The organism is Escherichia sp. WS568, from assembly GCF_046486085.1.
GTDB classification, from domain to species: Bacteria; Pseudomonadota; Gammaproteobacteria; order Enterobacterales; family Enterobacteriaceae; genus Escherichia; species Escherichia coli.
In genome coordinates this window covers 1-230,686 of sequence record NZ_JBJQMC010000001.1, presented here as the reverse complement: position 1 = coordinate 230,686, position 230,686 = coordinate 1, and the positions used below count along the sequence as shown (strand labels likewise).

Sequence of the window (230,686 nt, the reverse complement as noted above, 5' to 3'; positions counted from 1 at the left end):
CATATCGTTCCGGCATTGCTGGCAGGTAACACCATTATCTTTAAACCCAGCGAACTGACACCGTGGAGTGGCGAAGCGGTAATGCGTTTATGGCAGCAGGCTGGCTTGCCGCCGGGCGTGCTGAACCTGGTGCAGGGCGGGCGCGAAACCGGTCAGGCGCTGAGTGCACTTGAGGATCTCGACGGCTTGCTGTTTACCGGTAGCGCCAATACCGGCTACCAGTTGCATCGCCAGCTCTCCGGTCAGCCGGAGAAAATTCTCGCCCTTGAGATGGGCGGTAATAATCCGCTAATTATCGATGAGGCGGCGGATATCGATGCCGCTGTCCATCTGACCATTCAGTCGGCGTTTGTCACAGCCGGGCAACGCTGCACCTGCGCTCGCCGTTTATTGCTGAAAAGCGGGGCGCAGGGCGATGCATTTCTTGCTCGCCTGGTTGCCGTCAGCCAGCGGTTAACGCCGGGCACTTGGGATGACGAACCGCAGCCATTTATTGGTGGGCTGATTTCTGAGCAGGCCGCACAGCAGGTGGTTACTGCCTGGCATGAACTGGAGGCGATGGGCGGACGGACCCTGCTTGCGCCGCGCTTATTACAAGCAGGGACATCGTTGCTGACGCCGGGGATCATTGAAATGACAGGCGTTACTGGCGTGCCGGATGAAGAAGTGTTTGGGCCGCTATTGCGCGTCTGGCGTTATGACAATTTCGATGAAGCGATTCGAATGGCGAATAACACTCGCTTCGGCCTCTCTTGCGGTCTGGTTTCCCCCGAGCGGGAAAAATTCGATCAACTGTTGCTGGAGGCACGGGCGGGGATTGTTAACTGGAACAAACCGCTTACCGGTGCTGCCAGTACCGCGCCATTCGGCGGCATTGGCGCTTCCGGCAATCATCGCCCCAGCGCCTGGTATGCCGCAGATTATTGTGCCTGGCCGATGGCAAGCCTGGAGTCGGACTCGTTAACGTTGCCAGCAACGCTTAACCCCGGGCTGGATTTTTCCGATGAGGTGGTGCGATGAACGCCTGGGAAGTCAATTTCGACGGGCTGGTAGGGCTGACGCATCATTACGCGGGCCTGTCGTTTGGCAATGAAGCCTCTACCCGTCACCGTTTTCAGATCTCTAACCCGCGGCTGGCGGCAAAACAGGGCTTACTGAAAATGAAAAACCTTGCCGATGCGGGATTCCCCCAGGCGGTGATCCCGCCGCACGAGCGCCCGTTTATTCCGGTGCTGCGTCAGTTGGGTTTCAGTGGTAGCGATGAGCAGGTACTGGAAAAGGTTGCACGCCAGGCACCGCACTGGCTTTCCAGCGTCAGCTCCGCTTCGCCAATGTGGGTAGCCAATGCGGCAACGATCGCGCCATCTGCCGATACGCTGGATGGCAAAGTGCATCTCACCATTGCTAACCTGAACAATAAATTTCACCGTTCGCTGGAAGCCCCCGTCACCGAATCGCTGTTAAAAGCGATTTTTGACGACGAAGAGAAATTTAGCGTCCATTCGGCGTTGCCGCAGGTAGCCTTGCTCGGTGATGAGGGGGCGGCAAACCACAATCGTCTCGGCGGTCATTACGGTGAACCGGGTATGCAACTTTTTGTCTACGGGCGAGAAGAGGGCAATGATACCCGGCCTTCCCGTTATCCGGCGCGACAGACTCGCGAAGCCAGCGAGGCGGTGGCAAGGCTGAATCAGGTGAATCCCCAACAGGTGATTTTCGCCCAGCAAAACCCGGACGTTATCGACCAGGGCGTTTTTCATAATGACGTGATTGCCGTGAGTAACCGCCAGGTGCTGTTTTGCCATCAACAGGCGTTCGCTCGCCAGGTGCAGTTACTGGCAAACCTGCGTGCGCGGGTGAACGGTTTTATGGCGATAGAAGTTCCGGCGACTCAGGTTTCCGTGTCAGATGCGGTGTCTACATATCTGTTTAACAGCCAACTGCTGAGCCGCGATTCTGGTTCCATGATGTTGGTGCTGCCTCAGGAGTGTCGGGAACACGCCGGAGTATGGGGTTATCTCAATGAACTCCTTGTCGCTGACAACCCGATTAGCGAACTAAAAGTCTTTGATTTACGTGAAAGCATGGCGAATGGCGGAGGTCCGGCGTGCCTGCGGTTGCGCGTGGTATTGACAGAAGAAGAACGCCGGGCAGTGAATCCGGCGGTGATGATGAACGATACGCTGTTTAATGCGCTCAATGACTGGGTGGATCGTTACTACCGCGATCGCCTTACTGCTGCCGATCTGGCCGACCCGCAATTGCTGCGCGAAGGGCGGGAAGCACTGGATGTATTGAGCCAATTACTGAATCTCGGTTCGGTTTATCCGTTCCAGCGCGAGGGAGGGGGCAATGGATAATTTTCTTGCTCTGACATTAACGGGTAAAAAACCGGTTATCACCGAGCGAGAAATCAACGGCGTTCGCTGGCGCTGGCTGGGCGATGGCGTGCTGGAACTGACGCCATTAACGCCACCGCAAGGCGCACTGGTGATTTCAGCGGGAATACACGGTAATGAGACGGCACCTGTGGAAATGCTGGATGCGTTGCTTGGCGCGATATCTCACGGCGAGATCCCGTTACGTTGGCGGTTGCTGGTGATCCTCGGGAATCCTCCTGCGCTGAAGCAAGGGAAACGTTATTGCCATAGCGATATGAACCGAATGTTTGGCGGTCGTTGGCAGCTATTTGCTGAAAGCGGGGAAACCTGTCGGGCGCGCGAACTGGAACAGTGCCTGGAAGATTTTTATGACCAGGGCAAAGAATCTGTGCGCTGGCACCTTGATCTACATACCGCAATTCGTGGCTCCTTGCATCCGCAGTTCGGTGTATTACCGCAACGCGACATTCCCTGGGACGAGAAATTTCTGACGTGGCTGGGTGCGGCGGGGCTGGAGGCACTGGTGTTCCATCAGGAGCCTGGTGGTACGTTTACCCATTTCAGCGCCAGACATTTTGGCGCGCTGGCCTGTACGCTGGAACTTGGCAAAGCGTTGCCCTTTGGGCAAAACGATCTTCGCCAGTTTGCAGTAACTGCCAGCGCAATTGCTGCGCTGCTATCTGGTGAGAGTGTCGGTATCGTGAGAACACCGCCGCTCCGTTATCGGGTGGTTTCGCAAATTACTCGCCACTCGCCGTCCTTCGAAATGCATATGGCAAATGACACGCTGAATTTTATGCCGTTTGAGAAAGGAACATTGCTGGCGCAGGACGGGGAGGAACGTTTTACCGTAACCCATGATGTAGAGTATGTGTTATTCCCTAATCCGTTGGTAGCGTTGGGATTACGTGCGGGATTAATGCTCGAAAAAATAAGCTAATACTTACCCGCAGAAATCATTCTGCGGGTATTAAGTTACTTTCTTATAAATTAATACAGATTAATCCTGGTTATTTGCTTTATTTATCACCAGTCATCCGGTATAGTTCTTCATAATCTCTGCAAAATCATCGTGTTGTAATATTCTCTCATTACTCTCCATCAAATTTTCTTTTTTTCTCCATAATTGGCGAAAAAGTGTTTTTTACACTTTCATTGTTTTACCGTTGCTCTGATTAATTGACGCTAAAGTCAGTAAAGTTAATCTCGTCAACACGGCACGCTACTTAAGAAAGCCGTAATAAATAACTGAAAGGAAGGATATAGAATATGCGTAAATTAACTGCACTGTTTGTTGCCTCTACCCTGGCTCTTGGCGCGGCTAACCTGGCCCATGCCGCAGACACCACTACCTCAGCACCGGCTGACGCGAAGCCGATGATGCACCACAAAGGCAAGTTCGGTCCGCATCAGGACATGATGTTCAAAGACCTGAACCTGACCGACGCGCAGAAACAGCAGATCCGCGAAATCATGAAAGGCCAGCGTGACCAGATGAAACGTCCGCCGCTGGAAGAACGCCGCGCAATGCATGACATCATTGCCAGCGATACCTTCGATAAAGCAAAAGCTGAAGCGCAGATCGCAAAAATGGAAGAACAGCGCAAAGCTAACATGCTGGCGCACATGGAAACCCAGAACAAGATTTACAACATCCTGACGCCGGAACAGAAAAAGCAATTTAATGCTAATTTTGAGAAGCGTCTGACAGAACGTCCAGCGGCAAAAGGTAAAATGCCTGCAACTGCTGAATAATCTTTCAGCCAAAAAACTTAAGACCGCCGGTCTTGTCCACTACCTTGCAGTAATGCGGTGGACAGGATCGGCGGTTTTCTTTTTTGTTCTCAAACAGATGCAAAAAAAGCCTGATTGCCACTAACGTAAATCACCCGAGTTGCCGATAACCATCCACGGTTACCTGAACGATAACAATGAAAAGAACGGGCCGGGAGCGAGTATGGAATACTTTGATATGCGTAAAATGTCGGTGAATCTGTGGCGAAACGCTGCCGGTGAAACGCGCGAAATTTGCACTTTCCCACCGGCAAAACGTGATTTTTACTGGCGTGCCAGCATTACATCCATCGCGGCGAATGGGGAGTTTTCTTTGTTTCCAGGTATGGAAAGGATAGTGACGTTGCTGGAAGGCGGCGAGATGTTCCTTGAAAGCGCAGACCGCTTTAACCATACCTTAAAACCGTTACAGCCTTTTGCCTTTGCGGCGGACCAGGTGGTTAAAGCGAAACTGACGGCAGGGCAGATGTCGATGGATTTCAACATCATGACACGCCTGGATGTCTGTAAGGCGAAAGTCAGAATTGCCGAACGTACGTTTACTACCTTTGGCTCACGCGGCGGGGTGGTGTTTGTGATTAACGGGGCGTGGCAACTGGGCGATAAATTGCTCACTACCGACCAGGGCGCGTGCTGGTTCGATGGCAGGCACACCCTGCGGCTTTTACAACCGCAAGGTAAACTGTTGTTCAGTGAAATCAACTGGCTCGCTGGTCATTCGCCGGATCAAGTTCAGTAATTTCATAGTTACCGGAAAGCAGCGGCTTACAAAGAATTTTATAACCGTCGTGATCAAACCCGGCGGGTGTCCGAATTAACATTGTCGCTTCTTCCAGCGAATTAACCGCCCCCAGCCACAGCCAGTTTTGAATAATATGATATTGAGTCATTTCCGGGTGCTGTTCTTTCAGCGCCACCGCCCCTTGCCAAGGCCAACACACCACCCGCAAACGCTCCAGAGACTGGCGCAAACGTAGCGCATGATCGTCATGGCTCTCTTTACCGCAGCATGCTCCGGCGCAACGTTTTAGCGCTGAACGAAAACATGCACGACCGCGACTTAACGGCTCCAGTCCCAACAGACCATAACAAAGTTTTTGTTCATCAGCGATGGTCTGCAATGCTTGCAAAGCTGCGCGCCTATTGGCAAACAGGCCAAACAGGTTGGGGGCTCGTGAAAAATCCACCTCTTTGGCATACACCACATCGACGCGCTTTTCATTTAATTGCAAGGCACAGAGCTGGCGATTTCGCCGCAAGCGTTTATTAAACAGTGGCTGTTGTTCTTTGATTAATCGCGCTTCAAGGAGCAGAGCGCCGATTTCACCGGCGGTACATATCCAGCTGATGCGTCGGGATTGCCGTAGCATGGCGGCTTCATCAGGGGTGCGTAAATGAGAAAGCACCCGACTGCGGATGTTAATGCTTTTGCCGATATAGAGCGGCATGGTGTCACTTTCGCCATGAAACAGATACACCCCTGGTCGGGTGGGTAAGTCATTAAGGAATGAACGTAAATGTTCGGGATATTCATAAATTGCCGCAGCTTCAAATTCGAGCCGCGGAGAAGTTAAACGCCGTACCACTGTTGACTCCGAATGCTGGTTATCTATCCAGTGTAACAGGCGGAGAGCGATTAAAAAAGAGGCGGGTCGATGACAAAGGTTACACCGTCTGACGTGCTACGCCTGTCAGGCCTATTCGACTCCTGCAATATATTGAATTTGCATAGTTTTGTAGGTCGAATAAGGCGTTCACGCCGCATCCGGCGTGAACAAAGTACTCTTTTTCGCACAAACCAATATGTGCAAATTATTACTTCTTCCAGAAATCATCGAAAACGGTAATTGGCGGACGGCGTTTATGTTCAGTTTTCAGATACCAGTTCTCTATTGTTCTGGCGACCTGTTCAGGTAGGTTTTTCCCTTCCAGATAGTCGTCGATATTGTCATAGGTCACGCCGAGTGCCACTTCATCTGGCAGAGAAGGGCGATCATCTTCCAGATCGGCAGTTGGGGCTTTCTTATAAAGGTGTTCCGGGCAACCTAATGCTGCCAGTAACTGTTTACCCTGACGTTTGTTGAGACGATACAGTGGATTAATGTCCGTACCGCCGTCACCATATTTAGTGAAGAATCCGGTAATGGCTTCTGCTGCATGATCGGTGCCCACCACGACACCGCTGGTCATACCCGCAATGCTATATTGTGCTTTCATCCGCTCACGCGCTTTTTCATTGCCACGGACAAAATCACTTAATTCAATACCCGCTTCGCGCAGCGCCTGTTCGCTGGCCAATACCGCGCCCTTGATATTAACGGTTAATACGCGATCCGGTTGAATAAAGGCAATGGCATCCTGGCAATCTTGTTCGTCGGCCTGAACACCATAGGGCAGGCGTACGGCAATAAATTGCAGTGATTCGTTGCCGGTCTCCTGGCGCAGTTCATTAATCGCCATCTGGCACAGCTTACCGGCAAGCGTGGAGTCCTGACCGCCGCTGATACCTAGCACCAGTGATTTAATGAACGGATAAGTTTGCAGGTAGCTTTTCAGAAAATCGACACTACGACGAATTTCCTCTTCAGCATTAATCTGCGGTTTTGCGCCCAGCGCCTTTATTATTTGTTGTTGCAATGTCATTGAACCCCTCCAGACAGAAAAGACAAAACTTCCTTAAAGCTAACCCGTTGCTACTGAAACGACAAGCGACAGCGGGCTGAATGGTGGTTAAAACGTCATACAGGAATCCTCTGAAAGCGGAGCCGTTTCGTTCACGGGCTTGAAAAAGCGCCCAATGTATTCCAGGCTTATCTAACACGCTGATAAACAAGAGGACGGAATATGAACAAGAATATGGCAGGAATTCTGAGTGCAGCGGCGGTATTAACCATGCTGGCGGGTTGTACGGCTTATGATCGTACCAAAGACCAGTTTGTACAGCCTGTGGTGAAAGACGTCAAAAAAGGCATGAGCCGGGCGCAGGTTGCACAAATTGCGGGTAAACCTTCGTCTGAAGTGAGCATGATCCATGCTCGTGGTACTTGCCAGACCTACATCCTGGGTCAACGTGATGGTAAAGCAGAAACCTACTTTGTCGCGTTAGATGATACCGGACATGTCATCAACTCCGGTTATCAGACCTGTGCTGAATACGACACTGATCCACAGGCTGCGAAGTAATCACTTCGCCTGAAAGCTTGAGTTACAACGGAAACCGGCCATTGTGCCGGTTTTTTTTGGCCTGAGTTCTTAATTATCTTCGCGAATTATTTGCCCGAAATGTGAAGAGGGTCATAACCGCAGGTCAAGGAGAGACAATTTATAAGGTCAAAGAAATACTATTGCTCAGGTCTATACCGTATACTCCTTTCAGCCACAAAAAAAGTCATGTTGGTTTCGCAAGTTACCCAGAGCATGGAAGCAGGTTAAGGCTTGCGGAGTGTCTGGCTTACAGATAATCGTCGATGAGGGCAGTTTTATGGAAAAGAAACACATTTATCTGTTTTGTTCTGCGGGCATGTCTACCTCTTTACTGGTATCAAAAATGCGCGCACAGGCAGAAAAATATGAAGTTCCGGTCATTATTGAAGCATTTCCGGAAACACTGGCTGGTGAAAAAGGTCAGAATGCCGATGTCGTGTTATTAGGGCCGCAGATTGCTTATATGTTGCCCGAAATCCAGCGTTTGTTACCCAACAAACCGGTTGAAGTAATTGACTCGCTGCTTTATGGCAAAGTCGATGGTTTAGGCGTGCTTAAGGCTGCGGTTGCAGCGATTAAAAAAGCCGCAGCAAATTAATTTATTTTAAATTTTCCCGTCAAAGAGTTATTTCATAAATCAATACCGCAATATTTAAATTGCGGTTTTTAAGGGTATTTTTCTATGAGTAATGTTATTGCATCGCTTGAAAAGGTACTCCTCCCTTTTGCAGTTAAAATAGGAAAGCAGCCACACGTTAATGCAATCAAAAATGGCTTTATTCGCTTAATGCCGTTAACCCTTGCGGGGGCCATGTTTGTATTAATTAACAACGTTTTTCTAAGCTTTGGGGAGGGGTCGTTTTTTTATTCCTTAGGTATTCGCCTGGATGCCTCAACCATTGAAACACTTAATGGTCTGAAAGGTATTGGCGGCAACGTATATAACGGAACATTAGGGATAATGTCTTTAATGGCACCGTTCTTTATTGGCATGGCGCTGGCAGAAGAGCGTAAAGTCGATGCGCTGGCGGCCGGGTTGTTATCCGTTGCAGCATTTATGACCGTCACCCCATATAGTGTCGGTGAGGCCTATGCGGTTGGCGCAAACTGGTTAGGTGGGGCGAATATCATCTCCGGGATTATTATTGGCCTGGTGGTGGCAGAAATGTTTACCTTTATTGTCCGCCGCAATTGGGTCATTAAATTGCCCGATAGCGTACCTGCTTCAGTATCGCGTTCCTTCTCGGCTTTAATTCCCGGCTTTATTATTCTTTCCGTGATGGGGATTATTGCCTGGGCGTTGAATACCTGGGGCACCAACTTCCATCAGATCATTATGGATACCATCTCAACCCCACTGGCATCGTTGGGTAGTGTGGTGGGCTGGGCCTATGTGATCTTTGTTCCACTGCTCTGGTTCTTCGGTATTCATGGTGCGCTGGCGCTGACCGCACTGGACAACGGCATTATGACGCCTTGGGCGCTGGAAAATATCGCGACCTATCAGCAATATGGTTCCGTCGAAGCGGCGCTGGCAGCCGGTAAGACCTTCCATATCTGGGCCAAGCCGATGCTGGACTCCTTTATTTTCCTTGGGGGCAGTGGTGCGACTTTAGGTCTGATCCTGGCTATCTTTATCGCCTCTCGCCGTGCTGATTATCGTCAGGTGGCAAAACTGGCGCTGCCGTCCGGCATCTTCCAGATTAACGAACCGATTCTGTTTGGTCTGCCAATTATCATGAACCCGGTGATGTTTATCCCGTTTGTACTGGTACAACCGATTCTGGCGGCAATCACCCTCGCAGCGTACTACATGGGCATTATTCCTCCGGTGACCAATATTGCACCGTGGACCATGCCAACCGGTCTGGGAGCCTTCTTTAACACCAACGGTAGCGTCGCCGCATTGCTGGTCGCACTCTTCAACCTTGGTATCGCAACGTTAATTTATCTGCCCTTTGTTGTGGTCGCTAACAAAGCACAAAACGCGATTGATAAAGAAGAGAGCGAAGAAGATATCGCTAACGCCCTGAAATTTTAATCGATGCCGGTACGGGTAATCGTGCCGGTAAGAAAAGAGAGGAACGATGTATGATGGATCTCGATAACATTCCCGATACGCAAACAGAAGCTGAAGAGCTGGAAGAAGTGGTGATGGGGCTTATCATCAACTCCGGACAAGCGCGCAGCCTGGCGTATGCGGCACTGAAACAGGCGAAGCAGGGCGATTTTGCCGCAGCAAAAGCCATGATGGATCAGTCACGGATGGCATTGAATGAAGCGCATCTGGTACAGACGAAACTGATTGAAGGCGATGCGGGCGAAGGTAAGATGAAAGTGAGTCTGGTGCTGGTCCACGCTCAGGATCATTTAATGACGTCCATGCTTGCGCGTGAACTGATTACTGAATTAATTGAGCTTCATGAAAAACTGAAGGCATAAGGAGTCGATGATGCAGCCAATGATTAACGCGCCGGAAATTGCCACTGCCCGAGAACAGCAGTTGTTTAATGGCAAAAACTTCCATGTGTTTATCTACAACAAAACTGAGAGTATCAGCGGACTGCATCAGCACGACTATTATGAATTTACTCTGGTATTAACCGGGCGTTATTTCCAGGAGATTAACGGTAAGCGCGTGTTACTGGAACGGGGCGATTTTGTTTTTATTCCGTTAGGTTCGCACCATCAAAGTTTTTATGAGTTTGGTGCCACGCGCATATTGAACGTTGGGATCAGTAAACGCTTTTTTGAGCAGCATTACCTGCCGTTGTTGCCTTATTGCTTTGTTGCTTCGCAGGTATACCGGACCAATAACGCTTTTCTCACCTATGTGGAAACAGTGATTTCTTCATTGAATTTCCGCGAAACAGGGCTGGAAGAGTTTGTTGAGATGGTTACTTTTTATGTCATTAACCGTTTACGTCATTACCGCGAAGAACAGGTGATTGATGATGTACCGCAGTGGCTGAAAAGTACGGTAGAAAAGATGCATGATAAAGAGCAGTTTAGTGAATCGGCACTGGAGAATATGGTGACGTTGTCAGCCAAATCACAGGAATATTTGACGCGAGCGACTCAACGATATTATGGCAAAACGCCAATGCAGATTATTAATGAAATCCGTATTAATTTTGCCAAAAAACAACTGGAAATGACCAACTATTCAGTGACGGATATTGCGTTTGAGGCCGGTTATAGTAGCCCGAGTTTGTTTATTAAAACGTTTAAGAAATTAACGTCCTTTACGCCTAAGAGCTATCGTAAGAAATTGACTGAATTTAATCAGTAAGTCGTTATACCTGACAATTCACATATCTGTCCTGTTGCTGGATTATTTATGTCCGGGGGGCAGATATGCCAGATATCAGTATTCTGTACTGAAGGGAGAAATTATGAGCCAGAAATTAAAAGTCGTCACTATTGGTGGCGGGAGCAGCTATACCCCGGAGTTACTGGAAGGATTTATTAAGCGTTATCACGAATTGCCGGTCAGCGAATTATGGCTGGTGGATGTCGAAGATGGTAAAGAGAAACTGGATATTATTTTTGATCTCTGCCAACGGATGATTGATAACGCTGGCGTCCCGATGAAGCTTTATAAAACGCTGGATCGCCGCGAAGCATTGAAAGATGCTGATTTCGTTACTACCCAACTGCGCGTAGGCCAATTACCGGCGCGCGAACTGGATGAACGTATTCCATTAAGTCATGGTTATCTTGGTCAGGAAACCAACGGCGCGGGCGGCCTGTTTAAAGGTCTGCGTACCATTCCGGTGATTTTTGACATCGTAAAAGATGTCGAAGAACTTTGTCCGAATGCATGGGTGATTAATTTCACTAACCCGGCGGGAATGGTCACTGAAGCCGTTTATCGTCATACTGGATTTAAACGCTTTATCGGCGTGTGTAATATTCCGATCGGCATGAAGATGTTTATTCGCGATGTTCTGATGCTGAAAGACAGCGATGATTTATCTATCGATCTGTTCGGCCTCAACCATATGGTGTTCATTAAAGATGTGCTGGTAAATGGCAAATCACGCTTTGCCGAATTGCTTGATGGTGTGGCATCCGGGCAGTTAAAAGCATCTGGCGTTAAAAATATTTTCGATCTGCCATTTAGCGAAGGCTTAATTCGTTCTCTGAATCTGTTGCCGTGTTCTTATTTGCTTTATTACTTCAAGCAAAAAGAGATGCTGGCTATTGAAATGGGCGAATACTACAAAGGCGGCGCACGAGCGCAGGTAGTACAGAAAGTCGAGAAACAACTTTTTGAGCTGTATAAAAACCCGGAGTTGAAAGTTAAGCCGAAAGAACTGGAACAGCGCGGTGGGGCTTATTACTCTGATGCTGCATGCGAAGTGATCAACGCTATCTACAACGACAAGCAAGCTGAACATTACGTTAATATCCCGCATCATGGGCATATTGATAATATTCCGGCAGACTGGGCGGTAGAAATGACCTGTACGCTGGGGCGCGATGGCGCGACGCCACATCCGCGCATTACGCATTTCGATGATAAAGTGATGGGGCTGATTCACACCATTAAAAGCTTCGAGATTGCTGCCAGCAACGCCGCACTTAGCGGAGAGTTTAACGATGTGTTACTGGCCCTAAACCTTAGTCCGTTGGTGCATTCCGATCGCGATGCTGAGCTGCTGGCACGCGAGATGATTCTGGCGCACGAGAAATGGTTGCCAAATTTTGCCGACTGCATCGCAGAGCTTAAAAAAGCACATTAACCGAGGCTGATTATGGAACGCTTACTGATTGTTAATGCCGATGATTTTGGTTTAAGCAAAGGTCAGAACTACGGCATTATCGAGGCCTGTCGCAATGGGATTGTCACATCGACGACGGCGCTGGTGAATGGGCAGGCTATTGATCATGCGGTGCAGTTGAGTCGTGATGAACCGAGTCTGGCCATAGGGATGCACTTTGTCCTTACTATGGGCAAGCCACTGACAGCTATGCCGGGGTTAACCCGCGATGGTGTGCTGGGAAAATGGATCTGGCAGTTGGCAGAAGAAGATGCTTTACCGCTGGAAGAAATTACTCAGGAGCTCGCCAGTCAGTATTTGCGTTTCATTGAGCTATTTGGACGCAAACCTACGCATCTTGATAGCCATCATCATGTGCATATGTTCCCGCAGATTTTCCCGATTGTTGCCAGGTTTGCGGCTGAAGAGGGCATTGCGTTGCGGGCGGATCGTCAGATGGTGTTTGATTTGCCGGTCAACCTGCGCACTACCCAGGGATTCAGCAGTGCATTCTACGGTGAAGAGATCAGTGAGTCGCTGTTCCTGCAAGTGCTTGATGACTCCAGTCATCGCGGCGAGCGCTCTCTGGAAGTGATGTGCCACCCGGCGTTTATCGATAATACGATTCGCCAGAGTGCTTATTGCTTCCCTCGGTTAACGGAACTGGATGTGCTGACTTCAGCGTCGTTGAAATATGCGATTGCTGAGCGTGGTTATCGGTTGGGTAGTTATCTTGATGTGTAAGTAAGGTGGTAAGGTCACTCCCCAGGGGGCGTGACCTTATCCATATTTACGCCGGAATTTTGTCAATCTTAGGAATGCGTGACCACACGCGGTGTGCTGCCATCAGCGTTAACAGTTCATCCATAAAACTACCATCGGCGCTGTCAGCTTCCACAATCCCTTCTTCACCCTGATCAGCGACCTTGATTCTTACTTTAAACTTGCGCGCGTCTCCTGCCAGCGCAATCGGTTTAAGGTGTTTGTAGGCTTCCATCAGGTAGTAGTTGGCATCGCCGTTGTCAGCGATATCCGCGATATTGCCGCAAGGGACAATAACCGCATCGACCGTCAGCGAAGGCGCTCCGGCAAATGTAGCGGCTATAGGCAGCACCGTACCGTCATCCGCAGTCACTTCACCCATTCGGGAGTAGAGCAGTTTGGCATGAACGCCTTTGGCCTTCAGCGCCTTGAGAATGGCCAGAAGGTCTGCCGATCTCACTTCATCATTAAGTAAAATCGCTACCACGCGACCTTTCACATCACCGTCAGGAATGGCGTACAAACTTAAGGATGGATCCTTTTTCAGACCGTTGACGTCCGGAGGCGGGGTGATATTCAGCTGGTCGTCCGTCAGCTCGATACCGAGATTTTTCGCCACCGCCTGGGCCAGAGTGAGATCAATATGTGCCAGCTGGTCAACAACGCGCTCACGAATATACGGACGAACTACTTTGCTTAACTCAAAACTGAAACCATCGACAATATGGCGCTGCTCGAATGGCGTCTGACTTAGCCAGAACAGACGCGGATGGGAATAATATTCGCCAAACGATGGGCTGCGCTCGCGAACTTTATTGCCTTCCACGCGCTCCTGGTATGATTCAAAACCGCCGCGTTTCGGCCCCGGCGGTGTTTCGCGCGGCCAGTTATCGTTGATCGAGTTCGGTTCATAATTCGCCGGGTTAGTGTCGATCCCCATACGATGCATGCCGTCACGCTGGAAATTATGGTAAGGGCAGGTCGGGCGGTTAATCGGAATCTCATGGAAATTTGGTCCGCCAAGACGACTGATTTGTGTATCGGTATAAGAGAACAAACGCCCCTGCAACAGCGGATCGTTGGTGAAGTCCAGACCAGGAACAATATGACCTGGATGGAATGCTGCTTGTTCGTTTTCGGCAAAGAAGTTATCCGGATTGCGATTGAGCACCATTTTGCCGACACGCTGAACGGGCACCAGTTCTTCCGGGATAAGTTTAGTTGGATCAAGAAGGTCGAAGTCGAACTTAAATTCATCTTCCTCAGGAATCAACTGGAAGCCCAGTTCGTATTCCGGAAAATCGCCGGCTTCAATCGCTTCCCACAACTCGCGGCGGTGGAAGTCCGGGTCACGTCCGGTTAGTTTTTGTGCTTCATCCCAAACGAGTGAGGCTTTACCTGCCAGTGGTTTCCAGTGGAAACGTACGAACGTCGCTTTACCTTCGGCGTTAATCAGACGGAAGGTATGAATACCAAAGCCTTCCATAGTGCGGTAGCTGCGCGGGATACCACGATCCGACATCGCCCACATTACGTTGTGCAGTGTTTCCGGTTGCAGGGAAACATAATCCCAGAAGGTGTCGTGAGCGCTTTGCCCCTGCGGGATTGCCCAGTGTGGTTCTGGTTTTACCGCATGCACAAAATCAGGGAATTTATGCGCATCCTGGATAAAGAAGATTGGCGTGTTATTGCCAACAAGGTCAAAAATACCCTCTTCGGTATAGAACTTGGTGGCAAAGCCACGGATATCACGCACGGTATCGGCAGAGCCAGCACCACCCTGAACGGTAGAGAAACGTACAAATACTGGGGTGATTTTGTTCGGATCTGAGAGGAAATCCGCTTTGGTAATATCGCTTAAGCTTTTATATGGCTGGAAATAACCGTGAGCGGCTGATCCACGTGCATGAACAATACGTTCCGGGATGCGCTCATGGTCAAAGTGGGTGATTTTCTCGCGCAGAATAAAATCTTCCAGCAGCGTTGGACCACGGCTACCGCCACGCAGTGAGTTTTGATCGTCGGCGATGCGCACGCCCTGATTAGTGGTCAGCGCATAATTTTCACTGCCTTTGCGTACGTCTTCCAGAGAATTAAGTTTTTCGTTACGCGTATCAGGGGCTTTCAGGCTCCCTGGGGCGGTAGGTTGTGCACCAGGCGGTGTTGGTTCAGCCGCTGGACGATGAGATCCGTCTTCAGGTGCCAGTGAGTCCATCCCCGGTTTCGCTTCGCTGGAATCGTGTAGTGGTGACTGGTGCTGATGTGGGTTCTTTTCGTTATGTTGCGACATTGAACTCGTCTCCTTAAATTATTACTGAAAGGGCCGCTGTTTTGGTCAAAAAACCCTCTAACTATAGACCACCAGCCAGATCCCGCTTCGGAAACTATTCTGGAAACGGTGTTATGAAATACACGCAAAGCGGGACGTACAGGGGCTAAATCGGCTAAACTACAGTTTTTCTGATTTTTAATATGCGTTTAGTGAAGCCAGTAATGAAGAAACCGCTCCGTCAGCAAAACCGCCAGATTATTAGCTATATCCCACGCACGGAACCCGCGCCGCCAGAACATGCGATAAAGATGGATTCGTTTCGTGATGTCTGGATGCTGCGTGGCAAATATGTTGCGTTTGTACTGATGGGGGAGTCATTTATGCGCTCACCGGCGTTTACTGTGCCTGAATCCGCCCAGCGTTGGGCAAATCAGATCCGCCAGGAAGGGGAAGTGACTGAGTAAAGATTACGTACCTCCCGGTTTTGCCGGGAGTTACATGGCCTGAAATTTTGTATTTCATTGCTACATTCATTCAAACCACCTGTAACAAAAAGCTGCCTTTGACGATCTATTGCTATAAATAAGTGAACTTTTTTCTTTAATTGTTTATTTATTTTAAAATGGTTAAGTTTTGCTAATCATGATGAGCTATTTTTGATAGTTCATCCTGTGGCGTCGCTCTTAAACTTATATTGTAAATGACTTAGATTTAAATGAGATAATAATTTTGTTAACAATATGAGGCGGGAGATGCTTTCTACAAACTTAATACAGAGTAATTATGGTGATTTAAATATTAAAAGCCTGGCTTTCGACTCTTTTAAAGAAAGGCTGCAGTCTACTATGACAGCACTCACTTTCTTTATATCAACGGGTCAATGTGACTGCGATGAAATAGCAGAATCAAACTTTAATTATATGATTGCCTATATGTCTAACATTAACTATGATGCCTCAAAGCCAGGAGCGCCAGCACTTAGTTTTGATACATATCTGCAGGACAATGTTAAATATAGAGTAATAATTAATAATCTTTATGGTAGTGAAATTCGGATAAGAGGTATAAATAAAGATTTTATTGGAATGGATGTCACTTCTGTATTTCGCCCAGAAAAAATGACCAATTTGATCAATATAAAAAACAGGTTGGTTATTCACTATTTAAGGACTATATACTATGAACAAAATTATATACATCCTGTCGGGAGCATTTTTGCTGCGATTCAAAAAAATGAGAGTCTCCTAAAGTTTCCTTCGATAATATCAATGCTTAATATCAGTCTTCTTTTTAATCCACTAAATCTTCCGGGAATGGGAAATGGTGTGCTTGAAGATATTATGAGTATTTCAGATAGTTCACTTAGAAAACGTCTCGGGTATGAGGTTTTAAGCTTCTCGCTACAGGCACATTCATTGAGCCAGGAATGTATTGATAAGTTGGCCATTTTTTTCGCTGACGATCTGTTTCAATATGAGTCAGTATGCATCGCCGCGATGGAACATTTAAAAAGTAAGGCAACGGTCCCTATACAAAACGGACCGTTGCCAGCATAAGAATTAACGGTGTGCCAGTTCGGCGTCGTCTTCGCTATCCAGAATGGCTTTATCGGTTTGCTTCAGCCACTGGCTGGTCAGCGTGCCAGCTGTCATCGAGCCACTAACGTTTAGCGCCGTACGGCCCATGTCGATAAGCGGTTCAACGGAGATTAACAGCGCCACCAGGGTTACTGGCAGGCCCATCGCAGGCAGCACAATCAGTGCGGCGAAAGTTGCACCACCACCGACACCGGCAACGCCTGCGGAACTAACGGTAACAATACCGACCAGCGTCGCAATCCACATCGGGTCCATCGGGTTAATGCCAACCGTAGGCGCAACCATCACCGCCAGCATCGCCGGATACAAACCGGCACAGCCGTTCTGACCAATGGTTGCACCGAAAGAGGCGGCGAAACTGGCGATGGATTCAGGAACACCGAGTCGACGCGTTTGTGCTTCCACATTCAGTGGGATAGACGCAGCACTGGAACGGCTGGTAAAGGCAAACGTCAGAACTGGCCATACCTTACGGAAGTATTTCAGCGGGCTCACGCCATTAATGCCCAGCAGAAGGCCATGCACTGCAAACATAATCAGCAGACCGAGGTAGGACGCGACAACGAAACTTCCCAGTTTGATGATGTCTTGCAGGTTAGAACCTGCAACCACTTTGGTCATCAGCGCCAGAACGCCGTAAGGGGTCAGCTGCATGACCAGGCGAACCAGTTTCATCACCCAGCTTTGCAGGGTATCGATAGCGGTTAAGACGCGTTCACCTTTCGGCGCATCATCCTTCAGCAGCTTGAGCGCAGCTACGCCGAGGAATGCGGCAAAAATTACCACGCTGATAATTGACGTCGGATTGGCTCCGGTCAAATCGGCAAACGGGTTTTTCGGGATAAAGGACAAGACCAGCTGCGGAACGCTCAGGTCAGAGACTTTACCAACATAGTTACTTTCGATGGCGTTCAAACGTGCAGTTTCTGCACCACCCTGAACCAGACCTTCAGCCGTCAAACCAAACAGGTTGGTGACCAGCACACCGACCAGCGCCGCAATCAGCGTGGTAAACAAAAGCGTTCCGATGGTCAGAAAACTGATTTTGCCTAACTGAGATGCGTTATGCAGACGGGCAACCGCGCTCAGAATAGAGGCAAAGACTAACGGCATAACGATCATTTGCAGCAGTTGAACATAGCCGTTACCAACGATGTTAAACCACTGTACAGAATCTTTAAGTACCTGGCTGTCAGAACCATAAATGGTATGCAGGGCGAGGCCAAAAACCACACCCATCACCAGACCCACCAGCACTTTTTTCGCCAGACTCCACTGTTTATGGCGGGTCTGAGCCAGCGCAAACAGCAGTACAACGAACACCACGATGTTCGCAATTAATGGAAAGTTCATCCCCGTTCTCCTGATCTTATTATTTCTATCACTGCGTAGCAGTCATAGTGTTGGCGCAAGATTAACAGAACTGTGAGCTGGCTCTTATATTCAAATGGAATTGCTTATTCCAGAAAGGTGATTTTTGCCTTTTTAGTATTCAACCTGATGCTTAATAAGCCGATGAAACTGGATCTGCAAGGTATTGATCATTTGCGATGACCAACGGACAGCGCTGTTTTCGGGTAATGAATGAGGCATCCATACCGACCAGACAAATAATGCCATGCAGATAAAACGTTCCAGTTGGTTGCCCTTTTGGGGAACCAGGATAGGCAAGCGGAAACGCCAGCGGCATGGCCAGAGCAGGGGAACACCGGCGGGTGTCAGCATATCGGCAAGTATGTGGCTCAAATAACCCAGCACCATGCCCTGCAATGCATCAGCCGGAATGAACCAGCTTTCAGGAACCTTAAGGTAAAAGGTTGCCAGCAGCGCAAATACCGCCAGCAGACTGTGGGTAAAACCACGATGCCCAAAAGCGCGGGCGATCGGTTTTGATATCCACTTTAATCGCTGCCCAAGAAACGACTTTGGGTGATCGATGTCCGGTAACAAACACGTCAGGATTGCGGAAGGGACAATATGCCACCAGTCACCCTGTGCCAGCACGGGCGTCAGCTCGGCATTTTTGGCAAATACCGCACAAGCAATAGAAAAGAGAAGGTGACCTTCCGCCGTCATGATAAAACTCACTAAACTGTCGATACGTACAGTATAGGATTTTTATACAGTGCGCGGAAGTGGTGACGGTGTAACTCTTTCTCTTAAATTGACGATTAATCCGTCAGTTGAATGCAAATTCAGATAAAGAACCAGGAGCAGTGTGATCACTGCCCCTGGTCATTAACCGAGAAGGTCTTTTGCGGTGAGTTCTGTCAGCGATGAGAGTTTGACGTTTGCTAATACAAAACGTGGATCATTTTGCGCTTCTGGCGCAGGAACGACGATGGAACGCATGCGGGCTGCTTTAGAAGCGATCATGCCATTTACCGAGTCTTCCAGCGCCACGCAGGTCAGTGGGTCAACGCCCAGTTTTGCTGCGCAGTCGAGATATACTTGCGGATGCGGCTTGCTGTAAGGCAATTTTTCAGCCGAGGCGAGGGCATCGAAACTGTCGCGTAAGTCAAACATGGTCAACACTTTTTCCAGCATATGTAGTGGTGACGCGGAGGCCAGTCCCACCAATAAACCTTGTTCTTTGCATAACGCAACGGCTTCACGCACGCCTGGCAATAATGGGCGTGTCTCTTCAACCAGTGAAATGGCACGGGCAATAACCCGTTCTACTACTTCCTGACGGCTTGGCCCATTCCAGGGTTGCCGGGCGTACCAAAGATCGACCACCATATCGATGCGTAAACCTAAAGTGTCCGGCAGCTCGTTACGACGGGAGATATCCACCCCCAGGCTTGCCATCACATCCAGTTCAGCTCGATCCCATAAAGGTTCTGAGTCGATAAGTAATCCATCCATATCAAAAATTGCAGCAAGAATCTGACGCGGGGTTGACATTACAACCTCTCCTTTAGAGCATTATGTGTAAGGTATTAAGCCGTGCTTATGATTAAGCGCCTATCATATCGCCTTTAAAGAATGGGCGAAAACAGATATCTACAGGTAAACTAAGTGAAACGACGCGTCTTAATCAAGGAGAACTCATGACGTATCAACAAGCTGGACGCATTGCTGTTTTGAAAAGGATTTTGGGTTGGGTGATTTTTATACCTGCATTGATCTCTACATTGATTTCTTTGCTTAAATTTATGAATACCCGGCAGGAAAACCAGGAAGGCATTAATGCGGTCATGCTCGATTTTACTCATGTCATGATCGATATGATGCAGGCGAATACGCCTTTTTTGAATCTGTTCTGGTATAACTCCCCGACGCCCAATTTTAATGGTGGCGTGAACGTTATGTTCTGGATGATTTTCATCCTGATTTTTGTCGGACTGGCGTTGCAGGATTCCGGTGCCCGGATGAGTCGCCAGGCGCGCTTCTTGCGGGAAGGTGTTGAAGATCAACTCATTCTGGAAAAAGCCAAAGGGGAAGAGGGGCTAACGCGTGAACAAATTGAGTCACGTATTGTTGTGCCGCACCATACTATTTTCCTGCAGTTTTTCTCGCTGTATATCCTGCCGGTTATTTGTATTGCTGCAGGTTATGTGTTCTTTTCTCTGCTGGGGTTTATTTAATCAAAAGGCCGCACGGAGCGGCCATTATCCTCACCCCATATTATGCTGCTAATAATCTATCCAGTGACTGCTGAGCAATAACCAAATGCTGACCGCCAAATAACCTTGCACGATTTAACAGCGTGTAGAGTTGGTAAACCGGTTGACGTTCAAGGAAATCGGCAGGTAGCGGGGATACTGACTGATAGCCGTCATAGATTTGTGGCGGCTGTTCAGTATGCAGCGGTAACATCGCCAGGTCGCACTCTCGGTCACCCCAGTAGCAGGCCGGGTCGAAAATGTACGGGCCATCCGGACCCAGCGCACAGTTGCCGGACCATAAATCGCCGTGCAACAGAGAAGGCTGCGGTTGATGCGAGGCCAGACGCTGCTGAATATGCTCGACGATGGCATCGATATTGCCGAAAGCGATCCCTTTTTCTGCCGCCAGTTCCAGCTGCCAGCCAATCCGTTGTTCAGCAAAAAACGTTGACCAGCGACGTTGCCAGGTATTGGGCTGGGGAGTTGTGGAGAGCGCGTTATCGAAATCGAGGCCAAATTGAGGTTGGTCGCTCCATTGATGTAAACGCGCAATTTGCTGACCAAGAATAAATGCGCTATGCGCATCCAGCGGGCGAGGAGGGAGATAGTCCATCACCAGAAAACTGTAGTCACGGTCAGCGCCAACTGCCCAAACCTTAGGCACAGTGACGGTTTTACTACGCGACAGTAACTCCAGTTGGTCGGCTTCGGCGGTAAAACCGGGAAGCAGTTCCCTTTCATCACATTTGACGAAAAAGTCACGTCCTGCATAGCGCAAATGCCATGCGGCATGGACTTCTCCGCCAGGCAGTTCATTACGCAGTTCGATTTCGCCTTCACCTAACTGCTCGCTCAAAAGACGACTGATTGCCTGCCACATGATGTCTCTCCCATGTTGTCTGCCAGATCATAAGGTTAGCGCAAGAATGCGGTGTAAAAACACGAGCTAACGCACACCACAGACTGATTATTGCCCAAAAACCATTTATTTTCTGTTGCTATTCCATTCCTCCCAGGTCGTGATGGTGATTTCAGGATCTTTGCCGGTTGCACTTTGGGTAAGCCCCGAAACCAGTTCTCTAATTTCTTCTTCACTTTGGGTACTGATAAGTCCAAAAGTGTTAGTCCCCAGCTCATGGATATTTCCATCATCATCCGTCATGGTGAGCAAAAAACCGTCGCGTGTCAGGTAATTATTCAACTCATTAATTTCAGTCAATGTATCCTCATGCAACATGACGGTTATGACATAACGGACAAGATCGCCACTGGCCATAGTTCACCCCTTTGTTATCACATGACTTTTGAGCATAGTCGGAGAAACGCGTTGCCGACAGGTTGGTGGTGATTCCCCCAATGCAGGGGGAATGTTTCAGTTAGCGGGAAAGGTAAGCGTAAATTTTTTGTGTATCGTCATGGGAGCACAGGCGTGTTCCCTGATTGAGTGTGGCTGCACTCCCCGCAGCTACGCCAAAACGGACCATCTCTTCAAGAGAGGCATTTTCTGCCAGTTTCAGTGTCATCGCGCCGACCATGCTGTCACAAGCGCCAACGGTGCTCTGGCTTTTCACCGGTGGTGGCACAACCTGAATGCAGTTTTCACTATCAACGCCCAACGCCCCTTGTGGACCCAGGGAAACGACAACTCGTTTGGCCTTGCCGCTATTAACAATTTCCTGCGCGGCTTTGCGGACATCGTCTGGCTGGGTGAGTTCGCGATTCACCAGCGCACTGAGTTCTTTTTGGTTAGGCTTAACCAACTCGATGTTACCAATCGCCAGTGCTGCACTTAACGCTTCGCCAGAACTGTCGACGATACAGCGGATCCCTTGGTTTTGCGCAGCGGAAATCAGTTGGGTTAATTTTTCCAGCTTCACACCTGGCGGCAGGCTTCCGCTTATGACCAGGATAGCACCGGATTCAATTTCCAGAACTTGCTCTTCAAGCTGGCGAAACTCATCTTCATTTAATGCCGCGCCTGGCATAACAAAACGATACTGCTCACCGCTTGCTTCCACATGTACGTGTAAATTCTGCCGGGTCCAGTCTTTGGCGTCTACAGTAGCGACGGGGACATTTTCATCCGCCAACAGTGAAACCAGGTGTTCGCCGGTCGCACCACCCGCCGGGAAGATCGCTGTGGCACTGCCTCCAAGATGGGCAATGGCGCGGGCGACGTTGATGCCGCCGCCCCCGGGTTCGAACACCGGTGCGGTACAGCGCAGTTTTCCTTCGGGATAAATTTGCGGGGTAATTGTTGCGCTATCGAGAGAGGGCGCAAGTGTCAACGTATAGATACGTACCATCATTTCCTCCTATAGGCTGATTTCAGTCTGGCACCGAATCAGCGGAAAGTGAAGAAATTAACAATATGATTTATTAGAGCTTTATTTAAAATTTTGCAGATAAATATATATAAATAAAAATCTGTTTTCGCCATATGCTTATTCAAAAAATGAAATAAGAATACATTGCTAAGTTATTCGCGCCTTTTTATAATTCGTTACCTTTCCAGGGACGCTAATCTTTGATCCTTAAGAAAGTTTCCGGGACCGCGAAGGTCTCTTTTTTTGTTGTACGGACTCTTGATAAATGAAGCTTTTGAAGACAGTTCCTGCCATCGTTATGTTGGCGGGGGGCATGTTTGCGTCACTGAATGCAGCTGCCGATGATTCCGTTTTTACTGTCATGGACGATCCTGCCAGCGCTAAAAAACCTTTCGAAGGCAATCTGAACGCAGGATATCTTGCACAATCAGGCAATACGAAAAGCTCCTCACTTACGGCTGACACCACCATGACCTGGTATGGACAAACCACTGCCTGGTCGCTGTGGGGGAACGCCAGTAATACTTCTTCTAATGATGAGCGTTCTTCAGAAAAATATGCGGCGGGCGGGCGTAGCCGTTTTAATTTAACTGATTATGACTATTTATTTGGGCAGGCAAGCTGGCTGACAGACCGTTATAACGGCTATCGAGAGCGCGATGTGTTGACCGCGGGTTATGGTCGCCAGTTTTTGAATGGCCCGGTACACAGTTTCCGCTTTGAATTCGGTCCAGGTGTGCGTTACGACAAATATACCGACAATGCCAGTGAAACCCAGCCGCTGGGTTATGCCTCCGGGGCTTATGCATGGCAGTTGACTGACAACGCTAAATTTACGCAGGGTGTTTCCGTCTTTGGCGCGGAAGACACAACGCTGAACTCTGAAAGCGCATTAAATGTTGCTATTAATGAACATTTTGGACTGAAGGTGGCTTACAACGTCACATGGAACTCTGAACCTCCAGAGTCTGCACCGGAACATACCGATCGTCGGACAACCTTATCGCTGGGCTACAGCATGTAACATTATCTGCCGGACCGTAGTATGCGGTCTGGCTGTTTTCGTTTGTCACTGCTCAGCCCCAAATCATTGCTGCCCAACGTAGCAACAACATAGCGCCACAGATTGCCAGTAGCACCACCACCATCTTCCAGTGTTTTTTATCAAAGCGTTTAGTCGGCATACCAGTGTCCTGCATATCTCTTGTGCGTGATAACGGAGTGTAACAAAAGGGACAGGCATCAAGGGATTTTTTGTTATTACAGCCGTCGGGTGGCGTTGTACACCTGATCACTGTTTCTGAGTTTTATGAATAAAATAAAGTATATGTATCAACATATACATCGTAAATATTTAGTTATAAATACGCCTGTAGTTCATCTGGACTAAAGCTCAGGCTTTGGCTGATTACATTTATAGCTGCATAATATGTTTCTACAGTTTTATAATGATTATGATGAATGGCTATATGAACAGCTGACATGTTGTCATGATTTTTAGCGGCCAACAATGTGAATAACTGACATTGACTAAAAGAATATTTTTTTGCAAAAGTACCCAGCGTTGATATATAAGATAACACGACGTCTTTATTACCCTTGCTCATGGCGATGTATAAAGCAGGGGTTCCATGTGCTGTTGCGCCTTTTAATAAATCCATGATGTTAATTTTGCTGAGGTTATATTTAACAGCGATTCCATAAACTTTAGAGAGGAACCGTGTGACACACAAAGGGTGATTATTTTCCATTGCGGCATATAATCCTGGCTCACCATCACGTGTTTTCATTGCTAAAATATTCATTACCATTTTTTTGTTTAAAAGATCTTGTGCTATTGGAGTGGTTAATGCATTCAGAAAGATATCGATTATTTCATCGAATCCATACAACATGGAGATATAGAGTCCAGGTGTTTCGTTAGCACTTTTAGTTTGCAGTAATTTAACCAGATTATCTTCATGAATGATATGATTATCTACCAGTGACTGAATTTCTTGCATAAATATTTTTACGTTGTCAGTATGTCCGTTCATCATAGCCAGAAATAAAGCAGGTGTACCAACGCTATTCTGCGCAGTTATTATTTCATTGATTTCTTTTTCAGGGAGTATGGGTAACTGTTTGAATAATGTAATAAGCTGTTGAGTCTGGCCTGTGGCCATTATTAACAACATTGCCGATGGATGTATAGGGGCAAATGGCATTCGTGATGCAATACCCGCGAAAATAGCCCCTGGAACTCCCTCAGGTAATAGGGGCAGAAAAGCAATTGCACAGTTGCGAACATACATATCAGCCCAGGTCTGAGCATCGGGACCTGAACTGATGAATTTATCGAGCGAGAGAAAGCCCCGTGCTGTCCTGTGGGTGCCTCTGACGGCAACGTTGGTATCGTTCGGGTCGTAAACGGACACAACATAATTTAATTGCCCATACGCTGACTGCTTTATTCGTAGCCTTACTGACAAAGTATGATTGTCTATATATAAAATCGCGGACATATGACTGACATTGTTTGCCATCATTCGACAGAAGAAAATATCTAAAGCGAAGCCAAAATCCTTACTCGCGATAACGCGACTCCCTGCAGGAGGATGGCGAAGTAATGATCTGAACTCCGCGTCCCGGACTAAGGGAACATGCTGCTGTATGGATTCAACGGAGGAGTAATGTTTAATCAGATTGACTTTGCCTTTTCCATTTCTCAGTGAATCAAGGGCGTATTGCAATGACAGATGGCGACAAAAAATAGCGTCAGAAGGAGATTGCAAAAAAAATGCACTACCATTGAGATTTACTGTTGGTTGTATAGTTTTTTCTCTATGGATTTTTTTAGACAGTTTCATACAATGGTTACGATTTTCGGCAGTTAACTGTTCCTGTTCAATATAATCCAGTATGCTTCGCAAATGGTTAGCTTTAATAGGCGTGGTTTCCAGTAATAAGGAAATGATTTCTTTTTTATAGTGTAATGTAATGAGTATATTTTCTGCATGGATGGGTGAAGTGGCAAAGTTAATGGTAAAAAGGGCAGTGGAATAACAATTTTGTGATATTTTTCGACAGTTTGCGGTAAATTCCTGAGTAACACAGTATGTCAGCATCGAACTTAAGTCAGAGGTATCAAGTAGGGTGATGAGTTGGCGCGCAAATTGATTAATAGGCTCTGATGAAGGCGTTGGTATGTCGCTATCGATGTGCATTCTATGAGGAGACTTATAATGAGTTCTGATAATAATGTCGTTTTGACTCATAATCTATTCGCCTTATATATGTCTGGAGGTTTTGAGGATGATGATTAATTATTATCGCCAGAACGAAATGTGCACGAAAAATTGCTATAAGAATTGTGTCACTTTTATCATTGTGATATGACCACTTCGTCATTAATCTTATGATCGTTTAAATAGTACCGCCAAATCACGCAACGAACTTTGCTGGATTCAGTTTATGCTGCTGCAAATCCGCTCGCAGTAAACCTTTCAGACGCTCCGTGATGTTATCAGTGGTTCTTTAAGCGTTTTGCTGGTGTACTCACTACAAACGAATTGCGAATCGAATCAATGTGAAACGGAAAGGTACAATCTCCCTTTTTTTAGTGTTAACATCGTTCAACCGGGTGGAAGGTGAGAGGTTAATGTCTTTCATTTGTGTACCTGATTGCGAACCAATTTAGCATTTGTTGGCTAGATGGTTTCGCAATGAACTGTTAATAAACAAATTTTTCTTTGTATGTGATCTTTCGTGTGGGTCACCACTGCAAATAAGGATATAAAATGCCTGTTATAACTCTTCCTGATGGCAGCCAACGCCATTACGACCACGCTGTAAGCCCCATGGATGTTGCGCTGGACATTGGTCCAGGTCTGGCGAAAGCCTGTATCGCAGGGCGCGTTAATGGCGAACTGGTTGATGCTTGCGATCTGATTGAAAACGACGCACAACTGTCGATCATTACCGCCAAAGACGAAGAAGGTCTGGAGATCATTCGTCACTCCTGTGCGCACCTGTTAGGGCACGCGATTAAACAACTTTGGCCGCATACCAAAATGGCAATCGGCCCGGTTATTGACAACGGTTTTTATTACGACGTTGATCTTGACCGCACGTTAACCCAGGAAGATGTCGAAGCACTCGAGAAGCGGATGCATGAGCTTGCTGAGAAAAACTACGACGTCATTAAGAAGAAAGTCAGCTGGCACGAAGCGCGTGAAACTTTCGCCAACCGTGGGGAGAGCTACAAAGTCTCCATTCTTGACGAAAACATCGCCCATGATGACAAGCCAGGTCTGTACTTCCATGAAGAATATGTCGATATGTGCCGCGGTCCGCACGTACCGAACATGCGTTTCTGCCATCATTTCAAACTAATGAAAACGGCAGGGGCTTACTGGCGTGGCGACAGCAACAACAAAATGTTGCAACGTATTTACGGTACGGCGTGGGCAGACAAAAAAGCGCTTAACGCTTACCTGCAGCGCCTGGAAGAAGCCGCGAAACGCGACCACCGTAAAATCGGTAAACAGCTCGACCTGTACCATATGCAGGAAGAAGCACCGGGTATGGTATTCTGGCACAACGATGGCTGGACCATCTTCCGTGAACTGGAAGTGTTTGTTCGTTCTAAACTGAAAGAGTACCAGTATCAGGAAGTTAAAGGTCCGTTCATGATGGACCGTGTCCTGTGGGAAAAAACCGGTCACTGGGACAACTACAAAGATGCAATGTTCACCACGTCTTCTGAGAACCGTGAATACTGCATTAAGCCGATGAACTGCCCGGGTCACGTACAAATTTTCAACCAGGGGCTGAAGTCGTATCGCGATCTGCCGCTGCGTATGGCCGAGTTTGGTAGCTGCCACCGTAATGAGCCGTCAGGTTCGCTGCATGGCCTGATGCGCGTGCGTGGATTTACCCAGGATGACGCGCATATCTTCTGTACTGAAGAACAAATTCGCGATGAAGTTAACGGATGTATCCGTTTAGTCTATGATATGTACAGCACTTTTGGCTTCGAGAAGATCGTCGTCAAACTCTCCACTCGTCCTGAAAAACGTATTGGCAGCGACGAAATGTGGGATCGTGCTGAGGCGGACCTGGCGGTTGCGCTGGAAGAAAACAACATCCCGTTTGAATATCAACTGGGTGAAGGCGCTTTCTACGGTCCGAAAATTGAATTTACCCTGTATGACTGCCTCGATCGTGCATGGCAGTGCGGTACAGTACAGCTGGACTTCTCCTTGCCGTCTCGTCTGAGCGCCTCCTATGTGGGCGAAGACAACGAGCGTAAGGTACCGGTAATGATTCACCGCGCAATTCTGGGGTCGATGGAACGTTTCATCGGTATCCTGACCGAAGAATTCGCTGGTTTCTTCCCGACCTGGCTTGCGCCGGTTCAGGTTGTTATCATGAATATTACCGATTCACAGTCTGAATACGTTAACGAATTGACGCAAAAACTATCAAATGCGGGCATTCGTGTTAAAGCAGACTTGAGAAATGAGAAGATTGGCTTTAAAATCCGCGAGCACACTTTGCGTCGCGTCCCGTATATGCTGGTCTGTGGTGATAAAGAGGTGGAATCAGGCAAAGTTGCCGTTCGCACCCGCCGTGGTAAAGACCTGGGAAGCATGGACGTAAATGAAGTGATCGAGAAGCTGCAACAAGAGATTCGCAGCCGCAGTCTTAAACAATTGGAGGAATAAGGTATTAAAGGCGGAAAACGAGTTCAAACGGCGCGCCCTAACCGTATCAATGGCGAAATTCGCGCCCAGGAAGTTCGCTTAACAGGTCTGGAAGGCGAGCAGCTTGGTATTGTGAGTCTGAGAGAAGCTCTGGAGAAAGCAGAAGAAGCCGGAGTAGACTTAGTCGAGATCAGCCCTAACGCCGAGCCGCCGGTTTGTCGTATAATGGATTACGGCAAATTCCTCTATGAAAAGAGCAAGTCTTCTAAGGAACAGAAGAAAAAGCAAAAAGTTATCCAGGTTAAGGAAATTAAATTCCGTCCTGGTACAGATGAAGGCGACTATCAGGTAAAACTCCGCAGCCTGATTCGCTTTCTCGAAGAGGGTGATAAAGCCAAAATCACGCTGCGTTTCCGCGGTCGTGAGATGGCGCACCAGCAAATCGGTATGGAAGTGCTTAATCGCGTGAAAGACGATTTGCAAGAACTGGCAGTGGTCGAATCCTTCCCAACGAAGATCGAAGGCCGCCAGATGATCATGGTGCTCGCTCCTAAGAAGAAACAGTAAGGCCTTCAAGTAGCAATGTCTGTGGAGCCTTCGGGCTTCACAGGCTTTGTTCGCCTTTGTTTCGTTTATTAACAATGCGAAGTGGAAGTTATTAAAATGCCAAAAATTAAGACCGTACGCGGTGCTGCTAAGCGCTTCAAAAAAACCGGTAAAGGTGGTTTTAAGCACAAGCACGCTAACCTGCGTCACATTCTGACCAAAAAAGCGACCAAACGTAAACGTCACCTGCGTCCGAAAGCCATGGTTTCCAAAGGCGATCTGGGCCTGGTAATCGCGTGCCTGCCGTACGCATAAGCCGTTAACGTTTTTTAACTTTTTAATTAGAATATAGATACAGGAGAGCACATATGGCTCGCGTAAAACGTGGTGTTATTGCACGCGCACGTCACAAGAAAATTTTGAAACAAGCTAAAGGCTACTACGGTGCGCGTTCTCGCGTATACCGCGTTGCCTTCCAGGCTGTTATCAAAGCTGGTCAGTATGCTTACCGTGACCGTCGTCAACGTAAGCGTCAGTTCCGTCAACTGTGGATTGCGCGTATCAACGCAGCAGCACGTCAGAACGGTATTTCTTACAGCAAATTCATCAATGGCCTGAAAAAAGCCTCTGTTGAAATCGACCGTAAGATCCTGGCTGATATCGCAGTATTCGACAAAGTAGCGTTCACCGCTCTGGTTGAAAAAGCGAAAGCAGCTCTGGCATAAGCCAGTTGAAAGAGGGAGCTAGTCTCCCTCTTTTCGTTTCAACGCCATCAAAACATTGACTTTTATCGCCGTAGCCTTTTCAATAAAGGTCTTTTGAAAAGTACCAAAAGGTAACGCAAGCAATGAATGCTGCTATTTTCCGCTTCTTTTTTTACTTTAGCACCTGACTCCAGGAGGCTAGCGCGTGAGAAGAGAAACGGAAAACAGCGCCTGAAAGCCTCCCAGTGGAGGCTTTTTTTGTATGCGCGTTTTGAAAAAATTAAGTCCAACGAACCAGTGTCACCACTGACACAATGAGGAAAACCATGTCACATCTCGCAGAACTGGTTGCCAGTGCAAAGGCGGCCATTAGCCAGGCGTCAGATGTTGCCGCGTTAGACAATGTGCGCGTCGAATATTTGGGTAAAAAAGGGCACTTAACCCTTCAGATGACGACCCTACGTGAGCTGCCGCCAGAAGAGCGTCCGGCAGCTGGTGCGGTTATCAATGAAGCGAAAGAGCAGGTTCAGCAGGCGCTGAATGCGCGTAAAGCGGAACTGGAAAGCGCTGCACTGAATGCGCGTCTGGCGGCGGAAACGATTGATGTCTCCCTGCCGGGTCGTCGCATTGAAAACGGCGGGCTGCATCCGGTGACCCGTACCATCGACCGTATCGAAAGTTTCTTCGGTGAGCTTGGCTTTACCGTGGCAACCGGGCCGGAAATCGAAGACGATTATCATAACTTCGATGCTCTGAACATTCCTGGTCACCACCCGGCGCGCGCTGACCACGACACTTTCTGGTTTGACGCTACCCGCCTGCTGCGTACCCAGACCTCTGGCGTACAGATCCGCACCATGAAAGCTCAGCAGCCACCGATTCGTATCATCGCGCCTGGCCGCGTTTATCGTAACGACTACGACCAGACTCACACGCCGATGTTCCATCAGATGGAAGGTCTGATTGTTGATACCAACATCAGCTTTACCAACCTGAAAGGCACGCTGCACGACTTCCTGCGTAACTTCTTTGAGGAAGATTTGCAGATCCGCTTCCGTCCTTCCTACTTCCCGTTTACCGAACCTTCTGCAGAAGTGGACGTCATGGGTAAAAACGGTAAATGGCTGGAAGTACTGGGCTGCGGGATGGTGCATCCGAACGTGCTGCGTAATGTTGGCATCGACCCGGAAGTTTACTCTGGTTTCGCCTTCGGAATGGGGATGGAGCGTCTGACCATGTTGCGTTACGGCGTCACCGACCTGCGTTCATTCTTCGAAAACGATCTGCGTTTCCTCAAACAGTTTAAATAAGGCAGGAATAGATTATGAAATTCAGTGAACTGTGGTTACGCGAATGGGTGAACCCGGCGATTGATAGCGATGCGCTGGCAAATCAAATCACTATGGCGGGCCTGGAAGTTGACGGTGTAGAACCGGTTGCCGGTAGCTTCCACGGCGTGGTTGTCGGTGAAGTGGTTGAATGTGCGCAGCATCCGAACGCTGACAAACTGCGTGTGACAAAAGTGAATGTCGGCGGCGATCGCCTGCTGGACATCGTCTGCGGTGCGCCAAACTGCCGTCAGGGCCTGCGTGTGGCGGTAGCGACCATTGGTGCTGTTCTGCCGGGCGATTTCAAAATTAAAGCGGCGAAACTGCGTGGCGAACCGTCTGAAGGGATGCTGTGCTCTTTCTCTGAGCTGGGAATTTCTGACGATCACAGCGGTATTATCGAACTGCCTGCGGATGCGCCAATTGGCACCGACATTCGTGAATACCTGAAACTCGATGACAACACCATCGAAATTAGCGTAACGCCAAACCGTGCCGACTGCTTAGGTATCATTGGTGTTGCGCGTGACGTTGCCGTGCTGAACCAGCTGCCGCTGGTTGAACCGGAAATCGTTCCGGTTGGTGCGACCATCGACGACACGCTGCCGATTGCAGTCGAAGCGCCTGAAGCTTGTCCGCGCTATCTTGGCCGTGTGGTAAAAGGCATTAACGTTAAAGCGCCAACTCCGTTGTGGATGAAAGAAAAACTGCGTCGTTGCGGGATCCGTTCTATCGATGCAGTTGTTGACGTCACCAACTATGTGCTGCTCGAACTGGGCCAGCCGATGCACGCTTTCGATAAAGATCGCATTGAAGGCGGCATTGTGGTGCGGATGGCGAAAGAGGGCGAAACGCTGGTACTGCTCGACGGTACCGAAGCGAAGCTGAACGCTGACACCCTGGTCATCGCCGACCACAACAAGGCGCTGGCGATGGGCGGCATCTTTGGTGGCGAACACTCTGGTGTGAATGACGAAACGCAAAACGTTCTGCTGGAATGTGCTTTCTTCAGCCCGCTATCAATCACCGGTCGTGCTCGTCGTCATGGCCTGCATACTGATGCGTCTCACCGTTATGAGCGTGGCGTTGATCCGGCACTGCAGCACAAAGCGATGGAACGTGCGACCCGTCTGCTGATCGACATCTGCGGTGGTGAGGCTGGTCCGGTAATTGATATCACCAACGAAGCAACGCTGCCGAAGCGTGCAACCATCACTTTGCGTCGCAGCAAACTGGATCGCCTGATTGGCCATCATATTGCCGATGAGCAGGTCACTGACATTCTGCGTCGTCTCGGCTGCGAAGTGACCGAAGGCAAAGACGAATGGCAGGCCGTTGCGCCGAGCTGGCGTTTCGACATGGAGATTGAAGAAGATCTGGTTGAAGAAGTGGCGCGTGTTTACGGCTACAACAACATCCCGGATGAGCCGGTACAGGCAAGCCTGATTATGGGTACTCACCGTGAAGCTGACCTGTCGCTCAAGCGCGTGAAAACGCTGCTCAACGACAAAGGCTATCAGGAAGTGATCACCTACAGCTTCGTTGATCCGAAAGTGCAGCAGATGATCCATCCAGGCGTTGAAGCCTTACTGCTGCCAAGCCCGATCTCTGTTGAAATGTCAGCAATGCGTCTTTCTCTGTGGACCGGCCTGCTGGCAACCGTGGTGTACAACCAGAACCGTCAGCAGAACCGTGTGCGCATTTTCGAAAGCGGTCTGCGTTTCGTACCAGATACTCAGGCACCGTTGGGCATTCGTCAGGATCTGATGTTAGCCGGTGTGATTTGCGGTAACCGTTACGAAGAGCACTGGAACCTGGCAAAAGAGACCGTTGATTTCTATGATTTGAAAGGCGATCTTGAATCCGTTCTCGACCTGACCGGTAAACTGAATGAGGTTGAGTTCCGTGCAGAAGCTAATCCGGCACTGCATCCGGGGCAATCCGCAGCGATTTATCTGAAAGGTGAACGTATTGGTTTTGTTGGGGTTGTTCATCCTGAACTGGAACGTAAACTGGATCTTAACGGTCGCACTCTGGTGTTCGAACTGGAGTGGAACAAGCTCGCAGACCGCGTGGTGCCTCAGGCGCGCGAGATTTCTCGCTTCCCGGCGAACCGTCGTGACATCTCGGTGGTGGTCGCAGAAAACGTTCCCGCAGCGGATATTTTATCCGAATGTAAGAAAGTTGGCGTAAATCAGGTAGTTGGCGTAAACTTATTTGACGTGTACCGCGGTAAGGGTGTTGCGGAGGGGTATAAGAGCCTCGCCATAAGCCTGATCCTGCAAGATACCAGCCGTACACTCGAAGAAGAGGAGATTGCCGCTACCGTCGCCAAATGTGTAGAGGCATTAAAAGAGCGATTCCAGGCATCATTGAGGGATTGAACCTATGGCGCTTACAAAAGCTGAAATGTCAGAATATCTGTTTGATAAGCTTGGGCTTAGCAAGCGGGATGCCAAAGAACTGGTTGAACTGTTTTTCGAAGAGATCCGTCGCGCTCTGGAAAACGGCGAACAGGTGAAACTCTCTGGTTTTGGTAACTTCGATCTGCGTGATAAGAATCAACGCCCGGGACGTAACCCGAAAACGGGCGAGGATATTCCCATTACAGCACGGCGCGTGGTGACCTTCAGACCCGGGCAGAAGTTAAAAAGCCGGGTCGAAAACGCTTCGCCCAAAGACGAGTAATCTGATCTAACTAAAAAGGCCGCTCTGCGGCCTTTTTTCTTTTCACTGTCGAAGAGTCACCGTAAAATCAACGCCATGACACTTCAGCAGAACGGATACCATGCTGACACTTGCCCGCCAACAACAGCGACAAAATATTCGCTGGTTATTATGCCTGTCAGTTTTGATGCTGCTGGCGCTTCTCTTAAGCCTTTGCGCCGGTGAACAATGGATCTCGCCAGGTGACTGGTTTACTCCTCGTGGCGAACTGTTCGTCTGGCAAATTCGCCTGCCACGTACGCTGGCTGTATTGCTGGTTGGTGCGGCGCTGGCTATATCCGGCGCTGTAATGCAGGCGTTGTTCGAAAATCCTCTGGCAGAACCTGGACTACTTGGCGTCTCTAACGGCGCAGGCGTGGGGCTTATCGCCGCGGTATTGCTTGGGCAAGGGCAACTCCCCAACTGGGCGCTAGGGCTGTGTGCGATTGCTGGCGCGCTTATCATCACTTTAATACTCTTACGTTTCGCCCGTCGTCATCTTTCGACCAGTCGGTTATTGCTGGCTGGCGTTGCATTAGGGATTATCTGTAGCGCACTAATGACGTGGGCTATCTACTTTTCCACCTCTGTTGATTTACGTCAGCTGATGTACTGGATGATGGGCGGTTTTGGCGGCGTAGACTGGCGGCAAAGCTGGCTGATGCTGGCATTGATCCCCGTGTTGTTGTGGATCTGTTGTCAGTCCAGGCCAATGAATATGTTAGCACTTGGCGAGATCTCGGCGCGGCAACTGGGTTTACCCCTGTGGTTCTGGCGCAATGTGTTGGTGGCAGCGACCGGCTGGATGGTTGGCGTCAGTGTGGCGCTGGCGGGTGCTATCGGCTTTATTGGTCTGGTGATCCCACATATTCTCCGGCTGTGTGGTTTAACCGATCATCGCGTATTACTTCCCGGCTGCGCGCTGGCAGGGGCGAGCGCATTGCTGCTGGCCGATATTGTAGCGCGCCTGGCATTAGCTGCCGCAGAGCTGCCTATTGGCGTGGTCACCGCAACGTTGGGTGCGCCGGTGTTTATCTGGTTATTGTTAAAAGCAGGACGTTAGCCGCAAAAAGACGGTCTATGATTAAAAGCTAAGATTTTTACTGACCACACCCAGGAGAAACGATGCAAGATTCCATTCTGACGACCGTAGTGAAAGATATCGACGGTGAAGTGACCACGCTGGAGAAGTACGCCGGTAATGTGCTGTTGATTGTCAATGTCGCCTCAAAGTGTGGCTTAACGCCGCAATATGAGCAGTTGGAGAATATTCAGAAAGCCTGGGCTGATCGTGGTTTTGTGGTGCTGGGATTCCCGTGCAACCAGTTTCTGGAACAAGAACCGGGCAGCGATGAAGAGATTAAAACTTACTGTACCACCACATGGGGGGTGACGTTCCCGATGTTCAGTAAGATTGAAGTTAATGGCGAAGGACGCCATCCGCTGTATCAAAAATTGATTGCCGCAGCGCCGACCGCAGTCGCGCCGGAAGAGAGCGGATTCTATGCCCGTATGGTCAGCAAAGGTCGTGCACCGCTGTACCCTGATGATATTTTATGGAATTTTGAGAAATTTTTAGTTGGCAGGGACGGATTGGTCATCCAGCGTTTTTCCCCGGATATGACGCCGGAAGATCCCATTGTGATGGAAAGCATTAAACTGGCGTTGGCAAAATAATGTCTATTGTGATGCAGTTACAGGATGTTGCGGAATCTACCCGCCTGGGGCCGCTTTCTGGCGAGGTTCGGGCTGGGGAGATCCTGCACCTGGTGGGGCCGAACGGCGCGGGTAAGAGTACCTTGCTTGCACGAATGGCCGGAATGACCAGCGGTAAGGGAAGCATTCAGTTCGCGGGGCAACCACTGGAAGCATGGTCCGCAACAAAACTCGCGCTGCATCGCGCCTATCTTTCACAACAGCAGACGCCGCCGTTTGCAATGCCGGTCTGGCACTACCTGACACTGCATCAGCACGATAAAACGCGTACCGAACTACTGAATGATGTCGCAGGGGCGCTGGCTCTTGATGACAAACTCGGACGTAGCACCAATCAACTTTCCGGCGGCGAATGGCAACGCGTACGTCTTGCTGCGGTGGTGCTGCAAATCACACCACAAGCCAATCCCGCAGGCCAATTACTACTTCTTGATGAGCCTATGAACAGTCTTGATGTTGCGCAACAAAGTGCGTTAGACAAAATTCTGAGCGCGCTGTGTCAGCAAGGACTGGCGATTGTGATGAGCAGTCACGATCTCAACCATACATTGCGTCATGCGCATCGGGCGTGGTTGCTAAAAGGTGGAAAAATGCTGGCCAGTGGACGCAGGGAAGAGGTGCTCACGCCGCCAAATCTGGCGCAGGCCTATGGGATGAATTTTCGCCGTCTGGATATCGAAGGTCACAGAATGCTGATTTCGACCATCTGATTTCATTAGTATCTTGAAAATCGGGTAATTACGACGCTAAATTAATGCAAGAATAAAAAACAGAGGAACCGTACGGAATGCGTTTCTGCCTTATTTTGATCACAGCACTGTTTCTGGCCGGGTGTAGCCACCATAAAGCACCGCCGCCAAATGCCAGACTTTCTGATTCGATTACCGTTATTGCCGGTTTGAACGACCAGCTACAGAGCTGGCATGGCACGCCGTATCGTTATGGTGGCATGACGCGGCGCGGTGTGGACTGTTCGGGGTTTGTGGTTGTGACGATGCGCGATCGTTTCGATTTGCAGCTGCCCCGAGAAACCAAAGAACAAGCCTCTATCGGCACGCAAATTGATAAAGACGAGTTGCTGCCTGGTGACCTGGTCTTTTTCAAAACGGGCTCCGGACAAAATGGTTTGCATGTAGGTATTTACGATACCAACAACCAATTTATCCACGCCTCTACCAGCAAGGGAGTGATGCGTTCCTCACTCGATAATGTTTATTGGCAGAAAAATTTCTGGCAGGCGAGACGAATCTAGTATGTCGAAAAATGGACGGCGATGATACATCTCCGTCCATTTACTCCTGAATACAGTAGTATTTTACAGACAAAAATTCCGTAAATGGATTATTCGTTTATAATCAGGATAATCTAATAAAAGGACCCCTGAAAAAGTGGTTAACATGGAACAAATGAAAGTTACTCCTTCTGTAATTGTTATGTCTTATGGCCTCATCCCTTTTAGCCGGATACTGAAAAACATCCTTCGAGAGGGACGGTTACCATGAAGATTTTTTTGGAGAATCTTTATCATTCTGATTGCTATTTCCTGCCGATAAGAGATAACCAGCAAGACCTTGTCGGCGTTGAGTTAATTACCCATTTCTCCAGTGAAGATGGTACGGTTCGTATACCGACGAGTCGGGTTATAGCGCAACTTACCGAGGAGCAACATTGGCAATTATTTTCTGAGCAGTTGGAATTGCTAAAATCATGCCAACACTTTTTTATTCAACATAAACTCTTTGCCTGGCTTAATTTAACCCCACAAGTGGCTACTTTATTATTAGACAGGGATAATTACGCGGGCGAACTATTAAAATATCCGTTTATTGAACTGTTGATTAATGAGAATTACCCGCATCTCGATGAAGGAAAAGATAATCGCGATCTTTTTTCCTTATCGCAAATGTATCCCCTTGTGTTAGGTAATTTGGGCGCAGGCAATAGCACAATGAAAGCGGTTTTTGATGGTCTTTTCACCCGCGTCATGCTGGATAAAAGTTTTATTCAGCAACAAATCACGCATCGCTCCTTCGAACCGTTTATTCGTGCGATCCAGGCGCAAATTTCCCCATGTTGCAATTGCATCATCGCGGGGGGCATTGATACGCCAGAAATAATGGCACAGATTACCCCCTTTGATTTCCATGCTCTCCAGGGATGCCTGTGGCCTGCCGTTCCTGTAAATCAGATAACGACGTTGGTTCAGCGATAACCCTCCTGTTTGCTGGTGTTTAAGACGAGAGTAACCGTCTACACTATCAAACAGGAGGATCTATGACCCTGTCTTTTATTACCCGCTGGTGCGATGAATTGCCAGAAACCTATACAGCACTTTCCCCTACGCCTTTAAATAAGGCCCGGCTGATTTGGCATAATGCCGAACTGGCTAACACGCTGAGTATTCCATCGTCGCTGTTTAAAAATGGCGCAGGTGTCTGGGGCGGCGAAACCCTACTGCCTGGTATGTCACCACTGGCGCAGGTTTACAGTGGTCATCAGTTCGGCGTCTGGGCGGGCCAACTGGGTGATGGGCGCGGCATTTTACTCGGCGAACAACAGCTGGCCGATGGCACTACAATGGACTGGCATCTGAAAGGTGCTGGCCTGACGCCTTATTCGCGAATGGGTGATGGACGGGCAGTTTTACGTTCGACGATACGAGAAAGTCTCGCCAGTGAGGCGATGCATTATCTGGGCATTCCGACGACCCGCGCGTTAAGTATCGTCTCCAGCGATTCGCCAGTGTATCGGGAAACGGTGGAGCCAGGCGCGATGCTGATGCGTGTGGCACCAAGTCATCTGCGCTTTGGTCATTTCGAACATTTTTACTATCGCCGCGAGCCGGAAAAGGTTCGTCAGTTGGCTGACTTTGCCATTCGTCATTACTGGTCACATCTTGCAGATGATGAGGACAAATACCGTCTCTGGTTTAGCGATGTTGTCGCACGTACCGCATCGTTAATTGCCCAATGGCAGACGGTCGGCTTTGCTCATGGGGTGATGAATACCGACAACATGTCGCTGCTGGGGCTGACGCTTGATTACGGGCCGTTTGGTTTTCTTGATGATTACGAACCCGGTTTTATTTGTAATCACTCGGATCATCAAGGGCGTTATAGCTTTGATAATCAACCTGCTGTCGCGTTGTGGAATTTACAGCGTCTGGCGCAGACATTGTCACCATTTGTTGCCGTAGATGCCCTGAATGAGGCCCTGGACAGCTATCAGCAGGTTTTGTTGACGCATTATGGACAACGGATGCGGCAGAAGCTGGGCTTCATGACGGAGCAAAAAGAGGATAACGCGCTACTGAATGAATTATTCAGTCTGATGGCGCGAGAGCGCAGCGATTATACCCGCACATTCCGCATGCTGAGTCTGACCGAGCAGCACAGCGCGGCGTCACCGCTACGTGATGAGTTTATTGATCGTGCGGCATTTGATGACTGGTTTGCCCGTTATCGGAGGCGTTTGCAACAAGACGAGGTTAGCGATATTGAGCGTCAGCAACTGATGCAAAGCGTTAACCCAGCTCTGGTGTTGCGCAACTGGTTGGCGCAACGGGCGATTGAAGCGGCAGAAAAGGGTGATATGACGGAATTGCACCGCCTGCATGAGGCGTTGCGAAATCCTTTCAGCGACAGAGATGATGACTATGTCAGTCGTCCACCTGACTGGGGTAAACGGCTGGAAGTCAGCTGCTCGAGTTAAAGGCTACTTGGTCAACAGCAGCTTGCCAGCCTGAGTTTTACGGAGCAGATATTCTTGCCCGTCATGATCGATAATCAGTTTGCCATCCGGACCTAACAGTGTCTGGCTGGTAATTCGCCGAATGGGCTGCGGGGAAGCGGTCTTGAGATTGGCATCCGTTTCAGGCGTGAATTTTCTGCTATCCGTATAACGCATAAAAATTAATAATAATTGATATAACAATGATTCTTATTATCAATATTCTGGCGGGCCAGAGCAAGCAGTAATGTGTTGAGAAGACAACAAGTTGCGCAGAAATGCCCATTCCGTCAGGAATGGGCACGCATTCAGAAGCGGGTATCAACCGCAGAGGCGAGTTTTTCGACCAGGCGTTCGGTATCTTCCCAGCCCAGACACGGGTCGGTAATCGATTGACCGTAAGTGAGCGGCTGACCGCCGACGATTTTTTGCGTTCCTTCGCGCAGGAAACTTTCCGCCATAATTCCAGCAATCGCCGTAGAGCCATTGCGGATTTGCTGACAAATATCCTCACAAACTTCTAACTGGCGACGGTGCTGCTTCTGGCAGTTACCGTGGCTGAAATCCACCACCAGATGTTCAGGTAAATCAAACTCGTGCAGCGTATCGCAGGCTGCGGCGATATCATCGGCATGGTAATTCGGTTTTTTGCCGCCACGCATAATAATATGGCCATACGGGTTGCCACTGGTCTGATAGATGGTCATCTGACCGTTTTTGTCTGGTGAGAGGAACATATGGCTGGCGCGGGCTGCGCGGATAGCATCCACGGCAATCCGCGTGTTGCCATCGGTACCATTTTTAAAACCTACCGGACAGGAGAGTGCTGAAGCCATTTCGCGGTGGATCTGACTTTCGGTAGTACGAGCGCCAATCGCGCCCCAACTGATTAAATCAGCAATAAACTGACCGGTCACCATATCGAGGAACTCAGTCGCGGTAGGGACGCCCAGCTCATTTACCTGTAAAAGTAATTTGCGCGCCAGCTCCAGACCGTGATTTACCCGATAGCTACCGTTTAAATCTGGATCGGAGATGAGTCCTTTCCAGCCGACAACAGTTCGTGGTTTTTCAAAATAGGTGCGCATTACGATTTCCAGCCGTGACTGGTACTGGTTGCGCAGCGACTGCAGACGGGTGGCGTACTCCATTGCAGCGGTGAGATCGTGGATCGAGCAGGGGCCAATAATGACCAACAGTCGCTTATCTTCACCATTCAGTATTTTTTCAATTCTGCGGCGGGAGTCGGTGACATGGGTGGCGACGCCAGGCGTTACGGGATACCGTAGCGCGAGTTCGGCGGGCGTTACCAGGCTCTCAATACGCGCAGTACGGAGTTCGTCAGTTCTGTTCATTACAAGTCTCAGAAATTTGTTGCTTCTACGGCAGGACTACCGGGAAGTGATGCGCATCACGATAAACCAATCGCAGCTGATTTCAAGTGCGAGGTGTGTCACACCTCGCCGGGTGGTTAGCATGATAACAAAAAAATAAGTTAATGCACTAGTTCTCTAGTACATTCGACGGCTAAGGCCCATGATATCGAGGATCTTGGTGGCAATCTCTTCTACCGAATAATTGGTACTGTTAATCCACGGGATCTGATTTTTACGGTACAACGCTTCCACTTCCGCGACTTCCATCCTGCACTGACGAAGCGAGGCATAGCGACTGTTCTCCCGACGTTCCTCGCGAATCGCCGCCAGACGTTCCGGGTCGATAGTCAGGCCGAACAATTTGTGCTGAAGCGGTTTGAGCGACGCGGGTAGCACCAGATTATCCATATCGTCGGCAATAAAGGGGTAGTTTGCCGCGCGGATACCAAATTGCATTGCCAGATACAGACTGGTGGGGGTTTTACCACAGCGAGAAACACCGAGCAGGATCACCTGAGCCTGGTCCAGATTGCGCAACGAAATGCCGTCGTCATGGGCAAGGGTGTAATCAATCGCCGCAATACGCGCATCATATTTATTGAGGTTATTAGGGTTCAGGCCATGGGTACGATGAGCAATCGGCGTGGGATCCAGTTTCATCTCTTGTTGTAGCGGGGCAACCAGCGCCTGAACGATATCCTGGCAAAAGCCCTCACTTTGCAAGATGATGGCGCGAATCTCCGGCAACACGATGGAGTAGAAGACCAGCGGGCGCACGCCTGTCTGGTGATAAATTGCGTCAATCTGATCCTTCACTGCCCGTGCACGGCTCTCATTTTCGACAAACGGCAGCGTAATGCTGCTGATAGTGACGGGAAATTGTGACATTACTGCGTGTCCTAATACCTCCGCAGTTATTGCCGTACCATCAGAAATATAAAAAACGTGGCGATCAACAGCATTATCCATTTTGTTCTTCCCGTGATGCAGACATAATTCTATGAAAGCATAAATTAAAAACGCACAGAAGCGTAGAACGTTATGTCTGGTTTATAAATGAACCTTCAATTTTATTTTTTATGAAAACAGCATTTCATTTTTATGGTTTCGTTTATACCGATGGTTTATGTGGAAATTGTCGAAGAGAGCAGATTTGCGCAACGCTGGGATCAGTCTTAAAAAGTAAAAAAATATATTTGCTTGAACGATTCACCGTTTTTTTCATCCGGTTAAATATGCAAAGATAAATGCGCAGAAATGTGTTTCTCAAACCGTTCATTTATCACAAAAGGATTGTTCGATGTCCAACAATGGCTCGTCACCGCTGGTGCTTTGGTATAACCAACTCGGCATGAATGATGTAGACAGGGTTGGGGGCAAAAATGCCTCCCTGGGTGAAATGATTACTAACCTTTCCGGAATGGGTGTTTCCGTTCCGAATGGTTTCGCCACAACCGCCGACGCGTTTAACCAGTTTCTGGACCAAAGCGGCGTAAACCAGCGCATTTATGAACTGCTGGATAAAACGGATATTGACGATGTTACCCAGCTTGCGAAAGCGGGCGCGCAAATCCGCCAGTGGATTATCGACACTCCCTTCCAGCCTGAGCTGGAAAACGCCATCCGCGAAGCCTATGCACAGCTTTCCGCCGATGACGAAAACGCCTCGTTTGCGGTGCGTTCCTCCGCTACTGCAGAAGATATGCCGGACGCTTCTTTTGCCGGTCAGCAGGAAACCTTCCTCAACGTTCAGGGTTTTGACGCCGTTCTCGTGGCAGTGAAACATGTATTTGCTTCTCTGTTTAACGATCGCGCCATCTCTTATCGTGTGCACCAGGGTTACGATCACCGTGGCGTGGCGCTCTCCGCCGGTGTTCAGCGGATGGTGCGCTCCGACCTCGCATCTTCTGGCGTGATGTTCTCCATTGATACCGAATCCGGCTTTGACCAGGTGGTGTTTATCACTTCCGCATGGGGCCTTGGTGAAATGGTCGTGCAGGGTGCGGTTAACCCGGATGAGTTTTACGTGCACAAACCGACACTGGCGGCGAATCGCCCGGCTATCGTGCGCCGCACCATGGGGTCGAAAAAAATCCGCATGGTTTACGCGCCGACCCAGGAGCACGGCAAGCAGGTTAAAATCGAAGACGTACCGCAGGAACAGCGTGACATCTTCTCGCTGACCAACGAAGAAGTGCAGGAACTGGCAAAACAGGCCGTACAAATTGAGAAACACTACGGTCGCCCGATGGATATTGAGTGGGCGAAAGATGGCCACACCGGCAAACTGTTCATTGTGCAGGCGCGTCCGGAAACCGTGCGCTCACGCGGTCAGGTCATGGAGCGTTATACGCTGCATTCACAGGGTAAGATTATCGCCGAAGGCCGTGCTATCGGTCATCGCATCGGCGCGGGTCCGGTGAAAGTCATCCATGACATCAGCGAAATGAACCGCATCGAACCTGGTGACGTGCTGGTTACTGACATGACCGACCCGGACTGGGAACCGATCATGAAGAAAGCATCTGCCATCGTCACCAACCGTGGCGGTCGTACCTGTCACGCGGCGATCATCGCTCGTGAACTCGGCATTCCGGCGGTAGTGGGCTGTGGTGATGCAACAGAACGGATGAAAGACGGTGAGAACGTCACTGTTTCTTGTGCCGAAGGTGATACCGGTTATGTCTATGCGGAGTTGCTGGAATTTAGCGTGAAAAGCTCCAGCGTAGAAACGATGCCGGACCTGCCGTTGAAGGTGATGATGAACGTCGGTAACCCGGATCGTGCTTTCGACTTCGCCTGCCTGCCGAACGAAGGCGTGGGCCTTGCGCGTCTGGAATTTATCATCAACCGTATGATTGGCGTCCACCCACGCGCGCTGCTTGAGTTTGACGATCAAGAACCGCAGTTGCAAAACGAAATCCGCGAGATGATGAAAGGTTTTGATTCTCCGCGTGAATTTTACGTTGGTCGTCTGACTGAAGGGATCGCGACGCTGGGTGCCGCGTTTTATCCGAAGCGCGTCATTGTCCGTCTCTCTGATTTTAAATCGAACGAATATGCCAACCTGGTCGGTGGTGAGCGTTACGAGCCAGATGAAGAGAACCCGATGCTCGGCTTCCGTGGCGCGGGCCGCTATGTTTCCGACAGCTTCCGCGACTGCTTCGCGCTGGAGTGTGAAGCAGTGAAACGTGTGCGCAACGACATGGGGCTGACCAACGTTGAGATCATGATCCCGTTCGTGCGTACCGTAGATCAGGCGAAAGCGGTGGTTGAGGAACTGGCGCGTCAGGGGCTGAAACGTGGTGAGAACGGGCTGAAAATCATCATGATGTGTGAAATCCCGTCCAACGCCTTGCTGGCCGAGCAGTTCCTCGAATATTTCGACGGCTTCTCAATTGGCTCAAACGACATGACGCAGCTGGCGCTCGGTCTGGATCGTGACTCCGGCGTGGTATCTGAACTGTTCGATGAGCGCAACGATGCGGTGAAAGCACTGCTGTCGATGGCGATTCGTGCCGCGAAGAAACAGGGCAAATATGTCGGGATTTGCGGTCAGGGTCCATCCGACCACGAAGACTTTGCTGCATGGTTGATGGAAGAGGGGATCGATAGCCTGTCTCTTAACCCGGACACCGTGGTGCAAACCTGGTTAAGTCTGGCTGAACTTAACAAGTAAATAAAAACCCGGCGGCGTTCAGTCGCCGGGTCCATTTCTATATCCCCACCTTTTAACAACCTGCTTTGGGCAAACGCGCTCATGCAATATAAAAAGTTTCCGGACATCATCTGAATAATTGGCTGCTGTTCTTTCTGATTTTAATTTGTTTGCGATCCTCTCCACAGAATAATTCTCGATACCGTTTTTTCTCAAAGCCGAATGTGACCACACGTCAATTTCCTTAAGCATATGCGTAATTTTTTCGTCCAGAGTTCGTTGGATTGCACGAAGTCACTGATGAGTCCCGTTTTTATACTATCTTCAACCACAGCATAAAAAGGGATATGGCCATGAAAAATTACCGCACCGTTATTCAGACATAAGCGCAGATTATGTAATTCAGAGAATTTATTCGAACTAAAACCGATTTTCTGATTTGTCTGGCTGTACAGAAAACAGGATAAATTCCCTCCGCGAGCGGTGGGAAACAGCTACAGGGATTGCATATGAGTTGCTATTTGAAAGTCCTGATTTGTGCGATTGTCGCACTCGCTATATGGTTTTTCCCCGTCCCCGACGGATTAACACCCTTAACCTGGCACATTCTGGCCATATTTATCACCACTGTGGTGGCGTTTATTCTGCAACCGTTGCCGGTGGGCGCTATCGCGTTAATAGCCATCAGTTTTATTATGCTGACCGGTATGATGAAAACCAGCGAAGCCTTAAAAGGTTTCAGCAGCACGACGGTATGGCTTATTGTCGCCGCATTCCTGTACGCGAAAGGATTCATCAAAACGGGGTTGGGGCGGCGTATCGCCTATTTGCTGATTCGCGGATTTGGCGGCAGCTCGTTGCGTCTGGGTTATACATTGGCGCTAAGCGATATGATTATCGCGCCCGCAACGCCATCAAACACAGCGCGAGCAGGAGGGATTTTGTTCCCGATTGTTCGCAGTGTCTCTAACAGCTTTGGATCTGAACCGGATCAAGGGCCGCGTAAAATAGGCGCTTATCTGATGCAGACGGTGTTCCATTCCAACTGTCTCTCATCCTCGATGTTTATGACGGCCAGCGCGCCAAATGCACTCATTGTATCTCTGGCGGCCAGCACTTTATTTGTCGATATCTCATGGGGGATGTGGACGCTAAGCGCACTGGTGCCGGGCATTATCGCTTTTATCACTATGCCGTTGGTCATTTACAAACTCTACCCGCCAGAGATCAAAAAGACGCCAGAAGCCAAAGCGTTGGCACAGGAAGAACTTATCAAAATGGGGCCGGTAACCCGTGATGAGCGCGTGACAATTGGCATTTTCCTGCTTTCATTATTGGCCTGGAGTACATCGAAATGGACTGGCCTGGATGCGACGGCTGTCGCGCTTTCTGGCGTCTGTTTAATGTTGATGACCCGGATTATCACCTGGCAGGATGTGCAGTCAGAGAAGGGGGCCTGGGACATTCTGGTCTGGCTGGGAGTCATGATCTGTATGGCAGATAAGCTCAATCAGCTTGGCCTGTTCAAATGGTTTGCCGTCACAACCTCGGCGCTGTTCACCGGCATTCCGTGGGAGATAACGTTGACGGTGTTGCTGATAGTTTACTGCTATTCCCACTATTTCTTTGCCGGAAGTACGCCGCATGTAGTGGCGATGTATGCCGCTTTTGGCAGCGTCTCGGTTGCTGCTGGCGCACCGCCGATGATGGCGGCTCTGTCACTGGCGTTCGTCACTAACCTGATGAGCGGCATTTCGCATTATGGCAACGGACCCGCAGTGATCTATTACGGCGCTGGCTATGTCTCGCAACGAGAATGGTGGCGGCTGGGCTTTATCGTCATGTTGTTGAACATTGCCATCTGGTTCGGACTGGGGGCGGTGTGGTGGAAAATTCTTGGCCTGTGGTAAGTGGCCTGCGACAAACATCAATCAAGGAATAGTGTATGAACTTAAAAGATATTCAAGTGGCGATCGTCGGCAAATTAAGTGACCGCTTAATGGCTAAAGTTGAATCTACCTTCACCGCATATCGCCTGTGGGAACTGGCTGATGAAGGCGCTTTTTACACGCAAATCGCGCCGGATATTCAGGCGCTGGTGACCAGTGGTAATCCGGTAATGGGGGCTTCTCGGGCGCTAATAGAAAAATTTCCGAATCTGAAGATTATTGCCAGCAACGGTGTGGGTTATGACCCTATTGATATCGTGGCAGCCAGGGAGCATGGCGTTATCGTCACCAACACACCTGGCGTGCTTAATGACTGTGTCGCAGACATTGGTATAGCGTTGTTACTCAATGTTGCCCGACGTATTAACATTGCCGATTGTTATGTTCGTGACGGCCGTTGGCCAAACGAGGGGCGTTTCCCGATGGCGACGAAAGTGAGTGGCAAACGTTGCGGAATTGTCGGTCTGGGGAACATTGGTAACGCAGTAGCCCGCCGTGCAGCAGCATTTGAAATGGAAATTCACTATTTCGACCCAAAACCGCATAACAAACCTGATTGGACGGCGCATGATTCGTTGGTTTCTCTGGCGCAAGCGGTGGACTTCCTCGTTCTGACGCTGCCAGGCGGCGCGAGTACGCGCGGCGTTATTGACAAAACGGTGCTGCAGGCTCTGGGGAAAACCGGGCATTTGATCAGTATTTCCCGGGGATCAGTGGTGAACGAAACCGATCTGATTGATGCTCTGCAAAATAACATCATTGCTGGTGCGGCACTGGACGTTTATGCCAACGAACCACATGTGCCAGAACAATTAATGTCGCTGGATAACGTTGTCCTTACGCCACATATCGCCAGTGGTACGAGCGAAACGTTTAATGCGATGGCGGATTTGGTATTTGATAACTTACAGGCTTTCTTTAGCGGACGGCCAGTTATTACCCCTGTTACTCAATAAGGCGGAAAATATGATTTATGGTGATATCGCGTATCTTAGTGAACAACAAAAGCGGACATTTCATCCTGTCATCACTCGTGTCATTGAGTATCTTTCACAACATGATCTGAATAGTCTTCCTGTGGGAGAGAAGGTTTTTATTCAGGATGACTCAATATTTTATACCGTGGTTGAACCGATGACTAAACCACTACATGAATGTCGACCGGAAGTTCATCGTAAATATCTTGATGTCCATTTTTTAATTGCCGGAGAAGAGCGGATTTGTGTGGATTTTGATGATGGGGAAAACTCGGTTGTAGAAAGCCACCTGGGCGACCGTGATGTTATTTTTTATGCTGATGAACGTATTAATGATCGAATCATCACGCTGACACCAGGACAGTTTGTGGTGGTCTTTCCGGAAGAAGTGCATCGGGCATGCTATAAAATCGATAACGTGGAAAAAATCAAAAAAACAGTCGTGAAAATCGACATGAGTTTATTATAGGCGGAGCTGGCTATGACAAAAATTGCCCTGGTGACGGGGGGAAGTAAAGGCATCGGCTACGCAGCAGCAAAGGCACTCTATGACATTGGATATACAGTTATTGTTGCCGCGCGTAACGAAGAAACCTTACAGCAATGTGCACAAGGATTAGCCAAGGAACGCTTTATTCCTCTGGTTGCCGATGTCACGGATGAGTCCGCTGTCGTTGCGCTATTTGCCGAGATTAAGGCTCTTTTTGGTCGACTGGATCTCTTGTTCAATAATGCGGGCAATAATAGTCCGGCAAAAAGTATTGAAGAGGTTGAGTTTACTGAGTGGACGCGCGTGTTTAACGCCAATATTCATTCGACATTTTTGTGTTCGAAAGAGGCGATTAAAATCATGAAAGCGCAGCAGCCAATGGGAGGACGTATTATTAACAATGCGTCGATTTCTGCACTGACGCCGCGCCTCTATACTGCGCCATACACGGCGTCGAAACATGCTGTTACCGGGTTGACCAAGGCCATTTCCCTGGATTGTCGCAAATTTAATATCGCTTGCGGGCAAATTAATATCGGCAATGCGGAAACGACATTATCGAATCGGATGCGTAAGGGCGTTTATCAGGCAGATGGTGCTATTAAAGCGGAAGATATGATGAATGTTGCTGATGTTGCAGCGACCATTCAGATGATGGCTCAGTTGCCAGTAACCACGAATGTGCTGGAAATAACGATTATGGCAAATAATATGCCGTATGTCGGACGTGGTTAATCGAGATTGAATAAAGCACCTTGCGTGTAAGGTGCTTTATTATTTATGACTTATGCCTCAACGCATGTTTGTTCCAGCCGTTGAAGAATATCTTTACGTAACAAAAATTTTTGTATTTTACCGGAGGCAGTGCGCGGTAGTTTTTCGATTACCACGATATGTTCAGGATATTTATATTTCGCGACCCGTTTACGGCTAAAAAATGCCACTACATCTTCCAGCGATAATGAATGATGCGGTGCTTTCAGCACGACATAAGCGCATGAACGTTCACCTAAGCGTTCATCGGGCATCGCAACCACACAAGCATCGTGAATTTTAGGATGCTGTAATAAAATATCTTCCACTTCACGGCTGCTAATATTTTCGCCGCCGCGGACAATAATATCTTTCTTGCGCCCGGTTATTTTTATATAGCCAGCCTCATCCATGCGGCAGAGATCGCCGCTGTAATACCAGCCTTCTTCATCCAGGGCATGGGCGGTTAATTCAGGTTCATCAAAATACCCCATAAACACATTGGGGCCACGCGAGGCTTCTTCACCTTCGCAACCTGGCGGTAAGGTCTTGCGTGCGCCATCGACCACTTTAATCTCTACACCTGCGGCAGCGTAACCATCGGTGTGCATAAAGCGCGACAAAGGATCATCGAGATTCACCACCGCATGCGGCGAACTTTCTGTGGAACCATAAACACTTAATAATTTAATGCCGCGCTGCTGGCATTCACGCGCCACTTTTTTGGGGATTGTGGTACCGCCACAAAGAAAGAAACGCAGCGCTGAAAGGTCTGCGGGCTGTTTCTCTAGTAAATTCAAAAGATCATAGACAAACGGCGTTGCGCCGAGCATACAGGTGCAACGCTGCTGCTCAAGCAGCGCGAGACACGCAGCAGGAGTGAAAATATCTAACAACACGCTGCGAGCACCAATTAAAAATGGTGCTGTTACGCCATGCAGAAAGCCCGTTGCGTGACCAAGTGGCGCAGGCATCATAAAGACATCCTGCCAGGTCAGATTCAGCCGCGCGCAATAAGCCCGCTCACTGGCGAGAATATTGTTATGCGTTAGCATCACGCCCTTTGGCAGACCCTCGGTTCCGGAGGTAAATAGCACAGCGGCTAATTCATCGCCGTGGGTCGTTATCGCCGTAGTCAGTGGGGTATTGTCGGCGAGAATCTGACTTAATGAGAGGGAAGAGGTGGCGGGAGCCAGTTTGTCCACGCCGACAATTTGTTGTAGTTGTGGAAGCTGATTTTGCAGCGGCAGGATTAAATCTACCGGACGCGTTTGTTTAAACAACGTCGGTGCAAAGAACATTTTTGCCTGACACTTATTGAGTACCCATACTAGTTCTGCTTCCCGCCAGGAAGGCAACAGCGGTACGGAAACCGCACCGATTTTCAGGCAGGCAAGATAGATAACGGTAAATTCACACCAGCCAGGCAGTTGAAATGCGATGCGATCGCCTGATTCAATACCCTTCGTCAACATCCAGTTTGCCAGACAGCTCGCGGCGTGATCGAGCGCGCTATAGGTGTATGATGCACCATGATTATCGACCACGGCAATTTTGTCTGGCATCGCACGAGCGGTCTGCTGCCAGTAATCGGCCAGCGAAGCATCGCCCCATAGCCCTTGCTGACGATACGCCGCACGACGTTGTTCGTTAAACGTTAATGTCACTTTCATTTTGGACTCTCGAAACAGAACATCAGGCCCGAGATGCGGGCCTGTGGGATGCATGATTAGCCGTAGCGAAAATCAATACCGAAGGTGCCTGCGGGATATTGCCACTGTTCGAGAATAGTGTTGCCGCACAGCACCCGACAGGTGCCGCACTCCAGACAACCGGCGGAATCGAAATGAATGTTTCCTGCGTCATCCTGCTTATAAAGTCCGGCAGGGCAAGCTTTCATTAATTTACGGAATTCATTGATATCGGGATTTGCCGCCAAAATGATATGCGGGTGTCCCTCATCAACATGGAATTTATTGACGCCTAATTTGATGTCGACGTTAACCGTAGCGTTCTGGCTCATAGCGCGGTTGCTCCCTTAATGCCATCTTTCAGCAAGTTGATCAGCCCAATTTTCTTCGCGTGTCCCATGATCATTTTGCGTACCGGCTGGTTTGGTTTGCCGTCAATGGTGAACATCTCGTTCATGATGTCGGCGACCATGCGCGGATACTGACTAAACAGGCGCGGATTTTCCATCAGCGCCGGGATCTTGCGAAAATGCTGCATATCACGCATGACGCAGCTTTGTTCCAGCTCACGTTTGTATTGCGCCAGACTGCTGGCGGAGAAATCCGCGCGTTCTTTGGCTGCAATCACTGTTGTGGCGGCAGCCTGAGCTGATGCAATGGCTAAATCCATGCCGCGAACTGTAAAACCCAAATTCAGGCAGAAGCCTGCGGCGTCACCAACGATCATCACGCCATCGTTAACCAGCTGCGGCACCATTGCCAGACCGCCCTCCGGCACCATATGCGCGGAATATTCAAGCAGTTTGCCGCCGCTAATCAGCGGGTGAATGGCGGGGTGTTGTTTAAAATCTTCCAGCATTTGCGGCACGCTTTTTTGCGCATGGGCGATATCACCCAATCCACAAACCAGCCCCAACGATATGGAATCCTTATTGGTATAGAGGAATCCGCCGCCCATCAGGCCGTCAGAAGGGGAACCGGCAAACAGCCAGGCGGCACCTTCCTCGCCCGTAATATTAAAGCGATCCTTGATCTGTTCTGGTGTGAGGCCAATAACCTCTTTAACACCAACAGCGTAATGATGCGGATCGGAAGCGGGAACCATTCCCAGCGAGCGGCCAAGCATCGAGTTAACGCCATCAGCCAGAATCACCACATTCGCTTCGAGAATATCATCCCCGGCCTGGACGCCAGTGACCTTATTTCCTTCACGAACCAGCGCATCGACACGAACGCCCGGGATAAACTGCGCGCCAGCCTGTTCGGCTTGTTCCATCAACCACGGGTCCAGACGATTACGCAATACGGTATAAGACGCGTGTTGCGGAACATCTGGTTGCTCGCGGTGAAAATCGAGGGTAACGGCACTCTCATCGGTTAAGAAGGAGATTTTCTCGCGTGTGACCTTGCGTTCTACCGGCGCTGATGCTGCAAAGCCTGGAATAATCGCTTCAAGTGTGTGGGCATAAAGACGCCCGCCGGTCATGTTTTTACATCCGGCACTGTCGCCGCGTTCTATCACCAGGACATCCAGCCCGGCTTGCGCCATGACCAGTGCGGCAACGCTACCGGCAACGCCCGCACCGACCACAATGGCATCAAATTTGTCATCCGACATGCGTTATGCTCCCTTCCCGCTGCGTTTACAGCGGGAGATGTGGTTGAAAGGGAATTAGCGACTCAACTGGCTAATCAGGGCAGGGACGACTTTGTAGATATCGCCCACCAGACCGTAGTCGGCATAGTTGAAGATTGGCGCATTTTTATCTTTATTGATGGCGACAATCACTTTTGCGCCGTTGCCGCCAACCATATGCTGGATCTGCCCGGAGATCCCCAGCGTCAGGTAGAGATCGGATTTCAGCAACACGCCGGAGACACCGATATAACGTTCACGCTCCATCCAGTTCTCGCCTTCGGCAATTGGACGTGAACAGCCGACTTCAGCATTCAGCACTGCCGCCAGTTCGTGGACCATTTTCAGGTCATCCTGCGCCGCCAGACCACGACCGACGCCAACCACACGTTTTGCTTTGCTCAGGTCCACGCTGCTTGCCGCTTTCGCACGGCGTTCGCGACAGAGAATTTCATGACGCGGGGCAACATAAGGTACCGTTTCTGTCGGGCACTGATGAGAGGTATCACGGGTGCACGGTTCCTGAACACCGGGTGCAAGGGTAATGATCGCCAGCGGGCTGTTGATCTTTTCCTGTGCGAACGCTAACCCGCCATACATCCGGTGTTCGGCGCAAATGTGACCATCGACAATATCCACCGCCGTGGCATCGTTCACCAGCGCCGCATTCAGTTGCACACTTAACCGTGCTGCCAGAGCTTTACCACGTTTCGTCGCGGCCAACAGCAACATAGCGGGGTGTTTATCTTTCAGCAGGGCAGCAATGCTTTCGGCGTAATTTTCAGTACGTTGCAGCGCGTCGTTTTGCTCAAGAACATAAATGCATTTTGGCCCATAAGGCATAACTGCCTGCGCCTGCTCGGTATTTTGTACAATGGCATACACCTGTTGGCCCCATTGCTGAGCGCCGCCAAACAGTTCAGCATAACGTTCAGGATTATCGCTAAAGACCCAGACGCTGTTTAATTGACTCATCGTTTCTTCTCCGTAGACTTCAGTTCAGGGCTTTCTTCAGATGTTCCGCCAGCTCGGCAATGGCCTCCGGCGAATCGTTATCGAGAATGATGTGCTTACGTTCTGTTTGCGGCGGTACGCGAATACCGGTCAGTTCAGCAAGTGGTGCGCTCTGGCTCCAGCCAATGTCACTTGCCTGCCACTGATTTACCGGTTTTTTACCCGCGCCGAGAATGGCTTTCATCGAAGGAATGCGTGGCATGTTAATATCGGAGGTGACGCAGAGCACGGCTGGAACAGAGAGCTCAATAACTTCAACATCATCTTCAAGCGTGCGTTCAATCACCAGTGTATTGCCCTGACGCTGAATAGCACTCACTGCATTAATCACCGGAAGTTGCAGAATTTCTCCGACCAGCAAGCCAACCTGCTGGGCATAAAGGTCGCCGGAACCTTCACCAAAGATCAGTAAATCGAAGCCGATCTTTTCAACTGCTGCCGCCAGCGCCTTTGCGGTATCGAGAGGCAGTGCATGTTCAAGTTGCGCATCCTGCACCAAATACAGGCTATGCGGCCCGCGGGATAGCACGTCTTTTCGCACTTTCGAGTTCTGCAACAATGAGCCGCCAATGGTCAGCGCGGCTATCTCATCGTCATCTGATGCAAGCTGGCTTGCAGCTTCAATGGCATTGAGATCGAACTGGCTGATTTTGGCGTCGGCATTGTCGAAATTCAGGGTATATTCTGGAGTGACAACAATGTCCTGTTCTTCAGGCACCAGCTTAAAGCAGGTTATTATTTTCATGATTTCTCCTGTGAGTCGCATACGGAACCATCTCCGATGGAAGGTAAATATGGCCTGAAAATAGTGTGCGATAGCGGTGCGGGGTTTTCGACGGAGCAAGCTGTTTTCCTTGCCAACAATCTTGCAAAAAAAATGCGATCGCTAAAACAAAAGTGCAATTTGCGGCAATATAGTTATTCCATGACCGTACAATCTTGCATTCAGTGTAAATAATCTTGTTTAGCTCTCGCTAAACGCGGTTGTATAACCGCAATACACGCCGTATTTTATCCGGCATATATTGTTTTTGCTTGCTCATGGAATAGGGAGGTTGTCATGTATCAACGCTGTTTTGATAATGCCAGTGAAACGCTGTTTGTCGCCGGTAAAACGCCACGGCTTTCACGTTTCGCATTTAGCGATGATCCAAAATGGGAGTCCGGACATCACGTTCATGACAATGAAACCGAGCTGATTTACGTCAAGAAAGGGGTAGCAAGGTTTACCATCGATTCTTCGTTATATGTCGCGCATGCCGATGACATTGTGGTGATAGAACGTGGCAGGCTGCATGCGGTGGCCTCTGACGTTAACGATCCGGCAACGACGTGTACCTGTGCGCTGTACGGCTTTCAGTTTCAGGGGGCTGAGGAAAATCAGCTACTGCAACCGCATTCTTGCCCGGTAATTGCCGCAGGGCAGGGAAAAGAAGTCATTAAAACCTTATTTAATGAGCTAAGTGTGATTTTGCCGCAAAGTAAAAATAGCCAAACATCTTCGTTATGGGACGCATTTGCCTATACGTTAGCAATTCTTTACTACGAAAACTTTAAAAATGCTTATCGTTCGGAGCAGGGATATATTAAAAAAGATGTTCTGATAAAAGATATTCTTTTCTATCTGAATAATAACTATCGCGAAAAAATCACTTTAGAGCAGTTATCGAAAAAATTTCGTGCCAGCGTCAGTTATATCTGCCATGAATTTACCAAAGAGTATCGTATTTCCCCTATTAACTATGTTATTCAACGGCGTATGACGGAAGCGAAATGGTCACTCACTAATACTGAATTATCACAGGCAGAGATTTCCTGGCGTGTGGGTTATGAAAATGTCGATCACTTTGCCAAACTGTTTTTGCGCCATGTCGGCTGTTCGCCCAGCGATTACCGCAGGCAATTTAAAAACTGTTTTGCGGAACAAGAAATCCTATCTGAATTTCCTCAACCAGTAAGTCTTGCCGGATAAATCTGGCGGCGCAGTTTGTTAAGAAGCTGCGCCGCCTGCAGATTATTTGTTCTGATAATCTTTCAGGATCTGCCGACCCGCTACGTAAATCATAATTTCGTCTGTACCGCCGCCGATACGTTCACAACGGACATCACGCCAGAAGCGGGACACGCGCGCCTCATCGGTATAGCCCAGACCGCCCATGATTTGAATCGCATCATCAATGACTTCCATTGCGGTACGTGCGCAGTACAGTTTTGCCAGCGCCGCGCTGGTGCGCAGTGACTGATGCTGATCGGCTTGCCATGCCACTTTCAACACCATGTTGCGCATGTTGTCGATCTTAATCGCCATCAGCGCCAGTTTTTCCTGGATCATCTGGTTATGACCAATGGGCTTACCAAAAGCGATACGCTGGTTGGCATAGCGGGCGGCATCTTCGAATGCGCATTCGGCAAAGCCGGTGCTGCGCGCGGCGTTGATCAGGCGCTCCATCTCAAAGTTGTACATCACATTGAGGAAACCCATTCCTTCTTCGCCCACCATGTCGCTCTCTTCAACTTCCACGTTGTCGAGATAGACTTCGCAGGTGCTGAGCATATGCCAGCCGATTTTATGCAGTGGATTGATTTTAATGCCGGGTTTACTGGAGTCGACCCACCACAGAGTAAAGGCCTTTTTCGGATCTTTCGGTTGCGGATCGCGCGCCAACACCAGCATATATGGATACTCTTTCGCACCGGTAATAAAGGTTTTCTGTCCGTTGATGTAAACCTTGCCGTTTTTACGCGTGTAAGTGGTAGTGGCACTGTTGTTGTCTGAGCCTGCGCCTGGCCCCGTCAATGCCAGGGCATAGGCGGGATCACCCGTTTCCAGTGTGCTCTCTGCCGTTTTACGTAGCTGCTCTGCAGAACCGAAACGGCGCATACTGTGAATACATTGACCGTTGGTAATCAAAAATGCCGGAGCACCGCATTTTGACACTTCCATCAGCGCCAGCATTTGGGTGACGTAATCCGCAGGGATACCACCAAATTCTTCCGGCACGCCAAGCATGGAAATACCGTTATCCGCCAGTGCCCGCATAAACTCACGCGGGTATGTCCCGTTTTGATCGCAGGTGCGGAAATACTCTTCCGGAAAGTTAGTCGTAATCAGTTCGCGAATACTGGCCAGCAGCAGTTCTTGTTCTTCAGTTAAAGAAAAATCCATCATTATACTCCTGTTAATGAGCCGCTTCAGGCAGGACAAAACCCATCGCCGCATCGATAAATAATCTTTCGTCCATCAGTTTGAGTTCTGGCGAAATCACTGGGGTGAAATCCATTTTGTCGAAAATATCTTTTTGTAAATCGACGCCAGGAGCGATTTCGATTAAATGCAGGCCGTCTTCTTTTAACGTGAATACGGCGCGCTCAGTGATATAACGAACATCCAGCCCTCGCTCGAGAGCGATTTTTCCGCTGAAAGTTATTTCCGGTAGTTCCCGAATAAATTTCTTCACCCGTCCTTCCTGGACGATATTTAATTTGCCGTCGGTAATTTCTGTTTTTAAACTGCCCGCAGTTAATGTGCCGCAGAACACGATTTTCTTCGAAGTGGCACTGATATCAATAAATCCACCGGTGCCCATGATTTTACCATTGAATTTATGCACGCCGACGTTACCGTGCTGGTCGACTTCAGCAAAACTCAAATAACAAACATCCAGACCACCACCGTGATAAAAATCAAACTGGGACGTCATATCCAGAATGGCGCGGGTATTCACGTTCGCGCCAAAGGCGATCCCCTGTGAAGTAATACCGCCAATCGGACCTGTTTCTACCGTCAGAATAAAGTCATCAGCACAACCTTCTTCCCGGGCGACCAGGCCAATGCCGTCAGCAATACCGACGCCGACATTCCCCACTGCGCCTTTGCGCATTTCGAATAATGCGCGCCGCGCAACTAATTTACGTTGGTTTAGGGGCAGGCTAAGTTTGGTACTGTCATCAAGGGTGAAGTCACCAGAAATAAAGCGGTTAACCGGTGCACCGCCATACAGTTGGGTTTGATCCGGATCGACCACCACAATATCCACCAGATAACCCGGAATACGGACAGATTTAGGATGCAGCGTGGCTTTCTTAACCATTTTCTGCACCTGCATCATCACAATACCGCCGTTATTGTGCACCGCCTGAGCAATAACCAATGCGTCGAGATACATCACCTCATCTTCAAAAGTGGCGTAGCCTTCGCTGTCGCAGGTGGTAGCGCGAATGAAGGCGATATCTGGCGCAATCGATTTGTAATAGAGATATTCTTTGTTATCAAACTCGACCAGTTTAATCAGGTCTTCTTTAGTGACTTCATTCAGTTTGCCGCCTTGCTGGCGTGGATCGACAAATGTTCCGATGCCAATATCACTAATAATACCAGGCTGGTGGGCTGCGGCGGCGCGTAAGGTTTGTGTAAGTACACCTTGTGGATAGTTATAAGCAATAATTTTATTTTGTTCTGCGAGATCAGAAATACGCGGCGATTGTCCCCAGTGACCGCATAATGCCCATTTCACCAGACCTTCTTGTGCCAGCGGACTAATGCCACGGTCGGCGCGATCGCCAAGCCCTGTTGGACTAATAATCGATAAATTACGTGGTGTTTGAGTCTGTTTATATTTATCAGCAAGAGCAGTAATTAACGTGGTGGCTTCCAGAATACCGCCGCCAGCGCCTAACACACAAAGTGTTGCTTCGTCGGGAATATAATTCACCGCTTCCTGTGCCGACAGGACCGGCACTCGTCCATTAATACGAGGTGGTTTTACAGGTTTCATTGTTAATTCCTGATTCAGGTGTGATTTTCCCTACGCCAGATGGAGAATTAGCGCACAGAGACTCACGAAATATTTTTATTAAATACGGTTAAAAATACTTTTTTTAGTTCGGCGGGGGAGGGTATTCCCGCCGAAATATTATTGCTTATGCCTGATGTAAAATAGTTAATACCGTACGCAAATCATTTACCGAGATTTGCCCTGGCGCAGAGGCTTTTTTTACCGCACCAAAAGTTGCCGCCGACCCAAATACTTCACCAGCCAGACGAGAAATTACGCCAGTTTTTGCCATCGACATCGTGATGATTGGACGATCGGCATACTGCTCCTGCATCTCCAGGGTCGCGGCAAGCAACGTCAGCACATCGCTGGTACTTTGCGGCATCAGCGCAATCTTAGGAATATCGGCGTCGAAGGACTGCATTTTGCGCAGACGGGCAATGATTTCTTCGGCTTCCGGCGTTTTATGGAAGTCATGGTTAGACATGACAACTTTCACATCATGCGCGTGGGCGTAGGCGACGGTTTCTTTAACCTGATCATCGCCGGTAAATAACTCCAGATCGATCATATCAACCAGGCCACTGTCGATGGCTGCACGATTGAGTGCAATATAAGCCTCGGTGGAAATCGCCTGCTCGCCGCCTTCTTTGGCACTGCGGAAGGTAAACAGCAGCGGTTTTTCTGGCATGGTTTCACGGAGAATTTTTGCTGCCGCCATGACAGACTCCACATTGGAGAGGTCGGCATAGTGGTCAACACGCCATTCCAGAATATCAAAGTCCGCTTCACGATAGGCGAGAGCTTCGGATTTCACGCTGGCGATATCTTTCGCCATCAGCGAGACGATGATTTTAGGTGCGCCCGTACCAATGACGAGATCTTTTACAGTTACGGTTTTCATTTTTTACCCTTTCTGCACGCGGTCAGCCTGTCAGGCACCGAACCCCATGACCTGTTTAACATATTCCAGAGGGAAATCTTTGCCAGTCCATAACGTGAACTGTTCAGCCCCTTGCCACAACAACATGCCGTATCCATCAATCGTTTTGCAACCCGCTTGTTGCGCCTGCTGCAATAACTTCGTCATATGCGGGTTATACACGCATTCAGTGACCAGAAGTCCCGGATGTAACAGACTGATATCATGAACCAATGATTCATTCTCAAGGGGTTTCATACCCACTTTTGTGCCATTGGTTAAAATGTCGGCGGAAGCCAGGGCTTCAGCAAAGGCTTGCTGATCGGCGAGATCGGTAACCGTGACGACACAATCGGTGTTTTCGTTAACCCGCTGCGCGAAGGCGAGGGCTTTATCGAAGAACTCATCCCGACGGTTAAAGAGTTTAATTTCTTTTAAACCTTCAATTGCCCCCTGCGCGCCAATTGCCGTTGAGGCACCACCGGCCCCTAATAGCACCATCGTTTTGCCTTTGATATCAAAACCGCTCTCTTTAATGGCGCGAATATGACCCGTGCCGTCGGTGTTATAGCCACGCAGATAGCCATCATCATTAACGATGGTGTTGATGGCACCCACCAGTTTGGCCGCTGGCGTTAATTCATCAACATATTCACACGCCAGTTGTTTGTTCGGCATCGACACACCAGTTCCACGCATTTTGAGGGCTTTTAATCCTTCAATTGCTGCGGGAAAACTATCGTTATCCACTTCAAAGGCCATATAGGTAAATGGCAATCCCGCTTTTTCTAAGGCTTTATTCTGCATTTCGGGCGATAAACTGTGGCGGATGGGATAGGCCATCAACCCAATCAATTCGTATTTTGCGGTAACATTCATAATTAACTCCTTTAACCTCTATGCTTAATTGTGTTTAACCGGGTGCTAAATTTATGCTCGCCAAACCGCACATCATTTTCAGGAATAATGAAAACGCGGTAATAGCGGATAAAAACAATAATTGCGGTAATCAGGGCCAGCAGCGCGAAAGTAAAATCGAGAACAATGATATATTGCAGGCCGATGTTCGACAGATAACCGGTAATCAGCGGAATAACAAAGTTAGCCAGTCCACCCATCATCATATATATACTGGTGACTTTGGCTTTGCTTTTTGGGAAAAACTCTGACATGACCGAAACGCCGAGCTGTAAAATGCCGCCAGCTGCTGAGAAACCGATAACAAAGGCTCCGGCATTACACACCAATGGAGAAGGGTACAGGTAGATAATGGCAGCTGTTATTGTTGCCAGTGCAGAGTTAAATGCATTAGCCCAGATGGGCCGGACCATTTTTTTCAGCAGTGCGGCAAAAATAAAGACACAGACCAGCGAACCCATACTGTAATAAGAGATGGTTTTTAATGCCTCAGCTTCTGACATACCAGCAAAAGCCATCGCATATTTGGGCATCCACACCACAATCACATAAAAGGTCGAGAATGCGGCTACACCGAACAGTACTGATGAAACACCTTCCAGCCAGACTAACGGTTTGCTGTTCATTTGCGGTAATTCATTAGCTACGCTGGCGTCCACCAACTGGCTGGGGAATTTGCTTTTCAACAGCATCAGCGTGATCAGTACAAACAGAATACCCGGAATAATCAGCCCATAGCCGTACCAGATGTTATTGAGCAACATATAGCTCACCAGCATTGGGTAGAACATTTGCCCGAATGACACCATCGCTTTAACCAGTATGACCGCCGAACCAGAGGCTTTCGGAAAGCATTCCATGAGCGCGGGGTAGCCACCCGTATCCAGCGCTGAGTTAGCGATACCTACGCACACTGCCAGACAGTAGGCGAGAGTTAAATTCGGGCAAGCAGGAATACCAAAGAAGAATAGCAGATACATTATTACTGCCATTAATATCACCGCCCGACGACCAAACTTATCGGAGATCACACCGAAGAATAAAATACTGATCAATCGCCCCAAACCGATACCGGAAATTAAATAGGCAATGCCCGCGTTGTCAGTGGAAAACTTTTCTGCCAGAGATGTCATGTTTTGGGCAAGCGTAATAACACTAATGCCGTGCAGGAAATAGCTGAAGTAAATACAAAGAACAGCCAGGATAAATGGCGTGCTGAAAGCCTTATTTTGAGACATTTTCACAGCTCCTTGCTGAAAGATAATTTCGTTACCGTACGTATTGTTCTCCGACGGTTTACATAATTACTATACTGAAGATGATTTTCCCTGTGTACATGGCATAAAGTTTATGTTTCCAGGAATATTGCATGTCATAGTTTGTTTTTGATCGCGATTTTCCTTAGTTAGCGCAGAAAGAGTTATTTATCCGTAAGATCTTGCATAACCTGAAAAGAATATTGCATTACCCACCCGGAGCGACATTTTCCTTTAGCGAGTGATGCCGCGTTTCTTTGCGACTGCGTAAGCCAATAAACAGTGCCAGTATAAAGCCGATGGCAGCGATGGCGGTATCGAACCACATAATATCGGCAATACTTCTTTGCGAAAGATGAGCCGTAATCAACGGAATGGTAAATGTTGCAATGCTGCCCGCACTGTAATAGATCCCCGTTGCTTTTCCTTTAGCGTAGGGAAAACGTTCCGCCATTAACGTCAGGCCAATTTGTACAACACCGCCTGCGGAGGTAAAACCGATGACGAAAGCAAATATTATCACCACATAAAATGTGGGATGCAGGCAGACGGTGAGCAGGGCGATAAATGAGATAAAGGTGTACAGCATCAGTAATGTTGTTGGGCGAACGGTATTACGAATGAGTGGAGCGGTAATAAATACACAAAGCAGCGAACCCACGGTGTAGATACTGAGTAGTTTGATCGACATAGTGTATGACATGCCTGCAACAAATTGTCCGTATTGTGCCAGCCACTGGCTAACCAGATAAAACGTTGCCATTGAGATATAGCCATATAAGGTATAACTGGCTAAATCGATAATTGAACAGCGATGTTCCGTAGAGCTGGTGGTTTTCTTTATGACAGGTAAGCGACGACCCGGATGGGGTGGGAACGTACAACGGTATAAAAACAGAGCGTTAATAAACATAATGCCTGCGGCAATCATAAAGGACCAACCGAACCACAGTTCAGCCCACACTAACAGGCTGATAATTAGCGGTAATAAAAATTGTCCGCTGGAAACAAATGCTTTAATTAAAATATTGGCTGTACCCGGTGAGCGTGGAAAAGCTTCCATCAAACTGGGATAGGTGCCTGCATCGAGAAAACTGTTTGCCATTCCCGCCAGAAAGCCAAAAACATAAGCGATAATGATGTTATTGGTGTGCAGGATGCCAAAAAAGAAGGCCATATAGCAGCACATCCCGAGCATGATAAAAGGGCGGCGACCAAAGCGATCGGATAATAATCCTGCAAAAAGCAAGACACTTAATCGACCAATGCCCAGTGATGAGATAACTATCGAGACGCCCGCGGCATTAGTCTGCCAAAGCGTCTCCAGCGAGGCCATATTCAGGCTCATCAAAATGACGCCCATACCATGCACCAGATAATTAAAATACAACCCCAGTGCGGTAGGGTAATAGGGATTTTTCATAGGTTCTACTTAGCAAAGGTGCTTTAAAAAGTGTAGCGATGTTGTGTCAGTATCCGTTCATTATTGTTGTAACAACGACAATTCCTTTCTGTGGGGAAATTAACAAAGCCGCTCCAGATCGTGTGCATATAATTCAGCGGCTACCGATTGATAGATCTTCCAGTCAATAAAATTGCCATCAGGGTAGACTTGTTGAAACGCGGTTAAGTCGGGGAAAAAACGCATGGTGTTGTTGCCGATGCGGTTATTTATTTTCTCTATGATGGCATGAAGATGTTTTTTTCGTTGCTGACGCATAGCCAACAGTTGCTCGACTACACAATCAGGAATGGCGCATTTGCCATTTTCCCACTGACGCCAGCTTTCACTGTCACCGGTCTGGGCAATCCAGGTCGCGCATTCATCAATAGTCATGGCAAAAATATGGCGAAGTGCCTGGAGTTCATAAGCGTTCATCGTGTAATGGCTGCATGAAATAAACAATAAAATATAAATAACATTATCAGCCTGCTGACGGCTTGAAGAGAGTCACAGTATCTTGTGCAACATTATTGGAAAGCGTGAGGGGCGAGGTGGCGAAGCGGAAAAATGTTAAAAAAAAGCCCATCGTGGGAGATGGGCAAAGACTACACACAGCAATTCGTTGTTTCACTCAGGGGATTTCCATGCTTATAAATCAATATGTTGATTTATAACCGTGAGCTAATAGTAGGCATACGGACTTTTTGCGTCGATCAGATTCGTCTCATTAGTTTAAAAACTGTAAAGAATTTGCGACAGGTACTACCAGCTGAATGGCGGTAAGCAGGAAAATATGGGGAAGAGCAAGCAAATATCAATTAGCAGGGGTTAACAATCAGGCGGCAGAGCCGCCTGATGAGAAATTACTTATTCGATTTCTCGATTTCGCCAAGTTCTTCGAGAATTTCTTCCGGTTGGTCCGTCGGCGGTGGGACTTCTTCCACCCACGCGGCAAAAAGACGCCAGGAAACGGCTAACAGAACCGGACCAATAAACAGGCCGATCATCCCGAAAGCAATCAAACCACCAATAACGCCAGAGAGAATCAGGATCAGCGGTAAATCGGCACCCATGCGAATTAACATTGGGCGGATGACGTTATCCAGCGTGCCAACCACACCGCTCCACACTAACAATACCGTTCCCCAGGTGGTATCGCCAGTCCAGTAGAGCCAGATAATCGCCGGAATCAGTACCGGCAACGGTCCAAGCTGGACAAGGCAGGAGAGGATCATTAACACCGTGAGCAAAGTTGCATAAGGTACGCCGGATACGGCGAGGCCGATACCGCCAAGCACTGCCTGTACTAACGCTGTCACCACAACACCCAGCGCCACCGCGCGGATAGCCTGTGCCGCCAGCAGCACGGCGGCATCTCCACGAACGCCTGCCAGACGGGTTGCAAAATGGCGAATGCCTTGTGCCACCTGTTCACCGCGCCAGTACAGCAGGGCGCTGAAGAGAAGCATCAGCGCACAATGCACCATAAAGCGCCCGATATGCGCCGCCTGCCCAACGAACCAGGTGGTGGTGGTGCCAATATAAGGACGGACTTTTGCCATGATCGCCGTCCCCCCCATATCCAGCAAGTTGTGCCAGCCTGCATATAGCTTCGCGCCAATCACCGGAATGGTATTAAGCCACGCCAGATCGGGTAACGTCATGTCACCGCTGGAAATGGCTTTAATTAGCGGGCCGCTGCCGTCGACGATACTGTTAACCAGCAAGGCAATAGGGATGATAAACACCATCACTAATAACAGCGTCATCACCAGAACGGCGAGAGAGCGGCGACCAAACATGAACTTTTGCAAACGTAACAATACCGGCCAGGTGGCGATAACCACCGTACCAGCCCATGCAAAGCCGAGAATAAAGGGTTGTACAATCCACAGACATGCCACAATCATGATGGCTAAAAAGAGCACCGAAAGCAGAATTTGTGCGACATCCCTGGGCTGACGAACATTTACCATAACTACTTTTCACCTTTTTTGTGCGTCAAATCGTCGACGCGACGTGAACACGCGAAACTCACCTGCATAATGATGAGCAATTTCAGCGGTTTTTAACAGGCCGATTCTGCCCTTAATTCTGATGGGCGTGTTAGAAAAAAATGTGGTACAACAACTCAGGCAACACGCAAACGATTTACTCGTCGTATTTCAAATTGCATGTGCTGCGGCTACGTTCGTTCACCCCAGTCACTTACTATTGTAAGCTCCTGGAGTTCACTCGCTTGCCGCCTTCCTGCAACACGAAATCCATAGAGTAAACAAACATCACCTTTCAGTGCGCTATTGCAGCAGCCTGAAAGAACAGTGTATCGACCTACATCACAGACCGCAGGAAAGGGTCAATATAATGATTCCACAGATTTCCCAGGCACCTGGCGTCGTTCAATTGGTGCTTAATTTTTTGCAAGAGCTGGAGCAACAGGGTTTTACTGGCGATACGGCGACAAGTTATGCCGATCGTCTGACAATGTCGACCGACAACAGTATTTACCAACTTCTCCCCGATGCGGTGGTATTTCCGCGTTCAACCGCAGATGTAGCGCTGATCGCCCGTCTTGCCGCGCAGGAACGCTATTCATCGTTGATCTTTACCCCCCGCGGCGGCGGCACCGGCACTAACGGTCAGGCGCTCAACCAGGGGATTATTGTTGATATGTCCCGCCATATGAACCGCATCATCGAAATTAACCCTGCAGAGGGCTGGGTGCGCGTTGAGGCCGGGGTGATAAAAGACCAACTCAATCAGTACCTGAAACCGTTCGGCTACTTTTTTGCGCCGGAGCTTTCGACCAGCAACCGGGCAACGCTCGGCGGGATGATCAATACCGATGCATCCGGTCAGGGATCGCTGGTCTATGGCAAAACGTCAGATCACGTACTTGGCGTACGCGCGGTGTTGTTGGGGGGCGATATTCTCGATACGCAACCTTTACCCGTCGAACTGGCGGAAACGCTGGGTAAATCCAATACCACAATCGGGCGAATTTATAACACGGTTTATCAACGTTGCCGTCAGCAACGCCAGTTAATCATCAACAACTTCCCCAAACTTAACCGCTTTCTTACCGGTTACGATCTGCGTCATGTCTTTAACGATGAGATGACCGAGTTCGATCTGACGCGCATTCTGACGGGTTCAGAAGGGACGCTGGCCTTTATTACCGAAGCGCGGCTGGATATTACGCGCTTGCCTAAAGTGCGGCGTCTGGTGAACGTCAAATATGACTCTTTTGACTCCGCGCTGCGTAACGCGCCGTTTATGGTTGAGGCGCGGGCGCTTTCGGTAGAGACGGTGGACTCAAAAGTGCTGAATCTGGCGCGGGAAGATATTGTCTGGCATTCCGTCAGCGAGTTGATTACCGATGTACCTGACAAAGAAATGCTCGGGCTGAACATTGTGGAATTTGCTGGTGATGATGAGGCGCTGATTGACGAGCGAGTTAATGCACTCTGTGTGCGGCTTGATGAGCTGATTGCCAGCCAACAGGCAGGTGTGATTGGCTGGCAGGTGTGCCGCGAACTGGCGGGCGTTGAACGTATCTATGCGATGCGCAAAAAAGCCGTTGGTCTGCTTGGCAATGCCAAAGGTGCCGCTAAGCCAATTCCGTTTGCTGAGGATACCTGCGTACCGCCGGAACATCTGGCCGATTATATTGCTGAATTTCGCGCGCTGCTCGACAGCCACGGCTTAAGCTACGGTATGTTCGGTCACGTCGACGCAGGTGTCTTGCACGTCCGTCCGGCACTGGATATGTGCGATCCACAACAAGAGATTTTGATGAAGCAAATCTCTGATGACGTGGTGGCGCTGACTGCGAAATACGGTGGTTTGTTGTGGGGCGAGCACGGCAAAGGTTTTCGCGCTGAATACAGCCCGGCGTTTTTCGGTGAGGAACTTTTTGCAGAACTGCGCAAAGTGAAAGCGGCATTTGACCCGCATAACCGACTCAACCCAGGGAAGATTTGCCCGCCAGAAGGTCTCGATGCGCCGATGATGAAAGTGGACGCGGTGAAGCGCGGTACATTTGATCGGCAGATCCCCATTGCGGTACGCCAGCAGTGGCGCGGTGCGATGGAGTGTAACGGCAACGGTTTATGCTTCAACTTTGATGCCCGTAGTCCGATGTGTCCGTCGATGAAGATCACCCAGAACCGGATTCATTCACCGAAAGGGCGCGCAACGCTGGTGCGTGAATGGCTGCGCTTGTTGGCGGATCGCGGCGTTGACCCACTCAAACTGGAACAAGAACTGCCTGAATCCGGCGTCAGTTTACGGACGTTAATTGCCCGCACGCGCAATAGCTGGCATGCGAATAAAGGCGAATACGACTTCTCACACGAAGTCAAAGAGGCTATGTCGGGCTGTCTGGCCTGTAAAGCGTGTTCGACCCAGTGCCCCATCAAAATTGATGTGCCGGAGTTTCGTTCTCGTTTTCTGCAGCTCTATCACACCCGTTATTTACGCCCGCTTCGTGACCACCTCGTTGCTACGGTCGAGAGCTACGCACCGCTGATGGCACGCGCGCCGAAAACCTTTAACTTCTTCATTAACCAGCCGCTGGTGCGCAAACTCTCGGAAAAACATATCGGCATGGTTGATTTGCCACTGCTGTCAGTCCCCTCGCTACAACAACAAATGGTGGGGCATCGCTCGGCGAATATGACGCTGGAACAGCTTGAAGCTCTCAATACAGAGCAGAAAGCGCGCACGGTGTTGGTGGTGCAGGACCCCTTTACCAGCTATTACGATGCGCAAGTGGTGGCGGATTTTGTCCGTCTGGTTGAAAAATTAGGTTTCCAGCCTGTGTTACTGCCATTTTCGCCAAATGGCAAAGCCCAGCATATCAAAGGCTTTCTTAATCGTTTTGCGAAGACGGCGAAAAAGACGGCGGATTTCCTCAACCGTATGGCGAAGCTGGGGATGCCAATGGTGGGCGTCGATCCGGCGCTGGTACTTTGTTATCGCGATGAATATAAACTGGCGCTGGGCGATGAACGTGGCGAGTTTAACGTCTTACTGGCGAATGAATGGCTGGCAAGCGCACTTGACTCACAGCCAGTGGCTACAGTCAGCGGTGAATCATGGTATTTCTTTGGTCACTGTACCGAAGTTACCGCTTTGCCGGGCGCGCCAGCACAATGGGCCGCGATATTTGCCCGTTTTGGCGCGAAACTGGAAAATGTCAGCGTGGGTTGCTGCGGCATGGCAGGGACTTACGGACATGAAGCGAAAAACCATAAAAATTCGCTCGGGATCTATGAGTTATCCTGGCATCAGGCGATGCAGCGACTGCCGCGTAATCGCTGTCTGGCGACCGGATATTCCTGCCGTAGCCAGGTAAAACGGGTCGAAGGCACGGGGGTACGCCATCCTGTGCAGGCTTTACTGGAGATTATTAAATGATATGGAAACGAAAAATCACCCTGGAAGCATTGAATGCTATGGGTGAAGGAAACATGGTGGGGTTGCTGGATATTCGCTTTGAACATATTGGTGATGACACCCTTGAAGCGACAATGCCAGTAGACTCCCGGACAAAGCAGCCTTTCGGGTTGCTGCATGGAGGCGCGTCTGTGGTGCTGGCCGAAAGTATCGGTTCCGTTGCCGGTTATTTATGTACCGAAGGTGAGCAAAAGGTGGTTGGTCTGGAAATCAATGCTAACCACGTCCGCTCGGCACGAGAAGGGCGGGTGCGCGGCGTATGCAAACCGTTGCATCTCGGTTCGCGTCACCAGGTCTGGCAGATTGAAATCTTCGATGAGAAAGGGCGTTTGTGCTGTTCGTCACGATTGACGACCGCCATTTTGTGACGTTGTCACCAGAAAAGTGTGACGCATATTGCTTTTGGTCATTATCTGCACAGTAAACGGTGGTATACTGTGCAGGTCTTGTCTAAAAGCGAGGATGCTATGTCTACTCAACTTGATCCCACCCAGCTGGCCATTGAATTTTTACGCCGTGACCAGAGCAATCTTTCACCTGCCCAATATCTCAAACGTCTGAAACAACTAGAACTTGAATTTGCTGACCTGCTTACTCTCTCTTCTGCTGAATTAAAAGAAGAAATCTACTTTGCCTGGCGTCTGGGCGTGCATTGATCCTGACTTAATGCCGCAAGTTCGCCATATCGACCTGGATTAATCTCCGTCCAGGTTCGATGGCCTTCTTAATACTGCTTATCTACCCGCCTGATATTGTTCAAAAATAATACTAATCGCAGTTTGTGTTAAAACGGCGGGTTAGCTTTATGAGATTATTCTTATCGCCCCTTCAAGAGCTAAGCCACTGAGAGTGCCGGAGATAAGCGCCGGATGGGGTAGAAACCCTTAAGCCTGTGTCGCACAGACTTAAGGGTTTTCTTATTTCTGAACGCTGCACTTTTTTACCTATCTCTTAAATAGTCATTTTCAATACAACTTTTTCTTTTTCATCACAGCCTTAATGCTCCTTAGATAATAATCATTATCTAACAATGAGATACCTAATTCTTAGCGTGCCTGTTAACCCACACATCAGGGTCTATGCTTATTAAAAGCAGGAAAAAAGCATGTTTTACGGTAAAGCCCCTGCGTTTGCTGGGTTGAACTGATAATCATTATCACTAACATGCTGTTATACGCTGAAAGCGATGAAGTGAGGTAAATCGATGGACATGCATTCAGGAACCTTTAATCCACAGGATTTCGCCTGGCAGGGCTTAACGCTGACACCCGCAGCCGCTGTCCACATCCGCGAGCTGGTGGCAAAGCAGCCGGGTATGGTCGGCGTGCGCTTAGGCGTGAAGCAAACGGGCTGCGCGGGCTTTGGCTATGTGCTCGACAGTGTTAGCGAGCCGGACAAAGACGATCTGCTGTTTGAACACGACGGTGCGAAGCTGTTTGTCCCGCTGCAAGCGATGCCGTTTATTGATGGCACGGAAGTCGATTTCGTTCGTGAAGGACTTAATCAGATATTCAAATTTCACAACCCTAAAGCCCAGAATGAATGTGGCTGTGGCGAAAGCTTTGGGGTATAGGCGGTACTATGTCTCGTAATACTGAAGCAACTGACGATGTCAAAACCTGGACCGGCGGCCCGCTGAATTATAAAGAAGGATTCTTCACCCAGTTAGCCACCGATGAGCTGGCAAAGGGGATAAACGAAGAGGTGGTGCGCGCAATTTCGGCGAAGCGTAATGAGCCGGAGTGGATGCTGGAGTTTCGTCTCAACGCCTATCGCGCATGGCTGGAGATGGAAGAACCGCACTGGTTGAAAGCGCACTACGACAAGCTGAATTATCAGGATTACAGCTACTACTCAGCACCATCGTGCGGTAATTGTGACGACAACTGCGCGTCTGAACCCGGCGCGGTGCAGCAAACTGGTGCGAACGCCTTTTTAAGTAAAGAGGTGGAGGCGGCGTTTGAGCAGTTGGGCGTTCCCGTGCGGGAAGGCAAAGAGGTGGCGGTGGATGCCATTTTCGACTCTGTTTCGGTTGCCACCACTTATCGTGAAAAACTGGCGGAGCAGGGAATTATTTTCTGTTCCTTTGGCGAGGCGATCCACGATCACCCGGAACTTGTGCGTAAATATCTCGGCACCGTGGTGCCGGGGAATGACAACTTCTTTGCCGCACTTAATGCGGCGGTAGCCTCTGACGGAACGTTTATTTATGTGCCTAAAGGCGTGCGCTGCCCGATGGAACTTTCCACCTATTTTCGCATTAACGCGGAAAAAACAGGGCAGTTTGAGCGCACCATTCTGGTGGCCGACGAAGACAGCTATGTCAGCTACATTGAAGGCTGTTCCGCTCCGGTGCGTGACAGCTATCAGTTACACGCGGCGGTGGTTGAAGTCATCATCCATAAAAACGCCGAGGTGAAATATTCCACGGTACAAAACTGGTTCCCTGGCGATAACAACACCGGCGGTATTCTCAACTTCGTCACCAAGCGTGCTTTGTGCGAAGGCGAAAACAGCAAAATGTCATGGACGCAATCAGAAACCGGGTCAGCGATTACGTGGAAATATCCCAGTTGCATTTTGCGCGGCGATAACTCCATTGGTGAGTTTTACTCAGTGGCACTGACCAGCGGTCATCAGCAAGCGGATACCGGCACCAAGATGATCCACATCGGTAAAAACACCAAATCGACCATTATCTCGAAAGGGGTCTCTGCCGGACATAGTCAGAACAGTTATCGCGGCTTAGTGAAAATCATGCCGACGGCAACCAATGCGCGCAATTTCACTCAGTGCGACTCAATGCTGATTGGCGCTAATTGTGGGGCGCATACCTTCCCGTATGTCGAATGTCGCAATAACAGCGCACAACTGGAGCACGAGGCAACGACATCACGTATTGGTGAAGATCAACTGTTTTACTGCCTGCAACGCGGGATCAGCGAAGAAGACGCCATCTCGATGATTGTTAACGGTTTCTGCAAAGACGTGTTCTCAGAACTGCCGCTGGAATTTGCCGTTGAAGCACAAAAACTCCTCGCCATCAGTCTTGAACACAGCGTCGGATAAGGAATAAACATGTTAAGTATTAAAGATTTACACGTCAGCGTGGAAGATAAAGCTATCCTGCGTGGATTAAGCCTCGACGTTCGTCCCGGCGAAGTTCACGCCATTATGGGGCCAAACGGTTCTGGCAAAAGTACCTTATCGGCAACGCTTGCCGGGCGAGAAGATTATGAGGTGACGGGCGGCACGGTTGAGTTCAAAGGCAAAGATTTGCTTGCGCTGTCGCCGGAAGATCGTGCAGGTGAAGGCATCTTTATGGCCTTCCAGTATCCGGTGGAAATTCCCGGCGTCAGTAACCAGTTTTTCCTGCAAACGGCACTTAATGCGGTGCGCAGCTATCGCGGCCAGGAAACGCTCGACCGCTTTGATTTTCAGGATTTGATGGAAGAGAAAATCGCTCTCCTGAAGATGCCGGAGGATTTATTAACCCGTTCGGTAAACGTTGGTTTTTCCGGCGGCGAGAAAAAGCGCAACGATATTTTGCAAATGGCGGTGCTGGAACCGGAGTTATGCATTCTTGATGAGTCGGACTCTGGGCTGGATATTGACGCATTAAAAGTGGTTGCCGATGGCGTGAACTCGCTGCGTGACGGCAAGCGTTCATTCATCATTGTTACGCACTACCAACGCATTCTCGACTACATCAAGCCTGATTACGTCCATGTGCTGTATCAGGGACGAATTGTGAAATCCGGCGATTTCACGTTGGTCAAACAACTGGAGGAGCAGGGTTATGGCTGGCTTACCGAACAGCAGTAACGCACTGCAACAGTGGCATCATTTGTTTGAAGCTGAAGTGGCGAAACGCTCCCCGCAAGCACAGCAGCATTTACAACAATTGCTGCGTACCGGACTGCCGACACGTAAACATGAAAACTGGAAATATACGCCGCTGGAAGGGCTGACCAATAGCCGGTTTGTCAGCATTGCGGGAGAGATATCCCCACAGCAGCGAGATGCCTTAGCGTTAACGTTAGACGCCGTGCGGCTGGTGTTTGTCGATGGACGTTACGTGTCAGCACTGAGCGATGCGACTGAAGGCAGCGGGTATGAAGTGAGCATTAACGACGACCGTCAGGGGTTACCCGACGCTATTCAGGCGGAAGTGTTTCTGCATTTGACGGAAAGCCTGGCGCAAAGCGTGACGCATATCGCCGTGAAGCGCGGTCAACGACCGGCAAAGCCATTGCTGTTAATGCATATCACCCAGGGCGTGGCAGGTGAAGAGGTGAATACTGCCCATTACCGACATCATCTGGATCTGGCGGAAGGTGCCGAAGCAACGGTGATCGAACATTTTGTCAGCCTTAATGATGCTCGTCACTTCACCGGCGCACGGTTCACTATCAACGTCGCAGCGAACGCCCACTTGCAGCATATCAAGCTGGCGTTTGAAAACCCGGTCAGTCACCACTTTGCCCATAACGATTTGTTGCTGGCTGACGATGCCACCGCATTTAGCCACAGTTTCCTGCTGGGTGGCGCAGTGTTACGACACAACACCAGTACGCAACTCAATGGCGAAAACAGCACGCTGCGGATCAATAGCCTGGCGATGCCGGTGAAAAACGAGGTGTGTGATACCCGTACCTGGCTGGAACACAATAAAGGTTTTTGTAACAGTCGACAGTTGCATAAAACTATCGTCAGCGACAAAGGCCGCGCGGTATTTAACGGTTTGATCAACGTCGCGCAGCACGCCATCAAAACGGATGGTCAGATGACCAACAATAATCTGCTGATGGGCAAACTGGCGGAAGTGGATACGAAACCGCAGCTGGAAATCTATGCAGATGATGTGAAATGCAGCCACGGCGCGACGGTGGGGCGTATTGATGATGAACAGATGTTCTATCTGCGCTCGCGCGGGATCAATCAGCAGGATGCCCAGCAGATGATCATTTACGCCTTTGCTGCTGAACTGACGGAAGCACTGCGTGATGAGGGTCTTAAACAGCAGGTGCTGGCCCGAATCGGTCAACGGCTGCCAGGAGGTGCAAGATGACTTTTTCCGTCGACAAAGTGCGGGCCGACTTTCCGGTGCTTTCTCGTGAGGTGAACGGTTTGCCGCTGGCTTATCTCGACAGCGCCGCCAGTGCACAGAAACCGAGCCAGGTGATTGACGCCGAGGCCGAGTTTTATCGTCATGGCTACGCGGCGGTGCATCGCGGTATTCATACCTTAAGCGCCCAGGCGACCGAGAAAATGGAGAACGTGCGCAAGCGGGCATCGCTGTTTATTAATGCCCGTTCGGCGGAAGAGCTGGTGTTCGTCCGCGGCACGACGGAAGGGATCAATCTGGTCGCCAATAGCTGGGGTAACAGCAATGTGCGGGCGGGCGATAACATCATCATCAGTCAGATGGAGCACCACGCTAACATTGTCCCCTGGCAGATGCTTTGCGCACGCGTTGGCGCAGAGCTGCGTGTGATCCCGCTCAACCCCGACGGTACGCTGCAACTGGAGATGCTACCTAATCTGTTCGATGAGAAAACTCGCCTGCTGGCAATTACTCATGTCTCCAACGTGCTGGGAACGGAAAATCCGCTGGCGGAAATGATCACGCTTGCGCACCAGCATGGCGCAAAAGTGCTGGTGGATGGCGCTCAGGCGGTGATGCATCATCCGGTGGATGTTCAGGCGCTGGATTGCGATTTTTACGTGTTTTCCGGGCATAAACTGTATGGCCCCACCGGGATTGGCATTCTTTATGTCAAAGAAGCCTTGTTGCAGGAGATGCCGCCGTGGGAAGGGGGCGGTTCTATGATCGCCACCGTCAGCCTGAGTGAAGGCACTACCTGGACCAAAGCACCATGGCGGTTTGAAGCCGGTACACCCAATACCGGGGGCATCATTGGTCTTGGCGCGGCGCTGGAGTATGTGTCGGCGCTGGGGCTTAATAACATAGCCGAGTATGAACAGAATCTGATGCACTACGCGCTATCACAGCTGGAATCTGTACCGGATCTCACTCTCTATGGCCCGCAGAACAGGCTTGGCGTTATTGCTTTTAATCTCGGTAAACACCACGCCTATGATGTTGGCAGTTTTCTCGATAACTACGGCATTGCTGTGCGTACCGGACATCACTGCGCAATGCCATTGATGGCCTATTACAACGTTCCTGCTATGTGTCGGGCGTCGCTGGCCATGTATAACACCCATGAAGAAGTGGATCGTCTGGTGACCGGCCTGCAACGTATTCACCGTTTGCTGGGATAACAGGGAGGCACTATGGCTTTATTGCCGGATAAAGAAAAATTGCTGCGTAATTTTTTACGCTGCGCCAACTGGGAAGAGAAATATCTCTACATTATTGAGCTGGGCCAGCGTCTGCCAGAATTACGCGACGAAGACCGAAGCCCACAAAATAGCATTCAGGGCTGCCAGAGTCAGGTGTGGATTGTCATGCGCCAGAATGCGCAGGGAATTATTGAATTGCAGGGTGACAGCGATGCGGCGATTGTGAAAGGGCTAATTGCGGTCGTCTTTATTCTCTACGATCAGATGACGCCGCAGGATATTGTCAATTTCGATGTGCGCCCGTGGTTTGAAAAAATGGCGCTCACCCAACATCTCACCCCCTCTCGTTCACAAGGTCTGGAAGCGATGATTCGCGCAATTCGCGCCAAAGCCGCTGCACTTAGCTAAACTAAAGGGACAGCTTTCATCCGGTTGGCTCACATTGCCGGATGGTCAATGTTTACACTGACCTGCACAGGAGTGTTTAGGTTTCAGGTGAACATAAGCGCCATCCGACGTTTCAGCGTGAGTCTCCGGCAAATACAGGAGGTTTACAATGAAACGCGCGTCTTTGCTTACACTCACGCTTATCGGCGCTTTTAGCGCCATCCAGGCTGCCTGGGCGGTTGATTATCCGCTACCACCAACCGGAAGCCGACTGGTTGGGCAAAATCAAACGTATACGGTGCAAGAAGGGGATAAAAACCTTCAGGCCATCGCCCGACGTTTTGATACTGCGGCAATGTTGATCCTTGAAGCCAATAACACTATCGCCCCGGTGCCAAAACCTGGTACGACGATAACTATTCCTTCGCAACTGTTATTACCTGATGCGCCGCGTCAGGGGATTATCGTTAACCTGGCAGAGCTGCGCCTTTATTATTATCCGCCGGGAGAAAATATCGTGCAGGTCTATCCGATAGGTATTGGTTTGCAGGGGCTGGAAACGCCAGTGATGGAAACGCGTGTGGGGCAGAAAATCCCTAACCCAACCTGGACGCCTACGGCGGGCATTCGTCAGCGTTCGTTGGAGCGTGGCATTAAATTACCGCCAGTCGTTCCTGCCGGGCCAAATAACCCACTAGGACGTTACGCACTGCGCCTCGCGCATGGTAATGGCGAATACCTCATTCATGGCACCAGTGCGCCGGACAGCGTCGGTTTGCGCGTCAGTTCGGGCTGTATTCGCATGAATGCGCCGGATATTAAAGCCTTATTCTCCAGCGTGCGGACGGGAACGCCGGTGAAAGTGATCAACGAACCGGTGAAATATTCCGTGGAACCGAACGGGATGCGTTATGTTGAAGTACATCGACCACTATCAGCAGAAGAACAGCAGAACGTTCAGACAATGCCATACACGCTGCCAGCAGGCTTTACGCAATTTAAAGACAATAAGGCTGTAGATCAGAAGTTAGTCGATAAAGCGTTGTATCGTCGGGCAGGGTATCCGGTTGCGGTGAGCAGTGGAGCAACTCCCGCAGCCAGCAATACGCCTTCAGTAGAGTCAGCGCAGAATGGTGAACCAGAGCAAGGGAATATGTTACGCGCGACGCAGTAGCGGTAAATGGCAGGCAAAAAAAATGGCGCACAATGTGCGCCATTTTTCACTTCACAGGTACTATTACTTGCGGTATTTAGTAGCCATGTTGTCCAGACGCTGGTTAGCACGAGCTGCGTCATCTTTAGCAGCCTGAACGTCGGAACGCATTGCGTTCACGTCGTTGCTCAGCTGGTCAACTTTAGCGTTCAGAGTCTGAACGTCAGAAGACAGCTGATCGATTTTAGCGTTGCTGGAGCAACCTGCCAGCAGAGTAGAACCCAGGATTACCGCGCCCAGTACCAGTTTAGTAGCTTTCATTATTAATACCCTCTAGATTGAGTTAATCTCCATGTAGCGTTACAAGTATTACACAAAGTTTTTTATGTTGAGAATATTTTTTTGATGGGAAGGCACTTATTTTTGATCGTTCGCTCAAAGAAGCATCGAACGCTGGGTTTTAGATAAAAAAATTGAGAGAAAACAGGATGCTTCCATCGGATTCATCTTAGATAAAGTGAGATTATATAGTGAAATCCGATTTGATTTTTTATTGCTTCTGGTTATCGATTAAATAAAAAAAGCGCCCATCAGGGCGCTTCGATATACAAATTAATTCACAAAAGCAATATTACAGGACGTGAACAGATGCGGTGTTAGTAGTGCCGCTCGGTACCAGTGCACCAGAAACCATAACTACAACGTCACCTTTGTGTGCCAGACCGCTCTGCAGAGCCAGTTCTTTACCCAGACGGTAGAAATCATCAGTAGAAGTGATCTCTTTAACCAGCTGCGGCACAACGCCTTTGCTCAGTACCAACTGATGAGCCGTTTTTTCGTTGGTGGTCAGTGCCAGGATGGTGGCATCCGGGAAGTATTTACGTACTGCGCGAGCAGATTTACCGCCCTGGGTAGCAACCACGATCAGCGGAGCATCCAGTTTTTCAGCAGTTTCAACGGCACCACGGCATACCGCTTCGGTAATGCGCAGTTTACGGTTGTCATTGTTGAACTCGAGACGGCTGTTCATCACGCGGTCGGTACGTTCGCAGATGGTCGCCATGATAGAAACCGCTTCCAGCGGGTATTTACCTTTTGCGGATTCACCAGACAGCATCACTGCGTCAGTACCGTCGAGGATGGCGTTTGCAACGTCACCGGCTTCTGCGCGAGTCGGGCGTGGGTTTTTGATCATGGAATCCAGCATCTGGGTCGCAGTGATAACGACTTTACGTGCACGGATACATTTTTCGATCATCATCTTCTGGGCGAAGATAACTTCTTCTACCGGGATTTCTACACCCAGGTCGCCACGCGCAACCATGATGCCGTCAGAGGCTTCGAGGATTTCGTCGAAGTTGTTGAGGCCTTCCTGGTTTTCGATTTTGGAGATGATGTGGATGTTTTCGCCGCCGTGCGCTTTCAGGTGCTCACGGATTTCGATAACGTCAGAACGCTTACGAATAAAGGAAGCAGCGACAAAGTCTACGCCTTGTTCGCAACCAAAGATCAGGTCCTGTTTGTCTTTTTCAGCCAGTGCTGGCAGGGCAATGGAAACGCCAGGCAGGTTCACACCTTTGTTTTCACCCAGGTCGCCGTTGTTCAGCACTTTACAGATAACTTTGTTACCTTCAATGGCAGTAACTTCCATACCGATCAGACCATCGTCAACCAGTACGGTGTTGCCAACAGACAGGTCAGTTGTGAAACCTTCATACGTTACCGCAACCATTTCGCTGTTGCCGATAACAGATTTATCAGTAGTGAAAGTAAAGGTCTGACCAGCTTTCAGAGAAACGTCGTTACCGCCTTCCAGTTTCATGGTGCGGATTTCCGGACCTTTGGTATCAAGCAGGATAGCGGCGGTTTTACCAGTTTTGCTCATCACGTTGCGCAGATTCTGAATGCGCTGACCGTGTTCTGCATAGTCACCATGAGAGAAGTTCAGACGCATAACGTTCATGCCAGCGTCCAGCATTTTAGCTAACATCTCTTCAGATTCGGTTTTCGGTCCGATGGTGCAAACAATTTTGGTCTTTTTCATGACAGTCTTAGTCTTTAAGTTGAGAAGGATGGGAGAAACTTGCTTTCTGGGCGCACTGCCGGAAAGCGAATCCGGTATTACGAAAGTGGTGGTGCCTCGCTCTAAGGATAGGTGACATCGAAAAAGCGTGCAGAGGAATGTGTGCTTGTGTCTCAGCCCAACGTGAGTGCCTGTTTTTGAGTCGTTGAGTTCTACAGTCCAAAGTGCTGAAACCATTCAAGAGTCAATTGGCGCGCATTATACGCTGAAATTAATCCAAAAGGAAAACAAAAACAGCGTTTCAAAAAATATACAACTTGTTAGACAATAAATTGTTATCAAAGATTTAACGTTCCAGGGAAAAGGTTACGCAAAAACTTCGCTGTTTGCGCAACGTCTGGTGCCGGGGTTGTCACTGTGAAGATAAGTGAAAGTTCATCCGGTGTATAAATACATCATCGCTCAATTGCTACAGTTAAAATAATTTATCGCGTTATTTGTCTGATTTTGTTTGATTTTTGTCTAATTGGCTAGATTGATATATGCTGATAGTTGGCATGATAAATAGGTATAAAGAATGGGAAATCGGACAAAAGAGGATGAACTGTACCGAGAAATGTGCAGAGTTGTCGGTAAAGTTGTGCTGGAAATGCGCGATCTGGGGCAGGAACCAAAGCATATTGTTATCGCAGGCGTATTACGTACAGCATTAGCCAATAAACGCATTCAGCGCAGTGAGCTGGAAAAGCAGGCGATGGAAACCGTCATTAACGCACTGGTAAAATGACCATTCAGGATGAGGCGATAAGCTTCATCCTGATATTCTTGCTTCAGTTGCGGTCGAGTTAATCATTCTAAATAACAACTGCTGAAATTATACGAATTTCGATATGTGTTTTAATTTATAACGATAATATTATTTTTGTTTTCTGCAATGACCGTCACAAATAATTGTCGCTTAAGTTAAATTTATTTCAAATGATAATAAATATCAGTTCACTTATAATTTCTTGCTTTGTGATTTTAATTGATAACGATCAATGTTAAGGGCTCAGAATAATCACATTATTTTTTCTCCTAACCATAAAGGATTAGTTTATCGGCGTTAAATCTTTTCTCATACACTATCAGGTTAGGGAAAATATCTGGTGTTGAGGACAGAGTCAGCAGCGTATTAGTTGAATGCTTAATATCAATCTGCTGAATTGTCAGCACTGTGTTTGCGAAGAGGATGCGAAATAAATGAACCCGGTTGATCGTCCACTATTAGATATTGGCTTAACGCGATTAGAATTCTTGCGTATATCAGGAAAAGGCCTTGCTGGTTTAACAATTGCCCCTGCGTTACTGTCACTTTTGGGTTGCAAACAGGAAGATATTGATAGCGGCACAGTAGGGTTGATAAATACACCCAAAGGAGTGCTGGTGACCCAACGTGCTCGATGCACGGGTTGCCACCGCTGTGAAATCTCTTGTACCAACTTCAACGATGGCTCAGTAGGGACATTCTTCTCCCGTATCAAAATCCATCGCAATTATTTCTTTGGCGATAACGGGGTTGGCTCTGGTGGTGGCCTGTATGGCGATCTCAACTATACCGCGGACACCTGCCGTCAATGCAAAGAACCGCAATGCATGAATGTCTGCCCGATTGGTGCGATTACCTGGCAACAGAAAGAAGGCTGTATTACCGTCGATCATAAACGTTGTATTGGCTGTAGCGCCTGTACGACGGCGTGCCCGTGGATGATGGCCACCGTAAATACCGAAAGTAAAAAATCCTCGAAATGTGTGTTATGCGGTGAATGCGCAAACGCCTGCCCAACAGGGGCGTTAAAAATAATCGAGTGGAAAGATATTACTGTGTGAATCTTGCAAAGGAAAAAATCATGGCTAACGGTTGGACAGGTAATATATTAAGAGTCAATCTCACGACAGGAAATATTACCCTCGAAGATTCCAGTAAGTTTAAAAGTTTTGTCGGTGGTATGGGCTTCGGCTACAAAATTATGTATGACGAAGTACCGCCAGGCACGAAACCTTTCGATGAAGCGAATAAATTAGTCTTTGCTACCGGCCCATTAACTGGATCTGGTGCCCCCTGTAGTTCTCGTGTAAATATCACCTCACTTTCTACTTTTACCAAAGGAAATTTAGTCGTCGATGCCCATATGGGTGGCTTTTTTGCAGCGCAAATGAAATTCGCTGGCTACGACGTCATTATTATCGAAGGGAAAGCGAAATCACCGGTATGGCTGAAGATTAAAGATGACAAAGTTAGCCTGGAAAAAGCCGATTTCTTATGGGGAAAAGGGACGCGCGCAACGACGGAAGAAATTTGTCGCTTGACCAGTCCGGAAACCTGTGTGGCGGCTATTGGTCAGGCTGGGGAAAACCTTGTTCCTCTCTCTGGCATGTTGAATAGCCGTAACCACAGCGGTGGTGCGGGAACTGGCGCAATAATGGGTTCGAAAAACCTGAAAGCGATTGCGGTTGAAGGGACGAAAGGGGTCAACATTGCCGATCGTCAGGAGATGAAGCGTCTCAACGATTACATGATGACTGAACTTATCGGTGCGAATAACAACCATGTCGTGCCAAGTACGCCGCAATCGTGGGCAGAGTATTCAGATCCCAAGTCACGTTGGACAGCACGTAAAGGGCTGTTTTGGGGCGCGGCTGAAGGTGGTCCGATTGAAACGGGGGAAATTCCGCCAGGCAATCAGAATACGGTCGGCTTTCGTACCTATAAATCCGTTTTTGACTTAGGTCCGGCGGCAGAGAAATACACAGTAAAAATGAGCGGCTGCCACTCTTGCCCGATCCGTTGTATGACCCAAATGAATATTCCTCGGGTGAAAGAGTTTGGCGTGCCTGGCACCGGTGGTAACACTTGTGTAGCAAACTTTGTCCATACCACCATCTTCCCAAACGGGCCGAAAGATTTTGAAGATAAAGACGATGGTCGTGTGATTGGTAACCTGGTTGGTCTGAATCTATTCGATGACTACGGCCTATGGTGTAACTATGGGCAGCTGCATCGCGACTTTACTTATTGTTACAGCAAAGGGGTGTTCAAGCGTGTTCTACCAGCTGAAGAGTATGCGGAAATTCGCTGGGATCAACTGGAAGCGGGTGACGTTAACTTCATTAAAGATTTTTACTACCGTCTGGCGCATCGTGTGGGTGAGCTGAGTCACCTGGCTGATGGTTCATATGCCATCGCAGAACGCTGGAATTTGGGTGAAGAGTACTGGGGCTACGCGAAAAATAAACTCTGGTCGCCGTTTGGCTATCCGGTTCACCATGCCAATGAAGCGTCAGCGCAGGTCGGTTCCATTGTTAACTGTATGTTCAACCGTGACTGCATGACGCATACCCATATCAACTTTATTGGTTCCGGCTTGCCATTGAAACTGCAACGTGAAGTGGCGAAAGAACTTTTTGGTTCTGAAGATGCTTACGACGAAACCAAAAACTACACGCCAATCAATGACGCAAAAATTAAATATGCTAAGTGGTCGCTGCTGAGGGTCTGTTTGCATAACGCCGTCACCCTGTGCAACTGGGTCTGGCCAATGACCGTTTCGCCGCTGAAAAGCCGTAATTATCGGGGCGATCTGGCGTTTGAAGCCAAATTCTTCAAAGCGATCACTGGCGAAGATATGACTCAGGAAAAATTAGATTTAGCTGCAGAGCGTATCTTTACGTTGCATCGCGCCTACACGGTAAAACTGATGCAAACCAAAGATATGCGTAATGAACACGATCTTATCTGTTCCTGGGTATTCGACAAGGATCCGCAGATCCCGGTCTTTACTGAAGGTACTGACAAAATGGATCGTGACGATATGCATGCTTCGCTCACGATGTTCTACAAAGAAATGGGCTGGGACCCACAGCTTGGTTGTCCGACCCGCGAAACATTGCAGCGTCTGGGGCTGGAAGATATTGCCGTCGATCTGGCAGCACACAATCTACTGCCCGCGTAAGGAATGGGAGAGATGAACCATCAGGATGAATTGCCGTTAGCGGAAGTCAGTGAAATTGATGAGGCGAAGCGGCAATGGTTGCAGGGGATGCGTCACCCCGTTGATACGGTAACCGAACCAGAACCGGCTGAAATCCTGGCAGAGTTCATTCGCCAGCATTCTGCGGCTGGGCAGCTGGTGGCGCGCACCGTGTTTCTCTCGCCACCCTATTCGGTTGCAGAAGAGGAACTGCCAGTTTTGCTGGAAAACATTAAGCAGAACGGAGACTACGCGGATATCGCGTGTATGACGGGAAGCCAGGATGATTACTATTACTCAACGCAGGCCATGAGTGAAAACTACGCGGCGATGTCTTTGCAAGTTGTGGAGCAGGACATTTGTCGTGCCATTGCACACGCCGTTCGTTTTGAGTGCCAGACGTATCCTCGTCCTTACAAAGTCGCCATGCTGATGCAAGCGCCATATTACTTCCAGGAAGCGCAGATTGAAGCCGCGATCGCCGCGATGGATGTTGCACCTGAATATGCCGATATACGGCAGGTGGAGTCATCGACGGCGGTGTTGTACTTGTTTAGCGAGCGATTTATGACCTATGGCAAGGCGTATGGCTTATGCGAATGGTTCGAGGTAGAGCAGTTTCAGAACCCCTGAAATTTCAGGGAGATGTCATGGATAGGGTGGACAGTTGCAGCCACTGCATTAGGGGATAATCAGATGTCCTTCACTCGACGCAAATTTGTTCTGGGGATGGGAACAGTAATCTTTTTTACTGGTTCTGCGTCTTCTCTGTTAGCGAACACGAGGCAAGAAAAGAAAGTTCGGTATGCCATGATTCATGACGAGTCACGGTGCAATGGCTGTAATATTTGCGCCCGCGCATGCCGTAAAACCAATCACGTCCCCGCTCAGGGAAGCCGTTTATCGATAGCACACATTCCAGTCACCGATAACGACAACGAAACGCAGTATCACTTTTTTCGCCAGTCATGTCAGCACTGCGAAGATGCTCCGTGCATCGACGTTTGTCCGACAGCGGCATCGTGGCGTGATGAGCAGGGGATCGTACGGGTAGAAAAATCGCAGTGCATCGGCTGCAGTTATTGCATTGGCGCTTGTCCTTACCAGGTTCGCTACCTTAACCCTGTCACTAAAGTGGCAGATAAATGTGATTTCTGCGCTGAGTCCCGACTGGCAAAAGGCTTTCCGCCCATTTGCGTCAGCGCCTGCCCGGAACACGCCTTGATCTTTGGTCGCGAAGATAGCCCAGAAATTCAGGCGTGGTTGCAGGAAAATAAATACTATCAATATCAGCTACCTGGTGCCGGGAAACCGCACCTGTATCGCCGGTTCGGTCAACATTTGATTAAAAAGGAAAATGTATGAACCCGTCGCAACATGCTGAACAGTTTCAGAGCCAGTTGGCGAACTATGTGCCACAGTTCACTCCCCAATTTTGGCCGGTGTGGTTGATCATTGCCGGACTATTGCTGGTAGGGATGTGGTTGGTGCTGGGGCTGCATGCCTTGCTTCGTGCTCGTGGCGTGAAGAAATCAGCCACCGACCATGGTGAGAAGGTTTATCTTTACAGCAAAGCGGTCAGATTATGGCACTGGTCGAATGCGTTACTCTTTGTATTGTTGCTGGCAAGTGGGCTGATAAATCACTTTGCGCTGGTGGGCGCAACTGCGGTTAAAAGTCTGGTTGCGGTGCATGAAGTTTGCGGATTTTTGTTACTGGCATGCTGGCTTGGCTTTGTTCTGATCAATGCCGTTGGGGGTAATGGTCACCACTATCGCATTCGTCGTCAGGGGTGGCTGGAGCGAGCGGCAAAACAAACGCGATTCTATTTGTTTGGCATTATGCAGGGGGAAGAACATCCTTTCCCGGCAACAACCCAGTCTAAATTTAATCCCTTACAGCAGGTTGCCTATATTGGTGTCATGTATGGATTGCTGCCGTTGTTACTATTGACGGGGCTGCTGTGTCTCTATCCGCAAGCCGTGGGAGATGTGTTTCCTGGCGTAAGATACTGGTTATTGCAGGCGCATTTTGCTCTGGCATTTATAAGTCTCTTTTTTATCTTCGGTCATCTTTATCTTTGCACCACGGGGCGTACGCCACACGAAACCTTTAAAAGCATGGTCGATGGCTATCACCGGCACTAACGAATGATCATTACACGAGCAGACCTGCGAGAATGGCGTATCGGAGCGGTGATGTATCGCTGGTTCCTGCGCCATTTCCCACGCGGCGGTAGTTATGCCGATATTCATCATGCACTGATTGAGGAAGGATATACGGACTGGGCGGAGAGTCTGGTTGAGTATGCGTGGAAAAAATGGCTGGCGGATGAAAACTTCGCGCATCAGGAAGTTTCTTCTATGCAAAAACTGGCCACAGATCCCGGAGAGAGAGCATTTTGCAGTCAGTTTGCCCGCAGCGACGATCATGCTCGCATCGGCTGTTGTGAGGATAATGCCAGAATCGCAACCGCTGGGTATGCCGCGCAAATTGCCAGTATGGGTTATAGCGTGCGGATTGGAAGTGTCGGCTTTAACAGTCACATTGGCAGCTCCGGTGAACGCGCACGGGTTGCTGTAACCGGTAATTCTTCGCGGATAAGCAGCGCTGGAGATAGTAGTCGGATTGCGAATACCGGAATGCGAGTACGCGTTTGTACATTGGGTGAACGGTGTCATGTCGCCAGTAATGGTGATCTGGTGCAAATCGCCAGCTTTGGCGCAAACGCCAGAATTGCCAACAGCGGCGACAATGTACACATCATTGCCAGCGGTGAAAATTCAACGGTAGTGAGCACGGGCGTGGTCGACTCAATTATTCTCGGGCCAGGAGGAAGCGCCGCACTGGCATATCATGACGGTGAAAGAGTTCGCTTCGCCGTCGCCATTGAAGGTGAAAACAATATTCGAGCCGGAGTCCGCTATCGTCTTAATGAACAGCATCAGTTTGTTGAGTGCTGATAGCTTTACCTTTAATCAAACGAAAGACGTTTACGTGCACGGGAGGCAGGTTTTACGACAGCCCGAGCCATCGCCTCACCAATTTCTGCACATGCCGTAAGTCCCTGTACGAATGGCTGGTCGTGCATCAACCAGGGCAACGCGCCGAACGCTACGCGCCCACGAATTTCTTCGGGTTGCTGTAACGTATAATCTTCGCCAACATCAGGGATTTCATCCCCTGTTTTCTGTAATTGTTCGCGTAGTCCAGGGAAAGGAATATCTTTCACTTTAAGCGGACGCTGCCCGCGGGCATCAATAAAAACGTCAAACGAGTAGCTATTGTCTTCCGTTTTCAGGACGGTGCGCGACTCATTAATTTCCATTTCGTAGTCTTCACCGAGGGCGAGAATATGAATGATTCCCGCTTCACGTAAGGCCAGCAGCCGACGAATAGACTCTGAAGGGATTGCCGCATAATTATCTATGAAAACTCGGGCAAGGCCTTTACTGAACCGTTTAGTTCATTCAGATGTGGAACAATTTCCTGTACTGCTTCATGCAGGCGCAGAATGACATAACGCCAGGGAACAGTATGTTTTTCTCGTTTATTGCGTTCGACTTCCTGGAGATTTTTTTCTGCCCAGTCAAATGGGTCGCGTTGTTTGCGCTCGGCAAACCAGGCTTGAGCAAAGGAATCAACATTCAGGCTCTCTAAGGCTATGCGTTGGCTCCAGTCTGGATCAGCAAACTTGATTTCCTCTACTATCAATCTAAATACCCGATCCAAAAGGCCCTTTTCGCCTTTTTGAATCTCAGCATTTAATGCCTGATCAGTGACGATGTGTAAGGGCTCGTAGGGAATAGGGCAATAGAAATCGGCTTCGGGTAAAATACCCGTGCGCGACATTAACGTAATATTTAGCTTTTCACTTGCGTTATCGCGGTGAAAAATGACGTGTTGTTTATCATCTTCAATGAACGAACCATGCTGAATAGCCACTGCCATTGCCGCATCCAGTCCGCTCAAGGATGTTCCCATAATACCCACGTTACACGCATCGACCTTTGCTTCCATCAGGCCTGACCACGGGCTGGGAAAATACGTTCTGGTTGCTTCTTCTTCATCAGGCCAGACGTGACCCGTGGCAATCACCGCTAAATCAAACGTCTCGCTGGGTAAATCCTGATTTGTAGCGATCATGACGCCAGCATTTGTAATTTGCAGATCGGTAACCTGGCATGATTCATAAACAGCCACTGCAAATTTTTGCTGTCGTGCCTGGTCTACTAATCGTAAAAATTGATCGCGGAAATATTCGCCCAGCAGAATTCGCGGTAAAAACTGACGATCGTGCAAGGTTTCTTTTTTAACGCCATAACGTTGGAGATGGCTGGCTTCTTGCTTTTGTAGCCATTCGAGATACGTACAATAAATCGGCGGTATTTCAATACTGGCAATATTTGCCAGCATCAGTTTTGAGTTTTCCTCATCACTGTATGGCATCCCGACACCGGCTTCATCAGCCTGCTCGAAGATAGAAATAGAAAGTGGCGTTTGTTGCTGTAGAAGCGAGAATAAGGTGTAGATCCCCGTAGGCCCGGCACCCACAATAGCAATTTTTTTCATTGTTACTTACCTGTACGCATTCTTTCGAATTTAGTGTTATCAGATAAGTTTGGTTGAGATTTTTAGAATTTGAGAAATTTCAGACAGGGATGAAAAGGGCGCTAACCGCCCTTGATTAAATTCTGTCAGGCGAGTTTTGCCTGATTGATTTGACTCAGTGGCTCATTGACATCGAAAACTTTGGCGACAACTTCCTCAACGCCGAGATTTTTCAGTCGGGCAGTATGTTTTTCCAGATAGGCAAGGGCGCTTTTTTCATCAGTAAAAAGGTAGATCCCACCGGCTTCGTGGTTCTTTTCACTTTCTGTCCATACCTTCCACAGAAAACCAGGTTCCTGATTAATCGACTCAGCAAGAGGTTTAAGCTGCTCAGCCATTGCGTCGCCAAATGGGCCATTGAAAGAAAAATGAAGTTGTAACAAAGTTGCCATAGCGATTCTCCTACTGATAACGCATACGAAGACAGTGTAAATCTTTTAACGTATTGGATACAGAGAAGAAACAGAGGGAAAAAAGGAGAAGACCAGATTAAGAAAATCTGGTGCGTCCGAGTGGACTCGAACCACCGACCCCCACCATGTCAAGGTGGTGCTCTAACCAACTGAGCTACGGACGCAGGATGGTGCGTTCAATTGGACTCGAACCAACGACCCCCACCATGTCAAGGTGGTGCTCTAACCAACTGAGCTATGAACGCAACGTTGTAGGTGACAACGGGGACGAATATTAGCGGCAGAGTGGGAAGGTGGCAAGAGGCAAAACGTAATTTTCTGCGTTATTTCGACCGTTTGCAGAGCTTTTAAGCAAATTGGCTATATTTTGTTGATTTGCAAGGGCGATTTTTATTCAGGATCGCATTTACATCTGATACAACCCAATAATCCGTGTATCAGAGTTTAAACAGAGTTGTTTGCCACCATCTCAAATCTGTCGTGGATAAATCCTTCGTAGCCTTTACACTTAGGTAGCAATAAAGGCACACAGATGCAGCAAAGGAATAAATCATGGGATCTGATGCGAAAAACTTGATGAGCGACGGGAACGTGCAAATTGTTAAGACCGGCGAGGTCATTGGCGCGACGCAACTTACTGAAGGCGAGTTAATTGTTGAGGCTGGCGGAAGAGCCGAAAATACCGTGGTCACGGGGGCTGGCTGGTTGAAAGTGGCAACCGGTGGGATCGCCAAATGCACACAGTACGGCAACAATGGCACGCTATCGGTCAGCGACGGTGCCATTGCCACAGATATTGTTCAGTCCGAGGGAGGCGCAATTAGTCTCTCTACGCTCGCTACGGTTAATGGCCGCCATCCCGAAGGTGAATTCAGCGTTGATAAAGGTTATGCCTGCGGTTTGTTGCTGGAAAATGGCGGTAACCTGCGTGTACTGGAAGGCCATCGCGCGGAAAAAATTATTCTCGATCAAGAGGGTGGCCTGTTGGTCAATGGGACAACCTCAGCGGTCGTGGTAGATGAAGGTGGTGAATTGTTGGTGTATCCAGGTGGGGAAGCCAGCAATTGTGAGATTAATCAGGGCGGCGTTTTTATGCTGGCGGGGAAAGCCAATGATACGTTGCTTGCTGGTGGCACCATGAATAATCTCGGTGGTGAAGACTCTGACACTATTGTTGAGAATGGAGCCATCTATCGTCTGGGGACGGATGGTCTTCAGCTCTACAGTTCCGGTAAGACGCAAAACCTGTCCGTTAATGTGGGTGGTCGGGCTGAAGTGCATGCCGGTACGCTGGAAAATGCGGTAATACAAGGTGGGACAGTGATCCTGTTGTCACCCACCAGCGCGGACGAAAATTTTGTCGTAGAGGAAGATCGCGCACCGGTTGAACTGACCGGTAGTGTTGCATTACTGGACGGCGCTTCAATGATTATTGGCTATGGCGCAGATCTGCAACAATCAACGATTACTGTACAGCAGGGCGGTGTATTGATTCTCGACGGCAGTACGATAAAAGGTGACAGTGTCACTTTCAGTGTTGGTAACATCAATCTCAATGGCGGAAAACTGTGGCTAATCACTGGTGCGGCAACGCATGTGCAACTTAAAGTGAAACGCCTGCGCGGAGAGGGAGCGATTTGCCTGCAAACCAGTGCGAAAGAAATTTCACCTGACTTCATCAATGTGAAAGGGGAAGTTACTGGTGATATACACGTTGAGATAACAGATGCCAGTCGGCAAACTCTGTGTAACGCACTGAAACTACAGCCAGACGAAGACGGGATTGGCGCAACGCTCCAGCCTGCGTAAAAACACAGGCGCAACCCGTGAAGGTTGCGCCTTGTCTTTACTAGCGAGCTGCTCGTTGCAGAATGATGGCTGACGGCAGACGTTGCAGGAACCGCATACGCAGCATCATCATAATGGCTGCCGAAGTCAGGCCAATAATAAAGCCTATCCAGAAGCCTGCTGGCCCCATAGGTTCAACGACCAGATCGGTCAGTGCCAGAATATAGCCGCTTGGCAAGCCCAGCACCCAGTAAGCCGTAAAGGTGATATAGAAAATGGAACGTGTATCTTTATAACCACGCAAAATCCCACTGCCAATCACCTGGATAGAGTCAGAAATCTGATATACCGCCGCCAGCAGCATCAAATGCGCAGCCAGCGTTACAACCTCGGGATTGTCGTTGTACAACAGGGCGATTTGCTCTCGCAGTGAAACCGTGAATATGGCCGTCAGGGTTGCCATACAGACACCCACCATAAGCCCGGTCCGCGCAGCGGTTTGCGCATCCAGCGTTGAGCCTTGACCCAGACGATAACCTACGCGGATAGTTACCGCTGCCGCCAGCGACATGGGAAGCACGAACATCAGTGAACTAAAGTTCAGGGCAATCTGATGTCCTGCGACATCAACAATACCGAGCGGAGACACTAACAGAGCCACGACGGCAAACAGCGTTACTTCAAAGAACAGTGCCAGCGCAATTGGCAAACCGAGTTGAATCAGTCGTTTCATAACCGCAGGATCGGGCTTCGCGGTGCCTTTTTCGTTACGAATATCGCGCATCGAGCGGGCGCGTTTAATGTAAGAAACCATGGCAAGGAACATGACCCAATACACCGCCGCAGTAGCCACGCCACAACCAACGCCACCGAGCTCAGGCATACCGAAATGACCATAAATAAAGATATAGTTCACCGGAATGTTCACCAGCAGGCCGATAAAGCCCATCACCATACCCGGCTTGGTTTTTGCCAGACCTTCACACTGGTTACGGGCAACCTGGAAGAAAAGATAGCCCGGCGCGCCCCATAGCAACGCACGCAGATAACCCACGGCTTTGTCCGCCAGAGCCGGATCGATGTTTTCCATGGAGCGGATAATGTAGCCTGCATTCCACAGCACCAGCATAATGAGAACGGAAACAAAACCTGCCAGCCAGAAACCTTGTCGCACCTGATGCGCAATGCGCTCACGTCGACCGGAGCCATTTAATTGCGCGATAACCGGCGTTAATGCCAGCAGCAGTCCGTGACCAAAGAGGATCGCCGGAAGCCAGATAGAAGTTCCGATAGCGACCGCCGCCATGTCGGTGGCACTATAGCCGCCCGCCATCACGGTATCGACAAAACCCATCGCAGTTTGGGCGATTTGCGCGAGAATCACCGGGATTGCTAATGCTAATAACAGACGCGCTTCACTGATATACTTCTGCACGTGAACACCTTTTATTTGTAGTTATATGAGAGACTAAAAAGCCGCCTGAATGGGCAGCAAAAAGAAGAAGCAGGGGAAATTCAGTCTATTGTAGCGAGGATTTATTAATTCTCCAGAGAAAAAATAGCCATTCTTACCCCTTCACTGGTAAGGGCGTTTTCCACCTGCTATTGTGCTGAACAGAATGTCTTAACTGATTTCAGGAGTTGTAAGTATGTTTACGGGGATTGTACAGGGCACCGCAAAACTGGTGTCGATTGACGAGAAACCAAATTTTCGCACGCATGTGGTGGAGTTACCCGACCACATGCTGGACGGTCTGGAAACCGGTGCTTCCGTGGCGCATAACGGTTGCTGCCTGACCGTGACGGAAATTAACGGCAACCATGTCAGTTTTGACCTGATGAAAGAAACGTTACGCATTACTAATCTTGGCGATTTAAAAGTGGGGGATTGGGTAAACGTTGAGCGTGCGGCGAAATTCAGCGATGAAATTGGCGGACACTTAATGTCAGGTCATATTATGACCACCGCTGAAGTAGCGAAAATATTAACCTCGGAAAATAATCGTCAGATCTGGTTTAAAGTCCAGGATAGTCAGTTGATGAAATATATCCTGTACAAAGGATTTATTGGCATCGACGGTATTAGCCTGACCGTCGGCGAAGTCACGCCAACGCGTTTTTGCGTCCATTTAATTCCGGAAACACTGGAACGCACGACTCTTGGGAAGAAAAAACTTGGCGCACGCGTCAACATTGAAATCGATCCACAAACTCAGGCAGTGGTTGATACGGTAGAACGTGTGCTGGCGGCACGAGAAAATGCCATGAATCAACCAGGTACAGAAGCCTGAACTGAAATCGCCCCCGGAGCGGGGGCGATAGAATAGCCTCTAGCGAGCGACTCGAAGGCCGTTTTCGACTCCGCGAGAGAACACCACCTGCCAGAGCTGAATATCACGTGCGCGGAAAGCACCTGCACAGGCATTCAGATAATAGGTAAACATCCGTTTAAAGCGTTCACTGTAGTTATCCGCAATTTCTGGCCATGCGGCGAGGAAACGTTCATACCACGCCATCAACGTAGTATCGTAATCAGCACCGAAGTTATGCCAGTCTTCCATCACAAAGTGGGGTTCGCTGGACTGAGCAATCTGGCGTACAGAGGGCAGGCAACCGTTCGGAAAAATATATTTATTAATCCAGGGATCAACATTCAGATCGGTTTTTTTCGAACCGATGGTATGGAGCAGGAATATACCTTCCGGTTTCAAATTACGATCCACCACCGCAAAATAGGTATCGTAATTTTTCGGTCCGACGTGTTCGAACATCCCCACAGAAACAATACGGTCAAACTGGTCGTTCAGGTCACGATAATCTTGCAGCAAAATGGTGACATCCAGGCCTTCACAGCGTTCCTGAGCCATTTTTTGCTGTTCGGCAGAAATGGTTACGCCGACCACGCTTACGTCATAATTAGACGCCATGTAGTGCGCCAGTCCGCCCCAGCCACAGCCAATATCCAGTACGCGCATCCCTGGTTTTAACTGCAATTTTTCACAAATCATTTTGAGCTTCGCCTGCTGGGCAGATTCCAGATTATCGGCATCTTTCCAGTAAGCACAGGAATATTGCATGAAGGGATCAAGCATGCGGCTGAACAAGTCATTACCCAAATCGTAATGCTCTTTGCCGACTATCCAGGCACGTTTTTTACTCTGCAGATTGAAGAGACGAGCGCCGGCAATACGCAGCGTGTCTTTGAAATGATGGGGGAGTTGGTTCTCGAGACCTGCGCGTAAGACTTTGCTAAAAAACATATCCAGTCGGTCACATTCCCACCAGCCATCCATATAACTTTCGCCTAACCCCAACGATCCTTCCTGCAGAACGCGTTTAAAAAAATCGGGGTTTTTGACACGAATATCCGCCGGGGCAGAACCGTTAATGGCTATACCGGCACGGCTAAGTAATTCGTTGGCGATACGGTACCAGTTGTCATCCGGTACACTGACTTCTTCTATACACGATGAACTCATAGTTTCTCCATCACTGGTCGGTGATCAGAACCTTAAAACAGCGTAGACGCTTTTTGGGCTTTGTGAGAAATCTCGCAGAAAAAACCGCGAGTCTATAATCCGACGTAGAACAGAGGGAAAGGAGGAACCCTTGCCGAAATGACCATCCATAGTGAGTCGGGAACGATCCTGTCCCCGTAAAAACATAATATTTATCGTAGCTTTAACAACTCGAAATTAGTATAGGCCGCTAATTTCAATCATACAACAAAATTTTGTTAGCAGCCTAAGTATAAGTATATCGATATAGATCAGTGTGATTCGCTATGAGCGACTTCGGCATTGCCATGATTCTGGCAGCCAACTTCTTCACAACGTTGCATCATGTAACCCAGAGCGACCAGCACTACTGTTGATAACATCACGCTGGTGGTGGTGAGCAATGGCGTGCTGATACTGATAAGCCAGGAAACTACCAGACTTGCGAGGAAGCACAGACCCAGTTGCAGAGTGTTCTGCAACGCTGCGGCGCGACCAGTTGCATGTGGGAAGGGACGCAGCGCCTGAGCGACAACAATCGGGTAGATCGCACCGTTGGCAATCGCCATCACACAGAATGGGATCAGGATTTCGACTAGCGACACATGGCTAATGAAGCCCGCAGCCCAGGTCGCAATGACGCTGACAGCAAACAGTACCAGCAACCACGGTAATAACTGCTTGCCTTGCCATTTCTGCAGTGCGGCGCGACAGCCATAACCACCAATCAGAAACGCGATAGTTTGCGGGACATAACTTAAACCAATAACTGCCGGGCTGTAACCCATTTCACTAAGGATGAACGGTGAGCCGGTCAGCCATGCAAAAAAACTGGCTGAACAGGCCGCATATATCAGCACGTTGCCGCGATAGGTTTTAGAACGTAGCAGGTCGGTAAAGGTCAGACCATCCTGACTATTGTTACGGGCCTTCGTCGTGGGTTTGAGCCAGAAAATAGGCAGAATCAGCACCACGGTAATGGCAAACAGGGTGGCGAAAATCGCCTGCCAGGAAAAATGGACCAGCAGCCAGCTTCCTAACAGAGGAGCCAGTGCCGGAGATAGACCCACCAGCGGCATGATGGTCGCAAAAATACGGTTAACTTTCTGTGAAGGATAATAATCCGTCACTAACGCTTGCCAGATAACCGCCGCGGCGCAGACACCCACAGCCTGTACAAAACGCAATACCAGCAGCGTAGCGGCGTTTTCTACCCACAGCATCCCCAGACTACCTAACGCAAAAATTGTCAGGCCGATGAATAATACCGGTTTACGACCATAACGGTCGGAGAGCGGCCCCCACAGAAGCTGGGCTGCGGCAAATCCGGCAAGGAACAGACTAAGGCTGGCACTGACAGCAGACGCAGGCGTTTGCAGGTCGGCCTGTATGGCGGCGAAAGCAGGCAGATACATATCGGTTGCCAGAAAACCGAGTACGCTCAAACCTGCCAGCCAGACTAAAAATCTTTTCCCAGGTTGCATGTATATTCTCTAAATCTCTCAATTAAACACCGCCGCAAAGTGTAGGGAGTGAAATTAGTGTTGTGAAACGGTAATATTTGATGACTGGTTTCAAAAATTTTGCAGGCAGACTATGTGGTCAGAATATTCACTCGAAGTTGTTGATGCGGTAGCGCGTAATGGTAGTTTTAGCGCTGCGGCACAGGAGTTGCATCGCGTTCCTTCTGCGGTCAGCTATACCGTGCGTCAGCTGGAAGAGTGGCTGGCGGTGCCGCTGTTTGAACGACGTCACCGTGATGTGGAACTGACCGCTGCCGGGGCGTGGTTTCTCAAAGAAGGGCGCTCTGTTGTCAAAAAAATGCAGATCACCCGGCAGCAATGTCAGCAGATAGCGAACGGCTGGCGCGGTCAGTTAGCTATCGCAGTGGATAATATTGTCAGGCCAGAACGTACACGGCAGATGATCGTTGATTTTTATCGCCATTTTGATGATGTCGAACTTCTTGTCTTTCAGGAAGTGTTCAACGGTGTCTGGGATGCGCTTTCCGACGGGCGCGTGGAACTGGCGATTGGCGCAACACGCGCGATTCCGGTAGGTGGTCGTTATGCCTTCCGGGATATGGGGATGCTAAGCTGGAGTTGCGTTGTTGCCAGTCACCACCCGCTGGCGTTGATGGATGGCCCGTTCAGCGATGATACGTTGCGCAACTGGCCGTCATTGGTGCGCGAAGACACCTCGCGAACGCTACCTAAACGTATTACCTGGTTGCTGGATAACCAAAAAAGAGTTGTCGTGCCTGACTGGGAATCATCGGCAACCTGTATCTCGGCAGGATTATGCATAGGGATGGTGCCAACACATTTCGCCAAACCGTGGCTTAATGAGGGGAAGTGGGTAGCACTAGAACTGGAAAACCCCTTCCCGGATTCGGCATGTTGTCTGACATGGCAGCAAAATGATATGTCGCCTGCGTTAACCTGGTTGCTTGAGTATCTCGGCGATAGTGAGACGCTGAATAAGGAGTGGCTGCGGGAGCCGGAAGAGACTCCCGCAACGGGTGATTAACGACGATAGTCGCGGAACGGGCCGTCAGCCACGGAGCGGCGTTCAATCAACCGCGGATGCACTTCAATGGATTGCGGTTCTTCGCGTTTATTGACGATACGATCCAACAGCATGTTGAACGCCGTTTCGCCCAGCGAATCTTTTGGCTGATGGATCGTGGTCAGCGCTGGCGTAAAATAGCGGGCGTTGCGCACGTTATCATAACCGATCAGCGAAACATCCTGCGGCACGCGCAGACCCATTTCATCAGCAGCACAAAGTGCGCCCATTGCCATGATATCGCCACCACAGAAGACGGCAGTAGGGCGATGCGGTTGCGACAGTATTTGCTGCATGGCGCGATAACCGGATTCAGGTTCAAAGTCACCCTGTACAATCCAGCTTTCCGGCACTTTGATCATCGCTTCTTCCATCGCCTTCATAAAACCGGCAAGGCGGCCTGCGCCGGTGTTACGTTCCAGCGGGCCAGGGATAACGCCGATTTCGCGGTGACCGCGTTCTATCAGATAACGCCCGGCCATGTAGCCGCCTTCGAACGCGTTATCAATGACCGCATCGGTGAAGTCAGCTTTTGCTTCACCCCAGTCCATCACCACCATTGGGATATGGCGATACTCTTCCAGCATCGCCAGCAACGGCTCTGGGTACTCAGAACACATCACCAGCAGACCATCGACGCGTTTTTGCGCCATCATCGACAGATAAGCCCGCTGTTTCTCAAGATTGTTCCACGCATTGCCCAGAATCAGGGTGTAACCTTTCTGGAAGCAATTTTTTTCAACCGCTTCAATGATCTCGGCAAAATAGGCCGCTTCGCTGCTGGTCGCCAGCAAACCGATAGACTTGGTGTGGTTAACCTTCAGGCTACGCGCCACCGCGCTAGGGGAGTAGTGTAATTCTTTAATCGCTGCCCACACGGCGTTGCGCGTTTCTTCAGCGACGAAACGTGTTTTGTTGATCACGTGTGACACAGTTGTAGTGGAAACGTTTGCTCGTTTCGCTACATCTTTTATTGTTGCCATTCCATTTCACTCCAGACCCTAACTTCAGCTCCTGCAAAATCGCAAGGTAAACGTTTGCCTTTACACACCTTACGCACAACAAAAGTGTTGCGGTACGCCGGAAAAACGACACGGAGCGTCAGGAAGGGGTCAATGGCCAGTACGCAAATAGTGTAAGCGTGGAATTTTGGCCGATCTTGACGAAAAGGGGAAGTGGTAAAAACACTTATCATTATAAATGACGGGAGATTTTTTCATCACAGTGTGTAAAAATGCGTAATATCACTTTTTGTGTGGTAATAAAAAAGGAGAAAACTTGATGAGCACCGACCTTAAATTTTCACTGGTAACAACGATTATCGTCCTCGGTTTGATCGTGGCCGTGGGTTTGACTGCCGCGCTGCACTGATTTCCTCTCGAGGGAGCGCGTTCTCCCTCGCATCTCCTTCCTGTTTGTTAGCAAAATGGCAAAAGTGTTTTCTCTTTTTGTTATTTTCATTTTTTTGTGATTGCTGTCATGCTTTCGCCACTTTAATGAATACCGCGTAATGACGCGAAGAGGTGGAGATAAGGCATGAAAATTAACTATCCGTTGCTGGCGCTGGCGATTGGCGCGTTTGGTATCGGGACAACGGAGTTCTCGCCAATGGGCTTATTGCCCGTCATTGCGCGCGGTGTGGATGTCTCGATTCCCGCTGCCGGAATGTTAATCAGTGCCTATGCAGTTGGCGTAATGGTTGGCGCGCCGCTGATGACGCTTCTACTTTCTCATCGTGCTCGCCGCAGTGCGTTGATTTTCCTGATGGCGATTTTCACGCTCGGCAACGTACTTTCCGCCATCGCGCCGGATTATATGACTCTGATGCTTTCACGCATTTTGACCAGCCTGAATCACGGAGCATTTTTTGGTTTGGGTTCAGTTGTGGCCGCAAGCGTGGTGCCAAAACATAAACAGGCCAGCGCAGTTGCCACTATGTTTATGGGGTTAACCCTGGCAAATATCGGTGGCGTGCCGGCGGCGACCTGGTTGGGTGAAACCATCGGCTGGCGGATGTCATTTCTGGCAACGGCGGGGCTGGGAGTGATTTCAATGGTAAGTCTGTTCTTCTCATTACCTAAAGGTGGCGCAGGGGCGCGACCTGAAGTGAAAAAAGAGCTGGCGGTATTAATGCGTCCGCAGGTGCTGTCTGCATTGCTGACGACGGTACTGGGAGCTGGTGCAATGTTTACCCTCTACACCTATATCTCTCCGGTACTGCAAAGTATTACCCACGCAACACCGGTGTTCGTTACGGCAATGCTGGTGCTGATTGGTGTCGGATTCTCTATCGGTAACTATCTCGGCGGCAAACTGGCAGATCGTTCAGTTAACGGCACGTTGAAAGGCTTTTTGTTGCTGCTGATGGTGATTATGCTGGCAATCCCGTTCCTGGCCCGCAATGAGTTCGGCGCAGCTATTAGCATGGTGGTGTGGGGCGCTGCAACCTTTGCGGTCGTACCGCCGTTACAGATGCGCGTGATGCGTGTCGCCAGTGAAGCGCCAGGTCTGTCTTCATCAGTCAATATTGGTGCCTTTAATCTTGGAAATGCGCTGGGAGCAGCTGCTGGTGGTGCGGTAATTTCCGCTGGGCTGGGATACAGTTTTGTGCCGGTGATGGGGGCGATTGTCGCGGGACTGGCATTATTACTGGTGTTTATGTCAGCCAGAAAACAACCTGAAACAGTTTGCGTTGCCAACAGCTAATTAAACAAAAACGCAGAAGGATAACCTTCTGCGTTACAGTTGCTGGCAACGTGCGATTTATCTTGCCGGATGCGGTGTTAACGACTCATCCGTGTTGGCATGGTAAGCGAAGCGCATCAGGCAATGCTGCATTTGCCATCAGTTATTATGCAGCGAGATTTTTCGCTACGAATTCCCAGTTCACCAGCGCCCAGAAGTGCTCCAGATAGCCAGGACGTGCATTGCGATAGTCGATGTAATAAGCGTGTTCCCAGACATCAACGGTCAGCAGCGGAGTTGCATCGGTGGTCAGTGGAGTACCCGCGTTAGAGGTTGAAACGATAGCCAGCTTGCCATCGCTGTTTTTCACCAGCCAGGTCCAGCCAGAACCAAAGTTTTTGATCGCTGCATCAGTAAACTGAGCTTTGAAATCGGCAAAGCTGCCAAAAGATGCGGCGATAGCTTCAGCGACTTTTCCAGTCGGTTCGCCACCCGCGTTCGGTGCCAGGCAGTTCCAGTAGAAAGTATGGTTCCAGACCTGAGCTGCGTTGTTGAATACGCCACCTTCAGAGCTGCGAATAATCTCTTCCAGTGATTTACCTTCAAACGCGGTACCTTTAATCAGGTTGTTCAGGTTAGTCACATAAGTCTGATGATGCTTGCCGTAGTGATACTCGATGGTTTCCGCAGAAATGTGCGGTGCCAGAGCATCTTTAGCATATGGTAGTGCAGGTAATTCGAATGACATTGCTACTCTCCTTTATTATTAATTTGCATACGTACAATAGCCTTATTGTGCGTATGGATAGGGTAGCAAATTAAAAGGTGAGACAAAAGATGAACTTACCCTGTTGCCGTAACAACAGGGTAAAGTTTTAGCGAAGTGTTTTTGGGGTCATTACCCGGCGAGCGCCAACATAGTGGCGCTGCCAGTAGTCTTCACTGAGAGAAGTGATTTGAATTTCCTGACCCGTACGCGGTGACTGAATAAATTTGCCGTTGCCGACATATACGCCGACATGATCGGCTGTACCGCGTCCCTGAGTACGGAAAAAGACCAGGTCGCCGTTTTTCAGTTCACTACGTTCGATTGGCGCTGCATCTCGCAGGTGATACATTTCATTCGCCGTACGCGGAATACGAATTTTCACCAAATCTTTATAAGCGTAATAAACCAGGCCGCTGCAATCAAAACCGGTACGCGGTGAGCTGCCGCCCCAACGATATGGCTTACCAATTTGCTGCATCAGTTTATTCATTGCCACTTTCGTGGCTTTTTGCACCTTCGCTTTGTGCGCGTCGGCAAGGGTTCCTGACGCGGCATTTTTGACTTTCACACAATGCGATTTATAGCCCTTACGTTTGGTACACTTTTCGGTAAAGTTGGCTGAGGCCGTTTTATTGACGGCGTGTTTGCTGCGAGTTTTGGCGTTTTTAGAAGCGGTAATGGAAGATTTTTTAACGGAAGAAGCGGTTTTGCTTTTGATCGTACTTTTACTGGCGGCTTTTTTCGCTGTTTTCTGGCTGGCTTTCTGGGTCTTTTTGGTGGTTGCCGTGCTTTTCTTTTTATCTGCTTTTTTGGTGATATGAGTAGTAGCAGAACTCTCCCTGGCTTGCTTTGAAGCATGGGCCATAGGCGTTAAAGGCAGGGTGGTAAAAAGTAAAGCACAGAGCGTGATCGAAATACGGTTTATCCGCGCCACTGAGCGTCCCTCTGTTAAGGCAGGTCTATCATGCCTGCGTCTGATTTACAAAACTTGATGATTCTAATGCATAGAAGAAGAGAAAGTTAATAGCTTTTATTGTTAAAAAATACGTTTCGTTGGCGAGCGCAAAAAAATGCAGCAGTGAAAGCTAAAAATGGTTATAAACACGCCAGTTTGCCGTGCATAAGGGAAGAAACGAATATTTGAAATGCAACAAATAGAACAAAGGGATAAAATAGCAAAAGCGTGATGAAAATGTTATTTTCCGATGCCGCACTGACCCGCTACAATGTCAGATTACTGCCGTAAAGAAGTTTGAGGAAGCAAGACAATGAGCACCACTATCGAAAAAATCCAACGCCAGATTGCTGAAAACCCGATCCTGCTGTACATGAAAGGTTCACCGAAACTGCCGAGCTGCGGTTTCTCTGCCCAGGCAGTCCAGGCGCTTGCCGCATGTGGCGAACGTTTTGCCTATGTTGATATCCTGCAGAATCCGGACATTCGTGCGGAACTGCCGAAATATGCTAACTGGCCGACCTTCCCGCAACTGTGGGTTGACGGCGAGCTGGTCGGCGGTTGTGATATCGTGATCGAAATGTATCAGCGTGGCGAACTGCAGCAGTTGATCAAAGAAACTGCCGCTAAATACAAGTCTGAAGAGCCGGACGCTGAATAATCCGTCCTGCAATACTGACGGATGCGAACGGGCATCCGTCAGTTCTTTATCTATTCCCAATCCAGCCCTTGTGGCGAACTTGAAAATCCCGCCTCACGCAGCAGCGTAAACATCGGCGTTTGTCGGACTGGTAGATCATTCACTTCTGTCAGCGTAAAGCGCCGCCGTGGTTCGCGACGCAGTGCGGTAGTCAGCGCGTGGAAAACCTCTGGGGCGAGTAATTCCTCTTTTTCCTGCCAGACCAGCATTTTTTTGCCACCTTGCGCCAGATAAAGTAACAATTTGCCGCCAGAAACGACCACCAGCGCACCCGCCCGACGCGTTGGAACCAGCGTTGCCGGATGTGCAGGCCAGGGCAGAAGATTTCCCCACACATTAGCCGGATCGTTGGCGGAGAGCGCCACTGGTGTATAGTGGCGCGTTTGCGCGGTTTGTGTCGCCAGGTCACGCAATCGGTCAATAGTCAGACGTTCAGCGAATTGCGCGCCACCCAGACCTTCTACAAAACGACCCCGCATAATTCGCCCGGAGTCTTCCATACTTCGACAAAGCGTTTGCATCGATGGAAAACCGCCAGGGATATTTTCGGCTATCACCGCCTGACGACTGATGATGCCGTAGCGGTCGAGCATATTTTCCGCCAGCGCCAGCATCCTTTCGGTATCGTTTAGTGGCTCCACCTGCAATAACGACCAGCGTCCGGCCAGCTTTGGTGTGTTGTAAGATACCAGCGGCGAGACGGGTTGCGTATAGACAGGACGCCCACGACGAGCCCGGTGACTGCGGCGAGTCGAGGTGCGTGCGTTGGAACTGCTACGGGTGAGGGCGCGTAACGGTGCCCAAATGTCGCTGGTAATGACGCCTTGCCAGACCAGCGCCCATAACGCCTCTTGCAGAGCCGAGGGATCAACCGATTCGCCGATTTTATCGCATATCCGTTGGCTGATTTGTTGTGCAAACCAGGCTCCTCCGTCAGCCAGAACAGCGATTATCGCTTGCTGCAGCGCCGAACGATTCGCCTGATCTGCTTCGGCGGGAGTGAACGATTCTGCGGCATATTCCTGTAGATGCAGTGCCACCAGGCCGTCATCTTCACCCAGCTTTTTTTGTCCCGACCAGATAACCGCTCCGGTTGCCAGTAATTCATCGAGCATTTCTGGCGAATAGTCGCGTACGCGGGCAGGCAGGATCTGGCTTTCCCAGAGTGAGGCGGGTAAACCGACTCCTGCAAGCTGTTCGATCACCCGCATCACGCCATCCACGCCCTCATAAACGCCTGGCGATGTTGAGGCAAAGAGTGCCGGGCTACCATCGGTGGCGGGTAATACGCCCTGACGTTCCAGCAGCAATCGCGCATAGGTCGTGGCCGCAACGGGACGTGTCGCTTCTCTGGCGGCTTGCAGCGAGCGCAAACGCAGACGACGAAATACTTCATCGCTCACCCAGATGTCTTGTTGCAGATTCATCACCAGACCCTGTTCGCGCAGTTGCTGAAGTTGCTCTTCGACAATGGCAATACCGAGACTAAACTCATGAGCCAGTTGTTCAGCCGTGACCAGAGCATGAGCCCGGAGATAGCGCAGAAAGAGGTCGCGAAGCGGGTAACTGACTCGGTGCAAATAAATCTCTGGCAGTGACTCTGGTAGTCGTACGCCGAGGGCATCGCGCAGCCTGGCGGCATCATCCATACAGGCAAGACGCTCCTGCCCGCTAATCATCGTCGGGAAGATTCGTTTTACTGCAAGAAGATTTTCCAGATACGACGCAATCTCTTCACTGCTGCCTGTATGCCGTTGCGCCAGGTCTTCAACGGTCATTGGCCCCAGTTCGCGCAGCAGGTCGAACAATCCTTCTTCACCTTTCGCTCTTCTGCCAGGTGCCAGTCGTTGCAACTCTTCTTCCACCTGGCGAATGACCTGCGGGTCGAGTAATTCCCCCGGTTCGACCTGTCCGAGTAGATTGCGCAGTAACTCGCTGTCCAGCGACAGTACGGATGCCCGGCGCTCTGCCAGCGGGGCGTCGCTCTGGTACATAAATTCCGCGACATAGCCGAACAATAAACTGGCGGCGAAAGGCGAGGGCGTAGTGGTCGTCACATCGGATATTTGAATTTCGCCACCGTTCAGGCGACGCATCAAACGTTCCAGCGCGGGAAGATCATAAACATCTTGCAGACATTCGCGTAGGGTTTCGAGAATGACCGGAAAATCCGGATATCCCTGAGCGATTTCCAGCAACTGACTGGCGCGCAGTCGTTGTTGCCAGAGCGGGGTGCGATGGCCCGGCGTGCGGCCCGGCATTAATAATGCCCGCGCGGCGCATTCGCGAAAACGGGCGGCGAAAAGTGCCGAGCTGCCTACCGCCTCGCGGACAATTTGCAGCAACTTTTCTGGTTCAAACAAAAAAATCGCGGCATCAGGCAATTTACCATCGGTGTCAGGAATGCGCGCAACAATGCCGTCATCACTGGCAACCACAGACGCGTCAGCGCCCCATAGTGCATGTATTCGCCCGGCAATCGCCAGCGCCCAGGGTTCATGCACCCGTCTTCCATAGGGAGAGTGCAAAATAATACGCCAGTCACCAATTTCATCACGGCACCGTTCGAGGACAAGATGACGACTACCTGGAACGATACCCGTCGCGTTGCGCTGCTCGTCAATCAACCCCTGAATATTGGCGATCGTATTTTCTTCTGCCAACCACGGGGGAATAGTCCCGGAAAAGAACGCGCCATCCGCCAGTAAATGGAGAAAATCGCCGATCATCTCGCCTAATTCTGCCGGACGTCCGTTACCTTCACCACGCCAGAAGGGAAGGCGGGCAGAACGACCTGGAGCAGGAGTCACAATCACCTGATCGCGGGTGATTTGCTGGATCCGCCATGAGGTTGCGCCAAGAGTGATAATATCGTTCACCCGTGACTCATATACCATCTCCTCATCCAGTTCACCCACCCGCCGCGAACCGGCCTGTTCTTCACCTTCGGGTAATAACACGCTATACATGCCACGATCCGGAATGGTGCCGCCGCTGGTAACCGCCAACAATTGAGCGCCAGGTCGGGCGGTCAATATCCCGGTCTCCCTGTTCCAGACCAGTTTGGGGCGAAAAGCAGAAAAATCGCCAGAGGGATAGCGCCCGGAAAGCATATCCAGCGTGGCGTCAAAAACACGTCCTGGCAGATCTTTCCACGGTGCGGCACGGCGTACGCGGGAGTACCATTCGTCTACCTGTAATGCATCCATCGCCGCGGCGGCAACGGTTTGCTGCGCAAGGACGTCGAGTGGATTATGCGGTGGTGTCAGGTTTTCCAGCCTGCCTGCGAACATACACTCTACAATGACTGCGGAATCGACTAAGTCACGCCGGGTTCGGGGGAAAAAAAGCCCTTTAGATACACCGCCAACCTGATGTCCGGCACGTCCAATGCGTTGTAACCCACTGGCAACAGAAAGCGGCGTTGCCACCTGAATCACCAGATCCACCGCGCCCATATCAATCCCCAGTTCGAGACTGGAGGTTGCGACCACGCAGCGTAATTCACCCGATTTCAGCGCCTGTTCGGTGATTGCTCGTTGTTCTTTAGAGACGGAGCCGTGGTGTGAGCGGGCAATAAAAATGTCGCTACTTTGTACACGGTTAGAGGTTGCGCCGGAGGTCGACTCGAAATGGGCCGCATCAACGGCGATAGACGGGGAACGCTGTAAGCGAGCGGCGTAAAGCTCATTTAATCGTGCCGTCAGTTTTTCCGCCAGCCCGCGTGAATTAGTAAAGACAATGGTCGAGCGATGGCGCAAAACTTCATCAAGGATACCCGTTTCAATATATGGCCAGATGGAGCCTTCTCGGCCGGCATGGCTGTCTTCGCCGGTGCCGCTGGCGACCGATGAGACATCATCCATATTGGCGACCGGTACGACAATCCGTATCTGCGGATGGCGCATTGTGGGCGGGTTGACTACCGTAACCGGGCGATCGCCACCAAGAAATGCTGCCACATCGCTGGCTGAGCGTACAGTGGCAGAAAGGCCAATTCGCTGTGCTGAGGTGTGGAGCAGCGCATCGAGCCGCTCCAGACTTAACGCCAGATGCGCACCACGTTTACTGCCCGCTACCGCGTGGACTTCATCAATAATTACCGTTTCGACGCCGCGTAGCGTTTCGCGCGCGCGGGAGGTCAGCATCAGATAGAGTGATTCGGGTGTGGTGATCAGAATATCCGGCGGATTACGGGTGAGTTTGCTGCGTTCCTGTGCAGGCGTATCGCCAGTACGGATCCCCACGCGAAGATTGACTTCCGTTTCGCCGCGCCGCCGCCGTTCATCGGCAATACCCTGTAACGGGATCTGCAAGTTGCGCTGAACGTCGGTGCCCAGAGCTTTGATCGGTGAAATATAGAGAATGCGTGAGGTTTTACGCTTATGCGCCTCGCGGGTATCTTCGCCGCCTTCGCGGAAGAGCTGATCGAGGGCGTAGAGAAATGCTGCCAGCGTTTTCCCGGAGCCAGTCGGTGCAATCACCAGCGCATGTTCGCCTCGCGCCGCCACATGCCAGGTTTGCGACTGGACAGCGGTCGGCTGTTTAAAGGCGCGAAGAAACCAGTCGCGGGTCGCCGGTGAAAACACGTCCGGCAGGGGCGATGAAGGGTTTAGATTATCTGCCATTAACGCTATTCCCCGTGAATATCATGCATGATGCGTGGAATAGCCTCACTATAGATGCCTGAATCATTGCATGTCATCAGGCATCGACTCGATTACACCTCTTCGGCGGCAGGTAGCGGCCAGCCTCCCAGACGTTTCCAGCGGTTGACGATTTCACAAAACAGCACAGCAGTGCGTTCGGTGTCGTACAGCGCGGAGTGCGCCTGGGTGCTGTCGAAGTCCATGCCAGCGGTCTGGCAAGCCTTTGACAATACGGTTTGTCCGAGTGCCAGCCCGGCCAGTGCAGCAGTGTCAAAAGTGGCGAAAGGGTGGAACGGGTTACGTTTCAGTGAGGCGCGTTCTGCGGCGGCCATCATAAAGCTGTGATCGAAATTGGCGTTGTGCGCCACCATAATGGCGCGGTTACAGCCGCTCGCTTTAATGCCTTTACGTACAACTTTAAAAATTTCGTGCAGCGCCTCGTATTCGCTGACCGCGCCGCGATCGGGATCGTTCGGGTCAATACCGTTGAAGGCGAGGGCCTCTGGCTGCAAATTTGCGCCGACAAATGGTTCGACGTGGAAATGTAATGTGGTGTCCGGCATCAGCCAGCCTTGTTCATCCATTTTCAGGGTGATGGCGGCAATCTCAAGCAGCGCATCGGTTTTGGCATTAAATCCGGCTGTTTCAACATCGATCACAACAGGATAAAAACCACGAAAACGGTCGCACAGACCGGTAAGTTGAGCGTTATCGGACATCTGATTCTCTTAATACGGATAAATTGCAGCGCGCATTATGACAAATATTACTTGTCGATGCAGTAAAGATGCGGGCGTGATGGGTTCACGCCCGGCAGGAGATTAGTTGCCCAGACCGCGACCGGCGTCTTTCTCTTCGATTAACTCAATTTTGTAACCGTCCGGATCTTCCACAAACGCGATAACCGTAGTACCGCCTTTTACCGGACCCGCTTCACGGGTCACGTTACCCCCGTTTTGACGGATTTTTTCGCACGCTTCAGCGGCGTTATCAACGCTAAGCGCGATGTGACCATAAGCAGTGCCGAGTTCGTATTTATCCACGCCCCAGTTGTAGGTCAGTTCAATCACCGCTTCTTCGGTTTCCGGGCCGTAGCCAACAAACGCCAGTGAGTATTTGTATTCCGGGTTTTCGCTGGTACGCAGCAGTTTCATGCCCAGTACTTTGGTATAAAAATCGATGGAGCGTTGCAGATCGCCAACGCGCAGCATGGTATGAAGAAGACGCATCTTTATATCCTCAAAATGGCTAACAGATTCAAAATGTTGTTTTAGTATAGCGGCGGCTTTGCGCCGCTCGCAATGTTGGATTACAGCGTCGGGTAATCCGTGTAGCCTTCCGCGCCGCCACCGTAAAAACTTTCGGCACGCTGTGGGTTAAGCTCAGCTTTGCGTTGCAAGCGGGCGACCAGATCCGGGTTCGCAATCCAGTCACGACCAAATGCCACCGCATCAATTAACCCTTTGCCGATCAGCGTTTCGGCTTTTTCTACCGTGTATGCACCTGCGCCGATAATCGGACCGTGGAAACGGGCGCGTACTTTTTCGCGGAACGCATCAGTATACGGCTCACCCCCCGCCCAATCTGGTTCTGACATATGCAGATAAGCAATGCCGCGTTTACCCAGTTGTTCAATCAGATACAGTGCATCGGCTTCTTCATTCGGGCCGTTATCTGTGTTCTGGAAAGTACCGATTGGCGAAACGCGAATGCCAATGCGATCGGCACCCCATTCTTCAATCCCTGCATCGACCACTTCCAGCACCAGACGTGCGCGATTTTCCACGCTGCCGCCGTACTGATCGGTACGATGGTTTGAAGAAGGAGAAAGGAACTGATGCAGCAAATAACCATGAGCAGAGTGGAGCTCTACCAGATCAAAACCGGCTTCACGCGCGTTAGAAATGGCCTGACGGAAATCATTGACGATACCCGGAATCTCTTCCAGTTCAAGCGCACGCGGCATGGATGTTTCAACACGGATCGCCTGACCATTTTCATCGCGCAGAGAAGTACGTGTTCCCGCGCTAAGTGCGGAAGGCGCTACCGGTGCCTGACCGCCAGGTTGCAGGCTGGCGTGAGAAATGCGTCCGGTGTGCCACAGCTGTACGGCCATATGACCATTTTCAGCATGAACGCCAGCGGTAATTTTTTTCCATGCGGCAATTTGTTCCGGACTATGGATGCCAGGTGCACCAGCATACCCTTTTGCCTGGGCAGAAATTTGCGTGGCTTCGCTAATAATCAAACCGGCACTGGCACGTTGGCGATAGTATTCCGCCATCAACGGGGTAGGGATGTCACCCGGTTCAATACTGCGAAGACGCGTCAGCGGTGCCATAAAAATACGGTTTGCCGCCGTGATCGCGCCCACTTTCAGTGGGGAATACAGTTTTTCAGATGACATAAAGGCTCCCGGTCGTCTGGTGATAAAAAATGCCTGCTAAACGGCAGGCGTCGCAATAATGGTTTTTACATGTGCCAGCGCGTTTTCCAGTGGCTCGTAATTGCGCGAAATTTTGGCCTGCAGATTCGCACCCAGCCACAGTGCGTAAAGCACTTGTGCCTGTTGCAGCGGTTCGCCACAAAAGGTTAAACAATGGCTATCACGGCCATTTTCCAGCGCCTGCGAGAGCAGGGCGATCACGCCGCGAGCGCCTTTATCCATCGCGCTACGCATATCTTCTGACAGATCGCACACTTCGGCAGAGAGTTTTACTGTCAGGCAACCACTGATGGTTCCATGTTGGCAAAACTGGTTCAGTGTTTGCTGGTAATAAGCCAGTATGCGGTCGCGGTAGTTACCTTCGCCGGATTGCAGCAACTCAGTCAGTCGCTGGTGATATGCGGCGTAATGGCGCTCAAGCATGGCAACGCCAAACGCTTCTTTAGAGCGAAAGTAGTGATAGAAGGACCCTTTCGGCACTTCAGCAGTTTTTAGGAGTTCGCTTAGCCCCATCCCGGTGAATCCACGTTGCAGGCAAAGTTGCTCGCCCGTCGCCAGGAGATGTTCGCGAGTATCATGTTCGGTGTGTTTGTTCATGCGTTGGAGTGTAGTAGACCAGTCGGTCTAGTGCAAGCAAAGTTGCTACTTTGGGCATTAACAGCTTCAATAGTGGTAATAATCTTATCTGAGGAGGGCGAAGTGGCGGAGCAATTAGAGTTCTTTCCCGTCCAGAGCCCGTGCCGGGGAATTTGCCAGTCTGACGAACGCGGATTTTGTCGCGGCTGCTTTCGCAGTCGGGATGAGCGTTTTAACTGGAATAAAATGAGCGATGGCGAAAAACAAGAGGTACTGCGCCTTTGTCGGCAGCGATTAATGCGCAAATTACGTGCAAATAAGCCGGCGTCATCAGATGAACCGGAGCAACCATCACTCTTTTGAGCCTAATCTTGCGTATACTCCTCTCATATCTGATAAGAGGAAGCGATTATGGTTCAGCGTATTACTATTGCGCCGCAAGGCCCGGAGTTTTCCCGTTTTGTGATGGGCTACTGGCGATTGATGGACTGGAATATGTCCGCCCGCCAGCTGGTCAGTTTTATTGAAGAGCATCTGGATCTCGGCGTGACCACCGTGGACCATGCTGATATTTATGGTGGCTATCAGTGCGAAGCGGCGTTTGGCGAGGCGCTGAAACTGGCACCTCACCTGCGTGAACGGATGGAAATCGTCAGTAAATGCGGTATCGCGACGACCGCGCGTGAAGAAAACGTCATTGGTCATTACATCACTGACCGCGATCACATCATTAAGAGCGCCGAACAGTCGCTAATTAATCTCGCGACCGATCATCTGGATCTGCTGTTAATCCACCGACCAGACCCGTTAATGGATGCCGATGAAGTGGCGGACGCGTTTAAACATCTGCATCAGAGCGGCAAAGTGCGCCATTTTGGCGTATCCAACTTCACGCCCGCGCAATTTGCCCTGTTGCAATCACGCCTGCCGTTTACCCTTGCCACTAATCAGGTGGAAATATCCCCGGTGCATCAGCCGTTACTGCTGGATGGCACGCTCGACCAACTGCAACAACTGCGTGTTCGTCCGATGGCGTGGTCCTGCCTTGGTGGTGGTCGTCTGTTTAATGATGATTATTTCCAGCCGCTGCGTGATGAACTGGCTGTGGTGGCGGAGGAGTTAAACGCGGGCTCGATTGAACAGGTGGTTTACGCCTGGGTATTACGTTTACCGTCGCAGCCGCTGCCAATTATCGGCTCAGGTAAAATTGAGCGCGTACGGGCAGCTGTCGAAGCTGAAACACTGAAAATGACCCGTCAACAATGGTTCCGTATCCGTAAAGCGGCATTGGGTTACGACGTACCGTAAGCACTTTTAGGAATAGCCGCCGTTCAAAAATGTGTCACTGGTTTACACTTATTCAGGAATGCACAATGAACGGAGGTCCTATGAAACGTTTTAGTCTGGCCATTCTGGCGCTGGTTGTTGCGACCGGCGCACAAGCTGCCAGTGAAAAAGTCGAGATGAACCTCGTCACGTCGCAAGGGGTTGGGCAGTCAATTGGTAGCGTCACCATTACTGAAACCGATAAAGGTCTGGAGTTTTCGCCCGACCTGAAAGCATTACCCCCCGGTGAACATGGCTTCCATATTCATGCCAAAGGAAGCTGCCAGCCAGCCACCAAAGATGGCAAAGCCAGCGCCGCGGAATCCGCAGGCGGGCATCTTGATCCACAAAATACCGGTAAACATGAAGGGCCAGAAGGTGCCGGGCATTTAGGCGATCTGCCTGCACTGGTCGTCAATAATGACGGCAAAGCTACCGATGCCGTCATCGCGCCTCGTCTGAAATCACTGGATGAAGTCAAAGACAAAGCACTGATGGTCCACGTTGGCGGCGATAATATGTCCGATCAACCTAAACCGCTGGGCGGTGGCGGTGAACGCTATGCCTGTGGTGTAATTAAGTAATTAAGAGGCCAGCGTACCTTGCGGCGGTGCTTGCTCAAGTTGCGAAAGCGAGCAGTACAGCCGCCAGACAATTGCCGCCAGCTCACGGGCGGCAGGTTGATGATGACGGGCAAGGCTGTCGCAAATTCGCTGTAATTCTTCAAGTGTGGCCGCCAGTGATTTTTGCTGAACGCCACGCTCACTCATCACTCCGCGCAACAGTGAAATACAGTTATCCCGTACTCGCGATAACGGATCGGAACGCGATTCCCAGTCGCGCAATTGCCAGACAACATGAGAACAGTTCAGCAGCACTACACCCCAGCGTAATAACCAACGGCGAGCCATCGCATCCTGGCTGTTACTCAACTGACTGACGTGATGATAAGTGAGCGATTCAAATTCGCTTTCACTCAGTGATGGATGGCGGCTTAGTTGATCGACAAAATCCCGGCGCAGCGCGCGAATATGACGGCGACTTTTACGAGCATCCGATCCTGGACGCAGAATGGCGAACGCTAACCACGCCAGCGCAACGCCAACGATTTTTGCCAGATTATCGTTAAGAAAATCAGCAAAATCATACACCGGGGGATTAGTGACAGCGATAAACGAACCCATAAAAACAATCAGTTGCCCCCACAGTGCGGCAAATTTGGGCATCTGCAATTTAAGAAGCTGCATCGTCGCCAGCAGTGGAAAGAGAAACAGTAAAAATTGCCACAGATCGCTAATCTGGACCATCAGGCCAAATTTGACCACAAAGCTGAATAGCGAAAGTAACACCAGCGTACGCATCAGCAGTGACAACGACTTAAACGGAGCTGCGACGGCGGAGTAGAGTACGCAGCTAATCGCTGCCAGCGTTAATGCATTGGCACCGGCATCCCATTGCGAAGCAATACTCCATGTGCCAATCATCATCAACGTACAAAATGTACGCAGCCCGCTCCACATAGCTTCGGCGTTATCGGTATGACGAGCCAGGCCGGATGTCCGTGGGAGTCTGGTATGATCATCTACACCGCTTTGCAGACGATGTAATTCCTGACTACTTTGCAGATAAAGTCGGCAAAAATAACGTAGTCGCTGCCAGAAGGCGACGTGCCGATAGTCGGCGACGTTGGTCGGGCGTAGCGGGGCGATAATACGTGCGACGGTGTAAACATCTGTTTGCGAACTGGCGAGCGCCGTCAGCAGCTGTTCGAGAATTTCTCGTGTGGCACCTGGCGGTGAGGGCCAGTTGAGCAACATACGTCGCAGGCTGGAGATGACACTGGTCATACGTAATTGCTGGTGGAGCAGCGCATTAAGGCGTGCGTTTTGCTGGCGAAAACGATAGTGGCTCCAGAAAGCCTGGATACGGAGCAAATTCATGGTCAGTATCTGCCCAATCACCCCTTCATGTGCTGCACGAATGGCATCGGTTGTTTCAGGCTGCCAGAGTAAACTGGCATGTTCCAGCAATCGGGCGTGCATGTTTTTCAATGCGGTTAAAAGGGCTGTAGCATCGGAATTGCTCGGCAGGATCATCATCATCATGCCGCCGCACAAAATACCGACAATCACCTCGCAAACGCGCGCCTGAGCGATATCCCACAGCTGGCTGGCCTCAGTAATATTAACCATCGGAAAGGCGATGATGGCAGCCGTGTAGCCCGCCAGTTGAAATGCATACGCGACATTATTCGTGAAGTGCGCACAGGCCCAGGTACAAAAGCCAAGCCACGCCGCCATGCTCAAAAGAAAAAACCACGGCTCATTAAGTGTATGTCCGGCAAGAAGCAGTGCCGCAATGGCTCCGAGCAAACTGCCAGCGATGCGTCCGAGGCTTTTGCTGATGACACCGCCCACGGTGGGAAAGCTAACCACGGCAGCCGAGGTCATCGCCCAATAGGGTTCATCCAGATTTAAATAATAGGCAACCGTCAGCGCCAGACACATGGCAATGGTATTGCGTAACGCATAACGCCATTGCGCCAGCGTGGCCCTGAACCAGGGCAAATTGCGCAAGGACCATGACGATGCGTTCATTATTGACCTACGGCAATGCTACAGGTGGTGCCCGACACCAGCGTGACATCGCCTGGGACTTTATCCAGCGCAAAGCGGACGGGAACGCGTTGGGCGAGTCGAACCCAGGGGACGTTAGGTTTCACATCCGGAATAAGGCTTGAGTCACTTTCAACGCTCTGATCATAAATCGCCCGACCGATACTGGAAACGTGACCCTGTAACGTTTTGTTATCACTATAGAGGGTAATTTGTGCTGGTGCACCTTCGCGGATATGGCGCAACTTGGTTTCTTCAAAATAACCAATGACGTAAAACGAGTGGCTGTCGACAAGGGCAAACAGCGGTTTCCCTGTGTCAGCGTAATCGCCGATGCGGGTAGTGAGGTTAGTCACCCATCCACTCACCGGGGCGCGAATTTCCGTTTGCGCCAGTTGCCATTGTGCCTGTTTCAGCGTCGCCTGTGCGGCATCAACACTGGCCTGCATCGCTTTAACATTGAGGTTAGCGGTATCGAGTTCTTCGGCAGAAATAAAATTTTGTGAGAGATGACGACGACGATTCGCTTCGTTATTGGCTTTTGCGAGGTCAGATTGCGCTTTCGCCAGCTGAGCCTGTGCGTTCAGCTCGGCGATCTTAAAGGGCGTTTTATCGATCGTGAGCAGAAGATCCCCCGCGTTAACCAGCTGGTTGTCTTTTATATTCAGCTCAACAATACGTCCCGACACCTGAGGGGTGATAGAAACCTGTTCTGCGCGTATTTTCCCGTCGCGTGTCCACGGAGATTGCATGTAATAATTCCACAGCCACCATCCGGCAAGAACCGCAACTACCGCTACAATGATTGTTGAGAAATACTTAATTGTTTTAATTGACATAGTTACCACGCAATCAGTATTGCCAGGGCAAGGCAAACGCAAATCGCAAACAGCGATAAATCCATTAACAAGGGATGCCAGATGTCACCAGCGTAGATCCAGCCACGAAGCAGGCGGTGTACGACAAGCCAGATGACGAATCCAAACGCGAAGGCTTTGAAAAACGGAGGAAAGTAGACGGACGCACCGAACACCAGATCTTGTAAGGGCAATCCTGTTGCATTGAGCATAAACTTCACAAAGTAGATTCCTTTACGACCGAATATATTGCGTTAGATTAATAAATATTCTTTAAGTGCGAAAAATTTACGCGCAATTTCTGAAAAATATGTCTGACGGTAACCAAATGCAGCAATACATTTGTTTTAGCAATACAATTGCTGCACACTATTCTAAAAGCCGCATAATATCTTAGCAAGCTAATTATAAGGAGATGAAATTGGAATCGCCACTAGGTTCTGATCTGGCACGGTTGGTGCGCATATGGCGTGCTCTGATAGACCATCGCCTGAAACCGCTGGAGTTAACACAAACCCATTGGGTTACGTTACACAATATCCATCAGTTACCTCCAGACCAGTCGCAAATTCAACTGGCAAAAGCGATTGGCATCGAGCAGCCATCACTGGTCCGTACTCTGGACCAACTGGAAGAAAAAGGGTTAATTTCGCGTCAAACTTGTGCCAGCGATCGTCGGGCTAAACGTATTAAACTGACGGAAAAGGCAGAGCCACTGATCAGCGAAATGGAAGCTGTTATTAACAAAACCCGCGCGGAAATTTTACATGGCATCTCCGCAGAGGAACTGGAACAACTGATTAAGCTCATCGCAAAACTTGAGCATAATATCATTGAGTTACAGGCCAAAGGGTGAAATGAAGGGGGCGTGTGGTCAGTAACCTGACCACACGCAAACTTATTTAGCGCGGGGAAACGGTCACCTGACTGCCATTGCTGGCCAGTACGACACGTTGGCCCGGAGAGAAACGAGTGTTGCCTTGTTTCTGTACCACCATGATGGTATTACCATCGTCTTTACGAATTTCCAGCTCGACACCCTGCGTTTTGTTCATTGCACTCTGTACGCCCTGACCGGCTACGCCACCTGCAACAGCGCCTGCTGCAGTAGCCAGAGAACGCCCGGTTCCGCCGCCAACAGTATTTCCCAGGAAACCACCAAGAACAGCACCGCCAATTGCGCCGATAACGTTGGAATCATCACCGCCCTGAATCTGTACCGGACGTACGTTAACGATGGTGCCATAGCTGACATTCTGTACTTGTTTCGCTTCAGAAGCGGTATAAACATCCCCTGACAGGGTGTCGTTATTAACACAACCGACAAGAGACAGACCTACCATTGAAACAACCAATACGCGTTTAATCATTGAAAAATCTCCTGTTCACCATGAAACGCCACGCAAGCATCCCTCATGGTCAAAGTATATGGCATATGTGAATCCATGGTTACATGTTCTACCAAATATGAGCAAATCATAATGAAAGTAGGATCAACCAATTATAAACAAAACATTCATGATGATTATTGATTTGAAGATAATGTTTTACTACCAACGATAAAAATCGGTCATTCCGCATGGTATTCACGAAAAGTTTATGTTTGAGTGGTGCGCAAACGTCAGATTGAAAAAGGATGAACTATGAAATCGGGTCGCTTTATTGGCGTTATGTCAGGCACCAGCCTTGATGGTGTTGATGTTGTGTTGGCGACAATTGATGAACACCGGGTCGCACAGCTGGCAAGTTTGAGCTGGCCGATCCCGGTGTCTCTGAAACAGGCTGTACTGGATATTTGCCAGGGCCAGCAGCTTACACTTTCGCAGTTTGGACAGCTTGATACTCAACTCGGGCGACTTTTTGCTGATGCGGTCAATGCCTTGCTTAAGGAACAAAACCTGCAGGCGAGAGATATCGTTGCGATCGGCTGTCACGGTCAAACCGTCTGGCATGAACCGACGGGCGTGGCACCACACACTTTACAGATTGGCGATAACAATCAAATTGTGGCACGCACCGGAATTACGGTTGTCGGTGATTTTCGCCGTCGCGATATTGCCTTGGGAGGACAAGGCGCACCGCTGGTACCTGCGTTCCATCATGCGCTGCTGGCTCACCCAACCGAGCGACGAATGGTGCTCAATATTGGTGGCATTGCCAATCTGTCACTGCTCATTCCTGGGCAGCCGGTAGGGGGCTACGATACCGGCCCTGGTAACATGCTGATGGATGCCTGGATCTGGCGTCAGGCAGGTAAACCTTACGATAAAGATGCCGAGTGGGCACGGGCGGGTAAAGTCATTCTCCCACTGCTGCAAAATATGCTCAGCGACCCATATTTCTCGCAACCTGCACCGAAAAGTACCGGACGCGAATACTTTAACTACGGCTGGCTGGAGCGCCATTTGCGCCATTTTCCGGGTGTTGATCCCCGAGATGTACAGGCGACACTGGCAGAACTCACCGCCGTGACCATTTCTGAACAAGTTTTGTTGAGCGGTGGCTGCGAACGATTGATGGTATGTGGTGGAGGAAGTCGTAATCCGCTACTCATGGCGCGTCTGGCGGCATTACTGCCAGGCACAGAAGTCACCACCACCGATGCCGTTGGCATTAGTGGCGATGACATGGAAGCATTGGCTTTCGCCTGGCTTGCCTGGCGAACGCTGGCGGGATTACCAGGAAATCTGCCTTCCGTCACTGGCGCAAGCCAGGAGACGGTACTGGGGGCTATTTTCCCCGCTAACCTGTGATATCAGAGTTAACTGAATTTTTCTTACCGCGTCTGCCGTTACACTTGGAACGTTAGGGAGGGCGTATTGCCCTCCAGACCAGGAAAGTCTTCGGGATATGTCTATGAAAAAACTGTTACTGATCTGTTTGCCGGTCCTTCTCACCGGCTGTAGCGTGTTCAATCAACTGGTTGAGCGCATGCAAACCGATACGCTGGAATACCAGTGTGATGAAAAACCGTTGACGGTCAAACTGAATAATCCGCGCCAGGAAGTCAGTTTTGTTTATGATAATCAACTATTGCATCTCAAACAGGGCATTTCTGCGTCTGGTGCACGTTACACCGACGGGATCTATGTTTTCTGGTCGAAAGGCGAGGAAGCGACTGTCTATAAACGCGACCGCATCGTCTTGAATAACTGTCAGTTACAAAATCCACAGCGTTGAGATTTTTCCAGGGGCGGCGCACAATAGCGTCACCCACTGACAATCCGTAAAGAAAACCATGTCTGATAACGACGAATTGCAGCAAATCGCGCATCTGCGCCGTGAATACACCAAAGGCGGGTTACGCCGCCGCGATCTTCCCGCCGATCCATTAACCCTTTTTGAACGCTGGCTCTCTCAGGCTTGTGACGCCAAACTGGCGGACCCTACCGCGATGGTGGTCGCTACCGTGGATGAACATGGTCAGCCTTATCAGCGCATCGTTTTACTCAAACATTACGACGAAAAAGGCATGGTGTTTTACACCAACCTCGGCAGCCGTAAAGCACATCAAATCGAAAATAATCCGCGCGTTAGCCTGCTGTTCCCGTGGCATACCCTTGAGCGCCAGGTGATGGTGATCGGTAAAGCGGAACGACTTTCGACTCTCGAAGTGATGAAATATTTTCATAGTCGCCCACGTGATAGCCAGATTGGTGCATGGGTTTCGAAGCAGTCCAGTCGCATTTCTGCCCGCGGTATCCTTGAAAGTAAATTCCTGGAGCTGAAGCAGAAGTTTCAACAGGGCGAAGTGCCATTGCCGAGTTTTTGGGGCGGTTTTCGCGTCAGCCTTGAACAGATTGAGTTCTGGCAGGGCGGTGAGCATCGCCTGCATGACCGCTTTTTGTACCAGCGTGAAAATGATGCGTGGAAGATTGATCGTCTTGCCCCCTGAAAAGATGCAAAAATCTTGCTTTAATCGCTGGTACTCCTGATTCTGGCACTTTATTCTATGTCTCTTTCGCATCTGGCGAAAAGTCGTGTACCGGCAAAGGTGCAGTCGTTATATACATGGAGATTTTGATGGCAAGCAGTAACTTGATTAAACAATTGCAAGAGCGGGGGCTGGTAGCCCAGGTGACGGACGAGGAAGCGTTAGCAGAGCGACTGGCGCAAGGCCCGATCGCGCTCTATTGCGGCTTCGATCCTACCGCTGACAGCTTGCATTTGGGGCATCTTGTTCCATTGTTATGCCTGAAACGCTTCCAGCAGGCGGGCCACAAGCCGGTTGCGCTGGTAGGCGGCGCGACGGGTCTGATTGGCGACCCGAGCTTCAAAGCTGCTGAGCGTAAGCTGAACACCGAAGAAACTGTTCAGGAATGGGTGGACAAAATCCGCAAGCAGGTTGCCCCGTTCCTCGATTTCGACTGTGGAGAAAACTCTGCTATCGCGGCGAACAACTATGACTGGTTCGGCAATATGAATGTGCTGACCTTCCTGCGCGATATTGGCAAACACTTCTCCGTTAACCAGATGATCAACAAAGAAGCGGTTAAGCAGCGTCTCAACCGTGAAGATCAGGGGATTTCGTTCACTGAGTTTTCCTACAACCTGTTGCAGGGTTATGACTTCGCCTGTCTGAACAAACAGTACGGTGTGGTGCTGCAAATTGGTGGTTCTGACCAGTGGGGTAACATCACTTCTGGTATCGACCTGACCCGTCGTCTGCATCAGAATCAGGTGTTTGGCTTGACCGTTCCGCTGATCACCAAAGCAGACGGCACCAAATTTGGTAAAACTGAAGGCGGCGCAGTCTGGTTGGATCCGAAGAAAACCAGCCCGTACAAATTCTACCAGTTCTGGATTAACACTGCGGATGCCGACGTTTACCGCTTCCTGAAGTTCTTCACCTTTATGAGCATTGAAGAGATCAACGCCCTGGAAGAAGAAGATAAAAACAGCGGTAAAGCACCGCGCGCCCAGTATGTACTGGCGGAGCAGGTGACTCGTCTGGTTCACGGTGAAGAAGGTTTACAGGCGGCAAAACGTATTACCGAATGCCTGTTCAGCGGTTCCTTGAGTGCGCTGAGTGAAGCGGACTTCGAACAGCTGGCGCAGGACGGCGTACCGATGGTTGAGATGGAAAAAGGCGCAGACCTGATGCAGGCGCTGGTCGATTCTGAACTGCAACCATCTCGTGGTCAGGCGCGTAAAACTATCGCCTCCAATGCCATCACCATTAACGGTGAAAAACAATCCGATCCTGAATACTTCTTTAAAGAAGAAGATCGTCTGTTTGGTCGTTTTACCTTACTGCGTCGCGGCAAAAAGAATTACTGTCTGATTTGCTGGAAATAATGCATTAAGTGGAAAGGGGGAGTGAGAAATCACTCCCCCTGGTTTTTATACAGGGAACATGATGAAAAATATTCTCGCTATCCAGTCTCACGTTGTTTATGGTCATGCGGGTAACAGTGCGGCAGAGTTTCCGATGCGCCGCCTGGGCGCGAACGTCTGGCCGCTGAACACCGTTCAATTTTCTAATCACACCCAATACGGCAAATGGACCGGCTGCGTGATGCCGCCCAGCCATTTAACCGAAATAGTGCAAGGCATTGCCGCCATTGATAAATTACACACCTGTGATGCCGTATTAAGTGGCTATCTGGGATCGGCGGAGCAGGGTGAACATATCCTCGGTATCGTCCGTCAGGTGAAAGCCGCGAATCCGCAGGCGAAATATTTTTGCGATCCGGTAATGGGTCATCCGGAAAAAGGCTGTATCGTTGCACCGGGTGTCGCAGAGTTTCATGTGCGTCACGGTTTGCCTGCCAGCGATATCATTGCGCCGAATCTGGTTGAGCTGGAGATACTCTGTGAGCATCCGGTAAATAACGTCGAAGAAGCGGTTCTGGCAGCGCGTGAACTCATTGCGCAAGGGCCACAAATTGTGTTGGTTAAACACCTGGCGCGGGCTGGCTACAGCCGTGACCGTTTTGAAATGCTGCTGGTTACCGCCGATGAAGCCTGGCATATCAGCCGTCCGCTGGTGGATTTTGGTATGCGCCAGCCGGTAGGTGTTGGTGATGTGACGAGCGGTTTACTGCTGGTGAAACTGCTTCAGGGGGCAACGCTGCAGGAGGCCCTGGAACATGTGACCGCTGCAGTATACGAAATCATGGTGACCACCAAAGCAATGCAGGAATATGAGTTGCAAGTGGTTGCTGCTCAGGATCGTATTGCCAAACCAGAACATTATTTCAGCGCAACAAAGCTCTGAAATATCTCATTTCGGCCCACAACGACCTGTGGGCCGATGGCTATTACTTTAAGCCTTCCGCTGACAGCGCGTCTTGTACTTCCGGACGTTCAGCCATACGTTGCATAAATGCCGCAATGTGCTCTAACCCTTCCAGATTCAGTTTCACCGCGTATGCCCAGCGCAGAACCGTAAACAGATAGGCATCAGCAATTGTAAATCGTTGCCCGCAGATCCAGTGCTCATCCTTCAGAGCATCGTTCACATATTGCAGCTTCTTCTCCAGCTGCGCGCGAACTGTTGGTTTGTACTCTTCCGGTGTATCAGGGCGAAACAGAGGTGTGAAGCCTTTATGCAGCTCGGTGGCGATGTAATTCAGCCATTCGATGGTTTTATAGCGGGAAATACTGTTTACCGGTGCCAGCAACTGGCGGTCGGGGACGCTGTCGGCAAGATACTGCATAATTGCTACGCCTTCCGTCAGCAAAGTACCATTGTCCAGCTGCAATGCAGGCACCTGTCCCTTAGGGTTAACGGCAAAGTAATCGTCACCGTTTTCGAGACGTTTTTTCATTAAATCCACACTGACGAGCGTAAAATCCTTTCCGCTCTCACGCAGGGTGATATGGGAAGCGAGAGAGCAGGCACCCGGTTTGTAGAACAATTTCATCGGTAACTCCTTTTGTCTGTGGTTTAAAGTATGGTAGTGCGTTGCTGAACAAAAAAAAGCCGCTAACGAAAAGTTAGCGGCTTGTAAAAGAGTTTCCCTGAATTTTACGCTACAGCAGCTTTCGCCGCTTTGTCTGCAGCGTCATCCTGCGTCATGCGGTGCAGTTTCGGCGCGGTCAGCAGCATCAGTACTGCAATAACGGCAGTAGCGACACCAATCTGCAAGAATACGCGACCATAGACTTCCAGTGACATCAGCGGATCGGTAACGTTATCCGGCACAGCCATCATACCCGCAACATAACCACCAATCAGGTTTGCACCGGCAGTGGTCAGGAACCAGCTACCCATAATGAAGCCCATCAGACGCTGCGGAACGAGTTGTGCGACCATTGCCAGACCCAGACCAGAGATCATCAGTTCCCCGATACTCTGCAGGCCATAGCTCGCGACCAGCCAGCTTACAGACACGATACCAGCGTCAGACGCGAATTTCGCACCCAGCGGCAGAATCAGGAACGCACCAGAACACATCACCATGCCGATTGCAAACTTGGTTGGCATCGGCAGGGTATCGCCCATCTTGTTATAGATAGCGGCCAGAATCGGACTACCGATGATGATCCAGAACGGGTTCAGTGCCTGATACTGCTCAGGTTCTACGGCCAGACCCAGAATGGAGTGCTCAACGTTACGAATCGCAAAGAAGTTCAGTGACGTTGGCATCTGGCTGTACAGCACGAAGAAGATAATGGCTTCGAGCATCAGGATGAAGGCAACGATCATTTTACGACGCGCAGCACCTTTCATCGCGAAGGCTTCTTTACCGAAGATAACCACAATACCGAAGGCAACAACGCCCAGCGCCATACGCGCAACTTCCTGATTGTGCAGCAGCCAGGTGGCGATAGCGATCAGTGCCACAACACCAATAATGGTCAGCAGCAGGTTACGGTAGTTGATAGGCTCGAAGTCTGGTTTTGAACCGTACTGTTTAACCCAGCGTTGGCAGAAGGCGAAGTTAACGATAGTGATCAGCAGGCCTACAACGCTCAACGCAAACGCAACACTCCAGCCGTATTTCGCGGCCAGCCACGGGGTGGCGATCATAGAGAAGAAAGAGCCGATGTTGACGGACATGTAGTACATGGTGAATGCACCGTCCAGACGCGGGTCGTTTTTCTCATAGCATGTAGAAAGCAGAGAAGACGGGTTAGCTTTAAACAGGCCGTTACCGACCGCAATAGCCGCCATACCCATATAAACGATACCGGCGTCGTGACCAGACCAGGCAACCAGAGCATAACCAATCGCCAGCACAATAGCGCCAAGCATAATTACGCGTTTAGTACCCAGTACCTTGTCACCTAACCAGCCGCCGATAGCGACCAGACCATAAACCAGGGCACTAAAGGAAGAGAAAAGGGTGATTGAATCCGCTTCAGACATACCCAGTTGTTTAACCAGGTAAACAGCCATAATTCCTTGTAGGCCGTAATAACCAAAACGTTCCCATAACTCAATCGAGAAGATGAGATAGAACGCCTTCGGTTGTTTGAAAGCGTTCAAACTGACGCTTTCAGTTGGTTTTTGGTTTGCAGTGGACACTTTTACCTCTTTTTTTACATCCCATATTAACGGGGGTGCTTTCTCGCGTTATGCCTAAAAACATACGCGCAATTGTTATAGTGGGAGGGGAAACGGCAGGTAATGTTCACTATCTTGCACTTTCAGACAAGTCCTTTGTAATAATCTGTTACATATAACTGAGGCGGGGAATTCAACCATTCCGGGAAATGTTATCCAGCGTTAAATTTTTCAAAAAACGTAACGGCAGATTTTTTCACTACCCTGAGAGGGGGATGATGGCTTAACGGCGATATGTTCTGCTATTTAGCGTTTTTCCTAGTGAGATAGTCCAGTTTCTGAAAAATAGCCAGTGTAATGTTTTGTAGGTCAATATTTGTTGCGTGTGTAAATTTAAATGATTTTAACCTAGTTCTTGCAATGTTTTTACATTGCCACAGCATCGTGATCTTGATCACGAATGAATAGAAAATTTCGCTATTAAAAAAACAATTAACCTGCATTTTTGGTTATCCACAAACGGATTACCTGATGATAACGCTAAGCAATGGCATCATTGACGTTAAAAAGATGTTTTAAAAGAGGATAAAGAAAGGTTATGAATGGGGTAATCGGTGTTACCCCTTTTCTTCAGATGTCAACTTTCTCTTTGTATTCACAAAGATCTTCAATAATACAAGAGCCACAGCGGGGCTTGCGGGCAATGCAGGTATATCGCCCGTGGAGGATCAACCAATGGTGGCAGTCGACTTTAAACTCTGCCGGAACCACTTTCAGTAGCTTTTCTTCTACCTGTTCGACGTTTTTCCCCGGCGCAAATTGAGTACGATTACAAACGCGGAAAATGTGCGTGTCGACAGCAATAGTCGGCCAGCCGAATGCAGTGTTTAATACGACGTTGGCTGTTTTACGACCTACACCAGGCAGGGCTTCAAGCGCAGCACGATCTTCCGGAACCTCGCCATTATGCTGTTCCAGTAAGATACGGCAGGTTTTGATGATATTTTCTGCTTTGCTGTTATAAAGCCCAATGGTTTTGATATAGGTTTTCACCCCTTCGACGCCCAGTTCAAGCATCGCTGCAGGTGTATTAGCCACCGGGTAGAGTTTCGCCGTCGCCTTATTAACACTGACATCGGTCGCCTGAGCGGAAAGCAGTACGGCAATCAGCAATTCAAAAGGCGAACTGAAATTAAGCTCGGTGGTGGGATGAGGATTGTTCTCACGCAGGCGAGTGAGGATCTCCAGGCGTTTTGCTTTGTTCATCAGACATTCCCTGTTTCACCGTTTGGCAATGCACGTTCGGCAGCTGCTTCAGTACGGCGCTTTTTCATTCTTTCATCAATCAGGTATTTCCCTGCCAGCATCAGTCCCAGGCCAATAAATGCACCTGGTGGCAGCATCGCCAGCAGGAAAGGGGAGTCGGTGTGGAAAATTTCCACGCGTAATACTTTTGCCCAGCTACCTAACAGCGCATCTGCACCGTCAAACAACGTGCCATTGCCGATAATTTCGCGTAGTGAACCCAGCACGCACATGGCGCAGGTTGCGCCCATACCAATTGAAAAGCCGTCCAGTGCCGAAAGCGCCGGACCTTTTTTGGCGGCGAAGGCTTCAGCGCGGCCCACAACGATACAGTTAGTGACAATCAGCGGAATAAAAATCCCTAATGATTGATACAGGCCAAAGGCGTAGGCGTTGATCAGCATCTGTACAGCGCTGACCACCGAGGCGATGATCATCACGTAAATGGGAATGCGGATCTCGGCTGGCGTCCAGTGACGCAGCGTCGAAATGGTCAAGTTGGTCAGCGTCAGTACCAGCGTAGTCGCAAGTCCTAAACCCAGAGCGTTAGTGGCAGTGGACGTGACCGCCAATAGCGGACAGAGGCCGAGCAGCTGGACCAGCGCAGAGTTGTTTTTCCACAACCCCTGAACAATAACGTCTTTAATTTCGCTCACGCTTTATTCTCCACAGGCAGGAAGTTGAGAAAGTTGTGACGGTAACGTCTGAGCGTACAATCCGGCGCGTTTTACCGCATTAACCACCGCGCGGGGAGTAATCGTCGCGCCGGTGAACTGGTCGAAATCACCACCATCTTTCTTCACCGCCCAGTGCGCATCATCCGCACCACTGATTTTTTTACCCGCAAAATGGGTGATCCAGTCAGAAAGGCGCAGTTCGATTTTATCGCCAAGCCCTGGCGTTTCGTGGTGCTCTGTCACGCGCGTGCCAAGTACCGTGCCGTTAAAATCGGCTCCCACCAGCAGCTGAATCGCACCGGAATAGCCATCTGGCGCGGTTGTTTCCAGAACGGCGGCTACCGGTTTGTCATCCTGTTTGGCGATGTAAACCCGATGCTCACCTTTACCTAACTCTGGCGCAGTGACCAGATAGCAACTCTGTGCCAGCGCATTGTTATAGCGTTCGGCTGGCAGCACCTGATCAAATAACGCCTTTTGTTGCAGACTGGCCTGTTCAGCAATCGTCGTTTTGGTCATCTGGTTGATGGCCGCAGTTAACCCTGTTGAACCCGCTGCAAATAGTGCCAGTGTAATGCCGTGTTTTCGGATAGTTTTCAGCATGGTTTACCCTTTGCGATGGCCGTAGACGCGCGGACGCGTGTAGTAATCGATCAGAGGAACCGTGATGTTCGCCAGCAGGACGGCAAAAGCCACGCCGTCAGGATAGCCGCCGAAACTGCGGATCAACCAGACTAATAAGCCCGCCAGCGCGCCGAAAATAAGACGACCACGATTGGTCGTAGAAGCGGTAACCGGGTCAGTCAAAATAAAGAATGCGCCGAGCATGGTCGCTCCAGACAGCAGATGAATTTGCGGTGCTGCCAGTGTTTCTGGTGAGAACAACCAGCCCAACGTTGCGCATAACGCCAGCGTTACTAAGAAGCTGAGGGGAATATGCCAGCGAATCGCTTTCTGCCACAGCAACCATACGCCGCCAGCCAGCCAGGCGAGATTTACCCATTGCCAACCAACGCCCGCCAGCATACCGCTGTAGATCGGATATTGCATAATCTGTTCAACCGAATGACCGGCACGGACAGAGGTTTTAAATGTATCCAGCGGTGTCGCCTGACTAATGCCATCAATACCTAAGCGTAGCGTGTTCATATCACCACCACTGGTGATATGTCCGCTGAAAATAACCTGTATGGCGTCGATAAAACCAGGGATGTTGACCGCAATTTCATGTGGCGGTAACCAGCTGGTCATCTGCACCGGGAAGGAGATCAGTAAGACCACATAACCAATCATTGCCGGATTAAACGGGTTTTGCCCCAGACCGCCATACAATTGTTTAGCGATGATCACCGCAAACACCGTACCCAGCACGACCATCCACCATGGCGCGAGGGGGGGAATACTTACCGCCAGCAATAAGCCTGTCAGCAATGCTGAGTTATCTTTCAACGTTGCGGCTACCGACTGCTTGCGTAGTTTGAGTACGAGAGCTTCGGCTAACAGAGCACTGACCGACGCCAACAGGATCTGAACGAGAGTACCCCAACCAAAAAACCACAGTTGCGCTGCGATTCCTGGCACGGCTGCGAGCAACACCAACAGCATAATGCGCGATGTCTGGCGCTGGTTATGGGTATAAGGGGAGCTAGCTATTCTGAATACCATTTAGTCCTCGTTTACAACCTTTTGCTGGGCGGCTTTTTTGGCCTGAACGCGGGCAATAGCCGCGGCAACTGCCGCTTTGCGCGGATCAACCTGTTCTTCTGGCTCCGCATTAGCCTGTTGCTGTTCCAGTTTGCGCGCTTTGGCACGGGCAATAGCGGCTTCGACGGCAGCTTTGCGCGGATCGACCTGTTGTTCTGGTTCCGCATTAGCCTGTTGCTGTTCCAGCTTGCGTGCTTTGGCACGGGCAATAGCGGCTTCGACGGCGGCTTTGCGCGGATCGACCTGTTGTTCTGGCTCTGCGTTAGCCTGTTGCTGTTCCAGCTTGCGTGCTTTGGCACGGGCAATAGCGGCTTCGACGGCGGCTTTGCGCGGATCGACCTGTTGTTCTGGTTCCGCATTAGCCTGTTGCTGTTCCAGCTTGCGCGCTTTGGCGCGGGCGATAGCCGCTTCAACTGCAGTTTTACGTGGATCAGCAACGGTTGCAGCGTCGTTAGTTTGCTGCAGTTCTGCCTGTTTCGCTCTGGCTTGCGCTTTACGGGCTTCCCGTGCTGCAATAATTGCACTGTTATCCGGGCGTTCGCCCGCTTTAATCACAATAGGCTGTGTAGCCTGGGCCTGTTTCTCTTTCACCCGCGCCAGAGCGGCAGCAATCGCATCTTTATCTTTGGCTGCAGGTTGAACGGCTGCGCTCTTATGTCGTTCAAGGCGAGCCGCTTTTTCGCGCTCCAGACGAGCCTGGCGCGCTTCGAAACGCGCTTTGGCTTCTGCGGCGCGCTTTTCTTCCTGACGAATAGCCGCAATTTCAGCTTTTTCCTGGCGGAAATATTGCACCAGGGGAATATTGCTCGGGCAAACCCACGCGCAAGCTCCACATTCAATGCAGTCGGCAATGTTATGCGTGGTGGCTTTATCGTGTTGCTGACCTTTGCTGAACCAGTATAGCTGTTGCGGCAAAAGATCCGCAGGGCAGGCGTCAGCACAGGCACTACAACGGATGCAATTTTGTTCTTCCTGTGGTTCGCCAAGCTCATTGGCAGAGGGAGCCAACAGACAGTTGGTAATCTTTACGACCGGGACATCCAGCCATGGCAAGGTAAAGCCCATTAACGGGCCGCCCATAATCACCATTTGATCGGCAGAGGGGCAGAATCCGGCGTCATTCAATAAATGACGCACGGGCGTCCCCAGCCGTGCCCAGACGTTGCCCGGGCGAGCGATTGCTTCGCCAGTCAGGGTTACGACACGCTCGGTAATCGGCTCGCCATCAATAACGGCACGTTTCACTGCATAAGCAGTGCCGACGTTTTGCATTAATACGCCGATATCGGATGAACGCCCGCCATGTGGAACCTGCTTCCCGGTCAGAATGTAGGTTAATTGTTTAGCACCGCCAGAAGGATATTTGGTTGGAATCACCCGCAGAGAAATATCGTGAGAGTCCGCCAGCACCGCGCGCAGCATGGAAATCGCCTGCGGTTTGTTATCTTCAATGCCGATAAGAATTTCGCGTGGCTGCAGAATATGCGCAAGAATGCGAATACCCTCTACGACCTGAGCCGCGCAATCCTGCATCAAACGGTCATCGGCGGTAATGTACGGCTCGCACTCAGCAGCGTTGATAATCAACGTTTCAATCTTATCTCCGCCACCCTGCAATTTAACGCCTGTCGGGAATCCCGCACCACCCAGCCCGGCAACACCAAACTGATGAATGCGCTCAATTAACTCTTCGCGACTGCGAGAGCGATAATCGTCCCAGCCGTCGCGCGGGATCCAGCAGTCTTCGCCATCGGCATCAATAATCACGCTTAATTCAGCTAAAGCTGAAGGATGAGCCGTAGAGTGGGGCGCAATAGCCGTAACGGTACCCGAGGTGGGCGCGTGAACCGGCAGCATTTTGCCGCGTCCACGGGTAAGCGGCTGGCCGCGCAGTACTTTATCGCCGACGCTAACGCACAACTCACCTTCAGCGCCAATATGTTGTTTCAGTGGTATGACAAAACGCTGCGCCAGTGGTACCTGGCGCAGGGGCGTACCGTTGGACTGGGTTTTCATCTCCGGTGGATGGATGCCGCCGTTGAAATCCCAGATTTTATTTTTTCTGAATGCAGAGAATAACTTAAGCATGGTGTTCCACGGGAATGATACGCACGGGAATGGTGTTCAGATCCCATTTCCAGGAGTCAGGTGTTTCTGCAACCGGTTGCAACGAGATGCAGTGCGTCGGGCACGGATCAACACATAAATTGCAGCCCGTACAGAGATCACTCATTACCGTATGCATGGCGCGGGTAGCGCCAACGATGGCGTCTACCGGACACGCCTGAATACATTTAGTGCAGCCAATACAGTTATTTTCATCAATAACCGCCACCATCCGCGCAGGCGTTAGCTCTTGCGCTTCGCCATCCAGCGGCTGTGGCTCGACATTAAGCAACTCAGCAATTTTTAGCATCACAGCTTCGCCACCTGGGGCGCAGCGGTTAATTTTTTCACCGTTACAGCTGATGGCTTCCGCGTAGGGGCGACAGCCGGGATAACCGCACTGACCACACTGGCTCTGCGGTAAGATTTCGTCAATTTTCTCAACGACCGGATCGTCTTCCACCGCAAAACGGCGGGAGGCATAACCCAGAATGGCGCCAAACGCCAGGCCCAGCAGGCTCACGGCGGCAACGGCAATCCAGATAGCATTCATTACAACTTCACCAAACCACTAAAGCCCATAAAGGCCAGAGACATAAGACCTGCGGTAATTAACGCAATGGCATTACCGCGAAAAGGTGCCGGGACATCAGCCACAGCGAGGCGTTCGCGGATGGCGGCGAAGAGCACCATCACCAGCGAGAAACCGACAGCGGCGGAAAAACCGTACAGCGCCGACTGCAAGAAATTGTGCCCGAGATTGATATTCAGCAACGCCACGCCGAGCACTGCACAATTGGTGGTGATAAGCGGCAAAAAAATCCCCAGCAGACGGTAAAGCACCGGGCTGGTTTTGCGCACCACCATCTCGGTGAACTGCACAACCACAGCAATCACCAGAATAAACGCCAGGGTGCGCAGGTAAATCAGATTAAGCGGGATCAAAATCCACGTATCGATAAGCCAGGCGCAAATAGACGCCAGCGTCATTACAAACGTTGTTGCCAGCCCCATGCCCATCGCGGTTTCCAGCTTTTTGGAAACCCCCATAAACGGACAGAGACCGAGAAACTTGACCAGTACAAAGTTATTGACCAGTACAGTTCCGACAAACAGTAACAGGTAGTCAGTCATTTTTCGGCCTGAAATAAAAAAGCCGCCTATTATCCGTTAATCCAGAGCAGGCGACAACAGGTTAACTGTAAGGTTATTACGGATTCACAAACGTCGCTTTCACCCGCGACGAGCGTTTGAAATAGGGGACGATCAATGCGGTTGCCAACAAAGTAAACAGCAACTGGCGAACGGCTATGCCATCTTCTACGGGTGAAAAAGCGAACGCTTTTACTGCCAGCAATACGGAAATAAGCAGCCAGATAATATAGTGTTTAGGAACACAACGCCGACGTTTAAAGAAAGCGATGGTCAACCACAGTGTGTAATACCACATGGCGATAGCGGTAATAAAAGAAACGCCCCATAAGATTTGTGTCGTCAGTGCTTGTCCGCCGAGCGTTTGAAATGTTTGCGGAGAAGATAACGCAGCGGTATACAGCAACAACGCCAGCGTCGTACTTAACAGAGCGACTAAAAGCCAGGCCAATGGGCCAAGCAACCAGCCTCCAATACGTTGTGGCGTTGTGGTGGTCATAGGTTCTCCAGAATAGCGACGCAAACAGGCAAATCTAATTTTAGGGGCGTTATTATAAGGCTTTTATAACCGATCGCTACTTTCTTTACTGGACATAGTGCCAGACGGACTTCGGTACCTGGCCGAGGTCAAACAAACGCCCGCCAGAAACCAGCTCTGCGCGGCGGTGATCGGCAGCACGATACATATTGATCAGTTCCTGATCATCCGTCAGAGTGTAATTAAGATGGTCGTAGAGTTTTTCCAGACTTTCGAGTGAACTGATTTTGCGAAATTTTAATAAGTAGTCCTGAACAGTCATAAAAGGTCCATAAAATAATTAATACCAAAGGAGTAGGTATTATTAGTGATGATAAAATTTCACCAAAAGTGAACGCGTGTGTTATTACAATAATAAGAATGCGCTGATGGCAAATATTCAGAGATGAAAAACTGCTCTGAAAAGAGTAACGCGCTTTACTATCCCTGACAATCACCAACAACATCGAACAAGATAATAAATTCCTGGTTTAATATCCGACAAGTGAAAACATGCACCCGGACGGGCAGCATGTCGCTCTACAAGCGCAGAGCTTACTTGTGTTGTACCGTAGTACTCTGTTCAGGTGGCTGATAGTTGTCAATGTGACTCGCCACGCCAAGAAGAATGACTGAAACGACAAGAACGATCCAACCTGTTAATTCAATAAGACGATTCATTACAGCCCACATCTCTGTTGATTGATCCATTAACTTCAGGGGGTAAATGTTACTTAGCAATAATAGCTCCAGCAAGATTTTTACTGAGGTTTTTGCGATATTTAGCTTTTGTCGTTGGAAAATTCGCTATTTTTTTGACTTAAGTTAAACAACATCCCTTATTGCTGGCAGGTTATTAAACTGTTGAGCGAGGGTAAAGGATAGTGTCAAATAGCCATCATACTTCAATGAGAGGCAATGACATGAGCGACAACATCCGTGTTGGGTTGATTGGGTATGGTTATGCGAGCAAAACCTTCCATGCGCCCCTGATTGCGGGCACGCCCGGGCTGGAACTGGCGGTAATCTCCAGCAGCGATGAAACAAAAGTAAAAGCCGACTGGCCAACGGTTGCGGTTGTCTCTGAGCCGAAGCATCTGTTTAACGATCCCAACATAGACCTGATTGTCATTCCTACACCCAACGATACCCATTTCCCGTTAGCCAAAGCGGCGCTTGAGGCGGGTAAACATGTGGTCGTTGATAAACCCTTTACCGTGACACTGTCACAAGCGCGAGAGCTGGAAGCGCTGGCAAAAAGCCTGGGGCGTGTGCTGTCTGTATTCCATAACCGTCGCTGGGATAGCGATTTCCTGACGCTAAAAGGTTTGCTCGTGGAAGGCGTACTGGGTGAAGTTGCTTACTTTGAGTCTCATTTTGACCGCTTCCGTCCGCAGGTGCGCGATCGTTGGCGTGAACAGGGCGGTCCTGGCAGCGGTATCTGGTACGATTTAGCACCGCATCTTCTTGATCAGGCCATTACGCTATTTGGTTTACCGGTCAGCATGACGGTTGATTTGGCACAGTTACGGCCCGGAGCGCAGTCGACCGATTATTTCCACGCCATCTTGTCCTATCCGCAGCGGCGAGTCATTTTACACGGTACCATGCTGGCAGCTGCTGAGTCAGCACGTTATATCGTGCATGGATCCCGAGGCAGTTATGTGAAATATGGCCTCGATCCACAGGAAGAACGTCTGAAAAATGGCGAGCGTCTGCCGCAGGAAGACTGGGGCTACGATATGCGTGATGGCGTACTTACCCGCGTGGAAGGTGAGGAACGTGTCGAAGAAACGCTGTTGACAGTACCAGGGAATTATCCGGCTTACTATGCGGCTATTCGTGATGCGTTAAATGGCGATGGTGAAAATCCGGTTCCGGCAAGTCAGGCAATCCAGGTAATGGAGTTGATTGAGCAGGGCATCGAATCCGCCAAACATCGCGCGACGCTGTGCCTTGCGTGAAAAGAGGATGGTGCAATTAGCACCATCCATTTTTGTTACTTCGCAGCGACTTTTTCTCGCAGTGCGCGTTTTTCCTCTGCGCTGAGGAAAGCCATTTCCAGACCATTAATCTGCGCCTGGCGGATTTGCTCGCGGGATAACCCAGCAGCCGGCGCGGCAACGGTATATTCGTGAATGATATCCACTCCCTGTACGCCGGGATCGTCAGTGTTAATGCTGGCACGAATGCCATGCTCAAGGAACATTTTCAGCGGATGTGCCGCCAGCTCTGCCACGGTGCTGGTCTGAATATTGGAGGTCAGACAGGATTCAATACCAATTTGCTGCTCGGCGAGAAAATCCATCAGCGCCCGATCTTCAATGGCTTTTACGCCATGTCCAATACGTTCCGCCCCCAGTTCACGAATCGCCTGCCAGATGCTTTCCGGCCCGGCAGCTTCGCCTGCATGGACGGTAATATGCCAGTCCGCATCACGCGCGCGGTTGAAGTGAGAAAGGAACAGACTTCCCGGGAAACCAAGTTCATCACCGGCTAAATCAAGTGCGGTAATCTGGTCACGGTGGGCTAAAAAGGCCTCCAGCTCTTGCTGACAGGCGGCTTCACCGAAGGTCCGGCTCATAATGCCGATAAGCTTCGCCTGCACACCAAAGGTGCGGCAACCTTCACGTACGCCATCGATCACCGCTTCGACAACACCCGCTACAGGCAGCTGATGTGCCATTGCCATGTAGCCCGGTGAAAAACGCAGCTCGACATAGTGCAGGCCGTTACGGGCTGCATCTTCAATGTTTTCAAATGCCACGCGGCGACAGGCATCAAGAGAGGCGAGAACTTTAACGCCCCAGTCAAGTTTGGTCAGAAAGCTCACAAGATCGGGTTCGTTGGCAATGACCTGAACGTGGGGAATCAGTGTTTCCAGGGATTGTGCAGGAAGCGAGATATTATACCGGCGGCCAAGTTCAAGAATGGTCTGGGGACGAATGTTGCCATCAAGGTGGCGATGGATATCAGTTAATGGCAGGGTGGTATCAATCATGGTCGCACTCTTTTTCTGGATATAAAAGTGCGCACCATTATAAAAACAAAGCAGGGTAAAAATCCACGATTGCGCAACGATTTTTTACGTTGCGCAATTGGGGTTAACGAACAGCGCGGATGGCGTTAATTAATCCAGCAACACCTTTTTCCAGTTTCGAACGCGGGCACCCGGCATTGAGTCGGACAAAACCACGACCTTCTTCACCGTAGGTATATCCCGGCATGATCGCGACCTTTTCTTGCTCGATAAGCGCTTTTTGCAACGCGTTGTCGTCAATGTTCAATGGACGTAGATCAAGCCAGGCCAGATAAGTGGATTGCGGGATCTGCCAGTTGAGTTCAGGAAACGCAGCGTTCATTTTATCTGCGATATACGTCAGGTTATCTTTCAGATAGACGCGTAAGGCATCCAGCCACGGCGCGCCTTGCTGATAGGCGGCGATATGAGCAGTTAACGCCAGTACCGAAGGGGAAGAAAGCCCATCACGTCCTTTCAGTGCCGATAAATAGGCATCGCGGCTACTGCTATTTTCTATAATCCCGTAAGCACCGGTCAGGGCGGGAATATTGAAACTTTTTGATCCCGACGTTAGCAACGCCCAGTCTCCGCGCGCCACATTACACCATGGAATATGCGGCTGCTCGCCCCAAACCATATCCATATGGATTTCATCGGAAATAACCCGCACACCATGACGCTCGCACAGGTCAGCCATGATCTCCAGCTCATCGCACGTCCACACTTTCCCGGTAGGATTCTGTGGGCTACACAGGAGCATAATTTTACATTCTGGTTTCGCCAGCACGGCTTCCAGCTTGCCCATATCGCAAAACCAGCCGTCAGCCTGCTTCTCTAAAGCAACGGGTATTACTGTGCGCTGGTTACCTTCAATGGCCTTGTAAAATGCGTCATAGGCGGGTGTGTGGATCACCACGCCTTCACCTGTTTCAGACCACTGACGAATCAGTTCTGAAACCATATAGATGACAGAAGGGCCATACACCACCGACTGGGGATCGATGGCGGTGTAATGCTGGGTGGAAAACCAGTGGGCAATAGCCGCGAGAAACTCATCGTTTTTCCAGCGGCTGTAGCCAAACACGCCGTGCATCAGACGCTGATTCAGCGCCTCGATAATGCAGGGGGCAGTGGCAAAATCCATGTCTGAAATCGTGAACGGTAACAGGTCAGCAGTGCCGAAACGGTCGGCGACATAATCCCACTGCGTACACCATGTGCCATGACGATCCACGACCTTTGAAAAATCGAACATATCTTATCCTTATGCCTGGACAGTATGCATCAGACCGGCCATTTCATCTTTTACTGACTGAACTTGTGGCCCGATAACAACCTGCAGGTTATGTTGATTAAGTTGTACTACGCCAATTGCCCGATTGTCCTTCAGTGCCTGCACATTAACAAGCGACATATCTTTTACAGACAAACGCAGACGGGTAATGCAGTTATCGAGACTGACAATATTGTCGGCTCCGCCTAAGGCTTCGAGGATTGCCGGAACGTTGTAACCTGATTTACCCGGCGCACCGGCAACGGCTTTTTCGATTGAACTGGCAACTTCACTATCGCGCCCCGGGGTTTTCAGATTGAAGCGGGTGATAGCGAAACGGAAGATGACGTAGTAAACGACAAACCATATTGCCGCCACTACTGGCACCATGTACCACTTGGTTGACAGACCATGCAAAATACCGAACACCACAAAGTCGATGATATTGCCGTCGGTATTACCGATGGTGACGCCGAGCACAGACATGACAGTGAAGCCGAGGCCGGTTAACAGCGCGTGGATGACATACAGAACTGGCGCTACGAACAGGAACAGGAATTCCAGCGGTTCGGTCGTGCCGCCAACGACACAGGCGATCAGGCCAGAAATCAGCAGACCTTTAATTTTATGGCGATTTTCCGGGCGCGCACAGTGATACATAGCTAACGCTGCACCTGGCAGACCGCCGAGAAACGCAGGCATTTTACCTTGCGAAAGGAAACGCGTGGCGCTTTCAGAAAAACCGTGAGTGGTCGGGCAACTCAATTGCGCCTGGAAGATGGTCAGTGCACCGCTGACGGTTTGACCGCAGACTTCCTGCGTGCCGCCTGCGTCGGTAAAGCGAATTAATGCCACCAGAATGTGATGCAGACCAAACGGCAACAGCAGACGTTCACCGGTACCAAACAGCATCGGTCCGAAATCACCCGCGCTGTTGATCATATGGCCTAAGCCGCTAATACCCATGGCGAAAATCGGCCAGACTAATGGAATCACCAGGCCGACAAGACCCATCACCAGCGAGGAGATGATTGGTACGAAGCGCGTACCGCCGAAGAATGCCAGCGCATCCGGCAGGCGGATATTATGGAAACGCTCATGCAGCATCCAGACGATAATACCGGCGATCACCGCACCGAGGATCCCGGTGTCGATCGACTGGATCCCAAGAATGCTCTGGATGTTATTGGCTTTCAGAACCGCGGCGTCCGTGGTTGGCAGAATGCCTTTATTGGTCAACCAGAAGTTTACCGCGAGGTTCATTACCGCATAACCGACGAAGCCAGCGAATGCCGCTACGCCTTTGTTTTCACGTGCCAGACCCAGCGGGATGGCGATACAGAACATGACTGGCAGGAAACTAAAAGCAAACGAGCCAATCTTACTCATCCAGGTAAAGATAGCCTGCAACACGGGGTTGCCCAGGACCGGGATCAGGGTGATGACATCATGGCTGCTAAGAGAACTACCAATGCCGAGCATAATGCCGCAGAACGACAATAATGCCACGGGTAACATAAAGGTTTTGCCTAACTGCTGGAAGAACTCCCACAGCGTGACTTTCGGTGCTGTTTTCGCCGTCATAAAACGACTCCTCGTAGAGAACAATCTGGATTCAGTAAATTGCGCGAGAAGATAAAACGTTTTATCAAATTTTAGTGAGGCATAAATCACATTACGCAACGATAATAGCGGGTATAAGATAAATAAAAGGTAAAACGTTTTATCTGTCACATAATCAGGGAGTAGGTCATCTGCATGGCTACCGCCAAAAAAATAACCATTCATGATGTTGCGCTGGCTGCGGGCGTGTCGGTAAGTACCGTTTCGCTGGTGCTAAGTGGCAAAGGGCGAATCTCTACCGCCACAGGAGAACGCGTTAACGCCGCCATTGAAGAGCTGGGATTTGTGCGCAATCGTCAGGCGTCGGCGCTGCGCGGCGGGCAAAGCGGCGTCATTGGTTTGATCGTCCGTGATTTATCTGCGCCGTTTTACGCCGAATTAACGGCCGGATTGACGGAAGCTCTGGAAGCGCAGGGACGGATGGTTTTTTTGCTTCACGGCGGTAAAGACGGCGAGCAGCTGGCACAACGGTTTTCACTGTTACTGAATCAGGGGGTCGATGGTGTGGTCATTGCCGGGGCTGCAGGAAGCAGCGATGACCTGCGACGGATGGCAGAAGAAAAAGCTATCCCGGTTATTTTCGCTTCCCGTGCCAGTTATCTTGATGATGTTGATACGGTTCGCCCGGACAACATGCAGGCTGCACAGTTGTTGACGGAGCATCTCATTCGCAATGGGCATCAGCGTATCGCCTGGCTGGGAGGGCAAAGTTCCTCATTAACCCGGGCAGAACGGGTGGGGGGCTATTGTGCGACTCTACTAAAATTTGGCCTGCCGTTTCACAGCGATTGGGTGCTGGAGTGCACTTCCAGCCAGAAGCAAGCCGCGGAAGCTATCACGGCGCTTTTACGTCATAACCCGACCATCAGCGCCGTGGTTTGCTATAACGAAACTATTGCGATGGGTGCATGGTTTGGTTTGCTGAAAGCAGGCAGGCAAAGCGGGGAAAGCGGAGTCGATCGTTACTTTGAGCAACAGGTTTCGCTGGCGGCATTTACCGATGCAACGCCTACCACACTTGATGATATACCCGTTACCTGGGCCAGCACGCCAGCGCGGGAACTTGGTACCACACTTGCGGATCGCATGATGCAAAAAATCACCCATGAAGAGACGCATTCACGCAATCTTATTATTCCCGCCCGGCTCATTGCGGCGAAATAATCCTCTCTTTATCTGCTATACCTGGTAGAGTCCTTTCCTCAAGGTTAATGATAAAAAATGTGGCACACAGGCGGTGCCTTTTATTTTTACTGAAGTTCACAGGAGGTTTATGTGTTTAATTCTGACAACCTGAGACTCGACGGAAAATGCGCCATCATCACAGGTGCGGGTGCAGGTATTGGTAAAGAAATTGCCATTACATTCGCGACAGCTGGCGCATCTGTGGTGGTCAGTGATATTAATGCCGATGCAGCTAATCATGTTGTAAATGAAATTCAACAACTGGGTGGTCAGGCATTTGCCTGCCGCTGCGATATTACTTCCGAACAGGAACTCTCTGCACTGGCAGACTTTGCCGTCAGTAAGTTGGGTAAAGTTGATATCCTGGTTAACAACGCCGGTGGCGGTGGTCCTAAACCGTTTGATATGCCAATGGCAGATTTTCGCCGCGCTTATGAACTGAATGTATTTTCTTTTTTCCATCTGTCACAACTTGTTGCGCCAGAAATGGAAAAAAATGGCGGTGGCGTTATTTTGACCATTACTTCTATGGCGGCAGAAAATAAAAATATAAACATGACCTCCTATGCATCATCTAAAGCTGCGGCCAGTCATCTGGTCAGAAATATGGCGTTTGACCTTGGTGAAAAAAATATTCGGGTGAATGGCATTGCGCCGGGGGCAATATTAACCGATGCCCTGAAATCCGTTATTACACCAGAAATTGAACAGAAAATGTTGCAACACACACCAATCAGACGTCTGGGCCAACCGCAAGATATAGCTAACGCGGCGCTGTTCCTTTGCTCGCCTGCAGCCAGCTGGGTAAGCGGACAAATTCTCACCGTCTCCGGTGGTGGGGTACAGGAGCTCAATTAATACACTAACGAACCGGTAAACAGCCGTATGTGTTGTTTACCGGGATAGCGTGTGCAACTCATCAACGTCTCTGCTAAACAACTGGCAGCCAAATCACGGCTATTGGTTAACCAATATCTGGATAAAAAGCTTACGAATTGAGTGTGCCTTCGCACTATTCAACAGCAATGATAGGCGCTCACCGGACAACGCGGTAAACTAGTTATTCATGCTAACTATATTGGTTAACGATGGATAACATGCAAACTGAAGCACAACCGACACGGACCCGGATCCTCAATGCTGCCAGAGAGATTTTTTCAGAAAATGGATTTCACAGTGCCTCGATGAAAGCCATCTGTAAATCTTGCGCCATTAGTCCCGGGACGCTCTATCACCATTTCATCTCCAAAGAAGCCCTGATTCAGGCGATTATCTTACAGGACCAGGAGAGGGCGCTGGCCCGTTTCCGGGAACCGATTGAAGGGATTCATTTCGTTGACTATATGGTCGAGTCTATTGTCTCTCTCACCCATGAAGCCTTTGGGCAACGGGCGCTGGTGGTCGAAATTATGGCGGAAGGGATGCGTAACCCACAGGTCGCCGCCATGCTTAAAAATAAGCATATGACGATCACGGAATTTGTTGCCCAGCGGATGCGTGATGCCCAGCAAAAAGGCGAGATAAGCCCAGATATCAACACGGCAATGACTTCACGTTTACTGCTGGATCTGACCTACGGTGTACTGGCCGATATCGAAGCGGAAGATCTGGCGCGTGAAGCGTCGTTTGCTCAGGGATTACGCGCGATGATTGGCGGTATATTAACCGCATCCTGATCCCTCTCTCTTTCCGCGGGCTGGTGACAACTGAGCCCGCGTTTCATATCGTAATTTCTCTGTGCAAAAATCATCCTCCCCGGGATCGGAGAATCCCACCTAAATATTCATCGTAGCAATATATCATGAGGGTTTATCGTTCCCAATATGTTCGAACGAACGTTCGATTGCTTATTTTGTGGCTTCTGTCAACGCTGTTTTAAAGATTAATGCGATCAATATCACGCTGTGGGTATTGCAGTTTTTGGTTTTTTGATCGCGGTGTCAGTTCTTTTTATTTCCATTTCTCTTCCGTGGGTTTCTCACAGATAACTGTGTGCAACACAGAATTGGTTAACTAATCAGATTAAAGGTTGACCAGTATTTTTATCTTAATGAGGAGTCCCTTATGTTACGTCCTGTAGAAACCCCAACCCGTGAAATCAAAAAACTCGACGGCCTGTGGGCATTCAGTCTGGATCGCGAAAACTGTGGAATTGATCAGCGTTGGTGGGAAAGCGCGTTACAAGAAAGCCGGGCAATTGCTGTGCCGGGCAGTTTTAACGATCAGTTCGCCGATGCAGATATTCGTAATTATGTGGGCAACGTCTGGTATCAGCGCGAAGTCTTTATACCGAAAGGTTGGGCAGGCCAGCGTATCGTGCTGCGTTTCGATGCGGTCACTCATTACGGCAAAGTGTGGGTAAATAATCAGGAAGTGATGGAGCATCAGGGCGGCTATACGCCATTTGAAGCCGATGTCACGCCGTATGTTATTGCCGGGAAAAGTGTTCGTATCACCGTTTGTGTGAACAATGAACTGAACTGGCAGACTATCCCGCCGGGAATGGTGATTACCGATGAAAACGGCAAAAAAAAGCAGTCTTACTTCCATGATTTCTTTAACTATGCCGGGATCCATCGCAGCGTAATGCTCTACATCACGCCGAACACCTGGGTGGACGATATCACCGTGGTGACGCATGTCGCGCAAGACTGTAACCACGCGTCTGTTGACTGGCAGGTGGTAGCAAATGGTGATGTCAGCGTTGAACTGCGTGATGCGGATCAACAGGTGGTTGCAACTGGACAAGGCACCAGCGGGACTTTGCAAGTGGTGAATCCGCACCTCTGGCAACCAGGTGAAGGTTATCTCTATGAACTGTGCGTCACAGCTAAAAGCCAGACAGAGTGTGATATCTACCCGCTGCGCGTCGGTATCCGGTCAGTGGCAGTGAAGGGCGAACAGTTCCTGATCAACCACAAACCGTTCTACTTTACTGGCTTTGGTCGTCATGAAGATGCGGATTTGCGCGGCAAAGGATTCGATAACGTGCTGATGGTGCACGATCACGCATTAATGGACTGGATTGGGGCCAACTCCTACCGTACCTCGCATTACCCTTACGCTGAAGAGATGCTCGACTGGGCAGATGAACATGGCATCGTGGTGATTGATGAAACTGCAGCTGTCGGCTTTAACCTCTCTTTAGGCATTGGTTTCGAAGCGGGCAACAAGCCGAAAGAACTGTACAGCGAAGACGCAGTCAACGGGGAAACCCAGCAGGCGCACTTACAGGCGATTGAAGAGCTGATTGCGCGTGACAAAAACCACCCAAGCGTGGTGATGTGGAGTATTGCCAACGAACCGGATACCCGTCCGCAAGGTGCACGGGAATATTTCGCGCCACTGGCGGAAGCAACGCGTAAACTCGACCCGACGCGTCCGATCACCTGTGTCAATGTAATGTTCTGCGACGCTCACACCGATACCATCAGCGATCTCTTTGATGTGCTGTGCCTGAACCGTTATTACGGTTGGTATGTCCAAAGCGGCGATTTGGAAACGGCAGAGAAGGTTCTGGAAAAAGAACTGCTGGCCTGGCAGGAGAAACTGCATCAGCCGATTATCATCACCGAATACGGCGTGGATACGTTAGCCGGGCTGCACTCAATGTACACCGACATGTGGAGTGAAGAGTATCAGTGTGCATGGCTGGATATGTATCACCGCGTCTTTGATCGCGTCAGCGCCGTCGTCGGTGAACAGGTATGGAATTTTGCCGATTTTGCGACCTCGCAAGGCATATTGCGCGTTGGCGGTAACAAGAAAGGGATCTTCACCCGCGACCGCAAACCGAAGTCGGCGGCTTTTCTGCTGCAAAAACGCTGGACTGGCATGAACTTCGGTGAAAAACCGCAGCAGGGAGGCAAACAATGAATCAACAACTCTCCTGGCGCACCATCGTCGGCTACAGCCTCGGTGACGTCGCCAATAACTTCGCCTTCGCAATGGGGGCGCTCTTCCTGTTGAGTTACTACACCGACGTCGCTGGCGTCGGTGCCGCTGCGGCGGGCACCATGCTGTTACTGGTGCGGGTATTCGATGCCTTCGCCGATGTCTTTGCCGGACGAGTGGTGGACAGTGTGAATACCCGTTGGGGAAAATTCCGCCCGTTTTTACTCTTCGGTACTGCGCCGTTAATGATCTTCAGCGTGCTGGTATTCTGGGTACCGACCGACTGGAGCCATAGCAGCAAAGTTGTGTATGCATATTTGACCTACATGGGACTCGGGCTTTGCTACAGCCTGGTGAATATTCCTTATGGTTCACTTGCTACCGCGATGACCCAACAACCACAATCCCGCGCCCGTCTGGGCGCGGCTCGCGGGATTGCCGCGTCATTGACCTTTGTCTGCCTGGCATTTCTGATAGGACCGAGCATTAAGAACTCCAGCCCGGAAGAGATGGTGTCGGTATACCATTTCTGGACGATTGTGCTGGCGATTGCCGGAATGGTGCTTTACTTCATCTGCTTCAAATCGACGCGTGAGAATGTGGTACGTATCGTGGCGCAGCCGTCATTGAAGATCAGTCTGCAAACCCTGAAACGGAATCGCCCGCTGTTTATGTTGTGCATCGGTGCGCTGTGTGTGCTGATTTCGACCTTCGCGGTCAGCGCCTCGTCGTTGTTCTACGTGCGCTATGTGTTAAATGATACCGGGCTGTTCACTGTGCTGGTACTGGTGCAAAACCTGGTCGGTACTGTGGCATCGGCACCGCTGGTGCCTGGGATGGTCGCGAGGATCGGTAAAAAGAATACCTTCCTGATTGGCGCTTTGCTGGGAACCTGCGGTTATCTGCTGTTCTTCTGGGTTTCCGTCTGGTCACTGCCGGTGGCGTTGGTTGCGTTGGCCATCGCATCAATTGGCCAGGGCGTTACCATGACCGTGATGTGGGCACTGGAAGCTGATACCGTAGAATACGGTGAATACCTGACCGGCGTGCGAATTGAAGGGCTCACCTATTCACTATTCTCATTTACCCGTAAATGCGGTCAGGCAATCGGAGGTTCAATTCCTGCCTTTATTTTGGGATTAAGCGGATATATCGCCAATCAGGCGCAAACGACGGAAGTTATTATGGGCATCCGCACATCAATTGCCTTAGTACCTTGCGGATTTATGCTGCTGGCATTCGTCATTATCTGGTTTTATCCGCTCACGGATAAAAAATTCAAAGAAATCGTGGTTGAAATTGATAATCGTAAAAAAATGCAGCAGCAATTAATCAGCGATATCATTAATTAATATTCAATAAAAATAATCAGAACATCAAAGGTGCAACTATGAGAAAAATAGTGGCCATGGCCGTTATTTGCCTGACGGCTGCCTCTGGCCTTACCTCTGCTTATGCGGCGCAACTGGCTGACGATGAAGCGGGACTACGCATCAGACTGAAAAATGAATTACGCAGGGCTGATAAGCCCAGTGCTGGCGCGGGAAGAGATATTTACGCATGGGTACAGGGAGGATTGCTCGATTTCAATAGTGGTTACTATTCCAATATTATTGGCGTTGAAGGCGGGGCGTATTATGTTTATAAATTAGGTGCTCGTGCTGATATGAGTACCCGGTGGTATCTTGATGGTGATAAAAGTTTTGGCTTTGCCCTGGGGGCAGTAAAAATAAAACCCAGTGAAAGTAGTCTGCTTAAATTAGGTCGCTTCGGGACGGATTATAGTTATGGTAGCTTACCTTATCGTATTCCGTTAATGGCTGGCAGTTCGCAACGTACATTACCGACAGTTTCTGAAGGAGCATTAGGTTATTGGGCTTTAACGCCAAATATTGATCTGTGGGGAATGTGGCGTTCACGAGTATTTTTATGGACCGATTCAACAACCGGTATTCGTGATGAAGGGGTGTATAACAGCCAGACGGGAAAATACGATAAACATCGCGCACGTTCTTTTTTAGCCGCCAGTTGGCATGATGATACCAGTCGCTATTCTCTGGGGGCATCGGTACAGAAAGATGTTTCCAATCAGTTACAAAGTATTCTCGAGAAAAGCATACCGCTCGACCCGAATTATACGTTGAAAGGGGAGTTGCTCGGCTTTTACGCGCAACTCGAAGGTTTAAGTCGTAATACCAGCCAGCCCAATGAAACGGCGTTGGTTAGTGGACAATTGACCTGGAATGCGCCGTGGGGAAGCGTATTTGGCAGTGGTGGTTATTTGCGCCATGCAATGAATGGTGCCGTGGTGGACACCGACATTGGCTATCCCTTTTCATTAAGTCTTGATCGTAACCGTGAAGGAATGCAGTCCTGGCAATTGGGCGTCAACTATCGTTTAACTCCGCAATTTACGCTGACATTTGCACCGATTGTGACCCGCGGCTATGAATCCAGTAAACGAGATGTGCGGATTGAAGGCGCGGGTATCTTAGGGGGTATGAACTATCGGGTCAGCGAAGGGCCGTTACAAGGGATGAATTTCTTTCTTGCTGCCGATAAAGGGCGGGAAAAGCGCGATGGCAGTACGCTGGGCGATCGCCTGAATTACTGGGATGTGAAAATGAGTATTCAGTATGACTTTATGCTGAAGTAAGAAAAAACGCCGGAGAGAAAAATCTCCGGCGTTTTGGCTGTGAATTACTGCTGCGGAATAGCGGGTACAGCCGGAACGTTTAATGTCGGCATCGCAAACATACCCACGAAATCTTCCAGTGGCATTTTCTGCCCGTTTAACGTTATCTGACCGTTAGCATATTGCAGGCTGGTGGTGATGGTATTGTCCTGCAAGGTGGTCAGACGGAACATCTGCCCCATTGCTGATGCACCTTCAACTTGCTGTTTCGCCAGTTTTTTCGCTTGATCTTCCTGATAACCTTCCAGCTTCGCTACCTGAGTCATCAACTCAGTTGCCATATCCACCGGAATGGTCAGTTTCGCATCCAGAGATTTAACCGAACGATCTACTTCCTGCGTCAGCGTTTGCGGCGCTTCTTTAGTCGTTGCCGGATCTTTCAGGAACAGCGACAGATTCAGCGCACTTTCACCCTGACTGTTTTTCCAGCTTAGCGGCGCGATAGTAATCACCGGATCGCCTTTCAACATCAGCGGCAGGGCGCTAAAGAAGGCTTCCGTCACTTTCTCCTGATAAAGTTCGGGATTGTTGGCAATTTCTGGCTGTGCCAGCAGCGCCTGAGTTTGCGCGTTATATTGCTGGCTAAACTGATGCCAGGCTTCACCATCAATCTGGCCGACTTTTAAAGTCAGCTTGCCACTGCCCAGATCCTGATTCTGTACCTTCAGGCTGTTTAGCGAGTAATCCAGTTGGCTATTGATCGTTTTACCGTCATTGACCAGATCCGATTTACCGCTGATCTCCATGCCTTCCAGCAGTGCCAGTTCTTTGCCTTCCACTGAAATGGTCATTTTTTCCAGTGACAGTTTTTGGTTTCCTACGCGCTCACCAAAACTTGCCAGCGTGCTGGAACCGTCGGTTTTCAGATTATTAAAGGTCAACTGCACTTTCTGGTTGTATTCGTTAACTGCGTCTATCCGACCACTTTGCGCCTCTCCGGAAAGGGAGATAGCTTTGCCGTCTCTGTCCGCATTTAACTGGAACTCGCCGCCGCTAAAGGCGACTTTTTCATCCTTTTGCTCGTAATTCAGCGGCTTGAGCGAAATATCGGAACTGGAATCTCCGCTGTAACCAATGCGGGAGTTAATCTCAAAAGGCGTTTCACCTTTTGCCATATCAAACAGTGGCTTGCTAACTTCGTTATTAACCAGCGTGGTTTGAATTGATGCCATCGACGGGAGCAGGTTCAGTTTTTTTAGCTGGGCAAGGGGGAAGGGACCATGATCAACCGATTCGTTGAAGATGACGCTCTGACCGCTTTTAATCCACGGATTTTCTTTCCCGGCAATGGGTTTCACCAACAGTTGCAGCTGACTGCTGAATACGCCGCGATGATAGTTTTGATAACTCACTTCCAGGTTGGATTCAGGAGCGGTCAGTTTGAGTTGCGCGTTCGCCTGCGCGACCATGTCTTCGAGATGGGTTTCAATCTTCTTGCCTGTATACCATGCGCCGCCTGTCCAGACTACGCCTAGCGCAACAATGACGCCTACCGCTACCAGCGATTTATTCATAATGATTATCCATAAAATGAAATCAGGCGGACTGGCCGCCTGAAGGTGTTATAAGCCTTTAATAAGCTTAGCAAGAGATGTTAATTTTTTCAGTAAGCTCTTACAGCTTGTTGTAAACACGCGCTAAACGACCGTGGCCTTTGACAGTCACCGGTGATTCGTTGGCGGCAATAAACGCTGATTCACCCGGTTTAAGCTGTAACTGCTGAGAACCTTTACACAGCGTTGCATCGCCTTCGACGCAGAACAAAATGGCGGCACTCTGCTGGCTAATGGTGGTTTCTTTATCACTAAGGTCATGCAGCGAGAAGGCAAAATCATCCACAGGAATCGGGAAGTCCAGTTCTGCACCTTGTTTCACCGGCTGGGTCAACAACTGGTTAGCCGGTTTGGCTTCGAACTTCACATTGGCAACCAGTTCCGGAATATCAATATATTTAGGCGTCAGACCCGCACGCAGCACGTTATCGGAGTTCGCCATCACTTCCAGCGCCACGCCTTGCAGGTAAGCGTGCGGCGTTTCAGCGAACAGGAACATCGCTTCGCCAGGATTCAATTTCACCACATTCAGCAACAGCGGGGAGAACAGACCGCTGTCATCCGGGTAAAATTCAGAAATTAAACGAATCGTTTGCCACGGTTCACCCTGCTGGCTGTCGAGGGCCGATTTTAAAATCGCCAGCGCGCGGGATTTTTCTTCACCCTGCATATTCAACAGGCTGGCGAACAGTTCGCTTAAACGTTCGGCATCAGGCTGTTGTAAAAAGTGAGCAATCGCCGGATGTGCACCTGCGACCGGCTGGAGCAGGGAGACAATCTCGGAAAACTCACGAAACGCGTTCATCGCAAGGAAAGGCGTCAGCGCAAAAACCAGCTCCGGCTTGTGGTTAGGATCTTTATAGTTACGCTCGGCGGCATCCATCGGAATACCTGCGGCATTTTCTTTGGCAAAACCGATTTCAGAATTGCGTTTGTTTGGATGAACCTGAATGGAGAGCGGCTGTGCTGCGCATAATACTTTGAACAGGAAAGGCAGTTCGCCAAAGCGTTTGGCAACGGCATCTCCCAAAAGAGTCGCTTTATCACTCTCAATCACATCACGCAGTGAAACGATATCTCCGGCGGCATTCTGCACTCGTGAACTGCTTTTCGGATGTGCGCCCATCCACAGCTCGGCCATCGGCTGGCTGGACGGATTTTCCATACCATAAAGTTCAGTCAACGCCGTTTTGCTGCCCCAGGCATAGTTTTGCACTGAGTTAATGAGTTTTTGCATGATCAATCCCTGTTTTAATGTGGAAATTAATCCCGCTATTAAAGCAAGAATCCTACGGGAAGTAACCTGGAGCCGCAAAAAGTCGTACTAGTCTCAGTTTTTGTTAAAAAAGTGTGTAGGATATTGTTACTCGCTTTTAACAGGGCAACGGAACACCCGCCCAGAGCATAACCAAACCAGGCAGTAAGTGAGAGAACAATGTCAAACAAACCCTTTCATTATCAGGCTCCTTTTCCACTCAAAAAAGATGATACTGAGTATTACCTGCTAACCAGCGAACACGTTAGCGTATCTGAATTTGAAGGGCAGGAGATTTTGAAAGTCGCACCCGAAGCGTTAACTCTGTTGGCGCGTCAAGCGTTTCATGATGCGTCATTTATGCTGCGTCCGGCTCACCAACAACAGGTGGCCGACATTCTGCGTGACCCGGAAGCCAGCGAAAATGATAAATATGTGGCGCTGCAATTCCTGCGTAACTCCGACATCGCGGCGAAAGGCATTCTGCCGACCTGTCAGGATACCGGCACCGCGATTATTGTTGGTAAAAAAGGGCAGCGTGTATGGACCGGTGGCGGTGATGAAGCGGCGCTGGCACGCGGTGTCTATAACACTTATATCGAAGATAATCTGCGCTACTCGCAAAACGCGCCGCTGGATATGTATAAAGAGGTGAATACCGGCACCAATCTACCAGCGCAGATCGATCTTTATGCCGTTGATGGCGACGAGTACAAATTCCTCTGTATCGCCAAAGGTGGCGGTTCGGCAAACAAGACGTATCTGTATCAGGAAACCAAAGCGTTACTAACGCCGGGGAAACTGAAAAATTACCTGGTTGAGAAGATGCGCACGCTGGGTACGGCGGCCTGTCCTCCGTATCATATTGCGTTCGTTATTGGTGGAACTTCTGCAGAAACGAACCTTAAAACGGTGAAACTGGCTTCCGCTAAATACTATGATGAACTGCCAACGGAAGGGAATGAGCACGGACAGGCGTTCCGCGATGTGGAACTGGAAAAAGAATTGCTGATCGAAGCGCAAAATCTTGGTCTGGGTGCGCAGTTTGGTGGTAAATACTTCGCTCACGACATCCGCGTGATTCGCCTGCCACGTCACGGCGCATCCTGCCCGGTCGGTATGGGCGTCTCCTGTTCTGCTGACCGTAATATCAAAGCGAAGATCAACCGTCAGGGGATCTGGATCGAAAAACTGGAACATAATCCAGGAAAATATATCCCGGAAGAGCTGCGCAAAGCGGGAGAAGGCGAAGCGGTGCGCGTTGACCTTAACCGTCCGATGAAAGAGATCCTCGCACAGTTGTCGCAGTATCCCGTTTCTACACGCTTATCGCTGAATGGCACGATTATCGTCGGTCGTGATATTGCTCACGCCAAACTGAAAGAGCGGATGGATAACGGTGAAGGGCTGCCGCAGTACATCAAAGATCATCCGATTTACTATGCGGGTCCGGCCAAAACGCCGGAAGGTTATGCCTCCGGTTCTCTTGGCCCAACGACCGCCGGACGGATGGATTCTTATGTCGATCAACTGCAAGCGCAGGGAGGAAGTATGATCATGCTGGCGAAAGGCAACCGCAGCCAGCAGGTGACGGATGCCTGTAAAAAACACGGCGGTTTCTACCTTGGCAGTATCGGTGGTCCGGCCGCTGTATTGGCGCAGGGTAGTATTAAGAGCCTGGAATGTGTTGAATATCCGGAACTGGGAATGGAAGCCATCTGGAAAATTGAAGTGGAAGATTTCCCGGCATTTATCCTTGTGGATGATAAAGGAAATGACTTCTTCCAGCAGATACAACTCACACAGTGCACCCGCTGTGTGAAATAAACAGAGCCGCCCTTCGGGGCGGTTTTTTTACATGGCACGAAAGACCAAACATTTGTTATCAAATAGTAAATAATGAGTGAGCTAAAAGTTGCTTAACGAAAGCAAAACAGAAAGAAAAAATTAATCAGGTGAGGAGCAGGCCATGAATACAGTACGCAGCGAAAAAGATTCGATGGGGGCGATTGATGTCCCGGCAGATAAGCTGTGGGGCGCACAAACTCAACGCTCGCTGGAGCATTTCCGCATTTCGACGGAGAAAATGCCCACCTCACTGATTCATGCGCTGGCACTAACCAAGCGCGCAGCGGCAAAAGTTAATGAAGATTTAGGCTTGTTGTCTGAAGAGAAAGCGAGCGCCATTCGTCAGGCGGCGGATGAAGTACTGGCAGGACAGCATGACGACGAATTCCCGCTGGCTATCTGGCAGACCGGCTCCGGCACGCAAAGTAATATGAACATGAACGAAGTGCTGGCTAATCGGGCCAGTGAATTACTTGGCGGCGTGCGCGGGATGGAGCGTAAAGTTCACCCTAACGACGACGTGAACAAAAGCCAAAGTTCCAATGATGTCTTTCCGACGGCGATGCACGTTGCGGCGCTACTGGCGCTGCGCAAGCAACTCATTCCGCAGCTTAAAACCCTGACACAGACACTGAATGAGAAATCCCGTGCATTTGCCGATATCGTCAAAATCGGTCGAACCCACTTGCAGGATGCCACGCCGCTAACACTGGGGCAGGAGATTTCCGGCTGGGTAGCGATGCTCGAGCATAATCTCAAACATATCGAATACAGCCTGCCGCATGTAGCGGAACTGGCTCTTGGCGGTACAGCGGTGGGTACTGGACTAAATACCCATCCGGAGTATGCGCGTCGAGTAGCAGATGAACTGGCAGTCATTACCTGCGCTCCGTTTGTTACCGCGCCGAACAAATTTGAAGCGCTGGCGACCTGTGATGCCCTGGTTCAGGCGCACGGCGCGTTGAAAGGGTTGGCTGCGTCACTGATGAAAATTGCCAATGATGTCCGCTGGCTGGCCTCTGGCCCGCGCTGTGGAATTGGTGAAATCGCAATCCCGGAAAATGAGCCGGGCAGCTCAATCATGTCGGGGAAAGTGAACCCAACCCAGTGTGAGGCATTAACCATGCTTTGCTGTCAGGTGATGGGGAACGACGTGGCGATCAACATGGGTGGCGCTTCCGGTAACTTTGAACTGAACGTCTTCCGTCCGATGGTGATTCATAATTTCCTGCAATCGGTGCGCTTGCTGGCAGATGGCATGGAAAGTTTCAACAAACACTGTGCAGTGGGCATTGAACCGAATCGTGAGCGAATCAATCAATTACTCAATGAATCGCTGATGCTGGTGACTGCGCTTAACACCCACATTGGTTATGACAAAGCCGCCGAGATCGCCAAAAAAGCGCATAAAGAAGGGCTGACCTTAAAAGCTGCGGCCCTTGCGCTGGGGTATCTTAGCGAAGCCGAGTTTGACAGCTGGGTACGGCCAGAACAGATGGTCGGCAGTATGAAAGCCGGGGGTTAATCTGCAACATACAGGTGCAGCCGTGGAATGATCAAACGAAGCGGCTGCGCCTGTGGTTTATAACGGTGCTGCACATTGTCGGCATCGTAATTTAACAACTCACCAACGTCCGGCACGCCCGCGCCATTATCCCGATTAATCAGTGCAATCAGCGGCGTAGGGCAAGCGTGTTGTACTTGTTTTTGATCTCCTTTGTACCAGACGCGGGCAATCGGCTGCACTTTCACCGGACGTTTGATTTTTAACTTCGCGTTCTGTGGCAGGGCAGCGATATCCTGATATTCTCGCTCCAGTTTTCTTTGCCACTCCTCGCGCGTCCACGGTGCGACACTGCGTGGTGATTTCAGGCTTTTTTCCAGCTGTGCCAGGACTTCATCACGATGCAAATTTTTAATGATATGTTTATTAGCCCAGCCAAAACGTAAAGTGGCGGGGTCGTGCAGAACAGTGAGCGTGCGGTAGGCATTAAGGGTGATCAGCCCCGGCAAATGACGATGCACCCATTCAAAACGTGCCGCGGTGGGGAGTTCTGATTCAACCGTGACAATATGCTCGAACGTGGTCTTGAGTTTATTGATGTGCTGAATATGACTGACCAACGCTGCTTGCGAAAGGTTATCGACCTGGTAACACAACACGCCAGGTAGACGAACAGCGGCCTTGCTGCTGCGATTTTCGGACTGTTGTTGAATAAATAAATGGCGGAAATGACGCAACGCCAGCGACTGCGCGTCGTTGCCGAGATGTTGTTTTACCTCAATACGATTAAGCGGATTATGCTCATCCTCTTTTTTTACCTCCGGCAAAGAGAACACGCGGGCAACCAATAGCTTGTGTTGCTCAAGATGAGCGGCAAATGCAGCCAGCTCTTGTTCCATCTGGCGAAAAGTAGTGTTGAGTCGGTCTACGAGATCGTAACGCGCCATAATATTAACCACTTTAGTTACAACATCCTTATTTTATAGCACAATGGTGGTGACTTGACCACCGTGCGCATAGTGTCAGGCAGAGGTAAATTGCGGGATGTTATGCCATAACGGCCAGCTAAACGAGAAGCGGGCACCACCCAGTTCGCTGGTGTCACAATTAACCGTACCGCCCATTGCCAGTGCTATAGAGTGGACAATTGCCAGCCCCAGCCCGCAGCCGCCGGTTGAGCGATCCCGGCTGGGATCGAGGCGAACAAAAGGTTCAAAGATATGTTCGCGGTTTTCTGGGGCAATCCCTGGGCCATCATCCTCAACAATTAATGTCGCTCTATTCCCCGACAGTAGCAGGCTGGTTTCAACCGTTGAATGACAGTAGCGCAGGGCGTTATTGAGCAAATTATCCAGCACGCGCTCCATTAAGCGCATATCCAACGCCGCATAATGGCCTTGCATGAGCGTTTTTATCCGTACCGTTTTATCGGGCGTTACTGCCTGAATATCTGCCAGATGCGTTGACAGCCACAACGGCAGGTCTGGTTCGCTAAGATGAAGCTCATTTTGTGGGCGATCGAGTCGGGCATAAGTCAGAAGCTCTTCAATTAAAGCTTCAAGTTGACTGATATCGCGGTTCAACGCCTGGGATTCGGCGGCGCTCAGGTTATCGCTCATCTCCAGTCGATAACGCAGGCGCACTAACGGTGTTCGCAGTTCGTGAGCGATACCGTCAATAAGCTGTTTTTTGCTGGCAATCAAGGCGTTGATATTGTCCGCCATCTGGTTAAATGCAACACCAAGTCGTTCAAAGCTCGAACCCTCATCAAAGTGGATACGTTCATTGAGATGCCCATCGCCAAATCGTTGCGCCGCTGCTTCCAGTTTTAACATATCCTGCCAGTGCGGACGCATCCAGATAAACACCGGAAAGGCGAGGGAAATAGCAATAAAAGCGATCAGGGCGATATCCAGTAATCGCATCTGATGGAGGTAATAAAGATAAGGAACAGGACCAACTGCCAGCACGTAGTGGCTGCGCGGGATACGTTGCAAAAAGGTGTACTGATCGTCCAGAGCGACAATTTCGCCGCCACGCAGCCGGTGCATGGAAATATCATCAAGATGGTATTTACTCAGCGGCTCGACACGCAGATCGAAAGAGAGATTTAAATCCATCTCTTTCAGCGTCTTACCCCAGTCGTGTGGGGGGATCTCACGCAATTCGCTGCGCATCAGATACAGCGAACTGTTCATCAAATCATCCAGCGACTGTTTGCCTGCGCGTTCGGCGGTAAATTTGTACACCAGCCCGACCAGCAGAGACATCACAAGGAAGCAGACAAACAATAACAGGTAAAACTGGATAAACAGTTTTTTCATCGCTTATTCCCACGCATGAGGCGCAAAAAGATAGCCTTTGTTACGCACGGTTTTAATACGATAAGGTTCTGCGGCGTTATCGAGCAGTTTTTTTCTTAACCGCGAAATAGCCACGTCCACGCTACGATCCAGACCGTCATAACTGACGCCGCGTAAATTTTTCAGCAATGCATCGCGGTCCATGATTTGCCCGGCATGGGTAGCTAATTCCCACAATAATTCGAAATCAGCTGTCGAGAGCGAGATTTCAGTGTTAGCCAGGGTGACTACGCGGTTGATGGGATCGATGGTCAACGTGCCGAAATGCAGGGCTTTGTAGGGAGTCAGAGACGTTTCCTGAATACCTTTGGTCACTGTGGCTTGCTCATTCTGACGCAAATGCAAACGTAAACGCGCTAGCAAAACAGCAGGGGGCGTCGTTTTGAGAATATAGTCGCAGGCGCCCATTTCCAGTGCCAGGATGTGGTTCATATCGCTATCGAGAGAGGTTAGAAGAACAATCGGTCCGGACCACTTTGCGCGTAAATCACGACAAATGGTCATGCCGTCCTTGCCTGGTAGCATGATGTCGAGTAACACCAAATCCGGATTTTCTCGCAGAATAGTTTCTTCGGCCCGGTCGCCGCGCGGCTCTACGGTAACCTGCATATCATGTTTTGCCAGGTATGCGGCAATCAGTGCACCGACTTCCGCATCATCTTCCACAAATACGATAGTGTTCATAACATTCACGGTAGATATAAAAACGTCACAATACACCGCACTGTTTTTACTTACTATCAATCGTTTCTAAACAAGGTTTCATCAGGTATTCTACTGATGACTTGTTATGGAAGTGTTAAGGTAAAAAGATGGGGCTGGTAATCAAAGCCGCGCTCGGTGCGCTGGTAGTGCTGTTGATTGGTGTTTTAGCAAAAACGAAAAATTATTATATCGCCGGGCTGATTCCACTTTTCCCGACCTTTGCGCTTATCGCGCATTATATTGTTGCCAGCGAACGCGGCATTGAAGCCTTACGCGCAACCATCATTTTTAGTATGTGGTCGATTATTCCCTATTTTGTTTACCTGGCGTCGCTGTGGTATTTCACCGGAATGATGCGCTTGCCCGCCGCTTTTGTTGGTTCTGTTGCGTGTTGGGGGATAAGCGCATGGGTGTTGATTATATGCTGGATAAAGCTGCATTAACGCAGATGACGACCGCCATCAAGAGGGAAACTGCGTCCGGTGACAAAGCAGCTGGTAAGTAAGTAATCGACCAGGTCGATCACTTCTTTCTCGCCAGGCGCGGTTTTCATCAGTGATTTATTCAGCGCCTGTTGTCGATATTCGGCATCATCATGTTCATTAAACAGGATTAGCGATGGCGCAATAGAATTCACTTTCACTTCCGGTGCCAGCTTGCGGGCAAACGAGCGGGTCATATTATCCAGTGCCGCTTTGCTTGCAGCATAGGCAATATGTTTGTCGCTACCGCGCTCCACCACATAATCGGTAAAGTGAATGATATCGCTGGCGGCGTGTCCGTGCCCACGCAGTAATCTTTCCAGTGCATGGTTGAGTAGGTATGGGGTATTAACGTGGATCTGCATCATGCAAGCCAGTACGTCGGTCAGTGATGTACCTGGTTTTTCTGCCATCCACGCGCTGGCGTTATGCAAAATAGCACGCAGGCCATGGGTGCTTTTTAGTACTTCATCGGCAAACGCCATCACACCGTCGTTGGTCGAAAAATCAGCCTGAATACACTGCGCACCTGCGTTAATAAGTCCATCAATGGCGGGATAGTGCGTCCGATAGCTGATAATCACCGGTTGCTTTTGATTAATGAAATGCCATGCGAGGGCGAGGCCGATGCGACGACCACCGCCAGTAATTAATATTGGCAAGGGTTGGGCTTTACCCATCGTTATCTCCTTTGCTATCCAACGATGGGATGAACGTTATCCCACCAGCATCCAGGTCGCCGGAACTGAGGCAATTAACAGCATGCCAATCAGCACCATTTCCTGACGATTCAGTACATTATCATGGGTATGCGTTTTACGCGCGTACAGGAAAACCAGCAGCCCCGGTGCATACAGAACAACGGATAACAGCAAGTGCATTGGACCAGAGGCGTACAATAACCATAAGCCATAAATGCAGGCACCGACACCTACCGCTTTATGCAGTGGACGGGTTGCGATTTTTAGCAAGAACGCGCCGACCAGGAAATAGGGCACCAGAATCATTTCTGAGGCGATGGTCAGCAATGTGTTGTAATCGGAACCGGTCAGCCAGATGAGCACCAGACAAATTTGCACGCAGATGTTGGTCAACCACAGTGAGGCGGATGGCGCAGCTTGTGCGTTCTGGCGCGCAAAAATGCGCGGGAATGCTTTATGAGTGGCGGCCAGGAACGGAACTTCTGCCGCCATGATGGTCCAGCTTAAGTACGCGCCGCAAACGGAAACGATCAAACCGGCTGCGATGATGATTTCGCCCCATGGTCCCATCATTTCCACCATCAGACCGGCCATTGACGGGTTACGAATTTCAGCCAGTTCAGGACGTGCCACCACACCCAGCGAAAGCAGCGTTACCAGCAAGTAAACGCCCAGAGCGGAGAGAACCGCCAGCAGTGTCGCTTTGCCAACATCACGTTTATTACGCGCACGCGCAGAAACAACCACGGCACCTTCCACACCAATGAAAACCCACAGGGTGATCAGCATGGTGTTTTTCACCTGTTCCCAAACGGGTACGCCAAGTGCAAGTCCGGTGAAGTCGAGCTTGAAGGTATCCAGTTTGAACATCATCATCGCCAGCACAACAAACAGACCCAGCGGCAACAGTTTTGCCAGTGTTGCCACCAGGTTAATGCTGGCAGCGGTTTGCACCCCGCGCAGGATCAAAAAGTGAACAATCCACAATAAAGCCGATGCACCGACTATCGATTGCCAGGTATTACCATCGCCAAACAGGCGCAATTCCGGCGTGTCCGTAAAAAAGCTTAACGCGGAAAAAACGATCACCAGATAGGAGACGTTGGCGATGACTGCGCACAGCCAGTATCCCCATGCGGAACAAAAGCCGATTAGCTCGCCAAACCCTTCGCGGGCATAGGTAAAGATACCGCCGTCAAGTTCGGGACGAATGCGCGTGAGGATCAGCATGGCAAAGGCCAGCAATAAAATGCCAGCGCCAGTAATACCCCAGCCGATGAGCAGTGCTGCCGGGCTGGCAACTGCCGCCATATTTTGCGGCAGACTGAAAACACCCGCGCCCAGCATTGAGCTTAATACCAGCGCGGTGAGTGCGCTCAGTCCCAGTTTCTTTTCCATCGATATCCAGTGATTAAAACGTGATAAGAAGAATAAATATTAGGGCAAAACGCATAAAAATGGAGTTTGCCACTGAAGCGCGGGATTTTACGAAGAGATGTGTCTGCATGCAATGGTCGCGGGGAAATTTGTGACTAAAAATGCGAAAGGCGGCATCAAGCCGCCTTATAGGAGTAACTGAATAGTTATTTATACAGATCTGCGCTGACGGTCAGGTTATTACCACGTTCCTGCCACTGGCGGGTGATGTGGTAATACTTAGCACCTTTCTTCGCGGCACGTTTCGCAACCTGATAGGAGACTTCGGTCATGTTGCCGTAGTTGCCAGAGAATTTGATGCTGTCGAACGGGACCATCATCGCTGCGGTCGCTTTGTTCAGTTCTTCGACTTTAGTGCCATCCGGGAGCGTGACGGTGTAACGCCCGCCTTTTGATGACTGGGTTTCAAAGAAGCGACCGACTTCAGAACTTGGTGATGCGGTAGTCGCAACCCCCGGGATCTCAACTTTCTTCGCAGCTTCGCCACCGGCAGCCAGAGCTGCACGTCCTGCTTCGGAATCTGCCGGGATCACATCCGGGCTCTGGACGATACGTTTCTTAGCATCTTTTTTATAGATGAATGCAGTAATACGCTGGTTGCCGCCCTGGTTGGCATCGATTTGACGAACGATGTAGAAAGAGTAGGCACCTTTCGCTTTTGCTGCTTTGGTGATGGCATCATTGACTTCTGGCTGGCTACGATAGAAGCCCTGGACGGTGACCGTGTCAAACGGTTCAATCAGAACAGCCTGATCTTTCGGCAGTTCGACAACACCGTTAATTACGCGATTACTTGTTTCTTCTGCTTTTTCAGCATCGGCTTTATAGAGGTCAGCGACCACACGCCAGTTACCGCTGTTACCAAAATCAGAAGTGTCGACAACATAAAAAGAGGCGGCACCTTCTTTATCTGCGCGACGAGAAACGGCTTTCACCGCTTCGCCAATAGCATTAAAACGACCGGTAACCACTACACGGTCAAAAGGTTTAACCGCTGCCGCTTGCTCCGGTGTCAGTTCTGTTGCTGCGTTAACGGAGAATGCCGTAGCAGAAAGCAGTGCCGACGCCAGGAGGGTGTTCTTAAGCTTCATAAAAATAATCCTTCGCCTTGCGCAAACCAAGTACTGGTATTGTTATTAACGAGAAACGTGGCTGATTATTGCATTTAAACGGTGTAACTGTCTGCGTCATTTTTCATATCACATTCCTTAAGCCAATTTTAATCCTGCTCAAATGACCGTCTATGCTTAAAAAAACAGCCGTATCAGCATCAATACTACTGAATCAACTGAATTGTATAAGTTAATTTAATGTTAAGTAGTGATTCGTACCGGGGCGATGTCTCGTTTTACCCGACCGTCGAAGACAATTATCAGTCTTTATCCAGCGTTCTAAGGTGTTTATCCCACTATCACGGCTGAATCGTTAATATTTTGCGAGTTCACGCCGAAATACTGATTTTTGGCGCTAGATCACAGGCATAATTTTCAGTACGTTATAGGGCGTTTGTTACTAATTTATTTTAACGGAGTAACATTTAGCTCGTACATGAGCGGCTTGTGTGGCTCCTGACACAGGCAAACCATCATCAATAAAACCGATGGAAGGGAATATCATGCGAATTGGCATACCAAGAGAACGGTTAACCAATGAAACCCGTGTTGCAGCAACGCCAAAAACAGTGGAACAGCTGCTGAAACTGGGTTTTACCGTCGCGGTAGAGAGCGGCGCGGGTCAACTGGCAAGTTTTGACGATAAAGCGTTTGTGCAAGCGGGCGCTGAAATTGTAGAAGGGAATAGCGTCTGGCAGTCAGAGATCATTCTGAAGGTCAATGCGCCGTTAGATGATGAAATTGCGTTACTGAATCCTGGGACAACGCTGGTGAGTTTTATCTGGCCTGCGCAGAATCCGGAATTAATGCAAAAACTTGCGGAACGTAACGTGACCGTGATGGCGATGGACTCTGTGCCGCGTATCTCACGCGCACAATCGCTGGACGCACTCAGTTCGATGGCGAACATCGCTGGTTATCGCGCCATTGTTGAAGCGGCACATGAATTTGGGCGCTTCTTTACCGGACAAATCACTGCGGCCGGGAAAGTGCCACCGGCAAAAGTGATGGTGATTGGTGCCGGTGTCGCAGGTCTGGCCGCCATTGGCGCAGCAAACAGTCTCGGCGCGATTGTGCGTGCATTCGACACCCGCCCGGAAGTGAAAGAACAAGTTCAAAGTATGGGCGCAGAATTCCTCGAGCTGGATTTTAAAGAGGAAGCGGGCAGCGGCGATGGCTATGCCAAAGTGATGTCGGACGCGTTCATCAAAGCGGAAATGGAACTCTTTGCCGCCCAGGCAAAAGAGGTCGATATCATTGTCACCACCGCGCTTATTCCAGGCAAACCAGCGCCGAAGCTAATTACCCGTGAAATGGTTGACTCCATGAAGGCGGGCAGTGTGATTGTCGACCTGGCAGCCCAAAACGGCGGCAACTGTGAATACACCGTGCCGGGTGAAATCTTCACTACGGAAAATGGTGTCAAAGTGATTGGTTATACCGATCTTCCGGGCCGTCTGCCGACGCAATCCTCACAGCTTTACGGTACTAACCTCGTTAATCTGCTGAAACTGTTGTGCAAAGAGAAAGACGGCAACATCACTGTGGATTTTGATGATGTGGTGATTCGTGGCGTGACCGTGATCCGTGCGGGCGAAATTACCTGGCCGGCACCGCCGATTCAGGTATCAGCTCAGCCGCAGGCGGCACAAAAAGCGGCACCGGAAGTGAAAACTGAGGAAAAATGTGCCTGCTCACCGTGGCGTAAATACGCGTTGATGGCGTTGGCAATCATCCTTTTCGGCTGGATGGCAAGCGTTGCGCCAAAAGAGTTCCTTGGACACTTCACTGTGTTCGCGCTGGCCTGCGTTGTCGGTTATTACGTGGTGTGGAATGTATCGCACGCGCTGCATACACCGTTGATGTCGGTCACCAACGCGATTTCAGGGATTATTGTTGTCGGAGCACTGTTGCAGATTGGCCAGGGCGGCTGGGTTAGCTTCCTTAGTTTTATCGCGGTGCTTATAGCCAGCATTAATATTTTCGGTGGCTTCACCGTGACTCAGCGCATGCTGAAAATGTTCCGCAAAAATTAAGGGGTAACATATGTCTGGAGGATTAGTTACAGCTGCATACATTGTTGCCGCGATCCTGTTTATCTTCAGTCTGGCCGGGCTTTCGAAACATGAAACGTCTCGCCAGGGTAACAATTTCGGTATCGCCGGTATGGCGTTTGCGTTAATCGCAACCATTTTTGGACCGGATACGGGTAATGTTGGCTGGATCTTGCTGGCGATGGTTATTGGTGGGGCAATTGGTATCCGTCTGGCGAAGAAAGTTGAAATGACCGAAATGCCAGAACTGGTGGCGATCCTGCATAGCTTCGTGGGTCTGGCGGCAGTGCTGGTTGGTTTTAACAGCTATCTGCATCATGACGCGGGAATGGCACCGGTTCTGGTCAATATTCACCTGACGGAAGTGTTCCTCGGTATCTTCATCGGGGCGGTAACGTTCACGGGGTCGGTGGTGGCGTTCGGCAAACTGTGTGGCAAGATTTCGTCTAAACCGTTGATGCTGCCAAACCGTCACAAAATGAACCTGGCGGCTCTGATCGTTTCCTTCCTGCTGCTGATTGTATTTGTTCGCACGGACAGCGTCGGCCTGCAAGTGCTGGCATTGCTGATTATGACCGCCATTGCGCTGGTATTTGGCTGGCATTTAGTCGCCTCTATTGGTGGTGCAGATATGCCAGTGGTGGTATCAATGCTGAACTCGTACTCCGGCTGGGCGGCTGCGGCTGCGGGCTTTATGCTCAGCAACGACCTGCTGATTGTGACCGGTGCGCTGGTCGGTTCTTCGGGGGCTATCCTTTCTTACATTATGTGTAAGGCGATGAACCGTTCTTTTATCAGCGTTATTGCGGGTGGTTTCGGCACCGACGGCTCTTCTACTGGCGATGATCAGGAAGTGGGCGAGCACCGCGAAATCACTGCAGAAGAGACAGCGGAACTGCTGAAAAACTCCCATTCAGTGATCATTACTCCGGGGTACGGCATGGCAGTCGCGCAGGCGCAATATCCTGTCGCTGAAATTACTGAGAAATTGCGCGCTCGTGGTATTAATGTGCGTTTCGGTATCCACCCGGTTGCGGGGCGTTTGCCTGGACATATGAACGTATTGCTGGCTGAAGCAAAAGTACCGTATGACATCGTGCTGGAAATGGACGAGATCAACGATGACTTTGCTGATACCGATACCGTACTGGTGATTGGTGCTAACGATACGGTTAACCCGGCGGCGCAGGATGATCCGAAGAGTCCGATTGCTGGTATGCCTGTTCTGGAAGTGTGGAAAGCGCAGAACGTGATTGTCTTTAAACGTTCGATGAACACTGGCTATGCTGGTGTGCAAAACCCGCTGTTCTTCAAGGAAAACACCCACATGCTGTTTGGTGACGCCAAAGCCAGCGTGGATGCAATCCTGAAAGCTCTGTAACCCTGACGGCCTCTGCGGAGGCCGTCACTCTTTGTTGAGATCGCTTAACAGAACGGCGATGCTTTGACCTCCCGTTGTTTGTTCAAGCGCAATTTTGACAATAATTGTTAACGGCACGGAAAGCAGCATACCCACCGGTCCTAACAACCATCCCCAAAAAATCAACGACAAAAATACCACCAATGTGGAAAGCCCCAGCCCACGTCCCATGATGCGCGGCTCCAGAATATTGCCGAAGACCAGATTAATTAGCAGATATCCCGCCAGCACCAGCAACGCTTCGTAGAAGCCATTAAACACCAGTACCTGAGCGATAGGGGGGATTGCCGCGAGAACTGAACCAATATTAGGGATGTAATTAAGCGCAAAGGCCAGCAATCCCCAGACAAAAGCGAAGCGAACATCGAGTGCGGCGAGCATCGCCCAGGCGACCAGGCCGGTGATGATGCTGATGGCTGTTTTCAGCACCAGATAATGAGACACACTGTCAATCGCACGCTGAATCGCCGCCATCCCTTCAACCGGACGCACCATCATTTGCTGAAATTTTCCGGGCAATTGTGGCACTTCGAGCAACATAAACAGCACCGTCAGCAGCAATAAAAAGATTGATGACATGGCATTAGATAACTGCGTCAATAAGTTGGTGAGCAACGTCATTGCCGCGTTCGGATCAATGTAATGCGCCAGTTGGTCAACTGAGACATCAATCCCTACGCGTTGCAACAACGGTTCAATCGCTTGCAGCGGCGTCATAATAGAGTTGCGATATTGCGGTAACGTCCGCGTCAACTCGTTGAGCGCGGAACCCAGATAAGCTAACAGCAACACCATCGCCATCACGATGATGGTCATCAAAATCGACACCGCCAGTACACGCGGCACTCGCCAGCGGACCATGTGTTGCACCAGCGGGTTAAGAATAACAGCAATAAATAATGCGAGAATAAACGGCACGATGATCTCGGCGGCAAAACGGATACCGCAGAGAATAATGACCAGCATTCCCAACATAATGACGATTTTTAGGCCATTGAGCGTGATGATCGGCTTTGCCATGCTTGTCCCCGTTTTTTCTTCCTTTGCTAATAATAATGTCTTTTTCGCTCCGTCATCATAACGAAAATCAAACCGCTCAGGTAAAGAAGTGAAAATATTTTGAGTTAATTCTTAAGCTATGATACAAATCAGGCGTGTTCAACTACCGAGGACAATTATCATCCGCGATGACGAGAAGCAACACTGCGGATAATTGTAATATTATGGACAATTTGTTCAGGACGTTATTTTCTACATTTACCCATCTTCGTACCTCATCCACTATCTTGCTCGTAGGTGAGCAGCACTGGCGCAACGCGCTTTAGTCCTTTCTCCTGCTTAAGCTTGCGCTATGCGCGGGGCTTGACCACTTTACTTTGGTTTCGCTGAATTAAGCGAAAATTAAAATAATTCTCTTGCAGGAGAAGGACAATGTATATTTATTGGATTTTATTAGGTCTGGCTATTGCTACAGAAATTACCGGTACGCTGTCTATGAAATGGGCGAGCGTCAGTGAGGGAAATGGCGGCTTTATTTTAATGCTGGTGATGATTTCTCTGTCGTATATATTTCTCTCTTTCGCCGTTAAAAAGATCGCCTTAGGCGTGGCTTATGCGCTGTGGGAAGGTATCGGTATTTTATTTATTACCTTGTTTAGCGTTTTGTTATTCGACGAAAGTTTATCGCTGATGAAAATTGCCGGGTTAACCACCCTGGTCGCCGGGATTGTGTTGATCAAATCAGGTACTCGTAAAGCGCGTAAACCTGAACTGGAGGTGAACCATGGCGCAGTTTGAATGGGTTCACGCCGCCTGGCTGGCATTGGCAATCGTGCTGGAAATCGTTGCTAACGTCTTTTTGAAATTTTCTGACGGCTTTCGTCGCAAAATATTTGGCTTGCTCTCCCTGGCGGCGGTGCTGGCTGCCTTTAGTGCGCTTTCTCAGGCCGTTAAAGGGATCGACTTGTCTGTCGCTTATGCATTGTGGGGCGGGTTTGGTATTGCCGCCACGTTAGCCGCAGGTTGGATCTTGTTTGGTCAACGGTTAAATCGTAAAGGCTGGATTGGCCTGGTCTTGCTGTTGGCTGGAATGATCATGGTGAAACTTGCCTGATGAACACGCTGCCCGCACTGTCGGGCAGCGTTTGAACATTATTTTTGCGACAGTTGATCCAGCTTGTCGCGAATACCGGTAACAGAAATGGCCCGGTTATCGGCGCGCCAGCGATCTTTCGCGGCAGGAGCCGAGCTTTGTACCCCAATTAATTGCCAGCCGTCATCGGTATGCAACATCAGAGGCGAACCGCTGTCTCCCGGCAAGGTATCGCACTGATGCGACATCACCGACGTTTGCGCCCAGCCAGTCACTTCACAGTTTTGATGACTGTACAACGTATCGAGATGATCTTCAGGGTAGCCCGCCTGAGTCACTTTACGACCAGCTGCTTTTAATGCGGCGGTAAGCGCGGCTTTATCTCCCTCAAATAACGGCAACGGTGTAATGCCAGAAGGGGGATTACGTAGCACAATCAAACCGAAGTCCCACGGCGCAGCTGCGGGAGGTACAATCCAGCCATCCCCATCTGCTTTTAACCGCTTTCCTAGTGTCGGGTCAACGCGGCCTTCTATGTCGTGGATCTCATAGCGCCAAAGACCTTTATTTGACACGAAACGCAGCGCTACCGCTTTATCGGCTTTACCCTTTGGCGGCGTCAATAAACAGTGTCCTGCCGTTAATGCCAGATTGGGTGCAATCAGCGTAGCCGTACATAAATTGCCGCTGGCCGTTTCCAGTTGCCCAACCGCATCCCACGGTGATTGGGTCGTGTCATTTACTGGCACACGATCATCATGACCAAAAAACAGGGTGCTGACCTCATCGTTTGCCGATTTGGCAACGTCTGGTTTATCTGCAAACACAAAAGCAGACGTCAAACTAATTGCACCCAACACTACAGCAATGGTTGTACGCATATCACACTCTGGTGGGTAATTATGATTATTAAAAGCAAACCCTCATAAATACTATAGACGGGACGGGATGAAAGTGGGAGTAAAATCAGATAACTACGATCAGGAAAGATAAAAACGGGCGGCAATCAGTGCGCATAAAATAAGGATGATAAGAATGAACTCAAAGCGATAACGGCCCACCATACTACCCTCCGCTAAAGGCGGTGCTAAACGTTAACCGCTTAGCACCGTAATTTTCAGGCGCGAGGGGGCGCGCCAGCATTACTGTTGAAAACTTACGCTGCGGGTTGTGCAGCAGGTTTTGCCGGTTGCTGATGGCTGTGTTTCTTGGCGTGTTTCTTCGCTGCCTGCGCTTTTTGTTCAGGAGCTTTCTGTTCAGCTTTCGCATTTTTATGATGCTTTTTAGCCGCCTGCGCTTTCTGGGCAGGTGCTGCTTTATGCTGTTTTTTATGATGTGTAGTTTTCGCCGGCGCTGCTTTGGTGGTCGTCGCAGTCGGAGCAGGTGTGGTCGCAGTTTCTGCAGCAAAGGCGGCAGAAGACAGACCCATAGCAGCGGCAACAACCAGAGCTAATACTTTTTTCATTGTCATACCCTCAATTTGTTTTTTCATTTAACCCCACTGCGGGGCCGTTGAAATAACTATATCCCTGGGAATGGCAGACTTCCGTGAGTGGTTGGTTTCAGCGTGTAACGATATGTACAAACGCTGAATAAATTACAGCGTTGATAATAACGTATTGTGACTTAAGGGAAATTTAGCTACCAATAATAGTAGTCTTGATCGGGTTAACTATTTTACTACCCACAAAGCGGTAGAATAACTGCGCATCAGTAATAAATGACACACAGCAAAATGAATCCGTTTATTTGGGTACTTATAATCCTGATGACGCTAGATGCGCTGCGGGAATTGGCTGGCGCTTCGTCTATTTTAGGATGGCTATTAACGTTGGTTTGAGCAGGCAATAAGTCCGGACGGGTATTTACCTCAGTCCGGACTTATTTTTTCAGGCGTGCAGACGATGATGCAAACGCGTCCCGACCAGCAGAGCAATGACCAGCATCAGAGCAATAAATGCGCCGACGCCGTTCCAGCCATAGTTATGCCAGAAAACACCACCCAGCGTCCCGGCAATACTCGACCCCAGATAGTAACTGAACAGATACAGCGAGGAGGCCTGGCCTTTAGCGCGTTTTGCGCGGGGGCCGATCCAGCTGCTGGCAACGGAGTGGGCTGCGAAGAATCCGGCTGAGAAGAGTAACATTCCGGCAAAGATCAGCCACAGCGAGCTGAATAAGGTCATCAGTAAACCAAACAGCATAACCCCCGTCGAAAACAACATCACCGGACCGCGCCCATAGCGGGTGGTCATGGTTCCGGCTTTGGGTGAGCTCCATGTACCGGTCAAATAGGCCAGCGATAATAAGCCAACCACAGCCTGACTGACATGCCAGGGGGAGAGCATCAACCGATAGCCGATGTAATTAAACAGCGTGACGAACGACCCCATCAGCAAAAAGCCTTCTGCGAACAATAACGGTAATCCCCGGTCACGCCAGTGCAGACGAAAGTTGATAAACAACGTCTTAGGTCGCAGCGAAGTCGGGCGAAAATGGCGTGATTCAGGGAGGATTTTCCAGAACATTAACGCCGAGGCCAGCGCGACACAACCGATTGCCGCCAGCGCAATTCGCCAGTTGAAAAAGTCCGTGAAGACACCGCTAATTAAGCGTCCGCTCATGCCGCCAATTGAGTTGCCGCTGATATACAACCCCATCGAAAAGGCCACGAAACTGGGGTGGATTTCCTCGCTAAGATAAGTCATGCCAACAGCTGCTACGCCACTTAACGAAAGCCCAATCAAGGCGCGCATAATCAAAATGCCGTGCCAGCTGGTCATCATTGTCGAAAGTAACGTACAAATGGAGGCCAACAGTAGCGCCGTGACCATCACTGGTTTGCGACCAATGGCATCGGATAACGGGCCAGTAAACAGCAAACCGATAGCCAACATCGCCGTGGAAATGGACAGTGAAATACTACTGTTCGCGGGCGTTAAGCCAAACTCCTGCGAAAGCACCGGAAGGATAGGTTGCACACAATAGAGAAGTGCGAAGGTTGCCAGTCCGGCAGAGAACAGCGCCAGGGTGACGCGCATAAATTGCGGCGTACCGCGTTTAATAAATTGATTTGGCTGAGAAATGCTTTGCTTGTCAGTGTCGCTTGCCGGAGCGCCATCAACAGTTGTAGTACGGCTCACTTGAAATCCTTGCTAAATATGCCTGTGGATCAGGCTTATGGATAGATTAGGAAAATCGAATTGTTCTGTCTAATATATTAATAATCTCAAATAAGATGTTTTAAATATGAATATTGAACTTCGTCATCTGCGTTACTTTGTTGCGGTTGCAGAAGAGCTGCATTTCGGGCGCGCCGCTGCCCGCCTGAATATTTCGCAACCGCCGCTAAGCCAGCAGATTCAGGCGCTGGAGCAACAAATTGGTGCCCGACTGCTGGCACGAACCAATCGCAGTGTATTTCTGACGGCAGCAGGAAAACAGTTTCTTGCAGATAGTCGGCAAATCCTGTCTATGGTGGATGACGCTGCCGCTCGCGCTGAAAGACTGCATCAGGGTGAAGCGGGGGAGTTGCGTATTGGTTTTACTTCGTCCGCTCCTTTTATTCGGGCGGTGTCTGATACGTTATCGCTGTTTCGCCGTGATTATCCCGATGTCCATTTACAAACCCGCGAAATGAACACTCGCGAGCAAATCGCTCCGCTCATTGAAGGAACGCTGGATATGGGATTGCTGCGTAACACAGCGTTACCGGAGACGCTTGAACACGCAGTCATCGTCCATGAACCGCTTATGGCGATGATCCCGCACGATCATCCCCTGGCAAATAACCCGAGTGTAACGCTGGCTGAACTGGCGAAAGAACCCTTTGTCTTTTTTGATCCGCACGTCGGGACAGGGCTGTATGACGATATTCTCGGACTGATGCGACGTTACCATTTGACGCCCGTCATCACTCAGGAGGTGGGTGAGGCAATGACCATCATCGGTCTGGTTTCCGCTGGTCTGGGCGTTTCAATTTTGCCTGCGTCATTTAAACGTGTTCAGCTCAACGAAATGCGCTGGGTGCCGATTGCTGAAGAGGATGCGGTTTCTGAAATGTGGTTGGTCTGGCCGAAACATCATGAACAAAGTCCAGCTGCGCGAAACTTTCGTATTCATCTGCTGAATGCTCTCAGGTGAGGGAAATTTCAGCGAAAAAGCCCGAAAAATGTGCTGTTAATCACATGCCTAAGTAAAAATTTGACGACACGTATTGAAGTGCTTCACCATAGCCTACAGATTATTTCGGAGCGCGAAAATATAGGGAGTATGCGGTGGTTGCTGAAAACCAGCCTGGGCACATTGATCAAATAAAGCAGACCAACGCGGGCGCGGTATATCGCCTGATTGATCAGCTTGGTCCAGTCTCGCGTATCGATCTTTCCCGTCTGGCGCAACTGGCTCCTGCCAGTATCACTAAAATTGTCCGTGAGATGCTCGAAGCACACCTGGTGCAAGAGCTGGAAATCAAAGAAGCGGGGAACCGTGGCCGTCCGGCGGTGGGGCTGGTGGTTGAAACTGAAGCCTGGCACTATCTTTCTCTGCGCATTAGTCGCGGGGAGATTTTCCTTGCTCTGCGCGATCTGAGCAGCAAACTGGTGGTGGAGGAGGCGCAGGAACTGGCGTTAAAAGATGACTCACCATTGCTGGATCGTATCATTTCCCATATCGATCAGTTTTTTATCCGCCACCAGAAAAAACTTGAGCGTCTAACTTCGATTGCCATAACCTTGCCGGGAATTATTGATACGGAAAATGGCATTGTACATCGCATGCCGTTCTACGAGGATGTAAAAGAGATGCCGCTCGGCGAGGCGCTGGAGCAGCATACCGGCGTACCGGTTTATATCCAGCATGATATCAGCGCATGGACGATGGCAGAGGCCTTGTTTGGTGCCTCACGCGGGGCGCGCGATGTGATTCAGGTGGTTATCGATCACAACGTGGGGGCGGGCGTCATTACCGATGGTCATCTGCTACACGCCGGCAGCAGTAGCCTCGTGGAAATAGGTCACACGCAGGTCGACCCGTATGGGAAACGCTGTTATTGCGGGAATCACGGCTGCCTCGAAACCATCGCCAGTGTGGACAGTATTCTTGAGCTGGCACAGCTGCGTCTCAATCAATCCATGAGCTCGATGTTACATGGACAGCCGTTAACCGTGGACTCATTGTGTCAGGCGGCATTGCGCGGCGATCTACTGGCAAAAGACATCATTACCGGGGTGGGCGCGCATGTCGGGCGCATTCTTGCCATCATGGTGAATTTATTTAACCCACAAAAAATACTGATTGGCTCACCGTTAAGTAAAGCGGCAGATATCCTCTTCCCGGTCATCTCGGACAGCATCCGTCAGCAGGCCCTTCCTGCGTATAGTCAGCACATTAGCGTTGAGAGTACTCAATTTTCTAACCAGGGTACGATGGCAGGGGCTGCGCTAGTAAAAGACGCGATGTATAACGGTTCTTTGTTGATTCGTCTGTTGCAGGGTTAACATTTTTTAACTGTTCTACCAAAATTTGCGCTATCTCAATTTGGGCCAGGAAAGCATAACTTAGACTTTCAAGGTTAATTATTTTCCTGGTTTATATTTGTGAAGCATAACGGTGGAGTTAGTGATGCTGAAGCGTTTCTTTATTACCGGTACAGACACTTCTGTAGGGAAAACGGTGGTTTCCCGCGCATTGCTACAAGCGTTAGCCTCCCAGGGAAAAACGGTTGCGGGATATAAACCCGTAGCGAAGGGGAGCAAAGAGACACCCGAAGGGCTGCGTAATAAAGATGCCCTGGTGTTGCAGAGTGTTTCAACCATCGAACTGCCTTATGAAGCAGTTAATCCTATCGCGTTAAGCGAAGAAGAAAGTAGCGTGGCGCACAGTTGCCCAATCAATTACACCCTCATTTCAAACGGCCTGGCAAACCTGACCGATAAAGTCGATCATGTCGTGGTAGAAGGGACTGGCGGCTGGCGCAGTCTGATGAATGATTTGCGTCCGCTCTCTGAATGGGTGGTGCAGGAACAACTGCCGGTGTTGATGGTTGTCGGTATTCAGGAAGGTTGCATTAACCATGCACTGCTAACAGCTCAGGCGATTGCCAACGACGGGCTGCCGCTCATTGGCTGGGTGGCTAACCGAATCAACCCAGGACTTGCGCATTATGCGGAAATCATTGATGTGCTCGGTAAAAAACTTCCGGCACCGCTCATTGGTGAACTGCCTTATCTGCCGCGCGCCGAACAGCGTGAACTGGGGCAATACATCCGCTTAGCTATGCTTCGCAGTGTGCTGGCGGTAGATAGAGTCACGGTGTAACGTCCGCGAAATTACCGACGCAATTACGCAGGCAATCAATAAACCGGGGAGTAGCTGATACTCCCCGGTCATTTCACATATCATCAACGTCGACATAATCGGCGCGTGCGTGGTTGCCGCCAATAGTGTCGCCATCCCGGTCAATCCGAGTAAAAGCGTAATTTCTTCGCCATCAGGGAACCATAATCCCAGGCTACGACCATACAACATGCCAATGGCAAGACCGATAAATAGCGTCGGTGTAAAGACACCACCGGGCGCGCCAGAACCACTACTCGCCAGCACGGCAAACAGTTTACAGAGGAAGATCCCGGCAATGATCATTAACAGTGGCGGGGCGGTTAAAAAGGATTGTACGGTGCTATAGCCGTTGCCCCACACTGCAGGTGTGAACAGGGAAAGCAGACCCACGATCAACCCGCCCAGTGCCAGTTGCCAGGGCGGCGCAAGTTTGAGACTTACAAATCCACGATGACAGGCGTTCATTAACGTTAACAACAGTGGTCCGCACAGACCTGCCAGCACACCTGTACTGATAATCAGCGCATAGTCACGAGCCTGAACCGTCACTGAGAGTTGTACGCTGTAGAGTAACGCGTCGCTATGATTAATCAGATTGCTAACCAGCAACGCCACGACGGCGGAAATAATCACCGGGCCGAGAGAGGCCAACATCATAGTGCCAAACAGCACTTCGGCTATAAATAAACTGCCAGCAAGCGGGGCTCGATAGGCCGCAGCCATTCCCGCCGCAGCTCCACAGGCGATCCATAATTTCCACTCCTGGCGTGGCGTAAAACGTTGGGCAAAACAGGAGGCGGCAAGGGCAGCTAAAAGAATCATCGCACCTTCGCGACCAATTGCACTGCCGCTGGTTACTACCAGCAGAGAGGCAAGCGATTTAACCAGGCTTGCTGCGTAATCGAACTGACCATCGGTTTGCAACGCTTCCATGTAATCGGTCGGCGCATGAGGGCGTTGCTGGGTAAATTTCTGCCAGCCCATCAGCAACAAACCCGCCGCCAGTCCGCCGAGCGCCGGAGTTAGCAACCGTCGCCATGGGGAAAGATTTGTCGCTGCATTGACCAGACTGCCGGAGTCATTATTGAGGAACAACCACTCCAGTAGCAGCATTGCATGACGAAACCCGGCAACGGCAAAGGCCGCAAGAATACCGACGACTGTTGCGATAAGCAGACGGCGGAACATAGTGCTCAGATCCGGATAGATGTGTAGATGATGCATGAGCAGAAATGGGCAATGAAACACGGGCGACTATTTTGCGGCAAAAGAGGCCAGCCGCAAAAGCAGTGCGTGCTTTAAGAGATAAAAAAACGTGACACTGTAACGTATTATTGCCGAATCGCGCGTAATCGTCACCATCCGGCAATATTACGGTGATCCTATCGAAAGAGTGGTTTAACCGCGACAGGAATCAACAGTTGTGATTGCCATTGCGCCAGCGTTAAGCGAGCCAGTTCACCCAGTGCACAGTAGAAAGGGTGTTCTGCTTTTTCGATAAAAACGTCAAGAAAACGTGTTGACCACGGAAAAAGGTGCCATGCCAGCAATTCTTCGCATTCTGTCTGGCGACCATTCTCCGCCAACCACGCAGCCATCAACAGCAGTGAACCAAAATGATCTTCCGGTTCGTTTTGCTGCATTTCAAACTGAATGCCTTTCTCGCGCATCCACTGACGAAGTGCCAATGTTGAATCGCCAAACAGCACAGATTCGCGATCCAGCCAGACCGATCCCCACGGCGGTGACGGCAGTGCCCACGGGCCGACAAACAAACGCTGCCAAGCCTGGGCGTGAGTCTCTTCACTCTGTGTCTGAAAAGCAGTCACCAGCGGCGCTAATGACTCTTCTGGTAGAGGCCACTGAGTTTCCCAGCCGTCACGGGTGAGTGCCGCAACCAGGGGGGCGGCTTCCGCACTCTCTGGAGCGTAATAAAACAGCGCGCCCAACACGCGCGCCGCAACAGAAAAATTATCTTGCTGTGAAAAATGGGTCATTCCTAACATCCTGAAATGTGCGGGTTGCCCCGCACCAATTTGTTAACCTGCAATAGCCATTCCTACCGTCATGTGCAGGCCATAAAAGAGCACACGCCCGATCATTTCACCGCCAAGAATGAGGATTAACCCCAGAACAAGTCCGGCAACGTGAGGTTCACGGCGACGAATGAGCGGACAAAGCCAGCATCCTAGACCTGCGCATAACAATACCACACGCCAGACCTGTAAGGAGGCGTAATCTGGTACCAGTGCGCTGGCTTGTTGTACGGATGAGTGAATAGACGCCAGAGACAAACCTTGCAGCACAATCACCCCGGCACAAGCGATCAGCGCCAGAACGCTAATGATGGCAAATGGTGTGGTATTAAATGTAACGCGGGCTGCCCGCAGAATTGCGGCAGCAAGTATTGGACCGCTCAACAATACTGTCAGGAAGAAAGCCAGCGTAGTGTAACCGTTATGCCAGGTTGGCACTGTGTCGATTTGATACACGCAGGTCATCATCCAGACGAAAATGACGCCGAGCGCCATGCTGACAAGTAACCAGAGTTTCCCCAACGCTTGCGGCATTTTACCGATGACTGCCACCAGCCACCATAATCCGCCAACGGCAAAAAATATGGAACCGGCAGCAATCTCGTTACTCAGACCAGAATCTCCGATTCGATTCAGCGAGTTAAACGCCCGCAGTGGCGACCCCAGGTGCATGACAGAGGCAATAAACCCGATGCCCATCAACAGCCAGAGGAAAAACATGCCACGGACAATACGCTGACGGTCTGCGTCATTTTTGGCGGCGAACCAGCCAATTCCGCTAACAATCAGCGCGCCTACTACGCATTGACCCAATACGGTAAAGATAACCAGTGGCCATTCATGCCATCCATTTCCCATTTTACACTTCCTCCGGATTAGCCAGATAACCAGTGGTATCGCCGGTCGGGCGGCTGTTGGCGTTAGGTTTGATAACGATATTGGGTTTTGTGAAATGCGCGCGCGGCAGTGGCGCAACGGCAGCCAGAGTGCCGTGCTTCTGGCGCAGCTCTTCAATTGGACCGAATTCAAGTGCACGCAGCGGGCAGGATTCGACACATATGGGTTGTTTCCCCTCGGCGACGCGCGAATAACAACCATCGCACTTCGTCATGTGCCCTTTTTCAGCATTGTACTGTGGTGCGCCGTACGGACAAGCCATGTGGCAGTAGCGGTAGCCGATACAAACATCTTCATCAACCACCACAAAGCCATCTTCACGCTTATGCATTGCGCCGCTGGGGCAGACTTTTGTACATGCGGGGTCATCGCAATGGTTACAGGAGATGGAGAGATAATAAGCGAACACGTTCTGGTGCCAGACGCCATTATCTTCCTGCCAGTCGCCGCCAGCATATTCATAAATACGGCGGAAACTGACTTCCGGGCCAAGATCTTTAAAATCTTTGCACGCCAGTTCGCAGGTTTTACAGCCAGTACAGCGGCTGGAATCGATAAAAAATCCATATTGTGTGGTCATGGGCTACTCCTTAAACCTTTTCGATCTGGACTAGATTGCTGTGCGACGGGTTTCCCTTTGCCAGCGGTGAAGGGCGGTGAGAGGTCAGAATATTGATACTGCCGCCGTGATCGACCCGGTCACCAAACATATCCGCTTTAAGCCACGCACCTTGCCCGATGGCGGTAACGCCAGGCAGAATACGCGGAGTCACTTTTGCGGCAATCAGCATTTCTCCATTAGTGTTAAATACCCGCACGGTATCGCCATGACGGATACCGCGTGCCTGAGCATCAATGGGGTTGATCCACACCTCTTGTGGGCAGGCCTGCTGTAACACATCAATATTGCCGTAGCTGGAGTGGGTACGTGCTTTGTAGTGGAAGCCCGTTAGCTGCAGTGGATAGGTTTTCCGCAGGGGATCGTCCCAGCCATCAAAACCTGGGGTATATGCAGGAAGGGGATGAATAATTTCATCTTTTTTCAATTCCCAGGTATCCGCAATCGTCGCCAGTCGTTCAGAATAAATTTCGATTTTCCCCGAAGGTGTTTTCAACGGGTTTGCCTGTGGATCTTCACGGAATGCGCGGAAAGCGACGTAGTGTTCTTCCGGGCATTTTTTCTTAAAGATCCCGGTCGTTTTCATCTCCTCGTAGTCGGGCATCTCAGGGTTACGTTCCTTCGTTTTCGCATGGAGATATTTGATCCATTCATGCTGACTGCGACCTTCAGTAAAGGTTTGATAAACGTCTGGTCCTAAGCGTTTGGCAACTTCACTCAGAATCCAGTAGATGGGTTTGCGTTCAAATTTTGCTGAGGTTGCGGGTTGGGCGAGGATCACATAGCCCATATTCCCGGCAGATTCGTGAGAGATAAGGTCTTCTTGCTCTGTTGGCATCAGGTCGGGCAACAGGATATCGCAATACTTAGCCGAGGCAGTCATGAAGTGGTCAATGCCAACAATCATCTCGCACTTGCTGTCATCCTGAAGCACCTCATGGGTGTGATTGATGTCGCCATGTTGATTGATCAATGTGTTACTGGCGTAGCACCATAAAAACTTGATGGGGACATCCAGTTTTTCTTTTCCACGAACACCATCACGGGTCGCGGTCATTTCCGTACCATGGTCGATGGCATCTGTCCATGTAAAGACGGAAATCTGCGTTTTAACAGGATTCTCGAGCATCGGGAACCATTCTACTCCCAGATCCCAGCTACCTTCGCGTACACCTGAGTTGCCGCCGTTTATGCCGACGTTACCGGTGAGAACGGAAAGCATGGCAATAGCGCGGGATGTTTGCTCGCCGTTGGAATGTCGTTGTGGCCCCCAACCCTGACAAATATAAGCCGGTTTTGCTGAACCGATCTCTCGTGCCAACTGGATAATTTTTTCTGCCGGGATGCTGGTGATTTTTGCTGCCCATTCCGGCGTTTTAGCTATGCCGTCAGGCCCTTCGCCCAGAATATAGGCTTTATAATGCGCGTTACGTGGTGCGTTGGCGGGCAGCGTTTTTTCATCGTAACCAACACAATATTTGTCGAGAAATGGCTGATCGACCATGTTTTCAGTAATCAGTACCCAGGCAATCGCACAGGCCAGTGCGCCATCGGTGCCAGGGCGAATGGGCAGCCATTCATCTTCACGCCGGCAGCAGTGTCGTTATAACGTGGATCAATGACGATCATGCGTGCGTTTGAACGTTCGCGGGCTTGCTCGACGTAGTAAGTGACACCACCGCCGCTCATCCGGGTTTCTGCCGGGTTATTTCCGAACATAACGACCAGTTTCGTATTGGCGATATCATCCGGGCTGTTGCCATCATTGGCACCGAACATATAACTCATCGCGGCACTGATCTGTGCGGTACTGTAGCTGCCATAGCGACTGAGAAAACCACCGCAAGAGTTCATCAGACGGTACGGGACGTTCGAGTTGGTGATGTTTCCGCCATCTACGCCTGTTCCGTACAGGACATGTACAGCCTCATTGCCGTAATCTTTCAGGATCCGCCGAAGATTATCACTGATGGTATCCAGGGCTTCATCCCAACTTATCCGTTCAAATTTACCTTCACCGCGCTTGCCGACGCGCTTCATGGGATATTTCAACCTGTCAGGATGATTCATCCGTCGACGGATAGAGCGCCCGCGTAAACACGCTCGAACCTGATGATTACCGTAGACGTCGTCACCTGTCGTATCAGACTCCACCCAGTACACGGTGTCATCTTTCACATGCAAACGTAACAGACAGCGGCTCCCGCAGTTAACGGTGCAGGAACTCCAGACCGCTTTCTCTTCTACCGGTGTCTCTGCCGCTCGGACCATTTGGGAAAATGGCAGAGTGAAAGCACTGCTTGCCAGCGCAAGACTGCCAAGTGCGGAGGTTTTCATCAGACTTCTACGGCTGATTTCAGCCTTCATGAGCGCCTCTGTGGTATGGATTTTCATCATTACTCACTTATTGCTTTTCAAACAAAATGTCATGTCAAAATTTATGGTCGTAGAGGGTTATATTTTTTCGATCTCGACCAGATTAGTGTGCTGCGGGTTTCCCTTCGCCAGTGGTGAAGGGCGCAGAGTGGTTAGCGTATTCACACAGCCGCCATGGTCGATTTTATCGCCAGACATATTGGCCTCGTGCCAGGCTCCCTGGCCCATAGCACTAACTCCAGGGAGAATGCGTGGTGTCACTTTGGCTGGTAGCCGAACTTCGCCACGATGGTTAAACACCCGCACCATATCGCCGTTGGCAATCCCACGTTTCTGTGCATCTATAGGGTTGATCCACACCTCCTGACGGCAGGCTGCCTTCAGGACATCAATGTTGCCGTAGGTCGAGTGAGTACGGGATTTGTAATGGAAACCAAACAGTTGCAGTGGGAAGGTTCTACGTTCAGGGGAGTCCCAGCCTTCAAAGGTTGAGGCATAAACTGGCAATGGGCTTATCACTTCATCTTTTTCCAGTTCCCAGGTACGGGCAATTTCCGCCAGCCTGTTGGAATAAATTTCAATCTTACCGGAAGGCGTTTTAAGTGGATTTGCCTCGGGGTCCTCACGAAATGCTTTGTAGGCGACAAAATGACCATTGGGATCTTTACGCTTATAGATACCCATTTTTTTCAGTTCGTCGTAAGACGGTAACGCCGGATCTTTGGCAAGCATTTTGGCGTACAGATGTTGTAACCATTGTTCCTGAGTGCGACCTTCAGTGAACTTTTGATAGACGTCAGGTCCAAGACGTTTCGCGACTTCACTCAGGATCCAGTAAATCGGTTTGCGTTCGAATTTTTCGCTGGTGACTGGCTGAAGGAAAATGAGATATCCCATGTTACCGGCGTAGTCGTTAGGAATAATATCTTCCTGCTCAACGGTCATCAGGTCTGGCAGCAGAATGTCGGCATATTTTGCCGATGAGGTCATAAAGTTTTCGATGACCACAATCATTTCGCATTTCGATTCGTCCTGCAGAATTTCATGCGTTTTGTTGATGTCAGAATGCTGATTAACGAGGGTATTTCCCGCGTAGTTCCAGATGAACTTAATGGGCACATCCAGTTTATCTTTGCCCCGGACACCGTCGCGGATTGCCGTCATTTGCGGGCCATGATCGATAGCATCCGTCCAGCTGAAGCAAGAGATTGACGTTTTGACCGGATTATCCAGCACCGGTAGGCGTTCTATGGTAATGGTATAGGTCGATTCACGCGCACCACTATTTCCGCCGCTGATGCCGACATTGCCCGTCAAAATAGGCAACATAGCAATAGCGCGTGCGGTCAGCTCACCGTTTGCCTGGCGTTGCGGCCCCCAGCCCTGGCAGATATAAGCGGGTTTTGCTGTGCCAATTTCACGAGCCAGCTTGATGATACGGTCCACCGGGATACCGGTAATTTGCGAAGCCCACTGCGGCGTTTTCGCTGTTTTATCATCACCTTCACCAAGAATATAGGCTTTATAGTGACCATTTTTTGGTGCATCTGCGGGTAAGGTTTTTTCGTCATAGCCGACGCAGTATTTATCGAGAAAAGGTTGATCAACGAGATTTTCGTTAATCAATACCCAGGCAATACCCGCAACCAGCGCGGCATCGGTGCCCGGGCGAATAGGTAACCATTCGTCTTCACGACCAGCAGCCGTATCGGTATATCGCGGATCGATAACAATCATTTTTGCGTTCGATTTCTCGCGTGCTTTTTCAAGAAGATAAGTGATGCCACCGCCGCTCATGCGGGTTTCTGCCGGGTTGTTACCAAACATCACGACCAGCTTGCTGTTTTCAATATCCGTGGTGCTGTTGCCATCATTACTGCCGTAGGTGTAGGGCATGGCACAGGAAATTTGCGCGGTGCTGTAGGAGCCATACTGATTGAGTGAACCGCCGTAGCAGTTCATCAGGCGTTTGACCGCCGAGGCTGATGGTGAAGAGCGGGTCATATTGCCGCCAACGATCCCTGAAGAGTACTGAATATATACAGCCTCATTGCCATATTGTTCGACGGTTTTTTTCAGGCTACTGGCGATAGTATCCAGGGCTTCATCCCAGCTAATCCGTTCGAATTTGCCTTCGCCACGTTTGCCCACGCGTTTCATTGGGTAATTCAAGCGATCGGGATGATTAATACGTCGACGGATGGACCGACCGCGCAAACAGGCGCGTACTTGTTGATTGCCATACTCGTCGTTGCCGGTGTTGTCAGTTTCCACCCAAGTGACTTCATTATCTTTAACATGTAGACGAAGTGCACAGCGGCTACCACAGTTGACGGAACAGGCACCCCAGACCACTTTTTCGCTGGCCTGTTGTACCGCTGCCGCTGAACTGCGCAGGGTGAACGGTAAAGAAAAACCGCCTGCAGCCAGCGCCAGAGAACCTATCGCGGTAGATTTAACGAGTGTTCTGCGGCTGATGCCCACCATTTGTTCATTTTTGGACATAACTCACTCCCTGTTCTTTATCGTTATATAAAAGTTTATATATTGAATATTTAGCGCGCTAACAATAGAGGGAGTCTACCCATTTTGGGTTAAGAATTATTAATCCATATCAATAGAAGGGTATGAGTAATAAGGTGGGATTATGTTGTATGTTCAAATCGCCGGATGTGTCGTATCCGGCGTTCAGTCGATAATGTGTTACTGCGGTTCGGCAGGCGCGCCATCCTGGGTAGACTGCGCGGGAGCAGAGACGTTACCGCTGGTGGTGCGGGTGTAGAGAATTTTATGCGTATCATTAGCGCAATGCCCGACGACCTGGGAATCAGGCTGATCAACCTGGTCATTGGGTACAATACTTAACGTGAAGCTGCTTTCGGGTACGCCATTATTGATAATGCGCTGTGATATATCGCTCTGTATGCGCTCACAGGATCCCGGCGCGGCGAGTACCGCGGGTGAGGCGAGGGCGAGCAGAAGCGCGGCACAGCAGGTTGAGAGTTTCATCATAAGCTCCTTACGCGAAGATAACTTCTTTAAGCATAGCATTTAACGTGTAAAGTACTGTATTTGCTACTATGATTGAGAATCATCTCTACTCTCAGGTGACTGTTGTGAAATACAAATTACTGCCATGCTTACTCGCGATATTCCTCACAGGATGTGACCGCACAGAGGTAACACTTTCATTTACCCCGGAGATGGCCAGTTTCTCTAATGAATTCGATTTTGATCCGCTGCGTGGTCCCGTAAAAGATTTCACTCAGACATTAATGGATGAGCAAGGTGAAGTGACGAAACGTGTTTCGGGGACTTTGTCGGAAGAAGGCTGTTTTGATTCTCTCGAATTACTGGATCTGGAAAATAATACCGTGGTTGCCCTGGTACTGGACGCCAATTATTACCGTGATGCCCAGACACTGGAGAAAAGAGTTCGTTTGCAGGGAAAATGCCAGCTAGCAGAATTACCTTCTGCCGGGGTGAGTTGGGAAACCGATGATAATGGCTTTGTGATTAAAGCCAGCAGCAAACAGATGCAGATGGAATATCGCTATGATGATCAGGGGTATCCGCTGGGTAAAACTACGAAAAGTAACGACAAAACATTATCTGTCAGCGCCACGCCATCAACGGATCCGATCAAAAAATTAGATTACACCGCGGTTACTTTACTGAATAATCAACGGGTTGGTAATGTAAAACAGAGCTGTGAATATGACAGTCACGCCAATCCGGTAGACTGTCAGCTAATCATTGTTGATGAAGGAGTAAAACCCGCCGTCGAACGGGTTTACACCATCAAAAATACTATCGATTATTATTAATGCTATTGTGCGGTCGGCTTCAGGAGAGTCTGACCCGGTGTTTTGTGCTCTGCCAGATACTGATGCTGGAATATGCACATACGAATGGCATTCCGATATTGACCATTAATAAAGAACTCATGCATCAATTCACCTTCAACCGTAAAGCCAAGCTTGCGGTAAATGTGAATCGCTTTTTCATTCTCTTTATCGACGATCAGATACAGCTTATAGAGATTGAGAACGGTGAAGCCATAGTCCATTGCTAATTTTGCGGCACGCGTTGCCAGACCTTTCCCCTGATATTCCGGGGAGATAATTATCTGAAATTCTGCGCGGCGATGAACATGGTTAATTTCCACCAGCTCCACCAGACCGGCTTTTTCGCCGTCACATTCCACCACAAAGCGCCGTTCGCTCTGATCGTGAATATGCTTATCGTACAGATCAGAGAGTTCAACAAAGGCTTCGTAGGGTTCCTCAAACCAGTAACGCATCACACTGGCGTTATTGTCGAGTTGATGTACATAGCGTAAATCTTCACGCTCCAGCGGGCGTAGCTTAACACTGTGGGCGCTTGGCATAACGTGTCCTTACATTCCTTAAATCAATAACAGGTTAGGGGGTAATAACGCGACCAGTTCGACGGTCCAGGCAGCGCAAAGTATTTGGCTCCCAGTAGGCATTGATGTTGGCGCTTTGCTCACATTTATCGCGGTTATCAAAAGCGGCGTCGGCTTTATCCCACTCTTTTTCAGTGCGTTTATTCACTTTCTGGCGCAGATTGCGCGTGTCATTCCATTGCTCTTTTTCCATAGCGGCGTGCTGGCGGCTTTGTGCACTGTCGCCAGACTCAATCACCAGTTTGTTAGTTTCGGCATGAACAGTTGTGCTCAATGCCAGTGCGCAAGGCAGCAGAAAAGCGAGCAGGCCGATTCGTTTGCTGAGAGTGATTTTCATAATTCATTCCCTGTATGAATGATTAAAGCTGATTCTACACCATCCACTGCGAACGCAAAACGTTCAAGGAGGGTGTTTATATTGCTGATATTATGTCGTCCTATAACTATACATGATGTCAATAAGTGACAAAGATGATTAAAACAACGTTACTATTTTTTGCTACTGCGCTGTGTGAAATTATTGGGTGCTTTTTGCCCTGGCTGTGGTTGAAGCGAAACGCCAGTATCTGGCTGTTGCTTCCGGCAGGGATTTCACTGGCGCTGTTTGTCTGGTTGTTAACGTTGCATCCTGCGGCGAGTGGGCGTGTTTACGCGGCTTATGGTGGCGTTTATGTCTGCACGGCGTTGATTTGGCTACGCGTTGTGGATGGCGTGAAACTGAGTCTTTATGACTGGACGGGGGCGTTGATTGCGCTTTGCGGCATGTTGATCATTGTAGCGGGCTGGGGGCGCACGTAGGAACATAAATTCATTTTATCAATAAGATACGAGGAAGTGTCAGCTGACAAAAGGTATTCTATTTCATCTTTTGTCAACCATTCACGGCGCAAATATACGCCTTTTTTTGTGATCACTCCGGCTTTTTTTGATCTTCATACTTGTATGGTAGTAGCTCAGTTGCGTAAATTTCATGCATCACGACAAGCGATGCAAGGAATCGAACATGAAGATCGTAAAGGCTGAAGTTTTTGTTACCTGTCCGGGGCGTAATTTCGTCACATTAAAAATCACCACTGAGGACGGTATTACGGGCCTTGGGGATGCCACCCTAAATGGACGTGAGCTTTCCGTGGCCTCTTATTTGCAGGATCACCTTTGTCCGCAGCTTATTGGTCGCGATGCACACCGTATCGAAGATATCTGGCAGTTTTTCTATAAAGGTGCTTACTGGCGTCGCGGTCCGGTTACGATGTCGGCCATTTCAGCGGTTGATATGGCGCTGTGGGATATTAAAGCCAAAGCTGCCGACATGCCGCTTTACCAGTTACTCGGCGGCGCGTCTCGTGAAGGGGTGATGGTTTATTGCCATACCACCGGTCACAGTATTGATGAAGCTCTGGATGATTATGCCCGTCATCAGGAGCTGGGATTCAAAGCCATCCGCGTGCAGTGCGGAATCCCTGGTATGAAAACCACCTATGGCATGTCGAAAGGTAAAGGTCTGGCTTATGAACCCGCAACCAAAGGACAGTGGCCGGAAGAGCAGCTGTGGTCGACGGAGAAATACCTCGATTTCATGCCGAAATTGTTTGACGCGGTACGTAACAAGTTTGGTTTTAATGAACATTTGCTTCATGACATGCACCATCGCTTAACGCCTATTGAAGCGGCGCGCTTTGGTAAAAGCATTGAAGATTATCGCATGTTCTGGATGGAAGACCCGACGCCTGCGGAAAACCAGGAGTGTTTCCGCCTGATTCGCCAACACACCGTCACGCCAATTGCAGTGGGTGAAGTCTTCAACAGCATCTGGGACTGCAAACAGCTGATTGAAGAACAACTCATCGACTATATCCGCACCACGCTGACTCACGCGGGGGGGATTACCGGTATGCGCCGGATTGCCGATTTTGCTTCGCTGTATCAGGTACGTACTGGCTCACACGGTCCTTCCGATTTGTCGCCAGTCTGCATGGCTGCGGCGCTGCACTTTGATCTGTGGGTCCCCAATTTCGGTGTCCAGGAATACATGGGTTATTCCGAACAAATGCTTGAAGTCTTCCCGCACAACTGGACTTTCGATAACGGCTATATGCATCCGGGAGACAAACCGGGTCTTGGCATCGAATTCGATGAAAAGCTGGCGGCGAAATATCCCTATGAACCTGCTTATCTGCCAGTCGCACGTCTGGAAGATGGCACGCTGTGGAACTGGTAAGGAGTAAGATAATGAAAAGCATTTTAATTGAAAAACCGAATCAACTGGCAATTATCGAACGCGAAATACCCACCCCGTCAGCGGGTGAAGTACGAGTAAAAGTGAAACTTGCCGGAATTTGTGGTTCAGATAGCCATATTTATCGTGGGCATAATCCTTTTGCGAAATATCCGCGCGTCATTGGACATGAATTCTTTGGCGTCATTGATGCAGTGGGTGAAGGCGTGGAAAGCGACAGAGTCGGTGAACGCGTTGCTGTCGATCCGGTGGTCAGCTGTGGGCATTGCTATCCGTGCTCTATAGGTAAGCCGAACGTTTGTACGACACTGGCTGTATTAGGTGTGCACGCTGACGGTGGTTTCAGTGAATATGCCGTGGTGCCGGCAAAAAATGCGTGGAAAATTCCTGAAGCAGTGGCCGATCAATATGCGGTGATGATTGAACCTTTTACCATTGCGGCTAACGTTACCGGTCATGGTCAACCGACTGAAAATGATACCGTTCTGGTTTACGGTGCAGGTCCAATCGGCCTGACGATCGTTCAGGTATTAAAAGGCGTCTATAACGTTAAGAATGTGATTGTTGCCGATCGCATTGATGAACGACTGGAAAAAGCGAAAGAGAGCGGGGCAGACTGGGCGATTAATAACAGCCAGACACCGCTTAGCGAGAGTTTCGCTGAAAAAGGCATCAAGCCGACATTAATTATCGATGCGGCTTGTCATCCTTCAATCCTGAAAGAAGCCGTAACGCTGGCTTCTCCAGCGGCACGTATTGTATTGATGGGCTTCTCCAGTGAACCGTCTGAAGTGATTCAGCAAGGAATTACCGGAAAAGAACTCTCTATTTTCTCTTCACGCTTAAATGCAAATAAATTCCCGGTCGTTATCGACTGGTTAAGTAAAGGGTTAATTAAACCAGAAAAACTAATTACCCATACGTTTGATTTCCAGCATGTTGCTGATGCCATTAGTTTATTTGAACAGGATCAAAAGCATTGCTGCAAAGTCTTACTCACTTTTTCTGAATAATACCAATAACGGCGAGTAAGTAGTACGCATCTTACCTCTTTTTTAGAGATAACCATTATGACAATAGAAAAACACGAAAGAAGCACTAAGGATTTGGTGAAAGCAGCAGTATCGGGATGGCTGGGCACTGCGCTTGAATTTATGGATTTCCAGTTATATTCGCTCGGCGCAGCGTTAGTGTTTCATGAAATATTTTTTCCTGAATCATCAACGGCAATGGCGTTAATTCTGGCAATGGGAACCTACGGTGCAGGTTATGTGGCGCGTATTGTCGGAGCATTTATTTTCGGCAAAATGGGCGACAGAATCGGGCGTAAAAAAGTGCTCTTTATTACCATAACTATGATGGGGATCTGTACCACCTTAATTGGTGTGCTGCCGACCTATGCACAAATTGGTGTGTTTGCGCCAATTTTGCTGGTGACGCTGCGTATTATTCAGGGGCTGGGGGCAGGCGCGGAAATTTCCGGTGCCGGTACGATGCTGGCGGAATATGCGCCAAAAGGTAAGCGCGGAATTATCTCCTCATTTGTTGCTATGGGGACTAACTGCGGAACCTTGAGCGCAACGGCAATCTGGGCCTTTATGTTCTTCATTCTCAGTAAAGAGGAACTGTTGGCGTGGGGATGGCGTATACCGTTCCTGGCGAGCGTTGTCGTGATGGTCTTTGCTATCTGGTTGCGTATGAATCTGAAAGAAAGCCCGGTCTTTGAGAAGGTTAACGACAGCAACCAACCTACAGCAAAACCTGCACCTGCTGGTAGCATGTTCCAGAGCAAATCCTTCTGGCTGGCAACAGGGCTGCGTTTTGGTCAGGCTGGTAACTCAGGTTTAATTCAGACTTTCCTTGCAGGCTATTTAGTGCAGACGTTATTGTTTAACAAAGCAATTCCAACAGATGCATTGATGATCAGTTCGATTCTCGGCTTTATGACCATTCCGTTCCTTGGTTGGTTATCCGATAAAATTGGTCGCCGGATCCCGTATATTATTATGAATACCTCTGCGATTGTGCTGGCATGGCCAATGCTTTCTATCATCGTAGATAAAAGCTATGCCCCGAGCACCATTATGGTTGCACTGATTGTGATTCATAACTGTGCGGTGCTGGGATTATTTGCTCTGGAAAACATTACCATGGCAGAAATGTTCGGCTGTAAAAACCGCTTTACCCGGATGGCCATTTCTAAAGAAATTGGTGGTCTTATCGCTTCCGGTTTTGGTCCTATCCTGGCGGGTATTTTCTGCACCATGACGGAATCCTGGTATCCGATCGCAATTATGATCATGGCATATTCAGTGATTGGTTTAATTTCTGCGCTGAAAATGCCAGAAGTGAAAGACCGTGATTTAAGTGCGCTGGAAGACGCTGCGGAAGATCAACCGCATGTTGTCAGAGCTGCGCAACCTTCCAGAAGTCTTTAAATCCTCCATCCCTTCTCTTACCGGAGAGGGGATTTTTATTCATATAACAAAACATGTAGCTTGCCATATTTATATTTAAGGAATTGTTATGGGAAATAATTTGTTATCAGCAAAAGCGACGCTCCCTGTTTATGATCGTAATAACCTGGCCCCAAGAATTGTTCATTTAGGCTTTGGTGCATTTCACCGTGCGCATCAGGGTGTGTATGCCGATATTCTTGCTACGGAACATTTCAGTGACTGGGGATATTATGAGGTCAATTTAATCGGCGGCGAACAGCAAATTGCCGATTTACAACAGCAAGATAATCTTTATACCGTTGCGGAAATGTCGGCCGATGCGTGGACGGCTCGCGTCGTTGGCGTCGTTAAAAAAGCCTTGCACGTACAGATTGATGGCTTAGAAACCGTGTTGGCTGCGATGTGTGAACCGCAAATCGCGATTGTCTCTCTGACAATCACCGAAAAAGGGTATTTCCACTCTCCGGCGACCGGACAGTTAATGCTCGATCACCCGATGGTCGTTGCCGACGTACAAAATCCCCACCAGCCGAAAACTGCAACAGGGGTGATTGTCGAGGCGCTGGCTCGCCGTAAAGCGGCAGGACTTCCCGCATTTACCGTCATGTCATGTGACAACATGCCAGAAAACGGTCATGTTATGCGTGACGTTGTCACTTCCTACGCGCAAGCTGTTGATGTAAAACTGGCACAATGGATCGAAGAAAACGTGACTTTCCCATCAACAATGGTGGACCGTATTGTGCCCGCAGTGACAGAGGATACGCTGGCGAAAATCGAACAACTTACCGGTGTGCGCGATCCTGCTGGCGTTGCCTGTGAACCTTTCCGCCAGTGGGTAATAGAAGATAACTTTGTTGCCGGACGTCCGGAATGGGAAAAAGCGGGAGCCGAACTGGTTAGTGATGTGCTGCCTTATGAAGAGATGAAGTTGCGCATGCTCAACGGCAGTCATTCATTCCTGGCGTATCTGGGTTATCTTGCCGGATATCAGCACATTAATGACTGCATGGAAGATGAACATTATCGTCATGCAGCGTATGCCTTGATGTTGCAGGAACAAGCGCCGACGTTGAAAGTGCAGGGCGTTGATTTGCAAGATTACGCTAACCGATTAATTGAACGCTATAGCAACCCGGCGCTACGTCACCGAACCTGGCAGATTGCGATGGATGGCAGCCAGAAATTGCCACAGCGGATGTTGGATTCTGTTCGCTGGCATCTGGCGCATGACAGCAAGTTCGATCTGCTGGCGCTGGGCGTCGCGGGTTGGATGCGCTATGTCGGTGGTGTTGATGAACAGGGAAATCCGATTGAAATCAGTGATCCACTGTTACCTGTTATTCAGAAGGCTGTACAAAGTAGTGCCGAAGGGAAAGCGCGCGTCCAGTCATTGCTGGCGATTAAGGCGATCTTTGGTGATGATTTGCCAGACAATAGCTTGTTTACTGCAAAAGTGACGGAAGCGTACTTGTCTTTATTAGCGCATGGTGCGAAAGCGACCGTGGCGAAATATTCCGTGAAGTAAAAAAAGCAATGCCGCCATCGGCGGCATTCACACGCTTAGTTCATGCCGAGACGAATCAGGTCCAGAGGTGCCAGTTTCTCTTCACAACCTTCAACAACTACGGTTTTTCCGCGACGGATTTGCTCAGCGGTCAGACCTTCAGTATCAATCGACAGGATCTTGCCAGTGTGACCGGTGCCGCTAACCATAACACGGCTGCCAGTGGTGATTGCGTTACGGTTACGATCGTAGGTCGTCATAGGTGTTTTCTCCTTTCTGATTTACAGTCGAAGCCCACGTAACGGGCGCAATATAAATACTCCTGTCGAGTGAAATATTTTTTGTTTTTGATCAAGCTCACATCTTTTTTGATGCATGCATGAGCCATATGACGGAGGGAAAAACTCTCACCCCGGATGGGATGAGAGGAAATGAATTACTCTTCGCTAAACCAGTCGCTGTTTTCCTGACGGATCTGGCGCACGGATTCGCTGATTTCCTGCAAATGTTGCGTCATTGCACGTTCTACCGCATCGCCATCACGTTTTTGCAGGGCAGAGAAAATCTCAAGATGCTGGCGTAACAGCATTTCTGGTGGAGAAACGTGGTCGAAACTCATATAGCGCACGCGATCAACGGTCGCTTTCAGGTTCTCAATGGTATCCCACGCCAGTTGACAGTCGGCAATCTGGGTCAGGAGTTGATGGAAGTTGTCATCAAGTTCAAAAAAATCATCCAGTTGCTTGCGCTCAATGGCAATGCGTTGCTGGTGAAGATTTTGTTCCAGTTGGTAGCACTGGCTTTCGGTAATCATGCTCGCCGCCCGACGCGCCACCGCGCACTCAATGGCCTGACGGATAAAACTGCCGTTGCGCACCTGGGCCATGGAAATTTTGTTGACGTAGCTGCCACGCTGCGGACGAATTTGAATCAGGCCGTTTTCCGCCAGTTTAATAAAGGCTTCACGAACCGGCTGGCGTGACACATTGAAACGAACAGAAACTTCTTTTTCCGACAACGGTGTGCCTGGAGCAATCAGGCAATGGACAATGTCGCGACGAAGAATACGATAAATCTGCTGATTGACAGGCTGTGTGGGATTAAGTTGCGTTTCGACGGTCATTCGTTCTTGCTTGTGAGTGAGTTAACTGCATGAGTCTACCACTTTTTTGTGACAAGCAATAACCCGGCAGTTACGCCGGGTATAAAAATTACTGACGGTGGACATTCAGTCCGGCATAGCTTTGGGTAACCGGCATCATTTCCAGGGTATTGATATTGACGTGAGCAGGCAGCGTTGACACCCACCAGACGGCTTCGCTGACATCTTCTGGCGTCAATGCAACGGTATTTTGATAGGTTTTTTCCGCTTTACCGTCATCGCCTTTAAAGCGGACATTGGAAAACTCGGTGCCACCCACCAGACCCGGTTCGATGTCGGTGACGCGCACCGCCGTACCATGCAGGTCCGTACGCAGATTCAGGCTAAACTGACGAACAAACGCTTTCGTCGCACCGTAAACGTTACCACCGGCATACGGCCAGCTGCCTGCCGTTGAGCCAATGTTAATAATATGACCATAATTACGTTCAACCATACCCGGTAAGACGGCGCGCGTCATATATACCAGGCCTTTGTTGTTGGTATCAATCATCGTTTCCCAGTCTTCAACGCTGGCTTTATGCGCAGGCTCCATGCCCAACGCCAGACCGGCATTATTTACCAGGATATCAATATTGCACCACTCGGCAGGAAGCGATGCCAGCATCTCTTCAATAGCGGCGCGGTTGCGAACGTCCAGTTGGGCGATATACAGATTATCTCCCAGTTCGTCTTTTAACTCCTGCAACCGCTCCTGGCGACGGCCAGTGGCGATAACTTTATGCCCTTGTTGAATAAAACGACGAGTAATGCATTCACCAAAACCTGCCGTTGCTCCAGTTACTAAAACGATCATCTCACTGTTCCTCAACGCTTTTGTGTGTCAATAACATAGCACGTGATGCTTAAGAGCGGGTAATACTGGTTTGCAAGATTGCACTCCGTTATCAGTAAGCCTACGCTATGGAACACCTCGCGTTCAGGAGAAGAAAATGACAACAATGAATCCTTTCCTTGTGCAAAGCACACTGCCGTATCTGGCTCCCCATTTTGATCAAATTGCCAATCATCACTATCGCCCGGCATTCGATGAGGGAATGCAGCAAAAGCGGGCAGAAATTGCTGCCATCGCGCTTAACCCGCAAACACCTGATTTCAACAATACTATTCTGGCACTGGAACAAAGCGGAGAATTACTTACCCGCGTTACCAGCGTCTTTTTTGCGATGACTGCGGCGCATACCAATGATGAATTACAGCGTCTTGATGAACAGTTTTCCGCTGAACTGGCGGAACTTGCGAATGATATCTATCTGAACGGGGAATTATTCGCGCGGGTAGATGCTGTCTGGCAGCGCCGTGAATCCCTGGGGCTTGATAGTGAATCCATCCGCCTGGTGGAGGTGATTCATCAACGTTTTGTCCTTGCCGGAGCCAAACTTAAGCAAGCTGATAAAGCAAAATTAAAAGTACTGAATACAGAAGCTGCGACCCTGACCAGCCAGTTTAACCAGCGGTTACTGGCAGCAAATAAATCCGGCGGTCTGGTTGTGAACGATATCGCGCAGCTGGCAGGAATGAGTGAGCAAGAGATTGTGCTGGCGGCAGAGGCGGCTCGCGAGAAAGGTCTGTATAACAAATGGCTGATTCCGCTGCTGAATACCACCCAACAACCAGCGCTTGCTGAACTGTGCGATCGCGCGACGCGTGAAAAACTGTTTACTGCGGGCTGGATGCGAGCGGAAAAAAATGATGCCAATGACACCCGCGCTATCATTCAACGTCTGGTGGAGATCCGCGCGCAGCAGGCGAAACTGCTTGGTTTTCCTCATTATGCCGCATGGAAAATCGCCGATCAGATGGCAAAAACGCCAGAAGCAGCGCTCAACTTTATGCGGGAAATTGTTCCAGCGGCGCGTCAACGTGCGAGCGATGAGTTAGCCTCCATACAGGCGATTATTGATAAGCAGCAGGGCGGGTTTAGCGCGCAGCCGTGGGACTGGGCATTTTATGCCGAGCAGGTAAGACGTGAGAAATTCGATCTCGATGAATCGCAGCTCAAGCCATATTTTGAATTAAACACGGTGTTGAATGAAGGTGTATTCTGGACCGCGAATCAGCTCTTCGGTATTAAGTTTGTCGAACGTTTTGATATTCCTGTCTACCATCCTGACGTTCGGGTGTGGGAAATTTTTGATCATAATGGCGTGGGGCTGGCGTTATTTTACGGTGATTTCTTCGCCCGTGATTCAAAAAGCGGCGGTGCATGGATGGGCAATTTTGTTGAGCAATCAACGCTTAATGAAACGCATCCGGTAATTTATAACGTCTGCAATTATCAGAAACCCGCTGCCGGTGAGCCTGCGTTGTTACTCTGGGATGATGTAATAACCTTATTCCATGAATTTGGTCATACGCTGCACGGCCTTTTTGCCCGCCAGCGTTATGCCACGCTTTCCGGCACCAACACGCCGCGTGATTTTGTCGAATTTCCGTCGCAAATCAACGAACACTGGGCAACACATCCGCAGGTATTCGCTCGCTACGCCCGGCATTATCAGAGCGGGGCAGCAATGCCTGACGAACTGCAACAGAAAATGCGTAATGCCAGCCTGTTCAACAAAGGGTATGAGATGAGCGAACTGCTTAGCGCCGCACTTCTCGATATGCGCTGGCATTGCCTGGAAGAAAACGAAGCAATGCAGGATGTCGATGATTTTGAATTGCGGGCGCTGGTGGCGGAAAATATGGATCTTCCCGCTATACCGCCACGCTATCGCAGCAGTTATTTCGCCCATATTTTTGGTGGCGGATATGCCGCGGGTTATTACGCTTATCTGTGGACGCAAATGTTGGCCGATGATGGTTATCAGTGGTTTGTTGAGCAGGGCGGATTAACGCGTGAAAATGGGCTGCGTTTTCGCGAGGCGATCCTTTCCAGAGGTAACAGCGAGGATCTGGAACGCCTGTATCGACAATGGCGCGGTAAGGCACCTCAGATTATGCCGATGCTGCAACATCGTGGCTTGAACGTATAAACACCACCAATGGCTGGCCTGGATTTATCGCCAGACCAGCCTCGTTATAGCAGTAATTGCAGCAGCTGGGCGAGGGCAAACTTCACCGCTAATGCGAATGCCGTTTCGCAGTCGCCAGCAAAATTACTTTTTTTGTATACTCTTCCGTTATAATAATTTTCAAATTTATAAATCTGATTGTTCTGAAATATGTTTAAGACTCTTCAATCTTCTTAACTTTAGTGAGTTAAATTCTCTGAATATTTGACATCTAGTAGCCTGATTTTAAATGCCTTATAACAATTGGCAGTATTCTTATTTGGCAATTATAAAAATAGCAACCAGACTTAATAAGTCAAACCAAACGCAATTAAGGAGTCAGTATGAAATTTCAGGCCATTGTATTAGCAAGTTTTCTTGTCATGCCTTATGCGTTGGCAGATGACCAGGGCGGATTAAAACAGGATGCAGCGCCACCGCCGCCTCATGCAATAGAAGATGGCTATCGCGGAACCGATGATGCAAAAAAAATGACCGTTGATTTCGCAAAAACCATGCATGATGGCGCTTCGGTTTCACTGCGCGGTAATTTGATTTCTCACAAAGGAGAAGACCGTTACGTTTTTCGCGATAAGAGCGGTGAAATTAATGTTGTTATTCCTGCGGCAGTCTTTGATGGACGAGAAGTTCAGCCGGACCAGATGATCAACATTAGCGGAAGTCTGGATAAGAAAAGCGCTCCGGCCGTCGTTCGGGTCACTCATTTGCAGAAATAAAAATAAATTAGCCTGATGGCCTGAACTACTGGGCCATTAGGGTATTGGGTTATGCTATTTGTCATCCTTTTAATTGCGATAATGCAGAGTTAATTTACAGAATTAAACACTTTTTTATCTGCTGATTTTGTTTCAAATCACAATGTTATCTCAGAGATGACTCATAACTTCGGATTTCTATGAAAATATTGACGTAATTTTGCTTTTCTCCCGTTAGAATAGCGCGCACAAGGAACTGTGAAAAAGGAGTGGCAATGATCAAGAAGACAACGGAAATTGATGCCATCTTGTTAAATCTCAATAAGGCTATCGATGCCCACTACCAGTGGCTGGTAAGTATGTTTCACAGCGTGGTCGCGAGAGATGCCAGTAAGCCAGAAATAACGGATAACCATTCTTATGGACTGTGCCAGTTTGGTCGGTGGATTGATCATCTGGGGCCACTCGATAACGATGAATTACCTTACGTTCGGCTAATGGATTCTGCCCATCAACATATGCATAACTGTGGTCGGGAATTAATGTTGGCTATTGTTGAAAATCACTGGCAGGACGCGCATTTCGACGCTTTTCAGGAAGGGTTGCTTTCTTTTACTGCGGCATTAACCGATTACAAAATTTATTTACTGACGATCCGTAGCAATATGGATGTTTTGACGGGATTGCCGGGTCGTCGGGTTCTTGATGAATCCTTCGATCATCAGTTACGCAACGCTGAGCCTCTGAATCTTTATTTAATGTTGTTGGATATTGACCGATTTAAATTGGTTAATGATACCTACGGGCATTTAATCGGCGATGTAGTATTACGCACCCTGGCAACTTACTTAGCCAGTTGGACGCGTGATTACGAAACGGTTTATCGCTACGGGGGCGAAGAATTTATCATTATTGTCAAAGCGGATAATGATGAAGAAGCATGTCGTGCAGGTATCAGAATTTGCCAGTTAGTCGATAACCATGCCATCACACATTCTGAAGGGCATATCAACATTACCGTGACAGCAGGTGTGAGTCGCGCATTTCCTGAAGAGCCTCTGGATGTGGTCATTGGAAGAGCGGACCGGGCAATGTATGAGGGTAAGCAAACCGGAAGAAATCGCTGTATGTTTATTGACGAACAAAACGTGATTCACCGAGTTTAAGCTCCGTTTAACATTCATTGAGAAAACTGATGCTACTGTGTCAACGATCCGTTATCAGTGCAGGAAAATGCCTGTTAGCGTAAAAGCAAAACACAAATCTATCCATGCAAGCATTCACCGCCGGTTTACTGGCGGTTTTTTTTCGCCGTCATAAAAATCAGGCCCCTTGTACACAGTTGTAACAAGGGGCCGGTTAGGTGAGGGATTATCTCCGTTCATTAGTCATCCCATTTGTGGCTGAAATACGCGGCCAGAAAACCAGAAAATAAAATTATTCCCAGTACGGCCATAAAAACATTCATATTACCCAGCATTATTTGCCTCCGTTTATGGTGTGGTGTGTTTCCTCGCTTACCTTAATTTTCATCTCAATGAGAAAGATATTAGCAGAGGTAACCTAAACGAAGGCTGAATTAAATTTTTATTGTGTTCGACTTAAATCAACAAAGCGCGGGCTGCCCCCACGGTCTTGCACGAATTCCTTTTAACATCAGCACCCACGCAGCAACGATCACCAACGCTAAGATGATAAACAGCGAGAAAGGCGGCAGACTGGTAAGTACTATGCCACTCACTAATGGGTTAATCGCAGCACCAAGCCAGCCTAAAGACTGGGCGGAAAAATAGCTGGCTTTCATTCCTGGCGGCGCAATATGGTCAATCAACATATACTCGCCCGGCGCATAAATGATTTCACCGACAGTAAATACCGCAGCTGACATACCCCACATTAGCAGGCTGTTGCCGGAAAAAATAAAACCGACCAGCCCGATGACGAAACAGAGGGTGCCTGCTGTCATCAGCGCGCGGATGTTAGCCGGGTTAAGGCGGCGGCCCACGGAATATTGCAACGTAACTACCATGGCAGCATTCACCGGAAGAACAACCGCGACCACCTTTTCGGCAAAATCCCCATCAGCAATCACCATCACATATTGTGAAATGCACGAGGCAAATGCGCCGCTAACAAAGGAAGCCAGAAAACCAGAGCAGGTAAACCACAACAGTGCTTTATCTTGTAATAAAACTTTCGGCGACCAGGCTCTGCCTGTTTCCGTGGCGATGATTTTCTCGCTGCGCTTTACCCAAATTTGAATGAAAAGCATGGGAAACGCGGAACAGATAGCTGCCAGCCAAAAGGGCAGATTGATGCTCTGCATCACCAACAACGTGCCGAGCGGCGGACCGATGGTCCAGCCAATGTTGAGCATGGTGTAGTTGATTGAGAAGATTTTCGTTTTGCTGGTGGACGAAAGATTGTCGGCAAACCAGGCTTTCAACACGGTAGCAAAAACGGAATAGGCGCAGTTAATAAGGGCAAAAAAGAGCACCACCAGCGTCACGTTATTCACTAAAGGAATGGCAATAAAACCGCTGGCGAAGGCGGTAATTGCCAGTAACATATAGCGTTTCTTGTCGAACTTATCCGCCAGGATACCAAAACCGAGGCTAAAAACGACGCCAATAGTGAGCGCAATTGTCATCGCATAACCGATTAGATCGACACTCAGGCTGTACTGGCGACTCAAGTAAATGGTCATAAACGGCAGCGTAGCGCCGCGTCCGATGGTTAATAACAACGACGAGGCAAGAAGGGCGCTGGTAGAGCGTCGTAGGGATAAGTTCATTTGTCTGTCCGGCAGTGCGTTTCGTTATGTTTTGTTTTAGAGATGTAAAGGAATAGCATGGCAAAAATCCGAAGTATAGCGACTTATTTGCGCATTAATGCCGTCGTAATCGGCGACTAACGAATCAACTGTTAAAGAAAAGTAAATTCAGCTAAGTTGATTGCTTACAAAAGATGAAATTCAGAGGCGGTAGAATGTCGCGAAAAGATGGGGTGTTGGCGCTACTGGTAGTGGTCGTATGGGGGCTAAATTTTGTGGTCATCAAAGTGGGGCTTCATAACATGCCACCGCTGATGTTGGCCGGTTTGCGCTTTATGCTGGTTGCTTTTCCGGCTATCTTTTTTGTCGCACGACCGAAAGTACCACTGAATTTGCTGCTGGGGTATGGATTAACCATCAGTTTTGCGCAGTTTGCCTTTCTGTTCTGCGCCATTAACTTTGGTATGCCTGCTGGACTGGCTTCGCTGGTGTTACAGGCACAGGCGTTTTTTACTATCGTGCTTGGCGCGTTTACTTTCGGGGAGCGACTGCATGGCAAACAATTGGCGGGGATCGCCTTAGCGATTTTTGGCGTACTGGTGTTAATCGAAGATAGTCTGAACGGTCAGCATGTGGCGATGCTCGGCTTTATGTTGACCCTGGCGGCAGCATTTAGTTGGGCGTGTGGCAACATCTTCAATAAAAAGATCATGTCGCACGCAACGCGTCCGGCGGTGATGTCGCTGGTAATCTGGAGCGCATTAATCCCAATCATTCCCTTCTTTGTTGCCTCGCTGATTCTCGATGGTTCCGCAACCATGATTCACAGTCTGGTTACTATCGATATGACCACCATCTTGTCTCTGATGTATCTGGCGTTTGTGGCGACAATTGTTGGTTATGGGATCTGGGGGACGTTACTGGGACGCTATGAAACCTGGCGGGTTGCACCGTTATCGTTACTGGTGCCTGTAGTTGGACTGGCAAGTGCGGCACTATTGCTGGATGAACGCTTAACGGGCCTGCAATTTTTCGGTGCGGTGCTCATTATGACCGGGCTGTATATCAATGTATTTGGCTTGCGGTGGCGTAAAGCGGTAAAGGTTAGAGGCTAAACCATACGCACAGAATGTGATGCCAGCACTCTGTGCGTCTGCTTTTATCGCGGGAAAAAGTACTTTACCTGGAACTCGAAAATATTGCTGTAAAGTAACGAATAATCCAGCGGAATAGAGTTACTGTCCACAGCCTGGGTCTGAATTTTAAGTATGGGATCCCGTGGGCTGATCCGTAAAATACTGGCGATTTCTGGGGTAGGAAAAGTCGGGGAGAAAGTTTCAAAGGTGCCAATGATTTTGATCCCGCATTCGTTCTCAATATACGAAAATTTGGATTTTTGCATATGTGCTACGGTTAAATCAGGAAAACGTGCCACTGACATCCACGTTTCTTCTAATTGTGCTGCATTATCCTCAATGAATCGCAGTCTCTTTATGTAATAAACCTGCTCACCAGTCACTAAATTCAGCTCAGTCGCAATAGGGGGAGAAGCATCCTGCACTTCAAATTTCATAATCTGACTCCCTGCCTCTTTGCCGCTTTTATGCGCAATTTCACTGAAACTGTTCATGTGATCAATGTGTGCAACAAAATTCTTTTTTTGAATGTATGTTCCTGAACCATGCTTTCTATGAATAATTCCTTCGCCTTCCAGCAAGGATAATGCCTTACGCAGGGTATTACGCGAAACATTATAACGAACAGCGAGTTCAGCTTCTGACGGCAACAAATCACCAACATGCCATGAATAGCCATTGATCTCGGATTTAAGTAAGCGGGCAATCTTTTGAAAAATCACTTTTGCACCTTTTAAGAGCCATTGAAAACAAGGAGTTGAGTCCTGATTGGTTTATCCTATGGCCGAGTCGTTTAATTATCACCCTGATGTTGAACAACTTTAGTGCTGTATTACTGTGATCAATGTACCAGGACGTATAGCTACTGCGGGATATGATATTTACACAATGTAATCTGTTATATACCAGTAAGGGAAAATATGAAAAAGATATTGTTAGTTTGCGCTGCGGGCATGTCAACCAGTATGCTGGTTAAACGTATGATTGATCATGCTAACGCTATTTCACTTGAAGTTAATATTTCCGCATTGGCGATTGCAGAGGCTAAAGGGAAAATTAAAAATAACGAAGTTGACGTTGTTTTACTTGGCCCGCAAGTTCGCTTTCAGAAACCAGAGATTGAAGCTGTTGCACAGGGGAAAATGCCTGTAGCTGTTATCGAGATGAAAGACTATGGCACCATGAACGGACAGGCAGTTCTTGAATTTGCGATGAAACTACTGCAACAGTAAGAATCTAATTTTATTAAACTATTACCTGAACTAACTTTTCACACATCATAAAATGGATATGGCATACATGCTTTATTGGGATGTATAAATATCCAAAACAACAGGTATAAAAAATGGGATTAATGGCCTCATTCGAACGTGGAATGGAACGTTTTCTTGTTCCAGTTGCTATCAAGTTAAACTCACAAAAACATGTTGCAGCGGTGAGAGATGGATTCGTTTTTACGTTTCCAATTATCATGGCAAGCTCATTAATTATATTAATTAACTTTGCCATATTATCGCCCGACGGCTTTATTGCCGGGCTGCTGCATCTGAACAGCGTTTTCCCCAACCTTGAAAAAGCACAAGCTATTTTTACTCCGGTAATGAATGGTTCTGTAAATATCATGTCAATTATGATTGCTTTCCTGGTCGCCAGGAATATGGCGATTAGCTATGAGCAAGATGATCTTTTATGCGGATTAACGGCAATAGGAGCATTTTTTATTGTATATACGCCATATCAGATGATAGATGGGCAAGCATTCCTGACGACCAAATATCTCGGCGCGCAGGGGTTATTTGTTGCTGTTATCGTTGCACTGATCACCAGTGAAATATTTTGTCGCTTAGCTCGAAACCCCAAAATCACCATCACGATGCCGGCAGCTGTACCTCCTGCGGTAGCGCGTTCATTTAAAGTTTTATTGCCAATATTTTTTGTCATGGTGTTCTTTTCCGCACTTAATTATTGCCTGACACTGATATCCCCGGCAGGATTAAACGACCTCATTTACACATTAATCCAGACGCCGCTCAAACATATGGGAACGAATATCTTTGCGGTAATTATCCTGGGGGCTGTGGGTAATTTCCTGTGGGTGCTGGGGATCCACGGACCTAATACCACCTCGGCAATTCGAGAAACTGTTTTTTCTGAGGCTAATCTGGAGAATCTCTCCTGGGCCGCTCAACACGGCACTACCTGGGGCGCGCCATATCCGATTACCTGGACTTCTATTAATGATGCATTCGCCAACTGCGGCGGTTCAGGTATGACGTTGGGGTTATTGTTGGCTATTTTTATCGCTTCTAAGCGTGCGGAATACCGTGATCTGGCAAAAATGTCATTTATCCCCGGTATTTTCAATATCAATGAACCGATAATGTTCGGCCTTCCTATTGTACTTAACCCCATCATGATGGTGCCGTTTATTATGGTTCCTATTGTTAACTGTGCCATTGGTTACTTCTTTGTTTCGATGGAAATTATTCCACCGGTTGCTTATGCCGTGCCCTGGACTACGCCCGGACCTTTAATTGCTTTCCTCGGAACCGGGGGAAACTGGCTGGCGTTACTGGTGGGTTTTTTATGTTTAGGTGTGGCGACAATGATCTATTTACCTTTTGTTATTGCCGCCAACAAGGTCAATAACTTAACAACTAACGGATAATGCCATTTACACAGGAAGGAGATGTTGATGTTTGCAGATGAAGAACTTGTTATGGAGTTACTGGTCAACGCAGGACAGGCCCGTTCTGATGCGATGGAAGCCATACGTTGTGCCGGGCAAAAAGACTGGCAGGGCGCAACTCAGCTAATGGCCAGTTCTGAATCCGCCTGTCTTCAGGCGCATAAGATTCAGACCGCGTTAATTAGTCAGGATGAAGGCTGTGGCAAAATAAAAGTTAATCTCATTCTGGTACATGCACAGGATCATTTGATGAATGCAATATTATGCCAGGATTTAGCCAGGGAAATCATTTCATTAAGAAAAGAGCTCCATGCCTGATTTTTTCCTCCAGTGCGATAGCTGGAGGAAATTATTACACTCTTAAGGATAAGTCATGAATATAAAGACGCTTAACGTCAGCCTTTTGTCTTTTTCTATTATTACAGCATTGTTTCCATTGAACGCGATGGCAACAAAATTAACCATAGAGCAGCGCCTTGAACTGCTTGAAAATGAATTGTCGCAAAATAAACAAGAGCTGAGAGCAACACAGAATGAACTAGGAGTATATAAATTCCGACTTTCGACATTACAAAAAAGCATCACAGAAAATAAATATCAATCGGCCTCGCTTGCCGAAATATCAGCTCCATCTCCCGTTGCTGATAACATCAAAAATGAAAACGGTGAACAGAACTCGTCTGCCGCAGCACATACTATAAATGGATCGCAGCAAATTGCCGTTATTGAAAGTAAAGGCGATAAAACCACTATCGAAAGCGTGACCCTGAAAGATATCAGTAAATATATAAAAGATGATATTGGGTTCAGCTATCAGGGGTACTTTCGCTCAGGTTGGGGTACCGGAAATCATGGCTCACCACAAACTTATGCAGCGGGTTCTCTGGGACGTTTTGGTAACGAGATGAGCGGTTGGTTTGACTTAACCTTAAATCAGCGTGTTTATAATCAGGACGGTAAAACGGCAAATGCGGTCGTTACCTATGATGGCAACGTAGGTGAGCAGTATAACGATGCCTGGTTTGGTGACAGTGCCAATGAAAATATCATGCAGTTCAGTGATATTTATCTGACAACGCGAGGTTTTTTACCCTTCGCGCCAGAGGCAGACTTCTGGGTAGGCAAACATAAACTCCCGCAATATGAGATCCAAATGCTGGACTGGAAAACCTTAACCACGGATGTCGCTGCGGGTGTGGGGATTGAAAACTGGGCACTTGGTGTAGGGCTGTTTGATATGTCCTTAAGCCGAGATGATGTCGATGTTTACTCCCGTGATTTTACGCGTACCAGTCAGATGAATACTAATTCTGTGGATGTTCGTTATCGCAATATCCCGTTATGGGATGATGCAACATTATCATTAATGGCTAAATATTCCGCACCTAATAAAACGGATCAACAACAAGATAATGAAAATGACGACAGTTATTTTGAAATGAAAGATAGCTGGATGCTGACTTCTGTTTTACGGCAAAAACTGCAACGCGATACGTTTAATGAATTTACGTTACAGGTTGCCAATAATTCCTATGCCAGCAGTTTTGCCAGTTTCTCAGATGCCAGTAACACGATGGCGCATGGTCGCTATTACTATGGTGACCATACCAATGGGATCGCCTGGCGTTTAATCTCTCAGGGCGAGATGTATCTTACTGACAATATTATTATGGCTAACGCGCTTGTCTATTCTCATGGCGAAGATGTTTATAGTTATGAAAGTGGCGCTCATAGTGATTTTGACAGTATTCGCACCGTAATAAGACCGGCCTGGATCTGGAATACATGGAATCAGACGGGGCTTGAATTAGGCTGGTTTAAGCAACAGAACAAAGCACAGCAGGGTGTAACACTAAATGAATCGGCTTATAAAACGACACTCTGGCATGCATTGAAAGTGGGTGAAAGCATTTTAGGTTCACGACCAGAAATTCGCTTCTATGGCACGTATATCAATATTCTGGATAACGAATTATCTAATTTTAAGTTTAATGAGAACAGCAAAGACGAATTTATGGCCGGCATCCAGGCGGAAGTCTGGTGGTAATCTATTTTAGTTAAGGAGTTGTGTATGTCAGGATTTAAAAAAGGTTTTTTATGGGGTGGCGCGGTAGCCGCGCATCAGTTGGAAGGTGGCTGGAATGAAGGAGGAAAAGGCATCAGTATCGCTGATGTGATGACTGCTGGCGCTCACGGGGTGCCGCGTGAAGTGACAGAAGGCATTATCGACGGGCTTAATTATCCCAATCATGAAGCAATTGATTTTTATCATCGCTATAAAACAGATATTCAGTTATTTGCCGAGATGGGATTCAAATGCTTTCGAACTTCCATTGCCTGGACACGAATCTTTCCGCAAGGTGACGAACAGGAGCCGAATGAAGAGGGTTTACAATTTTATGATGATCTGTTCGATGAATGCCTGAAGCAGGGAATGGAGCCTGTGGTGACGCTTTCGCATTTTGAGATGCCTTATCATCTGGTGACAAAATATGGTGGCTGGCGACACCGTAAACTGATCGACTTTTTCATCCGCTTCGCATCAACGGTCTTCACGCGCTATAAAGAAAAAGTAAAGTACTGGATGACGTTTAACGAAATCAATAATCAGGTGAATTTCAGCGAAAGCCTGTGTCCATTTACTAATTCCGGTATCTTGTATTCGCCAGAGGAAGATATCAATGAGCGCGAACAAATAATGTACCAGGCGGTACATTACGAGTTAGTTGCCAGTGCCCTGGCGGTACAGACTGGAAAATCGATCAATCCTGAATTTAATATCGGCTGTATGATCGCCATGTGCCCCATCTATCCTCTGACGTGTGCACCCAACGATATGATGATGGCCACGAAAGCGATGCATCGTCGTTACTGGTTTACTGATGTTCATGCGCGTGGATATTATCCGCAACATATGCTGAATTACTTTGCCAGGAAAGGATTCAACCTCGATATCACACCAGAAGATAACACGATTCTTGCCAGAGGTTGTGTCGACTTTATCGGTTTTAGCTACTACATGTCTTTTACTACGCAATTTTCGCCAGATAACCCGCAACTGAATTATGTTGAACCACGAGATTTGGTCAGCAACCCTTATATCGATACATCCGAATGGGGATGGCAAATTGATCCGGCAGGGCTACGTTATTCACTCAACTGGTTCTGGGATCATTTCCAGTTGCCGCTGTTTATTGTCGAAAATGGATTGGGTGCGGTTGACCAGAGACAAGCTGACGGCACGGTGAACGATCACTATCGCATTGAGTACTTTGCTTCCCATATTCGGGAAATGAAAAAAGCCGTTGTTGAAGATGGTGTTGACTTAATTGGCTACACACCGTGGGGCTGCATTGACCTGGTTTCTGCCGGAACAGGGGAAATGAAAAAACGCTACGGAATGATTTATGTCGATAAAGACAACGAAGGGAAGGGAACGCTGGAAAGGATACGTAAAGCGTCGTTTTACTGGTATCGGGATCTCATCGCCAACAATGGCGAAAATATTTGAGACTTCAAAAAGATATTACGGAGATGTCAGGCTCTGTGATCAGAGCCTGACAATAACTACATAGCGTGTTGATTATAATAGGGCACGCCGAGCGCATCCGACTTATCACTGCCAGTACCCATGTGATTTAAATCAAACGGTGGTTGTTCCTGCGATGGGGGAACAACCACGACATTGGCACAGGAAGTAACAACCGGCTGCGTGGTTTGTTCCGCAATGCCCTGCGTGGAAAAGAGAATAAGCGCAGCTGCAATTGCGGATAAAAGTGGTTTCATGATTGCCTCAGTGACGTTGTCACGTTATCAACTAGCTGTTGTAATGATTTAATGGATGTAAAAAGCGCGATTCGCCCTGCATATTGGTCATCCGGTATTTATGTGGCGGAACATCAAAGTAATTTTTGAAGGTTCGGGTCAGAGTTTGTTGCGACTCGAAGCCATATCGTTCTGCCAGATAGAGTATCGGCTCGTTACTTTCCTTCAGCTTTTGCGCGATTTCCGTCATCTTACGGCTGCGGATGTATTGGCCTAATGAATGACCGGTTTCTTTTTTAAACATCCGTTGCAGGTGCCATTTGGAGTAACCCGAACGCTCTGACACTTTCTCCAGTGACAGTGGCGATTCCAGGTTGTCCTCGATCCAGTCCAAAATGCTATGAATGGTAATAGCGTCAGTATTGCGTCTGGACATCGTCATACCTCTTTTTTTGTTTACGGCAGGACTTTCTTAAGCAAATGCTCAAGTGTTGCCACTTCGTCCGCCGTCAGGTTTTTTGTTAATTCTTGATGCAGGTCCTGGCCAACTAATTGATGGCATTGTTCACATATTGCCGCGCCGCTGGTGGTAAGTTTTACCAGTACGCCGCGCTTGTCATTCGGGTTCGGCAACCTTTCCACCCAGCCTTTACAGACCAGGCGATCCAGCATACGGGTCAGCGCCCCCAGGTCGACCGACAATACCTTTTTCAGTTCAACCGGAGTAATACACGCCGCGCAGCGGATAGAGCAGAGCACCTTAAACTGTGCCGCGGTAATATCCAGCGGAGACAGATACTCGTTAAGCAGGCGATCTTTCTTCTGATTAACCATATGGATTAAGCGACCCAATGGAATAATTTCATTGAACAGATCGCTGGTACTTTTCACATTAGTTGCCCTGGCAAGTAATTAGTTGCAGGGGATAATATTGCCCAGGCAAGTATAAGTCAAATGAATGAATTGACCGATGCCACGTTTTGCTAAATCGGTTCAAGTTTTGGTCAATGCGATGCAAGGTTAGCTAAAGAGTGACACTTTATCGTTGTTTACCCCTTATACTTTTCGCTGATAAACCAGATACACAGGATAACAACCACCAATGTTAGATTTGTTTAAAGCAATAGGCCTGGGGCTGGTGGTGTTACTACCGTTAGCTAACCCATTAACAACTGTCGCGTTATTTCTTGGCCTGGCAGGCAACATGAACAGTGCTGAACGTAATCGTCAGTCGTTGATGGCCTCGGTGTACGTATTTGCCATCATGATGGTGGCGTATTACGCCGGGCAACTGGTGATGGATACATTTGGCATTTCGATTCCCGGTCTGCGAATTGCAGGCGGCTTAATCGTCGCGTTTATCGGTTTTCGGATGCTCTTTCCGCAACAGAAAGCGATTGATTCACCGGAAGCGAAAAGCAAGTCGAAAGAGCTGGAAGATGAACCCAGCGCCAATATTGCTTTTGTACCACTGGCAATGCCAAGTACCGCGGGTCCGGGAACCATAGCGATGATTATTAGCTCGGCCTCCACAGTGCGTCAGAGTTCAACCTTTGCTGATTGGGTACTGATGGTTGCGCCGCCGCTGATCTTTTTCCTGGTGGCGGTTATTTTGTGGGGAAGTCTACGCAGCTCTGGCGCAATTATGCGGCTGGTGGGTAAGGGGGGCATTGAAGCGATCTCCCGTCTGATGGGATTCCTGCTGGTATGTATGGGGGTGCAGTTTATTATTAACGGCATCCTGGAAATCATTAAAACGTACCACTAAAAAAGGCCCGAATGGGCCTTTCAACTATTGCGTCTGTTCTTCGAGTGTCACTGGCCAGCGGCGGAAAATGATGATTGACCATATTAACGCGGCAAAAGCAGGCACCGCGCCCACATAACCAATCATCGACATTGACCAGTGCAGACTGACCTGATTACCTACCAACGCACCCGCGCCGATTCCAATATTAAATATCCCGGAGAATAGCGCCATCGCGACGTCGGTAGCATCTGGTGCCAGCGCCAGCACTTTAACCTGCATACCAAGCCCGATGATCATCATCGCGATCCCCCAGAAAATACTCAGCACCCCGAGGTGTATTTCACTGTTCGCCGCAGGTAGCAGCAGTGCCAGGCACACCAGCAACAGCGCAATCGCCGTACTTACCAGCGTAGACGCATACTGATTACCCAGTTTACCGAAAATCACGCTGCCAATAATGCCCGCACCACCGAGTAATAACAGTAATGCCGTGGCAAAGTTGGCGCTGAATCCCGCAATGTTTTGCACAAAAGGCTCGATATAGCTGTATGCCGTGTAATGGGCGGTGACAACTACCACAGTTAACAAATAAATGCTCATCAATGCCGGGCGGCGGAATAATAGCGGGAGGCTTTTCAGCGAACCGGAATGCTCACTGGGCAGTAAGGGAAGTAACTTAATCAGGCACAAAAGGGTGATAAGCGCCCCGATACCAATCGCGAAGAAGGTCATTCGCCAACCGAAATACTGCCCCACAATGCGCCCGAGAGGTAAACCTAAGACCATCGCCAGTGCAGTACCGGTGGCAATTAAACTCAATGCCTGTGCTCGCTTCCCGGCCGGAGCCATACGGATCGCCAGAGACGCCGTAATCGACCAGAAAATCGCATGTGCAAAAGCCACACCAATGCGACTGATCACCAGAACGGTAAAACTCCACGATAAAAACGACAGTACGTGGCTGGCAATAAACACCACAAACAGGCAGATCAGTAATTTGCGCCGTTCAACCTGGCTGGTCATTAACATAAAAGGCAATGACATTAGCGCTACTACCCATGCGTAAATGGTCAACATAATGCCGACCTGAGCGGTTTGCATGTGAAAACTTTGCGCAATGTCAGAGAGCAGGCCAACTGGGACAAATTCGGTGGTGTTGAAGATGAAGGCGGCGACTGCCAGCGTAACGACCCGTAGCCACGCCACTTTGCGGGAAACAGTGTTTGTTGTCATAACAGATTATCGGGTGAGTTGCGAAAAAGTGATGAAATGATCTTAAAACGGTTAATGATGTGAATACAATGCATTTGTGATCTGGATCGCGTTTTCCGTTTCTCTGACGCTGATTCTTTCACGCGTCAGAGAGTCGTTCACATCACGGTTTAATGACGTTCAGGGAGGTCTGGCGTTTTGGCAGTTGCGGGTATAGGTGGTCTGACAGGGGAGCGAGGCCTGTTTTTCACCAGGTCTTCATGAGTAACTTTTGGCGGCGTTTCATTTTTTACAAAAAGTTTGAGGGTCTTGCGCGCCATATGTTTGATAATTTTATCATCACTTAATGATGCTGGCATCAACACGTCAATCAAATCACTTTCATTGGGATTCATAAATTGGTGATAGTGCAATAACATATTGGCGAAAAATAAAAACAACTCCTGAAAATGTGGAAAATCTTGTTCTGCTAAAAGGGATAAAAAGCAGATGCAGACTTCGGGTAGTACATGTTTGTTAGAACCTAGTGAATCCATCAGACTTTGCAATAAATCCTCTTTTAATTCGCTGTCCGTTATGTCGAGAATAGCGGTGAGCAAGTTAGGTTCTTTATTCCCGAACCATCTGTGAACCTCAGAGTTATTCCATAATCGGGGGAGTATGACAAAATTACCGCGAGAGATAAAATTCAGGACAAGCAAATCAAACTGGCGTATGTAATCTGCAGCGGTATGGTGATCCGGATGCAGGGGTTCAATATGTGGCGTATGCGCTCTTTTGATAGGAACGCCAGGGTTGATTATTGGAAATTGTTCTATAAAGTCATTCAGAAAAAGAAAGAGCACACGCTCGACGCCGGTCTGAAATACGCGCCCCATAGTGACAGGCTTTGGGTTGGGAGCGCAAAAAATATTAATTTCCCCATCATGGCGGAAATTATCTAAATAAATAGGGCTTAAATTTATTACTACCTGAAATTCAATATTTTCTTTGTGTCTTCCATTCTTGACGGGATAAGTGAGTTTAAACTGAACCTTTTCATTGTATAGCGTGTCGTTACCCCGAAAAGAAGTCCTCTGAATATATGATAAGTTGTCAAGGTTATTAAATATCTTTTTTGTGGCTGAGTTGATGTTTAAAGACGTGCGCCATTCTTCATCACATATTATTGTACTAAGTGCATCAATGAAATCCTTTAAAACTTCTTTTACCTGCGGTGCAATATTACGTACGGGAAAATCATCAGGAAGAGATATGTAATTGCTGATGCTTACTGGCGTAACCATATTTGCTCCATATAGTCATAAGTCATCGGAACATCACTATATAGAGCATATTAGCCGCAAGAACTATCAAAAATAGCTCATTGGTAACCCTGTTTTGCCGAGTCAGGCACATCCAGCAGTTGAATAAATGCCTCGAGCGGACGCGTTTTCGCACCGCGACGCCAGACCAGCCAGGTTGTTAACCAACGCCATTGCTCAGCTAACGGCCACGCTTCAACCTGGTGATGCCCCGGCATACTTTCCAGCATAGAGCGCGGAATAAGCGCAATACCTGCTCCTGCGACCACACAGGCCAACATCCCGTGATACGACTCCATCTCGTGAATAGTTCCCGGAGCGGCACCATCAGCATGAAACCAGCTCTCGAAGTGGCGACGATACGAACAATTGGCGCGGAAGGCATAAATGTTACTGCCATTTACCTGACTGGCGCGGGTTACTGGCGCATGTCCTTGTGGCGTGACGATCATCAGCTCCTCGCGGTACACCGGTATCCCGTCAATGGCAGTATGGTTAATGGGCCCATCAATAAACGCTGCATTCAGTTTTCCCTCCAGCACCCCTTCCAGCATAGTGCCGGAAGGGCCGGTGGAAAGTGAAAACTGAATTTTGGGATAACGACGGTTAAATTCCGCCAGCGTGACCGGAATGCGCACCGCAGCGGTGCTTTCCAGCGAACCAAGAGAAAATAAACCTTGCGGCTCATCGCCAGCGACAACGCTCCGCGCTTCATCCACTAACGCGAGAATTTGTTGGCTATAGCGTAAAAAGTTATGCCCGGCAGGTGAGAGACGTAAACGCTGATTCTCGCGAATAAACAGATCAATCCCCAGTTCTGTTTCCAGCTGGCGTAGACGGGTAGTGAGATTCGACGGCACGCGATGCACTTTTGCTGCAGCCTGGGTAATGCTGCCAGCTTCGGCAACCGCGTTGAACATCTCCAGTTGGGTCAGATCCATGGCATTCTCAATTCGTGAATAAGTGACTTAATATTATTCATTTTCAAGCAAGAGTAAATCTGCGTATCTTTTTACCATAACCCATAAAGGAGATACCCCGATGACCATTACTCCGGCAACTCATGCAATTTCGATAAATCCTGCCACCGGTGAACAACTTTCTGTGCTGCCGTGGGCTGGCGCTGATGATATCGAAAACGCACTTCAGCTGGCGGCAGCAGGCTTTCGCGACTGGCGCGAGACAAATATAGATTATCGTGCTGAAAAACTGCGTGATATCGGTAAGGCTCTGCGTGTCCGTAGCGAAGAAATGGCGCAAATGATCACCCGTGAAATGGGCAAACCAATCAACCAGGCGCGCGCTGAAGTGGCGAAATCGGCGAATTTGTGTGACTGGTATGCAGAACATGGTCCGGCAATGCTGAAGGCGGAACCTACGCTGGTGGAAAATCAGCAGGCAGTTATTGAGTATCGACCGTTGGGGACAATTCTGGCGATTATGCCGTGGAATTTTCCGTTATGGCAGGTGATGCGTGGCGCGGTTCCCATCATTCTTGCAGGTAACGGCTACTTACTTAAACATGCGCCGAATGTGATGGGCTGTGCACAGCTCATTGCCCAGGTGTTTAAAGATGCGGGTATCCCACAAGGCGTATATGGCTGGCTGAATGCCGACAACGACGGCGTCAGTCAGATGATTAAAGACTCGCGCATTGCTGCTGTCACGGTGACCGGAAGTGTTCGTGCGGGAGCGGCTATTGGCGCACAGGCTGGAGCGGCACTGAAAAAATGCGTACTGGAACTGGGCGGTTCGGATCCATTTATTGTGCTTAACGATGCCGATCTGGAACTGGCGGTTAAAGCGGCGGTAGCCGGACGTTATCAGAATACCGGACAGGTTTGTGCAGCGGCAAAACGCTTTATCATCGAAGAGGGAATTGCTTCGGCATTTACCGAACGTTTTGTGGCAGCTGCGGCAGCCTTGAAAATGGGCGATCCCCGTGACGAAGAGAACACTCTCGGACCAATGGCTCGTTTTGATTTACGTGATGAGCTGCATCATCAGGTGGAGAAAACCCTGGCGCAGGGTGCGCGTTTGTTACTGGGCGGGGAAAAGATGGCTGGGGCAGGTAACTACTATCCGCCAACGGTTCTGGCGAATGTTACCCCAGAAATGACCGCGTTTCGGGAAGAAATGTTTGGCCCCGTTGCGGCAATCACCATTGCGAAAGATGCAGAACATGCACTGGAACTGGCTAATAATAGCGAGTTCGGCCTTTCAGCGACCATTTTCACCACCGACGAAACCCGGGCCAGACAGATGGCGGCACGTCTGGAATGCGGTGGGGTGTTTATCAATGGTTACTGTGCCAGCGACGCGCGAGTCGCCTTTGGTGGTGTGAAGAAGAGTGGCTTTGGTCGTGAGCTTTCCCATTTTGGCTTACACGAATTCTGTAATATCCAGACGGTGTGGAAAGACCGGGTCTGACGCTATATATTCAGCTCTGATATACTCGCAGGTCTTTTCAGACCTGCGGTCCAGGAGTAGAAAGTGGCAGTCGCCATGGATAATGCAATTTTAGAAAACATCTTGCGGCAAGTGCGGCCGCTCATTGGTCAGGGTAAAGTCGCGGATTATATTCCGGCGCTGGCTACGGTAGACGGTTCCCGATTGGGGATTGCTATCTGTACCGTTGACGGACAGCTTTTTCAGGCCGGAGACGCGCAAGAACGTTTTTCCATTCAGTCTATTTCCAAAGTGCTGAGTCTCGTTGTCGCCATGCGTCATTACTCCGAAGAGGAAATCTGGCAACGCGTCGGCAAAGATCCGTCTGGATCACCGTTCAATTCTTTAGTGCAACTGGAAATGGAGCAGGGTATTCCGCGTAATCCGTTTATTAATGCCGGTGCGCTGGTGGTCTGCGATATGTTGCAAGGGCGATTAAGCGCACCTCGGCAACGTATGCTGGAAGTCGTGCGCGGCTTAAGTGGTGTGTCTGATATTTCCTACGATACGGTGGTAGCGCGTTCCGAATTTGAACATTCCGCGCGAAATGCGGCTATCGCCTGGCTGATGAAGTCGTTTGGCAATTTCCATCATGATGTGACAACCGTTCTGCAAAACTATTTCCACTATTGCGCCTTGAAAATGAGCTGCGTAGAGCTGGCCCGGACATTTGTCTTTCTGGCTAATCAGGGGAAAGCTATTCATATTGATGAACCTGTGGTGACGCCAATGCAGGCGCGGCAAATTAACGCGCTGATGGCGACCAGTGGTATGTACCAGAACGCGGGGGAGTTTGCCTGGCGGGTGGGACTACCGGCAAAATCTGGCGTTGGTGGCGGTATTGTGGCGATTGTTCCGCATGAAATGGCCATCGCAGTCTGGAGCCCGGAACTGGATGATGCCGGTAACTCGCTTGCGGGCATTGCTGTCCTTGAACAATTGACGAAACAATTAGGGCGTTCAGTTTATTAATGCAGTCTCTCGATCCACTCTTCGCGCGTTTATCCCGTTCAAAATTTCGCTCTCGCTTTCGTTTGGGTGTGAAAGAGCGTCAGTATTGTCTGGAGAAAGGCGCGCCAGTCATTGAACAACATGCGGCAGATTTTGTCGCTAAACGTCTTGCTCCGGCATTACCGGCTAATGACGGTAAGCAAACCCCCATGCGCGGGCATCCGGTGTTTATCGCTCAGCACGCCACTGCAACCTGTTGTCGCGGTTGTCTGGCTAAGTGGCATAACATTCCGCAGGGTGTTTCGTTAAGCGAAGAACAACAACGTTATATCGTGGCGGTAATCTATCACTGGTTGGTTATACAGATGAATCAGCCATGATAATTACGGAAATCGATAAAATGGCATTCATTAGGTATCTTTAGTTGCCGCCGTTGTCAGCGAACATGCTATCCTTTCTAAGAATTTACTTATTGCGTTGAGATAATTGCCACCCGCAATTGTATGGACAGATAATTAATGCATGTACAGCCCATTTCAACTTTCCGTTTGTTCCAGGAAGGTCATCTGCTACGTAATAGCATCGCTATTTTTGTGCTAACCACGCTGTTCTATTTTATTGGTGCAGAGTTACGGCTGGTTCACGAACTTTCTCTTTTCTGGCCGCTGAATGGCGTAATGGCGGGGGGGTTTGCCCGCTATGTCTGGCTTAATCGACTGCATTACTATGCGATCAGTTATGTGGCGATGCTGGTTTATGATGCCATAACCACCGAATGGGGGCTGGTTTCACTGGCTATCAATTTCTCCAATATGATGTTTATTGTTACCGTCGCCTTACTGGTCGCGCGGGATAAGCGTCTGGGGAAAAATAAGTATGAGCCAGTAAGTGCCTTACGGCTATTTAATTACTGTCTGATTGCCGCATTATTATGCGCTATTGTCGGGGCGATTGGTTCGGTCAGTATTGATAGTCTGGATTTCTGGCCTTTGCTTGCCGACTGGTTCAGTGAGCAATTCTCAACGGGCGTGTTGATCGTGCCTTGTATGCTGACGTTGGCAATTCCTGGAGTACTGCCGCGCTTTAAAGCAGAGCAGATGATGCCTGCTATCGCGCTTATTGTGTCGGTTATTGCCTCGGTAGTCATTGGCGGAGCGGGGAGTCTGGCGTTTCCGCTCCCTGCATTAATCTGGTGTGCAGTGCGCTATACGCCGCAGGTAACATGTCTGTTGACCTTTGTCACCGGTGCGGTGGAAATCGTACTGGTGGCAAATTCGGTGATTGATATCTCGGTCGGTTCGCCATTCTCCATTCCAGAAATGTTCTCCGCACGTCTCGGTATTGCCACGATGGCGATATGCCCAATTATGGTTTCTTTTAGCGTGGCAGCGATCAATTCGCTAATGAAGCAAGTTGCGCTGCGAGCCGACTTTGATTTTCTGACTCAGGTTTACTCACGGTCCGGTCTTTATGAGGCGCTGAAAAGTCCATCGCTGAAACAGACACAACATCTGACTGTCATGCTGCTTGATATCGACTATTTCAAAAGCATTAACGATAACTATGGACATGAATGTGGCGATAAAGTGTTAAGCGTGTTTGCCCAGCATATTCAGAAGATTGTCGGTGATAAGGGGCTGGTGGCGCGAATGGGCGGCGAGGAATTTGCTGTTGCAGTGCCATCGGTGAATCCTGTAGATGGTCTGCTAATGGCGGAAAAAATCCGTAAAGGCGTTGAACTGCAACCGTTCACCTGGCAACAAAAAACGCTTTATCTCACGGTAAGTATTGGCGTCGGTAGTGGTTGCGCATCGTACCGAACGCTGACCGATGACTTTAATAAATTGATGGTCGAAGCCGATACATGTCTGTATCGCTCGAAGAAAGATGGGCGCAACCGTACCAGCACTATGCGTTACGGTGAGGAAGTTGTCTGACATCTTTATTCATTCACAGCGATTTAAATGGAATGTGTTCTACCACTTTATTGAGCGAATAAAAGGCGTAGTTCCTCGATTAAACCATGATCCGCGCCACACTTTTCTCATAAAACTGCTCATTAATCATCAGGAGTTGATCAAAACAGGGGTTCGGCGTATTAAAGTTTGCTAACCTGTCGTACCAATTCAAACAGGTTGTATGACTAATCAGAAGGGAACCCATTGTGAAAACACTAAATCGTCGCGATTTTCCCGGTGCACAGTATCCAGAACGTATCATTCAGTTTGGTGAAGGTAACTTCCTGCGCGCCTTTGTTGACTGGCAAATCGATCTCCTGAATGAGCACACCGATCTGAATTCTGGCGTGGTCGTTGTTCGTCCGATTGAAACTTCATTCCCGCCGTCACTGAGCACGCAGGACGGTCTGTACACCACCATTATCCGTGGTCTGAACGAGAAGGGGGAAGCGGTCAGCGACGCGCGTCTGATTCGCTCTGTTAATCGTGAAATCAGCGTCTACAGTGAATACGATGAATTCCTGAAACTGGCGCACAACCCGGAAATGCGCTTTGTTTTCTCTAACACCACCGAAGCGGGTATCAGCTACCATGCGGGCGATAAATTCGATGACGCGCCAGCGGTAAGTTATCCGGCAAAACTGACCCGTCTGCTGTTCGAACGTTTTAGCCATTTCAACGGTGCGCTGGATAAAGGTTGGATCATCATCCCGTGTGAGTTGATCGACTACAATGGCGACGCGTTGCGTGAACTGGTGCTGCGCTATGCGCAAGAGTGGGCACTGCCAGAAGCATTTATTCAATGGCTGGATCAGGCTAACAGCTTCTGTTCTACGCTGGTGGACCGTATCGTTACCGGCTATCCGCGTGATGAAGTGGCTAAACTGGAAGAAGAACTGGGTTATCACGATGGTTTCCTCGACACCGCTGAACACTTTTACCTGTTTGTGATTCAGGGGCCGAAATCCTTAGCGACTGAACTGCGTCTGGACAAATATCCGCTCAACGTGCTGATTGTTGACGATATTAAACCGTATAAAGAACGCAAAGTGGCAATACTCAACGGTGCGCACACCGCGCTGGTGCCGGTGGCGTTCCAGGCAGGGCTGGATACCGTAGGTGAAGCGATGAACGATGCTGAAATTTGTGCATTCGTTGAAAAAGCCATCTACGAAGAGATTATTCCGGTACTGGATTTGCCTCGTGATGAACTGGAATCTTTCGCCAGTGCAGTCACCGGACGTTTCCGTAATCCGTACATTAAGCATCAGCTGCTGTCTATCGCGCTTAACGGTATGACCAAGTTCCGCACCCGTATCCTGCCGCAGCTGCTGGCAGGGCAGAAGGCAAACGGCACACTTCCGGCGCGCCTTACTTTCGCATTAGCAGCATTGATTGCGTTCTATCGCGGTGAGCGTAATGGAGAAACATATCCGGTACAGGACGATGCCCACTGGCTGGAACGTTATCAGCAACTCTGGAGCCAGCATCGTGACCGTGTTATCGGCACCCAGGAACTGGTTGCTATTGTGTTGGCTGAAAAAGACCACTGGGAGCAGGACCTGACGCAAGTGCCTGGTCTGGTCGAGCAGGTGGCTAATGACCTGGATGCGATTCTCGAAAAAGGAATGCGCGAAGCTGTACGTCCGTTGTGCTAATACTCTGAACCCGGTTTCGACCGGGTTTCTTATTTCACTATATTAGTTACAACATCCTATGTGCCTTTATCATTAACGGGTGCCATATGCCACACCTGTAAATGTTGTAAGCTTGTAGGTAATTTGTAAGTAGTGTCTTGAGAATGTGATCGTAATCACGTTTAATAGGGCGACTTTTCCACGCCTGAAGATAACCATGATTGTTCGTCCACAACAACACTGGCTGCGCCGTATTTTTGTCTGGCACGGTTCAGTATTATCCAAGATATCCTCGCGCTTACTACTCAATTTTCTCTTTTCGATCGCTGTTATTTTCATGCTGCCCTGGTACACGCATTTGGGCATTAAATTCACCCTCGCACCGTTCAGCATTCTCGGTGTCGCCATCGCCATTTTTCTTGGTTTTCGTAATAATGCCGGGTACGCGCGTTACGTTGAAGCGCGAAAACTTTGGGGGCAGTTGATGATTGCCTCGCGGTCGTTACTGCGCGAGGTAAAAACGACATTACCGGATTCGGCAAGTGTAAGGGAGTTTGCCCGGCTGCAAATCGCCTTCGCCCACTGTTTACGCATGACATTACGCAAACAGCCACAGGCGGAAGTGCTGGCTCATTATCTCAAGACTGAAGATCTTCAGCGTGTACTGGCTTCGAACTCTCCAGCTAACCGCATCTTGTTAATAATGGGGGAGTGGTTGGCGGTTCAGCGACGCAATGGACAACTTTCAGATATCCTGTTTATTAGCCTCAACGATCGGCTTAATGATATTTCAGCGGTCCTGGCAGGATGCGAGCGCATTGCCTATACGCCAATTCCCTTTGCCTACACCCTGATTTTGCATCGCACCGTGTATCTGTTTTGTATCATGCTGCCGTTTGCGCTGGTCGTGGACCTGCATTACATGACGCCTTTTATCTCTGTGCTGATTTCCTACACTTTTATTTCGCTGGATTGTCTGGCGGAAGAACTGGAAGATCCCTTCGGTACTGAAAACAATGATTTACCGCTGGATGCCATCTGCAACGCTATTGAAATTGACCTGTTACAGATGAACGATGAAGCAGAAATTCCAGCGAAAATTCTTCCCGATCGCCATTACCAGCTGACGTGATAATTACTCCGTACGGCGGGCAACAATAAACAGACGCGGAAATGCCAGCAGTATCTCTCCGTTCTCTTGCAGTGGATACTGCTCTTCCAGCATCTGATGGTAGCGCGTAAGAAAATGCTGCTGTTCGCTCTCGGTCAGATCCTGTAACCACGGACGTAATCCAGTGGCGGTCACCCAATCGATAATCGCCTGGTGCGACGGCATCTGGTGATAGTAAGTGGTTCGCCAGATATCGACCTCACATCCGGCTTCGCTCAAAATATCGTAGTAAGCATGAACGCCAGCCAGCGGCTCACGCCCGCGATCCGGATAATTTTGTTCCCAGGCGACTTCGCGCATGAGCACATGGGTTGGCTCTAGCCAGTTATCTGGCATCTGTACTGCCAACACACCATGCGAATTAAGTAAAGAAACCAGATGAGGGAACAATTCGTAGTGGTCGGGCAGCCATTGCAGTGAGGCATTAGCAAAAATCAGATCGAGTGCCTGTTCCGGTTGCCAGTTGCGGATGTCTGCTTCCACGAACTGGCAGTCTGGCAAAGCACTGCGCGCTTCAGCAATCATCGCCGGAGATGAGTCGACGCCTGTTATCCTGGCCGCAGGCCAACGTTGATGCAGCAGGGCGGTGCTGTTACCTGGGCCACAGCCAAGATCGGCAACGTATTTGATATTCTCCAGCGGCACTCTGGCAAGCAGCTCCACCGCCGGACGCGATCGTTCAGCGGCAAAGTGCAGATATAAAGAGGGGTTCCAGTCAGACATTTTTTTACTCCCGTCAGCGCGTTACCCCAATTGTAGATAAAATTGATAAATTCGCCTCACGGCATCAACCCATTGAACAGACGTTTTTTACGCGGCCCGGTCATTAAAGATTCCAGTTTCGCGACACAGGTTTTGTAGTGGGGCGTGGTTTTATGGAACGCCACTGCGTCTTCATCTTTATAAGCTTCGTAGATATAAAAGCGCGAATTCACTTCCGGGTCCTGTAAGACATCGAAGCGCAAATTGCCTTCTTCCTGTACCGAGCCCAGGTGGTTCTGGCGAAAAACTTCGATAAACTCGTCAACCTTGTCTTCATGAACGTTAATTTCAACCAGTGTGACGTGCATAATTCTTCTCCTTAAATCCGCAGTTACTGTTTTTCACTCAGATAGAGTTCATATGCCCGATCAGCCGTTTCGTTATGGTGAACCACCGCCTGTACGGCTTTCATCATCGCCACCGGATGGTCAGACTGGAAAATATTACGCCCCATATCCACACCAGAAGCGCCCTGATCGATAGCCTGCCAGCACATTTCCAGCGCCTCGCGCTCCGGTAATTTTTTACCGCCAGCAATAACAATGGGTACCGGACATCCGGCAACAATCCGTTCAAAACCTTTATCGACATAATAGGTTTTGATAATTTGCGCCCCCATTTCAGCGGCGATTCGAGTCGCGAGCGAGAAATAACGCTGATCGCGCACCATATCTTTGCCCACGCCTGTCACGGCCATGGTCGGCATTCCCACTTTCATTCCGGCATCGACCAGCTGAATAATATTTTTGATCGACTGATGTTCATATTCGCTGCCGATATAAACCTGCGCCGCCACCGCGCAACTGTTCAGGCGCACGGCGTCATCCATCGATAACGCCACGGCTTCATTACTTAATTCCGCCAGAATAGAGTTCGCACCAGACGCCCGCAGTACCACCGGCTTATTGGTCGCAGGGGGGACTACGCTGCGCAAAATGCCGCGCGTACACATTAATACATCGGCATGTTCAAACAGCGGGGCGATACTTATATCAATGCGTTCAAGTCCGGTAGTCGGCCCCTGAAAATAACCATGATCAAAAGCCAGCATCACGGTTTTACCCGTTTTCGAATTAAATATCCGCGATAAGCGTGACTGCATTCCCCAATCCAGTGCACCGCAACCTTTCAGGGTAAAAGGGATATTTTGTTGCGGTTGATCGGTACGAAAATCCTTACCATCTTTAATATCGTCTAAATCTGCCATAACGTACTCCGGTTAAGTAATGCACATCAGAAATCGTATTTGCCGATATTCTCTTTGTTGAATATCACGCGCTCCGGTAACAGTACGATGCCATTACCATCCGCTTCGTAGTCATAGCCCTGAACGCTGTTTGGCGAGACTTCAACCTGACCTACGCCCTGAATATCCAGCTTGTCGCCCGTTTTCATTGATCCTTTTTTCAATAATGCATCCGCGACATAAACTGATATTTTGCCTTGCTGAACCACATCCCACAGGCCAAATTCTTTCACCGTGCCGCGTTCCACATATGGACGCATCACATTTGGCGTACTGAATCCGACAATCGCAACTTTGTCATTTTTCAGGTTTTCTGCGGCTTGTGCGGCAGCGGGCAGGGCATTGGCATCGGGGGCGATAATGGCGTCGAGATCGCTATAGGCTTTTAATATTCCTTCTGCGGTTTGTAACGATTTAGTGGCATCGTTATAGCCAAACTGCGTAGTGACAATTTCCCAGCCTGGATGCTCTTTGGCGATTTTCGCTTTCGCTTCTTTCACCCACTGGTTTTGGTCCGTAACGGTGGGGCTTGAGTAGAAAAACGCGACTTTGGCTTTGTCTTTATTCACCTGACGCGCCGCCATATCCACCAACATACCTCCCAACTGGGCGGGCGTTCCCTGATTAATGTAGTAAGAGCGGCACTCCGGTTTGGTATCAGAGTCCCAGGTCAGCACTCTCACACCACGTTGCATGGCGCGTTTCAGTGCCGGACACAAGCCATCAGGCGAAACCGCAGAAACGATAATGGCGTTATAACCCTGATTGACGAAGTTATTAATCAACTGTACCTGACCAGAAACACTGGGTTCTGTCGGCCCGTCGTAGGTCACATCAACGCCCAGCTCTTTACCCGCTTGTTGTGCGCCGTTGCCACCGCTGGTAAAAAATCCCACGCCAACCAGTTTGGGAATAAATGCAATACGCTCTGCGGCCTGCACATTCATAGAGATTGCGGCAATGCCAAGAGCGCTAAGTAAGGCGATTTTCTTAAAGCGATGAAGTGTCATGAAGATATCCTTTATGGCAATGGGTTATTGGCCCGACGCGCCAGCCACTCTTTAATTTGCTGGCGATGCAGGCTAACGGAACGACCTACGACAACGACGATAAGTAGCGCACCGGAAAGGGCGCTGGACACCTGATTTGGCACTCCTGCCATTTGCAAACCTTGTTGCAAATATCCCACTAATAAAACCGCAATGGCGGTGCCGATAATGGAACCAGAACCACCATAAATATTGGCACCGCCGAGCACTACGGCGGTGATGGCGGGCATCAGAAACGACGCACCGAGATCGGAACGTGCTGAACCAAAATACGATACCAGCAGCACAGCGGCGACCGCAGACGCCAGCCCCGTCATGGCATAGAGCGCACACAAGGTGCGGTTTACCGGAATCGCGCTATAAACCGCCACACGCGGGCTTTGCCCAATTAAAAACACGTTACGTCCGGCATGGGTTTTATGCAGCCAGAGCCAGAAAACGAGGAGACATATCAGGAAGATAATCAGCGGAACGGGGAGTCCCAGCACATCCAGGTTAGCGAAATCTGTAAACGCCATCGGGAATCCACCAATACCTTCGTACCCCGTCGCTCCGGCCATCCCGGAAAGCAGCAGGGCGCTTCCGGCAAACAGATACAGCGTGCCAAGCGTAATCACCAGCGGGTTAACTTTGGTATAGATAATTAATCCGGCGTTGATCAACCCGCACAATGCGCCGAGCAGTAAGGTCAGAAGAATCGCCAGCGGCATCGGCACACCACTTTGAAACAGTACGCCCAATGCAATGGCGCAGAGGCCGATGGTCGAACCAAACGAAATATCGATCCCACCACTGACAATCACCATCGTCAGCGGTAGGGCGACAATGCCAATGCAGATAAAGTCACTGGTGCTGAACAGCAACATATTGAGATCTAACATCCGCGGGTTAATTGCACCAAATGCAACAATCTCAATAACGAGCAGTGCGGCAAGAGCCAGTTCCCAACCGTAGCGAATACGCATTACGCGGCCTCCCGTTTTTTACCTGACGAAGCGGGTTTAACGGGTGGCGGTGGCATCATAAAGCGGGCATATTTTTGCCGCCGCAGATTACGTTCCAGCGCACAACGCAGGCGTCCATCAAACACCAGCACCGCCAGCAGAACCATGCCCGCGATAAAATCATTCCACCATGCCGGAATGCGCAACAGCACCAGTACACTATCGATCTGCGTCAGGAACCATGCGCCGAGTACCGCACCGATGATCGCGCCGGAACCGCCGAGCAAACTAATGCCGCCCAGAACGCAGGCTGCAATTGCTTTCATCTCCAGCCCGGTACCGGTCTGGTTGGGGATAAAACCAATCTGCGAAGCAAACACAATTCCCGCCAGTGCCGCCATGCAGCCGTTCAACGAAAATGCCACAATGCGAATGGCTTCCGTACGAACGCCCAGTTGACGAGCGCCCTGTAAATTATCGCCCGTGACATAAAAACTGCGTCCAAACGCCGTCTTTGCCAGCAGCCAGGCCATAAATGCCACCAGAATTATCGTCAACCAACCAATCGCGGAAACGCCAAACAGCAGCGGGGCGGAGAGTTGTTTCAGTTCGGCGGGTAATCCCTCAATCCATTTACCGCCAGTCCACAGCAACATGATGCCTCTGTACAACCCTAATGTACCGAGCGTGGCAACAATGGCAGGGATCTTTAGCCACGCGACCAGGACACCGTTGAAAAATCCCGCGAGCAAACCAAGCAGTAAAGTCGCGACACAAGCAACAGGTAGTGAATACCCCGCGTTCAGTAACATCCCCAACAGCACCGCGCACATTCCGGTAATCGAACCCACTGAAACATCAATATTGCGCGTAAGCATTACCAGCGTCGCGCCCATTGCCAGCAGGATCAGGATTTGCGCGCTGCTATAAACCATGGTCAGCGTTTGCACACTTAAATACTGACGGTCGAGAAAACCGGGTAATACAAACAGCAGCACCACCGCCAGCAGTGCCGTGATTTCACGGTTGTTCTGAATAAATTTCAGCATGACGCCTCCTGACGCTGACTATCGCCGAAGGCAACGCGCATAATGGTCTCGACATTAATATCGCGCCCGGTCAGTGCAGAGTGGGCAATTTCGCCCTGATGCATCACATACACGCGATCTGCCATCAGTTCGATCTCTTCGAGATCAGAGGAGATAAGCAGCACAGCCACATTCTGTGCGGCGATGCTGCGCAACAGTTGGTAGATATCATTACGCGCCGAGACATCCACGCCGCGCGTCGGCTCATCGACAATCAATACTTGCGGCGAGGCTTCCAGGCATTTGGCAATCAGGATTTTTTGCTGGTTGCCGCCGGATAAGGTCCGCGCAGCTTGTTCCGGTTGGTTAAATTTAATATTCAGCGCCCGACGATATCGTTCCAGGGTGGCATTATCTTTCGCGGTTTTCGCCCAGAATCCACGAAGGTTATGAGTAAGGGCGCAGACGTTCCACGCCAGTGAAGCATCGAGATTAAGTCCGGATGACTGGCGATCTTCCGGCAGATAAACCAGACCGCGCAGTAAACGTTCTCCGGTGGATAATCTATTGATCTCTTTACCATTCAGCATAATGCGTCCGCCACGCAAAGTACGCAGACCATAGAGCGTCTCGGCCAGTTCTGTGCGTCCGGCTCCCACCAGCCCAGCCAGGCCCAGAATTTCTCCGGCATTGAGCGTCAGGCTGACATTCCTGAAACCTTCGCCGGTCAGATTTTCCAGTGTCAGCACCGGCGTTCCCGCGGCATGTTGTGGGCGGTTGCCAGGTAATTCCAGCCATAATTTTTGGCTGGCAGAGAGCGATTTTTCCCGTAGCGCTGGCGTAATGGCCTGAATAATGTCGTCGGTAGACAGTTCGCTGGTTTTGCCGCTTAAGGCGATGGTTCCGTCGCGCATCACGCTAATTCGGTCGGCAATCTGGCGAATTTCCGGCAGCTTATGCGAGATAAAAACAATACCCACGCCAGTAGCAAGCAGCTCCCGCAAGCGAATAAACAAACGTTCGGTTTCGGCGGGAGTAAGCGAGGCGGTAGGTTCATCGAGGATCAGAATTCGCGAATCGCGCATCAGCCCGCGGAGGATTTCCACCATTTGGCGATCGGCGACATCCAGCGATCCTGCCAGACTATGCAGATCAAACTGGCAGCCCAGCGCCGCCAGCAAGTTATTCATTTTCTGTATGGAGAGCTGTTTTTTTGCCAGACCAAACAGGATGTTTTCTTTTATCGACAGGCTTGGAAAAAGCAGCGGTTCCTGGGGAACGAGATAAATGCCCAGCTGATGAGCATGAACTGGCGTTAATCTGACGTAGTTGTTGCCCCCAATCTCCAGCGTACCGCTATCAGCAGGGGTAATACCGGCAATAATCTTCATTAACGTCGATTTACCGGCACCATTGCCGCCGAGCAGGGCGTGGACCTCCCCCTGATGCAACGTAAAATCGATGCCTTTCAGGACATTAACTCCTGAATACTGTTTATAAACCGAGCGGGCGCAAAGTAGCGGTAACGCGCGGGTATCACTCGTTTGCATATTTCCCCCGTTCAGTTTTGCAGGTGAGTTTTGAACAAATGTATTTCTGCTTTTAATTTGTTCATAACCTTAGGTGGACATTGCACATATTTCCGACGAATAGATCACAATTTATGCTATTTTGATTTTCACGGTTGCGTTTGTTCATGCTCATAGAGTCAAACTGTGGTTGCCATCACAGATATAAATGCGCAAGAACTGAACAATTGCATTAAAGATTTAAGTATGTTCAAAGTGAAGAATGAATTATGACAATCAACGATTCGGTAATTTCAGAACAGGGAATGTGTGAAGAAGAACAGGTCGCACGGATTGCGTGGTTTTACTACCACGACGGGCTGACCCAGAGTGAGATCAGCGATCGTCTCGGCCTGACCCGTTTGAAAGTGTCGCGATTACTGGAGAAAGGGCATCAATCCGGCATTATTCGCGTACAGATTAATTCACGCTTTGAAGGCTGTCTGGAATATGAAACACAATTATGTCGTCAGTTTTCGCTGCAACATGTCCGGGTGATCCCAGGGCTTGCGGATGCTGATGTCGGCGGGCGACTAGGGATAGGCGCGGCGCATATGTTGATGAGTTTACTTCAACCACAACAGATGCTGGCGATTGGTTTTGGCGAGGCAACCATGAATACGCTGCAACGCTTAAGTGGTTTTATTTCGTCACAGCAAATTCGCCTGGTCACGCTCTCCGGTGGAGTCGGTTCTTATATGACGGGTATCGGGCAGCTTAACGCGGCGTGCAGTGTGAATATTATTCCGGCTCCGTTGCGGGCATCCTCCGCTGACATTGCCCATACGCTAAAAAATGAAAATTGCGTCAAAGATGTTCTGCTAGCCGCACAAGCTGCGGATGTGGCGATTGTCGGCATTGGGGCCGTGAGTCAACAAGACGACGCGACGATCATTCGCTCCGGTTATATCAGCCAGGGCGAACAGTTAATGATTGGTCGAAAAGGGGCGGTTGGCGACATTTTAGGCTACTTTTTTGATGCAAAAGGTGACGTTGTCACGGATATTAAAATACATAACGAACTGATTGGCTTACCTTTAAGCGCGCTGAAGACCATACCCGTCCGGGTTGGCGTGGCAGGGGGAGAAAATAAAGCCGAAGCAATTGCCGCTGCAATGAAAGGCGGTTATATCAACGCACTGGTTACCGATCAGGATACAGCAGCGGCGATTTTACGTAGTTAAATTTGCATGACCTTATTACCGGGAATGATGGAGAACGTATAGAGGAACAGACAGAACGCATAAGCCGAGGATAATCTAATGGCTCGACTCTTTACCCCTTCAGAATCAAAGTACTACCTGATGGCGCTGGATGCAGGCACCGGAAGTATTCGGGCTGTGATATTCGACCTGGAAGGCAATCAAATAGCCGTGGGACAGGCGGAGTGGCGGCATCTGGCAGTACCGGACGTTCCTGGTTCTATGGAATTTGATCTCAACAAAAACTGGCAACTGGCGTGTGAGTGTATGCGCCAGGCGCTGCACAACGCCGGCATAGCCCCGGAGTATATCGCTGCCGTTTCGGCATGTTCGATGCGTGAAGGCATTGTTTTATATAACAATGATGGAACACCGATCTGGGCCTGCGCCAATGTGGATGCCAGAGCGGCGCGCGAAGTTAGCGAACTTAAAGAACTGCACAACAATACCTTTGAAAACAAAGTTTATCGAGCGACCGGGCAAACGCTGGCTTTAAGCGCCATCCCCAGATTACTTTGGCTGGCGCACCATCGTTCCGATATCTACCGACAGGCGTCGACCATCACCATGATCAGCGACTGGCTGGCCTATATGCTCAGCGGCGAACTGGCGGTGGATCCCTCTAACGCTGGCACCACGGGACTTCTTGATCTAACCACCCGTGACTGGAAACCTGCATTGCTGGATATGGCTGGCCTGCGTGCCGATATTCTTTCTCCTGTCAAAGAAACCGGCACATTGCTGGGCGTGGTAAGTTCACACGCGGCGGAGCTCTGCGGTCTGAAGGCGGGCACTCCGGTGGTCGTTGGAGGAGGTGACGTGCAGCTTGGTTGCCTGGGGTTAGGCGTTGTACGTCCGGCACAAACCGCGGTTCTTGGCGGCACATTCTGGCAGCAAGTTGTAAACTTAGCCGCGCCGGTGACAGACCCAGAAATGAACGTGCGCGTTAATCCCCATGTTATTCCTGGCATGGTACAAGCTGAATCTATAAGCTTTTTTACCGGACTCACCATGCGCTGGTTCCGCGATGCTTTCTGTGCCGAAGAAAAACTGATTGCCGAACGTTTAGGCATCGACACCTATACGCTGCTTGAAGAGATGGCAAGTCGTGTGCCGCCTGGGTCGTGGGGCGTAATGCCGATATTCTCCGACAGAATGCGCTTTAAAACCTGGTATCACGCTGCGCCTTCCTTTATTAACTTGTCCATTGACCCGGATAAATGTAACAAAGCGACATTGTTCCGTGCGCTGGAAGAAAATGCGTCGATTGTATCAGCGTGTAACTTGCAGCAAATTGCTGATTTTTCGAATATTCATCCCACATCTCTGGTCTTTGCAGGCGGAGGTTCAAAAGGGAAATTATGGAGTCAAATTCTCGCTGATGTCTCGGGATTACCCGTCAATATTCCGGTGGTCAAAGAAGCCACTGCATTAGGATGTGCCATTGCAGCTGGCGTCGGTGCCGGAATTTTTTCATCAATGGCAGAAACCGGAGAACGCCTGGTTCGCTGGGAACGGACGCACACACCAGACCCAGAAAAGCATGAACTTTATCAGGATTCACGCGATAAGTGGCAGGCAGTTTATCAGGATCAGCTGGGGCTGGTTGATCATGGACTGACGACGTCGTTATGGAAAGCGCCTGGGTTATAGTTTCATTGACAGCCACATCATGATGACCGTGGCTGTTAGTTTTTGAGTATAGTTATTCTTATTTCCCTTCTTTTAGAACTGGCTTGTTAAATGCCAGCTTGCAGATTCATCGTTCCATCGCCAGTACTATATTCAAGGGGAAATTGCTATTTTTCTTAAAACATTAAGCATAACCCTTATTTTATAGCGAATATTCCTAAAGGCATAAATGAATGAAAAAGAGTTTTAATAGAGTTCTTTTTTAGCAATTAGTGCTATTCTTTGTTAAATATGATGATGGTAATTTTCTTATTGAAAGAAATATTTTTCTTATTAAGCAACAATAACTCATGGTTCATTTTTAAATAAAATAAGAACTATGCGATTTTTAATCTATCAATTCGAAAGCATTAGAAAGTTAGCCAAATTGACACCTTCCCACCTCCAACCAACACTCAATACAGACCTCTGACAATTTAATAAGTTTCATTTTTAATGTCTGACGACTCATCTCTTTCGTGGCTGTATTGTTTGTATATGGAGCGTTTATATGAATAGAATCTATCGCGTGATATGGAATTGCACCCTACAGGTATTTCAGGCCTGCTCGGAATTAACTCGCAGGGTAGGTAAAACATCGACGGTTAATTTGCGTAAATCCTCTGGATTGACAACGAAATTCAGTAGATTGACGCTGGGTGTTTTGCTGGCACTAAGCGGTTCAGCGTCTGGTGCGAGTCTGGAAGTTGATAATGGTCAGATTACCAATATTAATACTGATGTTGCTTACGATGCCTACCTGGTTGGGTGGTATGGCACTGGAGTGCTTAATATTTTGGCTGGCGGTAATGCCTCCTTAACCACTATTACTACCAGCGTCATTGGTGGTAATGAGGACTCGGAGGGCACCGTTAATGTTTTGGGTGGCACCTGGCGATTGTATGATAGCGGAAATAATGCAAGGCCTTTAAATGTGGGTCAATCCGGAACGGGGACGCTGAATATTAAACAGAAGGGTCACGTTGACGGAGGATATTTAAGGATAGGTTCTTCGACAGGAGGCGTCGGGACGGTTAATGTTGAGGGAGAGGACTCGGTTCTGACGACCGAATTATTCGAAATAGGGAGTTACGGTACGGGCTCATTAAATATTACGGATAAGGGTTACGTCACGAGTTCAATAGTCGCCACTGTAGGATATCAAGCGAACAGTAATGGTAAGGTTGTCGTTGAAAAGGGCGGTGAGTGGCTAATAAAAAATAACGATTCCTCAATTGAATTTCAAATTGGTAATCAAGGAACTGGGGAAGCGACTATTCGCGAGGGTGGACTGATTACGGCTGAAAATACGATTATCGGAGGCAATGCCACCGGTATCGGAACCCTGAATGTGCAGGATCAAGACTCTGTCATCACGGTACGCAGACTCTATAATGGATATTTCGGTAATGGCAAAGTCAATATTTCCAATAATGGACTGATTAATAACAAAGAATATTCATTGGTGGGCGTTCAGGACGGTTCCCACGGTGTCGTCAACGTGACCGATAAAGGGCATTGGAATTTCCTCGGAACGGGCGAAGCTTTCCGCTATATCTATATCGGTGATGCTGGCGACGGTGAACTTAATGTCTCTAGTGAAGGCAAAGTAGATTCGGGAATTATCACTGCGGGGATGAAAGAAACAGGCACAGGCAACATTACTGTTAAGGATAAGAACTCCGTTATCACTAATCTCGGAACTAATCTTGGTTATGACGGCCACGGCGAAATGAATATCAGTAATGAGGGGCTTGTTGTCAGCAACGGAGGAAGTTCACTCGGTTATGGAGAAACCGGCATCGGGAAGGTTAGCATCACCACGGGGGGGATGTGGGAGGTCAATAAGAATGTCTATACCACTATTGGTGTTGCGGGCGTCGGAAACCTCAATATCAGCGATGGCGGTAAGTTCGTATCGCAAAATATTACTTTTTTGGGCGATAAAGCAAGCGGTATCGGCACACTGAACCTGATGGATGCGACATCATCGTTCGATACTGTAGGTATCAATGTCGGTAATTTTGGTAGCGGCATCGTAAATGTCAGTAATGGTGCCACCCTTAATTCAACGGGCTATGGATTTATCGGAGGAAATGCCTCCGGTAAGGGGATAGTTAATATTTCAACGGATAGTCTCTGGAATTTAAAAACGTCATCTACTAACGCCCAATTGCTACAGGTCGGTGTATTAGGTACGGGTGAACTGAATATTACCACCGGAGGTATAGTTAAAGCGCGTGATACACAGATAGCTCTGAATGACAAAAGTAAGGGCGACGTGCGGGTGGATGGGCAGAACTCTCTTCTTGAAACATTCAATATGAACGTAGGGACGACTGGCACAGGTACGTTAACCCTGACGAATAACGGCACGCTGAATGTCGAAGGTGGAGAAGTTTACTTAGGTGTTTTTGAGCCTGCTGTAGGAACGCTAAACATTGGTGCTGCTCACGGTGAGGTGGCGGCAGATGCCGGGTTTATTACCAATGCGACGAAAGTGGAGTTTGGTCTTGGCGAAGGCGTTTTTGTCTTTAATCATACCAATAACAGTGATGCCGGCTACCAGGTCGATATGCTGATTACGGGTGACGATAAAGACGGAAAAGTGATGCATGATGCAGGCCATACGGTGTTCAATGCAGGGAATACTTATAGCGGTAAAACGCTGGTCAATGACGGCCTCCTGACTATTGCGTCACATACGGCAGATGGGGTAACAGGCATGGGTTCGAGTGAAGTCACCATTGCAAGCCCCGGTACGCTCGACATTCTCGCATCAACGAACAGCGCAGGAGATTACACGCTGACCAATGCGCTCAAAGGCGATGGCTTGATGCGAGTGCAGCTGTCATCCTCCGACAAGATGTTTGGCTTTACCCATGCAACAGGGACTGAATTCGCCGGTGTTGCCCAACTGAAAGACAGTACCTTCACTCTGGAACGCGACAACACCGCTGCGCTTACTCACGCGATGTTGCAGTCTGACATTGAAAATACCACATCGGTAAACGTAGGAGAGCAATCCATTGGTGGACTGGCCATGAATGGCGGTACGCTCATTTTCGATACGGATATTCCTGCTGCGACGCTTGCAGAGGGATATATCAGCGTCGATACGCTGGTTGTCGGCGCGAGTGACTACACCTGGAAAGGCCGTAACTATCAGGTAAACGGGACGGGCGACGTGCTTATCGACGTGCCTAAACCGTGGAATGATCCCATGGCGAATAACCCTCTGACGACGCTCAATTTGCTGGAACACGATGATAACCATGTCGGCGTTCAACTGGTGAAGGCGCAAACGGTTATTGGGTCGGGTGGCTCATTAACGTTACGTGATTTACAGGGCGACGAGGTGGAAGCGGACAAAACGTTACACATTGCGCAAAACGGAACGGTGGTCGCTGAGGGTGATTATGGATTCCGCCTCACGACCGCACCAGGTGATGGTTTGTACGTTAACTATGGGCTGAAAGCGCTGAACATCCATGGTGGGCAAAAGCTGACATTAGCCGAACATGGCGGAGCCTATGGCGCAACGGCCGATATGTCGGCAAAAATCGGTGGTGAAGGGGATCTGGCAATCAATACGGTGCGACAGGTTTCGCTTTCCAACGGTCAGAACGACTATCAGGGGGCAACCTACGTTCAGATGGGGACATTACGTACCGATGCGGATGGCGCGCTGGGCAACACCCGGGAACTGAACATCAGCAACGCGGCCATCGTCGATCTTAATGGATCGACGCAGACGGTAGAGACATTCACCGGGCAGATGGGTTCGACTGTTTTGTTCAAAGAAGGGTCGCTGACGGTAAATAAAGGTGGGATCAGTCAGGGTGAACTGACAGGTGGCGGAAACCTGAATGTTACAGGGGGAACGCTGGCTATCGAGGGGCTTAATGCACGCTACAATGCGTTAACCAGCGTTAGCCCAAATGCGGAAGTCAGCCTCGATAATACGCAGGGGTTAGGCAGAGGAAATATTGCCAATGACGGTCTGTTAACGCTAAAAAACGTGACCGGCGAACTGCGTAATAGCATAAGCGGGAAGGGTATCGTGAGCGCAACCGCCAGGACAGACGTAGAGCTGGATGGCGATAATAGCCGCTTTGTGGGGCAATTCAACATTGATACAGGCAGCGCGCTCAGCGTCAACGAGCAGAAAAACCTGGGGGATGCTTCCGTTATCAATAATGGCCTGCTCACCATCGCCACTGAGCGTAGCTGGGCGATGACGCACAGTATCAGCGGTAGCGGTGATGTGACAAAACTGGGTACCGGGATCCTGACTCTTAACAAAGATTCCGCGGCGTATCAGGGTACGACGGATATCGTGGGTGGTGAAATTGCTTTCGGTTCCGACTCTGCCATTAATATGGCAAGTCAGCACATTAATATCCATAACAGCGGTGTGATGTCGGGAAATGTCACCACTGCAGGTGATGTGAACGTTATGCCAGGGGGGACACTGCGTGTCGCTAAAACCACTGTCGGCGGTAACCTGGAGAATGGTGGCACGGTTCAAATGAACAGCGAAGGGGGGAAACCGGGGAATGTACTGACCGTTAACGGCAACTATACCGGAAACAATGGCCTGATGACGTTCAACGCGACGCTGGGCGGCGATAATTCACCCACGGATAAAATGAACGTGAAAGGCGATACCCAAGGGAACACTCGCGTTCGGGTTGATAACATTGGCGGCGTCGGTGCACAAACGGTCAACGGTATTGAACTCATTGAGGTTGGCGGTAATTCTGCAGGTAACTTCGCGCTGACCACCGGAACTGTCGAAGCTGGGGCTTACGTCTACACGCTGGCTAAAGGGAAGGGGAATGACGAGAAAAACTGGTATCTGACCAGTAAATGGGACGGCGTAACGCCAGCGGATACACCCGATCCCATCAATAATCCCCCTGTTGTGGATCCGGAAGGCCCATCAGTTTATCGCCCGGAGGCCGGAAGCTATATCAGCAACATTGCCGCAGCCAACTCGCTGTTTAGCCATCGCTTACACGACCGTCTGGGTGAGCCGCAGTATACAGATTCACTGCGAGTTCAGGATTCGGCAACCAGTATGTGGATGCGTCATGTCGGAGGGCACGAACGTTTCAGGACCGGTGATGGTCAGCTAAATACTCAGGCTAACCGCTATGTATTGCAGCTAGGCGGCGATTTGGCGCAGTGGAGTAGCACGCAGGATCGCTGGCATCTCGGCGTCATGGCAGGCTATGCCAATCAGCACAGTAATACTCAGAGTAATCATGTGGGTTATAAATCGGATGGGCGCATCAGCGGTTACAGCGCAGGACTGTACGCGACCTGGTATCAGAACGATGCGAATATAACAACCTTAGCCTGTGGGGGAATGTCGGTGTGCAACTAGGTGATAAAGGCTATAGCGATACTCAGGGCATGCTGGGTGTGAAATATAGCTGGTAAACCGTATAAGCCGCATGTCGAAGATGCATGCGGCTTAATATTGCCGACTTCAAACGACTTTTAAATCCTCCTTTTTATCCGCGATCGCGGATATCGCAGCGTTTATCCCGTAGAGCGGATAAGATGTAGTTGAAACCAATGTGTTGAGGTTGCACGACCGGTTAAGCCGAGAATACGGTATTAAGTAAGATATGGGGTTTTGGTCGTTGTTAATGAGCAGGACATCATGACCGCCAACGACTGGATTCTCCCTTGGGTTATGTTGGTGCGCATAATGTATATTATGTTAAATTGAATTTGAGTGATGCGAAGCGATTTTCCGGTCGTCGTTATTACTTCAGGGCTCCAGAACATAAAGCCTCTCCTCTTTCATGATTGGCCTGTGCCTGGCTGGTATGCAGGTTTGCCGTTTGCCGCATCTTCCCTGCGTTGAAGAGTCAGGCTGGCAAACCGCGTGCAAATGAACACCCCCTCTTTCCATCAACACTTCAGACAGCTTGCGGGAATGAGTCCACTCCGGTATCAGAAATGGCTACGCCTCAATGAAGCCAGGCGACTGATGCTGAATGAACATTACGATGTCACCACTGCAGCCTATGCTGTCGGTTACGAAAGCTTATCCCATTTCTGTCGGGAATATTCGCGGATGTTTGGAGAGTCACCTAAGAGAGATATTACCAGGTTAAGAAAGTCTGTCGGTCAGCTTTAATAAACCGTGCACTTATCTGTTTAGAGCAATTCCGTGTTAGTTACACCAGGCAAACATTAACTATAGCTAATTATTTATAGCCATATAAACCATTGGTCGCTCTTGACCTTTCCTGACACTTCCCTTGTCCGCAATAATATTCTGTTTAGTCACGGTTTATAAATAACATGCATAATGAAATCGTCATGTTATTTAGCGACATAAAATGTCTTTGCAAATACTCTCTACAACAAGTGCTGCAATAAACTTGTTGTGATTAGGTGTCCTTGTAATTTAAAGATATTATCGTTCTTCGTGAAATGTAATAACCCTGGAAACTATATTCTCAGGGCAATATCCCATCAAGAATGATTCTTGTTTTATAAGCAATAACAGAATGACTTGATTGTTAACTTTCTTTATTCAGCTACTTAAATATAAATTTTGGAGAATTATGAAACTCAAACATGTCGGTATGATTGTCGTTTCTGTGTTGGCGATGTCGTCTGCTGCGGTAAGCGCAGCCGAGGGTGATGAATCAGTAACGACCACTGTTAATGGCGGTGTTATTCATTTTAAAGGTGAAGTGGTAAATGCCGCTTGTGCGATTGATTCAGAATCAATGAACCAAACGGTTGAGCTGGGTCAGGTCCGTTCTTCTCGCCTGGCTAAAGCAGGTGACCTCAGCTCCGCCGTTGGCTTCAATATCAAGCTGAATGATTGTGATACCAATGTTTCCAGTAATGCAGCTGTTGCATTCCTGGGTACTACTGTCACCAGTAATGACGATACCTTAGCGCTGCAGAGTTCAGCGGCAGGCTCTGCCCAAAATGTCGGTATTCAAATTTTGGACCGTACGGGGGAGGTATTAATACTTGATGGTGCCACTTTTAGCGCTAAAACCGACTTGATTGATGGCACGAATATACTGCCATTCCAGGCTCGTTATATTGCTCTCGGGCAGTCAGTAGCTGGTACTGCAAACGCTGATGCGACGTTCAAAGTTCAATATCTATAATTCAATCTTAAGGTGGCTATACGTCATCTGAAATTGAAACAGGGTGTGTGTGGCATGGCTACGCACACCCGAGCAATTCACCAATGCTCATCTCATTATTAATGAGGAATAGTTTGTGTTTTGGAGCGGTATGAAAAAATCACATAATATCTAAACGATCAATAAACAACAGTAGTTAAACTTACTGTTATTTAAAATATTTACTTTGTAGCAAGGTTTTCCTATTAAAAGAGAACCAACATTTATTACAAACGCATTAAGTCTGGAAACCCGGCGAGTCGCCAATGTATTAGCAACATTTACTGATTGTCTGATGTAACGGTTTTCCCGCTTATCCTCTTAACACATGGAGAATGCATCAGATGCAAACTACGCGTATCCCCTACTCTATTTCCTTTATGGCGACAGTGTTACTTTTATTGCTCTTTGCTTGCCATAGCACCATTGCCAACGCAGCTGTCGCACTTGGTGCGACGCGGGTAATTTATCCGGCAAACCAGAAACAGGTTTTATTGCCTGTCACGAATAATGATCCTGCCAGTGTCTATCTCATTCAGTCATGGATAGAAAATGCAGGTGACCAAAAAGACACCCAGTTTGTCATTACCCCACCGCTTTTTTCCATGCAAGGTAAAAAAGAGAATACGCTTCGGATAATCAACGCCACTAATCATCAGTTACCAGGCGACCGTGAAAGCCTGTTTTGGGTTAATGTTAAAGCTATTCCTGCTATGGAAAAAGACCAGAAGAATGAGAATACATTACAGCTGGCAATTATTAGCCGCATAAAAATGTTTTATCGCCCGACGAACCTGGCAATGGCACCTGAAGAAGCGCCAGCAATGCTTCGGTTTCGTCGCAGCGGTAGCAAACTCACTCTTATTAATCCAACGCCCTACTTCATTACCGTAACAAATATGAAAGCAGGAAATAGCAATCTCCCAAACACCATGGTGCCGCCAAAAGGTGAAGTATCGGTGGATATCCCGCATGCTGCAACCGGGGATATCAGTTTTCAGACGATCAATGATTACGGTGCATTAACTCCGCGTATTAAGGCAACCATGCAGTAAGCCAGTGACCTAATTAATAATAAACTCAATCGGAATTAATAATGACAGCCTTTCGTGCCGCATTTAAGGCATATCGTATGCATCAGGTGTTACTACTGCCTCGCTTTGCACGGCTTACCATTGCCCTTGGCTTAGCAACTGCGGTATTTCCCGTTGACGCAGAGTTTTATTTTAATCCACGGTTTTTAAGCAATGATCTTGCTGAATCTGTCGATTTATCCGCCTTTACTAAGGGACGCGAGGCACCACCTGGTACATATCGGGTCGACATTTATTTGAACGACGAATTTATGACTAGTCGGGATATTACTTTTATTGCAGATGATAATAATGCAGATCTCATCCCATGCCTGAGTACAGACCTTCTTGTCAGTCTTGGCATAAAAAAATCAGCATTATTAGACAATAAGGAACATTCGGCAGAAAAACATGTGTCGGACAACAGCGCATGCACACCACTTCGGGATCGTTTGGCTGACGCATCATCTGAGTTTAATGTTGGTCAGCAACATCTATCACTCTCCGTTCCGCAAATTTATGTTGGCAGAATGGCTCGCGGCTATGTTTCTCCGGATCTGTGGGAAGAAGGAATAAATGCTGGGCTACTAAACTATAGTTTTAATGGTAATTCTATTAATAATCGTGGCAACCATAATGCAGGAAAATCCAACTATGCATATTTGAATTTACAGAGTGGCATCAACATTGGTAGTTGGCGACTGCGCGATAACTCAACGTGGAGTTATAACAGTGGGAGTAGCAATTCATCTGACAGCAATAAATGGCAGCATATCAATACGTCGGCTGAACGTGACATTATTCCCTTACGCTCACGCTTAACGGTAGGTGATAGTTATACCGATGGCGATATTTTTGATAGTGTGAACTTTCGTGGCCTCAAAATAAATTCAACAGAAGCGATGTTGCCCGATAGCCAACATGGTTTCGCTCCGGTGATTCATGGTATTGCCCGCAGCACCGCACAAGTGAGTGTAAAACAGAATGGATACGATGTTTATCAGACTACTGTCCCACCCGGCCCTTTTACTATTGATGATATCAACTCTGCGGCCAATGGTGGTGATCTGCAAGTAACCATAAAAGAGGCAGACGGCAGTATTCAGACATTATATGTTCCTTATTCGTCTGTTCCGGTTCTCCAACGTGCTGGATATACGCGTTATGCGCTTGCCATGGGGGAATATCGTAGTGGAAATAACCTGCAAAGCTCCCCCAAGTTCATACAAGGTAGCTTGATGCATGGACTGGAAGGAAACTGGACACCTTATGGCGGAATGCAAATTGCAGAAGATTATCAGGCCTTCAACCTTGGTATTGGTAAAGATTTAGGACTTTTTGGTGCCTTTTCTTTCGATATCACGCAGGCCAATACGACACTTGCAGATGGCACCCGTCACAGCGGGCAATCGATTAAATCCGTCTACAGCAAATCCTTCTACCAGACGGGAACCAATATCCAGGTCGCAGGATATCGCTATTCTACGCAAGGTTTTTATAACTTATCCGACAGTGCCTACAGTCGAATGAGTGGTTACACCGTCAAGCCTCCTACCGGAGACAGCAATGAGCAGACACAATTTATTGATTATTTTAATCTGTTCTACAGTAAGCGTGGTCAGGAACAAATAAGCATCTCTCAGCAGCTTGGAAATTACGGTACGACATTTTTCAGTGCCAGTCGCCAAAGTTACTGGAACACGTCACGCAGCGACCAGCAAATATCATTTGGATTAAATGTGCCGTTTAGTGATATTACGACTTCGCTGAATTACAGCTATTCCAATAATATATGGCAAAACGATCGGGATCATTTACTTGCTTTTACGCTTAATGTTCCCTTCAGTCATTGGATGCGTACAGACAGTCAGTCGGCATTTCGTAACTCAAACGCCAGTTACAGTATGTCAAACGATTTGAAAGGCGGCATGACCAACCTATCAGGGGTTTATGGCACTCTGCTGCCGGATAATAACCTGAATTATAGTGTTCAGGTCGGTAACACCCACGGGGGTAATACATCGTCTGGCACCAGTGGTTACAGTTCTCTTAATTATCGTGGAGCTTACGGTAATACGAATATCGGTTACAGTCGGAGTGGTGACAGCAGCCAGATTTATTACGGAATGAGTGGTGGCATTATTGCTCATGCTGATGGCATCACCTTTGGACAGCCACTGGGCGACACAATGGTTCTGGTTAAGGCTCCTGGCGCTGATAATGTCAAAATAGAGAACCAGACCGGAATTCATACCGACTGGCGTGGCTATGCCATATTACCATTTGCGACAGAATATAGAGAAAATCGTGTCGCTCTTAACGCGAATTCCCTTGCAGATAATGTTGAACTGGATGAAACCTAGACTGGCCCCCTGAATCTCCAGACAACCAATATCACTTAAATAAGTGATAGTCTTAATACTAGTTTTTAGACTAGTCATTGGAGAGCAGATGATTGATGTCTTAGGACCGGAGAAACGCAGA

General features: G+C 49.4%; 215 protein-coding genes, 2 tRNA genes, 1 other RNA gene, 6 pseudogenes and 1 other annotated feature (1 of these 225 cut by a window edge). Of the genes and pseudogenes, 116 read left to right on the top strand and 108 right to left on the bottom strand.

Annotated elements, in window-relative coordinates:
• The 5 genes from astD to ves form a co-directional block, all read left to right on the top strand.
• Nucleotides 1–1,020: the 3' portion of a succinylglutamate-semialdehyde dehydrogenase gene (gene astD, locus ACJHWR_RS01120; protein ID WP_000177225.1), read on the top strand. 459 nt of this gene lie to the left of the window's left edge; 1,020 of the gene's 1,479 nt are visible here — the last part of the coding sequence; its start codon lies off the left edge, out of view; its stop codon occupies nt 1,018–1,020.
• Nucleotides 1,017–2,360 carry an N-succinylarginine dihydrolase gene (gene astB, locus ACJHWR_RS01115; protein WP_410226658.1) on the top strand — a complete coding sequence of 448 codons (1,344 nt, stop codon included), beginning with the start codon at nt 1,017–1,019 and terminating at the stop codon, nt 2,358–2,360. The genes astD and astB overlap by 4 nt, the downstream gene beginning before the upstream one ends.
• The gene (gene astE / locus ACJHWR_RS01110) at nt 2,353–3,321 is read left to right on the top strand and encodes a succinylglutamate desuccinylase (RefSeq protein WP_000368502.1); all 969 of its coding nucleotides are present in this window, start codon (nt 2,353–2,355) and stop codon (nt 3,319–3,321) included. Before astB ends, astE begins: the two co-directional genes overlap by 8 nt.
• Nucleotides 3,322–3,650: 329 nt before the next feature.
• On the top strand, nt 3,651–4,136 hold the full coding sequence (gene spy / locus ACJHWR_RS01105) for an ATP-independent periplasmic protein-refolding chaperone Spy (RefSeq protein ID WP_001228990.1): 486 nt from the start codon (nt 3,651–3,653) through the stop codon (nt 4,134–4,136).
• A 202-nt stretch (nt 4,137–4,338) separates the two neighbouring features.
• Nucleotides 4,339–4,914 carry an environmental stress-induced protein Ves gene (gene ves, locus ACJHWR_RS01100; protein ID WP_012311928.1) on the top strand — a complete coding sequence of 192 codons (576 nt, stop codon included), beginning with the start codon at nt 4,339–4,341 and terminating at the stop codon, nt 4,912–4,914.
• Here the strand turns inward: ves and cho are convergent.
• Nucleotides 4,874–5,761 (bottom strand): excinuclease Cho, encoded by an 888-nt coding sequence (gene cho / locus ACJHWR_RS01095; protein ID WP_000252365.1) that lies wholly within the window; start codon nt 5,759–5,761, stop codon nt 4,874–4,876. The two genes, ves and cho, sit on opposite strands and share 41 nt — an antisense overlap.
• 229 nt (nt 5,762–5,990) lie before the next feature.
• The gene (nadE, locus tag ACJHWR_RS01090; RefSeq protein WP_000175035.1) at nt 5,991–6,818 is read right to left on the bottom strand and encodes an ammonia-dependent NAD(+) synthetase; all 828 of its coding nucleotides are present in this window, start codon (nt 6,816–6,818) and stop codon (nt 5,991–5,993) included.
• 201 nt (nt 6,819–7,019) lie between these two features.
• On the opposite strand from nadE, the gene osmE reads away from it, so the two are divergent.
• From osmE to chbG, 7 genes are all read left to right on the top strand, one after another.
• Entirely contained in the window at nt 7,020–7,358 is a 339-nt protein-coding gene (osmE, locus tag ACJHWR_RS01085; protein WP_001039044.1) for an osmotically-inducible lipoprotein OsmE, read from the top strand.
• A gap of 298 nt (nt 7,359–7,656) precedes the next feature.
• Complete coding sequence (gene chbB, locus ACJHWR_RS01080) at nt 7,657–7,977, top strand: PTS N,N'-diacetylchitobiose transporter subunit IIB (protein WP_000412169.1); 321 nt, start codon at nt 7,657–7,659, stop codon at nt 7,975–7,977.
• A gap of 84 nt (nt 7,978–8,061) precedes the next feature.
• Nucleotides 8,062–9,420, top strand: a complete 1,359-nt coding sequence (chbC, locus tag ACJHWR_RS01075; RefSeq protein ID WP_000073041.1) for a PTS N,N'-diacetylchitobiose transporter subunit IIC — start codon at nt 8,062–8,064, stop codon at nt 9,418–9,420.
• A 50-nt stretch (nt 9,421–9,470) separates the two neighbouring features.
• Nucleotides 9,471–9,821, top strand: coding sequence for a PTS N,N'-diacetylchitobiose transporter subunit IIA (chbA, locus tag ACJHWR_RS01070; RefSeq protein ID WP_000968919.1), 351 nt, complete (start codon nt 9,471–9,473; stop codon nt 9,819–9,821).
• Nucleotides 9,822–9,828: 7 nt separating this feature from the next.
• Nucleotides 9,829–10,671 carry a transcriptional regulator ChbR gene (gene chbR, locus ACJHWR_RS01065; RefSeq protein WP_000983576.1) on the top strand — a complete coding sequence of 281 codons (843 nt, stop codon included), beginning with the start codon at nt 9,829–9,831 and terminating at the stop codon, nt 10,669–10,671.
• Between the two features lie 103 nt (nt 10,672–10,774).
• Nucleotides 10,775–12,127 carry a 6-phospho-beta-glucosidase gene (celF, locus tag ACJHWR_RS01060; RefSeq protein WP_000078719.1) on the top strand — a complete coding sequence of 451 codons (1,353 nt, stop codon included), beginning with the start codon at nt 10,775–10,777 and terminating at the stop codon, nt 12,125–12,127.
• A gap of 12 nt (nt 12,128–12,139) precedes the next feature.
• Nucleotides 12,140–12,889 (top strand): chitin disaccharide deacetylase, encoded by a 750-nt coding sequence (gene chbG, locus ACJHWR_RS01055; RefSeq protein ID WP_000440438.1) that lies wholly within the window; start codon nt 12,140–12,142, stop codon nt 12,887–12,889.
• Between the two features lie 46 nt (nt 12,890–12,935).
• Here the strand turns inward: chbG and katE are convergent, their stop codons facing one another.
• Nucleotides 12,936–15,197: a catalase HPII gene (gene katE, locus ACJHWR_RS01050; RefSeq protein ID WP_000077887.1), complete on the bottom strand. Its 2,262-nt coding sequence runs from the start codon at nt 15,195–15,197 to the stop codon at nt 12,936–12,938.
• A 182-nt stretch (nt 15,198–15,379) separates the two neighbouring features.
• Between katE and cedA the strand changes: the two genes are divergently transcribed.
• Both cedA and ydjO read left to right on the top strand, forming a co-directional pair.
• Entirely contained in the window at nt 15,380–15,643 is a 264-nt protein-coding gene (gene cedA, locus ACJHWR_RS01045; protein WP_001241555.1) for a cell division activator CedA, read from the top strand.
• A 288-nt stretch (nt 15,644–15,931) separates the two neighbouring features.
• Complete coding sequence (gene ydjO, locus ACJHWR_RS01040) at nt 15,932–16,735, top strand: protein YdjO (protein WP_012311919.1); 804 nt, start codon at nt 15,932–15,934, stop codon at nt 16,733–16,735.
• A 3-nt stretch (nt 16,736–16,738) separates the two neighbouring features.
• On the opposite strand, the gene tcyP is transcribed toward ydjO, so the two are convergent.
• The 3 genes from tcyP to hxpB all read right to left on the bottom strand — a co-directional run bounded on the left by tcyP (nt 16,739) and on the right by hxpB (nt 19,684).
• Nucleotides 16,739–18,130, bottom strand: coding sequence for a cystine/sulfocysteine:cation symporter (gene tcyP / locus ACJHWR_RS01035; RefSeq protein WP_001010716.1), 1,392 nt, complete (start codon nt 18,128–18,130; stop codon nt 16,739–16,741).
• 132 nt (nt 18,131–18,262) lie between these two features.
• Nucleotides 18,263–18,853, bottom strand: a complete 591-nt coding sequence (locus ACJHWR_RS01030) for a metal-dependent hydrolase (protein WP_001295408.1) — start codon at nt 18,851–18,853, stop codon at nt 18,263–18,265.
• A gap of 162 nt (nt 18,854–19,015) precedes the next feature.
• The gene (gene hxpB / locus ACJHWR_RS01025; protein ID WP_000106834.1) at nt 19,016–19,684 is read right to left on the bottom strand and encodes a hexitol phosphatase HxpB; all 669 of its coding nucleotides are present in this window, start codon (nt 19,682–19,684) and stop codon (nt 19,016–19,018) included.
• 146 nt (nt 19,685–19,830) lie between these two features.
• On the opposite strand from hxpB, the gene ACJHWR_RS01020 reads away from it, so the two are divergent.
• On the top strand, nt 19,831–20,367 hold the full coding sequence (locus ACJHWR_RS01020; RefSeq protein WP_000222165.1) for a YniB family protein: 537 nt from the start codon (nt 19,831–19,833) through the stop codon (nt 20,365–20,367).
• Between the two features lie 40 nt (nt 20,368–20,407).
• Here the strand turns inward: ACJHWR_RS01020 and ACJHWR_RS01015 are convergent, their stop codons facing one another.
• From ACJHWR_RS01015 to pfkB, 3 genes are all read right to left on the bottom strand, one after another.
• Nucleotides 20,408–21,268 (bottom strand): fructosamine kinase family protein, encoded by an 861-nt coding sequence (locus tag ACJHWR_RS01015; RefSeq protein ID WP_000267670.1) that lies wholly within the window; start codon nt 21,266–21,268, stop codon nt 20,408–20,410.
• 105 nt (nt 21,269–21,373) lie between these two features.
• Nucleotides 21,374–21,664: a type V toxin-antitoxin system endoribonuclease antitoxin GhoS gene (gene ghoS, locus ACJHWR_RS01010; RefSeq protein WP_000146149.1), complete on the bottom strand. Its 291-nt coding sequence runs from the start codon at nt 21,662–21,664 to the stop codon at nt 21,374–21,376.
• A 100-nt stretch (nt 21,665–21,764) separates the two neighbouring features.
• Nucleotides 21,765–22,694, bottom strand: coding sequence for a 6-phosphofructokinase II (gene pfkB / locus ACJHWR_RS01005; RefSeq protein ID WP_410226662.1), 930 nt, complete (start codon nt 22,692–22,694; stop codon nt 21,765–21,767).
• Between the two features lie 286 nt (nt 22,695–22,980).
• Between pfkB and ACJHWR_RS01000 the strand changes: the two genes are divergently transcribed.
• Nucleotides 22,981–23,739, top strand: coding sequence for a YdiY family protein (locus ACJHWR_RS01000; RefSeq protein WP_000771396.1), 759 nt, complete (start codon nt 22,981–22,983; stop codon nt 23,737–23,739).
• A gap of 52 nt (nt 23,740–23,791) precedes the next feature.
• On the opposite strand, the gene yniD is transcribed toward ACJHWR_RS01000, so the two are convergent.
• Complete coding sequence (gene yniD / locus ACJHWR_RS00995) at nt 23,792–23,899, bottom strand: small membrane protein YniD (protein WP_001142445.1); 108 nt, start codon at nt 23,897–23,899, stop codon at nt 23,792–23,794.
• Between the two features lie 174 nt (nt 23,900–24,073).
• Entirely contained in the window at nt 24,074–25,972 is a 1,899-nt protein-coding gene (espL1, locus tag ACJHWR_RS00990; protein WP_000081151.1) for a type III secretion system effector EspL1, read from the bottom strand.
• Between the two features lie 522 nt (nt 25,973–26,494).
• Here espL1 and thrS point away from each other — a divergent pair.
• The 14 genes from thrS to selO all read left to right on the top strand — a co-directional run bounded on the left by thrS (nt 26,495) and on the right by selO (nt 39,113).
• Entirely contained in the window at nt 26,495–28,423 is a 1,929-nt protein-coding gene (thrS, locus tag ACJHWR_RS00985; RefSeq protein ID WP_001144202.1) for a threonine--tRNA ligase, read from the top strand.
• 3 nt (nt 28,424–28,426) lie between these two features.
• The gene (gene infC, locus ACJHWR_RS00980; protein ID WP_001700733.1) at nt 28,427–28,969 is read left to right on the top strand and encodes a translation initiation factor IF-3; all 543 of its coding nucleotides are present in this window, start codon (nt 28,427–28,429) and stop codon (nt 28,967–28,969) included.
• A 96-nt stretch (nt 28,970–29,065) separates the two neighbouring features.
• Nucleotides 29,066–29,263 carry a 50S ribosomal protein L35 gene (gene rpmI, locus ACJHWR_RS00975; RefSeq protein ID WP_001124225.1) on the top strand — a complete coding sequence of 66 codons (198 nt, stop codon included), beginning with the start codon at nt 29,066–29,068 and terminating at the stop codon, nt 29,261–29,263.
• A gap of 53 nt (nt 29,264–29,316) precedes the next feature.
• A complete protein-coding gene (gene rplT, locus ACJHWR_RS00970) occupies nt 29,317–29,673 on the top strand; it encodes a 50S ribosomal protein L20 (protein WP_000124850.1) in 357 nt (118 codons plus the stop codon).
• A gap of 116 nt (nt 29,674–29,789) precedes the next feature.
• Nucleotides 29,790–29,914, top strand: a sequence feature (Phe leader region).
• Nucleotides 29,796–29,840, top strand: a complete 45-nt coding sequence (pheM, locus tag ACJHWR_RS00965; protein ID WP_001386830.1) for a pheST operon leader peptide PheM — start codon at nt 29,796–29,798, stop codon at nt 29,838–29,840. Its footprint overlaps the feature before it by 45 nt.
• A gap of 64 nt (nt 29,915–29,978) precedes the next feature.
• Nucleotides 29,979–30,962 carry a phenylalanine--tRNA ligase subunit alpha gene (gene pheS / locus ACJHWR_RS00960; RefSeq protein WP_000018588.1) on the top strand — a complete coding sequence of 328 codons (984 nt, stop codon included), beginning with the start codon at nt 29,979–29,981 and terminating at the stop codon, nt 30,960–30,962.
• Nucleotides 30,963–30,976: 14 nt separating this feature from the next.
• Nucleotides 30,977–33,364: a phenylalanine--tRNA ligase subunit beta gene (gene pheT, locus ACJHWR_RS00955; protein ID WP_000672338.1), complete on the top strand. Its 2,388-nt coding sequence runs from the start codon at nt 30,977–30,979 to the stop codon at nt 33,362–33,364.
• A gap of 4 nt (nt 33,365–33,368) precedes the next feature.
• Nucleotides 33,369–33,668, top strand: coding sequence for an integration host factor subunit alpha (ihfA, locus tag ACJHWR_RS00950; RefSeq protein WP_001229265.1), 300 nt, complete (start codon nt 33,369–33,371; stop codon nt 33,666–33,668).
• Between the two features lie 100 nt (nt 33,669–33,768).
• The gene (btuC, locus tag ACJHWR_RS00945) at nt 33,769–34,749 is read left to right on the top strand and encodes a vitamin B12 ABC transporter permease BtuC (protein WP_000956528.1); all 981 of its coding nucleotides are present in this window, start codon (nt 33,769–33,771) and stop codon (nt 34,747–34,749) included.
• A gap of 62 nt (nt 34,750–34,811) precedes the next feature.
• Nucleotides 34,812–35,363, top strand: a complete 552-nt coding sequence (gene btuE, locus ACJHWR_RS00940; RefSeq protein WP_001154187.1) for a bifunctional thioredoxin/glutathione peroxidase — start codon at nt 34,812–34,814, stop codon at nt 35,361–35,363.
• Complete coding sequence (btuD, locus tag ACJHWR_RS00935) at nt 35,363–36,112, top strand: vitamin B12 ABC transporter ATP-binding protein BtuD (protein ID WP_000029466.1); 750 nt, start codon at nt 35,363–35,365, stop codon at nt 36,110–36,112. The genes btuE and btuD overlap by 1 nt, the downstream gene beginning before the upstream one ends.
• A 77-nt stretch (nt 36,113–36,189) precedes the next feature.
• Nucleotides 36,190–36,654 carry an NlpC/P60 family protein gene (locus ACJHWR_RS00930; protein ID WP_001209780.1) on the top strand — a complete coding sequence of 155 codons (465 nt, stop codon included), beginning with the start codon at nt 36,190–36,192 and terminating at the stop codon, nt 36,652–36,654.
• A gap of 246 nt (nt 36,655–36,900) precedes the next feature.
• Nucleotides 36,901–37,614, top strand: coding sequence for an anti-FlhDC factor (gene ydiV, locus ACJHWR_RS00925; RefSeq protein WP_001361438.1), 714 nt, complete (start codon nt 36,901–36,903; stop codon nt 37,612–37,614).
• Nucleotides 37,615–37,676: 62 nt separating this feature from the next.
• A complete protein-coding gene (gene selO, locus ACJHWR_RS00920; protein WP_000175575.1) occupies nt 37,677–39,113 on the top strand; it encodes a protein adenylyltransferase SelO in 1,437 nt (478 codons plus the stop codon).
• Between the two features lie 3 nt (nt 39,114–39,116).
• Here selO and hemP read toward each other — a convergent pair whose 3' ends face one another.
• The 3 genes from hemP to ppsR all read right to left on the bottom strand — a co-directional run bounded on the left by hemP (nt 39,117) and on the right by ppsR (nt 41,476).
• A complete protein-coding gene (gene hemP, locus ACJHWR_RS00915; protein ID WP_233336580.1) occupies nt 39,117–39,308 on the bottom strand; it encodes a hemin uptake protein HemP in 192 nt (63 codons plus the stop codon).
• 131 nt (nt 39,309–39,439) lie between these two features.
• Nucleotides 39,440–40,486 carry a 3-deoxy-7-phosphoheptulonate synthase AroH gene (aroH, locus tag ACJHWR_RS00910; RefSeq protein ID WP_001082226.1) on the bottom strand — a complete coding sequence of 349 codons (1,047 nt, stop codon included), beginning with the start codon at nt 40,484–40,486 and terminating at the stop codon, nt 39,440–39,442.
• A 156-nt stretch (nt 40,487–40,642) separates the two neighbouring features.
• Nucleotides 40,643–41,476: a posphoenolpyruvate synthetase regulatory kinase/phosphorylase PpsR gene (gene ppsR / locus ACJHWR_RS00905; RefSeq protein WP_000368046.1), complete on the bottom strand. Its 834-nt coding sequence runs from the start codon at nt 41,474–41,476 to the stop codon at nt 40,643–40,645.
• 331 nt (nt 41,477–41,807) lie between these two features.
• On the opposite strand from ppsR, the gene ppsA reads away from it, so the two are divergent.
• From ppsA to ACJHWR_RS00880, 5 genes are all read left to right on the top strand, one after another.
• The gene (ppsA, locus tag ACJHWR_RS00900; RefSeq protein ID WP_000069376.1) at nt 41,808–44,186 is read left to right on the top strand and encodes a phosphoenolpyruvate synthase; all 2,379 of its coding nucleotides are present in this window, start codon (nt 41,808–41,810) and stop codon (nt 44,184–44,186) included.
• Between the two features lie 488 nt (nt 44,187–44,674).
• Nucleotides 44,675–46,075 carry an anion permease gene (locus ACJHWR_RS00895; protein WP_001278073.1) on the top strand — a complete coding sequence of 467 codons (1,401 nt, stop codon included), beginning with the start codon at nt 44,675–44,677 and terminating at the stop codon, nt 46,073–46,075.
• Between the two features lie 35 nt (nt 46,076–46,110).
• Complete coding sequence (locus tag ACJHWR_RS00890; RefSeq protein ID WP_001049278.1) at nt 46,111–47,070, top strand: 2-hydroxyacid dehydrogenase; 960 nt, start codon at nt 46,111–46,113, stop codon at nt 47,068–47,070.
• Nucleotides 47,071–47,080: 10 nt separating this feature from the next.
• Complete coding sequence (locus tag ACJHWR_RS00885) at nt 47,081–47,560, top strand: YhcH/YjgK/YiaL family protein (protein WP_000639091.1); 480 nt, start codon at nt 47,081–47,083, stop codon at nt 47,558–47,560.
• Between the two features lie 12 nt (nt 47,561–47,572).
• Nucleotides 47,573–48,316: an SDR family oxidoreductase gene (locus ACJHWR_RS00880; protein WP_000160966.1), complete on the top strand. Its 744-nt coding sequence runs from the start codon at nt 47,573–47,575 to the stop codon at nt 48,314–48,316.
• Between the two features lie 50 nt (nt 48,317–48,366).
• On the opposite strand, the gene fadK is transcribed toward ACJHWR_RS00880, so the two are convergent.
• The 5 genes from fadK to ACJHWR_RS00855 are packed head-to-tail and all read right to left on the bottom strand — an operon-like array spanning nt 48,367 to nt 53,420.
• Nucleotides 48,367–50,007: a medium-chain fatty-acid--CoA ligase gene (fadK, locus tag ACJHWR_RS00875; protein WP_012311627.1), complete on the bottom strand. Its 1,641-nt coding sequence runs from the start codon at nt 50,005–50,007 to the stop codon at nt 48,367–48,369.
• A gap of 56 nt (nt 50,008–50,063) precedes the next feature.
• A complete protein-coding gene (locus tag ACJHWR_RS00870; protein WP_000081071.1) occupies nt 50,064–50,357 on the bottom strand; it encodes a ferredoxin family protein in 294 nt (97 codons plus the stop codon).
• Nucleotides 50,354–51,643 carry an FAD-dependent oxidoreductase gene (locus ACJHWR_RS00865; RefSeq protein ID WP_001278473.1) on the bottom strand — a complete coding sequence of 430 codons (1,290 nt, stop codon included), beginning with the start codon at nt 51,641–51,643 and terminating at the stop codon, nt 50,354–50,356. The genes ACJHWR_RS00870 and ACJHWR_RS00865 overlap by 4 nt, the downstream gene beginning before the upstream one ends.
• Nucleotides 51,644–51,697: 54 nt before the next feature.
• On the bottom strand, nt 51,698–52,636 hold the full coding sequence (locus tag ACJHWR_RS00860; RefSeq protein ID WP_000080733.1) for an electron transfer flavoprotein subunit alpha: 939 nt from the start codon (nt 52,634–52,636) through the stop codon (nt 51,698–51,700).
• Between the two features lie 19 nt (nt 52,637–52,655).
• Nucleotides 52,656–53,420: an electron transfer flavoprotein gene (locus ACJHWR_RS00855; RefSeq protein WP_000692121.1), complete on the bottom strand. Its 765-nt coding sequence runs from the start codon at nt 53,418–53,420 to the stop codon at nt 52,656–52,658.
• Nucleotides 53,421–53,735: 315 nt separating this feature from the next.
• On the opposite strand from ACJHWR_RS00855, the gene ACJHWR_RS00850 reads away from it, so the two are divergent.
• Nucleotides 53,736–54,647: an AraC family transcriptional regulator gene (locus ACJHWR_RS00850; protein ID WP_000284798.1), complete on the top strand. Its 912-nt coding sequence runs from the start codon at nt 53,736–53,738 to the stop codon at nt 54,645–54,647.
• Nucleotides 54,648–54,689: 42 nt separating this feature from the next.
• On the opposite strand, the gene ACJHWR_RS00845 is transcribed toward ACJHWR_RS00850, so the two are convergent.
• From ACJHWR_RS00845 to ydiK, 9 genes are all read right to left on the bottom strand, one after another.
• The gene (locus tag ACJHWR_RS00845; protein ID WP_233336582.1) at nt 54,690–55,841 is read right to left on the bottom strand and encodes an acyl-CoA dehydrogenase; all 1,152 of its coding nucleotides are present in this window, start codon (nt 55,839–55,841) and stop codon (nt 54,690–54,692) included.
• A 13-nt stretch (nt 55,842–55,854) separates the two neighbouring features.
• Nucleotides 55,855–57,450, bottom strand: coding sequence for an acyl CoA:acetate/3-ketoacid CoA transferase (locus ACJHWR_RS00840; RefSeq protein WP_000805668.1), 1,596 nt, complete (start codon nt 57,448–57,450; stop codon nt 55,855–55,857).
• A gap of 145 nt (nt 57,451–57,595) precedes the next feature.
• Nucleotides 57,596–58,354: a type I 3-dehydroquinate dehydratase gene (gene aroD / locus ACJHWR_RS00835; RefSeq protein ID WP_000860201.1), complete on the bottom strand. Its 759-nt coding sequence runs from the start codon at nt 58,352–58,354 to the stop codon at nt 57,596–57,598.
• 30 nt (nt 58,355–58,384) lie between these two features.
• Nucleotides 58,385–59,251 (bottom strand): quinate/shikimate dehydrogenase, encoded by an 867-nt coding sequence (ydiB, locus tag ACJHWR_RS00830; protein ID WP_001103253.1) that lies wholly within the window; start codon nt 59,249–59,251, stop codon nt 58,385–58,387.
• 11 nt (nt 59,252–59,262) lie between these two features.
• Nucleotides 59,263–60,528, bottom strand: a complete 1,266-nt coding sequence (locus ACJHWR_RS00825; protein WP_012311768.1) for an MFS transporter — start codon at nt 60,526–60,528, stop codon at nt 59,263–59,265.
• Between the two features lie 226 nt (nt 60,529–60,754).
• A complete protein-coding gene (locus ACJHWR_RS00820) occupies nt 60,755–61,969 on the bottom strand; it encodes an MFS transporter (protein WP_000795590.1) in 1,215 nt (404 codons plus the stop codon).
• A gap of 99 nt (nt 61,970–62,068) precedes the next feature.
• Complete coding sequence (locus tag ACJHWR_RS00815; protein ID WP_001301287.1) at nt 62,069–62,425, bottom strand: YdiL family protein; 357 nt, start codon at nt 62,423–62,425, stop codon at nt 62,069–62,071.
• A gap of 135 nt (nt 62,426–62,560) precedes the next feature.
• Nucleotides 62,561–62,668, bottom strand: an RNA gene (gene rprA / locus ACJHWR_RS00810) — antisense sRNA RprA.
• Between the two features lie 185 nt (nt 62,669–62,853).
• Nucleotides 62,854–63,966, bottom strand: a complete 1,113-nt coding sequence (ydiK, locus tag ACJHWR_RS00805) for an AI-2E family transporter YdiK (RefSeq protein ID WP_000248622.1) — start codon at nt 63,964–63,966, stop codon at nt 62,854–62,856.
• Between the two features lie 388 nt (nt 63,967–64,354).
• On the opposite strand from ydiK, the gene ACJHWR_RS00800 reads away from it, so the two are divergent.
• The 10 genes from ACJHWR_RS00800 (at nt 64,355) to ldtE (ending at nt 75,320) form a co-directional block, all read left to right on the top strand.
• Nucleotides 64,355–67,411, top strand: coding sequence for an FAD-binding and (Fe-S)-binding domain-containing protein (locus ACJHWR_RS00800; RefSeq protein ID WP_000612938.1), 3,057 nt, complete (start codon nt 64,355–64,357; stop codon nt 67,409–67,411).
• Nucleotides 67,408–67,818: a 1,4-dihydroxy-2-naphthoyl-CoA hydrolase gene (gene menI / locus ACJHWR_RS00795; RefSeq protein WP_000637986.1), complete on the top strand. Its 411-nt coding sequence runs from the start codon at nt 67,408–67,410 to the stop codon at nt 67,816–67,818. The genes ACJHWR_RS00800 and menI overlap by 4 nt, the downstream gene beginning before the upstream one ends.
• Before the next feature lie 99 nt (nt 67,819–67,917).
• On the top strand, nt 67,918–68,106 hold the full coding sequence (locus ACJHWR_RS00790; protein WP_001296104.1) for a YdiH family protein: 189 nt from the start codon (nt 67,918–67,920) through the stop codon (nt 68,104–68,106).
• Nucleotides 68,107–68,654: 548 nt separating this feature from the next.
• A complete protein-coding gene (gene sufA, locus ACJHWR_RS00785) occupies nt 68,655–69,023 on the top strand; it encodes a Fe-S cluster assembly scaffold SufA (protein ID WP_000367171.1) in 369 nt (122 codons plus the stop codon).
• 8 nt (nt 69,024–69,031) lie between these two features.
• Complete coding sequence (gene sufB / locus ACJHWR_RS00780; protein ID WP_001590182.1) at nt 69,032–70,519, top strand: Fe-S cluster assembly protein SufB; 1,488 nt, start codon at nt 69,032–69,034, stop codon at nt 70,517–70,519.
• A gap of 9 nt (nt 70,520–70,528) precedes the next feature.
• Nucleotides 70,529–71,275: a Fe-S cluster assembly ATPase SufC gene (sufC, locus tag ACJHWR_RS00775; protein ID WP_000948872.1), complete on the top strand. Its 747-nt coding sequence runs from the start codon at nt 70,529–70,531 to the stop codon at nt 71,273–71,275.
• Nucleotides 71,250–72,521 carry a Fe-S cluster assembly protein SufD gene (gene sufD / locus ACJHWR_RS00770; protein ID WP_000908032.1) on the top strand — a complete coding sequence of 424 codons (1,272 nt, stop codon included), beginning with the start codon at nt 71,250–71,252 and terminating at the stop codon, nt 72,519–72,521. The genes sufC and sufD overlap by 26 nt, the downstream gene beginning before the upstream one ends.
• On the top strand, nt 72,518–73,738 hold the full coding sequence (sufS, locus tag ACJHWR_RS00765) for a cysteine desulfurase SufS (protein WP_000144556.1): 1,221 nt from the start codon (nt 72,518–72,520) through the stop codon (nt 73,736–73,738). The genes sufD and sufS overlap by 4 nt, the downstream gene beginning before the upstream one ends.
• A 12-nt stretch (nt 73,739–73,750) precedes the next feature.
• Entirely contained in the window at nt 73,751–74,167 is a 417-nt protein-coding gene (gene sufE, locus ACJHWR_RS00760) for a cysteine desulfuration protein SufE (protein ID WP_001196530.1), read from the top strand.
• Nucleotides 74,168–74,315: 148 nt separating this feature from the next.
• On the top strand, nt 74,316–75,320 hold the full coding sequence (gene ldtE, locus ACJHWR_RS00755; RefSeq protein ID WP_000817097.1) for a L,D-transpeptidase LdtE: 1,005 nt from the start codon (nt 74,316–74,318) through the stop codon (nt 75,318–75,320).
• A 63-nt stretch (nt 75,321–75,383) separates the two neighbouring features.
• Here the strand turns inward: ldtE and lpp are convergent, their stop codons facing one another.
• From lpp to ACJHWR_RS00740, 3 genes are all read right to left on the bottom strand, one after another.
• On the bottom strand, nt 75,384–75,620 hold the full coding sequence (gene lpp / locus ACJHWR_RS00750) for a murein lipoprotein Lpp (protein WP_000648420.1): 237 nt from the start codon (nt 75,618–75,620) through the stop codon (nt 75,384–75,386).
• Between the two features lie 310 nt (nt 75,621–75,930).
• The gene (gene pykF / locus ACJHWR_RS00745; RefSeq protein ID WP_001295403.1) at nt 75,931–77,343 is read right to left on the bottom strand and encodes a pyruvate kinase PykF; all 1,413 of its coding nucleotides are present in this window, start codon (nt 77,341–77,343) and stop codon (nt 75,931–75,933) included.
• A 7-nt stretch (nt 77,344–77,350) separates the two neighbouring features.
• Nucleotides 77,351–77,545: a protein YnhH gene (locus ACJHWR_RS00740; protein WP_240806354.1), complete on the bottom strand. Its 195-nt coding sequence runs from the start codon at nt 77,543–77,545 to the stop codon at nt 77,351–77,353.
• 354 nt (nt 77,546–77,899) lie between these two features.
• On the opposite strand from ACJHWR_RS00740, the gene fumD reads away from it, so the two are divergent.
• From fumD to ydhT, 7 genes are all read left to right on the top strand, one after another.
• The gene (fumD, locus tag ACJHWR_RS00735; protein WP_000528342.1) at nt 77,900–78,109 is read left to right on the top strand and encodes a fumarate hydratase FumD; all 210 of its coding nucleotides are present in this window, start codon (nt 77,900–77,902) and stop codon (nt 78,107–78,109) included.
• A 455-nt stretch (nt 78,110–78,564) separates the two neighbouring features.
• Complete coding sequence (locus ACJHWR_RS00730) at nt 78,565–79,191, top strand: ferredoxin-like protein (protein ID WP_001070230.1); 627 nt, start codon at nt 78,565–78,567, stop codon at nt 79,189–79,191.
• A gap of 20 nt (nt 79,192–79,211) precedes the next feature.
• On the top strand, nt 79,212–81,314 hold the full coding sequence (locus ACJHWR_RS00725) for an aldehyde ferredoxin oxidoreductase (protein WP_001273504.1): 2,103 nt from the start codon (nt 79,212–79,214) through the stop codon (nt 81,312–81,314).
• A 12-nt stretch (nt 81,315–81,326) separates the two neighbouring features.
• Nucleotides 81,327–81,965, top strand: a complete 639-nt coding sequence (locus ACJHWR_RS00720) for a YdhW family putative oxidoreductase system protein (protein WP_012311779.1) — start codon at nt 81,327–81,329, stop codon at nt 81,963–81,965.
• A 63-nt stretch (nt 81,966–82,028) separates the two neighbouring features.
• Nucleotides 82,029–82,697, top strand: coding sequence for a 4Fe-4S dicluster domain-containing protein (locus ACJHWR_RS00715; RefSeq protein WP_001361451.1), 669 nt, complete (start codon nt 82,029–82,031; stop codon nt 82,695–82,697).
• On the top strand, nt 82,694–83,479 hold the full coding sequence (gene phsC / locus ACJHWR_RS00710) for a thiosulfate reductase cytochrome B subunit (RefSeq protein ID WP_001070009.1): 786 nt from the start codon (nt 82,694–82,696) through the stop codon (nt 83,477–83,479). The genes ACJHWR_RS00715 and phsC overlap by 4 nt, the downstream gene beginning before the upstream one ends.
• Nucleotides 83,480–83,482: 3 nt before the next feature.
• Nucleotides 83,483–84,295: a protein YdhT gene (ydhT, locus tag ACJHWR_RS00705; RefSeq protein WP_000587573.1), complete on the top strand. Its 813-nt coding sequence runs from the start codon at nt 83,483–83,485 to the stop codon at nt 84,293–84,295.
• Nucleotides 84,296–84,306: 11 nt separating this feature from the next.
• Here ydhT and ACJHWR_RS00700 read toward each other — a convergent pair.
• The 4 genes and pseudogenes from ACJHWR_RS00700 to ACJHWR_RS00685 form a co-directional block, all read right to left on the bottom strand.
• Nucleotides 84,307–85,904, bottom strand: a pseudogene (locus ACJHWR_RS00700) (FAD-NAD(P)-binding protein).
• Nucleotides 85,905–86,029: 125 nt separating this feature from the next.
• A complete protein-coding gene (locus tag ACJHWR_RS00695) occupies nt 86,030–86,335 on the bottom strand; it encodes a monooxygenase (RefSeq protein ID WP_000212678.1) in 306 nt (101 codons plus the stop codon).
• A 108-nt stretch (nt 86,336–86,443) separates the two neighbouring features.
• A tRNA-Val gene (locus ACJHWR_RS00690) sits at nt 86,444–86,520 on the bottom strand.
• A 4-nt stretch (nt 86,521–86,524) separates the two neighbouring features.
• Nucleotides 86,525–86,601: transfer RNA gene (locus ACJHWR_RS00685), tRNA-Val, on the bottom strand.
• Between the two features lie 307 nt (nt 86,602–86,908).
• Here ACJHWR_RS00685 and ACJHWR_RS00680 point away from each other — a divergent pair.
• Entirely contained in the window at nt 86,909–88,165 is a 1,257-nt protein-coding gene (locus ACJHWR_RS00680) for an AIDA repeat-containing protein (RefSeq protein WP_000534264.1), read from the top strand.
• Between the two features lie 40 nt (nt 88,166–88,205).
• Here ACJHWR_RS00680 and mdtK read toward each other — a convergent pair whose 3' ends face one another.
• A complete protein-coding gene (gene mdtK, locus ACJHWR_RS00675; RefSeq protein WP_001174939.1) occupies nt 88,206–89,579 on the bottom strand; it encodes a multidrug efflux MATE transporter MdtK in 1,374 nt (457 codons plus the stop codon).
• A gap of 214 nt (nt 89,580–89,793) precedes the next feature.
• On the opposite strand from mdtK, the gene ribE reads away from it, so the two are divergent.
• Nucleotides 89,794–90,435, top strand: a complete 642-nt coding sequence (gene ribE, locus ACJHWR_RS00670; RefSeq protein ID WP_000493947.1) for a riboflavin synthase — start codon at nt 89,794–89,796, stop codon at nt 90,433–90,435.
• A 39-nt stretch (nt 90,436–90,474) separates the two neighbouring features.
• On the opposite strand, the gene cfa is transcribed toward ribE, so the two are convergent.
• Together cfa and punC are read right to left on the bottom strand one after the other, a co-directional pair.
• Nucleotides 90,475–91,623 carry a cyclopropane fatty acyl phospholipid synthase gene (gene cfa, locus ACJHWR_RS00665; RefSeq protein ID WP_000098896.1) on the bottom strand — a complete coding sequence of 383 codons (1,149 nt, stop codon included), beginning with the start codon at nt 91,621–91,623 and terminating at the stop codon, nt 90,475–90,477.
• A gap of 290 nt (nt 91,624–91,913) precedes the next feature.
• Nucleotides 91,914–93,125: a purine nucleoside transporter PunC gene (gene punC, locus ACJHWR_RS00660; protein WP_001182339.1), complete on the bottom strand. Its 1,212-nt coding sequence runs from the start codon at nt 93,123–93,125 to the stop codon at nt 91,914–91,916.
• A 112-nt stretch (nt 93,126–93,237) separates the two neighbouring features.
• Here punC and punR point away from each other — a divergent pair, with 112 nt between their 5' ends.
• Nucleotides 93,238–94,170, top strand: a complete 933-nt coding sequence (gene punR / locus ACJHWR_RS00655) for a DNA-binding transcriptional activator PunR (protein ID WP_000269501.1) — start codon at nt 93,238–93,240, stop codon at nt 94,168–94,170.
• Here punR and purR read toward each other — a convergent pair.
• The gene (gene purR, locus ACJHWR_RS00650) at nt 94,167–95,192 is read right to left on the bottom strand and encodes an HTH-type transcriptional repressor PurR (RefSeq protein ID WP_000190982.1); all 1,026 of its coding nucleotides are present in this window, start codon (nt 95,190–95,192) and stop codon (nt 94,167–94,169) included. The two genes, punR and purR, sit on opposite strands and share 4 nt — an antisense overlap.
• Before the next feature lie 298 nt (nt 95,193–95,490).
• On the opposite strand from purR, the gene cydH reads away from it, so the two are divergent.
• A complete protein-coding gene (gene cydH / locus ACJHWR_RS00645) occupies nt 95,491–95,580 on the top strand; it encodes a cytochrome bd-I accessory subunit CydH (protein WP_000102278.1) in 90 nt (29 codons plus the stop codon).
• Between the two features lie 165 nt (nt 95,581–95,745).
• Nucleotides 95,746–96,915 carry an MFS transporter gene (locus ACJHWR_RS00640; RefSeq protein WP_000701040.1) on the top strand — a complete coding sequence of 390 codons (1,170 nt, stop codon included), beginning with the start codon at nt 95,746–95,748 and terminating at the stop codon, nt 96,913–96,915.
• 145 nt (nt 96,916–97,060) lie between these two features.
• Here ACJHWR_RS00640 and sodB read toward each other — a convergent pair whose 3' ends face one another.
• Entirely contained in the window at nt 97,061–97,642 is a 582-nt protein-coding gene (sodB, locus tag ACJHWR_RS00635; protein WP_000007283.1) for a superoxide dismutase [Fe], read from the bottom strand.
• A 127-nt stretch (nt 97,643–97,769) separates the two neighbouring features.
• Nucleotides 97,770–98,597, bottom strand: coding sequence for a peptidoglycan DD-endopeptidase MepH (gene mepH, locus ACJHWR_RS00630; protein ID WP_000101179.1), 828 nt, complete (start codon nt 98,595–98,597; stop codon nt 97,770–97,772).
• A gap of 334 nt (nt 98,598–98,931) precedes the next feature.
• Between mepH and grxD the strand changes: the two genes are divergently transcribed.
• Nucleotides 98,932–99,279, top strand: coding sequence for a monothiol glutaredoxin 4 (gene grxD / locus ACJHWR_RS00625; RefSeq protein WP_000108172.1), 348 nt, complete (start codon nt 98,932–98,934; stop codon nt 99,277–99,279).
• Nucleotides 99,280–99,329: 50 nt separating this feature from the next.
• On the opposite strand, the gene ACJHWR_RS00620 is transcribed toward grxD, so the two are convergent.
• From ACJHWR_RS00620 to nemR, 5 genes are all read right to left on the bottom strand, one after another.
• The gene (locus ACJHWR_RS00620; protein WP_012311595.1) at nt 99,330–103,946 is read right to left on the bottom strand and encodes an ATP-dependent helicase; all 4,617 of its coding nucleotides are present in this window, start codon (nt 103,944–103,946) and stop codon (nt 99,330–99,332) included.
• Between the two features lie 92 nt (nt 103,947–104,038).
• Nucleotides 104,039–104,686 carry a ribonuclease T gene (gene rnt, locus ACJHWR_RS00615; RefSeq protein ID WP_001282281.1) on the bottom strand — a complete coding sequence of 216 codons (648 nt, stop codon included), beginning with the start codon at nt 104,684–104,686 and terminating at the stop codon, nt 104,039–104,041.
• A gap of 102 nt (nt 104,687–104,788) precedes the next feature.
• Complete coding sequence (gene gloA, locus ACJHWR_RS00610; protein ID WP_001237796.1) at nt 104,789–105,196, bottom strand: lactoylglutathione lyase; 408 nt, start codon at nt 105,194–105,196, stop codon at nt 104,789–104,791.
• Between the two features lie 80 nt (nt 105,197–105,276).
• Entirely contained in the window at nt 105,277–106,374 is a 1,098-nt protein-coding gene (gene nemA, locus ACJHWR_RS00605) for an N-ethylmaleimide reductase (protein ID WP_000093598.1), read from the bottom strand.
• A 36-nt stretch (nt 106,375–106,410) separates the two neighbouring features.
• Nucleotides 106,411–107,010, bottom strand: coding sequence for a DNA-binding transcriptional regulator NemR (nemR, locus tag ACJHWR_RS00600; protein WP_001032935.1), 600 nt, complete (start codon nt 107,008–107,010; stop codon nt 106,411–106,413).
• 102 nt (nt 107,011–107,112) lie between these two features.
• Here nemR and ACJHWR_RS00595 point away from each other — a divergent pair, with 102 nt between their 5' ends.
• From ACJHWR_RS00595 to sodC, 3 genes are all read left to right on the top strand, one after another.
• Entirely contained in the window at nt 107,113–107,352 is a 240-nt protein-coding gene (locus ACJHWR_RS00595; protein ID WP_000840481.1) for a DUF1289 domain-containing protein, read from the top strand.
• Nucleotides 107,353–107,400: 48 nt separating this feature from the next.
• Nucleotides 107,401–108,297: an aldo/keto reductase family oxidoreductase gene (locus ACJHWR_RS00590; RefSeq protein ID WP_000250656.1), complete on the top strand. Its 897-nt coding sequence runs from the start codon at nt 107,401–107,403 to the stop codon at nt 108,295–108,297.
• An 80-nt stretch (nt 108,298–108,377) separates the two neighbouring features.
• On the top strand, nt 108,378–108,899 hold the full coding sequence (gene sodC / locus ACJHWR_RS00585; RefSeq protein ID WP_001298528.1) for a superoxide dismutase [Cu-Zn] SodC: 522 nt from the start codon (nt 108,378–108,380) through the stop codon (nt 108,897–108,899).
• Here sodC and ACJHWR_RS00580 read toward each other — a convergent pair whose 3' ends face one another.
• The 3 genes from ACJHWR_RS00580 to ACJHWR_RS00570 are packed head-to-tail and all read right to left on the bottom strand — an operon-like array spanning nt 108,900 to nt 112,008.
• The gene (locus ACJHWR_RS00580) at nt 108,900–110,912 is read right to left on the bottom strand and encodes an FUSC family protein (protein ID WP_000994306.1); all 2,013 of its coding nucleotides are present in this window, start codon (nt 110,910–110,912) and stop codon (nt 108,900–108,902) included. It abuts the gene before it with no gap.
• Entirely contained in the window at nt 110,912–111,769 is an 858-nt protein-coding gene (locus ACJHWR_RS00575) for an HlyD family secretion protein (protein WP_012311716.1), read from the bottom strand. Before ACJHWR_RS00575 ends, ACJHWR_RS00580 begins: the two co-directional genes overlap by 1 nt.
• A 2-nt stretch (nt 111,770–111,771) precedes the next feature.
• Nucleotides 111,772–112,008, bottom strand: coding sequence for a DUF1656 domain-containing protein (locus ACJHWR_RS00570; protein WP_000670998.1), 237 nt, complete (start codon nt 112,006–112,008; stop codon nt 111,772–111,774).
• Between the two features lie 200 nt (nt 112,009–112,208).
• Here ACJHWR_RS00570 and slyA point away from each other — a divergent pair, with 200 nt between their 5' ends.
• Complete coding sequence (gene slyA, locus ACJHWR_RS00565; protein ID WP_000445640.1) at nt 112,209–112,643, top strand: transcriptional regulator SlyA; 435 nt, start codon at nt 112,209–112,211, stop codon at nt 112,641–112,643.
• 46 nt (nt 112,644–112,689) lie between these two features.
• Here the strand turns inward: slyA and slyB are convergent, their stop codons facing one another.
• Nucleotides 112,690–113,157: an outer membrane lipoprotein SlyB gene (gene slyB / locus ACJHWR_RS00560; RefSeq protein ID WP_000597196.1), complete on the bottom strand. Its 468-nt coding sequence runs from the start codon at nt 113,155–113,157 to the stop codon at nt 112,690–112,692.
• A 273-nt stretch (nt 113,158–113,430) separates the two neighbouring features.
• Between slyB and anmK the strand changes: the two genes are divergently transcribed.
• From anmK to pdxY, 5 genes are all read left to right on the top strand, one after another.
• Complete coding sequence (gene anmK / locus ACJHWR_RS00555; RefSeq protein ID WP_000835076.1) at nt 113,431–114,540, top strand: anhydro-N-acetylmuramic acid kinase; 1,110 nt, start codon at nt 113,431–113,433, stop codon at nt 114,538–114,540.
• 97 nt (nt 114,541–114,637) lie between these two features.
• Nucleotides 114,638–114,967: a C-type lysozyme inhibitor gene (gene mliC, locus ACJHWR_RS00550; protein ID WP_000061980.1), complete on the top strand. Its 330-nt coding sequence runs from the start codon at nt 114,638–114,640 to the stop codon at nt 114,965–114,967.
• Nucleotides 114,968–115,025: 58 nt separating this feature from the next.
• Entirely contained in the window at nt 115,026–115,682 is a 657-nt protein-coding gene (pdxH, locus tag ACJHWR_RS00545; RefSeq protein ID WP_001282305.1) for a pyridoxamine 5'-phosphate oxidase, read from the top strand.
• A gap of 128 nt (nt 115,683–115,810) precedes the next feature.
• Nucleotides 115,811–117,085: a tyrosine--tRNA ligase gene (tyrS, locus tag ACJHWR_RS00540; protein ID WP_001295400.1), complete on the top strand. Its 1,275-nt coding sequence runs from the start codon at nt 115,811–115,813 to the stop codon at nt 117,083–117,085.
• Nucleotides 117,086–117,146: 61 nt separating this feature from the next.
• On the top strand, nt 117,147–118,007 hold the full coding sequence (gene pdxY / locus ACJHWR_RS00535) for a pyridoxal kinase PdxY (RefSeq protein WP_001302086.1): 861 nt from the start codon (nt 117,147–117,149) through the stop codon (nt 118,005–118,007).
• Nucleotides 118,008–118,050: 43 nt separating this feature from the next.
• On the opposite strand, the gene gstA is transcribed toward pdxY, so the two are convergent.
• The 12 genes from gstA to blr all read right to left on the bottom strand — a co-directional run bounded on the left by gstA (nt 118,051) and on the right by blr (nt 128,384).
• Nucleotides 118,051–118,656: a glutathione transferase GstA gene (gene gstA / locus ACJHWR_RS00530; protein ID WP_000765759.1), complete on the bottom strand. Its 606-nt coding sequence runs from the start codon at nt 118,654–118,656 to the stop codon at nt 118,051–118,053.
• A 104-nt stretch (nt 118,657–118,760) separates the two neighbouring features.
• Entirely contained in the window at nt 118,761–120,263 is a 1,503-nt protein-coding gene (dtpA, locus tag ACJHWR_RS00525) for a dipeptide/tripeptide permease DtpA (RefSeq protein ID WP_000100932.1), read from the bottom strand.
• 609 nt (nt 120,264–120,872) lie between these two features.
• Entirely contained in the window at nt 120,873–121,508 is a 636-nt protein-coding gene (nth, locus tag ACJHWR_RS00520) for an endonuclease III (RefSeq protein ID WP_001030339.1), read from the bottom strand.
• Entirely contained in the window at nt 121,508–122,203 is a 696-nt protein-coding gene (rsxE, locus tag ACJHWR_RS00515; RefSeq protein ID WP_001289638.1) for an electron transport complex subunit RsxE, read from the bottom strand. Before rsxE ends, nth begins: the two co-directional genes overlap by 1 nt.
• Before the next feature lie 3 nt (nt 122,204–122,206).
• Nucleotides 122,207–122,827: an electron transport complex subunit RsxG gene (rsxG, locus tag ACJHWR_RS00510; protein ID WP_000920799.1), complete on the bottom strand. Its 621-nt coding sequence runs from the start codon at nt 122,825–122,827 to the stop codon at nt 122,207–122,209.
• Nucleotides 122,828–122,830: 3 nt separating this feature from the next.
• Nucleotides 122,831–123,889: an electron transport complex subunit RsxD gene (rsxD, locus tag ACJHWR_RS00505; RefSeq protein WP_000231918.1), complete on the bottom strand. Its 1,059-nt coding sequence runs from the start codon at nt 123,887–123,889 to the stop codon at nt 122,831–122,833.
• The gene (rsxC, locus tag ACJHWR_RS00500) at nt 123,890–126,016 is read right to left on the bottom strand and encodes an electron transport complex subunit RsxC (RefSeq protein ID WP_033556252.1); all 2,127 of its coding nucleotides are present in this window, start codon (nt 126,014–126,016) and stop codon (nt 123,890–123,892) included.
• On the bottom strand, nt 126,009–126,587 hold the full coding sequence (gene rsxB / locus ACJHWR_RS00495) for an electron transport complex subunit RsxB (protein ID WP_000991809.1): 579 nt from the start codon (nt 126,585–126,587) through the stop codon (nt 126,009–126,011). Before rsxB ends, rsxC begins: the two co-directional genes overlap by 8 nt.
• Nucleotides 126,587–127,168 (bottom strand): electron transport complex subunit RsxA, encoded by a 582-nt coding sequence (rsxA, locus tag ACJHWR_RS00490; RefSeq protein ID WP_000133193.1) that lies wholly within the window; start codon nt 127,166–127,168, stop codon nt 126,587–126,589. Before rsxA ends, rsxB begins: the two co-directional genes overlap by 1 nt.
• A 76-nt stretch (nt 127,169–127,244) precedes the next feature.
• Nucleotides 127,245–127,685, bottom strand: coding sequence for a DUF2569 domain-containing protein (locus ACJHWR_RS00485; RefSeq protein ID WP_000214176.1), 441 nt, complete (start codon nt 127,683–127,685; stop codon nt 127,245–127,247).
• A gap of 85 nt (nt 127,686–127,770) precedes the next feature.
• A complete protein-coding gene (ydgT, locus tag ACJHWR_RS00480) occupies nt 127,771–127,986 on the bottom strand; it encodes a transcription modulator YdgT (protein WP_000217950.1) in 216 nt (71 codons plus the stop codon).
• A gap of 272 nt (nt 127,987–128,258) precedes the next feature.
• On the bottom strand, nt 128,259–128,384 hold the full coding sequence (gene blr / locus ACJHWR_RS00475; RefSeq protein WP_001296096.1) for a division septum protein Blr: 126 nt from the start codon (nt 128,382–128,384) through the stop codon (nt 128,259–128,261).
• A gap of 242 nt (nt 128,385–128,626) precedes the next feature.
• Between blr and ACJHWR_RS00470 the strand changes: the two genes are divergently transcribed.
• On the top strand, nt 128,627–129,667 hold the full coding sequence (locus tag ACJHWR_RS00470; protein ID WP_001282493.1) for an oxidoreductase: 1,041 nt from the start codon (nt 128,627–128,629) through the stop codon (nt 129,665–129,667).
• Nucleotides 129,668–129,702: 35 nt separating this feature from the next.
• On the opposite strand, the gene add is transcribed toward ACJHWR_RS00470, so the two are convergent.
• The 3 genes from add to malX form a co-directional block, all read right to left on the bottom strand.
• Nucleotides 129,703–130,704: an adenosine deaminase gene (gene add / locus ACJHWR_RS00465; protein WP_000567531.1), complete on the bottom strand. Its 1,002-nt coding sequence runs from the start codon at nt 130,702–130,704 to the stop codon at nt 129,703–129,705.
• Between the two features lie 103 nt (nt 130,705–130,807).
• Nucleotides 130,808–131,980 (bottom strand): bifunctional maltose regulon transcriptional repressor/cystathionine beta-lyase MalY, encoded by a 1,173-nt coding sequence (gene malY, locus ACJHWR_RS00460; protein ID WP_000459367.1) that lies wholly within the window; start codon nt 131,978–131,980, stop codon nt 130,808–130,810.
• A gap of 9 nt (nt 131,981–131,989) precedes the next feature.
• Nucleotides 131,990–133,582: a PTS maltose transporter subunit IICB gene (malX, locus tag ACJHWR_RS00455; RefSeq protein WP_000125609.1), complete on the bottom strand. Its 1,593-nt coding sequence runs from the start codon at nt 133,580–133,582 to the stop codon at nt 131,990–131,992.
• A gap of 174 nt (nt 133,583–133,756) precedes the next feature.
• On the opposite strand from malX, the gene malI reads away from it, so the two are divergent.
• The 6 genes from malI (at nt 133,757) to uidC (ending at nt 141,356) form a co-directional block, all read left to right on the top strand.
• The gene (gene malI / locus ACJHWR_RS00450; protein WP_000179513.1) at nt 133,757–134,785 is read left to right on the top strand and encodes a mal regulon transcriptional regulator MalI; all 1,029 of its coding nucleotides are present in this window, start codon (nt 133,757–133,759) and stop codon (nt 134,783–134,785) included.
• Nucleotides 134,786–134,896: 111 nt separating this feature from the next.
• The gene (gene hdhA / locus ACJHWR_RS00445; protein ID WP_000483379.1) at nt 134,897–135,664 is read left to right on the top strand and encodes a 7-alpha-hydroxysteroid dehydrogenase; all 768 of its coding nucleotides are present in this window, start codon (nt 134,897–134,899) and stop codon (nt 135,662–135,664) included.
• Nucleotides 135,665–135,894: 230 nt separating this feature from the next.
• Entirely contained in the window at nt 135,895–136,482 is a 588-nt protein-coding gene (uidR, locus tag ACJHWR_RS00440; RefSeq protein ID WP_000369698.1) for a DNA-binding transcriptional regulator UidR, read from the top strand.
• Nucleotides 136,483–136,870: 388 nt separating this feature from the next.
• A complete protein-coding gene (uidA, locus tag ACJHWR_RS00435) occupies nt 136,871–138,682 on the top strand; it encodes a beta-glucuronidase (protein WP_000945894.1) in 1,812 nt (603 codons plus the stop codon).
• Nucleotides 138,679–140,052: a glucuronide transporter gene (gene uidB / locus ACJHWR_RS00430; RefSeq protein ID WP_001075888.1), complete on the top strand. Its 1,374-nt coding sequence runs from the start codon at nt 138,679–138,681 to the stop codon at nt 140,050–140,052. The genes uidA and uidB overlap by 4 nt, the downstream gene beginning before the upstream one ends.
• A gap of 38 nt (nt 140,053–140,090) precedes the next feature.
• On the top strand, nt 140,091–141,356 hold the full coding sequence (uidC, locus tag ACJHWR_RS00425) for a glucuronide uptake porin UidC (protein WP_001227045.1): 1,266 nt from the start codon (nt 140,091–140,093) through the stop codon (nt 141,354–141,356).
• A gap of 44 nt (nt 141,357–141,400) precedes the next feature.
• On the opposite strand, the gene ACJHWR_RS00420 is transcribed toward uidC, so the two are convergent.
• The gene (locus ACJHWR_RS00420; RefSeq protein ID WP_001043368.1) at nt 141,401–142,909 is read right to left on the bottom strand and encodes a YdgA family protein; all 1,509 of its coding nucleotides are present in this window, start codon (nt 142,907–142,909) and stop codon (nt 141,401–141,403) included.
• A 100-nt stretch (nt 142,910–143,009) separates the two neighbouring features.
• Nucleotides 143,010–144,185, bottom strand: a complete 1,176-nt coding sequence (gene manA, locus ACJHWR_RS00415; protein ID WP_001170653.1) for a mannose-6-phosphate isomerase — start codon at nt 144,183–144,185, stop codon at nt 143,010–143,012.
• 198 nt (nt 144,186–144,383) lie between these two features.
• Between manA and fumB the strand changes: the two genes are divergently transcribed.
• On the top strand, nt 144,384–146,030 hold the full coding sequence (fumB, locus tag ACJHWR_RS00410) for a class I fumarate hydratase (protein ID WP_000066623.1): 1,647 nt from the start codon (nt 144,384–144,386) through the stop codon (nt 146,028–146,030).
• A 142-nt stretch (nt 146,031–146,172) separates the two neighbouring features.
• Nucleotides 146,173–147,576: a class II fumarate hydratase gene (fumC, locus tag ACJHWR_RS00405; RefSeq protein WP_001099082.1), complete on the top strand. Its 1,404-nt coding sequence runs from the start codon at nt 146,173–146,175 to the stop codon at nt 147,574–147,576.
• Here fumC and tus read toward each other — a convergent pair.
• The 3 genes from tus to rstA form a co-directional block, all read right to left on the bottom strand.
• Entirely contained in the window at nt 147,573–148,502 is a 930-nt protein-coding gene (gene tus / locus ACJHWR_RS00400; RefSeq protein WP_001295399.1) for a DNA replication terminus site-binding protein, read from the bottom strand. The genes fumC and tus overlap by 4 nt on opposite strands.
• Nucleotides 148,503–148,577: 75 nt before the next feature.
• A complete protein-coding gene (rstB, locus tag ACJHWR_RS00395) occupies nt 148,578–149,879 on the bottom strand; it encodes a two-component system sensor histidine kinase RstB (protein ID WP_000732511.1) in 1,302 nt (433 codons plus the stop codon).
• 3 nt (nt 149,880–149,882) lie between these two features.
• Complete coding sequence (rstA, locus tag ACJHWR_RS00390; RefSeq protein WP_001298660.1) at nt 149,883–150,602, bottom strand: two-component system response regulator RstA; 720 nt, start codon at nt 150,600–150,602, stop codon at nt 149,883–149,885.
• 128 nt (nt 150,603–150,730) lie between these two features.
• On the opposite strand from rstA, the gene ACJHWR_RS00385 reads away from it, so the two are divergent.
• The gene (locus ACJHWR_RS00385) at nt 150,731–151,066 is read left to right on the top strand and encodes a GlpM family protein (protein ID WP_000524861.1); all 336 of its coding nucleotides are present in this window, start codon (nt 150,731–150,733) and stop codon (nt 151,064–151,066) included.
• Here the strand turns inward: ACJHWR_RS00385 and folM are convergent.
• The 3 genes from folM to ydgH all read right to left on the bottom strand — a co-directional run bounded on the left by folM (nt 151,063) and on the right by ydgH (nt 154,334).
• Nucleotides 151,063–151,785: a dihydromonapterin reductase gene (gene folM, locus ACJHWR_RS00380; RefSeq protein ID WP_000513659.1), complete on the bottom strand. Its 723-nt coding sequence runs from the start codon at nt 151,783–151,785 to the stop codon at nt 151,063–151,065. The genes ACJHWR_RS00385 and folM overlap by 4 nt on opposite strands.
• Before the next feature lie 36 nt (nt 151,786–151,821).
• Nucleotides 151,822–153,204 (bottom strand): amino acid permease, encoded by a 1,383-nt coding sequence (locus ACJHWR_RS00375; protein WP_000412379.1) that lies wholly within the window; start codon nt 153,202–153,204, stop codon nt 151,822–151,824.
• Between the two features lie 185 nt (nt 153,205–153,389).
• The gene (gene ydgH / locus ACJHWR_RS00370; protein ID WP_000769322.1) at nt 153,390–154,334 is read right to left on the bottom strand and encodes a DUF1471 family protein YdgH; all 945 of its coding nucleotides are present in this window, start codon (nt 154,332–154,334) and stop codon (nt 153,390–153,392) included.
• Nucleotides 154,335–154,858: 524 nt separating this feature from the next.
• On the opposite strand from ydgH, the gene pntA reads away from it, so the two are divergent.
• Together pntA and pntB are read left to right on the top strand one after the other, a co-directional pair.
• On the top strand, nt 154,859–156,391 hold the full coding sequence (pntA, locus tag ACJHWR_RS00365) for a Re/Si-specific NAD(P)(+) transhydrogenase subunit alpha (protein ID WP_001298661.1): 1,533 nt from the start codon (nt 154,859–154,861) through the stop codon (nt 156,389–156,391).
• Nucleotides 156,392–156,401: 10 nt separating this feature from the next.
• Complete coding sequence (gene pntB / locus ACJHWR_RS00360; RefSeq protein WP_000014026.1) at nt 156,402–157,790, top strand: Re/Si-specific NAD(P)(+) transhydrogenase subunit beta; 1,389 nt, start codon at nt 156,402–156,404, stop codon at nt 157,788–157,790.
• Nucleotides 157,791–157,814: 24 nt separating this feature from the next.
• Here the strand turns inward: pntB and tqsA are convergent, their stop codons facing one another.
• Nucleotides 157,815–158,849 carry an AI-2 transporter TqsA gene (gene tqsA, locus ACJHWR_RS00355; RefSeq protein WP_001118219.1) on the bottom strand — a complete coding sequence of 345 codons (1,035 nt, stop codon included), beginning with the start codon at nt 158,847–158,849 and terminating at the stop codon, nt 157,815–157,817.
• 411 nt (nt 158,850–159,260) lie between these two features.
• Between tqsA and mdtJ the strand changes: the two genes are divergently transcribed.
• On the top strand, nt 159,261–159,626 hold the full coding sequence (gene mdtJ / locus ACJHWR_RS00350) for a multidrug/spermidine efflux SMR transporter subunit MdtJ (protein WP_000276149.1): 366 nt from the start codon (nt 159,261–159,263) through the stop codon (nt 159,624–159,626).
• Nucleotides 159,613–159,942, top strand: coding sequence for a multidrug/spermidine efflux SMR transporter subunit MdtI (gene mdtI, locus ACJHWR_RS00345; RefSeq protein ID WP_000046661.1), 330 nt, complete (start codon nt 159,613–159,615; stop codon nt 159,940–159,942). Before mdtJ ends, mdtI begins: the two co-directional genes overlap by 14 nt.
• A gap of 38 nt (nt 159,943–159,980) precedes the next feature.
• Here the strand turns inward: mdtI and ACJHWR_RS00340 are convergent, their stop codons facing one another.
• From ACJHWR_RS00340 to asr, 3 genes are all read right to left on the bottom strand, one after another.
• Nucleotides 159,981–160,802 (bottom strand): trypsin-like serine peptidase, encoded by an 822-nt coding sequence (locus tag ACJHWR_RS00340; protein WP_001260852.1) that lies wholly within the window; start codon nt 160,800–160,802, stop codon nt 159,981–159,983.
• Between the two features lie 99 nt (nt 160,803–160,901).
• On the bottom strand, nt 160,902–160,985 hold the full coding sequence (locus ACJHWR_RS00335; protein WP_000233090.1) for a hypothetical protein: 84 nt from the start codon (nt 160,983–160,985) through the stop codon (nt 160,902–160,904).
• 92 nt (nt 160,986–161,077) lie between these two features.
• Nucleotides 161,078–161,386, bottom strand: coding sequence for an acid resistance repetitive basic protein Asr (asr, locus tag ACJHWR_RS00330; RefSeq protein WP_001362115.1), 309 nt, complete (start codon nt 161,384–161,386; stop codon nt 161,078–161,080).
• Nucleotides 161,387–161,641: 255 nt separating this feature from the next.
• On the opposite strand from asr, the gene ACJHWR_RS00325 reads away from it, so the two are divergent.
• Nucleotides 161,642–161,761, top strand: coding sequence for a KPN_01571 family protein (locus ACJHWR_RS00325; protein ID WP_001299090.1), 120 nt, complete (start codon nt 161,642–161,644; stop codon nt 161,759–161,761).
• Nucleotides 161,762–161,810: 49 nt separating this feature from the next.
• On the opposite strand, the gene ACJHWR_RS00320 is transcribed toward ACJHWR_RS00325, so the two are convergent.
• Nucleotides 161,811–163,064, bottom strand: a complete 1,254-nt coding sequence (locus ACJHWR_RS00320) for an MFS transporter (RefSeq protein WP_000091851.1) — start codon at nt 163,062–163,064, stop codon at nt 161,811–161,813.
• 106 nt (nt 163,065–163,170) lie between these two features.
• Between ACJHWR_RS00320 and ACJHWR_RS00315 the strand changes: the two genes are divergently transcribed.
• The 3 genes from ACJHWR_RS00315 (at nt 163,171) to bioD (ending at nt 166,239) form a co-directional block, all read left to right on the top strand.
• A complete protein-coding gene (locus ACJHWR_RS00315; RefSeq protein WP_001019519.1) occupies nt 163,171–164,064 on the top strand; it encodes a LysR family transcriptional regulator in 894 nt (297 codons plus the stop codon).
• Between the two features lie 134 nt (nt 164,065–164,198).
• Nucleotides 164,199–165,419, top strand: a complete 1,221-nt coding sequence (gene mlc / locus ACJHWR_RS00310) for a sugar metabolism global transcriptional regulator Mlc (protein ID WP_000225257.1) — start codon at nt 164,199–164,201, stop codon at nt 165,417–165,419.
• 124 nt (nt 165,420–165,543) lie between these two features.
• Nucleotides 165,544–166,239, top strand: coding sequence for a dethiobiotin synthase (bioD, locus tag ACJHWR_RS00305; RefSeq protein ID WP_000919226.1), 696 nt, complete (start codon nt 165,544–165,546; stop codon nt 166,237–166,239).
• Here bioD and clcB read toward each other — a convergent pair.
• From clcB to ACJHWR_RS00270, 7 genes and pseudogenes are all read right to left on the bottom strand, one after another.
• Nucleotides 166,192–167,484: a voltage-gated ClC-type chloride channel ClcB gene (gene clcB, locus ACJHWR_RS00300; protein WP_071787827.1), complete on the bottom strand. Its 1,293-nt coding sequence runs from the start codon at nt 167,482–167,484 to the stop codon at nt 166,192–166,194. The genes bioD and clcB overlap by 48 nt on opposite strands.
• Before the next feature lie 158 nt (nt 167,485–167,642).
• Nucleotides 167,643–168,257, bottom strand: a complete 615-nt coding sequence (gene dmsD, locus ACJHWR_RS00295; RefSeq protein WP_000148691.1) for a Tat proofreading chaperone DmsD — start codon at nt 168,255–168,257, stop codon at nt 167,643–167,645.
• 42 nt (nt 168,258–168,299) lie between these two features.
• A complete protein-coding gene (ynfH, locus tag ACJHWR_RS00290; protein WP_000526500.1) occupies nt 168,300–169,154 on the bottom strand; it encodes a selenate reductase membrane anchor subunit YnfH in 855 nt (284 codons plus the stop codon).
• A gap of 1 nt (nt 169,155) precedes the next feature.
• Entirely contained in the window at nt 169,156–169,773 is a 618-nt protein-coding gene (gene ynfG / locus ACJHWR_RS00285) for a DMSO reductase like molybdoenzyme iron-sulfur subunit YnfG (protein WP_000213034.1), read from the bottom strand.
• Between the two features lie 10 nt (nt 169,774–169,783).
• A pseudogene (gene ynfF, locus ACJHWR_RS00280) lies at nt 169,784–172,206 on the bottom strand (selenate/tellurate reductase subunit YnfF).
• A 60-nt stretch (nt 172,207–172,266) separates the two neighbouring features.
• Entirely contained in the window at nt 172,267–174,693 is a 2,427-nt protein-coding gene (gene ynfE / locus ACJHWR_RS00275) for a selenate/tellurate reductase subunit YnfE (protein ID WP_000041668.1), read from the bottom strand.
• Between the two features lie 198 nt (nt 174,694–174,891).
• The gene (locus tag ACJHWR_RS00270) at nt 174,892–175,197 is read right to left on the bottom strand and encodes a DUF1161 domain-containing protein (RefSeq protein ID WP_001295396.1); all 306 of its coding nucleotides are present in this window, start codon (nt 175,195–175,197) and stop codon (nt 174,892–174,894) included.
• Nucleotides 175,198–175,304: 107 nt separating this feature from the next.
• Here ACJHWR_RS00270 and ACJHWR_RS00265 point away from each other — a divergent pair, with 107 nt between their 5' ends.
• The gene (locus ACJHWR_RS00265) at nt 175,305–176,015 is read left to right on the top strand and encodes a YnfC family lipoprotein (RefSeq protein WP_001445899.1); all 711 of its coding nucleotides are present in this window, start codon (nt 175,305–175,307) and stop codon (nt 176,013–176,015) included.
• Nucleotides 176,016–176,017: 2 nt separating this feature from the next.
• Here ACJHWR_RS00265 and speG read toward each other — a convergent pair whose 3' ends face one another.
• Together speG and ACJHWR_RS00255 are read right to left on the bottom strand one after the other, a co-directional pair.
• The gene (gene speG, locus ACJHWR_RS00260; protein ID WP_001138584.1) at nt 176,018–176,578 is read right to left on the bottom strand and encodes a spermidine N1-acetyltransferase; all 561 of its coding nucleotides are present in this window, start codon (nt 176,576–176,578) and stop codon (nt 176,018–176,020) included.
• A gap of 34 nt (nt 176,579–176,612) precedes the next feature.
• Nucleotides 176,613–176,954, bottom strand: a complete 342-nt coding sequence (locus ACJHWR_RS00255) for a DUF1283 family protein (protein WP_000705197.1) — start codon at nt 176,952–176,954, stop codon at nt 176,613–176,615.
• A 134-nt stretch (nt 176,955–177,088) separates the two neighbouring features.
• Between ACJHWR_RS00255 and ACJHWR_RS00250 the strand changes: the two genes are divergently transcribed.
• From ACJHWR_RS00250 to ACJHWR_RS00230, 5 genes are all read left to right on the top strand, one after another.
• Nucleotides 177,089–177,415 (top strand): YnfA family protein, encoded by a 327-nt coding sequence (locus ACJHWR_RS00250; RefSeq protein ID WP_001469615.1) that lies wholly within the window; start codon nt 177,089–177,091, stop codon nt 177,413–177,415.
• A gap of 205 nt (nt 177,416–177,620) precedes the next feature.
• A complete protein-coding gene (gene rspA / locus ACJHWR_RS00245) occupies nt 177,621–178,835 on the top strand; it encodes a starvation-sensing protein RspA (protein ID WP_012311996.1) in 1,215 nt (404 codons plus the stop codon).
• 11 nt (nt 178,836–178,846) lie between these two features.
• A complete protein-coding gene (locus ACJHWR_RS00240) occupies nt 178,847–179,866 on the top strand; it encodes a Zn-dependent oxidoreductase (protein ID WP_000836047.1) in 1,020 nt (339 codons plus the stop codon).
• 57 nt (nt 179,867–179,923) lie between these two features.
• Nucleotides 179,924–181,291, top strand: a complete 1,368-nt coding sequence (gene ydfJ, locus ACJHWR_RS00235) for an MHS family MFS transporter YdfJ (protein ID WP_000151242.1) — start codon at nt 179,924–179,926, stop codon at nt 181,289–181,291.
• 88 nt (nt 181,292–181,379) lie between these two features.
• Nucleotides 181,380–182,840, top strand: coding sequence for a mannitol dehydrogenase family protein (locus ACJHWR_RS00230; RefSeq protein ID WP_000527786.1), 1,461 nt, complete (start codon nt 181,380–181,382; stop codon nt 182,838–182,840).
• A gap of 35 nt (nt 182,841–182,875) precedes the next feature.
• On the opposite strand, the gene ydfZ is transcribed toward ACJHWR_RS00230, so the two are convergent.
• From ydfZ to ydfG, 3 genes are all read right to left on the bottom strand, one after another.
• Complete coding sequence (ydfZ, locus tag ACJHWR_RS00225; RefSeq protein WP_000214712.1) at nt 182,876–183,079, bottom strand: putative selenium delivery protein YdfZ; 204 nt, start codon at nt 183,077–183,079, stop codon at nt 182,876–182,878.
• A 176-nt stretch (nt 183,080–183,255) separates the two neighbouring features.
• Nucleotides 183,256–183,942 (bottom strand): DNA-binding transcriptional regulator rspR, encoded by a 687-nt coding sequence (gene rspR, locus ACJHWR_RS00220; protein WP_000215553.1) that lies wholly within the window; start codon nt 183,940–183,942, stop codon nt 183,256–183,258.
• 88 nt (nt 183,943–184,030) lie between these two features.
• Nucleotides 184,031–184,777: a bifunctional NADP-dependent 3-hydroxy acid dehydrogenase/3-hydroxypropionate dehydrogenase YdfG gene (ydfG, locus tag ACJHWR_RS00215; protein WP_012311677.1), complete on the bottom strand. Its 747-nt coding sequence runs from the start codon at nt 184,775–184,777 to the stop codon at nt 184,031–184,033.
• Between the two features lie 136 nt (nt 184,778–184,913).
• Between ydfG and dcp the strand changes: the two genes are divergently transcribed.
• A complete protein-coding gene (gene dcp, locus ACJHWR_RS00210; protein ID WP_012311733.1) occupies nt 184,914–186,959 on the top strand; it encodes a peptidyl-dipeptidase Dcp in 2,046 nt (681 codons plus the stop codon).
• A 44-nt stretch (nt 186,960–187,003) separates the two neighbouring features.
• Here the strand turns inward: dcp and ACJHWR_RS00205 are convergent.
• Nucleotides 187,004–187,084, bottom strand: a pseudogene (locus tag ACJHWR_RS00205) (hypothetical protein); the annotation flags it as partial.
• 237 nt (nt 187,085–187,321) lie between these two features.
• Between ACJHWR_RS00205 and ydeI the strand changes: the two are divergent.
• Nucleotides 187,322–187,714: a YdeI family stress tolerance OB fold protein gene (gene ydeI / locus ACJHWR_RS00200; RefSeq protein ID WP_000671737.1), complete on the top strand. Its 393-nt coding sequence runs from the start codon at nt 187,322–187,324 to the stop codon at nt 187,712–187,714.
• A gap of 254 nt (nt 187,715–187,968) precedes the next feature.
• Nucleotides 187,969–188,859 carry a diguanylate cyclase DgcZ gene (dgcZ, locus tag ACJHWR_RS00195; RefSeq protein ID WP_000592819.1) on the top strand — a complete coding sequence of 297 codons (891 nt, stop codon included), beginning with the start codon at nt 187,969–187,971 and terminating at the stop codon, nt 188,857–188,859.
• Nucleotides 188,860–188,973: 114 nt separating this feature from the next.
• On the opposite strand, the gene mgtT is transcribed toward dgcZ, so the two are convergent.
• The 3 genes from mgtT to ydeE form a co-directional block, all read right to left on the bottom strand.
• Entirely contained in the window at nt 188,974–189,078 is a 105-nt protein-coding gene (gene mgtT / locus ACJHWR_RS00190) for a hypothetical protein (protein WP_212734532.1), read from the bottom strand.
• Nucleotides 189,078–189,173, bottom strand: coding sequence for a protein MgtS (gene mgtS / locus ACJHWR_RS00185; protein WP_000901367.1), 96 nt, complete (start codon nt 189,171–189,173; stop codon nt 189,078–189,080). The genes mgtT and mgtS overlap by 1 nt, the downstream gene beginning before the upstream one ends.
• Before the next feature lie 126 nt (nt 189,174–189,299).
• Nucleotides 189,300–190,487: an efflux MFS transporter YdeE gene (ydeE, locus tag ACJHWR_RS00180; RefSeq protein WP_001054177.1), complete on the bottom strand. Its 1,188-nt coding sequence runs from the start codon at nt 190,485–190,487 to the stop codon at nt 189,300–189,302.
• Nucleotides 190,488–190,681: 194 nt separating this feature from the next.
• Between ydeE and eamA the strand changes: the two genes are divergently transcribed.
• On the top strand, nt 190,682–191,581 hold the full coding sequence (eamA, locus tag ACJHWR_RS00175) for an O-acetylserine/cysteine exporter (protein WP_000087205.1): 900 nt from the start codon (nt 190,682–190,684) through the stop codon (nt 191,579–191,581).
• Nucleotides 191,582–191,625: 44 nt separating this feature from the next.
• Here the strand turns inward: eamA and ACJHWR_RS00170 are convergent, their stop codons facing one another.
• Entirely contained in the window at nt 191,626–192,324 is a 699-nt protein-coding gene (locus ACJHWR_RS00170; protein ID WP_000577190.1) for a GntR family transcriptional regulator, read from the bottom strand.
• 198 nt (nt 192,325–192,522) lie between these two features.
• Between ACJHWR_RS00170 and ACJHWR_RS00165 the strand changes: the two genes are divergently transcribed.
• The 5 genes from ACJHWR_RS00165 to ACJHWR_RS00145 all read left to right on the top strand — a co-directional run bounded on the left by ACJHWR_RS00165 (nt 192,523) and on the right by ACJHWR_RS00145 (nt 197,802).
• Nucleotides 192,523–192,834: a PTS sugar transporter subunit IIB gene (locus tag ACJHWR_RS00165; RefSeq protein ID WP_000722572.1), complete on the top strand. Its 312-nt coding sequence runs from the start codon at nt 192,523–192,525 to the stop codon at nt 192,832–192,834.
• A gap of 113 nt (nt 192,835–192,947) precedes the next feature.
• A complete protein-coding gene (locus ACJHWR_RS00160) occupies nt 192,948–194,270 on the top strand; it encodes a PTS sugar transporter subunit IIC (RefSeq protein ID WP_000523806.1) in 1,323 nt (440 codons plus the stop codon).
• Between the two features lie 27 nt (nt 194,271–194,297).
• Nucleotides 194,298–194,609 carry a PTS lactose/cellobiose transporter subunit IIA gene (locus ACJHWR_RS00155; RefSeq protein ID WP_001459752.1) on the top strand — a complete coding sequence of 104 codons (312 nt, stop codon included), beginning with the start codon at nt 194,298–194,300 and terminating at the stop codon, nt 194,607–194,609.
• 55 nt (nt 194,610–194,664) lie between these two features.
• A complete protein-coding gene (locus ACJHWR_RS00150) occupies nt 194,665–196,338 on the top strand; it encodes a carbohydrate porin (protein WP_001022787.1) in 1,674 nt (557 codons plus the stop codon).
• Between the two features lie 24 nt (nt 196,339–196,362).
• On the top strand, nt 196,363–197,802 hold the full coding sequence (locus ACJHWR_RS00145; RefSeq protein WP_000012602.1) for a 6-phospho-beta-glucosidase: 1,440 nt from the start codon (nt 196,363–196,365) through the stop codon (nt 197,800–197,802).
• 56 nt (nt 197,803–197,858) lie between these two features.
• Here the strand turns inward: ACJHWR_RS00145 and marB are convergent, their stop codons facing one another.
• Genes marB through marR form a run of 3 tightly spaced genes read right to left on the bottom strand, consistent with a single transcriptional unit; the run spans nt 197,859 to nt 198,947 of the window.
• Nucleotides 197,859–198,077 (bottom strand): multiple antibiotic resistance protein MarB, encoded by a 219-nt coding sequence (gene marB, locus ACJHWR_RS00140; protein WP_000803531.1) that lies wholly within the window; start codon nt 198,075–198,077, stop codon nt 197,859–197,861.
• Nucleotides 198,078–198,108: 31 nt separating this feature from the next.
• Nucleotides 198,109–198,492, bottom strand: coding sequence for an MDR efflux pump AcrAB transcriptional activator MarA (marA, locus tag ACJHWR_RS00135; RefSeq protein WP_000091199.1), 384 nt, complete (start codon nt 198,490–198,492; stop codon nt 198,109–198,111).
• A 20-nt stretch (nt 198,493–198,512) separates the two neighbouring features.
• Nucleotides 198,513–198,947, bottom strand: a complete 435-nt coding sequence (marR, locus tag ACJHWR_RS00130) for a multiple antibiotic resistance transcriptional regulator MarR (RefSeq protein WP_000843419.1) — start codon at nt 198,945–198,947, stop codon at nt 198,513–198,515.
• Between the two features lie 211 nt (nt 198,948–199,158).
• Here marR and marC point away from each other — a divergent pair, with 211 nt between their 5' ends.
• Entirely contained in the window at nt 199,159–199,824 is a 666-nt protein-coding gene (gene marC, locus ACJHWR_RS00125; protein ID WP_000885035.1) for an NAAT family transporter MarC, read from the top strand.
• Between the two features lie 24 nt (nt 199,825–199,848).
• On the opposite strand, the gene ydeA is transcribed toward marC, so the two are convergent.
• The 3 genes from ydeA to ptrR all read right to left on the bottom strand — a co-directional run bounded on the left by ydeA (nt 199,849) and on the right by ptrR (nt 203,263).
• Nucleotides 199,849–201,039 carry an L-arabinose MFS transporter gene (gene ydeA, locus ACJHWR_RS00120; RefSeq protein WP_000210806.1) on the bottom strand — a complete coding sequence of 397 codons (1,191 nt, stop codon included), beginning with the start codon at nt 201,037–201,039 and terminating at the stop codon, nt 199,849–199,851.
• Between the two features lie 149 nt (nt 201,040–201,188).
• Nucleotides 201,189–202,304 carry a putative protein YneK gene (gene yneK, locus ACJHWR_RS00115; RefSeq protein WP_000258568.1) on the bottom strand — a complete coding sequence of 372 codons (1,116 nt, stop codon included), beginning with the start codon at nt 202,302–202,304 and terminating at the stop codon, nt 201,189–201,191.
• Between the two features lie 77 nt (nt 202,305–202,381).
• Nucleotides 202,382–203,263, bottom strand: a complete 882-nt coding sequence (gene ptrR / locus ACJHWR_RS00110) for a putrescine utilization regulator PtrR (RefSeq protein ID WP_000366491.1) — start codon at nt 203,261–203,263, stop codon at nt 202,382–202,384.
• A 100-nt stretch (nt 203,264–203,363) separates the two neighbouring features.
• Here ptrR and sad point away from each other — a divergent pair, with 100 nt between their 5' ends.
• The 6 genes from sad to ACJHWR_RS00080 all read left to right on the top strand — a co-directional run bounded on the left by sad (nt 203,364) and on the right by ACJHWR_RS00080 (nt 210,448).
• Nucleotides 203,364–204,752: a succinate-semialdehyde dehydrogenase gene (gene sad / locus ACJHWR_RS00105; RefSeq protein ID WP_000156623.1), complete on the top strand. Its 1,389-nt coding sequence runs from the start codon at nt 203,364–203,366 to the stop codon at nt 204,750–204,752.
• Nucleotides 204,753–204,815: 63 nt separating this feature from the next.
• Nucleotides 204,816–205,742, top strand: coding sequence for a glutaminase B (gene glsB, locus ACJHWR_RS00100; protein ID WP_000257409.1), 927 nt, complete (start codon nt 204,816–204,818; stop codon nt 205,740–205,742).
• Entirely contained in the window at nt 205,742–206,101 is a 360-nt protein-coding gene (locus ACJHWR_RS00095) for a DUF4186 domain-containing protein (protein WP_001191032.1), read from the top strand. The genes glsB and ACJHWR_RS00095 overlap by 1 nt, the downstream gene beginning before the upstream one ends.
• 138 nt (nt 206,102–206,239) lie before the next feature.
• Entirely contained in the window at nt 206,240–207,658 is a 1,419-nt protein-coding gene (locus ACJHWR_RS00090) for a diguanylate cyclase (RefSeq protein WP_139352213.1), read from the top strand.
• A gap of 227 nt (nt 207,659–207,885) precedes the next feature.
• Nucleotides 207,886–209,337 (top strand): tagaturonate reductase, encoded by a 1,452-nt coding sequence (gene uxaB, locus ACJHWR_RS00085; RefSeq protein WP_000854633.1) that lies wholly within the window; start codon nt 207,886–207,888, stop codon nt 209,335–209,337.
• Nucleotides 209,338–209,533: 196 nt separating this feature from the next.
• Nucleotides 209,534–210,448, top strand: coding sequence for a bestrophin family protein (locus ACJHWR_RS00080; protein WP_001313828.1), 915 nt, complete (start codon nt 209,534–209,536; stop codon nt 210,446–210,448).
• A 3-nt stretch (nt 210,449–210,451) separates the two neighbouring features.
• Here ACJHWR_RS00080 and tam read toward each other — a convergent pair whose 3' ends face one another.
• From tam to lsrA, 7 genes are read right to left on the bottom strand one after another with little or no spacing between them, the layout of a single operon-like run.
• Nucleotides 210,452–211,210, bottom strand: a complete 759-nt coding sequence (tam, locus tag ACJHWR_RS00075; RefSeq protein WP_001286571.1) for a trans-aconitate 2-methyltransferase — start codon at nt 211,208–211,210, stop codon at nt 210,452–210,454.
• Between the two features lie 56 nt (nt 211,211–211,266).
• A complete protein-coding gene (gene lsrG, locus ACJHWR_RS00070; protein WP_000558527.1) occupies nt 211,267–211,557 on the bottom strand; it encodes a (4S)-4-hydroxy-5-phosphonooxypentane-2,3-dione isomerase in 291 nt (96 codons plus the stop codon).
• Nucleotides 211,558–211,580: 23 nt separating this feature from the next.
• Complete coding sequence (gene lsrF / locus ACJHWR_RS00065; RefSeq protein ID WP_000774194.1) at nt 211,581–212,456, bottom strand: 3-hydroxy-5-phosphonooxypentane-2,4-dione thiolase; 876 nt, start codon at nt 212,454–212,456, stop codon at nt 211,581–211,583.
• A 26-nt stretch (nt 212,457–212,482) separates the two neighbouring features.
• Nucleotides 212,483–213,505 (bottom strand): autoinducer 2 ABC transporter substrate-binding protein LsrB, encoded by a 1,023-nt coding sequence (gene lsrB / locus ACJHWR_RS00060; protein ID WP_000172466.1) that lies wholly within the window; start codon nt 213,503–213,505, stop codon nt 212,483–212,485.
• Nucleotides 213,506–213,516: 11 nt separating this feature from the next.
• On the bottom strand, nt 213,517–214,509 hold the full coding sequence (gene lsrD / locus ACJHWR_RS00055; protein ID WP_001222725.1) for an autoinducer 2 ABC transporter permease LsrD: 993 nt from the start codon (nt 214,507–214,509) through the stop codon (nt 213,517–213,519).
• Entirely contained in the window at nt 214,509–215,537 is a 1,029-nt protein-coding gene (gene lsrC, locus ACJHWR_RS00050; RefSeq protein WP_000911178.1) for an autoinducer 2 ABC transporter permease LsrC, read from the bottom strand. The genes lsrD and lsrC overlap by 1 nt, the downstream gene beginning before the upstream one ends.
• On the bottom strand, nt 215,531–217,066 hold the full coding sequence (gene lsrA / locus ACJHWR_RS00045) for an autoinducer 2 ABC transporter ATP-binding protein LsrA (RefSeq protein ID WP_001194902.1): 1,536 nt from the start codon (nt 217,064–217,066) through the stop codon (nt 215,531–215,533). The genes lsrC and lsrA overlap by 7 nt, the downstream gene beginning before the upstream one ends.
• Nucleotides 217,067–217,314: 248 nt before the next feature.
• Between lsrA and lsrR the strand changes: the two genes are divergently transcribed.
• The 8 genes and pseudogenes from lsrR to ACJHWR_RS00005 form a co-directional block, all read left to right on the top strand.
• Nucleotides 217,315–218,268: a transcriptional regulator LsrR gene (lsrR, locus tag ACJHWR_RS00040; RefSeq protein WP_000154347.1), complete on the top strand. Its 954-nt coding sequence runs from the start codon at nt 217,315–217,317 to the stop codon at nt 218,266–218,268.
• A 78-nt stretch (nt 218,269–218,346) separates the two neighbouring features.
• Complete coding sequence (lsrK, locus tag ACJHWR_RS00035) at nt 218,347–219,939, top strand: autoinducer-2 kinase (protein WP_000113121.1); 1,593 nt, start codon at nt 218,347–218,349, stop codon at nt 219,937–219,939.
• A 529-nt stretch (nt 219,940–220,468) separates the two neighbouring features.
• Nucleotides 220,469–225,313 (top strand): annotated as a pseudogene (locus ACJHWR_RS00030) (ECSE_1600 family autotransporter); the annotation flags it as partial.
• A 26-nt stretch (nt 225,314–225,339) separates the two neighbouring features.
• Complete coding sequence (locus tag ACJHWR_RS00025) at nt 225,340–225,405, top strand: hypothetical protein (protein WP_241525493.1); 66 nt, start codon at nt 225,340–225,342, stop codon at nt 225,403–225,405.
• A gap of 442 nt (nt 225,406–225,847) precedes the next feature.
• A pseudogene (locus tag ACJHWR_RS00020) lies at nt 225,848–226,114 on the top strand (helix-turn-helix transcriptional regulator); the annotation flags it as partial.
• Between the two features lie 433 nt (nt 226,115–226,547).
• Complete coding sequence (fimA, locus tag ACJHWR_RS00015; RefSeq protein WP_001296758.1) at nt 226,548–227,111, top strand: type 1 fimbrial major subunit FimA; 564 nt, start codon at nt 226,548–226,550, stop codon at nt 227,109–227,111.
• Between the two features lie 362 nt (nt 227,112–227,473).
• A complete protein-coding gene (locus ACJHWR_RS00010; protein WP_012311946.1) occupies nt 227,474–228,184 on the top strand; it encodes a fimbria/pilus periplasmic chaperone in 711 nt (236 codons plus the stop codon).
• 41 nt (nt 228,185–228,225) lie between these two features.
• A pseudogene (locus tag ACJHWR_RS00005) lies at nt 228,226–230,562 on the top strand (fimbria/pilus outer membrane usher protein); the annotation flags it as partial.
• Between the last annotated feature and the right edge of the window lie 124 nt (nt 230,563–230,686).

Excerpts from the sequence above, each read along its gene's own strand:
- astB (WP_410226658.1), top strand. The coding sequence starts at position 1,017 with ATGAACGCCTGGGAAGTCAATTTCGACGGGCTGGTAGGGCTGACGCAT.
- astE (WP_000368502.1), top strand. The coding sequence starts at position 2,353 with ATGGATAATTTTCTTGCTCTGACATTAACGGGTAAAAAACCGGTTATC.
- spy (WP_001228990.1), top strand. The coding sequence starts at position 3,651 with ATGCGTAAATTAACTGCACTGTTTGTTGCCTCTACCCTGGCTCTTGGC.
- ves (WP_012311928.1), top strand. The coding sequence starts at position 4,339 with ATGGAATACTTTGATATGCGTAAAATGTCGGTGAATCTGTGGCGAAAC.
- nadE (WP_000175035.1), bottom strand. The coding sequence starts at position 6,818 with ATGACATTGCAACAACAAATAATAAAGGCGCTGGGCGCAAAACCGCAG.
- osmE (WP_001039044.1), top strand. The coding sequence starts at position 7,020 with ATGAACAAGAATATGGCAGGAATTCTGAGTGCAGCGGCGGTATTAACC.
- chbB (WP_000412169.1), top strand. The coding sequence starts at position 7,657 with ATGGAAAAGAAACACATTTATCTGTTTTGTTCTGCGGGCATGTCTACC.
- chbC (WP_000073041.1), top strand. The coding sequence starts at position 8,062 with ATGAGTAATGTTATTGCATCGCTTGAAAAGGTACTCCTCCCTTTTGCA.
- chbA (WP_000968919.1), top strand. The coding sequence starts at position 9,471 with ATGATGGATCTCGATAACATTCCCGATACGCAAACAGAAGCTGAAGAG.
- chbR (WP_000983576.1), top strand. The coding sequence starts at position 9,829 with ATGATGCAGCCAATGATTAACGCGCCGGAAATTGCCACTGCCCGAGAA.
- celF (WP_000078719.1), top strand. The coding sequence starts at position 10,775 with ATGAGCCAGAAATTAAAAGTCGTCACTATTGGTGGCGGGAGCAGCTAT.
- chbG (WP_000440438.1), top strand. The coding sequence starts at position 12,140 with ATGGAACGCTTACTGATTGTTAATGCCGATGATTTTGGTTTAAGCAAA.
- katE (WP_000077887.1), bottom strand. The coding sequence starts at position 15,197 with ATGTCGCAACATAACGAAAAGAACCCACATCAGCACCAGTCACCACTA.
- cedA (WP_001241555.1), top strand. The coding sequence starts at position 15,380 with ATGCGTTTAGTGAAGCCAGTAATGAAGAAACCGCTCCGTCAGCAAAAC.
- ydjO (WP_012311919.1), top strand. The coding sequence starts at position 15,932 with ATGCTTTCTACAAACTTAATACAGAGTAATTATGGTGATTTAAATATT.
- tcyP (WP_001010716.1), bottom strand. The coding sequence starts at position 18,130 with ATGAACTTTCCATTAATTGCGAACATCGTGGTGTTCGTTGTACTGCTG.
- ACJHWR_RS01030 (WP_001295408.1), bottom strand. The coding sequence starts at position 18,853 with ATGACGGCGGAAGGTCACCTTCTCTTTTCTATTGCTTGTGCGGTATTT.
- hxpB (WP_000106834.1), bottom strand. The coding sequence starts at position 19,684 with ATGTCAACCCCGCGTCAGATTCTTGCTGCAATTTTTGATATGGATGGA.
- ACJHWR_RS01020 (WP_000222165.1), top strand. The coding sequence starts at position 19,831 with ATGACGTATCAACAAGCTGGACGCATTGCTGTTTTGAAAAGGATTTTG.
- ACJHWR_RS01015 (WP_000267670.1), bottom strand. The coding sequence starts at position 21,268 with ATGTGGCAGGCAATCAGTCGTCTTTTGAGCGAGCAGTTAGGTGAAGGC.
- ghoS (WP_000146149.1), bottom strand. The coding sequence starts at position 21,664 with ATGGCCAGTGGCGATCTTGTCCGTTATGTCATAACCGTCATGTTGCAT.
- pfkB (WP_410226662.1), bottom strand. The coding sequence starts at position 22,694 with ATGGTACGTATCTATACGTTGACACTTGCGCCCTCTCTCGATAGCGCA.
- ACJHWR_RS01000 (WP_000771396.1), top strand. The coding sequence starts at position 22,981 with ATGAAGCTTTTGAAGACAGTTCCTGCCATCGTTATGTTGGCGGGGGGC.
- yniD (WP_001142445.1), bottom strand. The coding sequence starts at position 23,899 with ATGCCGACTAAACGCTTTGATAAAAAACACTGGAAGATGGTGGTGGTG.
- espL1 (WP_000081151.1), bottom strand. The coding sequence starts at position 25,972 with ATGAGTCAAAACGACATTATTATCAGAACTCATTATAAGTCTCCTCAT.
- thrS (WP_001144202.1), top strand. The coding sequence starts at position 26,495 with ATGCCTGTTATAACTCTTCCTGATGGCAGCCAACGCCATTACGACCAC.
- rpmI (WP_001124225.1), top strand. The coding sequence starts at position 29,066 with ATGCCAAAAATTAAGACCGTACGCGGTGCTGCTAAGCGCTTCAAAAAA.
- rplT (WP_000124850.1), top strand. The coding sequence starts at position 29,317 with ATGGCTCGCGTAAAACGTGGTGTTATTGCACGCGCACGTCACAAGAAA.
- pheS (WP_000018588.1), top strand. The coding sequence starts at position 29,979 with ATGTCACATCTCGCAGAACTGGTTGCCAGTGCAAAGGCGGCCATTAGC.
- pheT (WP_000672338.1), top strand. The coding sequence starts at position 30,977 with ATGAAATTCAGTGAACTGTGGTTACGCGAATGGGTGAACCCGGCGATT.
- ihfA (WP_001229265.1), top strand. The coding sequence starts at position 33,369 with ATGGCGCTTACAAAAGCTGAAATGTCAGAATATCTGTTTGATAAGCTT.
- btuC (WP_000956528.1), top strand. The coding sequence starts at position 33,769 with ATGCTGACACTTGCCCGCCAACAACAGCGACAAAATATTCGCTGGTTA.
- btuE (WP_001154187.1), top strand. The coding sequence starts at position 34,812 with ATGCAAGATTCCATTCTGACGACCGTAGTGAAAGATATCGACGGTGAA.
- btuD (WP_000029466.1), top strand. The coding sequence starts at position 35,363 with ATGTCTATTGTGATGCAGTTACAGGATGTTGCGGAATCTACCCGCCTG.
- ACJHWR_RS00930 (WP_001209780.1), top strand. The coding sequence starts at position 36,190 with ATGCGTTTCTGCCTTATTTTGATCACAGCACTGTTTCTGGCCGGGTGT.
- ydiV (WP_001361438.1), top strand. The coding sequence starts at position 36,901 with ATGAAGATTTTTTTGGAGAATCTTTATCATTCTGATTGCTATTTCCTG.
- selO (WP_000175575.1), top strand. The coding sequence starts at position 37,677 with ATGACCCTGTCTTTTATTACCCGCTGGTGCGATGAATTGCCAGAAACC.
- hemP (WP_233336580.1), bottom strand. The coding sequence starts at position 39,308 with ATGCGTTATACGGATAGCAGAAAATTCACGCCTGAAACGGATGCCAAT.
- aroH (WP_001082226.1), bottom strand. The coding sequence starts at position 40,486 with ATGAACAGAACTGACGAACTCCGTACTGCGCGTATTGAGAGCCTGGTA.
- ppsR (WP_000368046.1), bottom strand. The coding sequence starts at position 41,476 with ATGGATAATGCTGTTGATCGCCACGTTTTTTATATTTCTGATGGTACG.
- ppsA (WP_000069376.1), top strand. The coding sequence starts at position 41,808 with ATGTCCAACAATGGCTCGTCACCGCTGGTGCTTTGGTATAACCAACTC.
- ACJHWR_RS00895 (WP_001278073.1), top strand. The coding sequence starts at position 44,675 with ATGAGTTGCTATTTGAAAGTCCTGATTTGTGCGATTGTCGCACTCGCT.
- ACJHWR_RS00890 (WP_001049278.1), top strand. The coding sequence starts at position 46,111 with ATGAACTTAAAAGATATTCAAGTGGCGATCGTCGGCAAATTAAGTGAC.
- ACJHWR_RS00885 (WP_000639091.1), top strand. The coding sequence starts at position 47,081 with ATGATTTATGGTGATATCGCGTATCTTAGTGAACAACAAAAGCGGACA.
- ACJHWR_RS00880 (WP_000160966.1), top strand. The coding sequence starts at position 47,573 with ATGACAAAAATTGCCCTGGTGACGGGGGGAAGTAAAGGCATCGGCTAC.
- fadK (WP_012311627.1), bottom strand. The coding sequence starts at position 50,007 with ATGAAAGTGACATTAACGTTTAACGAACAACGTCGTGCGGCGTATCGT.
- ACJHWR_RS00870 (WP_000081071.1), bottom strand. The coding sequence starts at position 50,357 with ATGAGCCAGAACGCTACGGTTAACGTCGACATCAAATTAGGCGTCAAT.
- ACJHWR_RS00865 (WP_001278473.1), bottom strand. The coding sequence starts at position 51,643 with ATGTCGGATGACAAATTTGATGCCATTGTGGTCGGTGCGGGCGTTGCC.
- ACJHWR_RS00860 (WP_000080733.1), bottom strand. The coding sequence starts at position 52,636 with ATGAGTCAATTAAACAGCGTCTGGGTCTTTAGCGATAATCCTGAACGT.
- ACJHWR_RS00855 (WP_000692121.1), bottom strand. The coding sequence starts at position 53,420 with ATGAAAATAATAACCTGCTTTAAGCTGGTGCCTGAAGAACAGGACATT.
- ACJHWR_RS00850 (WP_000284798.1), top strand. The coding sequence starts at position 53,736 with ATGTATCAACGCTGTTTTGATAATGCCAGTGAAACGCTGTTTGTCGCC.
- ACJHWR_RS00845 (WP_233336582.1), bottom strand. The coding sequence starts at position 55,841 with ATGGATTTTTCTTTAACTGAAGAACAAGAACTGCTGCTGGCCAGTATT.
- ACJHWR_RS00840 (WP_000805668.1), bottom strand. The coding sequence starts at position 57,450 with ATGAAACCTGTAAAACCACCTCGTATTAATGGACGAGTGCCGGTCCTG.
- aroD (WP_000860201.1), bottom strand. The coding sequence starts at position 58,354 with ATGAAAACCGTAACTGTAAAAGATCTCGTCATTGGTACGGGCGCACCT.
- ydiB (WP_001103253.1), bottom strand. The coding sequence starts at position 59,251 with ATGAATGTTACCGCAAAATACGAATTGATTGGGTTGATGGCCTATCCC.
- ACJHWR_RS00825 (WP_012311768.1), bottom strand. The coding sequence starts at position 60,528 with ATGTCTCAAAATAAGGCTTTCAGCACGCCATTTATCCTGGCTGTTCTT.
- ACJHWR_RS00820 (WP_000795590.1), bottom strand. The coding sequence starts at position 61,969 with ATGAAAAATCCCTATTACCCTACCGCACTGGGGTTGTATTTTAATTAT.
- ACJHWR_RS00815 (WP_001301287.1), bottom strand. The coding sequence starts at position 62,425 with ATGAACGCTTATGAACTCCAGGCACTTCGCCATATTTTTGCCATGACT.
- ydiK (WP_000248622.1), bottom strand. The coding sequence starts at position 63,966 with ATGGTAAATGTTCGTCAGCCCAGGGATGTCGCACAAATTCTGCTTTCG.
- ACJHWR_RS00800 (WP_000612938.1), top strand. The coding sequence starts at position 64,355 with ATGATTCCACAGATTTCCCAGGCACCTGGCGTCGTTCAATTGGTGCTT.
- menI (WP_000637986.1), top strand. The coding sequence starts at position 67,408 with ATGATATGGAAACGAAAAATCACCCTGGAAGCATTGAATGCTATGGGT.
- ACJHWR_RS00790 (WP_001296104.1), top strand. The coding sequence starts at position 67,918 with ATGTCTACTCAACTTGATCCCACCCAGCTGGCCATTGAATTTTTACGC.
- sufA (WP_000367171.1), top strand. The coding sequence starts at position 68,655 with ATGGACATGCATTCAGGAACCTTTAATCCACAGGATTTCGCCTGGCAG.
- sufB (WP_001590182.1), top strand. The coding sequence starts at position 69,032 with ATGTCTCGTAATACTGAAGCAACTGACGATGTCAAAACCTGGACCGGC.
- sufC (WP_000948872.1), top strand. The coding sequence starts at position 70,529 with ATGTTAAGTATTAAAGATTTACACGTCAGCGTGGAAGATAAAGCTATC.
- sufD (WP_000908032.1), top strand. The coding sequence starts at position 71,250 with ATGGCTGGCTTACCGAACAGCAGTAACGCACTGCAACAGTGGCATCAT.
- sufS (WP_000144556.1), top strand. The coding sequence starts at position 72,518 with ATGACTTTTTCCGTCGACAAAGTGCGGGCCGACTTTCCGGTGCTTTCT.
- sufE (WP_001196530.1), top strand. The coding sequence starts at position 73,751 with ATGGCTTTATTGCCGGATAAAGAAAAATTGCTGCGTAATTTTTTACGC.
- ldtE (WP_000817097.1), top strand. The coding sequence starts at position 74,316 with ATGAAACGCGCGTCTTTGCTTACACTCACGCTTATCGGCGCTTTTAGC.
- lpp (WP_000648420.1), bottom strand. The coding sequence starts at position 75,620 with ATGAAAGCTACTAAACTGGTACTGGGCGCGGTAATCCTGGGTTCTACT.
- pykF (WP_001295403.1), bottom strand. The coding sequence starts at position 77,343 with ATGAAAAAGACCAAAATTGTTTGCACCATCGGACCGAAAACCGAATCT.
- fumD (WP_000528342.1), top strand. The coding sequence starts at position 77,900 with ATGGGAAATCGGACAAAAGAGGATGAACTGTACCGAGAAATGTGCAGA.
- ACJHWR_RS00730 (WP_001070230.1), top strand. The coding sequence starts at position 78,565 with ATGAACCCGGTTGATCGTCCACTATTAGATATTGGCTTAACGCGATTA.
- ACJHWR_RS00725 (WP_001273504.1), top strand. The coding sequence starts at position 79,212 with ATGGCTAACGGTTGGACAGGTAATATATTAAGAGTCAATCTCACGACA.
- ACJHWR_RS00720 (WP_012311779.1), top strand. The coding sequence starts at position 81,327 with ATGAACCATCAGGATGAATTGCCGTTAGCGGAAGTCAGTGAAATTGAT.
- ACJHWR_RS00715 (WP_001361451.1), top strand. The coding sequence starts at position 82,029 with ATGTCCTTCACTCGACGCAAATTTGTTCTGGGGATGGGAACAGTAATC.
- phsC (WP_001070009.1), top strand. The coding sequence starts at position 82,694 with ATGAACCCGTCGCAACATGCTGAACAGTTTCAGAGCCAGTTGGCGAAC.
- ydhT (WP_000587573.1), top strand. The coding sequence starts at position 83,483 with ATGATCATTACACGAGCAGACCTGCGAGAATGGCGTATCGGAGCGGTG.
- ACJHWR_RS00695 (WP_000212678.1), bottom strand. The coding sequence starts at position 86,335 with ATGGCAACTTTGTTACAACTTCATTTTTCTTTCAATGGCCCATTTGGC.
- ACJHWR_RS00680 (WP_000534264.1), top strand. The coding sequence starts at position 86,909 with ATGGGATCTGATGCGAAAAACTTGATGAGCGACGGGAACGTGCAAATT.
- ribE (WP_000493947.1), top strand. The coding sequence starts at position 89,794 with ATGTTTACGGGGATTGTACAGGGCACCGCAAAACTGGTGTCGATTGAC.
- cfa (WP_000098896.1), bottom strand. The coding sequence starts at position 91,623 with ATGAGTTCATCGTGTATAGAAGAAGTCAGTGTACCGGATGACAACTGG.
- punC (WP_001182339.1), bottom strand. The coding sequence starts at position 93,125 with ATGCAACCTGGGAAAAGATTTTTAGTCTGGCTGGCAGGTTTGAGCGTA.
- punR (WP_000269501.1), top strand. The coding sequence starts at position 93,238 with ATGTGGTCAGAATATTCACTCGAAGTTGTTGATGCGGTAGCGCGTAAT.
- purR (WP_000190982.1), bottom strand. The coding sequence starts at position 95,192 with ATGGCAACAATAAAAGATGTAGCGAAACGAGCAAACGTTTCCACTACA.
- cydH (WP_000102278.1), top strand. The coding sequence starts at position 95,491 with ATGAGCACCGACCTTAAATTTTCACTGGTAACAACGATTATCGTCCTC.
- ACJHWR_RS00640 (WP_000701040.1), top strand. The coding sequence starts at position 95,746 with ATGAAAATTAACTATCCGTTGCTGGCGCTGGCGATTGGCGCGTTTGGT.
- sodB (WP_000007283.1), bottom strand. The coding sequence starts at position 97,642 with ATGTCATTCGAATTACCTGCACTACCATATGCTAAAGATGCTCTGGCA.
- grxD (WP_000108172.1), top strand. The coding sequence starts at position 98,932 with ATGAGCACCACTATCGAAAAAATCCAACGCCAGATTGCTGAAAACCCG.
- ACJHWR_RS00620 (WP_012311595.1), bottom strand. The coding sequence starts at position 103,946 with ATGGCAGATAATCTAAACCCTTCATCGCCCCTGCCGGACGTGTTTTCA.
- rnt (WP_001282281.1), bottom strand. The coding sequence starts at position 104,686 with ATGTCCGATAACGCTCAACTTACCGGTCTGTGCGACCGTTTTCGTGGT.
- gloA (WP_001237796.1), bottom strand. The coding sequence starts at position 105,196 with ATGCGTCTTCTTCATACCATGCTGCGCGTTGGCGATCTGCAACGCTCC.
- nemA (WP_000093598.1), bottom strand. The coding sequence starts at position 106,374 with ATGTCATCTGAAAAACTGTATTCCCCACTGAAAGTGGGCGCGATCACG.
- nemR (WP_001032935.1), bottom strand. The coding sequence starts at position 107,010 with ATGAACAAACACACCGAACATGATACTCGCGAACATCTCCTGGCGACG.
- ACJHWR_RS00590 (WP_000250656.1), top strand. The coding sequence starts at position 107,401 with ATGGTTCAGCGTATTACTATTGCGCCGCAAGGCCCGGAGTTTTCCCGT.
- sodC (WP_001298528.1), top strand. The coding sequence starts at position 108,378 with ATGAAACGTTTTAGTCTGGCCATTCTGGCGCTGGTTGTTGCGACCGGC.
- ACJHWR_RS00580 (WP_000994306.1), bottom strand. The coding sequence starts at position 110,912 with ATGAACGCATCGTCATGGTCCTTGCGCAATTTGCCCTGGTTCAGGGCC.
- ACJHWR_RS00575 (WP_012311716.1), bottom strand. The coding sequence starts at position 111,769 with ATGTCAATTAAAACAATTAAGTATTTCTCAACAATCATTGTAGCGGTA.
- slyB (WP_000597196.1), bottom strand. The coding sequence starts at position 113,157 with ATGATTAAACGCGTATTGGTTGTTTCAATGGTAGGTCTGTCTCTTGTC.
- anmK (WP_000835076.1), top strand. The coding sequence starts at position 113,431 with ATGAAATCGGGTCGCTTTATTGGCGTTATGTCAGGCACCAGCCTTGAT.
- mliC (WP_000061980.1), top strand. The coding sequence starts at position 114,638 with ATGTCTATGAAAAAACTGTTACTGATCTGTTTGCCGGTCCTTCTCACC.
- pdxH (WP_001282305.1), top strand. The coding sequence starts at position 115,026 with ATGTCTGATAACGACGAATTGCAGCAAATCGCGCATCTGCGCCGTGAA.
- tyrS (WP_001295400.1), top strand. The coding sequence starts at position 115,811 with ATGGCAAGCAGTAACTTGATTAAACAATTGCAAGAGCGGGGGCTGGTA.
- pdxY (WP_001302086.1), top strand. The coding sequence starts at position 117,147 with ATGAAAAATATTCTCGCTATCCAGTCTCACGTTGTTTATGGTCATGCG.
- gstA (WP_000765759.1), bottom strand. The coding sequence starts at position 118,656 with ATGAAATTGTTCTACAAACCGGGTGCCTGCTCTCTCGCTTCCCATATC.
- nth (WP_001030339.1), bottom strand. The coding sequence starts at position 121,508 with ATGAACAAAGCAAAACGCCTGGAGATCCTCACTCGCCTGCGTGAGAAC.
- rsxG (WP_000920799.1), bottom strand. The coding sequence starts at position 122,827 with ATGCTGAAAACTATCCGAAAACACGGCATTACACTGGCACTATTTGCA.
- rsxD (WP_000231918.1), bottom strand. The coding sequence starts at position 123,889 with ATGGTATTCAGAATAGCTAGCTCCCCTTATACCCATAACCAGCGCCAG.
- rsxC (WP_033556252.1), bottom strand. The coding sequence starts at position 126,016 with ATGCTTAAGTTATTCTCTGCATTCAGAAAAAATAAAATCTGGGATTTC.
- rsxB (WP_000991809.1), bottom strand. The coding sequence starts at position 126,587 with ATGAATGCTATCTGGATTGCCGTTGCCGCCGTGAGCCTGCTGGGCCTG.
- rsxA (WP_000133193.1), bottom strand. The coding sequence starts at position 127,168 with ATGACTGACTACCTGTTACTGTTTGTCGGAACTGTACTGGTCAATAAC.
- ACJHWR_RS00485 (WP_000214176.1), bottom strand. The coding sequence starts at position 127,685 with ATGACCACCACAACGCCACAACGTATTGGAGGCTGGTTGCTTGGCCCA.
- ydgT (WP_000217950.1), bottom strand. The coding sequence starts at position 127,986 with ATGACTGTTCAGGACTACTTATTAAAATTTCGCAAAATCAGTTCACTC.
- blr (WP_001296096.1), bottom strand. The coding sequence starts at position 128,384 with ATGAATCGTCTTATTGAATTAACAGGTTGGATCGTTCTTGTCGTTTCA.
- ACJHWR_RS00470 (WP_001282493.1), top strand. The coding sequence starts at position 128,627 with ATGAGCGACAACATCCGTGTTGGGTTGATTGGGTATGGTTATGCGAGC.
- add (WP_000567531.1), bottom strand. The coding sequence starts at position 130,704 with ATGATTGATACCACCCTGCCATTAACTGATATCCATCGCCACCTTGAT.
- malY (WP_000459367.1), bottom strand. The coding sequence starts at position 131,980 with ATGTTCGATTTTTCAAAGGTCGTGGATCGTCATGGCACATGGTGTACG.
- malX (WP_000125609.1), bottom strand. The coding sequence starts at position 133,582 with ATGACGGCGAAAACAGCACCGAAAGTCACGCTGTGGGAGTTCTTCCAG.
- malI (WP_000179513.1), top strand. The coding sequence starts at position 133,757 with ATGGCTACCGCCAAAAAAATAACCATTCATGATGTTGCGCTGGCTGCG.
- uidR (WP_000369698.1), top strand. The coding sequence starts at position 135,895 with ATGGATAACATGCAAACTGAAGCACAACCGACACGGACCCGGATCCTC.
- uidA (WP_000945894.1), top strand. The coding sequence starts at position 136,871 with ATGTTACGTCCTGTAGAAACCCCAACCCGTGAAATCAAAAAACTCGAC.
- uidB (WP_001075888.1), top strand. The coding sequence starts at position 138,679 with ATGAATCAACAACTCTCCTGGCGCACCATCGTCGGCTACAGCCTCGGT.
- uidC (WP_001227045.1), top strand. The coding sequence starts at position 140,091 with ATGAGAAAAATAGTGGCCATGGCCGTTATTTGCCTGACGGCTGCCTCT.
- ACJHWR_RS00420 (WP_001043368.1), bottom strand. The coding sequence starts at position 142,909 with ATGAATAAATCGCTGGTAGCGGTAGGCGTCATTGTTGCGCTAGGCGTA.
- manA (WP_001170653.1), bottom strand. The coding sequence starts at position 144,185 with ATGCAAAAACTCATTAACTCAGTGCAAAACTATGCCTGGGGCAGCAAA.
- fumB (WP_000066623.1), top strand. The coding sequence starts at position 144,384 with ATGTCAAACAAACCCTTTCATTATCAGGCTCCTTTTCCACTCAAAAAA.
- fumC (WP_001099082.1), top strand. The coding sequence starts at position 146,173 with ATGAATACAGTACGCAGCGAAAAAGATTCGATGGGGGCGATTGATGTC.
- tus (WP_001295399.1), bottom strand. The coding sequence starts at position 148,502 with ATGGCGCGTTACGATCTCGTAGACCGACTCAACACTACTTTTCGCCAG.
- rstB (WP_000732511.1), bottom strand. The coding sequence starts at position 149,879 with ATGAAAAAACTGTTTATCCAGTTTTACCTGTTATTGTTTGTCTGCTTC.
- rstA (WP_001298660.1), bottom strand. The coding sequence starts at position 150,602 with ATGAACACTATCGTATTTGTGGAAGATGATGCGGAAGTCGGTGCACTG.
- ACJHWR_RS00385 (WP_000524861.1), top strand. The coding sequence starts at position 150,731 with ATGGGGCTGGTAATCAAAGCCGCGCTCGGTGCGCTGGTAGTGCTGTTG.
- folM (WP_000513659.1), bottom strand. The coding sequence starts at position 151,785 with ATGGGTAAAGCCCAACCCTTGCCAATATTAATTACTGGCGGTGGTCGT.
- ACJHWR_RS00375 (WP_000412379.1), bottom strand. The coding sequence starts at position 153,204 with ATGGAAAAGAAACTGGGACTGAGCGCACTCACCGCGCTGGTATTAAGC.
- ydgH (WP_000769322.1), bottom strand. The coding sequence starts at position 154,334 with ATGAAGCTTAAGAACACCCTCCTGGCGTCGGCACTGCTTTCTGCTACG.
- pntA (WP_001298661.1), top strand. The coding sequence starts at position 154,859 with ATGCGAATTGGCATACCAAGAGAACGGTTAACCAATGAAACCCGTGTT.
- pntB (WP_000014026.1), top strand. The coding sequence starts at position 156,402 with ATGTCTGGAGGATTAGTTACAGCTGCATACATTGTTGCCGCGATCCTG.
- tqsA (WP_001118219.1), bottom strand. The coding sequence starts at position 158,849 with ATGGCAAAGCCGATCATCACGCTCAATGGCCTAAAAATCGTCATTATG.
- mdtJ (WP_000276149.1), top strand. The coding sequence starts at position 159,261 with ATGTATATTTATTGGATTTTATTAGGTCTGGCTATTGCTACAGAAATT.
- mdtI (WP_000046661.1), top strand. The coding sequence starts at position 159,613 with ATGGCGCAGTTTGAATGGGTTCACGCCGCCTGGCTGGCATTGGCAATC.
- ACJHWR_RS00340 (WP_001260852.1), bottom strand. The coding sequence starts at position 160,802 with ATGCGTACAACCATTGCTGTAGTGTTGGGTGCAATTAGTTTGACGTCT.
- ACJHWR_RS00335 (WP_000233090.1), bottom strand. The coding sequence starts at position 160,985 with ATGGTGGGCCGTTATCGCTTTGAGTTCATTCTTATCATCCTTATTTTA.
- asr (WP_001362115.1), bottom strand. The coding sequence starts at position 161,386 with ATGAAAAAAGTATTAGCTCTGGTTGTTGCCGCTGCTATGGGTCTGTCT.
- ACJHWR_RS00325 (WP_001299090.1), top strand. The coding sequence starts at position 161,642 with ATGACACACAGCAAAATGAATCCGTTTATTTGGGTACTTATAATCCTG.
- ACJHWR_RS00315 (WP_001019519.1), top strand. The coding sequence starts at position 163,171 with ATGAATATTGAACTTCGTCATCTGCGTTACTTTGTTGCGGTTGCAGAA.
- bioD (WP_000919226.1), top strand. The coding sequence starts at position 165,544 with ATGCTGAAGCGTTTCTTTATTACCGGTACAGACACTTCTGTAGGGAAA.
- clcB (WP_071787827.1), bottom strand. The coding sequence starts at position 167,484 with ATGCATCATCTACACATCTATCCGGATCTGAGCACTATGTTCCGCCGT.
- dmsD (WP_000148691.1), bottom strand. The coding sequence starts at position 168,257 with ATGACCCATTTTTCACAGCAAGATAATTTTTCTGTTGCGGCGCGCGTG.
- ynfH (WP_000526500.1), bottom strand. The coding sequence starts at position 169,154 with ATGGGAAATGGATGGCATGAATGGCCACTGGTTATCTTTACCGTATTG.
- ynfG (WP_000213034.1), bottom strand. The coding sequence starts at position 169,773 with ATGACCACACAATATGGATTTTTTATCGATTCCAGCCGCTGTACTGGC.
- ynfE (WP_000041668.1), bottom strand. The coding sequence starts at position 174,693 with ATGTCCAAAAATGAACAAATGGTGGGCATCAGCCGCAGAACACTCGTT.
- ACJHWR_RS00270 (WP_001295396.1), bottom strand. The coding sequence starts at position 175,197 with ATGAAACTCTCAACCTGCTGTGCCGCGCTTCTGCTCGCCCTCGCCTCA.
- speG (WP_001138584.1), bottom strand. The coding sequence starts at position 176,578 with ATGCCAAGCGCCCACAGTGTTAAGCTACGCCCGCTGGAGCGTGAAGAT.
- ACJHWR_RS00255 (WP_000705197.1), bottom strand. The coding sequence starts at position 176,954 with ATGAAAATCACTCTCAGCAAACGAATCGGCCTGCTCGCTTTTCTGCTG.
- ACJHWR_RS00250 (WP_001469615.1), top strand. The coding sequence starts at position 177,089 with ATGATTAAAACAACGTTACTATTTTTTGCTACTGCGCTGTGTGAAATT.
- rspA (WP_012311996.1), top strand. The coding sequence starts at position 177,621 with ATGAAGATCGTAAAGGCTGAAGTTTTTGTTACCTGTCCGGGGCGTAAT.
- ACJHWR_RS00240 (WP_000836047.1), top strand. The coding sequence starts at position 178,847 with ATGAAAAGCATTTTAATTGAAAAACCGAATCAACTGGCAATTATCGAA.
- ydfJ (WP_000151242.1), top strand. The coding sequence starts at position 179,924 with ATGACAATAGAAAAACACGAAAGAAGCACTAAGGATTTGGTGAAAGCA.
- ACJHWR_RS00230 (WP_000527786.1), top strand. The coding sequence starts at position 181,380 with ATGGGAAATAATTTGTTATCAGCAAAAGCGACGCTCCCTGTTTATGAT.
- ydfZ (WP_000214712.1), bottom strand. The coding sequence starts at position 183,079 with ATGACGACCTACGATCGTAACCGTAACGCAATCACCACTGGCAGCCGT.
- rspR (WP_000215553.1), bottom strand. The coding sequence starts at position 183,942 with ATGACCGTCGAAACGCAACTTAATCCCACACAGCCTGTCAATCAGCAG.
- ydfG (WP_012311677.1), bottom strand. The coding sequence starts at position 184,777 with ATGATCGTTTTAGTAACTGGAGCAACGGCAGGTTTTGGTGAATGCATT.
- dcp (WP_012311733.1), top strand. The coding sequence starts at position 184,914 with ATGACAACAATGAATCCTTTCCTTGTGCAAAGCACACTGCCGTATCTG.
- ydeI (WP_000671737.1), top strand. The coding sequence starts at position 187,322 with ATGAAATTTCAGGCCATTGTATTAGCAAGTTTTCTTGTCATGCCTTAT.
- dgcZ (WP_000592819.1), top strand. The coding sequence starts at position 187,969 with ATGATCAAGAAGACAACGGAAATTGATGCCATCTTGTTAAATCTCAAT.
- mgtT (WP_212734532.1), bottom strand. The coding sequence starts at position 189,078 with ATGAACGGAGATAATCCCTCACCTAACCGGCCCCTTGTTACAACTGTG.
- mgtS (WP_000901367.1), bottom strand. The coding sequence starts at position 189,173 with ATGCTGGGTAATATGAATGTTTTTATGGCCGTACTGGGAATAATTTTA.
- ydeE (WP_001054177.1), bottom strand. The coding sequence starts at position 190,487 with ATGAACTTATCCCTACGACGCTCTACCAGCGCCCTTCTTGCCTCGTCG.
- eamA (WP_000087205.1), top strand. The coding sequence starts at position 190,682 with ATGTCGCGAAAAGATGGGGTGTTGGCGCTACTGGTAGTGGTCGTATGG.
- ACJHWR_RS00165 (WP_000722572.1), top strand. The coding sequence starts at position 192,523 with ATGAAAAAGATATTGTTAGTTTGCGCTGCGGGCATGTCAACCAGTATG.
- ACJHWR_RS00160 (WP_000523806.1), top strand. The coding sequence starts at position 192,948 with ATGGGATTAATGGCCTCATTCGAACGTGGAATGGAACGTTTTCTTGTT.
- ACJHWR_RS00155 (WP_001459752.1), top strand. The coding sequence starts at position 194,298 with ATGTTTGCAGATGAAGAACTTGTTATGGAGTTACTGGTCAACGCAGGA.
- ACJHWR_RS00150 (WP_001022787.1), top strand. The coding sequence starts at position 194,665 with ATGAATATAAAGACGCTTAACGTCAGCCTTTTGTCTTTTTCTATTATT.
- ACJHWR_RS00145 (WP_000012602.1), top strand. The coding sequence starts at position 196,363 with ATGTCAGGATTTAAAAAAGGTTTTTTATGGGGTGGCGCGGTAGCCGCG.
- marB (WP_000803531.1), bottom strand. The coding sequence starts at position 198,077 with ATGAAACCACTTTTATCCGCAATTGCAGCTGCGCTTATTCTCTTTTCC.
- marA (WP_000091199.1), bottom strand. The coding sequence starts at position 198,492 with ATGTCCAGACGCAATACTGACGCTATTACCATTCATAGCATTTTGGAC.
- marC (WP_000885035.1), top strand. The coding sequence starts at position 199,159 with ATGTTAGATTTGTTTAAAGCAATAGGCCTGGGGCTGGTGGTGTTACTA.
- ydeA (WP_000210806.1), bottom strand. The coding sequence starts at position 201,039 with ATGACAACAAACACTGTTTCCCGCAAAGTGGCGTGGCTACGGGTCGTT.
- yneK (WP_000258568.1), bottom strand. The coding sequence starts at position 202,304 with ATGGTTACGCCAGTAAGCATCAGCAATTACATATCTCTTCCTGATGAT.
- ptrR (WP_000366491.1), bottom strand. The coding sequence starts at position 203,263 with ATGGATCTGACCCAACTGGAGATGTTCAACGCGGTTGCCGAAGCTGGC.
- sad (WP_000156623.1), top strand. The coding sequence starts at position 203,364 with ATGACCATTACTCCGGCAACTCATGCAATTTCGATAAATCCTGCCACC.
- ACJHWR_RS00095 (WP_001191032.1), top strand. The coding sequence starts at position 205,742 with ATGCAGTCTCTCGATCCACTCTTCGCGCGTTTATCCCGTTCAAAATTT.
- ACJHWR_RS00090 (WP_139352213.1), top strand. The coding sequence starts at position 206,240 with ATGCATGTACAGCCCATTTCAACTTTCCGTTTGTTCCAGGAAGGTCAT.
- ACJHWR_RS00080 (WP_001313828.1), top strand. The coding sequence starts at position 209,534 with ATGATTGTTCGTCCACAACAACACTGGCTGCGCCGTATTTTTGTCTGG.
- tam (WP_001286571.1), bottom strand. The coding sequence starts at position 211,210 with ATGTCTGACTGGAACCCCTCTTTATATCTGCACTTTGCCGCTGAACGA.
- lsrG (WP_000558527.1), bottom strand. The coding sequence starts at position 211,557 with ATGCACGTCACACTGGTTGAAATTAACGTTCATGAAGACAAGGTTGAC.
- lsrF (WP_000774194.1), bottom strand. The coding sequence starts at position 212,456 with ATGGCAGATTTAGACGATATTAAAGATGGTAAGGATTTTCGTACCGAT.
- lsrB (WP_000172466.1), bottom strand. The coding sequence starts at position 213,505 with ATGACACTTCATCGCTTTAAGAAAATCGCCTTACTTAGCGCTCTTGGC.
- lsrD (WP_001222725.1), bottom strand. The coding sequence starts at position 214,509 with ATGCGTATTCGCTACGGTTGGGAACTGGCTCTTGCCGCACTGCTCGTT.
- lsrC (WP_000911178.1), bottom strand. The coding sequence starts at position 215,537 with ATGCTGAAATTTATTCAGAACAACCGTGAAATCACGGCACTGCTGGCG.
- lsrA (WP_001194902.1), bottom strand. The coding sequence starts at position 217,066 with ATGCAAACGAGTGATACCCGCGCGTTACCGCTACTTTGCGCCCGCTCG.
- lsrR (WP_000154347.1), top strand. The coding sequence starts at position 217,315 with ATGACAATCAACGATTCGGTAATTTCAGAACAGGGAATGTGTGAAGAA.
- lsrK (WP_000113121.1), top strand. The coding sequence starts at position 218,347 with ATGGCTCGACTCTTTACCCCTTCAGAATCAAAGTACTACCTGATGGCG.
- fimA (WP_001296758.1), top strand. The coding sequence starts at position 226,548 with ATGAAACTCAAACATGTCGGTATGATTGTCGTTTCTGTGTTGGCGATG.
- ACJHWR_RS00010 (WP_012311946.1), top strand. The coding sequence starts at position 227,474 with ATGCAAACTACGCGTATCCCCTACTCTATTTCCTTTATGGCGACAGTG.